A 162730-nucleotide genomic window follows, 5' to 3' on the forward strand; every position below is an offset into this window, starting at 1 on the left:
ATATCCATTACTACAATCATCAACGAATCAAGGTAAAATTAAAAGGCATGAGCCCGGTAGATTACCGGATTCATGCCCTCAAGGCTGCCTAATTAAATAAAGTGTCTAACTTTTTGGGTTCACTTCATGTGAAAACACACACCCGGTCCTTTTTATTTACCAACCCAATGTTGGTCAATGAATTCATCGCGTCCTGACTTTTCACGGTCCGCTTTATAATCCTCTTTGTTTTTTTGATGATAGTCTTGATGGTATTCCTCTGCAGGATAGAAGGTTTGGGCCGGAAGGATTTCCGTTACGATCGGTTTCTTGAACTTCCCGCTGGTTGCTACCTGTTCTTTTGCTTCATTGGCCAATTTTTCTTGAACATCATCATGATAGAAGATGGCCGTTAAATACTGACTTCCCCTGTCATGGAATTGACCGCCGTCGTCTGTTGGATCAATCTGCTGCCAATACAGTTCCAGCAGCCTTTCATAAGGGAATAATCGAGGATCGAAAGTGATTTCAACGACTTCATAATGACCCGTTTTCCCCGTCTTCACTTCCTCGTAAGTTGGGTTTTCAACCTGTCCTCCCATATAACCGGATACGATTCCTCCAATTCCGGGTTGTTCTTCAAATGGTGTCACCATGCACCAAAAACAACCTCCAGCAAATGTAGCTTTTTGCATAATGGTCATCTCCTTCCTATACTAATGAATAAAAATTAATATATCATATCCTAACCGAAACCATGTGTTTTTTGATTCTGATTTACGGAGCCAACAGGCTAATCGCGCCAAAAAGGATCTCCCTCTTTGGCAAATCCTTTAATCAATCTTTTGACCAGCCTTTTTCCTTGAATCTTACAATCGCTTCAACTCGATTGCTTACATCCAATTTATCGAGAATCACCGAAATATAATTGCGAACCGTCCCATTAGTCAAATAAAGTTGGCTGGCAATTTCCTTTGTATTCTTACCATCTGCTATCAACTTCAGTACTTGACACTCTCTTTCAGTCAAAGGGTTTTCTTCTTCATAAGCCATATCCACCAGCTCAGGAGCATAAATGCGCCGACCATCCATGATGACACGGATCGAGTTCGCCAATTCCTCACTTGGGCTATCCTTCAGAAGATATCCCCCTACCTCGGCCTTTCTGGCTCTTTCAAAATACCCAGGACGTGCAAAAGTGGTTAAAATGATGACTTTGCATTGATGGCCCTGATTCTTGATCTCTTCTGCTACATCAAGCCCGGTTTTAACTGGCATTTCAATATCCGTTATGCAGATATCCGGCTTTAAACGATTGACGAGATTCATTGCTTCTTCCCCATTGCTCGCTTTTCCGACAACTTCCATATCCTCTTCCAAATCAAGGATAGAACCCAGTGCACCTAGCAGCATCCGCTGGTCTTCAGCAATTACGATTCGAATCAATGTTAATCCCACCTATCCATTATTTTTTATTGCATTCGGAACCCTAATGTAGAGAGTGGTTCCATCAGTTGATTGAATATCCAGGCTGCCATTAACGAATTCAAGCCTTTCTTTCATGCCTTGAAGTCCATTGCCTTTAAAAAACTCTGATTTATGTGAAAGCCCCACTCCATTATCCTGGACTTTGATCGTCACTCCTGTCTGTAATTCTTCTATAACGATATTACAGGAGTCGGCACGGCTATGTTTGATGATATTAGTAACCGCTTCTTTCAAACACATGCTTAAAACCGTTTCAACAAGCAATGGGGTATCTTGCAATTCCGTGGTGCCTTCCAAATTGAAATCGATCTCTGCCGCTTTCAATATTTGCCTGATCCGGATGATTTCATCACTTAGCTTGGCCCCACGCATTTCTGATACCATTTCCCGTACTTCTTTAAGTGCCGTCCTCGCCGTTTGGCGGATATCCTTGATTTCCTTCCTAGCAGAATCCGGATTTAAATCGATCAATTTCCCTGCAAGGTCACTTTTCAAGCCTATCAAAGAAAGTTTTTGACCAAGTGTATCATGTAAATCACGAGCAATTCGCTGACGTTCTTCCATTTTGCCAAGCTCGGATATTCTTTTATGTGCATCTTCCAATTGTTCTTCCAGCCTATCCCGTTTATTCCGATTATAAGTGTTGAATGGAAGAAGAATCACCCCAACTACACAAATGAGCATAAAGGGAAACTGCGAAAAGAAGGTAGGATCTTTCATGATGAACCCAATGTTGACTGATACGATGGTAGCTAATAGCTGGATTGAATATAATACGAAAAAACCAACCTTATTTTGAACATTCCCAATAAAGAATGCTAAAAAAAGTGAAAAGTAAATGTAGCTGAAAAATATGGTCATGGAAATGGATATGACTATTTGTATCGCAGTCCAAACGTATACGGGCCATCCCTTCGAAACGAATGAGAGGCCATATGAAATGAAAAATAAAATGATCATGACGATCCCAAAAACAATCTCCAGCATCGATGAAGATTTAAAAATGAAATAAAAAGGAAGGATACAAAAAATGATCCACACATATGGGCTTAGCCCTGTGTTCTTCGGAAAAATATGATACCAACTTTGCATGGCTCAGCCTCATTTTCTTTTACTTCTAGTATATACTACAGGGTTTTATCAAAAAACCATCCAATGGAAATTGAATGGTTTTTTGATAAGCTATTTATTTTTCTTGAAGGCTTGGACGTTTGTTATTGATTCCTACCTTTGATTTTGTATCGCTTAGACGGTGCTTCATCTCTTTAAAACTTACAAACGTTTTGTTTTCGCCATCATAAAGGCGGAAGCGAAGCGACTTTAAGCTTGAACCAAGAGTGATTGTCGTTGCCTGTTGCAAAGGCAAGGTAGAATCATGGACTTTTTCCAGATTATAGTTTGGTACTCTTGGACTAAGGTGATGCACGTGGTGAAAACCGATATTTCCTGTTACCCATTGTAAAATCTTTGGAAGCTTATAATAAGAACTTCCATCAATGGCAGCCTTCACGTAATCCCATTCTGATTCCTCTTCGAAATAAGAATCTTCAAACTGATGCTGTACATAGAACAGCCAGATGCCCAATGATCCCGTTACAAAAAGAAGCGGTACTTGGATCATCAAGAATGCCTGCCATCCGATAGCCAAACATAATATACCATAAATCACAACGACGGCCGCATTTGTCAAATACGTATTCATTCGTTCTTTCTTTCTTGCACCTTTTACATTCAGGCGATTCGACACAAGGAATAGATAAAATGGCCCTAAACCAAACATGACGATCGGATTTCTATATAAACGGTAAGCTAGACGTCCCCAGAATGTGGCAGATACATATTCATCAACGGTCATGATCCAAATATCTCCTGTACCGCGTTTGTTTAAATTACTGCTGGTTGCATGATGTATGGAATGACTATGCTTCCATTGCTCATACGGAAATAATGTGACGATCCCACTGATTGTACCTAGGATATTGTTCGCTTTCCTGCTTTTGAAGAACGATTGATGACAGCAATCATGGAATATGATGAAGATCCTGACCACGAACCCTGAAGCAAGAACCGAAAGGGCCAGGGTCAGCCAATATGAAATCGATAAGCTTTGATAAGCTAAAAACCATAATAGGAAAAATGGTGGAAAAGTATTTATAAGCTGTTTTACACTTGATTTAATATTGGATTTTTCAAAAGGCGCAACGTCTTTTCTCAATTGTTTTTGATTATGGTTACTCATGATTTCCTCCTCTTAACTCTATATTAAAACCTGGAGTGTTTAATTGGATTGATGAGATTACATTTTTAAGGCAGCTTTCATTCATGCCTCGGCAGCGTGTGTTCAATGACACTCTCTTTCTTCCTTAAGTATAGGATTGATCACCGTTCATCTGTAGTCATAAACGTCAATGGGCTGGCATGACAATTGTCATATACTTGTCTACCCTTTCACTTTTCACACGTATTTTCTCCCCATTTATCATTTTTACACGTCAAAAAATAATAAATTCACTCAAAATCTCATGTAACATTCCATACAAATTTCGAATCAATCCCAATCTATTTTCTGCCAGACTATGTACTTAATCCAACAAAAAAAAACAGATCCGCCATCCGGCGAACCCATTTATATTTTGACGGCATATACCCGTTCAGGCCTTCCTACCGTGCCATATGTTAAATCCGCTTCAATTTTTTCCTCCGACATTAAGTGTTCAAGATAGCGCCTGGCCGTTGTCCTGCTCACGCCCATTTCCTTCGCCACTATTTCTGCAGTTAACCCAGCTGATGCTTTTCCCAACACAAGCATCACCTTCTCCAAAGTCATCCTATCGATCCCTTTCGGCAGTGAAATCTGTTCTCCTTCCCTGTTGCCATTCACTTCCTTTCGCAAAAGCTTGTCCACCTGTTGCTGCGTCATGGGAAAATTGCCTTCTTCTAATTCAGACAGTTTCATGTGATACTCTTGATATCGGAGTAGGGACTGCTTAAAGCGTTCAAATACGACAGGCTTGATAATATAATCAAATATGCCAATCTTGATGGCTTCCTGGACTTTTTCGATCTCTTTTGCCGCCGTTATCATAATGACATCACTTTGTTTGCTTTGCTGCTTGATTTCTTTTAGGATATCGAGGCCATTCATATCCGGAAAATACATATCGAGCAGTAATAGATCCGGCTGCATGATTTCAATGAAGCTTTTGGCCTCGACATAACTTGACGCAATCCCGATCGTTTGAAACCCCTCAATCTTTTCGATGAATAGCTTCTGTATCTCGGCAATCCGTAAGTCATCTTCTACGATTAAAACTTCTATATCACGAACGGCTTTCATTTAATCACCCCTCTGTTTTTTGGTATGGCCACAGTAAAGATCGTATATTCCGCTTCTTTCGTTGAAAAAGTGATAGATCCTCCTAATCCATCAATCGCTTCCTGAACAAGGCTCAGGCCGATACCTGAATTGGTTTGATGGCTTTTTGTCGTAAAACCGTTTAGGAAAATTTGTTCCGCAATTTCTGGATCCATCCCTTTTCCATTGTCCTCCACTTCAATGATCAACTCTTTACCTAAGTCCGTGACGAACAACGATACCTTTTTTCCCTCCCTTTGGTCCCTCACAGCTTCGAAGGCATTGTTGATCAGGTTACCGATGATCGTCACTAATAAATCCCGATTTATCTCTGATGGAATATCTTTAAAACTGCTCTCCCTATCAACTGTAAAATCAATTTTAAGCTCACTGGCTAAACTTACTTTCCCTAAGATGAACCCAGCAATAATCGGATCGGGCACTTCCTTCATTAGAAAGTGAATGAAACCTTGGGTAACATCGACTTCCTTCGAAATAAAATCTATCGCTTCTTTATAGGACTCCAGTTGAATCAGACCAAGAAGAGTATAGAGCCGATTGGAATATTCATGTGTCTGCGCTCTTAACCCCTCTGCATACGCCTTTACATGGGAAAGCTCTTGAAGTAGGTTGGATAGTTCGGATTTATTCCTCAAACTTGCAACAGCGCCGATGACTTCTCCGTGTTTATTTAAAATGGGAATGCGGCTAGCCAAAAAAATCTCACCGTCAATCATAAATTCCTGATCATACTCTGCCTGTGCTGTGCTGACTACATCAAGCAGATGTGTATGTGTAATGACTTCTTCAATTTTTCTCCCGCGAAGCTCAACATCTTTAGGAATATGAAGGAATTTATGCGCCGTCTCATTGACAACCGTAATTTTCCCATGAACATCAATGGCGATGATTCCTTCATGAATCGACTCCAAAATGGCATGTTTCTCTTGAAACATCCAAGCAATCTCTTTCGGCTCCAGCCCTAATATCGCCTTTTTTATATTTATGGAAATGAAGAAGGCTATTAATAAACCTCCTATTAAAATAAAAGAAATGGTCCAAACTATCTTTCTTTGTATACTGGACACTTCTTTTTCAATATCGTTCTGAAGGTAACCGACAGAAACTACCCCAATTACTTTTCCGTCTGCCATTATCGGGGATTTCCCCCTTATGGAAGGACCCAATGTCCCGGTTGACTCCGTGATGATGGATTTCCCATTCCAAACCTCAGCGTTATCTCCCCCTACCATTTTCTTTCCAATCAAGTTTGGATCAGGGTGGGACAGGCGCTTTTCATTCTCATCCCCTATAACAATGAATTCCGCGTCAATCTGTCTGCGAATTTTTTCTGCCATGGGCTGGATGATTACAGAAGGATTATCCGTTCGAAAAGCCTGGTGAATTTCAGGCAGCAAAGAAATGGTTTGGGCAACCGATAATGCTTTTTCCCCTGTTTCCTGCTTCAGGTTACTTTCCAAGATATTTATAAAAATAACTTCAAAGATTCCACCAATTAAGATGATTAACGTGCAGATGCCCAGCATCAGCTTAGTATGTAAACGCATTCAACCACCTCTTCTTACATCATATAAAAAAAAACCCCTTTAAAAAAGGAGTTTTTCGAAACATTCAGAAAATGTTGTTCATTAACCTTCTATATTAATGACAACATCTTTCCCTCGTTTCTTAAGTAAAACCGGAATGAGCAGCCATAGTGCCGTTACAATCAGGAAGGCAAGTGAAAGCGGCCTAGTGAAAAACAAGCTGTAATCCCCATCGGATATGGTCAAGGCCCTGCGCATATTGTTTTCTATCATCGGGCCTAATACCAACCCCAATACCAATGGCGCGATAGGGTAATCATTTTTACTCAAGAAATAACCCAAAACCCCGCATCCTAATAATAGCAATAAATCATAAGTGGATACTTGTACGGCATATACACCAAAGATGGAAATCGCGATAATGATCGGGATCAAGTACTTCTTGGGCGTTTCAATGATTTTCGCAAAAACCTTAACGAGCGGGAGATTAAGGATGAGGAGCATCAGATTCCCAATGAACATACTGGCGATCAGTCCCCAAGCTACCTGAGGGTGATCTTCGAATAATAATGGACCAGGTTGAACATTGTACATCATGAGCGCCCCCATTAAGATGGCTGTTGTACCGGAACCTGGGATCCCCAGAGTCAATAATGGAATCATCGCTCCACCAGAAGCTGCGTTATTAGCCGTCTCAGGCCCTGCTACTCCTGCAATCGCTCCAGTACCGAATTTCTCAGGTTTTTTTGAAATGCGTTTTTCCATAAGATAAGAGAAGAAAGAAGCAAGAGTTGCCCCTGCACCGGGTAGGATTCCTACAAAGAAACCTAAGAGCGATCCCCTGGCAATGGGACCCGCGGATTCCTTGAATTCTTCTTTGGAAGGAATCAAATTATTGATCTTCGTAATCTCCCCATCGTCCTCTTCTTTTTCCAATATCGTCTTGAAAACTTCTCCAAGGGCGAATAGACCTACTGCAATCGTCAGGAATTCGATCCCTTGATAAAGCCAAGGAAGGTCAAAGGTAAAACGGGCGATCCCGGATACATTATCAATTCCTATCGTCCCGATCAACAAACCGCAGACCGTCATGATCAGTGCCTTGGTTACGGATTTCCCCGCCAGTCCACTGACAGCCGCTAGGCCTAGAAGCATGAGCGAAAAATACTCAGCCGGCCCGAATTTAATGGCAATCGCCGATAATGGTTTAGCTAACGCAATCATGGCGATAAGGGTGACGATCCCTCCAACGAAGGAACCGATGGCTGAAATGGATAATGCACTCCCCGCCCTGCCCTTCTTTGCCATTTGGTAGCCATCCAAAGTAGTGACGACAGAAGAGGATTCGCCAGGTGTATTTAATAGAATGGACGTTGTCGACCCTCCATACATCGCTCCATAATAAACACCTGCAAGTAAAATGATGGCGCTTGTCGCAGCTTGCTCTTGTGGAAGTCCGCCTGTGATCGATGCGGTTACCGGAATTAAAAGAGCCACACCGCTCATCGGCCCGATTCCCGGCAAAACGCCTACAGCGGTACCAATCAATACTCCGAAAAATGCAAAAAGTATGTTATACCAAGTAAGTGCCGTTTCAAATCCTTGTAATAAATAATCAAAAGTTCCCACTTCCCATCCCCCTTCCTCTTATGAAAACCAGATTGGCCAACCCGGTAGTGTTCCCTTTAAAACATTCACGAATAAAAAATAGATGATTCCGGAAAATCCTGCGGAAATGATGAGGGATGTCACCCATTTATTCCGTTCCATCGTTTGAAAGCAAACAAACAAAAAGAGAAAAGTCGTAATGACATACCCTATCGTTTCCAATGTCAAAATATAAAGTAAGGTTGAGAGGAAAATGATGATAAACGGCTTATACTCCAGCTTTTCCTTTCTCGCTTCTTGTCTCTTGCTCCGATATGCCTCATAGAACAGGCGTATACTTAAAGCAGCAAGAACAAGTCCTAGTACAAATGGAAAAATATCCGGCCCTACCGAACTTCCATATGACGAGCTGGCAAGCTTCCTGCTTCCTATCATAAACAGCACTCCAACAGCCAGAAAGGCTACAGATGCAAAGCGATCAAATTTCACGTCCATCCTTGTCCCCCCATTTCAGAAAATAAGAAGAAGGTGAAAGCACCTCCTTCCTCCCCATTATTTTTCCATGCCTAAGGCTTCTAATAATTGCTGCACTTGTTTCTCCTGTTCTTCTAAAAACTTGCCGAATTCTTCACTATTTTTATATTCTTGTTCCCATCCTTGAACTTCCACTTCCTTCTTCCATTCAGAAGTTTCCACTAACTTCGCAATGGATTTGTCCCAAAATGTTTTCGCTTCTTCAGACATATTCTGAGGTCCAAATACGCCTCTCCAAATCGTGAATTCCGCATCTATACCCTGTTCCTTTGCCGTCGGTATGTCTTTCAGATCTCCACCAAGACGCTCCGTCGAGGTTACGGCCAATACTCTGATTTTTCCTGCTTTTAAGAATTCCCTGACGCTGGAGGCATCCGTCCCGATTACATCTGCATTCCCTCCAAGCAATGCCGTAATCGCTTCCCCTCCGCCGTCGTAGGAGACATATTTAAGCTTAGTTGGATCCAATCCGTATTCATATGCCGGTAGAATGGAAATCAAATGATCCATGGATCCCGGAGCCGATCCTCCTGCAAAAGTTAACTTGCGCGGATCTTTCTTCACCACTTCCAACAAGGATTTCAAATCCTTGAATTCAGAATCCGCCTTTACCACTATCGCTCCGTAATCTTTTGTCAGCTGTGCCAAAGGAGTCGTATTTTTATATCCATAAGGACTGTTGCCCTCTTTTTTAAGATTATTGATGATGACAGGCGGTGAGTTCACGAAAAGCATGTCGTTATTATCCGCTTGCTGTGTTGCATAATCGGCCATGAAGACAGCACCCCCGCCACCAGGTTTGTTTTCGACGGTTAAAGGCTGGTTCACCAGTTTTGTCTCACCTAAGACCTTCGTAAATGAACGGGCTGTTAAATCCCATCCTCCACCTGCACCCGAAGGAGCAACGATCGTTATGGCTTTTTTCGGATAACCTGTACTTTCTTTCTTTTCGCCTGATGTATCCGAACTACTGCCACATGCACCTAAACTTAAAGCTAACGAACTTGCCAATAGTACCGCAGAAATCTTTTTACGAGAAAACATATGAATCCCCCTTTTGAAAGCGTTTTCTTCATTCTACAAAAATATCTTGATTTTCTTTAATTATTAAACTAAAATGCATAAATTCCATAATCTTCATATTGTTCATAAAGTTTTATAGCAGGAAAAGGGGAAAAAGACTGCCCATTAAGAGCAGTCCAACTAGAATAGAATTTTTGATAGATATACGACCAATGTTACCGTTATACTGCTGAATAAAGTGGACATCAAGACCGTCTGTGCCGCATACTCCGGATGGTTGCCATACTCTAAAGCGAATAATGCGCTGTTTCTTGATGTTGGAAATGAGCTCGCGATAAATAACCCTTGAGCCACAGTCCCTTCCAAACCAAGCATGTGGATGATCAGGAATGCGATGGATGGTGAGAGTATTAAGCGTCCAATCAAGCTAAGAATAAGCGGAAGTGGGAAATGGGTTATTTTCAAGTAAGCACTCTGTGCCCCCAATGTAATCAGGGCAATGGCTATGAATGCACTCGCGATATTATCAATTGGGGTCCATAAAAACAGAGGAATATCGAAAGAAGCCTCTTGTAATAGGAAACCGAGTAAGAGAGCATAAATGACGGGGTTCTTCAAGAACTCGCGCATGGCACCCTTTGCACTTTTTGTATGGACGGAAACGGAATTCATCAATCCATAGGTATAACTCAATAGATTTTGAAAGATGATCACGATGACTTGGATTGACAGACCAAGAGGATTGGAATGAAAAACCATCTGGCTGACGGGGAGTCCGAAATTGGCTGAGTTATTTAGGACCACACTATTTTTAAACGTGGCAGAAAGACTTTGATCAAACTTCGCGAGTTTGGCAATCACTGTACTCACTATGATGAGACTTCCAGCTTGCAGAGCAAGGAAGCCAAATATTTGGACGATCATTCCCCCACCCATATTACTATGATATATATTGACAAAGCTAATGGCCGGCATGAGCAGGAAGTGATTCAATTTAGATAACGTATTCATATCCAGGTTGAATTTACGATGAAGAATGGCCCCCGCCCCTATAAGGAAAAAGACCGGCACAATGACATTCAATACGATTAGAAACAGGACACTCATTTGACTACCTCTCCATTCCTTAGGCAAACCTCCGTTGATTTACATCTCCCATCTATCATAATGCCGAGAAACCCATAATTAAAATACCAAAAATTTATCGTTACCGATTCAAAAATGGAATGACAAAAAAAAAGCACAGAAGTTTCTGTGCCTTTTTAAATATCCTTCATGAAATCGACGTCCTTGACAAATTGGACAAACTCTTTGACCAGCCTTAATTCCAGCGACTTTTCATGATATAACATCCACGTATTCCTTATAAGCAGATTTCCTTGCTTATCCTTCAAATCCATTTGACGGAGATTTTGGTCTTTCTCCAATAAAACACTAGGAAGGATTCCATATCCCAGTCCATTCCTGACCATTTCTTTGCATGTATCCCCTTTGTCCACTTCCATCCCTACCAAAGGAGGCCCTGAAAAATTGTCTCTCCACCAATTATCGATCATTGTTTTTAAAAGAGCATCTGTCCCATAATCAATCCTCGGCATTGAGGGCAGATCCCGGACTTCGATTTTTTCCTTGGAAGCAATACAAATCGTTTCCTCAAAAAGATGATGCCTTGCCCCTGCCCATTGATAGTCCCCCCTGACAATCCCGACATGGACTTCTTCCTTGTAAATGAGGTTCAATACTTCCTTGCTCCAACCTGTAGTCACATGGAAATCCACTTTAGGATATCGTTCACGAAATAATTTCAAAAGGCCGGGCAATTTATGCAGCGTAATATAGTTGGAAACACCCAACCGTAATGTTCCACTGATCTCCTGACCCATATTGAACGCTGTCTCTTTTATCTGCCGGAGCTTGATCAGCATCTCATCTGCACAGATTGCCAAGTAATCCCCTTGAGGGGTGAATTGGACTCCTCTTGTTCCCCGCTCAACAATTTTTAAATTGAATTCCTTCTCCATTTGTTGAATTCGTTTCGTTAAAGAAGGTTGAGAGATATATAAACTTTGCGCCGTTTTAGTAATATTCTTGTGCTCATGTAACACCTTTAAAATATGCCAATCCCTTTCATTCATAACCCTTCCCCCGATACCGATTTTCCTGTTTGTTTTATTAAACTTACCATAAATGGCATGTTGGTTATATCCTTTTACAAAGTAAAAAAGCCCAAGCCATGCAGGCAAGGACCTTCCCATAATCGCATTCTCTTGCCCATTCAAGCGGGGGATGCTCAGTCATTCATTTAATTGAATTCTCTCTGGGCAAGTATAGATATTCATGGAATCATTACGAATGAATCCGACCGTGGTAATTCCCAATCCTTCAGCCAACTCCAAAGCCAATTCCGTTGGAGCGGATTTCGAGAGTATCAGTTCACAGCCGATCTTCGCCACTTTCAATAGAATTTCCGATGAAATCCGGCCACTGAACACGATGGCTTTTCCTTCTATCGAAATACCATTTTTCAAGCAATGACCATATATTTTGTCCAAAGCGTTATGCCGTCCGATGTCCATCCTGCTCAATACGAGGCCATCGACATCACATAATGCAGCATTATGGACTCCGCCCGTATTCTGAAAGGTGACAGCAGAATTTTGTAAGTCCTTCATCAAGCGGAAGCAATCATTAGGTGTTAGTTTTACCGATACATTATCCATTTTCTTGGCAGTCAACGCATCATTCACAAAGACGAAACCTTGTCTGCTCATCCCGCAGCAAGACGTTATATATCGCTTATTTTGAAAGTCCTGGTAGTAAGGGTTCACTTTATCTGTCTTCACATGAACAAATCCCTCTTTTTCCTGGACCCAGATTTCTTTTATCTCTTCATATTTTTTGATGATGCCTTCAGAAGCCAAATAACCAATCACCATATCTTCGATGTACTCAGGTGTGCAAACCATCGTAACGAATTCCTGGCCATTTATTTTCACTGTAACGGGAAACTCCGTTACGATCGTATCTTCCGTTCGCTTCATGTTGCCTTTGGTTATCCGGATGATATCCCTCTTCATTTCAATCGCTTTCACGTTTCCACTCCCTTTTAATATCCAGGAGCCAATCGACCATTGGTAAGGAACATCGATTTACCATACCTGGTCAATGCCCGTTTAGTTTATCCGCTAAATTCTTATCAAATACAAATACGGAAATCGCTATGTTCTCTTTAACTTTGATGTCTGTAAACAAATGGACCAGATTAGCCCCAACCAGTTCTTCCATTCCATCAGGAGGACTCTCCGAATACACATCCTGAATCATTTTGGTTCGAGCAGAATGGACCATATCCCTTCCTTCCTCTGATCTTGATATGAACATTTCCGTCGGAGTCAAATTCCCATATAATGTAGAAACGGCCATGTTTTCGACGAAAACTGTGTGTATGCGTTCCGGACCTTTCCCGAATAGTTCCTTGCGAAGCTTGCGGATTATATCATTGAATTCATGAATTACTTTTGACAAATTAACCTCACTCCTAATCAAGGAATTTTCTTCTTCTTAATTGTCTTATCATAAATCAACAAAAAACAAAAGGAATTTGGAAGTTGCAGCCCTTATACAGGATTGTTTCTTTCTGGAATTAAAGGTATAATATCAGTGATGAAAGTTGGGTATGCAATATTGTATTGTTGTGTCCCTATCTTTTTCAATACCTATACATAATGGTATGATTGGTATATTGGCAAGTTTTGCTATTAAACTATTCCACCATGACTTACACAACCGTTTTAGAGCTGGAGGTGTAATCATGGTGGTTTTTTTACGTGTTTTCAGCTCTAAAAGGGGGATATATTATGAGTGATTCGTATATTACTATAATAATTAATGGGTTGGAGCATACGGCAAAAACCGGATCAACAATCCTTGAAGTTATCAATCAAAATGAGATAGCCCATCCGCAAATTTGTTATGTCCCTGAAGTGGATCCAATCCAAACATGTGACACTTGTATCGTCGAGGTCGACGGAAAGCTCGTCCGATCATGTTCGACAGTGGCAGTGAGCGGCATGGATATTGCCTTGGACTCAAGAAAGGCAAAAGAAGCCCAAACCGAAGCAATGGACCGGATCCTGGAAAATCATTCATTATACTGTACAGTATGTGATAATAATAATGGAAATTGTACACTTCATAACACGGCAGAATTAATGGAAATCGAACATCAAAAATATCCTTATACACCGAAAGTGAAATTGGGTGACGTCGATATGTCCCATCCATTTTACCGCTATGATGCCAATCAATGCATTGCATGCGGTCAATGCGTCGAAGTCTGCCAAAATCTACAGGTCAATGAGACGCTTTCCATCGACTGGGAAGCAGATCGCCCTAGGGTAATCTGGGATGAAGGAACGGAAATCAACAACTCATCATGTGTAGGCTGCGGACAGTGTGTCACCATTTGTCCTTGTAATGCTTTAATGGAGAAATCAATGCTGGGTGAGGCTGGTTTCATGTCAGGTTTGAAAAGCGACATGCTTGAACCCATGATTGACCTTGTTAAAGAGGTGGAACCTGGATACAGTGGGATTTTTGCCATTTCGGAAATTGAAGCGGCAATGCGTGATACAAGGACGAAGAAAACAAAAACGGTCTGTACGTTCTGTGGGGTAGGTTGCACATTTGAAGTTTGGACAAAAGGCCGTACAATCCTTAAAGTCCAGCCTACTCATGAAGCCCCGGTTAATGCCATTTCCACATGTGTTAAAGGGAAATTCGGCTGGGACTTCGTAAACTCCGAAAAACGCTTGACCAAGCCCCTGATTCGTAAAAATGGGAAATTCGTTGAATCAAGCTGGGATGAAGCACTTGATTTGGTTGCCTCAAAATTTGGTTCGATCAAGCAACAGCACGGCGGTAATTCAGTCGGATTCATTTCTTCATCCAAGATCACGAATGAAGAAAACTATGTGATACAAAAATTGGCACGACAAGTTTTCGAGACGAATAACGTCGACAATTGCTCCCGTTATTGTCAATCACCAGCAACAGACGGATTATTCCGTACAGTCGGAATGGGTGGAGATGCTGGCACGATTAAAGATATCGCAGCGGCAGGACTTGTCATCATCGTCGGTGCTAACCCTGCAGAAGGCCATCCGGTATTAGCAACACGCGTTAAACGGGCCCATAAACTCCATGGTCAAAAACTGATTGTTTCAGATCTTCGGAAAAATGAAATGGCAGAGCGTTCTGATCTCTTTATGAGACCAAAGCAAGGTACGGACCAAGTATGGCTTATGGCCGTTACAAAATATATAATCGATCAAGGCTGGCATGATCACGAATTCATCAATGAAAATGTGAATTTCTTCGACGATTATAAAGAGATACTTAAGAAATATACTTTGGAATATGCAGAACAAAAAACAGGAATAACAAAAGAAACACTAATTCAAGTAGCTGAAACGATTCGTGATGCTGACGGGACTTGCATCCTTTGGGGAATGGGTGTAACACAAAACACTGGTGGTTCCGATACTTCCGCTGCAATTTCCAACCTTTTACTAGCTACAGGAAACTACCGCCGTCCAGGAGCTGGAGCGTATCCACTTCGCGGCCATAACAATGTACAAGGTGCTTGTGATATGGGTACTCTTCCAACATGGCTTCCAGGATATCAGCATATTTCTGATGATGCAGCACGGGCTAAATTCGAAAAAGCATATGGAGTAAAAATTGATGGACAACCAGGTATGAACAATATCGAAATGCTTCACGCAATTGAAAAAGGCGATATGAAAGCAATGTACCTTGTCGGTGAGGATATGGCACTTGTCGATTCTGATGCCAACCACGTTCATAACGTATTATCGAGCTTGGATTTCTTTGTTGTTCAAGATATTTTCCTTTCCAGAACCGCACAATATGCAGACGTCGTATTACCAGGAGTACCATCTCTTGAAAAAGACGGAACGTTTACCAATACGGAGCGCCGTGTACAGCGTTTATACCAAGCACTGCCTACTTTAGGAGAAGCTAAAGCAGACTGGTGGATCACCCAAGAGATTGCTAAACGCTTAGGAGCGGATTGGAACTACAAGCACCCTAGTGAAATCTATGCGGAAATGGCAAGCCTCTCTCCACTATTTAGCGGAGCGAATTATGAAGTCCTTGAAGGTTGGAACAGCTTCCTATGGGGAAGCCATGATGGTACCAGCACGCCGCTTCTTTATGTGGATGGCTTCAACTTCCCTGATAAGAAAGCCCGTTTTGCTCTATCTGATTGGGTGGAACCTGCTCAATTCCCAGAGGAATATGATCTTCATATCAACAATGGACGTATGCTTGAACATTTCCATGAAGGAAATATGACGAATAAATCCAAGGGCATTCAATCTAAAGTTCCTGATATATTCGTTGAGGTTTCTCCCGAGCTTGCAAAAGAACGAAAAGTCAGTGATGGCGGACTTGTTCGCTTAGCTTCACCATTCGGAGCCGTTAAAGTAAAGGTTCTGATTACAGACCGAGTACAAGCAAATGAGCTTTTCCTGCCAATGAACTCAGTGGATAAAGACTCAGCCATTAATTTCTTGACAGGCCCTGTGTATGATAACCGTACAAGCACTCCTGCTTACAAACAAACGATGGTCCGCATGGAAGTATTAAGTACAAGCGGAGAAATCCCACTGCCGGGTACCAACCCACGGAATAAAAAACGTCATCCCCAAAATGGTGTTGAGGTTGAACGTAAGTGGGCTCGTCCAGGGTATGTTCACTTAACGGAAAAATAAACAAGGAGGGTGAAAAGGTCATGGCAGCTCCCATTACGGAAATCCATAATCCCATTACTGAGGAAGAAATAAAGCTACAAAAACTAGAAGAACTAAAAACGCTGATCACCAATAATGAAGATGCGTTAAACAATATGTTTAAAATTGTCAATGAACTGAATGACTCAGGAGTATTCGAAGCCGCGACCTCCATGCTTCAAGGAAAAGAACAAATTGCAAAAATCGCGCTTCAACAAGTCACAAGACAACCTGTAACAAACCTGATCAATACCCTTATGGGTGCAACAGGAGCCTTGATGAACGCCGATGCCGCACAATCCACGAAACTGCTAAACAGTGCACTGGCAGGAATCGATGAAGGAAACAAATTCCTCCAGGCCGATAAGAAAATCGGCGTGTTGGATTTAATGAAAACGTTGAATGATCCCGACATAAACCGGGCAATAGGTTTTGGCGTCCACTTCCTAAAGGGAATGGGTAAGGAATTGAAAGAATAGAGTTGGAATCTGCACTAAACATGGTAAGGAATATCAAAAACAGTCCAGCTAGAAATCTTACTTACCATTCAAGAATGTCCTTTGAGCCAAAGTTCAGGAAGAAATTAACCATCGGTGCATCCACCGTAGATTGGATGATTCATACGTTGGAGGAAACATTCTCTTCTTTAACAGAAGATATAATTAATAAAGTATAATTTTGAACAGAGGTTGACTCCTAAGGGTCAACCTCTGTTTTTTACTCATTAAAAAAAAGGCTGTACACCCTCCCCTTATTCGCACCACGGCCTGTCAGATTCAATGATTGCAAAATCCTCGTTGCACTGGATGAGGAGGAAATGTTTAAAAAATCCCTCAACTGCCGATTCGTTATAGTCGAGCCTATTAGATAAAAATAATTTCGTAAAGCCTGGATATGTGCATCTTTACTGAATAGTTGGCATTGATTGCAAAACCATGTGCTATGCCTTCTAAATAACTGATTCCCCTTACAATTCTCACATATCACTCCCTTGATAAGTTCTTCTTCGGTAAGATTGTATCGTTCCAGAATGGAAGAGGCGGCTTCGATATGATGCTTATTTATAATCCGAACTACTTTCTTTAAGTCTTTTTCACCTAAAATGGAACCTGTAATGGAATCCTCCATTACGTTGATTCTTGAGGGCAACACATCGGGATGGATAACATTGTAATGGAGTTTACGGTTTTCAGGAGAAGTACGAATGATCGTTTGGGGATTACTGATAACAACCAAAGAAAGGATAGGTAGTGAGGGAAAGCCATTTTTCAAGAACCAATTCTTCAACTGTGATTCCTGGCGGCTGACTTGAATGAGGGGATCTGGAAAAGCCGTCTCTTTTCCATCTTTCGTTCGAATGAGCTGATTGAAATGCGAATCAAAATAAATCATGCCAGCTATATTCTTCACTTCAATAATAAGGGCAAATTTCTTCGAGATTAATAAGGTATCCAGTTGAAAAAAACGGGATTGCTCCTGCAGCCTTAAATCGTGGAAGATAAAGTATCTTTTCGAATCAAGAAAGCTTAGCGGAAAGTCAATGGACTTTTCCCCTTTATAGCCCGCTTCCCTTTTATTGAGATCATTCATGATTGAGGAGATCTTAGGATGATTCGGAGGAAGCCTGCGCACTAAAGCACGTAATTTAAGGATAGTAAGGGGGACTTTTCGTTGTTTTACAATCAATTTTCATCACTCCAATCTTGGTTTCTCCCAATAAATCTACACTAGCAAGGAATATTCCTTTAATGGAAAGCGATATTACCGATTATCTTCGAAAAATGGAGGTATATCTCCGAATTCAGCCATATATCAACGAAAATGGAGATATATCATCGAAAACTCCTGGTATATCTACGAATTATTCGATATATCGATTTTTCGACAAAAGCAAACGAATTGATTGAAAAAAAACAAATAAAAAACCACCAATATATGTATTGGTGGAGACGGTGGGAGTCGAACCCACGTCCAGACATAACGGCACTTAAGCTTCTACGAGTGTAGTCGATATATTCGCATTTCGCGAACTCATTAGCCTATCGACAGGCGGCAGAGCAGCTAGTCTGATTGGTCTCTTCCTTCATCCTCAGACGGTGGATTCCGGCGTATCCCACTTAGAGTGAGTCCCTTACCCTACCACGTGGGCCATGGAGGGAGGAACAGCTAACGACTGTTGTTACGCAGCGAAAGCTAGGTTGTTGTTTTGTTTGCCAGTTATAGGCGTTGACGTTTTAACGAGGCCGATCCCCTCGACTCGCAACTTAAGCTCGAACTATCCCTGTCGAATCCGTAACGTCCCCATGATTGAAATGGAGCGTACGAGAGAAGAATAGTCAGCAAGTTGGCTGATATTCAATTGTCATCGGTACAGGTTTAATTATAACAGATTGCTTCAAAAAATCAATTGTAAGGTCTTGGCAGTTCTACATCTTCTGACGATCACGGAAAGCACGTTCAATATCACGTTTTGCTTCCTTCTTCTTCAGGTCATCACGCTTGTCATATTGTTTCTTCCCTTTTCCAATTCCAATTAAAACTTTGGCAAAGCCATTCTTTAAATACATTTTCAACGGGACGATGGTATAACCTGTTTCCTTTGTTGTACCGATCAATTTACTGATTTCTTTCTTATGCAAAAGAAGCTTCCTTGTCCGCAACGGGTCATGGTTAAACTGGTTTCCCTGCTCATAAGGACTGACATGCATATTATGAAGATAGATTTCACCATTTTCTATTTTAGCAAAGGCATCCTTCAAATTCACTCGGGCCGCGCGGATTGCCTTGATTTCGGTCCCTTTCAAAACGATGCCTGCTTCAAATGTTTGTTCAATGAAGAAATCATGATATGCTTTTTTATTTTGTGCTAGTTGTTTACCTGAGCCTTTTGGCATCGTACTCTCCCCTTTTTACATCCAATCGCGGTGAGAGGAGGAATGAATCATCCCCTCACCTCAATCTTATCTCTTTTTAGGTTTTCTCTTGCGCTTGGCTGCCGGCGCATTTTCGAAGAATTTTTTCTTCTTTTTCGGTTTTCTATCGGAAGAAGGCGCATCTCCATTGCGGTTACCTCCGCGGCCGCCGCCTTTCCCTTCGTTACGTCCACCATTGCCACCACGGCCCCGTTTACGTTCACCTGAATTGGCCTTGAATATTTTCTTCTCGCCAGATGGACGCGGACGGCTTACCTTCATGCCAATAATCTCGAAATCGATGGCGCGTTCTTCTTTATTGACGTTGGAAACACGTACGTTGATCTCATCGCCAATCCTGAACACATTACCTGTGCGTTCCCCGATCATTGCAAGCTGACGCTCATCGAAGCGGTAATAATCATCCGTCATGAAGCTGACATGGACAAGTCCTTCAATGGTGTTTGGCAGCTCGACGAACATTCCGAAATTCGTAACGGATCCAATGATCCCGGTATATTCTTCTCCGATTTTATCAAGCATATATTCCGCTTTCTTCAAATCATCGGTTTCCCGTTCGGCATCGACGGAGCGGCGTTCACGTTTCGATGTATGATCGGCAATATCAGGTAAAATGGCATTCCATTTCTCTTTCGTAGCCTCATCGAGTTTCCCTTCCACCAAATAGGTCCTGATCAACCTGTGTACGATCAAATCGGGGTAACGGCGAATCGGCGATGTGAAATGTGTGTAAAACTCAGCTGATAATCCAAAGTGGCCTAAGCTCTCCGGATCATATTTCGCTTGTTGCATGGAACGAAGCATAACGGTGGATATGACCGTTTCTTCCGGCTTACCGGCTACTGCCTCGATGATTTCCTGTAACGCCTTCGGATGAACATCATTGGCCGATCCTCGTACAATATACCCGAAGTTCGTGATGAATTCAAAGAAACGCTGCAGCTTTTCCGGTTTGGGATCTTCATGAATACGGTAAATGAACGGTACTTTAAGACGGTTGAAATGCTCTGCAACGGTTTCATTAGCCGCAAGCATGAATTCTTCAATCAGCTTTTCCGCAACCGATCTTTCCCGTAAAACAACATCAGTCGGATGTCCCTCTTCATCTACGATAACTCTTGCTTCATTGAAGTCAAAGTCGATTGCACCGCGGTTCATCCGATTTTTACGAAGAATGGCCGCTAGCTTCTCCATATCCTGGAACATCGGCACTAACGCTTCGTAACGTTCGAGCTGTTCTTCATCTTTTTCCACAAGAATTTTGTTCACATTTCCATATGTCATCCGTTCCGTCGTTTTAATGACACTTTCAAAAATCTCATGGTTGACGACTTGCCCACTTGGCGTGATCTCCATCTCACAAGACAGTGTAAAGCGATCGACTTGTGGGTTCAAAGAACAAATCCCATTTGATAAACGATGCGGAATCATCGGAATGACCCTGTCCACCAAATAAACGCTCGTTCCTCTTTCAAGAGCTTCCTTATCGATCGGTGAACCTTCCATTACATAATGGCTGACATCGGCAATATGTACACCCAACTTGTAATTGCCATTTTCAAGCTTCGAAACCGTAACGGCATCATCCAAATCCTTCGCGTCTGCTCCATCAATCGTTACCAAAACATCATTCCGCAAATCCCTGCGGTTGCCTATTTCACTTTCTTCAATGGTATCCGAAACGGCATTGGCTTGATCCATGACGTCCTCTGGGAACTCCATCGGCAAGCCATATTTATGGATCACGGAAAGAATATCCACACCAGGGTCATTCTTATGTCCAAGAATTTCAATGACTTCACCTTCAGCACTTACGCGTCCTTCAGGATAAGAAGTAAGCTTGACGACAACCTTATGGCCCTCTACCGCTCCATGTGAAGCATGCTGCGGAATGAAGATATCGCTTGCGATCTTTTTGTCATCAGGGATGACAAAACCGAAGCTTTTACTTTCAGAGTATGTACCCACCACTTGTGTAATTCCGCGTTCAAGGATTCTGATGACAGTACCTTCTTGTCTCGATCCTGATGTCTCTGAAGATACACGGACCATGACGATATCTCCATGCATCGCTGTACCCGTTTCATTTGGCGGGATGAATATATCATCCATTCCTGGATTATCTTCAGGTGTCACAAAAGCAAAGCCTTTTGCATGCCCCGTTAATTTACCGCGAAATAAATTCATTTTTTGCGGCAGGCCATAACGATTGCTTCTCGTTCTGACGACCAATCCCTTTTCCTCCATCTTAACTAACGCCTTAACGAAATTCTTGAAGTCTGCCGAGTCTTCGATTTTCAAAGCCTCTTCAAGCTCTTGTACGGTTAACGGCTTATATGCTTCGTCGGTCATATACGTCAGAAGCTTATTAATGTGTTCTTGAATGTTATCTTCCATAAAAACCCTCCTATTCAGGGTATGATAATTTTGTTATTCGGACCAATCCAGACTTTCTAAAAATTCTAATACATCTTCATGCAATTGGTTACGTTCTTTATCAAGAGTTATGACATGACCGGATTCTTCATACCACTTGAGCTTTTTGACAGGTGACTCAATGGCATCGATAATAATATCGGCACTTTTCGGATTGATGACATCATCATGCCGCCCTTGAACGACAAATGTCGGTGCATAGACTAGATCGATATGCTCCCTTACATCCGTTATCAATTCCTGAAGGGCCTTTAATGTATTCATAGGTTTATTAGCGAAGCGGTCCATTTCCAGCTCTATTTGCTCTGGTGTTTTTCCTTCATACTTCTTAAATTCTCTGGCGTACTCCAAAACTCCTTTATACATCATTTCTTCACTTTTGATATACATAGGCGCACACATTGATACGATACCCTTTATAGGTACAGTGTAACCTAATTTAAGAGAAAATACGCCTCCTAAAGAGAGTCCTGCAACAGCAATTTCTTCATGGCCTTTGCTCTTTAAAAAATCATAGGCCATCGTGACATCTTTCCACCAATCAGTTGGACCCGTTTCCACTAACTCCTCTGGCGGCACACCATGGCCTTTATAGTGCGGGGCATGGCACGTATATCCATGCTTCTCCAGGTGGCGTCCAAGCATCCGTACATCAGCGGAATTTCCCGTAAATCCATGTAATAGTAAGACAGCTCTTTTTCCGCCTTCAAAAGTAAAGGGCTGCTGCAGCTTGATTTTCATGATTATAAGCTCCTTTATCAGTAAATAGCATCCAAAAAAATTTTTCCCTATCCTATCATTAAGTACTAAAATTACTATATCTATTCATACAACTATTGTGCAAAGAAAAGAGCCTAGCTATTTAGCTAGACTCATTTTTGATCCATTACACATCAAAGAATGCAACAAGTAAAGTTAAAGCAAAGAATAAAATGGCTAATACTATCGTTGCCCGGTGTAAAACAAGATCTAAACCGCGTGCTTTTTGCTTTCCGAATAGCTGCTCAGCACCGCCGGCTATCGCACCTGATAAACCTGCACTTTTACCTGATTGAAGTAATACCGTCACAATAAGGGCGATACTGACAATCACTAAAAGCGTTATGAGAAATGCATGCATGCAATTACACCTCCTGAAGAACCATAAACATTTACTTTAACTTTACCACACACACTAAATATCTACAATCTTTGTTATACTGTAATGGTAAGAATTCCTAAACATCCATAGTCATTGATTTCTTTTTGAATAAAAATTTGAGATACTTTACATAAAGAGAAGAAAGAGGTGTCACCATGTTTAAGTCCATACTTCGGATTCTTGATCTCCTGACCATCCTATTCTCGGCGGTTGCCGGATATTCTTTATGGACAGGCGGAAGCAATCTTATAAGTGTCTTATTAATCATCCTATCACCGCTTTTATTGCTGCTTGCAAAGTATCACGAAAATCGATACTTATTATTTGCTGCATATATCACGACAACCGTTTATTTTACTGCTATTATTTATAATGGACTTTCCAATAGCGGTATCGATTTTTTCCAATCTAGCTTTAATGTCCTCCTAATCGGGGCAGCAGCCGTCTTGCTGAGCATCATAGCAGCGGTCATTGGGTTTGGGACAAATACCCTTACGATTCTTTGGTTATCTCTTCATGCCCTGGTCACATTCGAGACAATCAGAATGTCATCTGGTTTCCTTTCACATTTTTGGTCAGATCCCGTCGTGGAAACCGCAATCCGAAATGATTATCCTTTTTTGTTGATGGTCATCTGGATTGGCTTATTTCTGGATAAATATCAAAGTGAATTAACAAGGGATTACTTATCACGATAATCTTTCAAAACTACCTTTATTGGAAATCTTATATTAAAAGCAAGGGGCCTTCCATATGTTAAAATCTGTATTTGCAGCAACTGCTCTATCATCCTTCATTCTATTGTCCGGATGCTCATTCGACCAATCAAACGAGGATAAAAAAGAGCCAAAAGAAGAACAGCCGAGCTCCCAGAATAAGGAGACAGAAACTGATAAGAATAATGATTCAAAAGAAACGACTCAACGCCAGGTAGAAGTTGATGAAACGGTTAAACCCGCACAGGATGGACTTCAGACATTAGCCAACCCGAAAAGCATACCTGTACTTGTCAATAAACAATACAGCCTGCCGGAAGATTACAAACCTGATGACCTTATCTATCCAAAAGTGGATTTCATCTTTCAAGATAAAATTGAAAAAAGAATGATGCGAAAAGAAGCGGGAGAAGCACTCGAAGAGTTGTTCCAAGCTGCCGAAAACGAAAACATGCACTTTGCCGGTGTTTCCGCTTACCGTTCACATCAAACGCAAATCGCTGTCTTTAACAACTATGTGGCTAAAGACGGGGAAGAAAAAGCGAGAACCTACAGTGCAATGCCTGGGACAAGCGAGCATGAAACAGGTCTAGCGATTGACGTCACGACCCATGACGGTGCATGTGCCGCCCAGGACTGCTTCGGTGACACGAATGAAGCCGCCTGGCTTGCTGAACACGCCCATGAATACGGATTTATCATCCGCTATCCAGAAGGCAAGGAAAACATCACAGGCTATAAATACGAACCATGGCACATCCGCTATGTCGGTGTTGATGCTGCAACTGAAATTTTTGAAACGAAGAGTACATTAGAAGAATACTATAATGCCGTTCCAGTAGAAGCTGTGTCGGATAATTAAAAAAAGGTGCCCAGATGCGGCACCTTTTTTTGTCTGAAATGTATTAATCAAACGTTTGATTAAATGGCTTAAACCACGCTACTTTGGTAGCGTTACCGCTGCTAAAATCTAGTAAAGGTTGTAATTATCATGTTAATGATAGTTAGATATGTTCCATTTTCACTAAAAAATAGGGACTGACTAATATGAATGCAAGCCTCAAACGTCCTTACTTTCCACCCTTCAGTATACATAAAAAACCTCCCATTCAAAATGTGGATTACCACATTGAATGGGAGGTGCTCACTCCATCCGCTTCTCGTCAGAAGCTGGCTTTGCAGTGATTACTTCTTCAAGTTATAGAAAGATTTCAAGCCTGCATATACAGCCAAGTCACCAAGCTGATCTTCGATGCGAAGAAGTTGGTTGTATTTAGCGATACGGTCTGTACGGGACATGGAACCTGTTTTGATTTGTCCTGCGTTTGTTGCAACGGCGATGTCAGCGATAGTTGCATCTTCCGTTTCACCGGAACGGTGGGAAACGACTGCAGTATAGCCTGCGCGCTTAGCCATTTCGATTGCTTCAAACGTTTCAGTCAGTGTACCAATTTGGTTCACTTTAATCAGGATGGAGTTACCGATGCCTTTTTCGATGCCTTCAGCCAATTTTTTTGTGTTCGTTACGAATAAATCGTCACCAACTAATTGAACTTTAGAACCAATGCGTTCAGTTAAAAGCTTGTGGCCTTCCCAGTCATTTTCATCCAAGCCATCTTCAATTGAAAGAATTGGGAATTCATTCACTAGCTCTTCATAGAACGCAACCATTTCTTCGGATGTAACGCCATTGCGGCCTTCGCCTGCAAGATCGTATTTGCCTGTTTCTTTGTTATAGAATTCAGATGAAGCTACGTCCATACCAAGGTAGATATCTTCGCCTGCTTTATAGCCTGCTTTTTCAATTGCCTCGATGATGACTTGCAGCGCTTCACGGTTTGAACCAAGGTTAGGAGCAAAGCCACCTTCATCGCCAACAGCCGTGTTCAAGCCTTTAGCAGAAAGAACGGATTTCAATGCATGGAATACTTCGGCACCCATACGAACTGCTTCTTTGAAGCTAGGAGCACCGACAGGAAGGATCATGAATTCCTGGAAGTCTACATTGTTGTCTGCATGTGATCCACCGTTAATGATGTTCATCATTGGAGTTGGAAGTTGTTTCGCGTTGAACCCTCCAAGGTAACGATACAATGGTAAACCGGAAAATTCCGCAGCGGCGTGGGCAGCAGCCATTGATACACCAAGGATTGCGTTCGCTCCCAAGTTCCCTTTGTTTTCAGTACCATCCAGTTCGATCATTGTAAGGTCAAGGCCTGCTTGGTTCGTTACATCCAAACCAATGACAGCTTCAGCAATGACATCATTTACATTATCAACTGCTTTTTGTACCCCTTTACCCAGGTAACGAGATTTATCTCCGTCACGAAGCTCAACTGCTTCGTGTTCTCCTGTGGAAGCTCCCGATGGTACGATTGCACGTCCGAAGTATCCGGACTCTGTTTGGATTTCTACTTCTACTGTTGGATTACCACGAGAATCTAACACTTCGCGTGCATATACATGTTCGATGTACGGCATTATAAATCTCTCCTTTTCCAATTCACAATTTTATTTAGATAATAGGGATTTCCCTGTCATTTCAACAGGTTTTTCGACTCCAAGCAAATCAAGCATTGTTGGAGCTAAATCGCCTAATATACCATCTGTTCTTAATGTTACCTGATTTTTAGTAATAATGACAGGCACAGGATTCGTTGTATGGGCAGTCATCGGGTTGCCTTCAAGCGTTACGACTTCATCAGCGTTCCCATGGTCAGCGGTAATGATTGCTGTACCGCCTTTTGAGACAATTAAATCGACAATCCTGCCTAGGCATTCATCCACGGTTTCAATCGCTTTGACGGTCGGTTCTAGCATCCCTGAATGACCAACCATATCCGGGTTGGCGAAATTCAAGAGGATCGCATCGAAGCGGTCAGCCTCTATTTGTTCCATCAACGCATCCGTCACTTCATAGGCACTCATTTCCGGCTTTAAATCATATGTAGCGACTCTCGGAGAATTAATTAATATTCTCTCTTCACCAGGAAACTTCTCTTCACGTCCGCCGCTCATGAAAAACGTCACATGCGGATATTTTTCAGTTTCAGCAATACGAAGCTGGGTAAGCTGGTTTTGGGAAAGTACCTCCCCTAATGTATTATCAAGATTTGTCGGCTTAAAAGCAACATATCCGTCAACTGTTTCTGAAAAATGTGTCAAGCAGACAAAATGGAGATGCTTCGGATGTCCAGGACCACGGTCAAATGAGCGAAAGTCCTCATTCGTGAATGTATTGGAAATCTGGATCGCCCGGTCAGGACGGAAATTATAAAAGATAACGGCATCATCATCTTTAATCGTTGCCACTGGTTTTCCGTCTTCCGCCGTTATCACAGAAGGTATCACGAACTCGTCAAAAATACCATGTTCATAGGAATCCTCGACACATTCCATCGCAGAAGAATAAGCAGGCCCATCACCATACACCATTGATCGATAGGATTTCTCCACACGCTCCCAGCGTTTATCACGGTCCATCGAATAATATCTTCCGGATATGGTCGCAAACTGACCAACACCGAATTCCTTCATTTTTGCTTCTGCATCCTTAATATAACCCTGTGCCGTTTTCGGGCCGACATCACGTCCATCTAAAAATGCATGTACATATACATTTTTAACTCCTTCTTTAGCCGCCAATTTCAGCAAGGCATACATATGTTCAATATGACTGTGCACGCCGCCATCTGAGAGAAGTCCGAAGAGATGAAGGTCCGTGCCCTTTTTCTTCGTATAGCTCACGGCCTCTACCAAAGTTGGATTTTCTGCAAACTCACCTTCACGAATAGCCAGATTCACACGGGTCAGACTTTGATAAACGATCCGTCCTGCCCCTATATTCAAATGACCCACTTCAGAGTTCCCCATTTGACCGGCAGGCAAGCCTACAGCTTCCCCGCTTGCAGTTAAATGGGAATGCGGATACTGTTCCCAATAACGATCAAAGTTCGGTTTTTTCGCATGAAAAACAGCATTTCCTTTCTCTTCGCTACGGCAGCCAAAACCGTCTAAGATGATAAGTGCCACAGGCGACTTACTCATAATGACCAGCCTCCAGCAATTGTAAAAAGGAAACAGTTTTTAAGCTTGCCCCGCCTACCAACGCACCGTCAATATCAGGCTGTGACATATACTCTTTAATATTCTCAGGTTTAACACTGCCGCCGTACTGAATTCGGATGGCTGCAGCTGCTTCGTTTGAAAACTTGTCAGCAACAACTGAGCGGATATGTGCACAAACTTCATTGGCATCTTGAGCCGATGAAGATTTCCCTGTTCCAATCGCCCAGATCGGCTCATAAGCGATAACGGCTTGTTTCAATTGTTCATTAGATAATCCAGCTAGGCCTTTTTCTATTTGGCTGCCAACAAATTCATTCGTTTCGCCAGCTTCCCTTTGTTCAAGTGTTTCACCACAACAAACGATAGGAGTTAACCCGTGGGCAAAAGCGGCATGAGCTTTTTTATTGACGGCTTCATCCGTTTCGTTGAACATTTCCCGGCGTTCAGAATGACCAAGAATGACATAAGATACACCGAGATCAGTTAATGCAATCGGACTGATTTCTCCTGTGAAGGCACCACTTTCTTCGAAGTGCATGTTTTGCGCACCGATTTTCACATCGGTTCCTTTTGCTGCTTGAACAAGTTGATCCAAAAACAAAGCTGGAGAACATACCACCGTATCGATTAAATCTTGCTTCGGAATCAGATTGCTCACTTCTTCTATAAAAGCAGTCGATTCAGATAGTGTTTTATTCATTTTCCAGTTTCCTGCAATAATCGGTTTACGCATTTGGTTTCTCATCCCTTCTAAAGTTGAAATTTTTAACGGTTCACGCTTATTTATCGTTCAATGCTACAACGCCAGGCAATTCTTTGCCTTCCATGAACTCAAGAGATGCACCGCCGCCAGTTGAAATATGGGACATTTTTTCTGCTAAGCCAAACTTTTCAGCAGCTGCGGCAGAATCCCCTCCGCCTACAATGCTGTACGTATCTTTTGCTTCCGCCAATGCTTCAGCAACGGTTTTCGTTCCATTTGCAAATTTATCGAACTCGAATACACCCATTGGTCCATTCCAAATGACAAGCTTGGAACCTTTGATTACATCCGCAAATAATTCACTTGTTTTTGGACCGATATCAAGAGCCATTTTATCAGCTGGAATAGCATCTATATCGACATTCTCGGCTTCTGCATCTGGTGAGAATTCAGCCGCTACAACTGCATCGATTGGCAAATGTAATTTTACGCCTTTTTCTTTAGCGCTTTCGATGAAAGATTTGGCCAATTCTATTTTGTCTTCTTCCAATAAAGAATTTCCGATTTCATGACCTTGAGCTTTAATAAATGTATAACCTAGTCCGCCACCAATAATCAAGTGATCGACGTTTTCCAAAAGGTTTTCGATAACGCCTATTTTATCCTTTACTTTTGCGCCGCCAATTATAGCTGTAAAAGGACGTTCTGGGTTGGATAAAGCTTTTCCAAGCACCGAAAGTTCTTTTTCCATAAGCAATCCGGCAACAGCTGGAAGATGGTGTGCGATTCCTTCCGTTGAAGCATGTGCACGATGAGCAGCTCCGAATGCATCATTAACATAAACATCCGCCAGTGCAGCAAATGACTTCGCCAATTCTGGATCGTTCTTCTCTTCTCCTGGATAGAAACGAACATTTTCCAATAACAGAATCTCACCATTTTCCATGTTATCAATGATGGACTTAACTGAATCCCCGTAAGCTTCTTCAGCCTTTTGTACATCTTTTCCACTAAGCTCACTCAGTCTTTTTGCAACAGGAGCTAAACGCAATTCTTCAACGACTTGTCCCTTAGGACGTCCAAGATGGCTAGCTAAAATGACTTTAGCACCTTGTTCCGTCAGATAGGAAATCGTCGGCAATGCCGCTCTGATTCTCGTATCATCCGAAATCTTTCCGTCCTGCATCGGAACGTTGAAATCAACACGGCAAAAAACGCGTTTCCCTTTTAATTCAATATCTCTAATCGACTTTTTATTCATAATCCAAGAACCTCCTTAGATATTGTTATCATATTTTTGATTCTCTTAGCCAAAAAGGGAGAGGGTAAATATCCCAACTCCCCTTTTCTCTTTTTCATTATAGTCGGTTTCCAGGAAATTATCCAAAAACAAGAAATGTAAACGCTTGACTGTTTAATGACTTACTAATAATATCATCTTCTGCCAAGTTTTTTTAGAGGTGTTATAAAAAAAACCTCACCTTGGTGAGGTTTTTTTATTATTCTAATTACAATCCTTTTTTAGCCAAATAGTCGATTAAATCAACAACACGACTAGAATATCCTGTTTCATTATCATACCAAGATAATACTTTAACCATGTTTCCTTCCATTACCATTGTGGAAAGGGCATCAATTGTAGATGATGATGGGTTACCGTTATAGTCAGTTGATACTAGCGGAAGTTCGCTGTACTCAAGAATTCCTTTTAATTCGCCTTCAGAAGCCTTTTTGAATGCTGCATTAACTTCTTCAACTGTTGTGTCTTTTTCAAGCTCTGCAACAAGGTCGACTACAGACACGTTTGGAGTAGGTACACGCATTGCCATACCATTCAATTTCCCTTTAAGTTCAGGAAGAACAAGTGCAACAGCTTTTGCTGCCCCAGTTGTTGTAGGAATGATATTCTCGGCAGCTGCACGTGCACGGCGGTAATCTTTATGAGGCAAATCAAGGATTTGCTGATCATTTGTATATGAGTGAACAGTAGTCATCATACCGCGTTTGATTCCGAATTGTTCATGAAGCACTTTAGCAAATGGCGCTAAGCAGTTTGTTGTACAAGAAGCATTAGAGATTACATGGTGGTTCGCTGCATCATATTTGTCTTCGTTTACACCCATGACGATTGTGATATCTTCATCAGATGCAGGAGCAGAGATGATTACTTTTTTCGCGCCAGCTTCTAAATGTTTAGCTGCATCTGCACGTTTTGTGAAACGACCTGTAGATTCTACAACTACTTCTACTCCTAGCTCACCCCATGCTAATTGTGCAGGATCACGTTCAGCCAATACTTTGACTTTATGGCCATCAACAACCAAGTAATCCCCATCAACTGCCACTTTTTCATTAAGAGATCCATGAATTGTATCGTATTGAAGAAGGTGCGCTAACATATTAGCATCCGTTAAGTCGTTAATAGCTACAATTTCCACCTCAGGATTACTCAATGCTGCACGAAATACATTACGTCCAATACGTCCAAAACCATTAATACCAACTTTTACTGCCATGAAAAATTCCTCCTTTTAAGTTCGCAAATATATTAAGGGGTGTAATTCCCCTGAATTAACTCTTGTGCTGCCGCTTCATCCGTGATCAAAACCGTTGATGAAGGCGCTCCTTTCATGTAAGAACGGATAGCCTTAGCTTTAGTTTTCCCACCCGCCACAGTTATCACTCGCTTTTCAGGGCTGAGATCATCTAACTGGATACCGACTGTCAAAACTTTATGAACAACTTTGCCATTTTCATCGTAGTAATAACCGAATGCTTCTCCTACAGCATTTCCATCTAACAGTTTCTTTAACGTTTCTGGCGAAGAATTTCTTCTCTCTGCCATCGCAATGGCATCACCAATTCCATGAATGATCATATCAGCAGATTTAATTTTGGAAATGACTTCTTCAATAGCAGGTTCCTTCATGAAGGAAGCATAGACCTCACCGCTTAATTGATCGGGTACATATAACACTCTGTATGAGGCATGCGCCTTCTGTGCCATTCTTTCGACAATCGTATTAGCCTGATTCTGCACTGCCTCACCAATTCCCCCGCGGGCTGGGACAAATGTCAATTTCTTAGACGCTTCATCAGGTGACAACGAATTGGCCACTTCGGCCATTGTCGATCCACCAGTAACTGCAATGATATTCTTTGAGTTCCATTCTTGTTTCATACGGTTGGCACAGGCTTTACCCAATTCTTTTTTTACCCAAGGGGTTTCGTCACAATTTCCTGAGACAATGATGACCTCATCCACTTGTAACAATTCCTGCAACTGCCGTTCCATTATGTCTATACCCATTACTTCACGCATTATTCCTTCTAACTTATCCAGGATTTCCATCCCTTCATCTGTCAGCGTCATACCAGAACTGAATATATTAACCAGACTCTGACTTTTCAGAAAATCAACCTCGCTTCTAAGCGTCCGCTCAGTCAAGTTAAGGCTTACAGCCAGACTTCGCCTTCCCACTGGCTGCATCATTTTGATATAACGCAGGATATCATATCTTTTTTGCATAACCATAAGGAAATCAGGTAATAATTTTCTTTGTACCTCGAGTAATGTACGCATATTTTAAAACTCCTAAAAATTTAAGTTGGACGTATAATGTCCCGCGTAGTCATTTTCTGTCCCACTTAAAACAAAAAAATATTCCTGCTACATATTTTATTCTAGCAGGAACGGAATGTTTCTTCAAATGATTTGAAAAATTATTTTTCCAAAAGCTTATTTAGAGCTGATTTATCAACCTTTCCGAATTGAACGATATCATCTTTCCATTCTATGACAGGGATCATCAGTCCGAATTTCTCAAGCAAATCGTCATCGGAATGGATATCAATTTCCTTATACCCTATTCCCGATTCCAATTTCATTTCTTCAAGTATTAGCTTGGCTTTATCACATAAGGGACATTTATCCCTACTATATAAAACAAACGCACTTGATTCCAAAATCACTCATCCTTTTCAATCATATCTTTTTCGTTTAGATGAAGAAGGGATCCCCAGTTGTTCACGGTATTTGGCGACAGTTCGGCGTGCCAGGATAATTCCATGCTCCTCTTTCAGTCTTTCAGCCAAATCTTGATCCGAAAGCGGCTTTTGCTTATTTTCACCATTGATGGCTGCCTGGAGGCTCTTCTTTGCTTGCATGCCAGACATATCCTCATCAAGGCCGACTGACTGTAAAGAAGTGGTGAAAAATATTCGCATTTCTATCGTACCAAATGGTGTCTGCACGTATTTCCCTTTAACAGCCCGACTGACTGTGGACTCATGTATGCCAAGCTCGTCTGCGACTTCTTTCATCGTCATGGGCTTCAAGTAGTTCAGTCCGTGATGAAAGCACCCTGGCTGTTTTTCGACTATGCACTGAATAACCTTCAATATAGTCTCTTTTCTCTGCTGAATTCCTCTTGAGATCCATTGGTATTCCTGCCACTTATCTTGAATAAAGCGTTGAACTCCCTGATCTTTATGACTCTTCATTCGGTTTAAATACCCTTTATCCACATTAAGATTGGGTGTGTTGCCATCATAATTCCCTACAAGCAGTATCCCATCACGAACCTCCACGACCACATCCGGCACTATATAGGAAGGTTTTTCTTGAAAAAAGAGTGAAGCCGGTCGCGGGTTCAACGTCTGGACATAATCAAAAACTTCTTGAATCTCCTTCATCGTAACACCGATCTTCTTGCTTAAGTCTTTCCAACGCTTTTCAGCAAAATCGAGGAAGTGGTTTTCTATGATCGATTCTGCCAGCAGATTCACTCCTTCTGCCTTTACCTGAAGTAAAAGACACTCTTGAAGATTTCTCGCCGCAAGCCCATGCGGTTCGAGTTGCTGTAAAATCGAGAGGCTCTCTTCCAAAACGTCTAAAGATATACCTGGGACACAAATATCCTCCAGCTGAATGCGCAAGTAACCGTTTTCATCCAGGTTATGAATTAAGAGCAACATCGCCTTTTGCTGCTCACCGGAAAGTTCCTGATGATTCACTTGGGACATGACATGCTGCTCAAGTGAAAGTGTATCTTCACTGATTTGTTCAATCCAATAGTTGGCATCATACGTATTTTTAAGAGTCCGTTTACCCTTTTTCCGATCAAAGGTTGGCTGAAATAAAGCAGATGTTGGCTGATCTAGGGACAGTAATGGATTTTCCGCGATTTTATTTTCTAAGAAAGCGGAAAGCTCCTGTGCGGAGTATTGCAGCAGTGTAATAGCCTGCATAAGCTCCTGGGTCATTGCCATCTTTAATGTTTGCTGTTGAAATAGTCCTGCTTTCATATTCATACTCATCGATTCATCCCTCCCCCATTCCATTTTACATTATCAGGAGAAAATTCTACACAAAAACCCATGAAAACGCTTACGTTTTTTTCAGAATAGTGTATTTGTTTTAAACTACTATATGTTAGAAATGAGATTTTAACAACTACTTTTATTGAGAAATCGCCATTTTTCAAGGGATACACACCAAAATATCCCAAGTGTTTGCCAACATACCACGATTCGATAGAAATTTACTAGAATCGAGTAAATTCATCAAAAATCGAGAAAGGACCATTCGATGCCTACGCTTAAAAAAGCTCAATAAAAAATCCCCCACTTCAATAATAAAGCAGGAGATTGGTAATGCCCTCGGCAGGAATCGAACCTGCATTTCAAGCTTCGGAGGCTTGCGTTCTATCCGTTGCACTACGAGGGCGAGAAAACTATATTTTTTCGACAGACTTCATTATATGATAGAATGCCTTCCTTTGCAAGGGTTATCAGGTTTAAAACTTTATCTTTTGGGTATTATGGATAATGTGGAAATTCATCCCTGTGCGGCATAATTATGAATGATTTTAATCGGAAGGAGACTTAGTCAGAAAATTGTCGAACAAATTATCAATTATAGGGTTTGTTTTGTTTGACCTAAATTGACCAAAAAGTGTATCATACATACATAAAGAATTTAAATGATTCTCTTAATCGAAGGAGGAAATGAACATGAATTTAATTCCTACAGTTATTGAACAAACAAGTCGTGGGGAGCGTGCCTACGATATTTACTCCCGTTTATTAAAAGATCGGATCATTATGCTAGGAAGTGCAATTGACGATAATGTTTCCAACTCCATTGTTGCTCAATTACTATTTTTAGAAGCAGAAAATCCTGAAAAAGATATCACTTTATACATCAACAGCCCAGGTGGAAGCATCACTTCCGGTATGGCCATTTACGATACGATGCAATATATCAAACCTAATGTATCCACTGTATGCATTGGTATGGCTGCTTCCATGGGTGCATTCCTATTGGCTGCTGGTGAAAAAGGCAAACGTTATGCGTTGCCAAACAGTGAAGTCATGATTCACCAACCACTTGGAGGAGCTCAAGGTCAAGCGACGGAAATCGAAATTGCTGCCCGCCGAATCCTTCACCTGAAAGATAAGTTAAACCAAATCTTAGCGGAACGTACTGGACAACCTCTTGAAGTCCTTCAAAGAGATACGGAACGTGATAACTTCATGACTTCTGAAAGAGCTCTTGAATATGGCTTGATTGACAAAGTCATCACTCGCAGCAATCTTGAAGATAAAAAAGACAATAAATAATAATGATTAAAAGGCCCCGAAAGGCGTGTTAAGCGACTTTCGGGGCCTTTTTTATATAGTACTATGCAAAAGTTCGGCAACCTCTTCTTTTAACCCTCTTGCTGAACGAACTCTTCCAATGCCTCTAATGCTTCTTTTTCATCGCGTCCTTCAACAATTAACTTAACGGACACGCCGGAACTGATGGCAAGGCTCATCAATCCCATGATACTTTTTGCATTTACTTTTTTTCCTTCTTTTTCAAGGAAAACATCTGAATGAAAGCGGTTAGCTTCTTGTACAAAAAGAGCAGCCGGCCGGGCTTGTAAGCCTGTCTTCAGTTTTACTTCAACTTGTTTTTCCACCATCTTGATCTCCCCTGTTAGTTTTATTTTTTCGCAGCAATAGCTTCTCCCCCACGGAGCCTGTCAGCTATTTCATCAATCTTTCGTAAACGGTGATTAATCCCGGACTTACTGATGTTTCCTCCAGATACCATTTCCCCAAGTTCCTTTAAGGTTATATCCTGAAATGCTATTCTAAGCTCGGCAATTTCACGAAGCTTATCCGGCAATATGTTGAGTCCTACCGTATCCTCAATGTATAGGATATTTTCAACCTGGCGTAATGAGGCACCAATCGTTTTGTTCAAATTAGCTGTTTCACAATTCACAAGACGATTCACTGAATTACGCATATCACGGACAATCCGTACATCCTCGAATCTTAATAAAGCTGAATGGGCACCAACGATACTTAAAAACTCGGCAATCTTTTCGGCTTCTTTCAAATAAATGATATACCCTTTTTTGCGTTCAAGCGTCTTCGCCTTTAAGTCAAACTTATTCATTAGCTCACAAAGGGCATCATTGTGCTCTTTATAAAGTGAGAAAATCTCAAGGTGATAGGAAGACGTTTCCGGATTATTGACCGAACCTCCCGCAAGAAATGCACCTCTTAGGTATGATCGCTTACAGCATTTCTTTCCAACAATAGTATCGGATATGGCATGGAGAATTTCAAAGCCCTCGCCTAAAATTTCTAAATCGGTTAAAACCCGCTGTCCTCCAGATGACATCCTGACAATATAAACATTATTCTTTTTAAGCTTCATCTTTTTACGGACCAGCAGCTCGACTTGGACTTCATAACTTTTTTTCAACAGCGTATATATTCTTCTGGCAATCGCTGCATTTTCAGTTTGAATATCCACAACTAGCTTCCGATTAGAAAATGAAAGGGATCCGTTCATCCGGATAAGCGCACATAATTCCGCTTTTCCGCAGCAATCCTTTCCCTCTAATTGTGTAAGCTCTTTTTTTGTTTCTGAAGCAAAAGACATCCATTTCACCCCCAATCGAACGCAGGTAATCTATTTTTATCAATTAAAGAAAAACCGTCCCCGCTTATATCTACGGAACTATATGGCTTTTTGTTTCATTTACAAGCATATTAAAAAGCAAATCCGCCACTTTTTTCGTGTCATGGCGTATTACATTCCCTTCATAGCTGAAAATGCGCTCTTGTATGATTTCAAGACCCATTTGTTTTAAACTTTCCACATCATACATGACCGGTTTGGCATATTCAGCTTGATAACGTTGCTGAATCTGTGCCGGTATTTCTTCATTATTAACAAGTATCCTGTCAATATATGCATTTCCCATATGGTCGTATATGGCTTTAATATGATCGCTCGCGCTATAATCCAGCGTCTCGCCGGCTTGTGTCATCAAGTTGCAAATATAAACTTTCTTAGCCTTGGAACGGCCAACTTCTTCCCCTAGACCCGGGACAAGTAAGTTAGGCAGAATGCTAGTATATAAGCTTCCTGGACCGATGACAATGAGATCAGCATGCTTGATTTCCTGGATAGTTTCACTGAGCGGCTTTATATGTTGAGGAGACAAAAATACTCTTTTTATTTTCTTTCCTGAAAAGGGGATCTTGGATTCTCCTGTAACAATCGTTCCGTCAGCCATTTCCGCGTGGAGAACCACACTTTGGTTGGCAGCCGGAAGCACTTTACCACGCACATTCAGGAATTTACTCATTTCCTGGATTGCATGGACAAAGTCTCCGGTCAACGAGGTCATTGCAGCCAGGATCAAATTCCCCAGTGAATGCCCGGACAACTCATTTTTACTCTGAAAGCGATGCTGAAACATTTGTTCAACGAGAGGCTCTACATCCGATAACGCAGCCAGCACATTACGGATATCACCTGGAGCGGGGATATCCATATCCTCACGAAGGCGACCTGAACTTCCACCATCATCAGCTACCGTAACGATTGCTGTTATATCCACTGGATGCTTCTTTAAACCCCTTAACAAAACCGGAAGGCCTGTTCCCCCTCCTATGATCACAACCTTAGGTTGTTTCTTATTATCTAACATCTGCTTTCCCCTTACTTTTTTCGATATCCCGATGTGACACTTGAACTCTGTAATCCTTTTTGAAGTGGTTTGAGAGATACTCCGTCAATGCTACCGATCGATGCTGACCGCCTGTACACCCAATCGCAATAACAAGCTGTGCTTTTCCTTCACGCTTATAATATGGGAGCATGAAAGCAAGCAAATCAGTCACCTTTTCCAAAAACTTTTGTGTTTCACTCCATTTTAAAACGTAACTCGACACTTCCTGTTCCAATCCAGTCTTTGGCCTCATATGGTCAATATAATATGGATTTGGCAGGAAACGTACATCAAACACAAGGTCAGCATCTATTGGCAGACCATGCTTGAATCCGAAGGACATGACATTGACCGTGAAACCTACACTTTTATCCGTAGAAAATTCCGAAGCGATTTTCTCCCTCAATTCGCGCGGTTTCAATTGTGATGTATTAAAAATCAACTGAGCCCTGCCCTTTAATTCGTCCAAAAGTTCCCGTTCCATTTTAATGCCTTCCAATGGCCGGCCTAATGGAGCAAGGGGATGGGTCCTTCTCGTTTCCTTATATCTGCGTACCAAGGAATCATCATCAGCTTCAAGAAACAGGATTCTTGGTGATACTGCTGATGTATCCGTTAATTCATCAAGTGCCAGAAATAAGGAATCAAAAAATTCCCTCCCCCTCAAATCCATGACAAGAGCCACTTTATTCATCTTATTCCCAGAGTCCTTCATTAACTCCAAAAATTTTGGCAATAGTGTGGGCGGCAAATTATCGACGCAAAAAAAGCCGAGGTCTTCAAAACTTTGAACCGCCACTGTCTTACCCGCTCCTGACATTCCGGTAATGATGACCAATTGCGTTTCATTCATCTGCCCTGTACTCATTTTTCTCCGCCCCCATGTATAACAATCTTTTTTATTAAGCAAATATTAACCTGGATCTAATCGATAAGAAAGTAACTTAAACTCAGGCGTATAGGTAAACGTTCCATAGATGATTCCACTTCCATGAACCATATAGTCCAGAATGTGAAAATCCCCTTCAGCCATTTTCAGGTTTTTAACATCATCAACTGGATGCCAGTTAAGCTCCCCTTCTTCACAAACATCCAAATTGACGCCATCGGAATCCGTTGCAAAGAAAGTGAACATCATCCATTCCGATAACACTTTGTCCCCATCCTTCATAATGAAGGTGAAAATACCTTTGATGGAAGGGTTTTTTAAATAAACGCCTGTTTCTTCGCGATATTCTCTAATACAAGCATCACGTATAGATTCTCCAGGCTCCATCTTGCCACCGGGAGCTACCCACCATCCGCGTCTAGGTTTTTTCAATAAGAGGATTTGATTATCCTTGATCAATACACAGTTTGTGACACGTTGCACGTTCTTCACCTCAATTGGATTCTGCTCGACTATAGAAACCTTCTCCCTCCTGGATGGAGGGATCCTGTTTATATCCTTAAACCGCCGCTAGATATCCATTTGGCGATTTACAAATGCTAATAGTTCAAACAAGTTGTATTTTACATCTTCTTACCATTATGAAAGATATGTTTAGTATATCTTATCATTATACTATTTTTGAAATGAGCTAACAATAAAGTAAACTTCCTGCATTGGGGGAATATTCATTCGCAGATTCACGTACGAAGTATTCATCTCCTGCTTAACTCCTATTATTCTCCACTTTCCCTGCCTAAATGCAAAGGGATGGCTTACTTCTCATTAGCAGCCCGTCAATTTTTCCTAAAATTGGAACTAAAGGAATGGTCTTAAAGCAGGACACAAAAAAAGGGACACAGATTCTTAATCTGTGTCCTCAAACGTTTATAATTAAAGGGGGTCAACTTCTACTCTTACTATACCCAATCATTATTTCACGCGTGTTACAACATCGTTAAAACCGAATTACGATGTATGAATTTTTGTAACCAAAACTTTTTAAGCCTTTGGCTGCAATTTTTCTTGGAGTTCCTCAACATAATGCTGAGCGGCTTGAGCGGCAATGCTTCCATCACCTGTTGCTGTAACGATTTGACGTAATGTTTTTTCACGAACGTCACCAGCTGCAAAAATGCCCGGGACGCGTGTCTCCATCAAATCATTCGTTTCTATATAGCCTGTAGCATTCAAGATGCCTAGCTTTTCAAAAGGTTTAGTTAGCGGAAGCATTCCAATATAAATGAATACACCGTCTGCGTCCATCTTAGTTTCTTCACCGTTTACAGTGGAAACTAGAGTGACACCACCGACTTTGCCGCCTTCTTCATTGATTTCCTTTAAAGTATGATTCCAGATGAAGTCAATTTTTTCATTGGCAAACGCACGATCCTGAAGGATCTTTTGCGCACGAAGTTCATCACGTCTGTGAACGATTGTCACTTTTGAAGCAAAGCGAGTTAAGTACACGCCCTCTTCAACTGCAGAGTCTCCTCCGCCGATTACGAACAATTCCTTTTGCTTGAAGAAAGCTCCATCACAAACCGCACAATACGATACACCGCGGCCGCCTAATTCTTTTTCGCCTGGAACGCCGATTTTTTTGTATTCGGCACCCGAAGAAATAATGATTGAACGTGCTTTGAATTCCTTGGAACCAGCAATGATGGTTTTATACTCTTCGCCGTCGATGATTTCCTTTACATCCCCATAAGCATACTCCGCACCGAATTTCTTCGCATGGTCAAACATTTTCGTTGAAAGTTCAGGTCCGAGGATCGTATCAAATCCAGGATAATTTTCAACTTCCTCCGTATTGGCCATTTGTCCGCCAGGTACGCCGCGTTCCAACATCAATGTTGAAAGGTTCGCACGTGATGTATAGACAGCAGCCGTCATCCCTGCAGGACCAGCTCCAATAATAACAACGTCATAAATTTTTTCAGACATGTTCTCACTCCTCCATATTCCATACCAAATGGAACCTTCACTACGGTTAGTGTTCCCTACCTATTATCCTATATAACAAATAATTTTTCGTCCAAATATCTGCTCACTCCAGAAGGTTTTGAACCAACTTTACGTATTTCGATAGGGTGGAAACCGAAATGAAATGTTTGTCTGCGATAGCCTGTTTGCTCGCTTTCTCGTTTTTGAGCTGATTCCACACGTATTCCACCGCAGAGGCCCAGCCTGCTGGATTATTTAGTTTCTGCTCGGACTTCACCGCTTCGATAAATACGGAAAACCACATTAAATAGAGCCCTGCTTCATCTAATTGAATCGGTTGAAAATGCTGATATAATATCTCCGCTGTACGATCAGCAAAATCAATCGGTGTTAATTGGCGATCTTTAGCAGGAGCTTGAACAAGGTCGGCATAATCCCGTTCCAAATCAGTGAAATTCTGATTAAGATTGAGTACTTGGTTTTTCAATAGCTTCTGTTTATGGTCCGAATGTTTCAGAAGAAAGATGGCAAACAGCCTTTCTTCGATGAATTCGCTTTCCAGCCTTTTTATAATAGATGGAAAATGGTGTTCAAAACCATCTGTAGTCGCATTCATATCTCCCCAAGGCTCCATGCCTTCCTTTTCCGGGTTCATTTCCACGACCTTTTTCCAAGCCTTTCTGGCAACTTGTTCATGACCTAAGTGAAAAGCGGATATAGTAAGCCAATAGTAGAAGGTTCCGTCTCCCTCGAACCCTTGCTTTTGCAATGCTTTTAGCCATTTATATGCAGAGGCATAGTTTCCGATCAAAGCGAAGGTTGCTCCAAGCTTGAACCGATGTTCGGATAGCATTGGCCGAATTTTCTCCAACATCTCTATGAGTTCTTCAACTTTTGCTTCATCTTGTTGATAATGATGAAAAACAACAAGGTTACATAGTGCATGGAGGTTACCTGGACTTTTTTCCAGTACTTCATCAAGTGTTTCAAAAGCCTCATCTACTTGACCAAGGTAAAAATATGCCAGTGCCAAGTTATTATAAGCGGACCAGTATTCTTCGTATTCAGCAATCGTTTCTTTCAGTACTTCGATGGCCTTCGGGAAATTCCCTGATTCCAAATACTCGCGGGCCTTCTCCTGTTTAGTAATGAGCCCATCATGCTTAAAGGGATTTTCTTCTGATTCATCCGACTCAAAAGTTATCAATTCAAGCAGATCCTCGGCGTCATCGCTGAACTCCCCATCTTCTTCTTTATCAAGATAAGCACTAGCGTGACGGTAAGCTTCCTTGAACATGCCTAAGTGGGCATAATTATTCGCCAGGAAGTAATGGCATTCCGACATATAAGGATCCATCACATCCAATATATTTTCCAAGAGGTTGTTTGAATAATTATATTCACCGATTTCCGAACATGTGATTGCCAATTGACAGGCTATCATCGGTTCTGCCGGTTCAAGTTCCAGCGCACGTTCCAAGTATTTTTTTGATTTTGGTAATTCTCGTCTATGATATGCTTTTAAACCCTTGGTGAAATAATACTCACCTGTTGGGTGAAAGGTTAGAATTTTTGCCTGTTGGCCAAATTTAGAGTCTTTACTCATGTAATCCTCCATCTACAAGTTGATTAACCATAGTATTATAACATATTGGAGTAATTTTGCCGAACAATTCAAGAAAATGGAAAATGGGAGTTGCCATGCTTTCTTTAAGAAAAAATCAAAGTATATTCCTAGTCAAATGGGAATTCAAGATTGCATCTCATAGACGTAAATAAAAAAAAGCCCTCCTATTGACGGAGGACACAAACTGTAGACAAACTCGATGAAAATCAAGTTTGTCTACTGCTTTTTAAGGGGTTGTACAATTTGAACGTTGATTTCCTCTCCAGGCACTCGCCTTCCGCGGGCGGTCCGCCCTCGTCGCCATTGCGCCTGCGGGGTCTCCCCAAGACACGCTTTTCTAAGCAGGAGTCTCGCTTGTTTTAAAATTTTGATAGAATCCCTTTCGTCTACAAACTGAACCCTCCTCTATTACGGAGAGAAATCATCATTCATTCGGTTTCTTTAGGCTCGTCCTTATCGGAATGTCTAGCCTTCAATACATCAAGCACCGCTTGGAAAGGCAACTCTTGTTCTTGAAGAAGAACGAATAAGTGATAGAGAAGATCGGCACTTTCCATGGAAAGTTCCTCTGCATCGCGGTTTTTAGCAGCAATGATCACTTCTGACGCTTCTTCACCTACTTTTTTCAGGATTTTATCCACACCCTTATCGAATAAGTAGGTTGTATATGAACCTTCAGGCATTTCCGATTTTCTTCTTGCAATCAACTTTTCCAAATCCGTCAAGAATGTCACATTCGTTTTCACCGCTAGACGGGCTTCAGTGTTTTCGTAAATCGATTCGCTAAAACAGCTTGTTGCTCCAGTATGGCATGCAGGACCTGCAGGAACTACTTGAACGACCAATGCGTCTTGATCGCAGTCATACTTCATCTCGACGATTTTCTGTGTATTTCCGCTGGTTGCTCCTTTATGCCATATTTCATTGCGCGAACGGCTGAAGAAAACCGTTTCACCCTTTTCGATGGACAATTCTAGAGATTCTTTATTCATATAAGCAAGTGTCAGCACTTCGCCGCTTCGTACATCTTGGACAATTGCCGGTATTAGACCTTTTTCGTCGTATTTAATAGTTTCAAGATTCATCGTACAACCACTCCTTGTTGTTTGAGAAACGCTTTAACTTCTTTGACCGATGTTTCTTTATAATGAAAAATCGATGCGGCTAAGGCTGCATCTGCTTTACCTTCTTCAAAGGCCACCTGGAAGTGCTCGGCATTACCAGCACCGCCTGAGGCGATGACCGGCACCGAAACAGCTTCTGATACCGCTTTTGTTAAAGCGATATTAAACCCCTGTTTCTCCCCGTCACAATCCATGCTTGTCAATAAAATTTCGCCTGCACCGCGGCTGACAGCTTCTTTCGCCCAGTCGATCACTTCCCATTCAGTCGGTTTTCTGCCGCCATGGGTATATACGCGCCATGATCCTAGCTCTTCATCATATCGAGCATCAATAGCGACTACGATACATTGGGCACCAAAATACTCTGAACCTTCATTAATTAAGTCAGGACGAAGAACGGCTGCTGTATTTAAGGATACTTTATCTGCACCTGCACGTAATATTTTCTTCATATCCGCTAATGAATTAATGCCACCGCCAACTGTGAACGGGATTGCCAAGCTGCCAGCTACCGCTTGAACGACGTCGACTATCGTTTCCCTGCCTTCATGTGATGCGGAAATATCCAGAAAGACGAGCTCATCGGCACCTTCCTGGTCGTAAAAGGCTGCAAGCTCAACAGGATCTCCAGCATCTCTTAGTGAAACAAATTGTATGCCTTTAACTACACGCCCATCTTTTACATCGAGACAAGGAATAATTCGTTTAGTGAGCATTTAATCACGCACCTTTTCTAGTGCTTCTTCTACAGTAAAGCGATTCGTATATAGCGCCTTGCCAATGATTGCCCCTGCAACTCCTTGCGCTACATACTCTTTGAGGGTGACAAGGTCTTCCAGGGAACTAATTCCGCCCGAAGCAATCACATTTTTCCCAGTTGCCTCCGCCATAGCCAAGATACCTTTTACATTCGGGCCTGAAAGCATGCCATCCGTCGCAATATCAGTAACGATAAAGGTCTCTGCACCAGCATCGGCCAGCAGTTTACCAAGCTCTATTGCCAGTGTTTCAGACGTTTGAAGCCAACCATGTGTAGCAACCTTGCCATCCTTCGCATCTATGCCGATTGCAATATTCTTTCCATATTTCCTAATCATATCTTTCGTGAAATCAGGATTTGAAACGGCGGTGCTGCCTAGAATGACACGTTCTACTCCATTATCCAGATAGTGTGCGATATCTCGTTCCGTACGGATGCCGCCGCCGATCTGGATGCGGGCACCTAACTCTTTTGCTGCTTTAATCACGTATGAATCATTAATGCGAACTCCTTCTTTGGCTCCGTCCAGGTCGACCATATGTATCCAATCGGCTCCTTGGTCCGCAAAGCTTTTAGCCATATCGAAGGGGGAATCGCCATAAACGGTTTCCTGATTGTAATCGCCCTGGATTAAGCGGACGCATTTGCCTCCGCGCATATCAATCGCCGGGTAAATAGTAAAGTTGCTCATGCCCTTTCCTTCCCTTCTACTAATGACAGATAATTTCTCAAGAGTGACATGCCCATCTTCCCGCTTTTTTCCGGATGGAACTGCATGCCGAACACATTGCCTTTACCAACTATTGCCGGCACTTCCACATCATATGTCGCCGAAGCGGTAATGAAAGATTCATCCGTATCGACATAGTAAGAATGGACGAAATAAACATGTTCCTCTTCAAGACCCTCATTCACTGGTGACGCGTGTTTAAATTCAAGACGATTCCAGCCCATGTGCGGCACTTTATAAACCTGGTCATTCGCATCCACTCCCTTAAAACGAACGACTTTACCCGGTATAAGGGATAATCCCTTTGCCGGTCCATTCTCCTCACTTTCATCAAAGAGAAGCTGCATACCAAGGCAGATGCCTAATAGATAACCTCCATCGGCTACATGTTCCCTCAGGAATTTATCCAGCTTTTGTTTTTCCAAGAGACTCATGGCATCCCTGAAAGAACCAACACCGGGAAGTATGATCCCTTTCGACTTTGAAAGTTCTTTTGGGTCATCGGAAATGAATGAATCGGCACCAAGGCGCTCAAGCCCTTTACTTACAGAAAATAAATTCCCCATGCCATAATCGACAATCCCGATCATTTACAACATTCCTTTCGTAGAAGGGATGCCTTTGACACGCGGATCGATGGTCGTAGCTTCATCCAAAGCACGTCCCAGCGCTTTGAATATTGCTTCGATCATATGATGTGTGTTGTGACCGTAATGAACGACTACATGCAAATTCATCCTTGCTTCAAGAGCGAATTTCCAAAGGAACTCATGCACCAGTTCCGTATCGAAAGTACCGACCTTTTGCGAAGGAAACTCAGCCCGGAACTCCAGGTGCGGACGATTGCTTAAATCGATGACAACCTGTGCGAGTGCTTCATCCATCGGTACGAAAGCATTTCCGTAACGTTTTATCCCGCGCTTATCACCAAGTGCCTCCAACAACGTTTGACCTAAGCAAATGCCAATATCTTCAGTTGTATGATGATCATCGACCTCAGTATCGCCGTTTGCATCTACGGACAAATCAAACTTCCCGTGTTTCGTGAACAAATCAAGCATATGTGTCATAAACGGAACGCCCGTCTTAATCGAGGAATTCCCTTCCCCATCCACACCAAACCTTAAGCTGATCTCCGTTTCATTCGTCTTTCGTTCCACACTAGCAAAACGTTCCATTACAACTCCTCCTCATCGGGGTATGACCCCTTTTCCCAAGATGTAAACTGCATTTCAAAAGTCTTTATATTCAGTGTTTGTTATTTTATAAGGTATCAGGCACTATTTACTGGATTCATCCACTCCACGAGATTCAATGGCTCGAGCGTGAGCCTCAAGCCCTTCCATGCGGGCAAATCCAGTGATTTTCTCTGCATTTTGGCGGAAGGCCGTTTCACTATACATGATGATGCTCGATTTCTTTTGGAAATCATCCACATTAAGCGGGCTGGAAAAACGGGCGGTTCCATTGGTAGGGAGCACATGATTGGGACCTGCAAAATAATCCCCAACCGGCTCAGAACTAAATCGGCCAATGAAGATTGCCCCGGCATGCCTGATTTTAGCCATCACTTCCAGTGCATCATTGGTCACGATTTCCAAATGTTCTGGTGCAAGTTCATTGATTGCTTCAACTGCTTCCGCCATATTCCCGCATACAACGATTCGTCCATAGTCCTTTATGGATGCTGCAGCAATATCACGGCGCGGAAGTAACGCCACCTGCTTGGCCACTTCTGAGGCCACTTCTTCTGCAAGAATCATTGACGTCGTAACCAAAACACTGCAAGCACGGGCATCATGTTCTGCCTGTGACAGCAAGTCTGCCGCAACTTCTGTGGCAATGGCAGATTCGTCTGCCAACACCGCTATTTCACTTGGACCAGCAATCATATCAATGGCCACATCCCCAAATACTTCCCGCTTCGCTAACGCCACATAAATATTTCCTGGCCCCACTATTTTATCGACTTTCTTTATTGTTTCCGTCCCATAAGCGAGAGCCGCTATGGCCTGAGCCCCACCAACCTTATAGATTTCCGTGATTCCGGCAATTTTGGCAGCAGCTAAAACGACTGGCTCTAACTTCCCATCTTTCCCTGGAGGAGATACCATAACGATCCGTTCCACACCCGCAGCCTTTGCAGGCATCGAATTCATCAGTACAGACGAAGGGTATGCAGCTGTGCCCCCAGGTACGTAAATGCCAACAGCATCAAGAGGCGTTATTTTTTGTCCTAGCATCGTTCCCGTTTCATCTGTCGTAAACCATGAATTTCGAATTTGTTTCTCGTGAAACAATTGAATATTATTCGCAGCTTCTTGAATAATAGTAAGCTGCTCCGTAGGTAAGGACGCTGTCGCTTCTTCCATTTCCTGTTCCGATACACGTAATTCCTCTAGTGTGACACCATCAAAACGTTCGGTATAACTATGTAAAGCGGCGTTTCCTCTGTTCCTGACATCATAAATAATATCCTGGACCGCTTTTCGTTGATCCGCAGTACCTGCATCAACCGAACGTTTCAGTGAAATCCCTTCTGCAAACTGTTCAATTTTCATACGCTCACCTCATTAGCGATTCTTTACTATCCAATGATTTCTGCTAATCGATCCACAATTTCCGTAATTCTTGCTTCTTTTAAACGATAGCTGACAGGGTTTGCCACCAGCCTCGAAGTCACATCGGCTATTTTTGCATATTCAACTAGACCATTTTCCTTCAATGTCTGTCCCGTTGAAACGATATCGACGATTCGTTCAGCCAAACCAATTAATGGTGCTAACTCAATAGATCCATTCAATTTAATAATCTCGACTTGCTCTCCCTGCTCGCGGAAGTAACTGGAGGCAACATTCGGATATTTACTGGCTATTTTAGGGGCGATGTCACTTATTTTCGTTCCAGGCAGACCAGCTACGGCTAAGTAGCATGCACTGATTTTCAAATCAAGTAACTCATATACATCACGTTCTTCTTCCAACATGACATCCTTGCCTGCAATTCCAATGTCAGCCACGCCGTGTTCCACATAGGTTACGACATCCATCGGTTTAGCTAAAATGAAACGCAGGTTCTCCTCTTCCACATCAAGGATCAACTTTCGGGAATCATCAAACTCAGGAGGGAGACGAAAACCCGCCCCTCTTAATAGCTCTGCCGCTTCTTCAAATATTCTCCCTTTTGGCATCGCAATCGTTAAAAAGCTATTATTCATCTTTTCCACTCCCTCCATTCCCTACAAATAAATGCACCTCAGAAAATGTCCTTGTAAAGGCATCGACATTTTGAACGACTGTAATATCTTGAATCGTTATCCTTTTTCCTTCGGATCGTTTCATTCTTGCAAATTCAATGGCTTCCAATCGTCGTTCGGGACTGAATAAAATACATTCTGGCGCAGTAGGCTGCATCGGCTCCCCAAGAGCTTCTGCAAGACGATCCACACGGATTGCAAAACCTGTGGCCGAAGCATTCCAGCCGAACTTTTCAAGCAGATTATCATACCGCCCGCCATTACCGATTGGTGAACCCACTTGCCCCGCATACACTTCAAATAAAGTTCCAGTATAATAACTCATATGACTGACCAATGTTAAATCAAAGCTCACATATTGTTCGATGCCAAATTCTTTCAACTGCACTGCCAATTCCTTCAGTTCAGCCAAAGAATCTTGCCCTTTATTGTTTTCAACTAACCCCAGCGCCTTTTTCAGGGTGTCTTCACTGCCCCTTAATGAGGTAAACTCGATAAGCCGTTGTTTATCAATCGATGAAAGCGGAAGCGATTTTACATGCTCCCGAAAACCAACATAATTCTTTTCATATAAAAACTTCCTTAATATAGAGGCTCTTTCCTCCGTACCTAGAATGCTTAAGAAAAATTCTTGTAAAAAGCCGATATGTCCAATGGAAATCTTGAATTCCATAAGGCCGGCCGCCTTTAATACATCCGCAAGCAGCGCAATCATTTCAGCATCGGCACTTATTGACTTATTTCCGATACACTCAATACCAATCTGTTCGAATTCAGCCGGCCTGCCTCCTTCACGCTGCTGGGCCCGGTATACATTCGCGGAATAGGCCAGGCGAAGCGGAATTTGCTGTTTTAACAGTTTGGATGCCGCGACCCTTGCAATGGGTGCTGTCATATCGGGACGCAATACGAGCGTATGTCCCTGAGAATCGAGAAGTTTAAACAACTGTTGATCTAAAATTGCCGAAGCCTCGCCAATTGTTTCATAATATTCCAATGCAGGCGTTTCAATAAATTGATAACCCCACTTCTTGATTTCCTCACTCATTTTATTTCTTGCCGACACTTTCGTTTCATAAAACACCGGCAATGTATCTCTCATGCCTAACGGTTTCTCAAACATAAATGGCTTTGTCACAACTGCACATCCTTTTGAAATATTGATTACTATATATATCCAATCGGTCTGCCTTAAGCAAAAACCAATGTCATTTCCATTATTCCTTTTTGTATATACCTTTATCTTTCCAAGATTGCACGCTTAAATCCTAATTTCAGATAACATATAAAAATAGTATCAAACAAAATGCCATAATCATATAAATACTCAAAATAATCTATTAAAACACTTTAGTTCGCTAATATGGTAACAAGTTGAAGTTATTAATAGTTTACCCCTGCCCCTACCTCACGTCAAGGAAAAGCTGCCAAATTCCATACCCCCATTCACATTGCGTACATGGCTATTTCCTCGAACAGAATCTGAACCTTTTTCCCCGGACCCATCCTCCCATCTTTAGCCATTCATTGTTATTAATGTATACCTTTTGGTTTAGCTGTTTTATAATACTTAGGAGTTTGGATATATTAGATTTTTTAGGAGGAAATGGAATTGAAGAGATTTTTTTCGTTTTTTGTGGCGCTTGTCGTTCTTTTTTCGCTGGGTTTAAACGGAACGAAGGGTTTTGCAGCAACTAAGATCAACCAGGATGAGCTTAATGCATACCTTACTGAAGTTAGAATGACGCAAGAAGAATTGGAAGAGTATTTAGCCTATTATGACTTAACATTAAATGAGCTGGAATCGGTAGAAGAGCTGCGTGATACGTTAGGACCTACCGTCACTTCTGAAACTATACAGAATTTACTTAAAGAATATGAAATGACAGAAGCTGAACTTACGGAATTATTAATAGATTATGGCGAACTAGAAGAAGGAGATTCCATCATCGATACCTTCCACTTCATTTACGACATAGAAGATATTATCGATTTAGAAATGGATTACGATGATGAAGAGCTGGAATATGACGATGAAGAGATCATCGATTTAATGGATGGACTTTTTACTGAGATCGGTCTTACAGATGAGGAACTTGACAAATTCATGAACCACCTTTTACCTATCGTCGAAGACCCGACTTTTGAAGATCGTTTAATGGCCATTTCAGATAGGATGGACAAACTCGAGTATTTCGAAACAATTGATGAATTGTCTCCAGAACAAGTAGCGGAATTGCTTTCTATATATAATGATCTGCAAAGCTTGCTGCAAATTCAATTCAAATTCGCCTTAATTCAGGACGGTGTCACTAAAAATCTATCACTTGAAGCTTTATTCCAGCTAAAAGAATTGACGAATGCTAGTTTACTAGTTTCCATTTACGATTTAAGCGGCAACCTTTTGCTCGACTTTATATTGACAGGTGAAATGATTGGTTCCGATTTAGTGAAAGAAACCGGTAATGACATTAAACAGTCCACTGAGGTCATTTCAAAAGTCGTAGATGTAAAAAAAGAAAAGAAGAAACCCGCACATAAAACGGAAAAGGGCGGATTGCTTCCTAAAACGGCTGGTAATTACCTATTCGAAACTTTAATCGGTTTAGTGTTGATGGGTATTGCCTTTGGTTTAATTAGAAAAGCGAGACTTGCTAATTAAGATGAGCGCAAATAGGCAATCCAAGCATAAGAAAAAATGGTTACTTATCACTGCTGCTTGCTTTTTATCCTTAGGTTTTTATTTTACAACGACAAACGCCTATACACTTTTGAAAGGCTATGCCATATATAAATGGAATAAGCATGAAACAACCGATGGGGCTGAGGTGAACGAGGCTACGGCTAAGATCCACGAGCCGAAGGCGCAAGCAGATATTCCCGACGGGGTTGAACTATATGATAAGCAACCGGAGACAGGTGATTTGATGGGGGAGCTTTATATTCCAAAAATTGAAGCAACACTCCCAATTTATCACGGAACCGACGAAGATGAGCTCGAAAAGGGTGTCGGCCATTATGCAGGTTCGGTTCTACCCGGTGAAAAGGATAATTCCGTTTTATCTGGTCATCGAGATACCATTTTTAGAGAGCTGGGTGAAGTCGGTCAAGGAGACTTGCTGATTGCCAAAACAGAAGCTGGTACGTTTACATATAAAGTGAGGAAGGTACGTATCGTCGATGCTGATGACCGTACCGTAATCGTTCCCAAACCTAAAGCCACACTTACAGTAACAACTTGCTATCCTTTTTCATATATTGGTAGTGCACCAGAACGATACGTATTGGTTGCCGATTTATTGAAAACGGAAATAGCTAAATGAGATATGGGGACTGAAGTCATTCAGTCCTCTCTTCATTCATCATAAAAAGATGGTAGGAGGGCCAGTTTGATTATGGATAAACAAGCTCAGGAGAAGTTTTTCCAAATATTGAAAGACACTTATGAAACGACAGTGCACAAGGAAAATATATCGATCAACGAAGTCATTGATCATCTAAAGAATGAACTGACTCCACTATACCCAAAATGCCATTAAAAAAGGACGTGCCGCATAAATGGGCAAGTCCTTTTTTCATATGGAAGTTTGCTGATCCCTCTCAAGCATTTCCTCTTTGGTATAGATGATTTTCATTGGATTTCCGCCGACAAAAGCTCCCTCTGGAACATCCTTATGGACAAGTGTCCCCGCAGAAACAATCGCTCCATTACCGATTGTAAGTCCTGGAAGAATCGTAGAATTGGCTCCAATCAATACTTCATCTCCAATGACTACCTCTCCTAAACGGTATTCTTGAATTAAATATTCATGAGCAAGAATCGTCGTATTATAGCCAATGACTGTATTCATTCCCACGGATATTTTTTCAGGAAACATCACATCCGGCATGACCATCAAGGCAAAGGAAGTATGCTTTCCGACTTTCATATGTAAAAAAGTCCTATAAAGCCAATTCTTCATACCTAGAAAAGGTGTATAACGCGCAAGCTGAATCACCACAAAGTTCTTTACGACTTTCCAGAATGGAACGGTCTTATACACATGCCATAGTGAATTAGCCCCTTCAACTGGATAGCGGGTCGTGCGTCTCATCTTCTAGCCTCTGTGAGCTTTTCAACCTCAACGATATTTAATAAATCAGCCATTTGCTCAAGCATATAATCAGGATGATAACTTTCCAAAAATTCTCGGCCTTTAATGGACCATGAAACACCTGCCGTTTTTGTACCTGTATTTTTCCCACCGAGAATATCATGATAACTGTCGCCAATCATGATCGCTTCTTCGGGCACCGAACCGAGTTGATCTAAAGCTTTTAACAATGGCTCTGGGTCTGGCTTTGCATTTTCCACTTCATCCAGCGTGACCACCACTTCAAAGAATTGATCCAGTTTGCTTAAACTCAGGCCCTTTTCAACGACATCACGCTTCTTTGTCGTAACGACTGCCAATTTATAGCCGCTCTGCTTCAATGTTTGAACGGTTTCGAACACCCCGTCAAATTGTGTGACAAGCAAATCATGGTTCCGCCAATTATGCTCCCGATAATAAGCAATCATTTCATCCACTCGTTTCGGATCAATGGACGAAAAAGTATCAACCAAAGTCGGTCCGATGAATGGAATGATATCTTCCCGATTGAACTTTCCAGGACAAAAGTGGTTTAAAGTTTCTGTAAAAGAGGCGATGATCAATTCATTTGTATTGATCAACGTTCCATCAAGATCAAATAATAATGTAGTTATGTTACTGTTCATAAACAGCTTCCTTTCTATGTACACTGTCAGTCCGATTCCAAATATACGCAACCACCATCGTTAGAACAACAGCAGTGATTAACCGAATTAACAACAACGGCAATACCGGAATCCCCAGTGGTATAAAAATTAGTGTATCTTCTACAACAGCATGACAAGCAACTAAAAAAATGAATGCAATTGTCATATCCTTCTTCGAGACATTATCTTCTTTAGCTGCTTGAATCATTACGCCTGCCCCATATGCCAAACCAAGAGTAAGCCCTGTCACGAAAGGCATGGAAGCATTCGGCTTCATCCCCAGGACTTTCATAAAAGGAGCAAGGGCATTGGAGAAGGCCTCCAGCCATTTTAAATCTTTCATGATTTGAACTACTACCATAAGCGGGATAACGATGACCGCAAGATGGGCAATCCCCGAAAGAGCCTGAATGACCCCATGTAAAAGGATTTCCCCCGCTCCGTTCAACTCAGCAGTCCCGCCGTTAGCCATGCCTTGGGCCATTTCAGACCCGCCCTGCCAAACAAGATTGATGACGACTGCTGACAAAAGCGCCAGCCCGATCCGTACGGTTAAAATGATCCACAGCTTGACACCTGTTTTCATCGCCACACCTGATTCAATCAATAAATTATGTGAAAAAGATAGCATCATAGCGATAATAAATACTTCTTTCACAGTCAAATCAAGCGTTAATATGCCTGCAATCCCTGCATATAAATTCAGGAAATTCCCTAACACGAGCGGTATGGCAGCATCCCCTGGAAGACCGATGAGATTCATTAAAGGAGCTATCAAATTAATGATCCATGGCAATACAGGCGTGTATTGAAGCACAGTAACGATCAGAGTAACTGGAAATATCACTTTTCCCAAAGACCAGGTTGTATTCAAGCCAGAAAGAAGTCCCTTTTTAAGCGAATCTACTATCACTATGCCCTCTCCCTTTACACATATTCCCTATGCATCTAAATATCTTTTGTCTGCCTGCCCACTGACCCTTCTATAGACCATTAAGGCAATGGCTACAATTACTAACACAATGGAGATCACTTGTGCGATGCGCAGCGATTCCGTCAGCATCAAACTATCCGTCCGCAATCCCTCAATGTAAAAGCGGCCGATGGAATACCATAATACATATGTTAAAAATAGCTCACCCCTGCGTAAGTTCACTTTCCGTAAACTTAAGAGGATGATTACACCGATGAGATTCCAAATCGATTCATACAAAAAGGTTGGGTGATAATAAGTACCGTTTATGTACATTTGATTAATGATGAATTCAGGCAAGTGCATATTTTCAAGGAATGACCTTGTTATTTCGCCTCCATGCGCTTCCTGATTCATGAAATTACCCCACCGGCCAATCGCCTGCCCTAACAATAAGCTCGGTGCCGCAATATCCACCAGCTTCCAAAATGAGACTTTTTTGACCTTGGCAAAAACAATAACGGTCAACACCGATCCAATCAGCGCTCCGTGTATGGCAATTCCGCCATTCCATATTTTTATGATATCCCCTGGGTTTTGTGAATAGTACTCCCACTGGAATATGACATAATAAATACGTGCACAAATGATTGCGATAGGGACGGCAAACAAAATCAAATCCGTAAATATTTCCTTATCAAGACCTCTTCGCTCACATTCCCTTAAAGCAATAATAAGACCAAGTAACACACCGAAACCGATGATCAGTCCATACCAGTGCACCTGAATAGGACCAAGATCAATAGCGATCGGATTCAGTGGCTGTATTCCCTGTTCCATATTGTCCCCTCTTTTCCTTTATACCTTTTAAAATTCATCATGCTCCGGATCTGCAATCGCATGATTCAAGCGATCAGAAAACTGTTCTGCAGCATTTACTCCCATTCGTTTCAGGCGATAATTCATCGCTGCCACCTCAATAATAACAGCCAAATTTCGACCAGGACGAACGGGCACGGTAATCTTCGTCACTTCCGTATCGATGATTTTCATTTTTTCTTCATCGAGACCAACCCGGTCATATTGCTTGTTTTTTTCCCAAAGTTCCAGACTGATGACGATTGAAATCTTTTTATTACTACGGACTGCACCTGCTCCGAATAGAGTCATTACATTTATGATTCCCAATCCTCTTATTTCAAGAAGGTGTTCAATCAAATCGGGTGCATTCCCAACCAGCGTATCTTGATCTTCCTGGCGGATTTCGACGCAATCATCAGCAACTAGACGATGACCCCGTTTCACTAATTCAAGAGCTGTCTCACTTTTACCAACACCGCTTTTCCCGGTAATCAACACACCTAATCCATAAATATCCACCAATACACCATGAACAGCTGTGGTTGGTGCCAATCTACTTTCAAGGAAATTGGTCAGACGGCTGTATAAACGTGTTGTCTTCATATTAGATCTCATCACAGGAACGGATTCCCGCTCTGAAGCTTCAATCAACTCTATAGGCACTTCTTGTCCACGCGTAATGATGATGCCTGGAGTAAAGTCCCTGCATAACTCTTCCATCCTCTGTATTCGATCTGGTTCATTCAGCCGATTAAAAAAGGACATCTCCGTCATACCTATAAGCTGTACTCGATCCGCGGGATAATAATCAAAAAAACCGGCTATTTCAAGTCCTGGACGAGATAAATCACTTGTGACAATTGGCCGGTTAATTCCTTCTTCCCCACTGATAAGTTCTAGACCGAACGCTTCTACTATATCTTTTGTACGGACTTTTGCCATATATCTTTCCTCCTTTAGGAGCGATGCTATTTTTTAGAGATACTTTTTCTATTTTAGCATTTTTCTGTTAATAACCAAACAAAGCATTATCGATTTATTGTTTTTTTATTCACTCACCCGGATGATGGCAGCGGGAAGGTCCCCGTGTATAGGAAAGAGATGAGAGGAACATACCTGCTGCTTCCGCTCGTATGATTACAATGTAAAAGAAAGCCCTCCAGTTATATTTGCGGGTTTAACCTGTAGAGGGTTTGTAACATTTGAATGTTCTTTTCCATTCCAGGCACTCGCTTTCCGCGAACGGTCCAGGAGCATTCTCGGCTCTCTTTGCGCTTGCGGGGTCTTCCTTGGACACGTATTCCTAAGCGGGAGTCTCGTACCTTCCGTTACCATCGAACTTTTCTGAAGAGATTGGCTTTTTTTCGTGGTATTGAGAATCTTGGGTCAATCTCATTTCGGAGACGTTCTGATAAGCACACGTTTCTTTTCAAGCAATTTTCTTTTCAAATTTGTATATATTCGCATTCGCCTTCACATGTGTGGAATCAACGAAAGCGTGTAGGCAAAAGGGTTCTATCTAAATGTTAACGTACAAAACAGTTTACTCACTCATTCCATGCACTTCAGACCGAAATTTTTTTTTGGAAACACATAGAAACAATTGAGCGCGTATTCGCAAATGCAAAAGAAAGCATGGTATGCGTTGGACAACGTTAGGGGGACTTAAAAATTGTCGATGCAGGAAAAGGGTTTTGGAATGAGAGCATTCCAAAACCCTTTTGTCTAAAAACTGAGCCCGCCAGTTAATATGGCGGGCTTTCTTTTTCTTCAGGAAACCGTTATCGCCGCAGTCTTGGTTTCTGCAAAAACATGAAGCACAGGAACCTCTTCTTTAACCGTCTTAAACTTAAGAACCTTTTGAACCACATCACTCTTCTCTTCGATGATGGTCATCCCTTCCAAACTTACGTTAAAACTTCCTAAATTAGATTTCAACTCTCCCTCAATGGCCTTACCAGGGGGCAGGATCAGCTTGACTTTTCCAGTAATGGACCTCGCATGTATAGAGTCACAATCCATCCCAAAATTCGAACAGACGATTTCACCGTTAAAGGTTTGGACATCCAGTTTCTTGAAGTACCCAGCGGCATTAATGGCTCCATTCAGAGTTTCGGCTTCCAAGTCATTAAAGTTTGTATCTGAAATGGTGATCATCCCGTTACCCGTTTCGAGCTCACACGAATCGCCTTTTCCTTGCATGATATGAATGGCACCATTCGCGGTTTTTGCTTTAAGGTTCTCTGATTTCAATGACTCAGTCGTTATGGCACCATTGAACAGTCTTACTTGAATGTCCTCATATTCCTTCCTTGGAATGTACATGATCGTATCGACTTTAATGGCTTTTTCCCGAACCTTGAACTTCATCTTTCCATCTTCAATCGAAAATTCAACTTCTTCTAAAAAGTTTTTTCTCGCTTCTTCTATATCTTCCACCCGGTATACCTTAGCATGGCATTCAACCCGAACATCCTTCTGATCCCATGTAGCAATTTTCACTTTCCCATTGGCTATATCTACATCAACTTCATTGAGGAAATCATAATCATGCTGGAAAATATGACTGACTTCCACAGATTTCCCGAAATTGAAATCAAGGTCCGTTTCTTTTATTTTCTTAAAAGCACTTTCAACGAAATCAATAATCTTTTCCTTCGATGACTGGATATTCTTCTTAAACGTATCCTGAGTACTTCCTTCGCTTTTCTTATCCACGACAACCGTCGATAATTCATTTTGTAGTTTCTGCTCTTTAGCTTCACTTTCCTGACTAGCTTTTTCTAAATCTTCTAAAAGGCCCATGGCTTCGTCCGCTGTTAACTTGCCATCTTGAATCATTTCTAAAATCTTCTTTCTTTCCTCCTGCATGAACATTCCTCGCTTTCTTCTATCATGTTATTCATACATACGCCTAGATATCTAAAAAGTTTCATAAATGCCGTTTTTCCCATCATTCGACAAAGTAATATGACAAAATCTGAAAAGGAAAAAGTATAATTTCCCCGGAAATATCTTGTTTATGCAGTATTTAATCAATTGATTGATTAATTTCACACTGTCATTTTTCTACAAAAAAACAAGCCCGCAGGCTTGTTTTTTTAAGCATGTTCATGCTCCTGTTCTTTTTCTTCAATCCAATTTTCCATGCGAATTTGATCACGTGTAAGTACAGGTTTTAAATATTTACCCGTGTATGATTCGGAAACTTCACATATTTTTTCTGGTGTTCCATAAGTGACGATCGTTCCACCCTTATCTCCGCCTTCTGGACCTAGATCAATAATATGGTCCGCCGTCTTAATGACATCCAGATTATGCTCAATCACTAAAACGGTATCCCCATTATCAACCAGCCGCTGCAGGACTTCGAGCAACCTTGCTATATCATGGACATGAAGTCCTGTTGTCGGTTCATCCAATATATAAAAGGAGCGACCAGTGGAACGGCGATGCAATTCAGAAGCGAGTTTCACCCTTTGCGCTTCACCGCCTGATAAAGTGGTAGCTGGCTGTCCAAGCTTGATATATCCCAAGCCAACGTCAAAAATCGTTTGTAGCTTCCGTTTGATTTTCGGGATATTCTCAAAGAAGCTAACACCTTCCTCAACTGTCATATCAAGAATGTTGGAAATGTTTTTCCCTTTATATTTCACTTCAAGCGTTTCCCGGTTATAACGTTTCCCATGACAGATTTCACATGGTACATAGACATCAGGAAGGAAATGCATTTCAATCTTGATAATGCCATCACCACGGCATGCTTCACAGCGACCGCCCTTCACATTGAAGCTGAACCGTCCTTTTTTATAACCGCGTATCTTTGCTTCATTCGTTGAAGCAAAAACGTCACGAACATCATCGAATACCCCTGTATAGGTAGCTGGATTTGATCGAGGGGTTCTACCTATCGGTGATTGGTCAATATCAATGACTTTGTCTAAGTGTTCAATCCCTTTAATCTCACGAAAGTCCCCAGGTCTAGATTTTGCCCGGTTCAGTTTTTGAGCCAATGACTTATGGAGAATCTCATTCACCAATGTACTTTTCCCTGACCCCGAGACCCCAGTAACAGCTGTAAAGACTCCAAGAGGGAACTTCACATTAACGTTTTTCAAATTATTTTCCTTGGCACCTTTTATTTCAATGACACGGCCATCATTTTTCCGGCGTTCCAAAGGCAATGGAATGAACTTCTTCCCTGCTAAATATTGACCCGTTAATGATTTAGGATTATTCATGACCTCTTCCGGTGTACCAGCGGCCACTATTTCCCCTCCATGGGCACCTGCTCCAGGACCCACATCGATCAAATAATCGGCTGCAAGCATCGTATCTTCATCATGTTCGACGACAATAAGGGTGTTACCGATCTCGCGCATATTTTTCAGCGTTTCAATTAATCGATCGTTATCACGCTGATGCAGCCCAATTGAAGGTTCATCTAAAATGTACAGGACTCCCGTCAATCGGGAACCGATCTGCGTTGCCAATCGTATACGCTGCGCTTCGCCTCCTGATAATGTTCCAGCTGCCCTGCTTAACGTCAAATATTCCAAGCCTACATTAGCCAGGAAACCGAGCCGCTCGCGAATTTCACGTAAAATCAATCTCGCAATTGCAGCTTCCTTTTCCGTCAAGTCAAGCTCATCGAAAAATACTAACGCATCTTCCACTGATAAAGCGGTCGTTTCACTTATATGGACACCTTGGATGAGCACAGAAAGACTCTCTTTTTTCAATCGATGACCCTTACAGGTTGGACAGTGGTGTTCTGACATATATTTCTGCATTTGCTCGCGGATATAGTCTGAACTCGTCTCCTTGAAGCGCCTTTCGATATTTCTTAAAACTCCTTCAAAAGGAATATATCCTTCTTGCACTCTTCCAAAATCATTTTTATAACGGAAATATATCTTATCCTTGCCTGAACCAAGCAAGACCTTCTCCATCTTCTCTGCCGGTAAATCCTTAACGGGCACATCCATATCTATCCCATAATGATTGGCTACCGCTTCAAGAAGCTGAGGATAATATTGTGAGCTTGTCGGCTCCCATGGTGCAATCGCATTTTGACGGAGGCTCAACTCCTTATCCGGTATGACCAGATCTCGGTCCACTTCAAGCCTTGCTCCCAAGCCATCACAATCCGGACAGGCTCCAAAAGGGCTATTGAAGGAGAACATTCTTGGCTCTAACTCTTCAATCGAAAAGCCGCAGTATGGGCACGCATGATGTTCACTGAACAGCAATTCTTCTTCACCCATAACGTCAATGATGACTTTTCCTTCGCCAAGCTTCAGAGCACTTTCCAATGAATCTGCAAGCCTTGCCATGACACCCTCTTTAATGACAATCCGGTCTATAATGACTTCAATTGAATGTTTTTTATTCTTTTCGAGAGTGATCTCTTCACTAAGATCATGCATTTCCCCGTTCACACGGATGCGGACATATCCTTGTTTCTTAACTTCCTCCAAAACTTTTGCATGTGTCCCTTTTCTGCCTGAGACAAGCGGTGCCAATACCTGAAGCTTGGTACGCTCAGGGTAATCCAAAATGCGGTCCACCATTTGCTCAATCGTTTGGGAGGTAATCTCTATATGATGGATCGGACATGTCGGCCTGCCGACCCGTGCATATAACAGCCTTAAATAATCATAGATTTCCGTAACAGTCCCTACGGTTGAACGAGGATTTCGACTGGTCGTTTTCTGGTCTATGGAAATGGCTGGTGACAAACCTTCAATTGCATCGACATCCGGTTTATCCACTTGACCTAAAAATTGACGCGCATAAGCGGACAGTGATTCTACATAACGTCTTTGCCCTTCTGCATAAATCGTATCAAAAGCCAAGGAAGACTTTCCGGATCCGGACAATCCAGTTAGAACGACAAGTTTGTCTCTCGGTATCGTGATATCGATATTCTTTAAATTATTGGCCCTGGCGCCTTTTATCACAATCTTATCCATTGCCATGTTTCGTCACCCTTCCGCTTTTAACTCTAGTATTAAATCACGCAGCTCGGCAGCTCGCTCGAAGTCCAGTGCCTTTGCCGCTTCCTTCATTTCTTTTTCCATGCTTGCCATCACTTTCATACGCTCTTTTTTAGGAAGCTTGGCGAGGCTTGGTGCAAGATCCTTTTTGTACGCTTCTCCTTCTTCCGCTACATGAGTAGCCTTTATGGAGTCTCGGATATCCTTTTGAATGGTTTGCGGCAGTATTCCATGCTCATTATTATAATTTTCTTGAATTACACGGCGCCGTTTCGTTTCATTAATGGCAAGTTCCATCGAATTCGTGATGCGGTCTGCATACATGATGACGTGACCGTTGGCATTACGGGCGGCACGGCCCATCGTTTGAATTAGCGATCTTTCTGAGCGAAGGAATCCTTCTTTATCGGCATCCAGAATGGTCACTAATGAAACTTCCGGAATATCCAATCCTTCACGTAAAAGATTGATTCCAACCAATACATCATATTTGCCCATTCGCAGCTCCCGGATGATTTCTATCCTTTCGAGGGTTTTCACTTCCGAATGAAGGTACTGGACCTTGATGCCTATTTCCTTTAAATAATCAGTTAAGTCTTCAGACATCTTTTTCGTTAATGTCGTAATGAGGACACGTTCGTTCTTTTTGACCCGATCCTGTATTTCACCAATCAAGTCATCTATCTGCCCTTCAATTGGCCGTACTTCAATCGTTGGATCCAGCAAGCCGGTAGGACGGATAATCTGCTGAACCATTTCTGGTGTATGCTCAAGTTCATATAGTCCCGGAGTTGCCGAAACGAATATCGATTGATGGACCTTTTTTTCAAATTCTTCAAATCTTAGCGGACGGTTATCTTTTGCAGACGGCAGACGGAAGCCATGATCGACGAGTACTTGCTTACGTGCCTGATCTCCATTGAACATGCCCCTGATTTGCGAAAGGGTTACGTGCGATTCATCCACGACCAGCAGAAAGTCTTCAGGAAAATAATCCATTAACGTGTACGGCGTCGCACCTGCCGGACGAAGCGTTAAATGTCGGGAATAATTCTCGATCCCTGAACAAAAGCCCATTTCCCGCATCATTTCCAAATCATATCGGGTCCGTTGCTCCAAGCGCTGGGCTTCAAGCAATTTTTCATCTTCCCTTAATTCCGTCAATCGTTCTTCCAGTTCAATCTCGATATTTTGGATGGCTACCCTCATTTTCTCTTCGCGGGTTACGAAATGGGAAGCCGGAAAAATGGCAATATGTTCGCGTTCACCGGTGATTTCACCAGTAAGGGCATCGACTTCGCGGATACGGTCAATCTCATCCCCGAAAAACTCGACCCGTACGCAATGTTCATCGCGGGAGGCCGGAAAGATTTCGACCACGTCGCCGCGAACGCGGAAAGTCCCCCGTTGAAAGGCAATATCATTTCGTTCATATTGAATATCCACAAGTCTGTGCAGCAATGCATTTCGTTCTATTTCCATGCCAGTTCGGAGAGAAACGACCATCTCCCGGTACTCTTCAGGGGAACCCAGACCATAAATGCACGATACACTGGCAATGATGATGACATCTTTCCTTTCGAACAAAGATGAAGTTGCCGAGTGACGCAGTTTATCGATCTCATCATTGATGCTTGCATCTTTTTCGATGAATGTATCAGTGGATGGAACATAAGCCTCTGGCTGATAGTAATCATAATAGCTAACGAAGTATTCGACGGCATTATTAGGGAAAAACTCTTTGAACTCACTGTAAAGTTGCCCTGCCAACGTTTTATTGTGGGCGATGACAAGAGTCGGTTTATTGATTTGCTGAATCACATTGGAAACGGTGAAAGTTTTCCCTGTCCCCGTCGCCCCCAATAATGTCTGCATTTCCTTTCCTTCTTTAATGCCATCGACAAGCATTTCAATTGCTGCAGGTTGATCCCCTTGAGGAGAGTATTTTGAGACTAACTCAAATTTATCCTTCACCAAGCATAGCCTCCTATTGAAATATTTTTATATGAAAAACGGGACATGACCATATCCCTTCTATTTATTCCGGTTTATGAATGTATATATACACATTCTACCACAATAGCCTCAAAACAAACCAGCAAAAAGCGAACATCCATTCTGTTTTTAGGATATGGACTCTATGGGCGTCGGAGTGTAAATGCAAGTTGAGTACAAAAAAAGCACCTTTGATGTCAGGCGCTCTTGGATGTTCGTTTCATCATTCTTTTTGATAACCAAAATCCCACTGTCAGGGATAATGCATCAACGATGATCAATAAATTTGTATGCGTATAACCTTTATATGCAGACGCTGTAATCAGGGCAACAGTTAAAACAAGTCCCACGACATTGTTATAGGTAACCCTTGAAAATAACATGACAAGTAGACAAGGAAGGAAAAGGGCAGAAAGAATTTTAATCATTTTTTCATCTCCTTTATAAGAGAAAAATAGAGTAGTTTCAGTTTAAATGATTATGAAGTTTTTTGCCAATCTATTTCCTGCTTGATTTCATATCTTCTTCAGAAGAACGTTCCAGCCATTCACTCAATTATTCCCATAAAAAAAGGAAGCCAACCCTTTTAAAAGGAGTAGCTTCTTTTTTTGACCAATCAATATGGATCTGCTTCATGTCCTTTTTTTGCTGCATCCTCTGGGTTATCCGTTCCACCTAGAGGTTTTGAAGAATTCGTATGTTCAGAAGCTGAAGCTAGTCCCTCTTTTAGTCTGCGGCCATATTCTTCATCAGCCTCTGCAGCAAGAGCTATCATTTTTTCTTGAATGCGTGGGTCTGCCGGAGCTAATGCCGATACTAAATTGGAGATTAAATCATCTCTTTCCCAATCTTCAAATTCACGATATGTTTCACCAGCCTGTTTCGTATTGCTTTGGCGATCAATTGTTTCACGGACCAGTTTTCCTTCTACAAATGGTGTATGCTCTTTACCCGTTTGCTCGGCTTCCTTCAACCCGCCTACAGTTGATGGCTCATAGTTGATGTGAGGGCTTTGATTCCCTCTGCCAACTTCATATTGCATCTGGCCGCCAGTCTGATTCGTGGCTGTTGGTTTCTTTGGAGCATTAATCGGCAATTGCAGATAATTCGCTCCAACTCGGTGACGTTGTGTATCAGAATAAGAGAATGTACGTCCCTGTAACATCTTGTCATCCGAGAAGTCCAGTCCGTCCACCAAGACGCCCGTACCGAATGCAGCCTGTTCGACTTCAGTGAAATAGTCTTCCGGATTTTTATTCAGTACCATCGTACCAACATGCAGCCATGGGAACTCATCCTTCGGCCAGATCTTCGTATCATCCAGCGGATCAAAATCCAACTCAGGATGATCATCATCACTGATGATTTGTACGTTTAAATCCCATTCCGGATATTCCCCACGTTCAATCGCTTCATATAAGTCCTGTGTGGCATGATTGAAATTCGTAGCTTGAATTTCATTGGCCTCTTTCTGTGTCAAGTTCTTGATCCCCTGTTTCGGTTCCCAGTGATACTTGACAAGTACGGCTTTGCCTTCTTCATTCACCCATTTATAAGTATTGACGCCCGACCCTTGCATCATTCGGTAATTGGCTGGAATGCCCCAAGGGGAGAATACAAATGTGACCATATGAAATGTTTCCGGTGAGCTGGAGCAAAAATCGAAAATCCTTCTGCCATCCTGGATATTCGTGACCGGATCCGGTTTGAAGGCATGAATCAAATCAGGGAATTTCATGGCATCCCTGATAAAGAAAATTTTCAGGTTATTCCCCACAAGATCCCAGTTTCCATCTTCCGTATAAAATTTAACGGCAAATCCCCTGGGGTCACGTAGCGTTTCCGGGGATGTCCCTCCATGGATTACAGATGAAAATCTAACGAATACCGGTGTTTTTTTACCTTCTTCCTGAAAGACTTTCGCTCTCGTATATTTTGAAATCGGCTCGTCCCCCGCTTTACCAGTCGGAACAAAGTAACCATGGGCACCCGCACCACGGGCATGCACGACCCGTTCCGGAATGCGCTCCCTATCGAAGTGACTGATCTTTTCCAGGAAGTCATAGTTCTCCAATGTACTTGGTCCTCTGTTCCCCACAGTTCGAATGCTCTGGTTGTTCGTTACAGGGTGCCCTTGCCTGTTCGTTAATGTTTCATTAGATTCATCATTTGTTTTTTTGGATTTATTGGACAAAAAAATCCCTCCTATGTTAATAAAAGCCATAACACTACTTTACTTTCCCCAATTCCCTATATTTAACTCTCCAAACTTCATATTTACATACCATTCATCAAATGAGTGCTTTTTTCCTATAGGAGAATGAGGATATTTTCATACACCCTACTAAGTTTCATAATTGAAAAGCCTTTGAATGAGCATACCCATTTTTGTATAAGTCAACAGGACGCCATTATAATGAAGTAAGGACAAAAAAAATTCAAAAGCGAGGTACCCTCATTGGACGAATCAGTATTAGGAAGACTTAGCAGGATGATGACTGGAAAAGCTAGTCGCTGGGTTGTCATTGCTGTATGGCTAATTGCAGCAATACTATTAACACTCACATTGCCTGACGTAAAGGATCGAACAGCAAATAATGCCGCGGATTTGCCTGCAGACTCAGCTTCTGTTGTGGCTGATGAACTTATTAAAGAAAAGTTCCCCAATTCGTCAGGGATACCAGCCTTACTGACATGGCATCGGGAAGGCGGACTGACAGAAGCCGACTTGGCTGAAATCCAGTACCTTTCCAAAGAGCTGACAGATAATCCACTGAATCAGCAATCTTTTTTACCACCGCTTCATGAAATCCCGTTGCCCGCTCTGCAAGGGTCTGTTTCAGAAGATGGCATGACTTTCGTACAGCCGCTCTTCTTTAAAGAAAAGACCGAGACTGCCATTCTGGAAAAAAATCTTGAAAGCATTAATGAAATCGTTTCAGAACGCATTGGAACAGACCCGTTCAAAGTCCCGATAGATTCAGATCATTTATCCCTTCGTGTAACAGGCCCTGTAGGGATATCCGTCGATGCAACGGGATTATTTTCAGGTGCTGATTTCCAATTGCTTTTAGCAACCGTAATACTTGTACTTGTCGTCTTATTACTCATTTACCGTTCCCCGCTTTTAGCCATCATTCCTCTAATCGGAGTAGGCTTCGCCTATCTGGTCACAAGTCCGATTCTTGGATTCATGGCAGACCATGGTTGGATCACTGTCGATTCACAAGCCATTTCAATCATGACCGTATTATTATTCGGTGCTGGAACGGATTATTGTCTATTTTTAATTTCTCACTTCAGAAGTGAATTAAGGAATCATGAAAGTAAACGGGAAGCAATGATTGCCGCATTTAAAGATTCGTCCGGCGCAATTGCGATGAGCGGCCTTACGATCGTCATCTCCCTATTAACATTGCTTGTAGCGAAATACGGAGCTTATCACCGGTTCGCCGTACCCTTTGCCTTGTCCATTTTAATCATGATGGTGGCAGCTTTAACACTTGTACCGGCATTGCTTTCTGTATTTGGGCGGGCTTCCTTCTACCCGGTTGTTCCGCGCACACCGGAAATGGAAGAAGCACGGGCTAAGAAAAAAGGGAAAACCGTTAAAAGGCATAAAGAAACAGGCCGCATTGGTAATTGGATTGGTCATATTGTCACAACCAAACCATGGACTGTCATTCTTGCATGTTTGATCATCTTTAGTGTTTTAGCTGGATATTCTTCGCAAATAAAATATTCTTATGATATTCTCTCTTCATTCCCTGAAGATATGAACTCCCGAGAAGGCTATGCCGTCATTTCCGACTCGTACTCACCAGGTGAACTGGCGCCAGTCACAGTGGTTGCCGATACAGATGGTAAGGATATTGATTTAGCGGCATCATTAAAAGAGATGAAAATCGTTGAAAGTGTTGCAGATCCCGTTAATAGTAAATCCAATAAAGATCTGCAGTCATATGAAGTCACATTCAATATAAACCCTTATGATATTGAGGCCATTGATTCTATTCCGGACATTCGCACCATAGCGGAGAAAGAATTAAAAGCGGCCAATGTCACTTCCGTTGGTGAAAAGGTATGGATTGGCGGGCAAACTGCAACTCAATTTGATAAAAGGAATACTGTAAAAGCCGATGAATTCATGATTATCCCGATTATCATCGTCTTGATTTCCTTGCTTCTTTTAGCCTACTTACGATCTATAACAGCCATGGTTTATTTAATGGGAACTGTGATTCTCTCTTTCTTTGCAGCCATGGGCTTAGGCTGGATAATCTTGCACCACTTCATGGGAGTGGATGCCATCGAAGGGACAATTCCACTATATTCATTCGTGTTCCTCGTTGCATTAGGAGAAGATTATAATATTTTCATGGTTTCGAGCATTTGGCGGAAGAAAAAGACGAGGCCAATCAAGCAGGCCATTAAAGAAGGAGTTGCCGAAACTAGCGGTGTCATCACATCAGCCGGAATCATCTTAGCGGCCACCTTTTCCGTTCTTGCTACACTGCCGATTCAAGTATTGGTTCAATTCGGACTGATTACTGCTTTAGGTGTGTTAATGGACACTTTCATCGTCCGTCCATTCCTGGTTCCTGCAATTACCGCGCTCCTTGGCCGTCGTGCCTTTTGGCCAAGTAAAGCCAAACACCATGAAGAGAATGAACATGCCAATTATTAAAGAGGGTTAGACTTTCCCTTTTCCTAAAAACCCTGTGCCCCTATGAAGCACAGGGTTTTTACATGTTTTCTAAATTTAGGGAAAAAACCAGTTGACACTATTACTTTCAACTCTTATAATTACATTAAGTTCAAATATCTCAAATTAAAGATATATAAATTCAAGATTAATAATTAGGAGGAATAACCATGACAAATACAAAATGGACAATCGACCCAACTCACAGTGCTATTGAATTTTCTGTAAAACATATGATGATCGCTAAAGTAAAAGGAAGTTTTAATAAATTCGAGGCAAACATTTCAGCAAATCCATTGGATCTAACAACTGCAGATATCGATTTTACCGTAGATGTGGCCAGTATTGACACTCGCAATGCAGACCGGGATAATCACTTGCGTTCAGCTGACTTTTTTGATATAGAAAATAATCCTACATTAACGTTCAAATCAACAAAAATAGTGAAAACGGATGACGATGAATACGATGTAACAGGAAATGTAACTCTTAATGGAATTACACAAGAAGAAACTTTCGCCATCACCTTCGAAGGCCAAGGAAAAGATCCTTGGGGAAATGAAAAAGCAGGATTCAGCGGGAAAGGGAAAATTAAACGCAGTGATTATGGTTTAACGTATAACGCAGCATTAGAAACAGGCGGCGTACTTATCGGGGATCAAATCACTCTTACCATCGAAATTGAAGTAGCTAAAGAAGCGTAACGATTAAAAAGCAGCGATCCGTTTGGATGGCTGCTTCTTTTTTATTCAAGTATTCATTTACCCTATCCTGCTACTGCCTACCGAATTTACGAATTCCTCGTTTTATAAAGTAAATAAATGAAGTATGGTGCCCCGATGCTCGCTGTAAAGACACCAGCAGGTATTTCCAATGGTGAGAATAAGGTCCGTCCAATCAAATCCGCTACCATAACGAGTATTCCACCGAGCAAGGCTGAAGTAGGCAATAACACTCCAAAACTAGAGCCCACCAGCCTTCTAGCCATGTGTGGTGCCATTAATCCGACAAAACCTATGCCACCAGCAAAAGCTGTAGAACCACCAATCAAAGCTGTACTGATCATCAATAATATAAACCGCTGTTTTTGGACGTGTCCACCAAGCCCCGTTGCCAGATCATCGCCAAGCTCCTGTAAATTAATATTTCTAGCATATAGAAAGGCAAGTATAAGAAATAGAATCGTCCATGGAGCCAGCACAGCGATATTATTCCAGGTGGAGTTAGACACAGATCCCGTGATCCAAAGGTTTGCTTGGCTCGCTTGATAGACTGGGCCAAGAATCATCATCATCGTAGTGAGGGCTTTCATTAGAGCCATCACCCCAATCCCTATCAACACAAGCCTTATCGGGGGAACTCCATTTTTCCAGGCTAAGGAATAAACAAGGAATGCCACGACGGTCGCCCCGATGAATGCCGCTAACGGCAGCCAATTGATGCTCACCGTTAAGGAATGATTCTTATCGCTAAAAAAGGCCATGAATCCAACGACCGCCACAGTCGCTCCCCCTGTTATCCCCAAGATATCAGGCGAGGCAAGTGGATTTCGAATCATCCCTTGAAGAATTCCTCCCGCTACAGCAAGACCCATCCCCACCAAGAGAGCAACAATGATTCTAGGCAGGCGAAAGGACTGGATGATTAGACGATCGCTATCCGTTCCCCCTCCGAATAAGACCTGCAATACATTCCATGGATGAATATTCATTTCACCCCATCCAGTACTGATTACAAATACTAAGGAAGTGACCAAAAATAATATAAAAACGACGATCATCGCTTTTTTATCCATTAAGAAAGATATTTTTTCATTAAATAAACGAAAGCTTCTATATGACTTCATCGGCCGCTGAACCCCTTTCTAGCTATGTAAATAAAGAATGGGGTCCCGATTATCGCCGTCATGACTCCGACGGGAACTTCTCGGGGCATCAGAATATACCTGGATATGATATCTGCTGTAATCAAAAGCACCGCCCCGAAAAGTCCGGAGAACGGAATCAACCAACGATGATCGATTCCTACTATAGAACGGGTAAGATGCGGAACGATGATTCCTATAAAACCAATCGGACCCGCAACCGCCACTGATCCTCCAGCGAGCAGGATGATTGCCAGCCCCAGAACCAGCTTAAGGAAAACGATGTTCAGTCCTAGACCTTTTGCAACATCTTCACCCATGGATAACACATTCATTTTTCCGGACATGATCAAAGAAAGACCCCAACCTACAACAAGATAAGGTAGGACGGCAATTAAATTGTCTAAACTTCTGCCGGAAACCGATCCAGCAAGCCAGAACAAAACTTGATCTAATAGTGCCTCATTGGAAACAAGTAGACCTTGTGTAAGTGAAGCTACCATGGCCGTCATGGCTGCACCAGCCAAAGTCAGCTTCATCGGTGTCAAGCCGCCGCGTCCCATGCTTCCAATCATATATATGCTTATCGCGGCTATGGCTGCCCCTATGAAAGACAGCCAAGTGAATACTTGAAGGTTGCTTATCCCAAAAACAGTGACCCCAGTGACAACCGCCAATCCCGCCCCTGCGTTGACACCGAATATATCTGGAGAAGCGAGGGGATTTTTAGTTAGCGTTTGCATCAAAACCCCCGAAATGGCCAAACTTGCACCAATTGCCGAAGCGATCAGGGCCCGTGGCAGTCTGACTGATTGAATGACAATGTGTTCATTCGTCCCATTGAAATGGGTAAAAGCATCAATGGCCATTTGCCATGTTGTATCTGTATAACCGTATACAATACTTGAGCACATTAAGAAAAGCAGCAATAGAATGGTAATGAATAGCCCCATCCATTTCTGCCATGTATTTTTTAATAACATATCCAGTTACCTTTCCAATCACGTTTATATATCATTCTTTTATTTAATTGTACTGGCGTTAACAGCGGGATGTCAACGATTTTGAGAATCATTTTCAATTATATATTGACAGATAAGTATATTCATTTTATGATGAGGCTGTTAAGTGCGAATGATTATCATTTGCTCAAAATTGGGAGGGGTACATAAATGTTTAGAATCAAGTCATTATTCACCATTTTTACTATATTTGCAGTCTTCCTTCTTGCAGCTTGCGGAAATTCGGATGATAAAGCAGCAGGAAATAAAACAGATGACAAAAAAGAGGATACAAGCTATACAATCAAGCACGCCATGGGTTCCACTGAATTGAAAAAAGCGCCTAAAAGAGTGGTCGTTCTAACAAATGAAGGCACTGAAGCACTAATTGCTTTAGGAATTAAACCTGTTGGTGCCGTACAATCCTGGCTTGGCGACCCTTGGTACGACCATATTAAAGATGATATGGATGGGGTCGAAGTTGTTGGTGTGGAACATGAAGTAAACTTAGAGAAAATCGCATCACTGAAGCCTGACTTGATTATCGGAAGCAAAATTCGCCAAGAAGCTGTTTATGATAAATTAAGTGCAATCGCCCCTACCGTTTTCTCAGAAACACTTAGAGGAGATTGGAAAGAAAACTTTAAACTATATGCAAAAGCCGTTAACCTTGAAGATAAAGGGAACGACGTAATTGCTGAATTCGATAAACACACAGAAGATCTTAAAGCTAAATTGGGTGATAAGGTAAATCAAGAAGTTTCCGTTGTTCGTTTCATGGCTGGAACTACTCGTATTTATTACACGGATTCATTCTCTGGAGTGATTTTCGATCAATTAGGTTTCAAACGTGCAGAGCAACAGAAGGAACTATTCACTGCAGATAATAAATTAGGTAACCTTGCCATCGAGGTAGGTAAAGAAGTCATCCCTAAAATGGATGGAGATCTTCTCTTCTACTTCACCTACGCTCCTGAAGGCGACAAACAAGCCCTAAGCACAGCAAAAGAATGGACGAATGATCCACTTTGGAAAAACCTTGATGCAGTTAAAAATGGAAAAGCTTATGAGGTTAGCGACGCTACTTGGAATACAGCTGGCGGCGTAATTGCAGCTAATAAAATGCTCGACGATCTAGAAAAAATTATGCTTGAAAAGTAATAACATTGGATTGCGATCCTACTGAAAACGGCCTTTCTCGATATAAGATTCGAGAAAGGCCGTTTTATTTTACATTCACGAACTGCTGCTGTGTCATTTGTGCTTTAACCCGCTTGTCCACTTTCCTTTAATTGATCGTCAACGAACAAGATGCCCAATTCGTAATGCTCCCCGTCAAATAGCGCTCTTTGCACAAACCGGATCTGTTCATTATTATCGATGACCTCAAGCTTGCAATGTGCGCGGTTAATTTGGAGCGCCCTGTATAACTCTTCTTCTTCCCTGACGACGACACCATTTATTTTCGAAATGACCTCGCCTTTAACTAATCCCATTTTATCCGCCGGAGACTGAGGGATAACACCTAAGATCTGGACACCAAGCTTGCTTTTTGAAAAATAAAATGGAAGTTTGGTATCGAATGCTTTTTGGGAATAATGCAGGAATTCACGGCCAAGAATCGCTAATACAGCTGTAATGATTGCCAATGGCGGGTAGAAGTAACCAACAACAGCCAATGCCGTAATCACGAACCCTAAAGCTCCCACCTTTTTACCTTGCGCCCTAATGGCCTGTTCCGGAATCATCCCATGAACTTTTTGCTTAAAGCCGATTAACATGGGCAGCATGATCGGCGACAGGTTTACATCCCCGATTGAAAAAACCGGATACCAATCGAAAGGCGCTGGAAGCTGCCCTCCCGGAATCATGACGAACATTGGAATTAGCCAGATTCGTTGTGAAACATACACACCAATCGGCTGCCCCCTCTTGGATACCTCCAGCTGCGGGGAGACCTTTTTACTTCCATTGCCAACAATCAAAAAACCTTCAGCGATCAGTAATAACCCGATCAATATAACAAGTGCCGGATAGACGGACCGATCCAGTTGATTAAACGCATCCTGAAATACTGGCAGCTGGATATCTCCATCATATAGAAAGAAAAGGATAAAGAAGGTGATTCCCACTGTATAAACGGGTGAAACAAACCTCTTTTTCATGGTCAGTATGGATAAGAAAGTTACCCCGGCCATGACATACACTGCCGCTAAAGGGATGGTGATTCCTGAAGCCAACGTGAGGAAAGAAAGAATGAATCCCCCTATCAATCCTTGAAATAACATTGAACGCAACTCCATGGAAACCCTGTAGATCTTCGTATTAAAATCATGGCGTTCCCGTCTAACGCGGAGATAGCCAATGAATAAACAATAGACAATTGAAACATAAAGCAAAGGATGAAGGAAGATTTTCCCTAACCCTATAAAGCATGCAATCAGCCAATCCGTTGTCAATTTCTTTCCACCATCCTCAAAAGTAATCAAAAGTATGTAAAAATCGTTCTAGTCAGTTACCTCCTATTCTATCAAAAATGTAACCTCCCTGCCTATTAAGATACAGAAAAAGTATCTTTATCTTAAGTTTCCCTTCGATAGCATTCATGCTTGTAGAAGGACGATCAATCAATGGAAAAAAGGCACCGCTCCAAAGGAACAGTACCTTCACTATTATTTCACTAAATAATTCAACGCCGTGCGAAGCTGAATATCATTATCCTCATCCTGAATCTTTTCCAGAATGGCGGTTTCCAGATGTGCCGCCGTTTTAGCGTCAAGTTTACCTGTCACTTTCAGGCCAAATTGTTTTTGGAAAGCTTTTACTGCAATTTCAGTATTCCAATCATAATAACCATCTTCACGACCCGGTTCAAATCCGAGTCCTTTCAGAATGTTTTGGGCATACTGGATTTGTTCATCATTCATATCCCGTTGCAAGACCTTCTCAACAGCCAGCTGATGGGCATCGAAGTAATCCGGCTGTTTTACATTGATTGTCGGTTCGATCCCTTTTTTGTGGATCCAGTTCCCTGAAGGCGTCAGCCACTTGTATAATGTAAGTTTAATCTTACTCCCATCGCCCATTGGAACAGCTTGCTGTACTGTGCCTTTCCCGAAGGTCTTCTCTCCGACCAATGGGTAGCCTCCCGCCTCTTGCATCGCGCCAGCCAGAATTTCTGAAGCAGAGGCGCTCCCTTTATCCGTCAACACGGCAATAGGATAACTTTTCGCTTTCTTAAGGCTTGTAAAAAACGATTGTGTTTCTCCTGTTCTTTCAGCAATTTGCAAATAGGGTTTATCTTTTGTGATAAACTCGCCAAGAATCGTTTCCACACTAGATAGAAGGCCGCCTGGATTGCCGCGTACATCAATGACCAATCCTTCGATTCCCTTCTTTTCCAGCGCCTTCATCTGCTTTTTGAAATCAGTCGCCGTATTTTCCGAGAAAGTGGTTAACTCGATGTAGCCGATTTCTGTTCCTGCCACATCTTTAATTGATGAAAACACGGTATCAAGCGGAATTTCGGCACGCATCATATTGAATTCGAGTGGATTGGAAACCCCCGCACGTTTTATTTCCATTTTGACGGGTGACCCTTTTTCGCCACGGATTTTCAGGCGTGTTTCATACAGATCTAACCCTTCCACGCTTTCACCATTCACCTTAAGGATTTGATCTTTCGGCTTTAAACCAGCTTTTTCAGCAGGCGAGTCTTTGTAAGGAGATACAATTATCACCTTACCATCTTCCATACCAATTTCAGTCCCTATCCCCTCAAAAGAAGAGTCCAAGGTTTCATTGAATTGCTTAGCGGTCTCCTTGTCCATATATACGGAATAGGGATCTTTCAACGCTGACAGCATGCCTTGGATGGCACCTTCCACCAGGTGGGACCCATCCACCTGTTCTACATACTGACTTACGATCAAACCATAAGCTTGTTCCACTTTTGCCCATTCCTTATCTTTCGGTATTGTTTGGCTTTCTTGCTTTGCTTCATTCTTATTCGGGAGGCTTGTCCAATATATGCCCCCAAGTGCTCCAATGACTAGTGACATGATGATGGCTAGAGGAAGTACCCATTTTTTGATCATCTTTATCCCCATTTCTGACCTGATATGTATTTCACTATATGAGGTGATCAGAAAGAATATGCTTGAAGATCATCGTGCTCACAACAAAAAAAGACCGGGATAAAATCCCGGTCTTTTAATTCGTATCTATATTGAGTATTAGTTAGGTATATAGTTTAATGGATTAACAGCATTTGACTTGCTATAATTCCATGCGCCTTTATGTAGTTCAAAGTGTAAATGCTGACCGAACGAGTGTCCTGTGTTCCCCATGATACCAATTTGTTGACCTTTGGCAACAACAGCACCTTCGCCTACTTTTCTAGAGTTTAAATGTGCATACACCGTAGTCCATTGCTGACCGCTGATTGAATGGGTAACAAAGACGACATTACCGTATGTACTGGATAAATAAGAACGGCTTACTACTCCGTCAGCTGCTGCTACAACTGGAACCGTTCCACTAGCAGCAATATCAATGCCGGCATGCTTTTTATTCCAACGTTCACCCATTGTTGAAGATACATATCCTGCACTTGGTCTTGTAAAAGTACCCGATGATACAGCAGGCGCTTGACTTACATTTGACGAAGAGTGTGAAGATGATGATGATGATGAACTGTTGCTTTTTGCACTAGATCCTGATGAAGAAGATTGTTGTTTGGATTCGGAAGCCTTAGCTGCCGCTTGTGCTGCTTGTGCTGCTTGTTGCGCTGCACGTTCTTTCGCTTCGGCTGCCGCTTTTTTACGAGCTGCTTCCAATTCGGCAAGACGTTGATGCTCTAAGTCGATGGCTGATTTAATAGCCTTTTCTTGAGCAGCAAGATTCGCTTTTTCTTCCTCTAAGCCCATCTTCTCATCTTCATGTTTTTTAGTTTGGTGCTTTAATTTCTCAACTAATGCATCCTTTTCTTGCTTCTGCTTTTTTTGTTGCTCTTGGATTTGCAATAGTTCGGCTTTTGCCACTTCTAAACTAGCAAGCTTCGCTTCAACTTCATTTTGCTTTTCTTCCAAATCTTTTTTATCCAGTTCATGCTGCTTTAAAATATCCCGATCGGCTTCAGCGATTGTCGCTACAGCTCCGACGCGGTCTACTAAATCTCCAAAACTTGATGATCCGAATAACACTTCAAGGTAGTTCACGTCCCCGCCAGTCTCCTGGAAAGAAAGTGCCCTTTCCTTCAATACTTCATTACGTTTGGCAATCCGATCTTTTAAAACTTTAATCTCTTCTTTCAATGCTTCAATTTCTTTTTTCGTTTGTGTAATTTCAGCATTTTTAGCATCGATTTTTTTCGCGGACTCTGCAATTTTCGCTTCAATGGCCTCGATTTGTTCTTCTGCGGTCATTTGCTTATCGTGCAGGTTATCGATTTTTTTCTCCGTGTCGGAAATATTCGATTCTACACCCGAACGTTGTTCCTGAATGGAATCTTTCTGTTTTTCTAGATCCGATATCGACTCAGCATAAACCGAAGGTGCTGCTAAAATGCTTCCCAACCCAATCATGATGGAGGCATTCATGGCAATGATATTTTTTTTCAACGCTTCATTTCCCCTTTCAATCCCGTCACATACCGTGCCTTGCAACGTCTCTCTATTTGTATCAGGCTTCTTTTAACAATCGTGTGTTAAAGAATGTGTTTGATGATAATTTTATACTTTCAAGAACTTCCTGACGGACATCAAGCTGCCCCATATTCCGATAACGGCGCCTATTACAATGAGGAGGGCCGAAACTTGATAAATAAACGGGCTTGCAGGTAGCAAATCCACGAATTTGAACGTAATCTGTGGTGCTGCATATTTATAAATATTGTAATAGAGTACAGAAATCAGACCGATTGGTACAATAGAACCGAGGATTCCCAACCAAAGTCCTTCCAAGAAGAATGGCCAACGGATAAATGTATTCGTTGCTCCTACTAATCTCATAATCTCAATTTCTTTTCTTCTAGCTACAATTGTAATTTTAATCGTATTCGAGATCAGGAACATTGCAGTGAATAGTAATCCTACAATAAGAACGATCCCTATGTTTCTCGCTATATTCACGAAAGAGAATAGTTTCTCGACGTAGCCCTGTCCATATTTGACACTTTGGATATATTCAAAGCCCTCGATCTCTTTTGCCACCTTGATGACATCTTGCGGAGTTTTCGTTTTGATAATATAAACGTCTCTTAATGGGTTGTCCTGTTCAAATGGTTTAAATGCCTTACCATTATCACCTAAATCATCTATTAAATTGGTAAGCTCTTCATCTTTTGGAGAGAAGATGATGGATTCAATCCCGTTCATTTCCGAAATTTGTTTACCAATAGCTTTTATATCGTCATCATTCGCTGCATTATCAATATGCGCACGAACTTCGACATCTTTCTCCACATTTCCCGCGATATGATTTAAATTCATCATGAGCACTAAAAAGACGCCAACCAATGTTAGAGTGACTGTTACTGCACTGACTGAAGCAAACGTCATCCATCCATTACGGCCAATATTTTTAAAACTTTCACGGAAGTGACGGAGCAATGTTCTAAATTTCATATCCGTAATCACCTCGATGTTCATCGCGAACGATTTTTCCACTTTCAATGGCAATGACACGTCGTTTGATATTATTGACGATGTCCCTATTATGAGTAGCCATGACAAGTGTTGTTCCGCGTTTATTAATTTCTTCAAATATGTTCATGATTTCCCACGATGTTTCAGGATCAAGATTCCCTGTAGGCTCGTCGGCAATGACTACCTTAGGATCATTGACGATCGAACGGGCTATTGCAACCCTTTGCTGCTCTCCGCCAGATAGCTCGGAAGGGAGCATTCTAGCTTTATGTTTAATGCCCACCAGATCCAGAACTTCCATAACTCTCTTTTTGATTTCTTCTGGTTCCTTTTCGATAACTTCCATGGCAAATGCTACATTTTCATAAACTGTGAATGTTTGAAGGAGTTTAAAGTCTTGGAATACCATACCGATATTACGGCGGAATAGAGGAACTTTCGAATTGCGGATACTTGGGAGGCTAAGGCCATTGACCAAGATATTACCACTTGTCGGCTTTTCTTCCCTATACATCATTTTGATGAAGGTTGATTTCCCGGCACCGCTGGGACCAACTACATAAACGAATTCGCCTGGCTTTATTTTCACATTGATTCCATTGATGGCAATGACGCCATTTGGATATGTCTTTTTCACATCTATCATTTCTATCATTCTAAAACCACCTAATTTGCTTGGATTATCATTATGTACTAACGGCTTTTTCGACATTTTTCACTGAAATCTGACAGGAAATCTCTCTTACTTGAGCACAGAAACATTATAACATCATATTTTGTCAAATTAAGCATAAAAATTATTACAGTTTCATTTCAGTTAGACATAAATCAACATCTACGTAATAATTCAAGAATTTGATTGCTTGTAAAGGGGTTAATGTGAGGTGTTTAGAGGATTTTAAAGGAGGCTGAATGAAACGTTCTGCTGTTGCAGAACGTTTCGATGGTAATCACTTATGATCAGCAAGCCATTCAGCGACCATGCTCGCTTCTTTTCCCTGAATTATTCCTTTTGGCATTGCTCCTTGACCATTTGCAATGACTTTTTCGATATCAGCTTTTGATAGTTTCGATCCAACCTTCGTTAAATTCGGCCCCACGCCACCTTCGAGATTCACTGCATGACAACTTGAACATTTGTTTTCGTAAATTTTCGCGGCATCACCAGCACCTGCTGTTGTCGTTTCGTTATTTTCACTTGCAGGCTCTTTATCAGCGGCATCATCGTTCCCGCCACATGCGGCCAAGGCCAAAGAAGTACCCAAAAATAAGGCTAACCATTTCTTTTTCATGAATTTACCCCCTCTTTTTCGTACCAATACAAGAACATTATACCAATTTCAATCTAGTTTAAAACCCTCCCCAAGTACCTCCGATGCGTCCATTACAATGACAAACGCTTTAGGGTCAACGAGTTTCACCAATTGTTTCAATTTGGTGAATTCCGATTGGTCTATTACACACATCAATATCGGACGAGTATCATCCGTATAGCCGCCATACCCGGATATCCCTGTTACTCCCCGGTCAAGCTCATGTATGATAGCATCCCTTATTTCCGTTTCATTATTCGTGATAATCAGTGCCATTTTGGAACGATTCAAGCCGACCTGAACAAGATCAATCGTCTTACTTGTCACATATAACCCAATTAATGCATAAAGCCCTTTTTCTATATCAAAAACGATAGCAGCACTTAAGACAATGATTCCATCAATGACAGCCACACATGTCCCTAATGACATATGGGTATACTTATGAAAAATCTGGGCAGCTAAATCCGTTCCCCCTGTCGATCCCTTCCCGCGAAAGACAATCCCTAGCCCCAGTCCCACCATCATCCCTCCGCAAATCGAACCAAGCAATGCATCATTCGTCCATGCATCCCAATCCTTTGTCAGAAATACCACTAGAGGCAAGAACAAGGTTCCAATAAGGCTTTTGGCTCCAAAATGTCTTCCCAGTATGATAAGCCCAGCAACGAACAAAGGAATATTAAACCCCCACAATACATAAGCTGGCTCCCAACCGAGAGTTGACCTGAGAATCGTACTTATCCCACTGACCCCGCCCGATGCAACCTGGTTAGGCAGTAAGAATACATTAAAACCAATCGCAATTATGGCCGAACCCACAATCACCAATCCATACTCCATTAACTTTTGCATGTAAGGGTGCTTCGGCTCCCGGTATCTTTTTCTCATTCTATATTGTCTCCTCAAACCATCATTATTATCTAGTATTGGCTGTACGGAATGTAGCATCCCTTTTCATATCCTGTAAATGTCAGCCAGATGACCGTTAAAGAGACAGTGAGGTGGGTCCCATGTAAAAGAAATCATAAAAAAAGCCGGACCAGGGATACCGGTCCGGCTTTCACATCTTATAATTTTGAACGTAAGTACGCATCAATGAACATATCGATATCCCCATCCATGACAGATCCCAAGTTTCCAGTCTCCGCACTCGTACGGTGATCTTTAACCATGGAATACGGATGGAAAACATATGAACGGATTTGGCTTCCCCAGCCAATTTCCTTTTGCTCACCGCGAATTTCATCCAAATCCGCTTGTTGCTGTTCAATTTCACGTTGATACAGTTTGGCTTTCAGCATATTCATGGCTTGAGCCTTATTTTTGATTTGTGATCTTTCGTTTTGGCACGTCACCACTGTATTGGTAGGTAAATGTGTGATCCGGACCGCCGAGTCAGTCGTATTGATATGCTGACCACCTGCACCACTTGCCCGGTACGTATCTACCTTCAAATCTTCCGTACGTATTTCTATATTGATCGTCTCGTCGAATTCCGGCATGACTTCACAAGAAACGAATGATGTATGGCGCCGTCCAGAGGAATCAAAAGGAGAAATACGAACAAGACGGTGAACGCCTTTTTCCGCTTTCAAATAGCCGTAGGCGTTATGGCCCTTGAAAAGTAAAGTGACACTCTTGATCCCCGCTTCATCACCTGGAAGGTAATCAAGGGTTTCCACTTTAAAGCCTCTCTTCTCACCCCATCTTGTATACATACGAAGCAGCATCGAACCCCAATCCTGGGACTCCGTTCCGCCTGCACCTGGATGCAGTTCAAGAATGGCATTTTTCGAGTCATATTCTTCACTTAGTAAAAGTTGAAGTTCAAAGTCATTCATCTTTTGTGAAAGAACGGTGATTTCCTCTTCCAGCTCTGCCAAAAGTTCCTCATCATTCTCCTCTTTCACAAGTTCATACGTCAAATCCAGATTTTCATATGATTCATTCAGATCGGACAATTGATTGACCTGTTCTTTCAATGCATTCGTTTCATTGATGACAGTCTGTGCTTTTTGCTGATTATTCCAAAAATCGGGATGTGTCATCTCATTTTCTAGCTGTGCGATTCGTGCCTCTTTTTCATCTAAGTCAAAGAGACCCCCTAAAGTCCGTTAATCGTTGCGCTGTTCTTTCGAGTTCATTTCTAATTTCTGCTAATTCCATTTCTCTTCACCTCATTAAGTATGTTAAAAAACCCTGTGTTGGGTTCGCATCAGTACAAATAAGCCTCTTCAAACTATATGCAAATCTATTGCTTTATGCAAATTAAACATGAAAAGAGGCGGCAAGTCTTCCACTTAACCGTCTCATAATCATTATACACCTAACTTTAGCCTAAATTACCATGGCAATTCTTATATTTTTTTCCACTTCCGCATGGACATAACGCGTTTCGACCAACGTCTTCCTTTTTACGGGCCGGGGCTTTTTTCACTTTCCCCCCGTCTTCTTCCTTCGGATTGACCGCTTGTCCTTTTATGACTTCCTTCCGCTCTAAATTATTGCGGATTTCAGCTTTCATGATGTATTTGGCGACTTCATCTTCCATAGAAGCGATCATGGCTTCAAACATCGCGAAACCTTCTGATTGATATTCACGAAGTGGATCAATTTGTCCATAAGCACGAAGGTGAATCCCTTGGCGTAATTGTTCCATAGCATCAATATGGTCCATCCACTTACTATCGACCGCACGAAGTACGATGACTTTTTCGAATTCACGCATCTGTTCTTCAGATAGCTCTTCTTCTTTTTCGTCATAGTTTACTTTCAATTTAGCTAAAATGAACTCAACCAATTCCAGTTCATTTTTTCCTTCTAAATCTTCTACCGCGATGGAACCTTCATTGAATAGGTTGCCGTTCAAGTAATCGACAAGACCTCGTAAATTCCAGCCTTCCTCATCCCCCATTGGTGCAAACGCGACAACATTGCGCTGGATGGACGCCGTAATCATCGTTTCGACGATTTCTCGTAGGTTTTCACTTTCCATCACATCGAAACGCTGCTTATAGATAATTTCCCGTTGTTGACGGAGAACATCATCATACTGCAGCAATTGTTTACGTGAATCGAAGTTATTGCCTTCCACTCGTTTCTGGGCTGATTCAACGGCCCTTGTCACCATTTTACTTTGAATCGGCTGGGAATCATCCATGCCAAGCCTTGTCATCATGTTTTTCATGTTATCCGATCCAAAGCGACGCATCAATTCATCTTCCATTGATAAATAGAATTGAGTGACCCCCGGATCTCCTTGACGGCCCGACCGGCCACGCAACTGGTTATCTATACGCCTGCTTTCATGACGTTCCGTACCGATGACAGCAAGGCCTCCAATCTCCTTGACGCCTTCCCCAAGCTTGATATCCGTACCGCGGCCAGCCATGTTCGTAGCGATCGTAACTGAACCTTGATTACCTGCATTCGCAATGATTTCCGCTTCACGCTCATGGTTCTTTGCATTTAAAACATCGTGAGGGATTCCTTTTTTAGATAAATAAGCTGAAATGACTTCAGACGTTTCAATAGCTACCGTACCGACAAGCACTGGCTGCCCCTTTGCATGACGCTCGGCGATGTCTTCCACAACAGCCCGGAATTTTCCATCAGTTGAAGCATAAATAAGATCTGGCCTATCATCCCTGACGATATTCCTGTTTGTCGGAATGGCAATGACATTCATATTATAGATATTGCGGAATTCCTCTTCTTCCGTTTTGGCTGTACCAGTCATACCGGAAAGTTTCTCGTACATCCGGAAATAGTTCTGGAAAGTAATCGTCGCAAGTGTCATGCTTTCATTTTGAATTTCAAGGCCTTCCTTCGCCTCAATTGCCTGGTGGAGACCTTCACTGTAACGACGGCCTTTCATCAATCGGCCTGTGAATTGGTCAACGATGACAATCTCGCCTTCTTGGACAACATAATCCACATCCAAATGCATGGAAACATGTGCCTTCAACGCCTGATTTATATGATGATTTAAAGTCACGTGATTAATATCGAACAAGTTATCGATATTAAACGCTTTTTCAGCACGGTTCATCCCATCTTCTGTAAGCTGAACGCCTTTTGTCTTTTCATCATACGTATAATCGGTGTCTTTTTGTAACGTTCTCACAAACGCATTGGCTTGGATATAGAGCTGGGCCGATTTTTGTGCAGCACCGGATATGATCAATGGCGTTCTTGCCTCATCGATCAAAATCGAATCGACTTCATCAATGACAGCAAAATGCAGTGGGCGTTGGACCATTTGTTCTTTATATAGCACCATATTGTCCCGAAGATAGTCAAAGCCTAATTCATTATTCGTGCTATACGTAACGTCAGCATTATACGCCTCTTGTTTTTCTTCTTTAGAATGACTGTTCAAGTTCAATCCGACGGTCAAACCGAGGAAATCATACAATACACCCATCTCAGTGGCATCACGGTGTGCCAAATATTCATTGACAGTTACGACATGTACACCTTTACCAGTAAGCGCGTTTAAATAAACCGGCATGGTGGATGTTAATGTTTTACCTTCCCCTGTTTTCATCTCGGAGATATTGCCATCATGAAGGGATGCCCCTCCCATGATTTGGACGCGGTATGGATACAAACCTAGAGCACGCTTTGCCCCTTCACGCGCAACCGCAAAAGCCTCAACTAGCAGATCATCAACGGTTTCCCCGTTTTGATAACGCTCTTTGAACTCCCCCGTTTTAGCACGCAACTGTTCATCCGATAACGCAGCCGTCTCATCCGACAACGCTTCGACCTGATCAGCGATTTTTTCCAAACGTTTGATTTCTCGCTTATTCGGATCAAAAACTTTATTTAATATATTAAGCATTCAATAACGCTCCTCTATTATGGTAATGATCGTTCATTGATTTTTGACAAAATTCATATAAGTAAGAAGGAACACACCCTCTATCATTACTAATCACGCTTAATTTTACCACTTCTATCCTAGAGGTACAACTTCATGTCACTTCCATGCTTATTGATCTGAATTCAATTCTTGCGAAAAACATTGGATAAATGAGGAGTAAAGCTGTTAAAATAGAAGGAAGTAAAGAAATATATTGTACACTCCCCACTATTCCATGCAAATGCAAATTATCCATAACCTTCCATCACTAGATGCACTATACTCTCTAGCGATAGCATGTCAAGGTAATCCAACCTTACAGGCTTCATGTTTTGAATGATTTAAGGTGGGCTACTAATAATTTTAATCAGAAGATAAAAAGAACATGTTTCGAGGTGGTATTGATGATTGGTGAACGTGTAAAAAAACTGCGAGAAGAAAAGAAAATGTCAATGACTGAACTTGCCGATAAAGCCGGCGTGGCCAAGTCTTACTTAAGTTCGCTCGAGCGGAACTTACAAACGAATCCTTCTATTCAATTTCTCGAAAAAATCTCCGCCGTACTTAACATTCCTGTTAATGACCTTCTTTACGATGCACCCAAAAAGGAAAATTTGGACACTGACTGGATGAAAATCGTTGAGGAAGCTATGAATTCAGGCGTTTCAAAACAACAGTTCAGAGAATTCATCGAATTTAATAAATGGAGAAAAGATAAAGAAGAATAGAAGTGTTTTAGTCTACCTACATAATCCTAAAAAATACAGCTCGAATAAACTCGACTTGCTAGAATAACCTATAGGAATAAACCCTATAAACCGCTAATGAATGAAACCGCTGTTTATAGGGATGTTCTTGTTATTTTCGATACTTAGCTTCTTTCATTTTCTTCTAATGTAACCTCAAGGCTTTTCCGTTCAAAAAAAGCACTAATTTCCTCTTTTTTAAAACCCAAGCTCCTTGCTTCTGAAATCAACTTCACCCATTCTTGATCCATTTCCACATTTGCCACCTCTTCTACCTCCTAAAATACTCTTTGTATTTCAGGCAGACCAGCCATCATAGTCTCGAGGACCTTAGACCTGTGCCTTTGCGCCCTCATCTTTCAATAAGTTTGCCTTTGTCGTGGTACTTATTACCAAATACATCCCTTTTAATCATATTATAACGGAAACGCACTCCATATATTGCTATATTATGTCGCAAAACTACCAAAATGCAAAACTTTTATACGACAAAATATTACAATATTGAGATAATTCACTTCATTTATTATGCTTTTAATTTCGCTTGTTTACAAAATAGTAAATATTGCTCTTATTGTTCATTCGATGGGCCACATTAATTCTCTCCATTGTAAGTTCATCCAAGGCTTTTTGCACGGTTAAGTCCTCACCACATGTCGGGCAAAGCCACTTTCCATGTTCCGCACTGCTAAAAGAAGCCCTATGGCACGCACGGCAATTCTTTTGATACAAAAAATCCAACCCCTTTGCACCTTGATTAAATTGTTTTTTATAAACAACAAAATGTTCTTATTAAAGAACTAACAATTCGAGTATAGTACAAAAGGAAGGGGCAATAGAATAGACCAAACGACCCGTTTATCTCATTAAAGAACAAAAGTTCTTTGTAAAGAATTATCTATCATTTTGTATTTTTTAGAGAACAAGTGACGCGGTCATTTTTTATGTAATCTCCCTCAAATATCAACAAATAGTAATCTATCAAATTAAAAAAGCACAACCCATTTGCTGGGCTGTGCTTTTGATCATGGATTCATCATTAACTAGGTTCAATTAATCCGTAGCGTCCGTCTTTACGGCGGTACACCACGTTCGTTGTGTTAGTATCCGCATTCGTGTATACGAAGAAACTGTGACCAAGCATATTCATTTGTAAAATGGCTTCTTCACTGTCCATCGGCTTTAAATCAAAGCGCTTATTGCGGACCACTTCAATATCATTTTCATCTTCGAATTCATCCACCACTTCGTCAACTTCCGTATTGAAGGCAAATGCCTCGGGAGTCGTAGATAGATTGTTACGGAATTTACGATTGACCTTCGTTTTATGTTTACGAATTTGGCGTTCAAGCTTATCATTGATCAAGTCAATGGCAGCATACATATCCGCATTTTCCTCTTCAGCGCGAAGAACCAAATTCTGCATAGGAATCGTCACTTCGACCTTGGATGTATTATTGTTTACTTTCAAATTCACTAACACATTTGCATCTGGTGTATTGTTAAAATATCGTTCTAACTTGCCAATTTTCTTTTCGACGTATTCTCGAATTGCTGGAGTTACCTCAATGTTTTCACCGCGTACGTTGTAATTCATAAAGTGAGTCCTCCTTAAATTAAGACTATACAGTTAGATTCTACAATACCCCTCCGGTTCCCTTTAGAAACACATCATGAAATATGTCGAAATTATGAAACAATTGTCGGAAGGTTTGGAAAGGGTTGATGTCTGCCCTAGCTTCATTATAACAAATGCCTAGCCATAAAGAAAAAATTAAGCCTAAATTATTTACAGAAAATTTAAAAATATTTAATATAAAAACCGTTTGGAATCCAAACGGTCGGGTAATCAATTTCTTTTATCGTAAAACATGCCATCAATTGTTAGATTCTCATACGGATTCGTATATTTATTAGAAGATTGTTTCTTCTTATTAATTTCCTGGATATCCCTCTGTATTTCCTGCTTTTGGAGCATCAGCAAGCGGTCGACCTGTTGGTTTAGCAACATCGTTGCGCGGCCTAGCTGTTGCTCCTCACCAGTAAAAGGCGGCTTGATTTGAGAAAGCAGCTCATCCCGCTGATCAATCAGCTGTATGATCCTTTCTATTTTATCATCACGTTCAGCCATCGCCTGATCTTCCAGAACGGCAAGTAATTCAGCAGTCAAATCATGAAAGGTTTGAATCATCATTACACTTGACCACTTTGGGTAAATTGTTTTTTTCGATTCAACTGAATAACTTCCTTCCAAGTATTCCGGAAGTCAGTAACGAGACCTTCCACTTCTTCCAAGGCTGCCATATCATTTTTTACATTCGCCTCTATTAGGCGTCGGTTCATGAAATCATACAGACTCATCATATCTTTGGATACATCGACATCCATATTCAGCGTCACCATCAATTCATGGATAATGTTTTGCGCCTTTATGATGTTCGTATTTTTCGCTTCGATATTTCCTGCTTCAATGGCTTTCTTCCCAAGCATGATGAACTTTAGGCAGCCATTATATAGCATTAATGTAAGCTCTCCCGGGGATGCCGTATTGATTGAATTTTGTTGATACGATTGATATGGATTATTTATCGCCATACATAACTTCCTTTCAGACTTACCTTAACTAAAATAAGAAGCTAACGATGAACTTTGGCTGTTCGCCTTTTGAATCGCTTTTTCCATGGCCGTGAACTGGCTGTAATAGCGCGATTCCAATTTCGTTAACTTTGCTTCAAATGATGAGATCCGGGTATCTAATCCGTTAACCAGCTTCCCAATGGTAAACGAGTTATTAACAAATCCAGCTTTCCCGGCCTTTTCCGTTATCGTTTTCATTGAGGATTGTATATCATCCCGCAAACGGCGCGCCAGTCCTTTTTCGCCTTTTTCCGTTCCATTCGCCATGAACATATCATAAATCGCATTGGGATCCTCACTAATGGCTGCCCGGAGCTTGTCCTCATCAATCGTTAATTTACCGCCCTCCAAATAATTTTTGGTGGTGGTGATTCCCAAACTGCTGAGATTGTTTTTCCATGTGATCCCGTCTACCGAGGTGTACAGAGATGACCTCATTGTGGTCAAGAGACTTTTTAATGTCGAATCGCTTTTTAACGTTCCGCTCTTCGCCTTTTCTTCCCACAGCTTCACTTCATCCTCTGTCATTGCCTTCTTTTGCTCGGTTGTAAGCGGGGTGAAGGAGCGATATTTCGCCTCGCCTGTTTTATCCTGAACCTTTTTAATGATTTCATTGTACTTATTCACAAATTGAGTGACTGTGTCCAAGATGGAATCCACATCAGCTGTTGAAGAGAATGTGACGGTATCCGTCGTTTTCTGCTTTATCGTTATTTCCGCTCCATTGATTTGAAACGTATTCGAAGGCCGAGAAATGTCCAGGCCATTATAAGTAATCGATGCATTTTCCCCGATTGTGCCGCCAGTACCTTCATTGTTATTGCTCATTTTTAGCGTATTGAAGAAATCTCCGGTACCCCCTAATTCAATTTCAGGGCGATCTTTTATATCACCGGTATTTTTAGCAGTGATGGAAAACTTCTGCGAATTTTCATCAAAAAACAGAGTTACACCCGAGTTGGCATTAATTTTATTGATAACACTCTCTAACGTATCATCCGCATTAAGGGTAAGCGTATAAGGTTTTTCGATCGTTACCCCATCTTTTACTTCCGTATCAACGCCTCCATCTTTATTGATGGCCAGTATCGTAATATCTTGAGGTGTCGTAATACCCAATTCCGATAGTTTCTTTTTCGGATCAGTAACGGCTGATTTATCTGTACTGGTCATGGTGGCTGCTTTGGCAAGCCCGTTCACTTTGATATTTCCAGTAAAATCACTTGTCGAGCTTATATTTTTCACTGATACAGCATCTGGATTCGATACCGACACCTTCTTTTTAATAAAGGAAGACTGCTTCCCAATTCCATCACGAATGAGCGTATCCAACTCTGATAAAGACGTATTGATCGAGCGGTAATCATCTCGCTGCCACTCGGAATACTGCTTTTTCTGTGTTAATTTATCCAAAGGCACCCGTTCCGCCTGCATCATGCTTTTAACTAATTCATCAATGTCCATCCCACTTGCTAAACCACTGATTCGTACCACAATTGATCACCTGCTTATATTTTTTCATCTACCATGATGCCGACAAACTCCGTCATTGCCGCGTAGAAATCCAATAACTTCTTAGGAGGGATCTCTCGAATCGTCTCATCCGTTACGTCATCCACAACCTTGACATAATACTCATCCAGCTTCTCATGATATTCAAAACGAACGGCCGTATGAGTTGGATTCAAGAAGGTGTTCAAACTATCAACCACTTCCTGCACCTTTTCTTTTGTAGGCTGATTGGATTCCACACTTTGTTCAGAATAGGCTAGCGTATTCATTTCACGCTGATAATAAGAACTGATTCCATCCGAGATGGCTGTTCTGAGTTGTGAGGAAAGAATATTCGTGGACAAACTCTCCATCATCTATAAAGCCCCCAATATGATGTCTTTATTTTTTATATCGGTAATTACAATTTTATATTTAGTAAAGCTTTGATTTTGGTTTCAACTGCAGACTATCATGAATGATCCTTTTCTATAATAGAGATTCTACTAAAAAACTCCAGAAGAATATCTGGAGTCTAGTTGGTTTTTACTCCACTCTGCATTAAATATAAGATAGAACTCATATGCCCATTAATTTAGAGGAGCTGCACTTTGAACGTTTCATTCCACTTCAGGCACTCGCTTTCCGCGGGCGGTCCGGGAGCCTCGCATTTCCCGCAGGAGTCTAGCACCCTCCGTTCCAATCAACTTTGTATTAACATTTAGATAGAGCTCGTTTATCTACACTATTTTGAACTTATCTTTTATCGAATCTTAATATAGTCTACAAAAAAACGGATTGTAGAGATATATTTGTTGATTCCACACATGCGCAAGCTAGTACGAATAAGCGGAAACTACAAACTACCATTATGACAAAGAAATCACACCAGCTTTACCCTATACACGTCCTCGAACTGTGAGATGGATATCTCTATAATGGTAGCAAATCCAATAAAAAAGGTGTCGGAATGAGAGCATTCCGACACCTTTTTGTTTACAAACTGAAGACTCGATAAAAATATCTTGAGTCTTTTTGAATGAAAACAAAGTAAAGATTAACGTAGTAATTGAAGAACGCCCTGCGGTTGCTGGTTTGCTTGCGCGAGCATTGCTTGAGAAGCTTGAGCCAAGATAGAGTTTTTAGTTTGCTCCATCATTGTTTTAGCCATATCTGTATCACGTACACGTGATTCAGCAGCAGTCAGGTTTTCAGAAGAAGTACCTAAGTTGTTGATTGTGTGCTCTAAACGGTTTTGGTTAGCACCTAATTTAGAACGTTCTGCTGAAACTGTATTAATTGCGTCATTAATTTTTGTAATTGCTTCAGCAGCACTAGCATGAGTTCCTACATTTAATGCTTGTTCAGTTGTAACGTTATTAGTTCCGTCTGTTACTGCTAAGTCTGCATTTCCAGTTCCTTTTGAAGAGATACCTAAAGCTTCTGCTCTCATGTCTCCAATATCAAGTGTTAAGCTTTGGTTTTCATTAGCACCAATTTGGAATTTAAGGCTCTTGTTTGGATCAGCAGCAACCGCTTCAACCTTTTCAGATCCTGCTTTAGTTGTAGTTGCAGTTAATCCTGTAACAACTGGAGCAGTAGCTGATTCTTTGCCAGCCAATTGTTCCAATTTCACATTTCCATCAGCATCTTTTGAAGCTGTATAAGAAACTTTCAATGTAGCATCATCATTAATTCCAGCAATTAATTGATCTACATCCTTAAACTTAGTTTTATCTGTTCCGTCAGCAGCGGCATCGAATGTGAATGTTTGTCCACCGATTGTAACGTTTTTTCCTTCAAAGGCAATTTTGAATTCTCCTGCTACAGCCGGCTTTTCAGCAACTGCTGCTCCGCTTTTTTCACCATTTAAAAGTTTTTGAGTATTGAACTCAGTAGTGTTACCGATACGGTTGATTTCAGATGTTAAAGAATTTATTTCTTTTTGGATTTCGCCACGGTCGTTTGTTGTATTTGTATCTGTTGCTGCTTGAGTAGCAAGTTCACGCATACGTTGAAGGATGTCAGTTGTTTCGTTTAAAGCACCTTCAGCTGTTTGGATTAAAGAGATCGCATCTTGTGAGTTACGGGAAGCTTGATCCAATCCGCGGATTTGTCCACGCATTTTTTCAGAGATTGCAAGACCTGCAGCGTCATCGCCTGCACGGTTGATGCGCATACCTGATGCAAGTTTCTCCATTGATTTAGATTGTGCATTCGTTGCACTTGATAATTGACGGTGCGTGTTTAGAGCTGAGATATTGTGATTGATAATCATTTATGTTTCCTCCTTGAGTTTTAAGTTCCCACATCCATGTGGTTGTTCACGATGGGCAGTGAATAAGTCTGCCGCCTATTTCACTGCCCATCGTTGTATATGTAATATCGACCTGCTTGGAAACATATTTAGTGGGTTTTACGATTTTTTCTTGAAATACTCATTTATGTTTTCCAGGAGATTGGGTTCCGTTTTCGTGGCTTCGCTATTTTCCTGCTGGATGGACAGATAGATTTCCTTCCTATGGATATCGACGTTTTTCGGGGCATTGATACCGAGCTTGATCTGTTCGCCCTCGATGGACAGGATCTTTATTTCGATATCATCGCCAATCATGATCGCTTCATTCACTTTTCTAGTCAATACAAGCATCACTTCCCCCCTGTTCTGCTGGAGATTCAAACAGTCTGTGCTTTGTACGGTATTCACTGCCGCTCATGATAAGTTGCTTGCCCGTTTTGTTAGAGCGATTGATGATGATGGGAGCCTGGAGATTCGCCGTCGTTTCATTGAAAGGGTCCTGAATCGTTAATATAACGAAAGTAACGACTTCCTGTTCCGTTTCTATTTGTAAAGAAGATAATACCTCATCCGGAAGCTTCACTTCGTAATCACGAAATACATCAAATGGATTCGTCATAATGAAGGCTACCTGTTTTGTTTCTATTGATTGAAGGACGAAAAAGGGCGTGTCATCCAAAGTTAGCAAGCAAAACTGTTTTTCTTCTAAAAACCCCGGTATCCCGCTATCAAATCGATAAGTCTCTTCTTCCGATAATTCGATTTCGCCATGAAATTTTGTTTGTAGAATCATCTTTGTTTCACTCACCTATCTCATCCGGAAATAAATTGATGAAATCTATACCCAGTGCATTTTTTTGTAGAATTTCGACATCCACACTGCCTGGTGTGTATGTATGGTTCGGTGTATTGATTTGAGCATCAATGATCGGTTTTTGAGCAGTTGCTTCAATCTCCACCTGTGCCGGCTCGTAGTCAAGCTTTACGCTAAAATGGGAGGGAATCCAGCCAAGATTGAATTGCTTCTCCGCCCCTTTGCTGTTTTGCTTGGCCTGATCAGCGAGCGGACTGCCGCCTCTTTCAATGTGCCTTAGCTCCGTCCCCTGCTGCGAGCGTCGAGCCATGCCTGCTAGCCAATCCTGGTATCCTTGCTGCGCGAATTCCTCCACTCGCTTGGAGAGGCTTTTCAAATCCATATCCTCCCTGGCCTTTGTCTGATCGATCGTCAGCTTGCCTGGGGTCGTATGGATTTCTAGGATCGCTTGCGGCTGTTCAATTGATTGGACTGCTGGCTTTTGTTCTATTTGCTGTACAGGCTGTTCGATATTCAATCCGATCTTCATTGAGTTGGATTGCAATCTAATTTGCGGAAACTGCATCATCAACACTCCTTATAGAAAAAAGCTATCCATTTAAGAATAGCTTAGCGAAGAAAATCCAATAAACTCGGTTGCATGATTTTTGCCCCGATACTTAATGCAGCACTATGGACACTTTCTTGGGTCGTCAAATCCATGATCGCTTTTTCGATATCGACATCCTCATTTTTCGAAAGGATTTCGGTAGCAAAGACCTCCTGCTGCTTAAGGCGGTCCGTCATCAGCTCAATCCGATTCTGCCTTGCGCCAACCTGGGCCTGCATGCCTAAGAAGGTATTTATCGTTGCGTCAAGCCCTTCAAGCATGCCGCTCACGTCGCCGCCGTTTTCCAGTGCATCAATTGTTTTGTCGATGCTCCCACCATTTGCAAGCGCTTCTCCAAAAACCTTCGAACCGTCCGTATTGATTTTAAGGGAAATCCCGGAAAACACTTCAAGGTTTATGTCCCCTTTGCCATATACGATATTTCCATTGGCGTCTTTAACGGACGAAGGCTTCACATTCGTATCCTGACCGTTGAAAATATATTTCCCGCCGATCTGTGTGTCACCAAGTGTTACGAGATGTTCTTTTAATTGCTTGATTTCCTCTGAAATATTTTTCAATTGTTCGCCTTCATACGTTCCATTGCTGGCCTGAACCGTTAGCTCGCGAATCCGTTGCATGGCAGAAACTGCTTCACTAATGGCATCATCCGTGCTGTCGATCCAATTTGTCGCCTCAGAAATGTTGCTCTGATACTGCCCTATTTGATTGAGATTCGTCCTGTATCCCATTCCCATCATGGCTGCAACAGGATTGTCCGATGGTTTAGTAAATTTCTTTTGAGTAGATACCTGCTCTTGCAGCTTGGCCATCTTCTCGTAACTGCTGCTTAAATTGCTTAACATATTATTGGTTAGCATCGATTGCGTTACCCGCATGTTCGTTCACTCCTATTATCGGCCTACAGTACCCATTCCGTTTATGATTTTATCGAGCATTTCGTCCATCATCGTCATCATTCTTGCAGAAGCGTTGTATGCCTGCTGGAATTTGATCATATCCGTCATTTCTTCATCGAGGGATACGGAGCTTACTGACTCCCTATTTTGATTAACGGATGTAGCGAGCACGACAGAGTTGGAAAGGTTCTTTTGGGCACTTTGGGAATCCACCCCAAGCTTGCCGATGATTCCTGAATAATAGGAGTCGAAGCTTCCTGCCAATTCCTTTGAATTTTGGTCCTTAGTCGAGTACTCACTAAACGCTTTCTTCTTCAGGTCAGCCAGGAGTTTAGCATTTTCATTATCTCCGGATGCCCCTCCGCTTTTACCGCCTGCGGCAATTTTCGAGGGATCTTTTACGATCTCACTGTTCACCTTGATGCTTTGGGCTGCACTTTTGCCTGGTTCAATTTCAAAGAAGTTCAATGTGGACGTTTTACTGTCACCTAACGCATATCCTTGTTTATGGATGGCATTAAACTCATTCACAAAAGCCTTCGTCATATTATCGAGCTTTTTCAGCATATCAGGGTAAGCTCCCCCGATCGTGCCATCATCCTTTTTATAGCCAAAGCTGTTGATCAAACCTGATAGTTCTCCTGAGAATTTGAAATCCGTCATTATTTTCGAACCAAATTTCACGCCATCTACCATGCCTGTCGTTTTATCATAGTTAACTTCGAGCTTCGACGTTCCTATCATCCCAGTTTGGTTAACACTGACTAGATTGATAGGCGGCGTATAGGATGATCCATCTTCTTTCATTAATTCGATGTTATATAGCCCTGTAGCTGCATCACTGGCCCTGCCGTAATCCGTCGGGATGACGTTAGTCACTTTTATACTGACAAGCTGAGAGAGGTTGTCAACAAGTACATCACGTTTATCATAAAGGTCATTGGGGATATAACCATGGGGCTCCACTTTACTGATCTGTTGATTAAGTTGATCAATACTGCTAATGAGCGTATTGATTTCGTTCGCTTTGACGTTTATCTGATTTCCGATATCCGTTTGAACGCTGGTCAGCGAGTTGTGGTAGTAATTAAGGGTATCCGCGACCATTACGCCCGTCGAGGCAACAACTTCACGCGCCCCTGAGTTTTCCGTATTGGCCGTTAATCCCTGCAGTGAATTCCAGAATTTCTCCATTGTTGCGGCTAAACCGCTGTCGGTTGGTTCGTTCATGATCCCTTCCATTTTCGTCAAGGATTCGCTCATGGCCCCGTAATAACCGATTTTATTATTTTGTGTCCTGTACTGCGCGTCCAGGAAACTGTCCCGGATCCGCTGTACCGTTTCTGCCGCTACTCCGGTACCGATTTGACCGGCTACCCGCGGGCTGTTCAATCCGACAGTAGGAAAGCCAGACGTCTGCACCAAATTGACCCGCTGCCTTGAATATCCTAATGTATTGGCATTGGCCACGTTATTTCCAGTTGTATACAAAGCACCTTGAGAGGTGGATAACCCGCGCTTAGCCGTCTCAAGACCCATAAAGGTTGAAATCATTTACTCAAACCTCCATCTTTTTTCTGTTTCTTATGCTTTTGAATCAAACATTCCCATGCCGCTTTTTGCCGGTTTTTCAACCGAGTTCCCGTAATTCAGGTTCTGATTCTGCGGCCTTAGCATATCCAAAGAGACATTGATGAATTGAAGGGATTGATAGATCAATTGCTGATTTAGACTGTTCCGCTCCTTCAACTTAAATACCTCATCCATCAATTTAGCTTTTAACCGTTCAAGGATTTCCGTTTCAATTGGTCCTGTTAATTCCGTTACGGTCTTGATGGAGGCCGAATGTCCCTCAATTCCATTTGCCGCAAGATATTCCGCAACTGCCTCTTCTCTTTCCTTATCGGTTTGATTGATTGCTTTAATATGCGTTTGTTCCTGTATCAGCAGGGCTGTAATTGCCTCTGTATCATTTGCTTTCAAAATGGCCGTTTTTCTAATCGCTAATTGATTGAAGCTTTTATGAAGTTTGATCAATTTTCCAAGCGACTCGATGATGTTCCGTACAGACATTCCCACTGCCTCCTCTGCTCATAAATGAAGGACGGAGAATGGTTCCGTCCACTTCCTTTAAACATTTTCATTGAGCGTTTATTTCTTGTAAAAATCTATCAGACCCTTAGCGGTCGCTTGTGCATTCAATTTATAATTTCCGTTTTCCACTTGACTTTTCAGTTCATTCACTTTGGCTTGTCTTGCAGCAGGAATGGAAGATTGTTGCTGCATTTCTTTTGCCGCTGAAGAAATTTCAACTTTATCCGAGGCATTGACCTTAGATTCTTTGATATTCCCCGCTTTATTGGCTTGAAGATTATATGGGTTAACACCTGTCATACCGACGTTATTGATTTTCATATTCCAGATCCTCTCCTTCGGTTGATTTTTTAATCCCATTATATTACGATTCCTTCACAGACCATGAGAATGGGTCTGGACTGTGTGATTCTCCCTATCGTTATTATCGACAAGGAAGGGATATCTTTTATGGTTTCTTGTAATCTTACCACCTATTGACGATCATCGTTCTCAATATCGAATATTTTAACAAATCATTAATCATGTTGCCATGAATTATCCTTTTTGATCATCCTTCATGTAATACGCATTTTTTTTATTATTTTCTCGCATGTTACTTAGGCGCTTTCCCTCATTTTCATATGCCTGCAAATCCATAACGAGGGAATCGCTGCATTTGCCGCATAACTTTCCGCTCTTGATGTGAGTGCCGCATTTTTCACAAGGAATGCCTAAATTGGGGAAATGCGCAATCCTCAGCTTACCTGTTCTCACAAATTTTATAATCAAATTTTCTTCCACGCCTGTGTCCTTGACCACTTGTATCATGGACGCCGTTCTATTAACTTTCTTGCGAATATATGCATAAACTTTATCATATTGGGCTTCCTCTTCTTTATAACAGGCATCGCAAACATCACGGAATTTCGTCATAACGAATAATGAATGACAATTTGGACAATTGAATACTTCCATTGAGGCCCCTCCTTCACCTTCACAACGATTATTCTTCAGTATTGTATATATCGAATAATACGAGCGATACTTTAGGGAAGTTCATTAAAATAAGCTGTTTCACCTAGCCAGAGTAATGGAAGATACGCCTTTCGCCCCAGCTGTCATTAATGCCTTGGCAGCGTGCCTGAGGGTCGTGCCCGTCGTATAAATGTCATCGATGATCAGAATGGATTTATGCTGCAGCAAATCCGATTGTGTGACCTGAAAAACCTGCGGTAATGCCATCCTCTCTCGACGTGATTTTTTTGATTGTTTTTCCGTATGGATCCGCGTTAAGACATCAACAGTAAGCAGTCCAAGAAGATCTGCCAAAGCCTGTGCCTGGTTGAATCCACGCTCCCTAAGCCGTTCATCACTAAGCGGAATGACCGTTACCAGGTCAAACTCCATATCCTTTAGCCTATCTTTCAAAAAAGGGACGAAAATCCCAACCAATGCATAATCGCCTCGGTACTTATATTTGGCAATAATATCTTTTAGGTATTCATTATAATGAAAAAGCGATATGTTTCTGGATAAATAGCCTGCCCATTCCTTATTCCTTTCCCATCTTGAGCAATCCAGACAGTGGTCACCGGTGCTGTAATTCCCGTCCATCTCCCTTGAGCAGATTGAACATGTTTCTCCGGTTATCACATGAAGCTTCCCCTCACATCTTTCACAGATTGCCTTTGCCTCAGACCGCTTGAACAGGCTCCCCCACGTCAACGCTTCTTTTATTCCTTCATCACAAACGAGGCATCTACTCATCCAGCAGCCCCCTTTTTGAGGCAGCTTCATTCATCATTCGGATATGGTTAATCGTCTCGACCATGGCTTTACTTTTACCATAATGAAAAAAGGTAATCGTCCCTGTAGGGTGAATTTTGCTTCTCCCTACACGGCCTGCAATCTGAACGAGGGCACTATCTGTAAAAACGTCATGCTCAGCACCAATCACGGCTACTTCCAACCGTTCAATCGTGACGCCTCGTTCCAGGATGGTCGTGGTCAATAATCCTGGAACCTCGCCATTCCTTAATGCCATGACTCTTTCTTTTCGATCTGGGTGTTGTGAGTGAACGAAATTCAATTTAGGGGATAGCATTTGAAACAGCGGAATGACCTGCTCCATCACTTGAATGCTTGGAAAAAACAATAAGAAGGGGATATTCTGCTGTAGGCGTTCACTCACCCACCTGTTAATTACCGGTGGAATCTTTTTCTTAAGAAATTGTTTTTGCCAGTTACCGCACCACTTCATTTCAGGGACAGGGATCGGCTGACGATGGTAGCGGGCTGGGATTGTCACAGCTTCCAATTTGCCGTTTCGGTATAATCGTTGCATACGTTTCGAAGGTGTTGCGGTCAAGTAGATGGTTGCGGCCGAAAACTTTTTCGATTTATTAACCGCATAATGGAGCGAATCATCCGCCGTGTAGGGAAACGCATCGACTTCATCGACAATGATGACATCAAAGGCTTCTATAAAGCGGAAAAGCTGATGGGTCGTGGAAACTGTAAGCGGCGAAAACCCATGGCGATCAGCACTGCCGCCATATAAGGATGAGACATCAATGGAGGGAAAAGCCTTTTTTAACCTTGGTGAGAGTTCGAGAACGACATCCGTCCTTGGTGTTGCTAAACAGATTCGTTTCCCAGCAAGTAAGGCTGCCTCAATGGCTGCAAATAGGACCTCCGTCTTACCGGCACCACATACAGCCCAAACCAGAAATTCACTTTCCCCGCTTACCGCATCAACGACACAGTGCGAGGCCGTTTGCTGCCCTGCAGATAGAGTGCCATCCCAACTCATCAACTTATCAGGAATGGCAAACTGCAAACAGGGACCAGTCCACCTATATAACTTTGCACATTCACTGACCCGTCCCATCATGATGCATGAGCGGCAGTAAGTACAATCCCGATTGCATATCCTGCACGGGAAGGTATAAAACAAGGCTGGATCTCTGTTACCGCAGCGCACACAGTTAAAACGACCATTTTCTGATTGCACGCCGTACGTTTCCGAAACATACCCATTTTTGAGATGCTCGGCGATGAGTTCTTGGGAAAAAGGAATTTCGAAGGCCAAAAGATGTCTTCCTGAGAGATGATTTTGAAGTTCCGAGGAAAAAGGGGGAGAAATGATCATTTGTTCCAAACTGTAACCTTCTTTCTTCATAAATTACACTTCTCCAATATTATTCGCTTTTTACACTCAAATCCCTTTTCCCTCTTTGCTCCACAAAAAAAAGCCTTCCCCATTTTCGAGGAAGGACGTCTCTGCTTATATTTTATACCAACCCATCCCCATCGAGCCTTCGCCCAGATGGGTTCCGATTACTGGACCGAAATAGCTGATGTCGAATTCGACATTCGGGAACCGTGCTTCAAGTTCGGTTTTCCAGTCTTTAGCTTCACTCTCACGCTTTGCATGAATAATGACGGCTTTATACTTCTCCCCGCTTGCCGCATCATCCCCAAGTGAATCAGCAATCCGTTTCATTGCTTTTTTTCTGGTGCGGATTTTTTCGAACGGGACGATGACTTTATCGACAAAATGGAGAACCGGCTTCACTTGAAGCAGACTGCCAATCAATGCTTGGGCACTGCTTAAGCGTCCACCTCGCTGTAGATGGGATAGGTCATCTACCATGAAGTATGCCCTGACGGACGGTTTCATTTCCTCGAGCCTGGCCATGATCTCTCCTGCACCCTGTCCATCAAGTGCCATCTTAGCAGCCTCGATCACATAAAACCCTTGGACCATGCAGCTGATTTCCGAGTCAAAGGCATGAACCTTGATTCCTTCAACCATTTCTCCTGCCGATACCGCACCTTGATACGTACCACTGATGCCACTCGATAAATGAATCGAAATGACATCATCATATTCTTTTTGCAGCTCCTCGAACTTCTCGACAAACAGTCCGATTGGAGGCTGTGAAGTCGTAGGTAATTTATCATGCTTCTTTACTTCCTCATAAAACTCATCCGCAGCAATATCCACTTCTTCCCGGTGAGCCTCATTGGAGAAAATGACATTAAGCGGCATCATATGTATATGTAAACGTTCACGCATTTCCTTAGGTATATATGCAGTGCTATCTGTTACGACTGCGGTTTTCATAAATAGTACCATCCTTATAAAAATTTACTCTATATCTTATTCACCCTTTTATCTGAAAACGCCTTTATTTTCATTAAACAGTTCCTGGATTACCATAAATATGTAAAACCAAAAGTGAGTCCGGCATGCGAAAAAAAAATCCGGCACTTCAGCACGTTACGGAAACTGAAGAGCCGGACTTATCGAAAGCTGCAATTACTTCACTTCTACCCAGCCGTTTTTAATGGCTAGGACAACCGCTTGTGTACGGTCATTCACATTCATCTTCTGAAGAATGTTACTCACATGGTTCTTGACTGTCTTTTCACTGATATATAGAGTTTCGCCGATGGCACGGTTGCTTTTTCCGTCAGCTAAAAGTTGAAGGACTTCACATTCACGTCGAGTCAATAGGTGAAGCGGCCTCCTGATTTCTATTGTATGTACGGAATCACGATCAGCGCCCTCTTCAGCTGCTAAGCGGCGATATTCTTTAACTAAATTATGGGTAACCTTCGGATGAAGGTATGAGCCGCCTTCAGCTACTACGCGAACGGCATCGATTAACGCATCTGCGTCCATTTCTTTCAACAGGTAACCTTGTGCTCCCGTTTTCAACGCGTGCTGTACGTAGTTCTCATCATCATGAATGGAAAGGATGATGACTTTTGTTTCAGGGTAACGGTTCACAAGCATTTTTGTTGCTTCGACCCCATTCATGGTCGGCATGTTGATATCCATGATAACAACATCTGGTTTATGTGCTTCAACGAGATCCATAGCTTCGCTTCCGTCATCGCCCTCGGCAACAACATCAAAGGATGATTCAAAATCTAATATACGCTTAACGCCTTCACGGAAAAGCTGATGGTCATCGATAATGATGATACTAGTCTTCAACGGCTTCTTCCTCCTAGTTTCTATTTATAATGCCTATTCTCTATAATTTATAAATGATAGGGAATTTGTATAAACACCAAAGTGCCTGCGCCTGGTTGTGAATCGATCGTCATTTCACCTTCAAGCAGCTCGACTCTCTCTCTCATGCCTACCAAGCCAAAGGAACCTTCTTTTTGAATTGAAGAATCAAACCCTTTTCCATCATCTTTGACGACGACGGTCACCATCTCTTTGGAAATGGACAGTTTAACTTGAACCTGTTTTGGCTCCGCGTGCTTCAATGAATTTTGTACAGCCTCTTGAACCAGCCTGAATAAAGCGACCTCCATATCGGAAGGAAGCCTTTTGACCTGCCCAAGATTGACGAAATTCAAATGCACGCCAGTATTATAGTCTTCGGTCGTTTGCAGGTACTTTCTGAGGGTAGGTACAAGGCCTAAATCATCCAGTGCCATAGGACGAAGATCATAGATGATTCTGCGCACTTCATATAAAGCATTTCTTACCATGACTTTTAAACTGCGGATTTCCACGATCGCTTCATCAGGACCTCTCTCCCGTTGTACACGTTCTATCAGATCTGAACGCATCATGACATTTGCCAACATTTGAGCCGGACCATCATGAATTTCACGTGAGAGCTTTTTACGTTCCTGCTCCTGCGCTTCGATTATTTTCAAACCGAAGTCCTGTTTGCGTTTAGCCTCTTGAAGCGCTTCCCCAACAAACTTCAGGTCCTGAGTTAAATAATTCTGTACAACCGAGATTTGCGAGACGAGATGTACGGCTTTATCGATCGTCTGCTGTAAACCCCTTAACCTTAATTCAAGTTCATCCCGGCGATTACGGAGCTCTTTCTCCAATTGCCGGTTTATTTGTAAATCGACTTGCAGCTTATGTGCCCTTTCATAAGCATCGCGCACCTGTTCTTCAGAAAAATGGTTGAAGTGCATACTGACTTCGGAAAGCCTTTTTCGAGCAAACCTGGCTTTTGAATCCAGTGCATCGCTGTCGGTTATCACAATGGCGACCCTTATTTTTACATCATCAAGCTCTTTTGTTAATGATTCAAAATCTTTGCGGCATTGTTCGCCGATATCAAAGACTTCATCCTTACTTTCACTAACAGTGCTCACCATTGTTTCTAAGATCTTGTCCAATGCTTTAGCATCAACTTTTTTTATGGACATTAAGATCCCTCCACTTAAATCAAAAGACTTAATCATTATTGTCTTAAAGACTATGTATATGGCAAAAGTTCATTTTCCTTTTTCATGAATGGTCAAATTTGGATGAAGTAACCTTCATGAACATATTGTACCAAAAAAAGAATAAAAATACGTTAATTTCATTACCGGATATTCACAAAATGGACATATATGGTATACATCTCGTATTCATGTCTATTATGGACAACATAATAGTCTACTCTACCTATTAAAGGTAAACGTCCATTTCCATTATCCTAATACAAATGAACCTATTCAATCAAATGGGATATTCCGCTCATTTGATTATTATATGAAACAGATGCATTTATTAAATGGCAAAATCCTTGAAATGAGAGGACATGAAATGGACAAGCAAGGATTTTGGCACAAAACTCAATGTTTTTCCTACAATGTTATTCTTTTAAGCATAAATGACCAACAAATTACAATAACAAACAATAGAACTTATTATAACACGTACAAATTTTTCTTATATTAAAGTTTCTTTACACATACTACATAAAAATGACTGATCATTGCCACATTTTCCTCAAAGCTTTATAATGAATCAACTAATAGGAAGTACGAAGGTGGAATAGTAATGCTTACTCAATATTTAACGGTGACAGGTCGCGGGGAACATGAAATCGTCATTGAAAAGTCCCGTTTTATTTCCCACATCGCCCGTGTCGAAACAGAAGAAGCCGCCCAGGCCTTTATCCAGGAGATCAAGAAAAAGCACAAAGACGCCACACATAATTGTTCAGCCTATATGATTGGGGAACAAAACCAAGTCCAAAAGGCCCTCGATGACGGAGAGCCAAGCGGTACTGCAGGCGTCCCTATCCTTGAGGTTCTTAAGAAAAAAGAACTAAAAGACACCGCAGTTGTGGTCACACGGTATTTTGGGGGTATCAAACTTGGTGCTGGCGGCCTCATTCGTGCTTATAGTAAAGCGACTTCAGAAGGAATAGATACTACAGGTGTAGTCATTAGAAAATTAATGAGGGTCATTTCGACAACTGTCGACTATACTTGGCTTGGAAAATTGGAAAACGAATTGCGGTCTTCCGTTTATCAAATAAAGGAAATTATGTACCTTGATCAGGTCAACATCCTTGTATATGTGGAGGAAACACAAAAAGAAGCATATACCGCCTGGATGACAGAGCTGACAAACGGTCAAGGCATTATTACCGAAGGGGAAATGCTATATTTAGAGCAGGCATTCTCCTGATTTTCTCCTGCATATATTTCCTTTTTTATGCTGTAATATAATTGAAAAGAAATATTTATTTTACGAAATTATTAAATCATTGTAAAATTAAGAGAAATATATGACGAAATATAAACTGTAGGATTCGAAAAATAGCGATTTATGTCTGAAGTTCGCTATTTAAAAGGAGAAGAAAAAGATGTCTACTACTAGGCGTGTCTATAAAATTAAGAAAACAAGGAAAAAAAGACGAAAGAGGCTCTGGTTACTCCTTGTTCCACTGCTGGTACTTGGTCTAGGAGCTACTACGTATGCTGCAACTCTATATATGAAAGCCCAAAATGTATTCAATGATTCCTATGACCCTGTGGAAGCTTCAGCTAAGAGAAGTGAAACGGTCGACCCGCTCGAAGATAATTTCTCCATTCTTTTCATAGGAATTGATGATAGTGATGAACGTGACTATAAAGGAAACTCACGCTCGGATGCTTTAATGTTGGCAACATTCAATAAAGATCAGAAATCTATTAAACTTTTAAGCATTCCACGTGACTCTTATGTGTATGTGCCAGCCAAAGGCGTAACCACGAAAATCAACGCCGCCCATGCGGCCGGTGGACCAAAAGCCACAATGGACACCGTAGAGGAACTTTTCGATGTCCCTGTCGATTACTATGTCCGCATGAACTTTAATGCTTTCATTGATGTCGTCGATTCATTGGATGGAATCGAAGTCGACGTACCCTATGAAATGAATGAAATCGATTCACATGACAAAAAGAATGCCATCCATCTCGAAAAAGGATTACAGACTGTCGACGGTGAAGAAGCATTAGCCTTTGCACGAACTCGTAAGAAGGACAGTGATATTCAACGTGGTGAGCGTCAACAGGAAGTCCTTAAAGCCATTATTGCCAAAGCAACATCTGCTGGATCTTTAACGAAATATACAGACGTAATGGAAGCTGTCGGTGACAATATGACAACGAACCTTCAATTCTCACAAATTAAAGGGTTCATAAAATATGTGACTACCGATAACGGCCTAAATCTTGAAACAATCAAACTTGAAGGTCAGGATTCCACCATAAACGGAACCTATTATTATCAGTTGAATGAAACATCAGTAGCGAATACTAAGCTACTGCTTCAATCCCACTTAAACTTGGGACCTAAAGACGTTACGAATCAAACTGAAGCCGTTCAATCAAAAGTAGAAGAATAAAGTGAAAACCCCACTCCCCAAAGTGGGGTTTTCTTTATTCCTGATGATCCTGGCTACTTGCCTTTCTATCCCACCGGGGGATGAACTCCCTCACCTCCAAAACAAAAAAGCCTCCAACCATATCTGGTTGGAGGCTTTCCTATCTTTCAATACACGAATCTAGTAATCTATTTGCAAAGCAATCATGGTTTGTTTTTAAAATTGAGCATCTTCAGAAGCGGCTGGTAATTTGAATTGACCAAGCCAATTTTCTCCACAAAAATCTCTATGATCAAAAGGAGACCCGTTACAAGGATCAAAGCTCCCCACATCGTTGCAAATGAAAAGATTATCGCAGCTAAGCCAAAGCAGGCAGCTAAAGCATAGATGAGCAAGACAGTCTGCTTATGAGTGAAGCCCAAATTTATTAAACAGTGATGTAAATGGGATTTATCAGCAGCTGAAATCGGCTGTTTATTGACGACCCTGCGGATAATCGCAAAAAATGTGTCTGAAATGGGAACACCCAAAATGATGATTGGCACGATCAAGGAAATCATCGTAACGTTTTTAAATCCTAGCAGGGAAAGAACAGCAATGATGTATCCTAAAAATAGGGCACCTGTATCTCCCATGAAAATCTTTGCAGGGTGAAAATTGTACTTCAAAAAGCCAAGAGTGCTTCCAATCACGATTAATGCAACCATAGCAACGAATAAATCCCCTTTTATAAGGGCCATTGTTGCAATTGTCACTAATGCGATTGTCGAGACACCGCCTGCAAGACCATCAAGTCCATCTATTAGGTTGATGGCATTAATGATACTGACAATCCATAATATAGTGATCGGCGTACTTAAAATACCAAATTCAAGTGTATCGGTAATGAACGGCAAATTGATGAATTCCACTTCTAATCCGCCCCATAATACGATAATGAGGGCAGCTAAAATCTGGCCCAGGAATTTGGGTGCAGCTCTTAATTCATAAATATCATCAGCTATCCCGATCAATATAATCACAAGCGCGCCCACTAGAAGGGGCAATTGTTCCCACAAATCATTCGTAAAAAGTAGGAAGGTAATGAAAAAACTCAAAAATATCGCTAAACCGCCCATGCGCGGCATAATTTTACTATGCACTTTTCGCTCATTCGGTTTATCGGTAGCTCCTAATTTAAAGGCCAATTTTCCGACAAAAGGAGTCAAAAAAATGGATAATAAAAAGGATACCAATAAGGCCCCTATTAACATCAAGAACCACCTCATTTCAACTAAAAATCTTAATACCCGTAACGATCTATAAGAAAAAACCTATATATAATTGCTTATTTTAATTTTTCATCCTCAAATAAACATTATATACGTTTTCGGCTAAAATCTCTATAGAAAAGTTGTTTTTTGCAAATTTTTGTAAATCAAACCCTATCTTTGTCAGTTCTCCGGATTTTTTTAATTCCAAAGCTTTGCAGATGGCCAACTTCAGCTGATTAACATTTCCGATATCCGTAATCCAGCCCTTGCTCCCATCCGGAATCAATTCTATTACTCCGCCAACATCACTTGTGATTGCTGGAAGGCCAGACCTTGCTCCTTCAAGCAACACAAGCGGGAAACTTTCGCTAAAGGAAGTCAATAATGTGACGTCCCCTATTGGATAGATTCTCTCTAAATCTTCACGATATCCTAAAAAGAACACATTATTCGATAAACCCTTTTCCAAGACGAACTGCTCCAAATCCAATCTCCTGCTCCCGTCCCCAACAAGCAACAGCTTTACATGGGGGAATTCCGATATCACTTCACTCAATGCGGCTAAGGCAAATTCATGGCCTTTCACCGGTTCAAGCCTTGCGGGCATGATGATGATGAAATCATCTTCCTCAAACCCTAAATCATCCCTTTGAAAAGGGACAGGCAATTCCTTTTCAAAGTCGATTCCATTTAGGATTTTGGTGATTTTAGACGTATGGATGCCTCGGTCTATCAAGTCCTCTTTAAAGCGATCGGATACAGCCAGGATATGATCGGCATATTGAAACGACCATACATTGAGGTCTGTAAACAGTTTTCCTTTTACACCCTTGCCTAAAAAATCATGATGGGGTGCACTGTGAACAGTAAGAAGCCAAGGGCGTTTAATGAGGCGTTTTAAAAAAGCACCATATATATTCGCACGCGGACCATGAGTATGGATGATGTCTATATTATTTAGACGGATAAAGTCCCTTAAAGGTTTCAAAATTGAAAGGTCATATTTGGAATGTTGCTTGAAAAGTTTGGTTTGTATCCCCGCAGACATGGCCCGCCGGTAAAGTTCACCATCTTCAAATAAACCCAGCATGAACTCCTCTTTATTCAATTGGTTCAGTAAGGACATAATATGAAACATACCGCCGCCAGTTTCATTACCAGCGTTCAAGTGCAAGACTTTCATCCAGGTCCACTCCTTATTTTCAGGAACGCTGTACCCTTTTCCTTAACCGCCTAACTTTGAATACGAATCTTGGCAGCGCAAGCATCCGTTTCCACCGTGAAGGTTGTTGGATTAGTCGGTACAACCATTCAAGACGCATCTTCTGCCAGAAAACCGGGGCGCGGTTCACTTTTCCTGCAAGAACATCAAAGCTTCCCCCAACTCCCATGAAAACACCTTTTTTAAATAAGGGATAATGCATCGAAACCCATTTTTCCTGTCTAGGAAACCCTAATGCAGTCAAAATGATGTCAGGTTCAAGTGCAGCAATGGACTTAGCCAAGTTTTCATCCTTAATATCAATGTAACCATGGTTGTATCCCACTAACTCGATACCCGGGTATTGCTCTTTTGCTTTAAGGGCCGCTGTTTTAATAACATGTTCTTCCGCCCCAAGCAGATATACTTTCAGAGCTTTCTCATCAGCGACCCGAAATAATTCATTCATCAAGTCGAATCCTGTAATCCGCTCTTGTAAAGGTTGATTTAGCCATTTAGAGGCCATAATAATACCAATGCCATCCGGCGTGATGTAATCAGCCGATATAATGATGTCCTTATAATCCTGATGCTCATTTGCATACTCCACTATTTCTGGGTTTGCCGTAACGACAAACGTTTTTTCCTGGTTCATTAATCTTGGATAGATCATCCGATTCATAAATTCATCCATATTGGTATCAATGAATGGTATGGATAGTATCTCAACAAACTTTTCTGTCATTTTTCTTCAGCCTTTCATATGTACTATACATCTAAAGGGTGGGGTATTATTCAAGAAATATTTTCATACACATCATAGAACGTGATTTTGATTCAAAGGTGGTTAATCATTTGAAGTTTCTAGAAAAACATTCATTACCCCTTCTTATACTGTGCCTGCTTGTCCCATTGGCAGTGCCTTACCCTATCACCGGTTACATTGCTACGGCGTTGATGCTCGTTTTTATCGGTATAAATAAAAAAAACCCGTTATTAATTCTATTCATTTATTTCCCTGCCCGTCCCTTATTTATGGAACTGAATAGCGGCTTAACCTATACAGGTGACCTGATTATCCTCACCTTATTCATTTCTTTGCTTATTGAAAGATTCAAGAGAAACGATTGGTCAATTTCGAGGTATCATTTCACAGTGCCCTTTTGGTTGTTTTGTTTAGTTGGGGCCGTAGCTGGACTCACACACGGAGTGGGAATCCTCCCCACCCTATTTGAACTCCGGGCATTGCTTGTTACATTCTTGCTTCTTTACATTATCGGTGAATTAAATCTAGAAAGAAAGGATATCTTTCGCTTTTTGAAGGTAACCCTAATATTTACACTCATACTTTGCCTTCATGGCATCGTGGAGAAAATCTTTTCACGCACGGTCCTGCTTCCCCATGCCTGGGAAATGTGGAACCTTTCACCAACGAACCGAATGAGGATTTATGGGGCACCTGGCAACCCTAATGTATTTGCCTTGTTCTTAAGCATCCAGTTATTTCTAAGTTTCTTTTTATTTCAAGCCCTGAAAAAAAATAAATTCATCGTCTTTCTAGCAGCCATCTTACTTTCTGGAACTTTACTGCTCACCTATTCACGGGGTGCGATGATTGCATTCGGGTTCGCCGCACTTGTCTTCATGGTGTGGACTAAAAATAAATCATTTTTCAAATATGCTATAGGAGCATTGGGTCTCGGCCTGCTTCTCATTTATTACCCGGTTTTATTCGCTTCAAGCAAAGCGGAGATATCCGCAGCCGTTCCCATGGAAAATTTGGTGATTGGCAGCACACCCACTTCCGAACATGAACATGCCCTCTCCAATCGTTTCTCAGAAATGTTCTCTGATAAGACTCTTCACCAGAGTACAGAATGGGGCCGTTTATATGTCTTAATCAAGGGAATTGAAATTTTCAAAGATCATCCCATAATAGGTACGGGGCTGGCTACTTTTGGTGATTCAGCCACCCTTTCCTTTCCTTCACCGATCTATCAGGAATATCAAATCGGTGAAAGGATGTATGCCGATAATCAATATATCCAGATTCTAGTTCAAACTGGGGCGCTAGGTTTTCTCGGAGTTTTTGCATTTGTCCTTCTTGCATTCCGTAAAATCATTATATCGGGAAATGGAACTTTTGCAGTCTTCACCTTCTGCCTGATGTCTGCAGCATTAATAGCAGGACTTTTTTACAATATTCTCGAAGATAAAACGTTTACCCTATTTTTTTATAGTTGTTTAGGATTCTGTTTACAAAAGGACATTATTTTAAAGGATTGAAAATATGCCTACTCTTTCAAATGTAATTAAATCGGTCGGGCTCGTCACTATCATTGCAGCCATCGGAAAAGTCCTCGGATTCGGTCGGGAGTCGATCATAGCCGCCTATTTCGGTGCCTCATCAATGGCAGATGTTTTTTTCGTGGCAAGCCTCATTCCCACTATTCTATTTACGGCTCTCGGCAGTGGCCTTCAGGCTGGCGTCATCCCCATTTACTTGGAGAAGAAAGCGAAAAACCCAATGAGAGCTGATGAGTTCATCAGTGTCTTAGGTTCCTTTTTTATGCTGGTAGCCGGAGTCATGACCATTGCCTGCATGGTTTTCGTCAAGCCGCTCGTCATGATGGTGGCCCCTGGTTTCTCGGATTCAGAGCTTGCACTAACCGAATCCTTGACACGGATCATGCTTCCGAGTTTACTTTTTTTCACACTTTCATACATGGCGACGGGCGTCCTGAATGCGAATAAGCGTTTTATCCTTCCTGCCCTTACTTCTACTGCCCAAAACACGGTCATCATTCTAGCCACCGTATTGTTCGCTGCGGCCTTTGGGGTGGAAGGGTTGGCTTGGGGGTTCGTATTCGGTGCAGCAAGCCAATTCCTTATTCAATACCCATCATTAAAGAAATACGGAATCCGGCCCATCATCTCTTTCCTGCCCCACAAACGGCAGATCATCCAAACGCTGCACACCTTTTATCCTATTATCATCGCGGCTTTGGCCATCCAATTGAATAGTGTCGTCGATCGGATTATTGCCACCTCGCTCGAGACTGGAAGCGTATCAGCGCTTAACTATGCGAACCGGCTGCTGTGGCTGCCGTTAAGCATTGTCCTTACACCGCTGATTACCGTTTTGTATCCATCAATCGTCGAGCGAGCCCTTATAAGTTATCAATCTTTCCTTAATTTGACCTTAAAGGGGCTGAAGTCGCTTATATTTTTAGCCATTCCTTTCATGCTCGTCATGTTAATCAGCGGAAACAGCTTAATCACTCTGGCTTTCCAACGCGGGGCTTTTGATGCTTCGGCTACAGAAACAACTTATGCGGCATTTTTCTTTTATTCAGCTTGCCTCCCATTCTTTGCCTTTAGGGATTATTTGATGAATGCCTTCTACGCCTTAAAAAAAACAAAAGTGGCTATGTATTCCTGCTTGATTGCCGTATTACTTAATGTCCTGCTCAGCTGGGTCCTATCACGCTATCTCGGTGTCGGTGGAATTGCCTTAGCCTCGGGCATTTCCATGCTCCTGCAATCTCTCTACTTGTTTAGCTTCCTTTGGCTTAAAACAAAAAGAGAGGACATAGCCGCTTTCAGGGAAGTTTTTCAGGAAAGCGGAAAGCTGATCATCATAGGAACCATCATTTATGGACTTGCACTCTGGATCCACCCGCTTACACTAACGTTTCCCATCATTGTTGAATTAGTGATCATCTCGCTTCTTGTTTTCGGATTGTATATCGCATTATCCATGCTTTTTAAAGTAAGCAGCCTGCAAGGATTGAGAAAGATCAAATCGAATTAATACATTAGAAGAAGGAGTGCCATTATGAACATATTAATTACAACGATTTTCAACTACCCTCATGAAGGAGGGCTATCAAGTCATATCACTACGTTAAAAAAGGGGTTGATGTCACGGGGCCATCATGTAGATATATTATCTTTCTCTCAATTACCACCGTTCAAAAAGAAGTTACTCGCCCAGGCACCCGGTTTTTTATTGAATAAAGTAAAACAGGGAAGCGGCCAGCTTTACAATGACCGTCAACGCCAGAAATTATTGGCTTCTTCCATCAAAAACTTGAAAAAGAACTATGATGTCATTAATGCACAAGACATTTTCGCAACGCTTGCCTCCATTGAATCCGGGATTCCAACGGTGCAAACTGTCCATGGGTATTATTCATTCGAAGCAGTTAGCAGGGGTGCTCTACTTCCGGATAGTGAAGAGGATTTAATCATTCGGGAGCTTGAAAGAAAAGCCTATCAGTCGGCTGCAAAAGTGGTGACGGTCGATCACAGGATCAAAGACTATATAAACCATTTAGCACATATCGAAGCAGATACGATTAAGAACTTCATTGACGTGTCTGCTTTCAAACCGGACAGCGCAAAGCGTGAACAGACCCGTCAAGATTTTCAAATCCCCCTACATAAAAAGATGCTTTTCGTTCCTAGAAGAATGACCGAAAAGAACGGTGTCATCTATCCGCTCATGGCTCTTCCTGAGGTGCTCGAGAATCATCCTGATACGGTATTGGTTTATGCAGGTACAGGAGAACAGCGAACAAGGCTTGAGGAAACGGTAGCAAAACTGGAATTAACCGATTCCGTGCTTTTCTTAGGGTCAGTGCCATTCGAGAAAATGCATAACCTCTATGAAGCGTCAGATATCGTACTCATCCCAAGTGTTCATTCACACGGCGTGGAAGAAGCGACATCCATTTCTGCACTAGAAGCGATGAGTTGCCGTTCACCTGTCATTGCCAGTGCAATCGGAGGATTAAAGGAAATTCTCGATGATGGTGAAGATGGTCTGCTAGTGGAAGAGAAAAATATAAAAGCACTTGCACAAGCCATCTCAAATCTGCTTCATGACCCAGCATACGCTGCAACGTTAGCCTCTAACGCGAGATATAAAATGGAAAGCGAATACTCCCATCTTACCGCAGCAGAGCGGTTCGAGAATGCTTACCAAGAAGTGCTCAACTAAAAAAACAAGCAGACCCAATGCTAGGGTCTGCTTATCCTATTCATACCAGTGCAGTACTGCGCCGTTTCATTTGTTCTTCACGGTACTTTTTCTGCTCTTTTTTAGACATGGCGTTATATTCTTTCAAGAATGCTTCATATTGCGGCATGACTTCGTTCATGGCACCGTATGCTTTTAACTCTCCGTATTCAAGCCATAAAGCTTTTTGGCAGAATTTCTTCATCTGGCCGATTGAATGGCTGACGAAGAACATCGTTTTACCTTTTTTCTTAAACTCGTTCATCTTCTCCAGACACTTTTCAGCAAAGTTTTTATCCCCCACTGATAAGGCTTCATCGATGATAAGGATATCTGGATCGATATGCACCGAAATCGAGAAACCAAGTCTGGACTTCATCCCGCTTGAGTAGGATTTCACTGGTTGATCAATGAACTTACCAAGCTCTGAAAACTCGATGATCTCAGGCTCCAGTCCTTTGATCTGATTCTTGTCGAATCCAAGCATCAGCATTTTAAGTTCGATGTTTTCCCTGCCCGTCAATTGATTATTAAGGCCCGATGAAACGGCAATCAAAGCCGGTTTCCCGTTGGTTTGGACATTTCCATCCGTTGGAGGGATAATGCCGGCAATAATATTGGACAAAGTTGATTTCCCGGAGCCGTTGACACCGACAAATCCGATCACATCACCCTTTTCCGCTTCAAAGCTAACATTCCTCAGAGCAAAATACTCTTCACCATAGCTTTTCGGTAAAAGGAGATCCAACAATTTTTCCGAGCTTTTATTATATAATTTATATTTTTTCGTTACGTCTTTGACAATTACCGATTTTTCCAATTTTTCTCACTTCCGTTTACTTAAAGTCAACAAAGCGATCTCTAAACCTAACATGCAGCGAGGAACCTATCAAAAAGAAGAGGATTACGACTGCCCAGAAATAAAGCGTATATTCCCAATGCACTATCAGGTACCATGATTCCCCCAATAACGAAGCCCGATACCCCTCCACAATATAATATAGTGGATTTAACTTCATGATATTGGCGATGATCGGATGATCATTAGCATTTATTACCCAAAGGATTGGTGTTAAATAAAACAGTACTTTCATTAAGGACACGATTATATTTTGAACATCACGAATGATGGTAGCTAAGGTTGAAGAAATTAATCCAAATGAAAATAACAAGGTAACCGTAGCTACAATAAAATACGGCAGTTGTATGATATAAAATGTAGGGAGGTAACCAGTAAAGCCTAAAAGTATGATAATCACTCCAAGCAGCAGAAGGTGCTGGTATAGCTTCGCAAAAATGACATAAGTAGGAATGACACTCAACGGAAAGCTCATCTTGGATACCATATTCAGTCGGGAATAGACAGATTTGGATACCTGGGTTGTAGTCGCCGTCACAAAAAACCAGACTACGATCCCTGCCATCAGCCATGGAAGGAACTCCTCTCCGCGATTTAAGATCCCAAATCCGAACACGAACCAATAGATCGAAATCTGAATCATCGGACTGATGATCTCCCATAGGATTCCCAGATAGTTACTGCTGTTGGCACTTTTCACCTCATAAACAGACAAACGCCTTGCCAAATAAAAATTGTTAATTTGTTCTTTTAAAACGGTCAAAGCTGAACTCATATATTACACAGACCTTCCTAAAAACACTTTTTCTATAACACGTCGTGTAGCCTGGCCATCCTCGAGCGCACAAAACCGTTCGTGAAAACGATTCATTTCAACTGTATTTTCTGATTCAATGGCCTTGATGCTATCAATGATTTCATCAGACGTTTTAACTAACGAACCCGGTGCATTCGTTTCAAAATCAAAGTAAAACCCGCGAAGCTTGTCCCTGTAGTTTTCTATATCATATACATAGAAAAGCATCGGACGCTTTAAATTAGCGTAATCAAAGAATACTGAGGAATAATCCGTTATTAATAAATCTGAAATTAGATACAAATGACTGATATCTTCATAACTGGATAGATTGTAGGCGAACCCTTGATAAGCCGATAAATCCAAGTTCTCGGAAATTAAATAATGAAGACGGAGCAATATAACATACTCATCCCCTAATTCCTGTTTCAATTGATTCAAATCCAGTTTAATGTCAAACTTATATTTCCCCTTGCCATAAAACTCATCATCTCTCCACGTAGGGGCATATAAAATGACCTTTTTCTCTGATGGTATACCCAACTTCCGTTTCAATGAATCGATTGTATCACGATTATTTCCATTGTAAAGTAAATCATTACGTGGATAACCTGTTTCGATAATTTTAGATTGATCGACATTGAAGGCTCTGGCAAAAATCTCACTAGAATAAGCGTTAGGGGATATTAAATAATCCCATTTGCTTGATTCGGCATGGAAGTTTTCTTTATAACTTTCCGTGGTCGTCCCAGGCATATGCACTTCCTTCATATCTGCAGCAAGCTTCTTTAAAGGAGTCCCATGCCATGTTTGCAAATAGACCGTATGCTTCGGCTTAGGAATCCACAACGGCAGCCTGCTGTTCGTAACCCAATAGCGGGCTCGAGTCATTTTGAGCAGCCAACTAAGTGAAAAACGTTTGAGATATGGAATACCTGCCCCTTCGAATTGAGATGTATACCTTTTATCTACACTCCAATACATTTTATATTCTGGATGGTGACTCTGCAAGTATTCATAAATCGCCCGGGGATTGCAGCTATACTGCTTGCCTAAAAAGCTTTCGAAAACAACAAGCTTTTGATCTGCAGGCAACACTTTACCTGCCACGGCGAAAGCCATTTTATAAGCGCTTGTTAGCATAGCTTTCCCTTTCGTCACTATTGATGCCATATGCTTCCCCTTTCAAAAAAAGAACCGACTGTTAAACAGCCGGTATATTCATGATCTCATTGAATGCCATCTAAACAGTAGTATTGCTCTTCACAAACACTTCCTCTACAACGCGTTTAGAGGATTCCCCGCATTCTAAATAGCAAAACTTTTGATAAAACTCTTCAAATCGTTCACTTAATTTGAAATGGCTTCTTTCGATATTCCTGACCTCTTCAATCAGTTCTTCTGTGGTCTTCGTCAAAAGACCAGGTGCTTTCTCTTCAAAGTCAAAATAGAAGCCCCTTAAGTTATCACGGTAATCTTCTATATCATACGTAAAGAAAATCATAGGTCTTCTTAAGTTCGCATAATCGAAGAATACGGAGGAATAGTCCGTCACTAGTAAATCAGATATCAAATATAGTTCGCGAATGTCCTCTAAATGAGAGAAATCATAAGCGAAGCCTTCAAATTCGGAAAGATCCATGTTCTGGGCCACTAAATAATGCATACGCATGATGACAATATAGGAGTCGCCAAGCTCTTCCTGCATCCGAGCTAAATCCAGCTCCAAATTAAACTTATATTTCCCTTTCCTGAAAAATTGATTATCCCTCCAGGTCGGGGCATACAAAATAAGTTTCTTATCAAGCGGAAGGTTGAACTTCCTTTTCAGCTCATTAATCGTCTCTTCATTATTGGAGTTATGCAAGAAATCGTTACGAGGGTAACCTGACTCAATCATCTTCCGGTCGAACTGGAATGCCCTTTGGAAAATCTCTGTGGAATACGCGTTTGGTGAAACTAGATAATCCCAGTTACTCGCTTCCCTCAAGAAGTTCGCTTTATATTTGTCCGTATTGGTCCCAGGCATATGCACTTCATCCATATCCATCGCAAGACGCTTAAGGGGAGTTCCATGCCATGTTTGAATATATATCGTATGTTTAGGCTTTGGAATCCACAGCGGGAATCGTACATTGTTAACCCAGTACTTTGCCCTCGTCATGATCAATAACCATCGGATGGAAAAACGTCTGACATACTCTACATCCTTTTGAGCAAAATACTTCATTGAAGCACGGTCGACGCTCCACACCAGTTTATAGTCCGGGTTATTCTCTTTCATGTATTCATATATGGCCCTAGGGCTATCGCTATATTGCTTGCCATGATAGCTTTCGAATACCGCCAATTTTTTATTGGCTGGAATAAGCAAGCTCAATACAGCAAAAGCTGACTTATACCATTTCCTTAGACGCTTACTTCTTCTGGTTTTCACCCATGTACTCTTCGCTTTTTTGAGAACCTGCGTTTTAAAATTATATTTAGATGCAGATAAAGAAAAGTACTTCGATATTTTTGTTGCTTTTATTTGAATTTGTATTTTTTTATCCTGTACTTTAATTATTCTTTTTGCAGCCAGATCCTTTATAGTACTGCATTTCATCCGAACACTTCTTATTTCTTCCAATTCACCATTTCTTTCATAATGCAGAACTGTATAGAACATGAAATACTTTGGCTGCTCTCCATCGATTTCAGATCTCAGGTCGACCTCGCCTTGAAAACCGATATTTTCATGAAGCTTGATATCTGGAAACCTTTCCAGTAGGTCTTTACGTTCAAAACCAGTCAAAGGTATGATAACCTCTTCTTCATTTAAATTATTCCTGACCAGTAATTCAACCTTTTTGAATTCAAGCTCATCCAATTGGAATAATGGAGGGTAATTAAAATGGCCATTAAAATGAAAAGTGCCATCCTTTTGAAGCTCAATATCTTCAAAAAAGGAAAACATCTTATAATCATTCGCATAAAAGGAAAGGTTACCTCTTTTTGTCGCAAATGGATAAAACATTTTCTTACGGTCTTCATTCAGAGTGGAAAAGAAATTCAACTGGCGCTTTTTACTTTTTATCCGTGTTGTAACAGGTGCACCTTCGATTTCCCGAAGGATATGCAAATCCCACATTTCACCATCAACAAGGCGATTTTCTAGTGGATGATACGGCAGCTTCACTTCAAATAAAAAATAATCATCCGTTTGATCTTTCACATAAAAATCCAAACGGATTATATCATCTATATTGTATCTATTCGTTAAAATAAAAGAGTGACTCTCTATGCCCTCAAGAAAACTCTGTCTTATGGCTATTTCTATATAATAAACTTCATCAACAAGCCGAACATTCATTGTTTTTCTATTCTTAAAAATATAGTTCTCCATTTTGAAGAAATTCCCCTCTCGGCAGCAAGCATCCATATGCTTCAAATAAGAATATTATAGGATTACAAACATCTAATTTCAAACTTACTTTTATCTAATATCATTTATTTTATAACAATGACTTATTTTCTGCCTTGAATTTTCAATAATTAATTGAAGAGTTCAAACAATTGTCATTTTTAATTTCGGAAACCTAAACAAGTCTAGCAAAAAAATTGTATCCGGTCTATTACCTAGCCATTTTTAACATAAATGAAATATACCTTCCTTTTATTGAATTAGTTATGTGTTATACTAAAACTCTGATTATCACGATATATCAATATAACTTTAGTTATTCATTCTTGATAAACAACCAATTAAATTATAGAATTGAATCCAAAATTACGATTTACATTATCTTTATAATCTAACAGGATTGTAAAATTTTTGTGGTTCAATTGTAAATTTTATTTGTTATAATTAGATAGACAAGACATCTAAGCTTGATCATTTATAAATAACGAAACACTCTTTTTTTTGCGACCATCAAGATTAAATATATAAATACATTTGTACAGGAGGAATAAATATGAAGAAAGTAATCACTTATGGAACCTTTGATTTGCTTCATTGGGGTCATATCAATCTATTAAAACGCGCTAAGGATTTAGGGGATTATCTTATCGTTGCCATTTCCACAGATGAATTCAATGCTTTAAAGGACAAAAAAGCTTATCATAGCTTTGAAAACAGAAAAATGATCCTTGAATCAATCCGCTATGTGGATGAAGTCATACCGGAAGACAAATGGGAACAAAAAAGAGAAGACATCGTTCGTGAAGGCGTAGATACCTTTGTAATGGGAGATGACTGGAAAGGTCAATTCGATGAATTAGCTGAAGTTTGTGAAGTGGTCTACCTGCCAAGAACAATCGGCATTTCCACATCCCAAATCAAAGATGACCTTTTACAAGTAACGAATGGCTAAAGAATTCGTGATAGGGATTTATCTACTTTGTTTCAAAGTTTTATTCTCTATCTTTAAACTTTTCCCTTTACAAGACAAAACGACCTTTGTCACCTCATTCGGGGATAATTGCCAATATATTGCCGACGAAATGGACAAGCAGGACATTTCTGTTCAAAAAGTATTTTTAATGAAACCGAGCAGTCATATACATGTGGAGGACGATGGGCAAACCATCGTCCTTCCGTTTGAATCTAAAAATATCATTGCCATGATCCGTTCGATTTATCATCTCGCAACATCCAAATGGATTATCATTGATAATTATTATGGCTTTCTTTCAGCTATTTCATTCAAAAAACAAGTGATTTGTGTTCAAGTATGGCATGCGGCTGGTGCCATTAAGCAATTCGGGGCAAAAGACCCTTCCATTCAAACCCGCTCTGCAGGAGCGAGGAAAAGGTTTTTAGAGGTCTATCGAAAGTTTGATTATATTACGGCAGGTTCAGAGCGAATGGCGGAAATATTTCAAGAAAGTTTTCAATTACCATCATCACATATACTAAGGACTGGGATACCTCGGACCGATTTCTTTTTCAATGATGAGTCAAAGAAAGCTGCACGTAGTGCGTTGCTTGCCAAGCATCCAGAACTTGAGCATAAGAAAATCATGTTATATGCCCCTACATTTCGTAATGATGGCTTGAACAGCGGAGAGATTGCATTAGATTTGGAATTACTCTACAAGGAACTGCAGGGGGAAAATTATGCGCTATTACTTAAACTGCATCCAGCGGTAAAAGCGGAACATGATTTCCAACATCAATTTCCAGGGTTCGTTTACCCTGTTAATAGTGATATTCACGTAAATGAACTGCTAATCAGTACGGATCTTTTAATTACCGATTATTCTTCGATTCCATTTGAATTCTCTTTTTTAAACAGACCGATGATTTTCTTTGCATATGACCTGGAAAAGTATGTACAGGAACGAGGCTTTTGGGAGGATTACTCCTCTTCCATGCCTGGACCGGTCGTATCCACCACAGAAGAGCTCTTAAGGAAAATCCGAGTGCCCGATCAACATTCGTTAATGAAAATCGCTCCCTTTAAACAAAAATGGAATCAATACTCTACAGGAAAATCAAGCAGGAATTTAGTTGAATTCCTTTATAAGTAAAACCATTCACCCACTTCGTAAAACGAAGTGGGTTATTTCTGTTAAAGAAGAATTACACCACAATGTGAAATTATGTGAGGCAGGAAATGAACATTCTAAAATTAGAGCCATTTTTACATGGTATGACAAACGAAAGCGCTCAAGTTGAAATTGTGAAAAAAGACTCATAATATAGAAAAAAATGTAGATTTTATTACTCAATTCCAACCAATTTAAACCAGTATAATACTACTATTTTCCCCTTGTAATAAAATTGTAATATAAATATTCCCATTTAATTTGTTAGAATAGGGAAAAAGACATATTTGAGGTGGAAAACCGTGAAAAAAAGTGTAGTCGCATTTTCGACATTAGCCATTTTATCTTCGACTTTTGTTTCTCCTGCCCTTGCCAGTACATATACAGTCAAAGGCGGCGATAACTTAAGTAAAATCGCCCAGAAGCACAATACGACGGTAAAGGACTTAAAACAGCTTAATAACCTAAAATCAGACTTCTTGAAAATCAATCAGAAACTAATTATATCCAACTCCAAAACAACATCAAATGCATCTTCAGTTTCCGTGAAAAAAACAAAAAATACGACATATACCATTGTTCCTGGTGATACATTAACAAGGATAGCAAACAAGCATAACCTTACACTTGTTGAATTGATGAAATTGAATAACTTAAAATCAGACAGAATTTATGCAGGTGCAAAACTTATCGTATCTAAATCAACCACTACCACTACCATTGATTTACCCAGCAGCTCCAAGCCATCGAATGTTACACAGACCCCAGCCCATTCAGCTACATACGTTGTGGTGAAAGGTGACACCCTTTCCAAAATTTCCAGAAAAACCAACTTGACTGTGGTTCAACTTAAATCAATCAACTCGTTAAAGTCTGATTTAATCAGAGTTGGACAAAAACTAAAATTAAGCAAATCAACCAGTACAGCCCCTGCAGATAAAAATGATGGACAAGTAGAAGCCCCAAGTTCTGGGAACAAAGTAACCAAAGTCGTTTCTGAAGCAAAGAAATTAATTGGAACTCCTTATTCATGGGCGGGCGCCTCCCCAGCAGGTTTCGATTGCAGCGGGTTTATTTACTATACATTCAAGAAGGCTGGATATGAAGTTTCCAGGCTTTCATCTTCCACATATTATGATATGGGTAAAAAGGTTACTACACCTAAAAGTGGTGATCTTATCTTCTTTGCAACAGGTTCCAATAAATCAGTGGTAAGCCATATGGGAATCTACTTGGGCGGTGGGGAGTTCATTCATGCCTCAACAAGTAAAGGCGTAACGATCAGTACTACTTCAAACTCTTATTTCAAAAGTAAAATTATTGGTTATAGAAGTTTATAAGATTTACTTGCCAGACTTTATCTTAAAGTCTGGCAAGTTTATGTACTAGAAATCTTCTTAATATCCAAGTTTATACCCTTAAAGAATTTTTATAATATTCCGAATTATGGATAGCGAAGGAATTCTGTTTCTGGGATTCCTTCGTTTTTTTGATTGTAAACAGGAAAATATGCACTCTATCTACAAAAAGAAACTATTCTATTTTTGACAAAAAAAAGGTATAGTTAAAAACATAGGTACTTTTTCACACCTTCCATTTTAATGGATGGTCTAGGGAGGAATATACATGAGATCCGAACATAAAAAAAAGAAAAAGAAACGTAAAACGTTTAAAATAATCGGCTTTACCCTACTTATCCTTTTCATTGGCGGAGGTGCTTATGCCGCTTCGGTTTATCAATCTTTAGCAGGTGCGATCCATACTATGCAGGGTACAGAGCATAAAACGGATAAACGTGTAGAAGATATTAAGTTCAAAAGCAAAGATCCATTTTCGTTACTTATTCTTGGTGTAGATGAAAGAAAAAATGACACAGGCCGATCAGATACAATGATTATCATGACGGTTAATCCTAAAAAAGAATCCATTGAATTATTGAGCTTACCGAGAGATACGCGTACAGAAATCATCGGTAAAGGCACAAATGATAAAATGAACCATGCCTATGCGTTTGGCGGAGTTTCCATGTCGATCAACACAGTGGAAGCCTATATGGATATCCCGATCGATTATTACGTCAAAATGAATATGGAAGGCTTTCAGGATATCGTGAATGCTGTAGGTGGCGTCACAGTTGCTAATGATATGGACCTTTCCTATAAAGGATATAACTTCAAAAAAGGCACCATCGACTTAAATGGTAAAGAGGCATTGATTTATTCCCGAATCCGCAAGGAAGACCCTCGCGGAGATTACGGACGGCAAATGCGGCAACGCCAGGTTATCCAAGCTGTCATGAAAAAAGGGTCAAGCCTATCAACACTTACCAATTATGACGATATATTCGAGGCATTAGGTAAAAACGTTGAAACCAATTTAACTTTCAATGAAATGTTGAGTATCCAAAAAAACTATAAATCATCACTAAAAAATATTGAACAATATACACTTGAAGGTAACAATCAAAAGGTAGATGGCGTTTGGTACAACATTGTTTCAGAAGAAACGAAACTCGAAGCCCAGAACCGTGTCAAAGCACATCTTGGATTATAATGGAGGAGGATGACATTTTGTCATCCTCTTTTTTCATGGACAAAAGGCGTTCTATTTTAAAACAAAGTTGATGGCAACAGGCGTGCGAGACTCCTGCGGGAAAAGCGCGTCCATGGGAGACACCGCAGGCACAATAGCGCCCCGCGGGCGGACCACCCGTGGAAAGCGAGTACCTGCACGTTCAAGTGTTTTTAGGATGACTTTTATCATTCATCCTCTTTTTTAGTTCACTCCTTCGTTTGATCAAAATAATCAGAACGGATCACTTGGTCACTCAGATTGATCTCCCTTTGGTCCTCAGGTAGAAGTTCTACGGCCTTGCCTTCGCCATTTATTTTCATTTGAGAACCATAATCCCCTTTTAATATCAAAGCACCGCCCTCTTCCCCATTCAGCATGCTCTCTCCAAAGTATGAAAAACTTTTTATATTGAACAAATCATAAAGAGTTGGTAAAATGTCGACCTGCCCCGCTACCTTATCAATCGTCCTGCCTTCCATATCTTCCTGATAAATGATCACCGGAATGGGCATATACTTTTCGATCCACTCGTCATCGCTAATTTTACTTTCATAATAAGCTTCAACCTCGTGTTTATCTTTTAAAAATAATCCATCATGATCTCCGTATATGACAATTACACTGTCTTTCAATTTTCCATCATTCTTCAACTTCTTTACGAATTCCCCTATAGCCGAATCTGTATAATGTATAGCTTCAAAATATTTAGTCAGATAACTTTCCTCTTTTCCTACTTTAGGTTTCAATGTTATCTGTTCCTTCGGTAATGAAAAAGGTACATGACTGGTCAATGTCACGAAAAAAGCGTAATAGGGTTTTTGTTCATCTTTTAAGAAATTATAGCTTTGATTGAAAAAACTGCGGTCTCCCAATCCCATCGAAATCATCTCATCTTGCTGCATATCCTCGATGGAAACATAGTCATCAAACCCCAATGAGGGATATGCATGCTGCCTATTCCAAAAATCTTCTTCATCTCCATGGAAAGCGTAGCTTTTATAATCCGACTTCTTTAATTCTTTAGCAAGACCCGGAAAATCATTATATGGGAATCGGAAAAAGGTCGCACCTTGCTTTAAAGGATATAAACCGGTATTCACGATCAGCTCTCCGTCAGATGAATTTCCAAATACCGTCTGCGGATATACATGCGGGAAGTATAAACCCTCTTTCGCTAATTCATTCATGAATGGCGTGACTTCCTGTCCGGCACTCTTTTGAAATAGCGGAAAAGCCTGTAATGATTCCACCTGGATGATAATGATATTCTTACCCTCCAGTGAGCCTGAATAGGCATGGTCCTGCCTGTTCTTTTTATTGAAGTAATCTGAAACAGACTTCTTTTCATTAGAAGACAACCCGTGCTTTCCCGAGTCAGTAAAGTAGGCATACGTATCCAATACGTGATGACCGATCGGACCCCAGGTTCGCAAGAAGGTATTCGCCTCATAACGCCTGGTTATATCGACCTGGTCGATAAAAATATTTTTTGCCGGCTTAAGCCCTGCTATCATAAAGAATATTACGGCTGGTACAAGTGCCATATGCTTTAGGGGGTATTTTTTTTTCACGAACGACTCGGCAATTGGAATGCCTACCAAAAGAAAGAGAGCATCCTTCATGTCCATCATACTGAATATACTTTCACCGAGCCCATTCAGATTGCTTTGTTGCATCCATAAATAGGAAGTAATAGGTGTTGAGTAATAGCGATAAAACCAAATGTCCCCAAGGAAAAAGGCCATGATTGAAAGAATACAGACTGAAAAAAGGATGCCCTTTACGATCCGATTCGGTATCCATTCCTTTAGATAAACAATAAAACCGGCAACGCCGATGATGATTGTAAAAATGCCGATTGAAAGGTCATTACCCATCCTATCATTCGTATAAATGAAAAGTATGGACACGATTGAAACGGACAGGATCTCAAATAGCCTCTCCCTCAATCGCCGATTTAGGTTATATTTCATGCTCCTGCCACTTTCCTCTTCATTATTTTCCAGGTGTTAGTTCAGCCAGATTGCGGAAGATTACTTATAAATATTACTTAGCGTTACCATTTATGAGAAAATGCACACAGAAAACAGCATAAATATTTGGAAGTTGTCAAACTAGTCATTATACTTCCCCTTATAACAAAAAGCCTTCATCAATAAATAGATGAGGGCTTTCGTTTGGCTATCGGGAAAAAAGCTACCGATTACCGTCAGATCATATGTTATTTTGCTACTTTCCCTTCCATTCAAAAACGATCTTCCAATCTTCATCAGGAATCGATTCTGCCAACATATCCTCTTCCTCGAATACGAAACGCCATGGCATGCTTGAAAGGGCTGGTAACTCACCCAGCTTTGATAAATCAAATGCCTTTTTGGCCAATAATTCCCCGTTATTATCCACCAAAAGTAAATGAACGATATTGAACTCGACAGCTTTCTCCAATGAATTTCGTAGAAAAGCAACTATGAATACATCACCCTCCATCCTCGTAAGCTTTACGCCGGATATGGAAATTTGGTTCGGTTTTAATGATGGCAGTCTTTGATGATGGAATTTGTATACATATTCTTCTTGCTTGGACGCTTCCCAATCATTGTGAAACACCAAAGAAGTTTGAACAACGTCTTCCTGGGTGACAATCTCATTTTCTGAAGCTAACATATTTCTCCCTTCAATAACCCTTTTATCTCTTTTTCCAAATAAACTCACCGTTCATCACTCTCCAAAGCCGCTTCATCTAACTGATTGCTTTTTACGTATTCCATAAAATGAATGCTGATCTCCGACTCTATTTTACATAATAGAAGATTGAATTGATTAAGCGCTTCTTTTTCAAACAACATATATGAGTCCTGTTGTCCATACCCGCTTAAACTAATGCCTTCCTTCAAACTATTCATTACGTCTAAATGGTTCATCCAATTAGTATCAATATGCTGCAGCATGAAAGCACGCAGCTGATTTCCCCATTCTGCATCGTGCTGGAACATTACTAGTATCGATTCCATTTCACCTAAGGCATCCAACGCTTTTCCCTCGACGATTCGACCTTCTAGATCCTTCAAATCATTCGCTTGCCAATCCAGTGTTAGGAAGACAAGGGAAAGCTCTTCAATAAAGGAAGTCACATCCGGTTCTTCTATTTGCTCAGAGTAATATTTCTCCACAAGCCTGTGAATGTACTTTTCGATATATTCAAGTAAAATGGTCAACATCCCGCCAGATTCCATATCAAGGATACGATCTCTCATCGTGTAAATGATTTTACTCTGTTCATTCAATACATCTTCCAACTTCAATAAGTGGTTACGGCTTGAATGATGCAACTGCTCAATCGTTTCCTGCACCTTTTTCACGAATTTATCGGGTGCAGGGCCCATCACCAATCCGTTTTCATTCGTTTTGATCTTCTTTTTATATCGTTCGACTTCTTCTTCATCATAGTAATCAAACAAATCATCTTCTAAAGAAATGATGAATTGTGAGGAACCTGGATCACCTTGTCGGCCGGAACGTCCCCTTAGCTGCATATCAATTCGATTACTCTCGTGCCGCTCCGTACCTATGATATGAAGTCCGCCCAACTCCTTTACAGAGTCGTCCAGTATTATATCCGTTCCTCTTCCAGCCATGTTCGTAGCCAGCATGACTTGATTTTTTTGTCCGGCATTGGCGATGATTTCCGCTTCATCTTCTTCCGTCTTTGCATTGAGAATCTGATGCTTGATTTTTACCTTATCTAAATGAATCGATATTTTTTCAGATTGCTCAATGGATGTCGTCCCGATCAGAATAGGTCTACCTTCTTCATGAATCCGCTTTACTTCCGTGACGATTTTATTGATTTTGCTGATATCATCCTTATAAATCAGATCGATTGCGTCAAATCGATTAACGGGCCTATTAGTTGAAATTTCAATGACGGGAAGCTGATATGTTTCCCAGAATTCCGCCTTAGCAGGCAGTGCACTACCTGTCATCCCAGACAGTGAATGATATAAACGGAAATAATTTTGGATGGTAATCGAAGCCTGTGTTTCATTTTCTTCAGAAATCTCCAAGCCCTCTTTTGCCTCAATTGCTTGTTGTAGCCCATTACTGAAGCTTCTTCCTTCCATCACCCTGCCTGTGAATTTATCGATTAATGATATCTGTCCATCCCTGACAATATAGTCCACATCCAATTTCATGATCGCACGGGCTTTGAGCGCCTGTGTTGCATTATGTAATAACTCTTGATGCTCCAGTTCATACAAATTGTCGATGCCAAAAGCTTCTTCAATCTTGGAAGCACCTCGATCAGTGAAAAAGACAGCCTTTGATTCAATGAAAATTTCATAATCTTCTTTTTCTATAAATGACTTCAAGATTTCTGCCGTGATCTGATGAAGCTCGGTTCCGTCATTTGACTTGCCCGCAATGATTAATGGCGTCCTCGCTTCATCAATCAAGATACTGTCAATCTCATCGACTATGGCAAATTGATGCCCTCTTTGCACTTTTTCCTCTTTACGGAAAACCATATTATCACGCAAATAATCGAAGCCGTACTCCGTTGCCGTTCCATACGTGATATCTGCCGCATAAGCTTCACGTTTTGCAGTAGGATCCATTCGGGAAATGTTCAAACCAACCGTCAGTCCTAGAAATTCATGAATTTCCCCCATTAATTCCATATCACGTCTGGCCAGATATTCATTGGCCGTAATGATATGGACACCCTTCCCATCAAGTGCTTGTAAATAGCTAGGCAAAGTAGAGACAAGCGTCTTCCCCTCGCCCGTATTCATTTGTGCGATGCCCCCTTCATTCAAGACAAAACCTCCAGCAATCTGAACGTCATAATGCCTAAGATTCAGCACTCGTTTAGAGGCCTCACGAACCACCGCAAAAGCCTCGATTTGGATATTCATTTTATGTTCCCCAGCATCCAAAGCGTTTTTAAATTTTTCCTTCATTCCGCTTAGTTCTTGATCTGAGTATGTTTCATATTTACCTTCTAGTCGATTCACATCTTCTACAAACTTATAAATGCGCTTTAAGTCTTTAGAGCCTTCTTTGAAGAACTTTTTCATACTCGATAGCATAGGGTTCTCTCTCCTATTTCAATTGACCTCTAGTGAAATTATATCAGTTATATATTTACTGTTTATTAATTATCACCTATATATTGTAATTAATAGAAAATCTTTTTGCGCAGAAATCCATGCATAAAAGCTTCCCTCCTTCTTGAATACCAGGAAGGGGGTTTTTTTATGGATTTTAACAAATAATAGGAAGACTTTCACCCAAAATGGAGGATTACAGATGAAGAAGACATCCAGAAGATTCATTCATGAACTTGCCCAGGCCCATCGCTTTGGAATACTCGTTCTTTTTTGCCTTATTTGCATGAACTCTCCCATTCAGGCAGAAACGAAAAATGCCCCCAAAAATGTCATCTTGCTAATTGGCGACGGCATGGGGCTAGGTGCAATAGAAATCGCCCGACAATTGGAATATGGAAAAACAGGTGTATTACATTTGGAAAAACTGGAGCACGTCGCCCTGATGCGCACATATTCCGCCAATAATTATGTCACCGACTCGGCAGCAGGTGGGTCCGCGATTGCCACCGGAATAAAAACCAACAATGAAATGATCGGTGTTAATGCAAAAGGTGAGGAGGCAGACAGTATATTGGATGCATTTCAGGCGAATGGAAAAAAAGTCGGGATCATTTCAACAAATATGGTAGTCGATGCCACTCCCGCTGCCTTTGGTGCAAGTGTATCCAACCGCTGGACTGGCGGAGCACATATCGCGAGGCAACTCTTTGATAACCAAATTGACGTCATCCTCGGCGGAGGTGCCAGCTATTTCGAGGCGGATAAACAGAATGGCGAGGATTTAATCGCTAAATTTAAAAAAGCAGGATATGCGTTTACCACCACTAAAGAAGAACTAAGTTCCATGAATAAAAAAGAAAAACTTTTAGGGTTATTTCACCCCACTTATATGAATTTCAAACTTGATAAAGAAGTGTTACATTCACAAGAGCCCTCCCTTCCCGAAATGACTGCCAAAGCGATTGATATTTTATCTCAGGGGGATAAGGGATTCTTCTTGATGTCTGAAGGTGCACGTATTGACTCCATGGAGCATGCAGCCGATATAACCGGAATATGGAAGGAAATGATTGAATTTGACCAGACCGTGAAAGAGGTTGTGAAATGGGCAAAAAACAGAAATGATACTTTGATTGTTGTACTTGCAGACCATGAAACAATGGGGATTTCCGCTTCTGAAACGATGGATATCGCTGCATTGAAAAAGATTAGGGTTTCTTCTGAATATATGTCCAAACAGCTTACATTCGATAAAAATAATGAAATCAATCCTGAAAGCGTGGTAACCGTATTCAAGAAGTATGCACATATATCCCTCACGGATCATGAAGTGCAGCAATTCATCGATAACGTAAGAAAGAATAGAACGCTTGTCTATCCAAAGCATCGAATTGAATGGGAAATCGGAAGCACTATCGCCAAATACCATAAAGCAGGTGTAGCCGATCGAAGCATACGGGCTGCCAGTTCCACAGGAGGACATACCGCTAATATGATTCCCGTTTTTGCTGCGGGTCCAGGCAGTGAAGCCTTTGATGGGGTCATTGATAATACGGATATCTCGAAAATCATCACAAAAGCCTCCGGTGTTCCTTTCACGCCCGGTCAGCATAAAAAAGAGGAATGAATTTATTCATTCCTCTTTTAAGAGCATTCTCCTGTCCAACTAAATCGATTTTTTCGGTATTCAAGATATATTCATTGTAACTATTATTGATACGGATGAATGTTTCGTCTGTTTCTATCGCCATATTATTGGTAAGATCCTTTTTATTTTTCTTATTTAAACGATTATAAGTCGTTTTGTATGTAGAAGCTCACGGACCGCCCGCGGAAAGCGAGTGTCTGCAGTGGAAATCAACGGTCATATTTTACAAACACTCAAAAAATCTGTAGCCAATATCATGAATATCAAGCTTGTAGGCAAAAACATAGTTGATTGGAACGGAAGGTACGAGACTCCTGCGGGAATACGCGTCCAAGGGAGACCCCACAGGCGCAAAGCGCCGAGGAGGCTCACGGACCGCCCGCGGAAAGCGAGTGCCTGCAGTGGAAATCAACGGTCATATTTTACAAACACTCAAAAAATCTGTAGCCAATATCATGAATATCAAGCTTGTAGGCAAAAACATAGTTGATTGGAACGGAAGGTACGAGACTCCTGCGGGAATACGCGTCCAAGGGAGACCCCACAGGCGCAAAGCGCCGAGGAGGCTCACGGACCGCCCGCGGAAAGCGAGTGCCTGCAGTGGAAATCAACGGTCATATTATAAAATCCTAAGAAACTGTAGACGCCATAAATGACGTCTTAACCATTTACTTTTTTATATACCTTTTCAACACATACCCACTTTCGCTTCCCGTTTTCACTTTATACCACTCACCATGTTGAGCCAGTATCGTTACGGTTTGATCACTGTTGAGGTGTCCTACTACTATCGAAGATACATGTGTTTTTTCTCTTATATTCAACGTTCTTGCTGTCACTATTCCCGTTGTCTTCCTAATGGAAATTTCCGTTGAAACGGATTTCTGATTATCACTCGAATCCTTTGCCGTGATTGTTACCGTATACGTCCCGTTGGACATATTTCTAAAATCCCATATCGCCGAATGACTGCCTTTAATAACCTGCCTTTCAGCAAGCATGCCAACCACTTTGCCCTTGCTGTTCTTGATTTTCACTGTTACTTCAGAGTTTTCATTTATTGTATACCTTATGTTCGCTTTTTCTGTACTGTAATTACCCGATGTATCGACATCAGTGATTTTTGGTGCAGACGTATCCTTATTAACCTTAATTGCCAATGTTGCCACACCCTCATTCCCACTTCGGCCTATTGCTGAGATTTCGGCTGTATATATACCATCACTTACCTCTTTCATATTCCACATTGCAAAATGGCTTCCCTTTTTCAGTGAGAGATCACGGACTGGGGTAGCTGTGACTTTCCCTTTACTATTTTTAATTGTGAGTGATACGGCAGCATCTTCCTTAAGGGAGTATGTGATACCAACCTTATGCTTTTGATAGTCCGCCTTCGCGTTCACATCTATTATACTCGGTGCCTCCTTCACGATAGAATTCGTATTGAATACACCCACTTCATCGCCATATTCCCTCGCTACATTAGTATTAGGATAATAAAACTCCAAAATTTCCTGATACGTTTGACCTGCTTCTGCTCTGTTTTTTGCTCCAAACTGACTTAATCCGACCCCATGTCCGTAACCTGAGCCTTCAATAGCAATTCTGGAAGGATCCGAAATCGAATGGTCAACCAGGTAGCTTTTCATCACACCCTTCCCCACCATGCCCCTGATTTTTGAGGCCGCTACATTTTTAAGGGTAACCGTTTTCTTCAAGAGTTTGCCCTTATCATCCAACTGATTCCTTACATAGAATTTCAGTTGGATGGAGCCTTTCGTTGCACGGCCTCCCGTTGTTTTATCGTTTAAGGTTAAAACGGGAATTTCCGTTATTTTAATATCCTGTTTGGCATATCCATTATTTTTCAGCCAAGCCTTAAGATTAGGAACAATCGTTTTATCTTTTTCCTGTACACGTGTCCACCAATCATCCGGCTTCGATAAGTCCTTTTTTGACAGGTCAATTTGCTGCTTGTCCAGCTTTATTGTCCAATTGGCTTTTGGATCATAGGAATCTTCTTTTATCGTTAAATAGGCAAGCGGGTCTCCACTCGTCCAAACATTGGAGTTCACTTCGGTCATGCCTCCATTGCTTGAGGAAAAGAACGCCTCGATTATTTCCCCATCATGTTTAACTACCATACCCGTTGTCTGTTCAATGGCTGAATTCGTATTGTCGTGACCGTCCGCCCCTCCATATACTTGGTAGGAAATCGTATCATCAATCAATTTGGATTGATGGCGAAGTGCATAAGTCCGAGCTGCAACTGCCTGAGCTTTTAAAGCTTCATCATGCCATTGTGCAGGCATCTCATTCGGGACAACGCCCTTTAGATAATCTTCAATATAAACATGATTGATTGGCCGAATGTAACCCCCCTCCACTGTAAATGAAAATGACCCCGGATACGGCCGGCTGTTGATGGACAGTAATGAATCTCGTGCAACTGGATTTATCTTAAAGGAAGAAAAAGATCCCCTTTTCTCGGAATCTTTATAAACGGCAAGTTTTCCTGACTTCACTTTCAAGGTCAGCTCTTCACCTTCCTTGAGGACTACCTCTCCCCCGGAAGTACGATAGTCCCCGGTTGCCGTTAATTTGACACTTGTTTGATTTCCTAAGTAATTCTTCAGTTTCACTTCCATCACTGTATTCTCTTTTGCTGCCTTTGCTCCGTGAGAAGAAAATGTAGAAAAAATGATAAAGAAAGCCAAAAACAGATACTTTAAACTTCTCATTCTTTTTCATCCTCATTCCTATCCTATTTATCGATCGATTTCCTTCCTAAACGCTTATATGATTCATTCCTTATTTTCACTATCTTTTTTGAATGGCAAATATATATTTTCCTAATCCACAAAGTACCTCTTCACATATTATCGAGGAATTCCGAACCTTCTCTGTTTTAAATTCTGTATATGCTCCTTATTATCCTTCACATCCAACCTATAATGTTGAGGTCCCTTGAAAATGAATGTACGTGACTCAAGTGGAAAAAATATAAAAAAAGCTGGACATGATTGAAACCATGTCCAGCTTTTTAATGATAAATGTTCGCTGTATCCAACCTATTTCCTGTGGATGCTTTTTCACTCTATTTCAAATACTTCTTCAAAACCGGTTTCATATGATCGACAACGACATGGCTCCCGCCTCGTCCTTTTACATCTTCAACCATCCATGCCATGAGAAGTTCCGGATCTTCTGTATCCATGGCTACAAACCAGCCGTTTTCAGTTCCATCAGAATTTTTGGATGCCTTGATTTCAGCAGTTCCCGTTTTGGCTGCGATTTTGATACCAAGATCATTTATACCATGTCCGCTACCCTTAGGATGCTCCACTACTTGTGTCAGCATCTTGGTGATTTGATTCGCTTGATCTGCAGATATGGCATTTTCTTTCCAAATTTTATTTTCTATTTTATCTCCTGTTATTAATGAAGGTGCCAGGATGTTTCCTTCGTTCAAGAAGGCAGAATACGTCATAGCCAAATGAAGCGTGCTCATTTGGACCTGTGCTTGACCGTATCCGGCGTCTGCCAAGCGTCCTTCACTGTCGATTTTACCAATGCTCGATGCTTTGATCGGATATTCGTAGTTCAAAGGTTCATCAAAGCCAAATGCTTTGAGTCCACTTGTGAATTTTTCCTTACCTAGCCCCAATGCTTTTTGGGCAAAATATATATTGTCAGAATAAATTAATGCTTTTTCCATATCGATTGCAACACCAGGGTCAGAGACCCTTGTAATGGAATGGTCTTTCCAAGTCGATTTAGCCCACGTTTTCCCTTGGATATTTATTGCCTCATTCGGATCCACACCATTTTTTAAAGCGATTGCCGCAGTAAGTGCCTTAATGGTTGAACCAGGCGCAAAGGTTGAACTGAAGCGGTTAAGAAGCGGCTTTTTTGGATTTTCTTCAAGCGCTTTTTGTTCCGCTTTTGTAATCCCGAATATATATTTATTAGGATCGAATGACGGACTTGACACAAGCGCAAGTGTTTCGCCGGTCATCGGATCAATTGCCGATGCAGATCCAGTTTCATTCTTATATTGCTTAAAGATATCCTTTTGAAGCTCGGCGTCGATCGTTAACGTAATTGTTTCTCCTTCTTCAGCAGGCTTTTCAGCAATCACTTTTTCTTCGCCATCTTCTGATTTAATATAAATTTTTCCGCCTGGTTTCCCTCTCAAGCGTTCTTCTAAAACTTCTTCAAGACCCCGCTTGCCAATCACATCACTTGCACTATACCCTTTCCCTTTTAACTTCTCCAGGTCTTCGGCAGATGCCTCACCTACATATCCAATCAGATGGGCAGTAGCCTCTTTATAGGGATATATGCGTTCTTCTGTATTATTGACCGATACCCCAGCTATGTTCAATAGCTTTTCCAAGGTTGCGGTATTATCATTTGACATTTTCTTGATAGGTACAAAATAGCCAGGCTGCACCCATGGTTGTTGTAATTTCTGATTCAATTCGTCGGTAGACATATTAAGGAGTCCAGAGACCTTTTTAACCGTTTCGGATTCGTTAGCCATTTTCTCTGGCACAATTCCTACTTCTGCTACCGTTCCGTTCATGGCAAGACCGTGTTCATTTCGATCGACAATTTCCCCGCGGACGGCTGGATACGATTCAACCGATATCTTTTCATTAGCTTTCAGCTGAGGGAAAATATAGCTTTCATCCCACTTGATGTACCAATTTTCCTCGTCACCTTCCCCTTCTTTGACAAGGGTCGCTTTATGGTCAGAGCTGACAGCACCCGCCATAGTGGACATATCAACGGTATAAGCAAGTTTTACTTTTTCTCCATCCTTATGTTTTTTTTCTTCTTTTGGTTGTTTATAGTCCACCTTTAATTGGTCAACTTCTATGCCCTTATATATTTTTTCATAACGCTTCGCAAATTCATCCGCACTGATTTCTTTCTTTGTCTCAGGTGACAGATACTCGTACATCTTCTTAAAATCCTGTTTATTCCAAAGCTTTGTGTATGATGCAAAGCGATCTTCTGGACTTGGCTCATCCGAGCAGCCGGCCAGGAACAATACGCTCATCAACAATATGCTGGAAATTAAAGCTAGTTTCTTCATGAGTTCCTCCTAATGAATAGTTAGAATGGTATACATATAGTTTATCAAAATATTAGAGGAATGGGGGAATTTGTATGACTAATTTCTTCATTTTGCTAATTAATCATGTTTTTTCTAAAGCAAAAGTCCTGTACATAGGTACAGGACTTTAATTAAAGCATTCTTTTTTTGCGGCTTTTTTTCTCTTGCAACCATTTTTTCAAGAAGAAAAATCCCAAGATAGATGAAATGGCGAGACCGCTTATCGTTACGAATACGGCTACCCATTCAAAAAAAGTATAATTCATATACGCTTTCCATGGCAATTTCCCTTTCCAATCTCCAATGTAGAGATTCATACCGAATATTCCTGAAATAACCGTATAAATCGTTAGAATTTGCAAGAGATAATTACTTCTTTTCCCGGACAGTTTATCCTGATTCTGATAGAGGTAAGAAAGTGTTTCTTTTACTTCTTTATAGAGCGGGGCGATCCTAAAGGTATCCTCCGTTTTTTTGAATAACTCTTTCCCTGTAACCGTACTATTGACTTCATTGAATAAATATTTTGCAGAGAACTCTGTGATCATGAAGATCAACTGTTCCGTATTTGATTGATCTTTTTCTATATCGATCTTGGAATGTTCATGAACCAGTTTAAGCAGCACCATTTTGTAATAGAAGGTAAGCAGAATTGTATAAAAGTTATGACCATACATTTGGCTCGCCAGTACCTGTTCCAGGTTACCAGTAGCTTTCGTGACACATGCAAAATGGTACATGCTGGTGACATAATAGGTCTCCTCCCCCCACCTGTCATATACACTCTCACGATAATACCGTTCAATATAATCAGGATTCGATGATCCGATATATGCCTCTCCATCATTGTCGTATCCATTTAGCTCACTAGCTCGAAATAAATCATTTTTAGTAATATCACGATCATCCGGGAATGCGATATAGCTGATTACATACATCCTTTCATCGATAAAAAAAGGTAAACTGCCAAAATACGTGGGATCTGCTTGTTCTTCGTCCATATACTCTTCCATTGGCGGCAGTAGCTCGTTGAAGATGAAGTCCTTAACCTGTTCATATTGATTTTTCTTGCAACCGACTTTTGTCTTCTCTTCATCATCAGCAATCGGTTCGAGGATTCTGAATGTGTCGCCAAAATAGAGTACATCATTGTAAGAAATCCCTTCAGGCAATGTAACGCGAAGATTCATCATGCCAATATGAAATGGGCATATGAAGATATCTATGGAGTTAATAACGAATGGGGTATTTAAAAAGGGAGATTCGAAGGTACAATCAATATCAAGGTTTTTCGTAAAACGCCGTAATCCTTCCTTCTGTTTTAGGTTACCTGGAAATAAAATCGGCTCGATGTAGGGCATGAAGTATTTTTCCAATTTACGGTGTGAAATTTTATGGCCACCATAAAATTGATTTTGTTGATCCATATCTTTCAAGTTCAAAAAAACGAAATCTTCCTCAAGCAACTTTTTCACAAACGTTTCAATCTTATTTCCTTCAAGTGTGAACGGAAAGATGTACTGCTGGAAAGCTCGCTTCGTCTCATCATTCTTTTTTACTTTCACATCCATAGATTTATTCCTCCGATTAAACTGGATGAACCAGATTTAATTCATCTTGCTTATTATATTTACCCAGGTATGTGCAAACAAAACAACACATATTATAGAAATAAAGTGGACAAATAATCAAAAAAAAAAAAATCCCCCAAGCCAGTTGCTCAGGGGCCATCGAAAAGAGTTTTTCAACTCTCTTCACTTTAGGGTACTAGAAACTGATGTTTCTAATGAAAAATCCGATATTCGGACCATTTTAACATTTATTTTCAATAAGATAAAACATGAAAATTCTCCATATTTTGTCTTAATGACTTATTATCACTAAATTAATCCTTATATACATGTACTCACGGACGAAAATATAACTATAGGAATAATCATATGATCTTCTTACTTCTTAAGACAGTCCTTTTTCAATAAAAATCACGTTTTAATAAATTGAAAAAGGGTAAATAAAAAAGCAAAGGAGAGACATCATGAAATCAAGTAACAGTAAAAAACACTTTAAGTTTTTCGAAAGAACGACTAACTCTAAACCGAGTGAAAGAAAACAAATGAGCGATTTCCTCAAAAAAATGAAAATGAATGCTCAAAACACTCACTTGAATGGTAAAAACTCATGACATGTAGAATGTCATGAGTTTTTATCGTTTACAATGCGATTTCATTCCCCTGAAGGTTGTACCTCACACATTTTTTGATACCGATTACATTCAAAAAATGTTGAATTTTTTTCATGGAGGCTGCCTGATATTCATCTACTATAGAAAACTCTTTAATATAAGCAATTTTTTCTTGTACATCTGTATCTATATGATCTTGGTTGTATTCTTTTTCATTTGATTTTTTACATGTGTACACAACAGCCTCACCAATTTTCCTGGTCGCCTTATCAAAATAAAAAGAAAACACAATGGCACATTCATCATCGTAAAAAGAGGGCTGAACTTTCATATTAATATCAATCATTAACCTTACACCTCTCTCCGTTTTGTTATTTACACTATAACAAAATAAAAAAAAGGAAATAGGCGTTCCAAACTACGTTCACGTATATTCCACACCCACCAAATGGACCTTATATTCCCAATTCATAGATAATTATAACTACAGGAATATGCGCGAAAGAATAAACCATGATAAGAATAAAAAAACATCTTCAAATGAAGATGCTTGAATGAGTAAAAGTAAGTTTCATTCCTTATTTATATAAACCTGGAAGTTCTGCGTAAAGGCCTGGTAATTCGCTTGGGACAATCACGAAAGCAGCGATGATAAGAAAAGATACGACTAATGCTTTAGTACTTTTTTTCATAGGTCATTCCTCCTTTTCTTTTAAAAAAATATTGGTTAAAATAGAAATTAATTCTATAGTTATATTTAACCACACTTCTTAATACTATATATTTCGACTAAAGAATCTATTTAAACCGTTCAGGACATGTACATACAGCTTTCACCGATTTTTCATAACAAAATATAACTCTAGGCATATTTTAAGGAGAATCAAAATGGATTTTTTTGCAGTTGGACAAAAGATCAAAGAGCTACGTAAACAAATCGGACTTTCCCAGGAAGAGCTAGCATCCGGTATTTGTACACAAGCACAGATCAGTAAGATTGAAAAGGGCGATGTCTATCCATATGCCTCAACTCTCTACTTAATTTCTCAACGTTTAGGTGTTGATGTAAACTATTTTTTCGATATTGGCATGACCCCTAGGCTGGATTACGTGGAAGAAGTGATTTATCAATTAAAAATAGCTAGAAGAACCAGAAATTATGAAGAAATGCAGCAAATTGTAAAGGCTGAGGAAAATAGTCCTCTCTTTCTTCAGAATAAAAAGAATCATCAGCTAATTCTTTGGCATAAAGGAATATACGAATACGAAAAAAACAAGGATTTAGATAAGGCCATTGAATTTATTAATAAGGCCATCGCCATTACTCATACTACGGATAAAATTTATTCGGAACGGGAGCTTGAAATATTAAGCAGCCTAGGTGTAATGTATGTTGCCGAAGAACAATACGAAAATGCTTTTGCCTTGTTAAAGAAAGCTTTGAAGCACCTGAGAGCTCTTCCCTTTTTGACGGATAAAACGCTAAAGACACGTTTATCCTATAACTTTGGCAGAGTGTTAACACGCCTTGGTCGATATGAAGAGTCCATTGCATGCTGCCAAGACGCCATAAAATGGTGTCTCGAACATGATCAACTATACGCTTTAGCAGACTTGCATTACCATTTAGGTTACAATTTCGAGCTGGTAGGAAACTTTGAAGCGGCAAAAGAGTACTTGGAAAAGTCAGCATTTCTCTTCACATTACAAAAAAATGATACCTTTGCTACTTTCATCAACAAAAAGTTGGACAGTTGGAAGAATGAAATGAAAATAAATTAATTTTATATATTAAAGCCATTCCCCATGGGAATGGCTCTTCCCATTCACCAAGAATATGTATAAGCTCTACTTCATCAATCCCAAAACCCGCGTCCTACATTTCAAATTCCAAGCCAAAATGAAGTATAATAAAGAGATGCTTCAAAAGCCCATTCAAAATATAGGGCCCTCCCCCTCCTTCACTAGGTTTTGTGAAGTGTAAAGGGGATGATGGATTTAAAGGCATGGTCAAAGTGAATGCTAGGAATTCCTGTTTGGAGGATATATATCCGAACCACTTATATTCAAAGGGGTTTTTGACGATATTGACTTTTACAGGGTTTAAATGAATATACGGATTTTTGCAGTAAGCGGTTTGTTCGATTAGTTGATTAAGACGGTAAGAGAACAGCCATGAAAAAAGGTCCAGCAAAGTGCATATGATGCCCTTAAATAATGTCATGTGCATTTGCTCTGGATGTAATATATACACGGTACCAGGGTGTCAAATCCTCGGTTACCCAGGCAGAAATACTATTGTTAAAGTACTGATGTTTCATGGCAGACAAAAATATCATTTCGGTAGACAGGGTTTGACCCTGAAGGAGGAGACTATGGAGCGGGAGTTGTTGTTAGTTGGGGAGCGGCTGGCGGAATTTTTGGAGGCTGGGAATCCGGATGATTCAGACGTTGTGAATCAGGGGCTCCAGTTATACCGTCAGGGGCTTGTTGACATTAAAGAAGAAGCGGTAGATACGATTGCGGCAGAGGTACAGGATGAGACACGCCATAAGGCCAGGTTGAACCTTCTCTTCCCTCAAGATGGAAGCTGTACATGTGATTCAAGGTTCATTTGCCGGCATCAAATGGCCGTTTTCTTTTCTGCGTATTCAGATAACGCCAGTGTTTCCGACTGGCTGAGCGAATGGAAAGCGCCAAAGAATACCTCAACCGCCCAAGCGCTGCAGCAAGTTAAGAGGGCAAGTGAATTACTTAAACAAGCAGAGGAGAAATCGATCATCTTAGATAAAAGCTATCCATCATGGAAGCATTTCGTGAATGTTACCTTCGCGGAACACGTCGAGCCTCATATAGGCGAGCCAACTTATATGATTGAAAACCATATACAAACCTACTTTAAACGACTTAGCTCAAAAGCTCCAATGGAAAGGGAATGGAAACTGCTTTACCATTTCGTTACGCAATTTTGCACGATGCAGCTGACACTGAGAATGATTCAGTTACATAAAGGCCAGACGCAAACAATCAGGGTCTTTTATGCTCTTGCTGTTGACCTGGCAGAAGAGCTGCATGAAACGGTACAGCCGCTTAGCCGACAAGCGAGGCCTTTCGCCTTTGATCCCTTCGTATTCAGCATCAAGGAAGATGTAGCTAAACTTCTGGATGGCAAAGAAGGTCTAGAATATGAAAAAATCGATCTCTACCGGGAAATTTGGAGCTACTTATTCTCCAACTCCTCTTGGCGCAAAGAGGAACTGGAACGAATAAAGGAAGAACTACCAGAGAAGTATATGGGCACGACTGAGAGGACGTCCTATTCCCTCGCAGCCATTCACCTATCCCTTCTTGAGAATAAAGATAAACAAGCGATTGACCTTCTACATGAATTAAAGAAGGAAGCCTGTCCATACATTTTTTATTGGCTGAATCTCCTATCTGAATCAGACAACCGATCACGGGGTATCCCTTTCATTGAATTCATCATCGCTAATGTACAGGAGTTCCTGGCTGGTTTATCCGATTATTATCAGCGCGTGGATTTCGTACGGACCTTTACGACCTTGATTAGCAGTTGCTGTTATAAATTAAAACGGACCGATTTGCTTGAGAAATTTTACAGAGCAACCCTTCCACACAGCTATTGGAATTATGCAAACTTCCTTTTTGAACAAGGACAATATAAAAAGTGGGTGGAGATGCATATTTACTCAGAAATCAGCATTGACTTAATCAGCAGTGAGTCCATCAAGGAAGTGGTCTCTAAAGAACCAGAACTGATTCTGCCGCTTTATTATCACGCGGTTCAGGAAAAAGTTTCCTTGAAGAACCGACCTGCCTATAAGCAAGCTGTCCGTTATTTAAAAAAAATGCGCACCATCTATAAAAAGAGCAAAAAGGAAGACGTATTTGAACGTTATATACTATATGTAGCAGATTCAACTAAACGGCTTCGCGCTTTCCAAGAAGAACTAAAAAGGGGTAAGCTTATCGATGTTTAATCCAGGGAAATTAAAAATCAAAATAGCGGCTCTCGAAAACGGATCATACGTCCTTGGTGTCGTCAATGAAGAGAATACCTTCCTCAACTCGAATTATGTACGCAGACTGTTATTCAATTGGGATGATGCAAGCTTTTATGGAACCAAAATGACTATGGATATAATTGATGGAAATCCTGTTTTCATTCTTGATGCTTGGGGTCTTCTCAACTTTTTTGCGAAGGAAAGCTTTAACTCCTTCATAGAATGGGAATGGTCGGAGATCTCCTCCCTTTGCCTGTCAGCAGCGCCTGTCCTTCATGAATCCATTGAAGCCGGAATCCCCGTACCGGATTTCACTAACCTGCAGTTAGACTCCATTGGCTGGAAGCTTCCGGAAGAGGTAGAGGAGGAATTCGTCCCTTCGTTTTGGGAAGAAGGTATATCTTTAGATCTCCCTTCACCTGAAGCGGAAACCAATCGGACTTTTATCGAAAAGTGGTATAACCGTGCAGCTAATATGTATTTAAAAAACTACTCACCCATGCAGCATAAATGGAGCGAAGCCGTCGGGGCTTTAAAGGACTCCCGACTTTCACCTGAAGAATTACAGGCCTTTTTTGACAAAGACAGCTGGCAGGAATGGCTAGGTACCCAGCCAGATCCCAAACCCTTCACTATAGGCCTTCGTTTAACTGAGCCTCCTGATGGTAATGGGCCTTGGGTACTCGATGTCACCCTTCGTTCCAAAAGGGATGAGAATATCATCGAAACATATACAGGAAAAAAATTGCCGCGCGGCTGGAATAAGTATGCAAGTGATGTGGTGCGTGCTACGAAACGATGGCAACACGTCGTGCCATGGCTTGGGGAAAATGGACGTCTAAAAAGGGAGATTTCGGAATCGGATGCATGGGAGTTCTTGACCGACGCAAGCGAAAAACTCCTGTTTCTTGGCGTTGAAATTCTTCTTCCATCTTGGTGGCTTGCCTTGAAGGAGTCCTCATTGAAGGTGAAGGCAAAAGTTAAGAGCCAATCCAACCGCGGCCCTTCTTACGTAGGGCTGAAAGCAATAATGGACTTCGATTGGAGGTTCTCATTAAATGGCAAAGAGCTCACTGAGGCGGAGTTCGAGGAGCTCGTCAATGAAAAGAGGCGGCTTGTTTTCATCCGCGGCCAATGGGTCAAGCTTGACCCTGCTTTCATTAAACAAATTCAAGGGCTGATGGAAACAGCTAATGAAAAAGGAATTCAATTGGCTGACTTACTGCAGCAAGAATTATTATTGAATGACGTAAATGAAGATGGCGATGAAGATTCAGGAAACGAAGAAATGCTCCGAGTTCAATTTGAATTGAATCAGGAGCTTCGTAAGATGGTGGGAAGACTGAGGGAAACCAAAAACATTTCCATCTTACCCGTCCCTCCTGCACTACAAGGCGATTTACGCCCCTATCAAAAACTGGGCATGAGCTGGCTGCTTTTTTTAAGGGAGCATGGTTTTGGTGCTTGTCTGGCAGATGATATGGGGCTGGGGAAAACGGTTCAGATGATTGCTTACCTCCTTCATGTGAAAGAAAGAGAAGGAGCAAGTAAAGAGCTACCCATTACCCCGAGGGATGAACAAAAGAGTGAACCGATCATCGTCGAAGAGGAAAGTAATGCAGAGAGCAGTGATGAGGCAGAAGTTATTACTTCCACACCCGAACCTGTTTCTGTTAAATCGGCACTCATCGTCTGTCCAACCTCCGTCCTAGGCAACTGGCAAAAGGAGTTGGAAAAATTCGCACCAACACTTAAAGTCCACCTTCATTACGGATCAAACCGAGCAAAAGGTGAAGCATTTGCTAAAAAGGCAGCTCAACATGATATTGTGTTAACATCGTATGGCCTGACCCACCAAGATGTCGTTGAACTATCCTCCATCGAGTGGAGCAGCGTAATCCTTGATGAAGCACAGAACATCAAGAATGCCCAAACAAAGCAATCCAAGGCAGTCCGCAAGCTCAGCGGCCAGCATCATATTGCCTTGTCGGGTACGCCAATGGAAAACCGTTTAAGTGAGCTATGGGCGATTTTTGATTTCATTAACAAAGGATACCTTGGAACATTAGGTCAGTTCCAGGAAAAATATGTAGCCACCATTGAACGTGATGAACAGAAAGATAAAATCAAGGAATTACAGCGTTTAATACAACCATTTTTGCTGCGCCGTACAAAACGCGATAAAGATGTGGCTCTTAATCTTCCGGATAAGCAAGAACAAAAGGAGTTCGTGCCGCTTACCACCGAGCAAGCATCGTTATATGAACAACTTATCAAGGATACCTTCACTGATATCGAACAGCTGTCTGCCTTTGAACGAAAGGGCATCATCCTGCAGATGCTGAATAAGCTAAAGCAACTTTGCAATCACCCAGCTCTTTACCTAAAAGAGATGGAAAAGGAAAACATCATGAAGGCGCCTAACCGATCTGGCAAACTCGAGAAGCTGACTGAGCTTGTCGATGCTGTCCGCGAACAGGATGAAAGCTGCCTCATTTTCACTCAATATATTGGGATGGGCAACATGATGAAAGAATTGTTGGAAAAACGGTATGGCCTTGAAGTGCCATTCCTGAACGGGAGTGCGAACAAAAAGCAGCGTGATGAAATGATCACAAGATTCCAAGATGGGGAATTCCCAATCTTCATTCTCTCGTTAAAAGCAGGGGGCACCGGTCTTAATCTAACAGAAGCAAATCATGTGATTCACTACGACCGCTGGTGGAATCCAGCTGTTGAAAATCAAGCCACCGACCGTGCTTACCGAATTGGACAACAGCGCTTTGTTCATGTTCATAAGCTTATATGCACAGGGACACTCGAAGAAAAAATCGACCAGATGCTTGATAAAAAGCAAGCACTGAACGACGAGATCATCAGCAGTGACAACTGGATCACTGAACTTTCCACAGAGGAAATCAAGGACTTGGTTGCTCTGCAATGATGGCCTTACCCGTCCCGATAAGATGATGAATGAGGATGGGGTTAGACATTAAAATAAAGGAGAATACATATCGAATATGTATTCTCCTTTTTATTAAGATTACGTCCATTGCAGCAGCAATACTAAAACACCCATCTTGTTCAATAGGGTTATTGGGCAAATCCTAATCCGGACATAACTTCCAAACTACCGATGGAAGATGCACTTTTAGCCTATGACTGATTAGTCAAGTTTGAATGCTGATGTCCTTTATTAGCTAAGTAAAAATGGATTTCACCATATAGAGAGCCGTTATCCAGATAATTACTGCAGAGATCTTATTTAATATTCTTAGGAACCGGCCTGATGTATCTACCTTTTTCAGCATTCGTCCCGCCAGACATAATCCATGGAACCAGCACCAGGATACGAGGATGCATGTTGCCGTGAATATCGTTTTTTCCGTTCCTGAATATACAAGTGAGCTTGAACCGATTACGCCTATCGTATCTAAGATTGCATGTGGATTCAGTAATGATACAGATAAAGCAAATACAATTTGTTTTTTGGTGGACATCTGCATAGTTTGAGCACCGGATTGTGGGTTCGCTTTGGCAAACCAGATCTGAAAACCCATATATATTAAAAATATAACTCCGATTATGATTAATGAAAGACGCAGCCAATCATATTGCATGACAATCAACGAAACACCTAGAACGGCTAATAGAATGAGTAATGTATCACAAATGGCAGCTGTGATCGTTGCAGGCAAAGCTTTTTTTAAGGTAGGTTGAATTGCGCCTTGATTAAAAATAAATACATTTTGTACCCCTAATGGCAGTATCAGCCCTAATGCCAATATTAGTCCATGGAAAAATGGTTCCATACAAATACCTCCCTCCTTTCATATTCATTATAATGAAAAACACATGGGAATTGACCATCCATTTGGTTGGTTTTCAACCCAACCAATCCATAAGGAATATAGAACATGAAAGGAGTAATTGTTTTCGTATGTTTATCGAATGGAAACCAAATCGGCCTTCTAACCGATCACTTCACCAACAAATAGTTGAATGGATGCAACAACAAATTACACGAGGGGAATGGCCAGTTGCGACCAAGCTTCCATCACAGCGCTCATTGGCCGATTCTCTTGGGGTGAACAGGAGTACCATTATTTCAGCTATAGAGGAGTTAATTGCAGACGGATTACTGGAAACCAAGGTTGGGTCTGGTACATTTGTTTCTAATAACACATGGAATGTGCTCGTCTCCAGCAAACAGCCCGACTGGAAAAACTATGTACGGAACGGCCTTCATGAGCCTAATTTAAAAACGATTCAGGACATTAATCAATATGAAACGGACACTGCCATTATCAGATTGGGCACTGGTGAACTTTCTCCATCTCTATTGCCTACAAAAAAAATCGAAAAGACTTTGCAAACCACATCTTTTGATGCTCACTCATTGGGCTATTCTGAACCCAAAGGTGATAAAGGCCTTCGCCACAGTATAAGTGATTATTTAAAGTCAAAAGGAGTAATTGCCAGCCCCAGTTCCCTTATGATCGTGTCAGGGGGGCTTCAGGCGCTTCAATTGATTTCGGTGGGTTTACTTCAGAAAGGATCAATGATTTTACATGAGTCTCCTTCGTATTTAAATTCTGTTCATCCCTTTCAATCTGCGGGCATGCATTTAGTAGGCTTATCAAAACAAGTCCGGGAAAGTATTCCCACTCAAATAAAGCGTATCAATGGAAGGCAGAAAGCGTCACTCTTTTATACCGTTCCAACGTTTAACAACCCAACCAATACTACATGGACAAAAGAAGAAAGACTAAACCTCTTATCCATTTGCAATAAAGAACAGATTCCGATTATTGAAGATGACGTATATAGTGACCTATGGTTTGAAAATGAACCGCCACTACCTATTAAATCCCAAGATACTGATGGCCTTGTCTTGTACATTGGCAGCATGTCCAAAACATTAAGCCCCGGGCTGCGCATCGGATGGATCGCTGGTCCAATAACGGTGATTGAAAGGTTAGCGGATATTAAAATGCAAATGGATTACGGTTCAAGTGCACTATCTCAACATCTTGTGGCTGAATGGTTAACGAGTGGTCAATATTCGAAGCATTTAGAGTGGCTGCGGTATGAGTTGAAGGTACGCAGAGATTTTACATTAACTCTTCTCAATCAATATTTTAAGGGAATAGCTGAATGGCAAATACCCCAAGGCGGATTTTATATATGGTTAAAATTATGTAAACCAATTGTGAATCCAAACCTTTTCAAGCAGGCGATAAAGGAGAACATACTCATTAATCCGGGGTACATATATGAACCAAGCAACAATACACATCTTCGGCTATCATATTCATATGCGTCTGAGGAAGAGTTAGCTTATGGTATTCAAACCCTCTCAAAGATCATTCGCCGGCTGATTTGACTTCTTGAAGGATAGGAGACGCTCATCATGTTGAGGAGCTGCCGTGGCAGCTCCATCCTTATTGAGTAAAGTAACTCTTCGTACGTTTCATTTAACGGAAGTCTCATACCTTACAATGTCCTGCAGCTTTAGAGGATGATATCACGGATTAGCAGCTTTCATTTTTACGTTCCGCTCTTTTTGCTGGATAATGAAAAAAGAATGGTGATAGCCATGATTGATCATGATATGATCGAGGATTGCAGTAAGCACCTCACCCTTATTCGGCTGATATGTCTCTGACCTTTCCTCAATGATGATTTTTTCTTGGTGGGGGTCATAATTAATAGATGTTTCAGCACCTTTTTCAAAAAAAGAAAGGGTTACCTCCTGACATAGAGGAAAATGCTGATAGGGTGAATCTGAGCGGGGATCCTTTTCAAAGGGAGCATGGAGGTGCTGAAGTGCATCAAAAAAACTCGTTTTTGTAAGATGTGACCTGTCGCTTCCTCTCCTTTCGATTTTCACTGTAATTCCAAGACTACTTACTTTATTGCTGGATTTCTTCTTATAATTCATAGATACCCTCCTTTTAATAGGTTCTTTATACCTAATTCTTTTATCCCACTCCATATACCTGCCGGATAATGAAAATAATTCCTCACTAATAGATTTACATATTTGCACGGTGAAAACTCAGCAAACTACTCCATTACATCACTAAAGAATTCATTCATCAAATCCATACTCGATAAAAAACAGCCCTCTTGGATAAGAGGGCTTAGACTATATAAAAACTTGATATTAATTGATTTTACCTACATTTTTTTTGAGGGTTTGTACTATTCGAACGTTGATTTCCACTCCAGGCACTCGCTTTCCGCGGGCGGTCCGGGAGCCTCCTCGGCGCTCTTTGCGCCTGTGGGGTCTCCCTTGGACACGCTTTTTCCGCAGGAGTCTCGTACCTTCCGTTCCAATCAACTGTAGGAAAACCGGCTTCTCTTCGTACAAAAGGAGATTAGAAATAATCTACCCCAAACCATGATTAGAAAAGAAGACTTGGTACTCCTTAATGAATTTTTACATTTTTATATGAAATGAAACCTCATCAGATTGAAGAAATTTGCGATACTCCTGCCGAATAACCGGCTAGCCAAGACCCCACAGACGCTTGCGTCGAGGAGGCTTGGCAGACAGTCGGTGGAAAGGGAGCGGATTTCTGAAATCAACTGGAACTTTTTTGAAAGGAAAAACTGCAGGCAAACTCGCTTCTCATAGAGTTTGTCTACAGTCTGAGCCCTATTGGATAAGAGGGCTGCCTTTCGTTATTTTTTTGCTTTATTGATGTTAAAGGATTTCTTCGATTCATTTCCTGCAAGATCTGTCACCTTAAATTCAAACTTGTTGTTGCCTGATTTAAGCGGCAGTTCCAAATCCTCTATCTTCTTCTTATAGGCACGCATTTTATATGGTTCCTTGAATTCATGATAGAATACTTCGCTTCCGTTCAGATAAAGGCGGATTTCATCGAAATTATCCTCTACCGTCACATCCACTTTTGGATTCTTGCCTTTGACTCCCACAGTTTCCGGTACTCCTTTAACTTTTAAAACCGGCTTTGTTGCATCGATCATAATCGTCCGTTTAAAGGAAACCGTGTTATCCCATTTATCGGTTGCTTTAACCGTGAAGCTTTGGACACCCTCTTCAAATTTCTTTTCATATGAGAATTCATATTTATTATTCGTCTTGTTATATGTTACAGGGACCGTTTTATTGTCGATTTTAAATTCCTTTATTTCTGACGCTTCTTCAATATCCCCTGTTATTTTGATTTTATTTTTATTGTTCACGCTTAAGGCTTCAGGACTTTTGATCTTAACAGCAGGTGCATGATTATCAATTGGTGCTGAATCTTTGGCCAATTCAGTTTCAGCCGCTTTTTCATTACCTGCAAAGTCAATTCCCACAACCTGAACCTTTTCCCCTTTTACATCAGGCAGGGTGAATTGTTTCGTATTCGCCGGGAGCGGCTCTTCCATGATGGATGCTCCATCGACTTGTACATCGTAATAAGCAAGCCCTGAACCATTCAAATTATCCTTACCTTGGATGGTTAATACATTGCCTTTTTTCGAAATCTTGACTGTCGGCTTTACCGTATCGATTTTGATTGGCATTTTAAACGTCTGCCATTTTGCACCCTCGTAATCTATCATCGCTTTGATTTCAAAATAATAGACCCCATCCTTAGCCATTGCATTATTGACTTTACCGTCCCATTTACGGGCCGGATCAAGTGTGTATGCGGTCCCTTGTCCGCCATCATAATAATCCTTACGTACATTATTCTCTGTGCGAAGTTTCCGGACTGATTTGTTCTCACCATTCAATATATTATATTCTACCTTTTTCGCATTCCTTAAGAATGATAGGACCGGCACGAAGTCATCCTGTGCACCATCACCATTTGGGGAAATCGCAATATTTTTGCCATTGAATGTTTTCCCCGCAGGGTCGTAACCAAGATAAGTGAAATCTTCACCTGCAGTCGATACTCCTCCTGCCCTGCCATAGAAAGACTCTTTATCATATTTAGTGCCATCCAGGATTGGGGCTTTGTCCCACTCCCCTTTAAACCCTACATACGGAACATGTAATTCCGGGTTAGTGTCAGCTGGATCCTTCAATGTTATGAACCCTTCAACGAAATATCCGTTTGGAAAGACCTTGTCAATGTCTACAAGAGTCTGAAGATCATCGCCAAGTACCTTTGCATTGGATATGTCCACTTTCACTTCAAATGTAACAGATTTTTTTGCAGGTACAGTAATCTTGTTTGTATTTTTATTATTGATTTTAATCGAAGCGTTCTTAATTTCCTGTGCCTCTAATTGATTGGCGGAATAACCCAGCTGACCCTGAATGGCATAGTCTGTTTGGATATTTCCTTTTACATCATATTTGACTGCTTTATTACTGAAGTTTTCAACCTTCAAAGTAAAGGCGAACTTATTGCCGATTTCCTTCATGGCAACCTTCGCTTCTTTCGTAAATGCCTCCGTCACGACAGCTGGCGTGGACAAAGCAGATTGAAGCTGCATGATTCCGGCTCCCTGCCTGCGAGGCGAATAAGGGTTTTTCCAGTCAAGGGCATTATTGACGACACCTTGATCCGTTAATGGTTTCGAAGTATTCATCATCAGGTTCTTAGCCAAATTGGCCCGGGCAAATCCATTTAATTTAAAGTCTTTATCCACTCTTTCAAGAACCAGTGCAGAACCGCCGGAAACATGAGGTGCCGCCATCGAAGTGCCGCTCATCATACCATATTCATCGTTGTTCAACGTTGAATAAATTTGTCCGCCTGGTGCAGTGATTTCCGGTTTGAAATCCAGATTTGGTGCTACGCCCCATGAACTGAATGAACTCATTTTTCCTGCTTCTGGATTCACCGCTTTTGTTTTATCACCATTAAAGGTAATCTTCACCTTTTCTCCATCCGTTAAGGCCGCTTTCAGCTTGGCACCATCCGACTTCAACATGAACAGCTGTGGAATGGTGATGCTTGGATCTGTGGCCATGGAAATATATCCGTCAGCATTATTGTAAATAATGACTCCTGTCGCTCCTGCTGCCTGGGCATTTTGCGCTTTTTCTATAAAAGAAAGCGTGCCGCGTTCAATGAGGGCGAACTTGCCTTTAACATCCACTTTGGAAAGCTCCTCTGGCGTCCCAAGACCTGCAGCAACCAAGTCATGTGTTTTATCCTTCAAAGCATTGGGATGTACGCTTGAAGCCGACATGAACGGAGCTTTTCCTGCTTGTCCGTTTATATCATAAGTCGCTGCATCCAAATCCATATAGTTATTCTCGACGGATGCCACTTGCACCGAATCATAAGCAAGTCCAGGTGAGCCTGAAACGCCAATATCCGGGTTTGAAGCTAATGGGTTTGCAAATCCGTTTCCAAAGTGAGCCGAATTTCCTGCTGAAATCGACATGAGGATCCCATTATCAACAGCTCTCGATACGGCCTGCTGCTCAGGATCTTCTGCTGATACAAAACCTGCAGTGGAACCGAGGCTCATATTTAGCACATCTGCCCCAAGAATGATTGCATCATCAATTGCCTTAATATAAATATCACCCCATGTTGTCTGCATGGCGGGATCATTTCCGAATACCTTTAAAGCAAGAAGCTGGGCTTCGGGAGCCACCCCTTTAATCCCGCCATGCTCTTCATCTCCATTGGCACCCGCGGTTCCTGCGACATGCATCCCATGCATGGAGGCTCCTTCACCAAGATCAAGGATTTCTTCATTTTCATCCATGTAATTGTATCCATAAGGTACCTTCGCCGTATAATAGTTGCCTAATAGATGGCTAGATTCCTTCATGCCGTTAATTTCACTTTCAGTCAGTTCTGCTTTATTCTCATCGTTCAGGACCATATCACGGTGAGATGGGTCGATTCCAGTATCGATAATCCCCACGACCATCCCTTCCCCTGTATATCCATATTCCCGCCATGCTTCCTGGGCTTGGATAAGTTCCTTACTATAAAGCATCTCGGGCTTATCAACTGGACGTTCATATTCGTTTGCTATATGTACCTCAGCAACTTCAGGCATGGCTTCCACCTTTTTGATATCACCATACTGAAGTTCACCACTGAACCCATTGACGACCGTCGTAAAACTTTCCATTTCCTTGAAAGCGATTCTTTTGTCTTTCACCTTTTTTTTCAATTTCTTCTGATTAGCTAGCTTTTCGGACTTTAATTGTTGTTTCTTATTTTTCGATAACTGTTTAAAAAGTTTCCCTTCTTTCGAAGCGATTTCTATTGCCGGGGCTTCCTTCATCTCAACGATGACCCTGACCTTCTCGTTACTTTTGTATTTCTTCTCCAAGTCGTTTTTCTTCAGCTTTAGAATACTTTCCTGATTCTTCTTTCCATCACCCGAACCGTTCGGGGGCTCTGGGAGCTTGGCTGCGGAAACGCTTGCAGTAAATACTAATAGAAAGATTGCTAGAATGGACAAGCTTCGTTTAATCAATGAACTTTTCCTCCTCTAAAATAATCAATTTTTGGAATTTTCTTACTAAGTATAAAAGTATCACAACTTTTGGGGTGATTTTAAGAGATAATAGTCACTATTTTCCTATTTCAAACTAGGATATTGTTATTATTTTCATATTTTCATAGTTTTTCAAAATAAAAGATGGCGATGTTAAAAAAACACCACCATCTTACCTCTAGTTTTTCATCCTTGGATCCAACGCATCTCGCAGGCCATCTCCCATTAGGTTAAAGCCGAGTACCGTAAGCATGATCGCAAGGCCAGGGAAAAGAACCGTCCAAGGCGCCTGAATGATGAAAGATCTTGAATCGGCAAGCATTTTCCCCCACTCTGGTGCTGGTGGTTGTGCCCCCAAACCGAGGAAGCCGAGTGCTGCACATTCAATGATGGCAGTAGCAATCGCCAAGGTGCCTTGAACAATAATCGGTGCAAGGCTATTGGGAAGGACGTGATGGAGGAGAATCCGGCCATCTCCCATTCCAATTGCCTTCGCAGCCGTAACATATTCCTCTTCTTTCACCGTTAAAACCCGTGAGCGTAAAAGACGGCCAAATATCGGGACATTGACGATGGCAATGGCGATGAGTGCATTGCGAAGTGATGGTCCTAAAACGGCTACTACCGCAATGGCAAGTAAGATACTTGGAAAGGCTAAAATGATGTCAAAGACCCTCGATATGATTGTATCTATCCACTTTCCGTAATACCCGGCAATAATACCTAGAAAAGACCCAACCAGGACAGACCCGGCTACAGATAAAAAGCCGACTCCTATCGATATGCGCGAGCCATAGATGACTCTACTCAATATATCACGGCCAAATTCATCCGTTCCAAACCAATGTTCCGCAGATGGGGCCAAATGTTTATCACTTAGCTTTTGCCCTTCAAATGAATACGGTGCAATAAGCGGTGCAAAAATGGCGATTAAGATGAAAAATAAAACAATCGCCAGACCAACAAGTGCCACCTTATTTTTCTTAAAACTTTTCCACCCTTCCCTCCAGGGAGAGATGACTTTTTCCTCTGCCTCTTTGGGAGGAAGGATTGGCGATGTATTCGTTGCTATTTCAGGCATGAGTTTCCCTCCCTATTTATACTTAATCCTTGGATCGATCGCTGCATACAACAAGTCCACAATTAGATTAATCATGACAAACAAAAAGGCGATGACGAGAATCCCGGACTGTATGACCGGATAATCCCGGGAAAGTATAGCATCATAAATATATGTACCGATGCCTGGCCAGCCAAAAATGTTTTCCGTTAAAATGGCCCCGCCTAAAAGTAATCCTGTCTGCAGGCCGATTACCGTCACCACTGGAATTAAAGCATTTTTCAAGGAGTGCTTGTATACAACCCAAAACATTTTCATCCCCTTAGCGCGAGCCGTACGAATGAAATCCGATCTCATTACTTCCAACATGGACGAACGTGTCATCCTTGCAATTATCGCCATCGGAATGGTCGCTAACGCAATTCCCGGCAAAATGAGATGCTTGATCACTTCGAAAAACTGATCAACTCTTCCAGCAACGAGCGTATCAATCAAATACAGGCCCGTTATGGCCTCGACTGGATCCCTGATATTGTCCCGCCCTGTCGTAGGAAGTAAATCCCATTGAATTGAGATGATGTATTGCTCCATTAATCCCAGCCAGAATATCGGCATGGACAAACCAATCAACGCAATCACCATCGCTGCATAGTCAAACCATGAGTTCTGGAACCAAGCTGATATTATCCCTGCATTTACACCTATGACCACTGCAATGATCATGGCAATCAATGCTAACTCAATCGTTGCCATTAGATATGGCCCTATTTCTTCAGAAACAGGACTATTCGTTTTTAACGATACACCCAGGTCCCCCTGTAACAGGCCTGATACATAATCCCAAAATTGAATGAACCATGGTTTATCCAAACCAAGTTCCTTTGTCATTGCCTCGACTGCCTCTTTTGTTGCTTGCTGCCCTAGAATCACCTGTGCAGGATTCCCAGGAATCGCCCGAATCATCATGAATACAATAAACGCCATTCCGAGTAACACTGGAATGAGAGATCCTAAACGTCGTACGGTATAGGAAAACAAAACAATCACCCGCCTTTTACATAAGGGTCCTTTGAGCGCCCTCGATCATTTTGAAATGCATTCCATAACAAAACCGGGAAGCATGCAAGATTACATACTACCCGGTTCGTACGGTTAATTTTCTAGTGAAACGTTAACAAGGGATTGAGAACCGGTTGGATGTGGAACAAACCCTTTGACTGTCTTGGATCCGGCTAGCTGCGGTAATGAGTGGACTAGTGGAACCCATGGTGCTTCCTCATGGATGATTTCCTGAGCTTTTCCATATAACTCATTACGCTTGGCTTCATCTGCCGTGGACTGGGCCTCGATCAATAGATCGTGCACTTCATCATTTGCATAACGAGAATAATTGTTTGAGCCGATATTATCTTTATCCAATAAGGCATAAAGGAAGTTATCTGCATCTCCATTATCGCCTGTCCAGCCTAGCATGAAGGATTGAGCCTCACCAGCCTGCACTTTCTCTAAATAGGCAGCCCATTCGTATGAAACGATATTTGCCTCGATACCAACCTGCTTTAAGCTGGCTTGAATGGCCTCGGCCACTTTTTGACCATCTGGCATATACGGGCGTGGTACCGGCATTGCCCATAGGTCCATTTTAAATCCTTTTTCATATCCAGCCTTTTTCAGAAGTTCTTTAGCTTTTTCGACATCGTAATCATAGTCTTCAATGTTGTCATTGTATCCAGAAACGGATGGTGGCATTGGATTTTTTGCAGGCTCCGCTGTGCCTTCGAAAAAGTTATCGATAATTTCTTTTTTGTTAATTAAGTGTGAGATAGCTTGACGTACTTCCTTTTTGTCGAATGGTGCTTTTTCAACATTGAAAGCAAAGTACCCGACGTTCATGGATGGACGTTCGAATAACTGCAGTTTGTCATCTCCTGTAACTTTGCTGATATCGCTTGGGTTCAGACCGTCCATTAAGTCGATTTCACCTTTGATTACAGCATTTAAACGTGCAGAGTTATCTTTAATGACTTTAAACGTGATTCCATCAAGTTTTGGCAGTCCTTTTTGCCAATAGCCTTCGTTTTTCACCACTTCGATCGTATCGCCAGGCTTCCATGATTTGAATTTGAAAGGACCTGTTCCAGATGGATTCTTAGTGAAATTGTCTCCCTCTTTTTCAAATCCTGTCGGACTGGCTATTGCAAATGTAGGCATGGCAAGATTTTTCAGGAATGGTGCCTGAGGGCGGTTCAATGTGAATTCCACCGTGCTATCATCGATAGCTTTTACTTCTTTGATAACATGTCCTTCATCACCTTCAAATCCGCCAAACATAGAGGCGTAGTAAGCAAATTTACCTTCGTCCTTACTTTTTGCCCAGCGTTGAAAGTTTTTTACGACTGAATCCGCATTGAAATCCGTACCATCATGGAACTTGATTCCGGTTTTCAATTTGAATGTGTATGTCTTGGCGTCATCCGATACTTTCCATGATTCTGCAAGACCAGGATTTATTTCCGTATTATCTTCTCCGTATTTCACAAGCGTTTCAAAAATCTGCTGCGTGACGATGAATGATTCACCATCCGTTACGATAGCTGGGTCAAGACCGACAGCATCTCCGCCTTTACCGTAAATCAATACGCCGCCTTTCGCTTCACTTGATCCCCCATTACCATCATCTTTCTCTTTTGATGTAGACGAGGAGCATCCAGCAAGCGCTAGCGAAAGAGCCAGGATACCAGTCAACAATAATGCCAATGTTTTCTTCATATTCTTCCCCCTTATTTTTTACGAATTTATGTATACGTCATGTCAGTTGTATAAATGACAAGCAACGTAGTGACCAGGTTTATGTTCATGCAAAACGGGTTTTTCCGATTTGCACTCTGCCATCGCTTTCGAGCACCTCGTATGGAATGGGCAACCGCTAGGCGGGTTTGATGGACTTGGAACATCACCCTGCAGGATTACCCTATCTCCCTTGTATTCCACATCCGGAATCGGCACTGCTGATAATAAGGCCTGGGTATAAGGGTGAAGAGGATCCTCATACAGTTCCTCACTTTCCGTCAATTCAACTATATGCCCAAGATACATGACACCGACACGGTCAGAGATATGCCTTACTACGCCCAGATCATGGGCAATGAAAAGGTAAGTCAAATCAAAATCTTCCTGCAAATCCTGCAGGAGGTTCAAAACCTGGGCCTGAATCGATACATCCAGTGCAGATACGGGTTCATCGGCGATGATCAGCTTAGGGTTGACCGCAAGTGCCCTTGCAATGCCAATACGTTGCCGCTGGCCCCCACTAAATTGGTGCGGATACCTTTTAGCATGGTAACTGCTTAAACCAACAACCTTAAGAAGCTCTTGTACACGGGCTTTACGCACCTTTTTATCTTTTACCCCATGAACGATAAGCGGTTCTTCCAATATCTTTTCAACAGTATGCCTGGGATTGAGGGAAGCGAATGGATCCTGGAAGACCATCTGCATTTCACGGCGCATTTTTCTCATTTCACGGGAAGATAAAGTCGTCAGGTCCTTTCCTTCGAAATAGACATTCCCTTCACTCGGCTCAAGCAATCGAAGCAGTAATCTTCCCGTTGTCGATTTACCGCAACCGCTTTCCCCGACAAGACCTAAGGTTTCCCCTTTGTAAATGGAAAAAGACAAGCCATCTACGGCTTTGACCTCTCCGACGGTCTTTCCTAGGACGCCTCCTTTAATCGGAAAATGCTTCTTTAGGTTTTCTACCTTAACCAATGTTTGATTCATGCAAGGCTTCTCCTTTCCCATCTTCATACAGCCAGCAACGAACATGCTGGCCATCATCAAATTCCAAAAGAGACGGGGTCTCACTTATACATTGCTCCATGGCACGGGAGCAACGCGGGGCAAACTGGCACCCCAGGTTGCCTGTCCCAGGTTTTGGAACATTACCAGGGATCGAGTAAAGACGTTCTTTCTTTATCCGCATATCTGGAATCGACTGAAGTAATCCGACCGTATACGGATGCTTAGGACTTTGGAAAATCGTTTGCACATTTCCTTCCTCTATTACCTTGCCGGCATACATGACAATGACACGTTCACACATTTGCGCCACAACGCCAAGATCATGGGTAATCATCATGATTGCTGTATCTGTTTCTTTATTTAAGTTCTTCATTAACTCTAAGATTTGTGCCTGAATCGTCACATCCAAAGCCGTTGTCGGCTCATCCGCTATAAGAAGTTTCGGCTCACAGATCATGGCCATGGCAATCATGACCCTCTGTCTCATTCCACCTGAAAGCTGGTGAGGATATTCATCGATCAATTCTTCGGCACGGCCAAGCCCAACCAATTTCAACATTTCCACCGCTCTACGACGGGCCTGCTTTTTGTTCCATTTTTTATGTATCCGTAGCGTCTCCACCAGCTGCTCGCCTATAGTGAAAACTGGATTCAAACTTGTCATCGGTTCCTGAAAAATCATCGCTATGTCATTTCCGCGAATCTTTCTCATCCTCGCCTCAGAAGCGTTTGCGATATTCTCTCCTTTAAAAAGGATTTCTCCCTCCACCTTACCAGCCGGTGAAGAAACCAGTCCCATGATGGACAAAGAAGTTACGCTTTTTCCGCATCCTGATTCTCCAACAATCCCTAAAACCTCACCAGGATTGACATGAAAATCGATTGAATTTACGACAGGGATCACCCCATCGTCTGTACGAAAACTGGTTCGAAGCCCATTCACCTTAATAATTGGTTCGTCCATCGAATCACTTCCTATATATAACTTTTTTTCCAATTATATTATTGGGTTTATTATTGCATCAAAATTAAAATATTACAATATATTTTCTAAAAATTCTAATTTTACAGAATAATTTTTTTATTTTGTTAAAAAACACACTTTTTGGCATGAAAAAAAGACTGCATTTTTTGCAGTCATTAAAAAGGGGGGGGAATCAAATAACTTGATACCTTTTGCGGGTAAACCGGAGTTTCCAGCGAGGAAAAAGCTTATTTGCTTTGGGGAATGAAAGGGGAAAAAATGAGCTTTATGCTGCAATCAAGCTTTACGGAGTTTTTTTCTGTCACCGAAACATCCTTCGCCTTGTTCAAGAGCTGAAATACGTTCCGTTAATTTTTCATTATGGTCGTATAAATACTTATTTTGAGTTACCAATTGGGCAAGCATCAATTTAATCTGTACTAATTCATATTCATTATCCGAAGCTTTTACCTGGGTCTTCGCTACATGACGAATTAAAACACTAATGAGTTCTTCTATGCGCTTATTATTTTTTATTGTCTGAAAAATCGAGGGTGCTTCTGCCCGGACGCAAGCCTTATCTCCTTCACTCATGCTCAACCTCCAAGTAAGACTATAAACCAATATGTTGAAAATCCTTTGGCTTAACATCATTTTGTTTAGTTGCAATAAATTGAACCATCTCTGCGATCACTTCAGTAACATATACATTTTTACCCTCTTTGTTTTCGTATCTTCTCGTTTGTATTCTGCCTGTGATACCGATTAATGCACCTTTTTTACAATATTGAGCCGTATTTTCAGCCGACTTTCTCCATATGATACATTGTACAAAGTCAGCCTCATAGTCACCAACAGTATTTCGAAAGTTACGGTTGACCGCTAACGTGACATTGGAAACAGCCTTACCGTCAGGGGTATATCTTAATTCTGGATCCTTCGTAAGCCTGCCGACGAGGGTAACTTGGTTGATCATCTATTCACTCCTTTCTGTTTATTATGCTTTTATCATACTCGTTCTCGACTTAATTAAAAAATGGATGAAATGACCTTATTCCTGCCTTTTTCTTCATGAAAAATCGATTTGAAGCGATTCAAAAATCAATTTTTATCGTTTGAAATTCCGTAAAAAACGAAAAGTTAACAAAATTAAATATTTTGCAAAATTTTATTCTATCGTTCATAATTTAGACAGTTGTTAGGTTTTCATTTCATTAAGGGACAGTTTTTTAGTATGATATAATTACCTTAATAAGGATTAATCATTTGAACCATTTCGGGGGGTAGATTTACATTTACAATGAGAGGGGTAATACCGCTCTTCTGGCAAGAAACGGAGGAATTAGATGAAATCATTTAAATTAATCTCGTTGCAAATTGTTACTGAGAATTTACACTTGATTGATATTGCATTGACAGACGGGTTAATCATTAATAAAGAAAACGACGCTAGAACATGGTTACTGGAAGCTTTTGTAGAAGAAAGTCATTTCAATGAGCTTGAACCCGCACTTCCCAAGATTGACGGAGAGGTGTATATTCAGGCCGTCATTACCAAAAAGGACAATGAACCGGCTTTGTTTCACACTGTCTTACGCACCATAAGAAAAGTAGGCAACCATTACAGCCTATTATTCGTTGGTCACATCCAAAAAACGCGTAGCAAATATGCAGAACTTCTTCTTGAAGATTTGGTCCAAAAAGGTCTATCCGGCGAAGAGCTAATAAATGAGTTCAAGCAAAAAATCCGCTCAAAGCCTAAATTGGCCACGAATAAATAAATACCCTTCCCTTATTTCCAATTCCCCTAATCGAATACACACAAAAAAAGACTGACTTAGACGAATAAGGATGATAATCCTCTTCTTACCTAAGACAGTCTTTTTCATTCAGTGCTAATTACTTATTGTTGTCGTCTTTTTTATCATTGTTGTCAATCAAGTCATCTTTGTCATCTACGTCATTATCGTTGTTGTCCATCATTCCATCATCATCATTATTATCATTGATGTTGTTATCATCTGTGCCATTGTTATCATTTACACCATTCTTATCATCTTCAATGATTTTGTTATCATCTTCAGGTGCGGGATTGTTATCATTATCATTCGTTCCACATCCAGCAAGGAACATTATGGATAATAAAGAGCCCCCGAGTAGTGCAAAAATTCTTTTCTTCATCATTTTTGGCAACCTCCCTTCTTTCTTAATCATTAGCTATTTTGCCCGAATGTGAAAATAACTTGCGTCCTATTTTTTTTATTTAAAAAGAAAAACCACCGATCTCATCTTTCATAGGAATTTCATCAAAAAAAAACGCCGGACATATAAAATGTCCGGCATTCAAAGGGAGAATAGAAAGGATCTTATCTGCTTTTGCTTTTTATAAGCAATGCAGTGCTTCTTTTATATATACACTGCTACACGATCCCCTAAACCTTTTTTGAAATATAGTTATATGAATCCATTTTATAAAAATGAATGTACTTTTTTTATTTGTCACCAAAAGCAAACATGATATCGGCTTCACATGCTATTTCGCCATCCACCGTTGCGACCGCTTTCCCTTTGCCCATCGAGCCTCTCATACGCACTATTTCGACTTCAAGACGCAGCTGATCACCTGGTTTTACCTGCTTTTTAAAACGACAATTATCAATTCCAGCGAAAAATGCAAGACGCCCTTTATATTCATCTTGTTTCAAAACGGCTACAGCGCCGACTTGCGCTAAAGCCTCGACAATTAATACCCCTGGCATAACTGGGTAATCCGGAAAATGCCCATTAAAGAATTCTTCATTCGCTGAGACATTCTTCAAACCTACCGCTCTTTTCCCCTCATCTATTTCTATGATCCGGTCCACTAATAAGAATGGGTAGCGATGCGGAATGATTTCCTTTATTTGTGTGATATCAAGCATATTTTTTTCCTCCTGAGATTTTTTTTTCAATAACGTAAACGTGCCCCTGCCTTAAAGACAGAGGCGTGGTTGCCATGTACTATAGAACCGAAACCGACGGCAACTGCCTCATAAGACAAGGCACTATGCACCCTTATTCACTATATCAATAATATGGGTCCATGTGGATTTTTGGAAAACATCCATTGCATGTCCTCCCCCGATCACACTATAACCTAATAGTGCCCCGGACAATACAGCAATGAAAATCAATCCGATAACAATGAGTAAACGAAGCCAAATTGGCAAAAGACGGACCTTGATTCTACGATTCGGTTTCGTCTCAACTTCCTTTATCTCTTCTTCAATTTGTTGTCTCATTACACGATTTTGTTCCATATAGAATGTGAAAGCTCCTTTTTCTAAGAAAACTCGCCGACTGATTTTTCTCTATACTCCAGAAATTCGGCAGCTATGCAAAATGATAGGCACAAACGATTCTCTTTGCTATGAATTCATTATAACCGATTTGCTATAATTCCGCAGGGAAGCATTTTATTTTCCAGAAAACTCAACGGATTCCATTGATTAATCCACTCATTTGATCAGCCATCGTAACTGCCCGGGATTGAAATTGATAAGAACGCTGAACAGTGATCAGATCCGTCATTTCTTTGGAAAGGTCGACATTTGATGACTCCAGAGTGCCTTGACGGACAGCTATTTGATTACGGGTATTCCCTGTTAGTGCAGTCATGATATCATTTTTTGCAACACCCAAGGCATCGATGTTTTCAGGAAGGCCCAGTAAATTTCCGCCTAGCTGATCAAGAAATTGCGGTTTCTTGACCGAGACGATGCCGAGCCCAAAACTCTTTTCGCCGTATTCTTCCGTATCCACCAACAATAAGCCATTTTCCGAGATCTTAATGTCTTTAATACTTCCGTCAATAAGGATCGGGTTTCCATTTTCGTCAAGGACTTGATGTCCTGCGGAGGTAACGAGCACCATTTGTTCTGGACCATTCCCATTAGGAGATAAATAAAAGGCACCATCCCGTGTAAGCCTTATATTGATTCCTTTGTCATCCTTAACGCTTACAGTGAAGAATTGGTCTTCCCTAGTGAATGCTGCATCAAGGTTACGGTCGGTCGTCTTTAATGCCCCCTGCGATAGCACCAATTGAGATTGGCTTATCCTAGCACCTGTTCCCTGTCGAATGCCAGGTGTGGTCAACCTCCCTTTTTCCTTCGTCTCACTCGGCTGATTATTGAAACTCTGTATCAATAAGTCATTGAAACTTGTTTGGGTCTTTTTGTAGGCAGTCGTGTCCACATTAGCGATATTATTACTTATTTGATCGAGTTTACTTTGAAGTTGGTTCAGCGTATTCGTCGCTGTCATCATGGTCCGATTCATGGATATTCCCCTTACATGTTCAATTTCCCAAAGCCGCTTTTCTTCTAATGTTCACTTAAAGCTTGCCAACTTCATTGACCGCTTTATCCAAACTTTTATCATAGGCTTGAAGGACCTTCTGACTCGATTCAAAGGAACGGTATGCCGACATCATTTCTGTCATCGTTCTCGATTGATCGACATTAGAGCCTTCAAGGAAGCCTTGCTTAGTAGAAAAACCAACCTCTAAGGCTGCGTATGCGCTTGGTAATCCCCCATCATTCAACACCCTATAAAGGCCTTCCCCGTCCTTCATGAGCTGTGATGATGGATTATCTGAATAACCGATGCCCAGACGTGCCGTTTGAACATTTCCTTCTAAAAGAATACCGTTTTCCGTTATGGTGAACCGATCGCTATCAAGCTTGATCCGCTCATTACTTTCATTCAATACATAATGACCAGCAGGTGTAGTTAAATAACCTTGTCCATCTAGAGTAAAACTGCCGTTGCGCGTATAACGAAGGTTACCATCACCATCCTGAACAGTAAAAAACACCGATCCTTGCCGGCCGGTTTCTTCATTGATTGGAGGGTTTTCATCAGCCAAGGCAATATCTGTATTAAGCTGGGTCTCCTCCAATGTACCCTGGGTAAATAAAGGGTTAGCCTCCTGTACGTAAACGCCGGTACTAAGCCCACCAATCTTGGATAAAGTAGACATACTCAATTTGTTCTCCGTAGGAATCGTTTTACCATCCATGTTGCTAATAAGCATTTCCGGAAATGACCTTACACTTGTTTGATCCGCCTTATACCCCGTTGTATTTGCATTGGACATATTATTTGTGAGCAATTCCGTTCGCCTTTGCTGTGTAAGCATCCCGGAAGCAGCTGTATAAAAACCTCTTAACATCTTCTTCACCCTCATTCAACATAACTTATCCGTTCAATTTCTCATATCTTTCTTATCGGTCATGAACATCAGTATCTTAAGGAAAAAAGAAAAGCATTAGGCAGAAGAGTTTGTCTGTATTTTAGGCTAGGTCAAATTTAAAGGAATGGTGTTAAATTATTGATTAAAAGAAGAGGGCCTATTGCTCATCAGTACTAGAACTGCACGCACTTTCACTATGCCTCATGTTTGTCTGAACCTTAGACCCCTATCTTATGATGCAGATTTCCATCCGCTTTTTAGTTGAACTTGTGGCGTGGCAATTTATCCATATTATCAAGCATGATACCAGTTCCAATTGCTACACAGTCCATTGGATGCTCTGCGACGAGTACTGGGACTTTGAGTTCTTCCGCAAGTAGTAAGTCAATGCCGTGAAGCAATGCTCCGCCACCTGTTAAAATGACGCCACGATCGATGATATCAGCTGAAAGTTCAGGTGGTGTCCGTTCAAGTACGCTTTTCGCAGCTTGTACAATGATGGAAACCTGCTCGCGAAGAGCTTCCTCAATTTCTTCAGAGTTGACCGAAATGGTCCTAGGTAATCCTGATACCATATCACGCCCACGAATATCGATGACTTCATTACGTGAACCAGGGAAGACGGTTGCAACCTGGATTTTAATGTTTTCCGCAGTACGTTCACCAATCAGAAGTTTATACTTCCGCTTGATATAATGTAAAATTTCATTATCGAATTTGTCACCGGCCATTTTAATTGAAGAAGATGTAACGATATCCCCCATTGAAAGAACGGCTATATCGGTTGTACCGCCGCCAATGTCTACGACCATATTGCCGCTTGGTTGGAAAATATCCATACCAGCGCCGATTGCAGCCACTTTTGGTTCTTCTTCAAGGAATACTTTCTTCCCGCCACTTTTTTCAGCAGCTTCTTTAATCGCTTTTTGCTCGACACTTGTTATGTTTGTCGGGCAGCAAATCAAAATTCTAGGCTTTGAAAGGAAGCCTTTCACATTCAATGTATTGATAAAATGCTTAAGCATCGATTCTGTTACATCAAAATCCGCAATGACCCCGTCTTTTAAAGGACGAATTGCGATGATGTTTCCTGGAGTACGGCCTACCATTTTACGAGCCTCTTCCCCGACAGCAAGAACGCGGTTTGTATTCTTATCAATCGCTACTACCGATGGCTCATTTAACACAATTCCTTTACCTTTGACATGTATAAGAACATTGGCTGTTCCAAGATCTATCCCAATATCTCTAGCAAACATTTCTTAAATCCTCCTTGAATATCCTCACATATAACCTACTTCTGTCCTAATTGTTTATTTTACCATATTGCATTGACACAAGTAAGTATGAATTATAAATAATCACTAACAGAGACTATTTTTACCTAAAATCCCAATATGTATTAAATTTCAATACCATAAGTACTATTTTCTGCCTTTCCCCATAAAAAAAATCCCGGTACGGAATCGGAGTCAAAAATCAGAAAAAAGTTGACACATTTTCATGTCCCTTTATCCATTCCCTGATTGCCCGATCACTTCCAAATACCGGAATGATATCAGTGATTATTTAACGATTTCTTCTTCTCTTTCAGATCGTTTATATTTTAATTTTGTTGCTTCACCACCTCTAAGGTGACGAATGGATTTATGATAATCCAATATATCCTTCACTTCGTTAGCCAAATCTGGATTAATTTCTGGCAGCCTCTCCGTTAAGTCTTTATGCACTGTACTTTTAGAGACTCCAAACTCTTTTGCAATGACCCGGACTGTTTTTCTAGTTTCCACGATATACTTTCCTATCTTGATAGTTCTTTCTTTGATGTAATCGTGCACACCACTCGACCTCCCCAAATTGGATGTGAGAAGTGTGAAATGAGATTCGTATTTTTCGAATCGAATACCGCTGCCCTATAAACAATGAAAGATAGAATTATTCACCTATTAGATAATTTGTAATAAACGATTCCTCACCTCAAACACTCTCTTTGCATGGTTTATAACATCTTATTAGCTTGGTTAAGAATATATGCCTAATGGGACAGGAGGTTTGGATTTATTTCTTAGTTTTATCTATTTATTTTCCTTAGGAACAAATTATTTCCCGAGAAATTTGTCGCAAATTCAACTATTTCAGCAAATTGCTCAATATTTCCTCGAAAATCGAGTAGGAGGAGGCGCCTAGCCTCCGACCTCTCACACCACCGTACGTACCGTTCGGTATACGGCGGTTCAGTTTAAGTCTGACGTAGTTTTGTATATCGTTCATATAGATTTACTAACCCTTGGTGGTGCCAATAAACATTATTAAGGGTTTTGTCTAGAATAGGACTATGCGCTATGCGCCAATAACCCTTTCTGCTATTTCCCCATTCATATGCTTTTCCAAATGGGACGCCTAATCCTTTGAGTTTCCTCACTCTCGTTCTTGGCAATTTCCATTGTTTCCATAGGCACATCCTGAGTCTTCTTCGAATCCATGAATCTAAATTCTTCAATACGTTCGGGGTATCAATGAGGGCGAAATACCCCATCCAACCTCTAAGGTATTGCTTTAACTTATTTATTCGGAGTTTCATGGGTATCGGTAATTTTCTCGAGGTCATTTCCCTGATTCGTTTCTTTACTCTCTTCACCGTTTGTTTAGCCAGTAGAACCTTCAGGTTCTTCTTTGACTTCGTGAAACTAAAACCGAGAAACGTTCTGTTCCAAGGGCGATCATACTTCGACTTCTCGTAGTTGACCTTTAGCTTCAGTTTATTTTCAATGAAGCTTGAGATATTTCCCATTGCACGTTTGGCGGCTTTTCGTGTCTTCACAAAGATAGTACTGTCATCCGCATACCTTACGAATCGAAGATTACGTTTCTCTAGTTCTTTATCTAAATCGTCTAACATGATATTAGATAATAAAGGACTTAACGGACCTCCTTGCGGAGTTCCCTCCTCACTTTTATGAAAAAGTCCGCCTATCATAATGCCTGCTTGAA

The 162730-nt window shown here is 41.3% G+C and carries 142 protein-coding genes, 1 tRNA gene, 1 other RNA gene, 1 pseudogene and 1 riboswitch; of the genes and pseudogenes, 28 read left to right on the forward strand and 117 right to left on the reverse strand.

Annotated features, from left to right (window positions below):
* On the forward strand, nucleotides 1-92 hold a 92-nt coding region (locus LQ203_RS13830), incomplete at its 5' end, for an IS3 family transposase (RefSeq protein WP_230156708.1).
* A gap of 60 nt (nucleotides 93-152) precedes the next feature.
* Here LQ203_RS13830 and msrA read toward each other — a convergent pair.
* The 13 genes from msrA to LQ203_RS13895 all read right to left on the reverse strand — a co-directional run bounded on the left by msrA (nucleotide 153) and on the right by LQ203_RS13895 (nucleotide 13059).
* Nucleotides 153-674, reverse strand: a complete 522-nt coding sequence (msrA, locus tag LQ203_RS13835; protein ID WP_230158969.1) for a peptide-methionine (S)-S-oxide reductase MsrA — start codon at nucleotides 672-674, stop codon at nucleotides 153-155.
* Nucleotides 675-816: 142 nt separating this feature from the next.
* Entirely contained in the window at nucleotides 817-1425 is a 609-nt protein-coding gene (locus LQ203_RS13840; protein WP_230158970.1) for a response regulator transcription factor, read from the reverse strand.
* Between the two features lie 12 nt (nucleotides 1426-1437).
* Nucleotides 1438-2559, reverse strand: a complete 1122-nt coding sequence (locus tag LQ203_RS13845; protein WP_230158971.1) for a sensor histidine kinase — start codon at nucleotides 2557-2559, stop codon at nucleotides 1438-1440.
* A 94-nt stretch (nucleotides 2560-2653) separates the two neighbouring features.
* A complete protein-coding gene (locus tag LQ203_RS13850) occupies nucleotides 2654-3706 on the reverse strand; it encodes a fatty acid desaturase (RefSeq protein ID WP_230158972.1) in 1053 nt (350 codons plus the stop codon).
* Nucleotides 3707-4093: 387 nt separating this feature from the next.
* A complete protein-coding gene (locus LQ203_RS13855) occupies nucleotides 4094-4804 on the reverse strand; it encodes a response regulator (protein WP_230158973.1) in 711 nt (236 codons plus the stop codon).
* Nucleotides 4801-6390 carry a sensor histidine kinase gene (locus tag LQ203_RS13860; RefSeq protein ID WP_230158974.1) on the reverse strand — a complete coding sequence of 530 codons (1590 nt, stop codon included), beginning with the start codon at nucleotides 6388-6390 and terminating at the stop codon, nucleotides 4801-4803. The genes LQ203_RS13855 and LQ203_RS13860 overlap by 4 nt, the downstream gene beginning before the upstream one ends.
* An 81-nt stretch (nucleotides 6391-6471) precedes the next feature.
* Nucleotides 6472-7998, reverse strand: a complete 1527-nt coding sequence (locus LQ203_RS13865) for a tripartite tricarboxylate transporter permease (RefSeq protein ID WP_230158975.1) — start codon at nucleotides 7996-7998, stop codon at nucleotides 6472-6474.
* An 18-nt stretch (nucleotides 7999-8016) separates the two neighbouring features.
* Nucleotides 8017-8472 (reverse strand): tripartite tricarboxylate transporter TctB family protein, encoded by a 456-nt coding sequence (locus tag LQ203_RS13870; protein WP_230158976.1) that lies wholly within the window; start codon nucleotides 8470-8472, stop codon nucleotides 8017-8019.
* A 57-nt stretch (nucleotides 8473-8529) separates the two neighbouring features.
* A complete protein-coding gene (locus tag LQ203_RS13875; protein WP_230158977.1) occupies nucleotides 8530-9555 on the reverse strand; it encodes a tripartite tricarboxylate transporter substrate binding protein in 1026 nt (341 codons plus the stop codon).
* Between the two features lie 159 nt (nucleotides 9556-9714).
* Entirely contained in the window at nucleotides 9715-10641 is a 927-nt protein-coding gene (locus tag LQ203_RS13880; protein WP_230158978.1) for an AEC family transporter, read from the reverse strand.
* Nucleotides 10642-10796: 155 nt separating this feature from the next.
* The gene (locus tag LQ203_RS13885; protein WP_230159098.1) at nucleotides 10797-11669 is read right to left on the reverse strand and encodes a LysR family transcriptional regulator; all 873 of its coding nucleotides are present in this window, start codon (nucleotides 11667-11669) and stop codon (nucleotides 10797-10799) included.
* Nucleotides 11670-11828: 159 nt separating this feature from the next.
* Entirely contained in the window at nucleotides 11829-12626 is a 798-nt protein-coding gene (gene fdhD / locus LQ203_RS13890; protein ID WP_230158979.1) for a formate dehydrogenase accessory sulfurtransferase FdhD, read from the reverse strand.
* A gap of 70 nt (nucleotides 12627-12696) precedes the next feature.
* Complete coding sequence (locus LQ203_RS13895) at nucleotides 12697-13059, reverse strand: DUF2294 domain-containing protein (protein ID WP_230158980.1); 363 nt, start codon at nucleotides 13057-13059, stop codon at nucleotides 12697-12699.
* Nucleotides 13060-13391: 332 nt separating this feature from the next.
* Here LQ203_RS13895 and fdhF point away from each other — a divergent pair, with 332 nt between their 5' ends.
* A complete protein-coding gene (gene fdhF / locus LQ203_RS13900; protein ID WP_230158981.1) occupies nucleotides 13392-16331 on the forward strand; it encodes a formate dehydrogenase subunit alpha in 2940 nt (979 codons plus the stop codon).
* Between the two features lie 20 nt (nucleotides 16332-16351).
* Entirely contained in the window at nucleotides 16352-16828 is a 477-nt protein-coding gene (locus tag LQ203_RS13905) for a DUF1641 domain-containing protein (RefSeq protein WP_063233974.1), read from the forward strand.
* 238 nt (nucleotides 16829-17066) lie between these two features.
* On the opposite strand, the gene LQ203_RS13910 is transcribed toward LQ203_RS13905, so the two are convergent.
* The 6 genes from LQ203_RS13910 to secG form a co-directional block, all read right to left on the reverse strand.
* Nucleotides 17067-18035, reverse strand: a complete 969-nt coding sequence (locus LQ203_RS13910) for a nuclease-related domain-containing protein (protein ID WP_230158982.1) — start codon at nucleotides 18033-18035, stop codon at nucleotides 17067-17069.
* Between the two features lie 255 nt (nucleotides 18036-18290).
* Nucleotides 18291-18652: a transfer-messenger RNA gene (gene ssrA / locus LQ203_RS13915) on the reverse strand.
* Nucleotides 18653-18775: 123 nt separating this feature from the next.
* On the reverse strand, nucleotides 18776-19243 hold the full coding sequence (smpB, locus tag LQ203_RS13920; RefSeq protein ID WP_230158983.1) for an SsrA-binding protein SmpB: 468 nt from the start codon (nucleotides 19241-19243) through the stop codon (nucleotides 18776-18778).
* A gap of 66 nt (nucleotides 19244-19309) precedes the next feature.
* The gene (rnr, locus tag LQ203_RS13925; protein ID WP_230158984.1) at nucleotides 19310-21679 is read right to left on the reverse strand and encodes a ribonuclease R; all 2370 of its coding nucleotides are present in this window, start codon (nucleotides 21677-21679) and stop codon (nucleotides 19310-19312) included.
* Between the two features lie 33 nt (nucleotides 21680-21712).
* Nucleotides 21713-22459: a carboxylesterase gene (locus tag LQ203_RS13930; RefSeq protein WP_230158985.1), complete on the reverse strand. Its 747-nt coding sequence runs from the start codon at nucleotides 22457-22459 to the stop codon at nucleotides 21713-21715.
* A 145-nt stretch (nucleotides 22460-22604) separates the two neighbouring features.
* Nucleotides 22605-22838, reverse strand: a complete 234-nt coding sequence (secG, locus tag LQ203_RS13935) for a preprotein translocase subunit SecG (RefSeq protein WP_063233970.1) — start codon at nucleotides 22836-22838, stop codon at nucleotides 22605-22607.
* Between the two features lie 176 nt (nucleotides 22839-23014).
* Here secG and LQ203_RS13940 point away from each other — a divergent pair, with 176 nt between their 5' ends.
* Both LQ203_RS13940 and LQ203_RS13945 read left to right on the forward strand, forming a co-directional pair.
* Nucleotides 23015-23557: a hypothetical protein gene (locus LQ203_RS13940; protein ID WP_230158986.1), complete on the forward strand. Its 543-nt coding sequence runs from the start codon at nucleotides 23015-23017 to the stop codon at nucleotides 23555-23557.
* Between the two features lie 55 nt (nucleotides 23558-23612).
* On the forward strand, nucleotides 23613-24437 hold the full coding sequence (locus LQ203_RS13945) for a M15 family metallopeptidase (RefSeq protein WP_230158987.1): 825 nt from the start codon (nucleotides 23613-23615) through the stop codon (nucleotides 24435-24437).
* Between the two features lie 323 nt (nucleotides 24438-24760).
* On the opposite strand, the gene eno is transcribed toward LQ203_RS13945, so the two are convergent.
* The 9 genes from eno to LQ203_RS13990 all read right to left on the reverse strand — a co-directional run bounded on the left by eno (nucleotide 24761) and on the right by LQ203_RS13990 (nucleotide 34074).
* Nucleotides 24761-26056, reverse strand: coding sequence for a phosphopyruvate hydratase (gene eno / locus LQ203_RS13950; RefSeq protein WP_230158988.1), 1296 nt, complete (start codon nucleotides 26054-26056; stop codon nucleotides 24761-24763).
* A gap of 30 nt (nucleotides 26057-26086) precedes the next feature.
* Nucleotides 26087-27622, reverse strand: coding sequence for a 2,3-bisphosphoglycerate-independent phosphoglycerate mutase (gene gpmI, locus LQ203_RS13955; RefSeq protein ID WP_230158989.1), 1536 nt, complete (start codon nucleotides 27620-27622; stop codon nucleotides 26087-26089).
* The gene (gene tpiA / locus LQ203_RS13960; protein WP_230158990.1) at nucleotides 27615-28376 is read right to left on the reverse strand and encodes a triose-phosphate isomerase; all 762 of its coding nucleotides are present in this window, start codon (nucleotides 28374-28376) and stop codon (nucleotides 27615-27617) included. Before tpiA ends, gpmI begins: the two co-directional genes overlap by 8 nt.
* Before the next feature lie 46 nt (nucleotides 28377-28422).
* Nucleotides 28423-29607 (reverse strand): phosphoglycerate kinase, encoded by a 1185-nt coding sequence (locus tag LQ203_RS13965; RefSeq protein WP_230158991.1) that lies wholly within the window; start codon nucleotides 29605-29607, stop codon nucleotides 28423-28425.
* A 247-nt stretch (nucleotides 29608-29854) separates the two neighbouring features.
* Nucleotides 29855-30862: a type I glyceraldehyde-3-phosphate dehydrogenase gene (gene gap, locus LQ203_RS13970; RefSeq protein ID WP_230158992.1), complete on the reverse strand. Its 1008-nt coding sequence runs from the start codon at nucleotides 30860-30862 to the stop codon at nucleotides 29855-29857.
* 32 nt (nucleotides 30863-30894) lie between these two features.
* Nucleotides 30895-31929 carry a sugar-binding domain-containing protein gene (locus LQ203_RS13975; protein WP_230158993.1) on the reverse strand — a complete coding sequence of 345 codons (1035 nt, stop codon included), beginning with the start codon at nucleotides 31927-31929 and terminating at the stop codon, nucleotides 30895-30897.
* A gap of 140 nt (nucleotides 31930-32069) precedes the next feature.
* A complete protein-coding gene (locus tag LQ203_RS13980; protein WP_230158994.1) occupies nucleotides 32070-32312 on the reverse strand; it encodes a glutaredoxin family protein in 243 nt (80 codons plus the stop codon).
* Nucleotides 32313-32327: 15 nt separating this feature from the next.
* Complete coding sequence (gene rpoN / locus LQ203_RS13985) at nucleotides 32328-33665, reverse strand: RNA polymerase factor sigma-54 (protein ID WP_230158995.1); 1338 nt, start codon at nucleotides 33663-33665, stop codon at nucleotides 32328-32330.
* A gap of 337 nt (nucleotides 33666-34002) precedes the next feature.
* Nucleotides 34003-34074 (reverse strand) — tRNA-Arg (locus LQ203_RS13990).
* 287 nt (nucleotides 34075-34361) lie between these two features.
* Here LQ203_RS13990 and clpP point away from each other — a divergent pair.
* Nucleotides 34362-34970, forward strand: a complete 609-nt coding sequence (gene clpP, locus LQ203_RS13995; protein WP_230158996.1) for an ATP-dependent Clp endopeptidase proteolytic subunit ClpP — start codon at nucleotides 34362-34364, stop codon at nucleotides 34968-34970.
* 89 nt (nucleotides 34971-35059) lie between these two features.
* On the opposite strand, the gene LQ203_RS14000 is transcribed toward clpP, so the two are convergent.
* From LQ203_RS14000 to LQ203_RS14070, 15 genes are all read right to left on the reverse strand, one after another.
* Complete coding sequence (locus tag LQ203_RS14000; protein WP_048688029.1) at nucleotides 35060-35317, reverse strand: HPr family phosphocarrier protein; 258 nt, start codon at nucleotides 35315-35317, stop codon at nucleotides 35060-35062.
* A gap of 20 nt (nucleotides 35318-35337) precedes the next feature.
* Nucleotides 35338-36291 carry a DNA-binding protein WhiA gene (whiA, locus tag LQ203_RS14005; protein ID WP_230158997.1) on the reverse strand — a complete coding sequence of 318 codons (954 nt, stop codon included), beginning with the start codon at nucleotides 36289-36291 and terminating at the stop codon, nucleotides 35338-35340.
* Between the two features lie 70 nt (nucleotides 36292-36361).
* A complete protein-coding gene (locus LQ203_RS14010) occupies nucleotides 36362-37348 on the reverse strand; it encodes a YvcK family protein (RefSeq protein WP_230158998.1) in 987 nt (328 codons plus the stop codon).
* Nucleotides 37338-38237 carry an RNase adapter RapZ gene (gene rapZ, locus LQ203_RS14015; RefSeq protein ID WP_230158999.1) on the reverse strand — a complete coding sequence of 300 codons (900 nt, stop codon included), beginning with the start codon at nucleotides 38235-38237 and terminating at the stop codon, nucleotides 37338-37340. The genes LQ203_RS14010 and rapZ overlap by 11 nt, the downstream gene beginning before the upstream one ends.
* A gap of 45 nt (nucleotides 38238-38282) precedes the next feature.
* Nucleotides 38283-38741 (reverse strand): 8-oxo-dGTP diphosphatase, encoded by a 459-nt coding sequence (locus LQ203_RS14020; protein WP_230159000.1) that lies wholly within the window; start codon nucleotides 38739-38741, stop codon nucleotides 38283-38285.
* Between the two features lie 558 nt (nucleotides 38742-39299).
* Complete coding sequence (gene trxB / locus LQ203_RS14025) at nucleotides 39300-40247, reverse strand: thioredoxin-disulfide reductase (protein WP_230159001.1); 948 nt, start codon at nucleotides 40245-40247, stop codon at nucleotides 39300-39302.
* Nucleotides 40248-40350: 103 nt separating this feature from the next.
* Nucleotides 40351-41853 carry a tetratricopeptide repeat protein gene (locus LQ203_RS14030; RefSeq protein WP_230159002.1) on the reverse strand — a complete coding sequence of 501 codons (1503 nt, stop codon included), beginning with the start codon at nucleotides 41851-41853 and terminating at the stop codon, nucleotides 40351-40353.
* 449 nt (nucleotides 41854-42302) lie between these two features.
* Nucleotides 42303-42959 carry a bifunctional phosphoribosyl-AMP cyclohydrolase/phosphoribosyl-ATP diphosphatase HisIE gene (hisIE, locus tag LQ203_RS14035; protein ID WP_230159003.1) on the reverse strand — a complete coding sequence of 219 codons (657 nt, stop codon included), beginning with the start codon at nucleotides 42957-42959 and terminating at the stop codon, nucleotides 42303-42305.
* Entirely contained in the window at nucleotides 42956-43714 is a 759-nt protein-coding gene (gene hisF, locus LQ203_RS14040) for an imidazole glycerol phosphate synthase subunit HisF (RefSeq protein ID WP_230159004.1), read from the reverse strand. The genes hisIE and hisF overlap by 4 nt, the downstream gene beginning before the upstream one ends.
* Nucleotides 43715-44449 carry a 1-(5-phosphoribosyl)-5-[(5-phosphoribosylamino)methylideneamino]imidazole-4-carboxamide isomerase gene (gene hisA / locus LQ203_RS14045; protein ID WP_230159005.1) on the reverse strand — a complete coding sequence of 245 codons (735 nt, stop codon included), beginning with the start codon at nucleotides 44447-44449 and terminating at the stop codon, nucleotides 43715-43717.
* Nucleotides 44446-45078 carry an imidazole glycerol phosphate synthase subunit HisH gene (hisH, locus tag LQ203_RS14050; RefSeq protein ID WP_230159006.1) on the reverse strand — a complete coding sequence of 211 codons (633 nt, stop codon included), beginning with the start codon at nucleotides 45076-45078 and terminating at the stop codon, nucleotides 44446-44448. Before hisH ends, hisA begins: the two co-directional genes overlap by 4 nt.
* Nucleotides 45079-45666, reverse strand: a complete 588-nt coding sequence (gene hisB, locus LQ203_RS14055; RefSeq protein ID WP_230159007.1) for an imidazoleglycerol-phosphate dehydratase HisB — start codon at nucleotides 45664-45666, stop codon at nucleotides 45079-45081.
* Nucleotides 45667-45768: 102 nt separating this feature from the next.
* Nucleotides 45769-47049, reverse strand: a complete 1281-nt coding sequence (gene hisD / locus LQ203_RS14060) for a histidinol dehydrogenase (protein ID WP_230159008.1) — start codon at nucleotides 47047-47049, stop codon at nucleotides 45769-45771.
* A 26-nt stretch (nucleotides 47050-47075) separates the two neighbouring features.
* Nucleotides 47076-47705 carry an ATP phosphoribosyltransferase gene (gene hisG / locus LQ203_RS14065; RefSeq protein ID WP_230159009.1) on the reverse strand — a complete coding sequence of 210 codons (630 nt, stop codon included), beginning with the start codon at nucleotides 47703-47705 and terminating at the stop codon, nucleotides 47076-47078.
* Nucleotides 47698-48882: an ATP phosphoribosyltransferase regulatory subunit gene (locus tag LQ203_RS14070; protein ID WP_230159010.1), complete on the reverse strand. Its 1185-nt coding sequence runs from the start codon at nucleotides 48880-48882 to the stop codon at nucleotides 47698-47700. Before LQ203_RS14070 ends, hisG begins: the two co-directional genes overlap by 8 nt.
* 474 nt (nucleotides 48883-49356) lie before the next feature.
* Between LQ203_RS14070 and LQ203_RS14075 the strand changes: the two genes are divergently transcribed.
* The 3 genes from LQ203_RS14075 (at nucleotide 49357) to LQ203_RS14085 (ending at nucleotide 51283) form a co-directional block, all read left to right on the forward strand.
* Nucleotides 49357-50406, forward strand: a complete 1050-nt coding sequence (locus LQ203_RS14075) for a processed acidic surface protein (RefSeq protein ID WP_230159011.1) — start codon at nucleotides 49357-49359, stop codon at nucleotides 50404-50406.
* A 1-nt stretch (nucleotide 50407) separates the two neighbouring features.
* The gene (locus tag LQ203_RS14080) at nucleotides 50408-51067 is read left to right on the forward strand and encodes a class D sortase (protein ID WP_230159012.1); all 660 of its coding nucleotides are present in this window, start codon (nucleotides 50408-50410) and stop codon (nucleotides 51065-51067) included.
* Nucleotides 51068-51139: 72 nt separating this feature from the next.
* The gene (locus tag LQ203_RS14085) at nucleotides 51140-51283 is read left to right on the forward strand and encodes a hypothetical protein (RefSeq protein ID WP_230159013.1); all 144 of its coding nucleotides are present in this window, start codon (nucleotides 51140-51142) and stop codon (nucleotides 51281-51283) included.
* A 36-nt stretch (nucleotides 51284-51319) separates the two neighbouring features.
* Here the strand turns inward: LQ203_RS14085 and LQ203_RS14090 are convergent, their stop codons facing one another.
* The 10 genes from LQ203_RS14090 to LQ203_RS14135 all read right to left on the reverse strand — a co-directional run bounded on the left by LQ203_RS14090 (nucleotide 51320) and on the right by LQ203_RS14135 (nucleotide 64486).
* A complete protein-coding gene (locus tag LQ203_RS14090; RefSeq protein WP_230159014.1) occupies nucleotides 51320-51838 on the reverse strand; it encodes an acyltransferase in 519 nt (172 codons plus the stop codon).
* The gene (gene ppaX, locus LQ203_RS14095; protein WP_230159015.1) at nucleotides 51835-52503 is read right to left on the reverse strand and encodes a pyrophosphatase PpaX; all 669 of its coding nucleotides are present in this window, start codon (nucleotides 52501-52503) and stop codon (nucleotides 51835-51837) included. Before ppaX ends, LQ203_RS14090 begins: the two co-directional genes overlap by 4 nt.
* Nucleotides 52493-53434, reverse strand: coding sequence for a nucleoside recognition domain-containing protein (locus LQ203_RS14100; protein ID WP_230159099.1), 942 nt, complete (start codon nucleotides 53432-53434; stop codon nucleotides 52493-52495). Before LQ203_RS14100 ends, ppaX begins: the two co-directional genes overlap by 11 nt.
* Nucleotides 53435-53464: 30 nt before the next feature.
* Nucleotides 53465-54277: a prolipoprotein diacylglyceryl transferase gene (gene lgt, locus LQ203_RS14105; RefSeq protein WP_230159016.1), complete on the reverse strand. Its 813-nt coding sequence runs from the start codon at nucleotides 54275-54277 to the stop codon at nucleotides 53465-53467.
* A 27-nt stretch (nucleotides 54278-54304) separates the two neighbouring features.
* Nucleotides 54305-55240, reverse strand: a complete 936-nt coding sequence (gene hprK / locus LQ203_RS14110) for an HPr(Ser) kinase/phosphatase (protein ID WP_230159017.1) — start codon at nucleotides 55238-55240, stop codon at nucleotides 54305-54307.
* Nucleotides 55241-56068: 828 nt separating this feature from the next.
* On the reverse strand, nucleotides 56069-57169 hold the full coding sequence (locus tag LQ203_RS14115) for a DUF4097 domain-containing protein (protein ID WP_230159018.1): 1101 nt from the start codon (nucleotides 57167-57169) through the stop codon (nucleotides 56069-56071).
* A gap of 230 nt (nucleotides 57170-57399) precedes the next feature.
* Nucleotides 57400-60279: an excinuclease ABC subunit UvrA gene (gene uvrA, locus LQ203_RS14120; RefSeq protein WP_230159019.1), complete on the reverse strand. Its 2880-nt coding sequence runs from the start codon at nucleotides 60277-60279 to the stop codon at nucleotides 57400-57402.
* Nucleotides 60280-60285: 6 nt separating this feature from the next.
* Nucleotides 60286-62271 (reverse strand): excinuclease ABC subunit UvrB, encoded by a 1986-nt coding sequence (gene uvrB, locus LQ203_RS14125; protein WP_230159020.1) that lies wholly within the window; start codon nucleotides 62269-62271, stop codon nucleotides 60286-60288.
* Nucleotides 62272-62489: 218 nt separating this feature from the next.
* Nucleotides 62490-62720, reverse strand: coding sequence for a CsbA family protein (locus LQ203_RS14130; protein ID WP_034309928.1), 231 nt, complete (start codon nucleotides 62718-62720; stop codon nucleotides 62490-62492).
* Nucleotides 62721-62908: 188 nt separating this feature from the next.
* Nucleotides 62909-64486: a catalase gene (locus LQ203_RS14135; protein WP_230159021.1), complete on the reverse strand. Its 1578-nt coding sequence runs from the start codon at nucleotides 64484-64486 to the stop codon at nucleotides 62909-62911.
* Nucleotides 64487-64783: 297 nt separating this feature from the next.
* On the opposite strand from LQ203_RS14135, the gene LQ203_RS14140 reads away from it, so the two are divergent.
* Both LQ203_RS14140 and LQ203_RS14145 read left to right on the forward strand, forming a co-directional pair.
* Nucleotides 64784-66979 carry an MMPL family transporter gene (locus LQ203_RS14140; RefSeq protein ID WP_230159100.1) on the forward strand — a complete coding sequence of 732 codons (2196 nt, stop codon included), beginning with the start codon at nucleotides 64784-64786 and terminating at the stop codon, nucleotides 66977-66979.
* A 188-nt stretch (nucleotides 66980-67167) separates the two neighbouring features.
* Complete coding sequence (locus LQ203_RS14145) at nucleotides 67168-67701, forward strand: YceI family protein (RefSeq protein WP_230159022.1); 534 nt, start codon at nucleotides 67168-67170, stop codon at nucleotides 67699-67701.
* 86 nt (nucleotides 67702-67787) lie between these two features.
* On the opposite strand, the gene LQ203_RS14150 is transcribed toward LQ203_RS14145, so the two are convergent.
* On the reverse strand, nucleotides 67788-68843 hold the full coding sequence (locus LQ203_RS14150) for an iron ABC transporter permease (RefSeq protein WP_230159023.1): 1056 nt from the start codon (nucleotides 68841-68843) through the stop codon (nucleotides 67788-67790).
* On the reverse strand, nucleotides 68840-69844 hold the full coding sequence (locus LQ203_RS14155; RefSeq protein ID WP_230159024.1) for an iron ABC transporter permease: 1005 nt from the start codon (nucleotides 69842-69844) through the stop codon (nucleotides 68840-68842). Before LQ203_RS14155 ends, LQ203_RS14150 begins: the two co-directional genes overlap by 4 nt.
* A 189-nt stretch (nucleotides 69845-70033) precedes the next feature.
* Between LQ203_RS14155 and LQ203_RS14160 the strand changes: the two genes are divergently transcribed.
* A complete protein-coding gene (locus LQ203_RS14160; RefSeq protein WP_230159025.1) occupies nucleotides 70034-71023 on the forward strand; it encodes an iron-siderophore ABC transporter substrate-binding protein in 990 nt (329 codons plus the stop codon).
* 104 nt (nucleotides 71024-71127) lie between these two features.
* Here the strand turns inward: LQ203_RS14160 and LQ203_RS14165 are convergent, their stop codons facing one another.
* The 9 genes from LQ203_RS14165 to secA (LQ203_RS14205) all read right to left on the reverse strand — a co-directional run bounded on the left by LQ203_RS14165 (nucleotide 71128) and on the right by secA (LQ203_RS14205) (nucleotide 82671).
* Nucleotides 71128-72321, reverse strand: a complete 1194-nt coding sequence (locus LQ203_RS14165; protein WP_230159026.1) for a PDZ domain-containing protein — start codon at nucleotides 72319-72321, stop codon at nucleotides 71128-71130.
* Between the two features lie 213 nt (nucleotides 72322-72534).
* A complete protein-coding gene (locus LQ203_RS14170; RefSeq protein WP_230159027.1) occupies nucleotides 72535-73959 on the reverse strand; it encodes a S41 family peptidase in 1425 nt (474 codons plus the stop codon).
* Nucleotides 73960-74097: 138 nt separating this feature from the next.
* A complete protein-coding gene (locus LQ203_RS14175) occupies nucleotides 74098-75483 on the reverse strand; it encodes a M23 family metallopeptidase (RefSeq protein ID WP_230159028.1) in 1386 nt (461 codons plus the stop codon).
* A gap of 111 nt (nucleotides 75484-75594) precedes the next feature.
* Entirely contained in the window at nucleotides 75595-76488 is an 894-nt protein-coding gene (gene ftsX / locus LQ203_RS14180; protein ID WP_230159029.1) for a permease-like cell division protein FtsX, read from the reverse strand.
* Nucleotides 76478-77164: a cell division ATP-binding protein FtsE gene (gene ftsE / locus LQ203_RS14185; RefSeq protein WP_230159030.1), complete on the reverse strand. Its 687-nt coding sequence runs from the start codon at nucleotides 77162-77164 to the stop codon at nucleotides 76478-76480. The genes ftsX and ftsE overlap by 11 nt, the downstream gene beginning before the upstream one ends.
* 295 nt (nucleotides 77165-77459) lie before the next feature.
* Nucleotides 77460-77801 (reverse strand): cytochrome c551, encoded by a 342-nt coding sequence (cccB, locus tag LQ203_RS14190; protein ID WP_230159031.1) that lies wholly within the window; start codon nucleotides 77799-77801, stop codon nucleotides 77460-77462.
* A 48-nt stretch (nucleotides 77802-77849) separates the two neighbouring features.
* Complete coding sequence (locus tag LQ203_RS14195; RefSeq protein WP_230159032.1) at nucleotides 77850-78713, reverse strand: YitT family protein; 864 nt, start codon at nucleotides 78711-78713, stop codon at nucleotides 77850-77852.
* 179 nt (nucleotides 78714-78892) lie between these two features.
* Nucleotides 78893-79991 (reverse strand): peptide chain release factor 2 gene (gene prfB, locus LQ203_RS14200; RefSeq protein ID WP_230159033.1). Its coding sequence is split into 2 segments (ribosomal slippage): nucleotides 78893-79927 and nucleotides 79929-79991, totalling 1098 coding nucleotides; the frame shifts between segments, so codons are not numbered across the junction.
* Nucleotides 79992-80157: 166 nt separating this feature from the next.
* Nucleotides 80158-82671 carry a preprotein translocase subunit SecA gene (secA, locus tag LQ203_RS14205; protein WP_230159034.1) on the reverse strand — a complete coding sequence of 838 codons (2514 nt, stop codon included), beginning with the start codon at nucleotides 82669-82671 and terminating at the stop codon, nucleotides 80158-80160.
* A 425-nt stretch (nucleotides 82672-83096) separates the two neighbouring features.
* Here secA (LQ203_RS14205) and LQ203_RS14210 point away from each other — a divergent pair, with 425 nt between their 5' ends.
* Nucleotides 83097-83420 carry a helix-turn-helix domain-containing protein gene (locus LQ203_RS14210; RefSeq protein ID WP_230159035.1) on the forward strand — a complete coding sequence of 108 codons (324 nt, stop codon included), beginning with the start codon at nucleotides 83097-83099 and terminating at the stop codon, nucleotides 83418-83420.
* Between the two features lie 143 nt (nucleotides 83421-83563).
* Here LQ203_RS14210 and LQ203_RS14215 read toward each other — a convergent pair whose 3' ends face one another.
* The 21 genes from LQ203_RS14215 to LQ203_RS14315 form a co-directional block, all read right to left on the reverse strand.
* Nucleotides 83564-83704, reverse strand: a complete 141-nt coding sequence (locus LQ203_RS14215; RefSeq protein WP_230159036.1) for an anti-repressor SinI family protein — start codon at nucleotides 83702-83704, stop codon at nucleotides 83564-83566.
* Nucleotides 83705-83735: 31 nt separating this feature from the next.
* A riboswitch (cyclic di-GMP riboswitch) is annotated at nucleotides 83736-83821 on the reverse strand.
* A gap of 151 nt (nucleotides 83822-83972) precedes the next feature.
* Nucleotides 83973-84170 carry a hypothetical protein gene (locus tag LQ203_RS14220; RefSeq protein WP_230159037.1) on the reverse strand — a complete coding sequence of 66 codons (198 nt, stop codon included), beginning with the start codon at nucleotides 84168-84170 and terminating at the stop codon, nucleotides 83973-83975.
* Between the two features lie 307 nt (nucleotides 84171-84477).
* Nucleotides 84478-85035, reverse strand: coding sequence for a ribosome-associated translation inhibitor RaiA (gene raiA / locus LQ203_RS14225; protein WP_230159038.1), 558 nt, complete (start codon nucleotides 85033-85035; stop codon nucleotides 84478-84480).
* A gap of 252 nt (nucleotides 85036-85287) precedes the next feature.
* A complete protein-coding gene (locus tag LQ203_RS14230) occupies nucleotides 85288-85632 on the reverse strand; it encodes a flagellar protein FliT (protein WP_230159039.1) in 345 nt (114 codons plus the stop codon).
* On the reverse strand, nucleotides 85632-86033 hold the full coding sequence (gene fliS / locus LQ203_RS14235) for a flagellar export chaperone FliS (protein WP_230159040.1): 402 nt from the start codon (nucleotides 86031-86033) through the stop codon (nucleotides 85632-85634). Before fliS ends, LQ203_RS14230 begins: the two co-directional genes overlap by 1 nt.
* A 24-nt stretch (nucleotides 86034-86057) precedes the next feature.
* Nucleotides 86058-87569, reverse strand: coding sequence for a flagellar hook-associated protein 2 (locus LQ203_RS14240; protein ID WP_230159041.1), 1512 nt, complete (start codon nucleotides 87567-87569; stop codon nucleotides 86058-86060).
* A 14-nt stretch (nucleotides 87570-87583) separates the two neighbouring features.
* On the reverse strand, nucleotides 87584-87943 hold the full coding sequence (gene flaG, locus LQ203_RS14245) for a flagellar protein FlaG (RefSeq protein WP_230159042.1): 360 nt from the start codon (nucleotides 87941-87943) through the stop codon (nucleotides 87584-87586).
* A 680-nt stretch (nucleotides 87944-88623) separates the two neighbouring features.
* Nucleotides 88624-89844 carry a flagellin gene (locus LQ203_RS14250; protein WP_230159043.1) on the reverse strand — a complete coding sequence of 407 codons (1221 nt, stop codon included), beginning with the start codon at nucleotides 89842-89844 and terminating at the stop codon, nucleotides 88624-88626.
* A gap of 138 nt (nucleotides 89845-89982) precedes the next feature.
* On the reverse strand, nucleotides 89983-90216 hold the full coding sequence (gene csrA, locus LQ203_RS14255) for a carbon storage regulator CsrA (protein WP_230159044.1): 234 nt from the start codon (nucleotides 90214-90216) through the stop codon (nucleotides 89983-89985).
* Entirely contained in the window at nucleotides 90200-90658 is a 459-nt protein-coding gene (fliW, locus tag LQ203_RS14260) for a flagellar assembly protein FliW (RefSeq protein ID WP_230159101.1), read from the reverse strand. The genes csrA and fliW overlap by 17 nt, the downstream gene beginning before the upstream one ends.
* Before the next feature lie 7 nt (nucleotides 90659-90665).
* On the reverse strand, nucleotides 90666-91244 hold the full coding sequence (locus tag LQ203_RS14265) for a DUF6470 family protein (RefSeq protein ID WP_230159045.1): 579 nt from the start codon (nucleotides 91242-91244) through the stop codon (nucleotides 90666-90668).
* Between the two features lie 44 nt (nucleotides 91245-91288).
* Nucleotides 91289-92167, reverse strand: coding sequence for a flagellar hook-associated protein FlgL (flgL, locus tag LQ203_RS14270; protein ID WP_230159046.1), 879 nt, complete (start codon nucleotides 92165-92167; stop codon nucleotides 91289-91291).
* 15 nt (nucleotides 92168-92182) lie between these two features.
* Complete coding sequence (gene flgK, locus LQ203_RS14275) at nucleotides 92183-93742, reverse strand: flagellar hook-associated protein FlgK (RefSeq protein WP_230159047.1); 1560 nt, start codon at nucleotides 93740-93742, stop codon at nucleotides 92183-92185.
* A 30-nt stretch (nucleotides 93743-93772) separates the two neighbouring features.
* The gene (locus LQ203_RS14280) at nucleotides 93773-94261 is read right to left on the reverse strand and encodes a flagellar protein FlgN (RefSeq protein ID WP_230159048.1); all 489 of its coding nucleotides are present in this window, start codon (nucleotides 94259-94261) and stop codon (nucleotides 93773-93775) included.
* A 78-nt stretch (nucleotides 94262-94339) separates the two neighbouring features.
* Nucleotides 94340-94603: a flagellar biosynthesis anti-sigma factor FlgM gene (gene flgM / locus LQ203_RS14285; protein ID WP_230159049.1), complete on the reverse strand. Its 264-nt coding sequence runs from the start codon at nucleotides 94601-94603 to the stop codon at nucleotides 94340-94342.
* 216 nt (nucleotides 94604-94819) lie between these two features.
* Nucleotides 94820-95239, reverse strand: a complete 420-nt coding sequence (locus tag LQ203_RS14290; protein WP_230159050.1) for a TIGR03826 family flagellar region protein — start codon at nucleotides 95237-95239, stop codon at nucleotides 94820-94822.
* A 99-nt stretch (nucleotides 95240-95338) separates the two neighbouring features.
* A complete protein-coding gene (locus LQ203_RS14295) occupies nucleotides 95339-96031 on the reverse strand; it encodes a ComF family protein (protein WP_230159051.1) in 693 nt (230 codons plus the stop codon).
* Nucleotides 96024-97445, reverse strand: a complete 1422-nt coding sequence (locus LQ203_RS14300) for a DEAD/DEAH box helicase (RefSeq protein WP_230159052.1) — start codon at nucleotides 97443-97445, stop codon at nucleotides 96024-96026. The genes LQ203_RS14295 and LQ203_RS14300 overlap by 8 nt, the downstream gene beginning before the upstream one ends.
* Before the next feature lie 105 nt (nucleotides 97446-97550).
* Nucleotides 97551-98393: a DegV family protein gene (locus LQ203_RS14305; RefSeq protein WP_230159053.1), complete on the reverse strand. Its 843-nt coding sequence runs from the start codon at nucleotides 98391-98393 to the stop codon at nucleotides 97551-97553.
* Nucleotides 98394-98588: 195 nt separating this feature from the next.
* Nucleotides 98589-99272, reverse strand: a complete 684-nt coding sequence (locus tag LQ203_RS14310; RefSeq protein ID WP_230159054.1) for a response regulator transcription factor — start codon at nucleotides 99270-99272, stop codon at nucleotides 98589-98591.
* Between the two features lie 47 nt (nucleotides 99273-99319).
* Entirely contained in the window at nucleotides 99320-100462 is a 1143-nt protein-coding gene (locus LQ203_RS14315; RefSeq protein ID WP_230159055.1) for a sensor histidine kinase, read from the reverse strand.
* Nucleotides 100463-101084: 622 nt separating this feature from the next.
* On the opposite strand from LQ203_RS14315, the gene LQ203_RS14320 reads away from it, so the two are divergent.
* Nucleotides 101085-101720, forward strand: a complete 636-nt coding sequence (locus tag LQ203_RS14320) for a YigZ family protein (protein WP_230159056.1) — start codon at nucleotides 101085-101087, stop codon at nucleotides 101718-101720.
* A 178-nt stretch (nucleotides 101721-101898) separates the two neighbouring features.
* Complete coding sequence (locus LQ203_RS14325; protein ID WP_230159057.1) at nucleotides 101899-102924, forward strand: LCP family protein; 1026 nt, start codon at nucleotides 101899-101901, stop codon at nucleotides 102922-102924.
* Nucleotides 102925-103106: 182 nt separating this feature from the next.
* Here LQ203_RS14325 and LQ203_RS14330 read toward each other — a convergent pair whose 3' ends face one another.
* The 3 genes from LQ203_RS14330 to LQ203_RS14340 all read right to left on the reverse strand — a co-directional run bounded on the left by LQ203_RS14330 (nucleotide 103107) and on the right by LQ203_RS14340 (nucleotide 106102).
* Nucleotides 103107-104156 (reverse strand): MraY family glycosyltransferase, encoded by a 1050-nt coding sequence (locus LQ203_RS14330; RefSeq protein WP_230159058.1) that lies wholly within the window; start codon nucleotides 104154-104156, stop codon nucleotides 103107-103109.
* Nucleotides 104157-104235: 79 nt separating this feature from the next.
* Entirely contained in the window at nucleotides 104236-105339 is a 1104-nt protein-coding gene (locus LQ203_RS14335) for a glycosyltransferase family 4 protein (RefSeq protein ID WP_230159059.1), read from the reverse strand.
* Nucleotides 105340-105358: 19 nt separating this feature from the next.
* Complete coding sequence (locus LQ203_RS14340) at nucleotides 105359-106102, reverse strand: WecB/TagA/CpsF family glycosyltransferase (protein ID WP_230159060.1); 744 nt, start codon at nucleotides 106100-106102, stop codon at nucleotides 105359-105361.
* 110 nt (nucleotides 106103-106212) lie between these two features.
* Between LQ203_RS14340 and LQ203_RS14345 the strand changes: the two genes are divergently transcribed.
* The 3 genes from LQ203_RS14345 to LQ203_RS14355 are packed head-to-tail and all read left to right on the forward strand — an operon-like array spanning nucleotide 106213 to nucleotide 110362.
* Nucleotides 106213-107643 carry an O-antigen ligase family protein gene (locus LQ203_RS14345; RefSeq protein WP_230159061.1) on the forward strand — a complete coding sequence of 477 codons (1431 nt, stop codon included), beginning with the start codon at nucleotides 106213-106215 and terminating at the stop codon, nucleotides 107641-107643.
* 4 nt (nucleotides 107644-107647) lie between these two features.
* Nucleotides 107648-109171 (forward strand): murein biosynthesis integral membrane protein MurJ, encoded by a 1524-nt coding sequence (gene murJ, locus LQ203_RS14350; RefSeq protein ID WP_230159062.1) that lies wholly within the window; start codon nucleotides 107648-107650, stop codon nucleotides 109169-109171.
* A gap of 24 nt (nucleotides 109172-109195) precedes the next feature.
* Nucleotides 109196-110362, forward strand: a complete 1167-nt coding sequence (locus LQ203_RS14355; protein WP_230159063.1) for a glycosyltransferase family 4 protein — start codon at nucleotides 109196-109198, stop codon at nucleotides 110360-110362.
* A gap of 40 nt (nucleotides 110363-110402) precedes the next feature.
* On the opposite strand, the gene tagH is transcribed toward LQ203_RS14355, so the two are convergent.
* The 4 genes and pseudogenes from tagH to LQ203_RS27520 all read right to left on the reverse strand — a co-directional run bounded on the left by tagH (nucleotide 110403) and on the right by LQ203_RS27520 (nucleotide 115420).
* Entirely contained in the window at nucleotides 110403-111200 is a 798-nt protein-coding gene (tagH, locus tag LQ203_RS14360; RefSeq protein WP_230159064.1) for a teichoic acids export ABC transporter ATP-binding subunit TagH, read from the reverse strand.
* 16 nt (nucleotides 111201-111216) lie between these two features.
* Complete coding sequence (locus LQ203_RS14365; RefSeq protein WP_230159065.1) at nucleotides 111217-112014, reverse strand: ABC transporter permease; 798 nt, start codon at nucleotides 112012-112014, stop codon at nucleotides 111217-111219.
* Between the two features lie 3 nt (nucleotides 112015-112017).
* Nucleotides 112018-113196: pseudogene (locus LQ203_RS14370) on the reverse strand (CDP-glycerol glycerophosphotransferase family protein); the annotation flags it as partial.
* 82 nt (nucleotides 113197-113278) lie between these two features.
* Nucleotides 113279-115420 carry a CDP-glycerol glycerophosphotransferase family protein gene (locus LQ203_RS27520; protein WP_290370587.1) on the reverse strand — a complete coding sequence of 714 codons (2142 nt, stop codon included), beginning with the start codon at nucleotides 115418-115420 and terminating at the stop codon, nucleotides 113279-113281.
* Between the two features lie 571 nt (nucleotides 115421-115991).
* On the opposite strand from LQ203_RS27520, the gene tagD reads away from it, so the two are divergent.
* The 4 genes from tagD (at nucleotide 115992) to LQ203_RS14395 (ending at nucleotide 120120) form a co-directional block, all read left to right on the forward strand.
* The gene (gene tagD, locus LQ203_RS14380; RefSeq protein ID WP_230159066.1) at nucleotides 115992-116390 is read left to right on the forward strand and encodes a glycerol-3-phosphate cytidylyltransferase; all 399 of its coding nucleotides are present in this window, start codon (nucleotides 115992-115994) and stop codon (nucleotides 116388-116390) included.
* Nucleotides 116383-117549 (forward strand): CDP-glycerol glycerophosphotransferase family protein, encoded by a 1167-nt coding sequence (locus LQ203_RS14385; protein WP_230159067.1) that lies wholly within the window; start codon nucleotides 116383-116385, stop codon nucleotides 117547-117549. Before tagD ends, LQ203_RS14385 begins: the two co-directional genes overlap by 8 nt.
* A gap of 320 nt (nucleotides 117550-117869) precedes the next feature.
* Nucleotides 117870-118907, forward strand: a complete 1038-nt coding sequence (locus LQ203_RS14390; protein ID WP_230159068.1) for a peptidoglycan endopeptidase — start codon at nucleotides 117870-117872, stop codon at nucleotides 118905-118907.
* A gap of 286 nt (nucleotides 118908-119193) precedes the next feature.
* Nucleotides 119194-120120 carry an LCP family protein gene (locus LQ203_RS14395; protein WP_230159069.1) on the forward strand — a complete coding sequence of 309 codons (927 nt, stop codon included), beginning with the start codon at nucleotides 119194-119196 and terminating at the stop codon, nucleotides 120118-120120.
* Nucleotides 120121-120347: 227 nt separating this feature from the next.
* Here LQ203_RS14395 and LQ203_RS14400 read toward each other — a convergent pair whose 3' ends face one another.
* The 3 genes from LQ203_RS14400 to secA (LQ203_RS14410) all read right to left on the reverse strand — a co-directional run bounded on the left by LQ203_RS14400 (nucleotide 120348) and on the right by secA (LQ203_RS14410) (nucleotide 125231).
* Entirely contained in the window at nucleotides 120348-122114 is a 1767-nt protein-coding gene (locus tag LQ203_RS14400; RefSeq protein WP_230159070.1) for an LTA synthase family protein, read from the reverse strand.
* Nucleotides 122115-122370: 256 nt separating this feature from the next.
* A complete protein-coding gene (locus LQ203_RS14405) occupies nucleotides 122371-122805 on the reverse strand; it encodes an SLAP domain-containing protein (protein ID WP_230159071.1) in 435 nt (144 codons plus the stop codon).
* A gap of 44 nt (nucleotides 122806-122849) precedes the next feature.
* Nucleotides 122850-125231 (reverse strand): preprotein translocase subunit SecA, encoded by a 2382-nt coding sequence (gene secA / locus LQ203_RS14410; RefSeq protein WP_230159072.1) that lies wholly within the window; start codon nucleotides 125229-125231, stop codon nucleotides 122850-122852.
* Between the two features lie 220 nt (nucleotides 125232-125451).
* On the opposite strand from secA (LQ203_RS14410), the gene LQ203_RS14415 reads away from it, so the two are divergent.
* A complete protein-coding gene (locus LQ203_RS14415) occupies nucleotides 125452-126879 on the forward strand; it encodes an alkaline phosphatase (RefSeq protein WP_230159073.1) in 1428 nt (475 codons plus the stop codon).
* Nucleotides 126880-127568: 689 nt separating this feature from the next.
* Here LQ203_RS14415 and LQ203_RS14420 read toward each other — a convergent pair.
* The 4 genes from LQ203_RS14420 to LQ203_RS14435 form a co-directional block, all read right to left on the reverse strand.
* Entirely contained in the window at nucleotides 127569-129641 is a 2073-nt protein-coding gene (locus LQ203_RS14420) for a SpoIID/LytB domain-containing protein (protein WP_230159074.1), read from the reverse strand.
* A gap of 356 nt (nucleotides 129642-129997) precedes the next feature.
* Entirely contained in the window at nucleotides 129998-132004 is a 2007-nt protein-coding gene (locus LQ203_RS14425; RefSeq protein ID WP_230159075.1) for a penicillin-binding transpeptidase domain-containing protein, read from the reverse strand.
* A gap of 152 nt (nucleotides 132005-132156) precedes the next feature.
* The gene (locus tag LQ203_RS14430) at nucleotides 132157-133596 is read right to left on the reverse strand and encodes a hypothetical protein (RefSeq protein WP_230159076.1); all 1440 of its coding nucleotides are present in this window, start codon (nucleotides 133594-133596) and stop codon (nucleotides 132157-132159) included.
* 639 nt (nucleotides 133597-134235) lie between these two features.
* Nucleotides 134236-134553 (reverse strand): hypothetical protein, encoded by a 318-nt coding sequence (locus tag LQ203_RS14435; protein WP_230159077.1) that lies wholly within the window; start codon nucleotides 134551-134553, stop codon nucleotides 134236-134238.
* Nucleotides 134554-135095: 542 nt separating this feature from the next.
* Here LQ203_RS14435 and LQ203_RS14440 point away from each other — a divergent pair.
* The 3 genes from LQ203_RS14440 (at nucleotide 135096) to LQ203_RS14450 (ending at nucleotide 141176) form a co-directional block, all read left to right on the forward strand.
* Nucleotides 135096-135989 carry a tetratricopeptide repeat protein gene (locus LQ203_RS14440; protein WP_230159078.1) on the forward strand — a complete coding sequence of 298 codons (894 nt, stop codon included), beginning with the start codon at nucleotides 135096-135098 and terminating at the stop codon, nucleotides 135987-135989.
* Between the two features lie 593 nt (nucleotides 135990-136582).
* On the forward strand, nucleotides 136583-138208 hold the full coding sequence (locus LQ203_RS14445; RefSeq protein WP_230159079.1) for a hypothetical protein: 1626 nt from the start codon (nucleotides 136583-136585) through the stop codon (nucleotides 138206-138208).
* A complete protein-coding gene (locus tag LQ203_RS14450; RefSeq protein WP_230159080.1) occupies nucleotides 138201-141176 on the forward strand; it encodes a DEAD/DEAH box helicase in 2976 nt (991 codons plus the stop codon). The genes LQ203_RS14445 and LQ203_RS14450 overlap by 8 nt, the downstream gene beginning before the upstream one ends.
* A 256-nt stretch (nucleotides 141177-141432) precedes the next feature.
* Here LQ203_RS14450 and LQ203_RS14455 read toward each other — a convergent pair whose 3' ends face one another.
* Entirely contained in the window at nucleotides 141433-142044 is a 612-nt protein-coding gene (locus tag LQ203_RS14455; RefSeq protein ID WP_230159081.1) for a LysE/ArgO family amino acid transporter, read from the reverse strand.
* A gap of 128 nt (nucleotides 142045-142172) precedes the next feature.
* Here LQ203_RS14455 and LQ203_RS14460 point away from each other — a divergent pair, with 128 nt between their 5' ends.
* Nucleotides 142173-143618: a PLP-dependent aminotransferase family protein gene (locus tag LQ203_RS14460; RefSeq protein ID WP_230159082.1), complete on the forward strand. Its 1446-nt coding sequence runs from the start codon at nucleotides 142173-142175 to the stop codon at nucleotides 143616-143618.
* A gap of 141 nt (nucleotides 143619-143759) precedes the next feature.
* On the opposite strand, the gene LQ203_RS14465 is transcribed toward LQ203_RS14460, so the two are convergent.
* From LQ203_RS14465 to ssb, 9 genes are all read right to left on the reverse strand, one after another.
* Nucleotides 143760-144176: a hypothetical protein gene (locus tag LQ203_RS14465; RefSeq protein WP_230159083.1), complete on the reverse strand. Its 417-nt coding sequence runs from the start codon at nucleotides 144174-144176 to the stop codon at nucleotides 143760-143762.
* Nucleotides 144177-144922: 746 nt separating this feature from the next.
* Nucleotides 144923-148657: a S8 family serine peptidase gene (locus LQ203_RS14470; RefSeq protein ID WP_230159084.1), complete on the reverse strand. Its 3735-nt coding sequence runs from the start codon at nucleotides 148655-148657 to the stop codon at nucleotides 144923-144925.
* A 199-nt stretch (nucleotides 148658-148856) separates the two neighbouring features.
* Nucleotides 148857-149759 (reverse strand): ABC transporter permease, encoded by a 903-nt coding sequence (locus tag LQ203_RS14475; RefSeq protein ID WP_230159085.1) that lies wholly within the window; start codon nucleotides 149757-149759, stop codon nucleotides 148857-148859.
* A 12-nt stretch (nucleotides 149760-149771) separates the two neighbouring features.
* Nucleotides 149772-150776 carry an ABC transporter permease gene (locus LQ203_RS14480; RefSeq protein WP_230159086.1) on the reverse strand — a complete coding sequence of 335 codons (1005 nt, stop codon included), beginning with the start codon at nucleotides 150774-150776 and terminating at the stop codon, nucleotides 149772-149774.
* A gap of 114 nt (nucleotides 150777-150890) precedes the next feature.
* Nucleotides 150891-152507 carry an ABC transporter substrate-binding protein gene (locus LQ203_RS14485; RefSeq protein ID WP_230159087.1) on the reverse strand — a complete coding sequence of 539 codons (1617 nt, stop codon included), beginning with the start codon at nucleotides 152505-152507 and terminating at the stop codon, nucleotides 150891-150893.
* Between the two features lie 42 nt (nucleotides 152508-152549).
* Nucleotides 152550-153518 carry a dipeptide ABC transporter ATP-binding protein gene (locus LQ203_RS14490; RefSeq protein WP_230159088.1) on the reverse strand — a complete coding sequence of 323 codons (969 nt, stop codon included), beginning with the start codon at nucleotides 153516-153518 and terminating at the stop codon, nucleotides 152550-152552.
* Nucleotides 153499-154503 carry an ABC transporter ATP-binding protein gene (locus tag LQ203_RS14495; protein WP_230159089.1) on the reverse strand — a complete coding sequence of 335 codons (1005 nt, stop codon included), beginning with the start codon at nucleotides 154501-154503 and terminating at the stop codon, nucleotides 153499-153501. Before LQ203_RS14495 ends, LQ203_RS14490 begins: the two co-directional genes overlap by 20 nt.
* Nucleotides 154504-154800: 297 nt before the next feature.
* Nucleotides 154801-155097, reverse strand: a complete 297-nt coding sequence (locus tag LQ203_RS14500; protein ID WP_230159090.1) for a hypothetical protein — start codon at nucleotides 155095-155097, stop codon at nucleotides 154801-154803.
* 19 nt (nucleotides 155098-155116) lie between these two features.
* On the reverse strand, nucleotides 155117-155479 hold the full coding sequence (gene ssb, locus LQ203_RS14505; RefSeq protein WP_230159091.1) for a single-stranded DNA-binding protein: 363 nt from the start codon (nucleotides 155477-155479) through the stop codon (nucleotides 155117-155119).
* 370 nt (nucleotides 155480-155849) lie between these two features.
* Between ssb and LQ203_RS14510 the strand changes: the two genes are divergently transcribed.
* Nucleotides 155850-156284, forward strand: a complete 435-nt coding sequence (locus tag LQ203_RS14510; protein WP_230159092.1) for a YwpF-like family protein — start codon at nucleotides 155850-155852, stop codon at nucleotides 156282-156284.
* 118 nt (nucleotides 156285-156402) lie between these two features.
* On the opposite strand, the gene LQ203_RS14515 is transcribed toward LQ203_RS14510, so the two are convergent.
* From LQ203_RS14515 to LQ203_RS14550, 8 genes are all read right to left on the reverse strand, one after another.
* Entirely contained in the window at nucleotides 156403-156687 is a 285-nt protein-coding gene (locus LQ203_RS14515) for a hypothetical protein (RefSeq protein ID WP_230159093.1), read from the reverse strand.
* A gap of 308 nt (nucleotides 156688-156995) precedes the next feature.
* Nucleotides 156996-157424, reverse strand: a complete 429-nt coding sequence (fabZ, locus tag LQ203_RS14520; RefSeq protein WP_230159094.1) for a 3-hydroxyacyl-ACP dehydratase FabZ — start codon at nucleotides 157422-157424, stop codon at nucleotides 156996-156998.
* Between the two features lie 123 nt (nucleotides 157425-157547).
* Entirely contained in the window at nucleotides 157548-157802 is a 255-nt protein-coding gene (locus LQ203_RS14525; protein WP_230159095.1) for a DNA-directed RNA polymerase subunit beta, read from the reverse strand.
* Nucleotides 157803-157974: 172 nt separating this feature from the next.
* Entirely contained in the window at nucleotides 157975-158823 is an 849-nt protein-coding gene (locus LQ203_RS14530) for a flagellar hook-basal body protein (RefSeq protein WP_230159096.1), read from the reverse strand.
* A 55-nt stretch (nucleotides 158824-158878) separates the two neighbouring features.
* Nucleotides 158879-159718: a flagellar hook-basal body protein gene (locus tag LQ203_RS14535; protein WP_230159097.1), complete on the reverse strand. Its 840-nt coding sequence runs from the start codon at nucleotides 159716-159718 to the stop codon at nucleotides 158879-158881.
* Nucleotides 159719-159996: 278 nt separating this feature from the next.
* Entirely contained in the window at nucleotides 159997-160998 is a 1002-nt protein-coding gene (locus tag LQ203_RS14540) for a rod shape-determining protein (RefSeq protein ID WP_057911932.1), read from the reverse strand.
* A 306-nt stretch (nucleotides 160999-161304) separates the two neighbouring features.
* Nucleotides 161305-161577 carry a sporulation transcriptional regulator SpoIIID gene (gene spoIIID, locus LQ203_RS14545; RefSeq protein WP_034315767.1) on the reverse strand — a complete coding sequence of 91 codons (273 nt, stop codon included), beginning with the start codon at nucleotides 161575-161577 and terminating at the stop codon, nucleotides 161305-161307.
* A 401-nt stretch (nucleotides 161578-161978) separates the two neighbouring features.
* A partial coding sequence (locus LQ203_RS14550; protein WP_253074191.1) for a group II intron maturase-specific domain-containing protein occupies nucleotides 161979-162730 on the reverse strand: 752 nt, incomplete at its 5' end.

The sequence above is a fragment of the Peribacillus sp. Bi96 genome, from assembly GCF_918698115.1.
In the GTDB taxonomy this organism is placed as follows: Bacteria; Bacillota; Bacilli; order Bacillales; family DSM-1321; genus Peribacillus.

What these genes read in the sequence shown, in the direction of transcription:
- flgL (WP_230159046.1), bottom strand. Translation starts at nt 92,167, where the DNA reads ATGCGGGTAACGCAATCGATGCTAACCAATAATATGTTAAGCAATTTA.
- LQ203_RS14465 (WP_230159083.1), bottom strand. Translation starts at nt 144,176, where the DNA reads ATGAATTATAAGAAGAAATCCAGCAATAAAGTAAGTAGTCTTGGAATT.
- cccB (WP_230159031.1), bottom strand. Translation starts at nt 77,801, where the DNA reads ATGAAAAAGAAATGGTTAGCCTTATTTTTGGGTACTTCTTTGGCCTTG.
- eno (WP_230158988.1), bottom strand. Translation starts at nt 26,056, where the DNA reads ATGCCGTACATCGAACATGTATATGCACGCGAAGTGTTAGATTCTCGT.
- LQ203_RS14230 (WP_230159039.1), bottom strand. Translation starts at nt 85,632, where the DNA reads ATGATGATTCAAACCTTTCATGATTTGACTGCTGAATTACTTGCCGTT.
- fdhF (WP_230158981.1), top strand. Translation starts at nt 13,392, where the DNA reads ATGAGTGATTCGTATATTACTATAATAATTAATGGGTTGGAGCATACG.
- LQ203_RS13930 (WP_230158985.1), bottom strand. Translation starts at nt 22,459, where the DNA reads ATGAAAATCAAGCTGCAGCAGCCCTTTACTTTTGAAGGCGGAAAAAGA.
- LQ203_RS14315 (WP_230159055.1), bottom strand. Translation starts at nt 100,462, where the DNA reads ATGTCCATAAAAAAAGTTGATGCTAAAGCATTGGACAAGATCTTAGAA.
- ftsX (WP_230159029.1), bottom strand. Translation starts at nt 76,488, where the DNA reads ATGAAATTTAGAACATTGCTCCGTCACTTCCGTGAAAGTTTTAAAAAT.
- hisA (WP_230159005.1), bottom strand. Translation starts at nt 44,449, where the DNA reads ATGAGCAACTTTACTATTTACCCGGCGATTGATATGCGCGGAGGCAAA.
- murJ (WP_230159062.1), top strand. Translation starts at nt 107,648, where the DNA reads ATGCCTACTCTTTCAAATGTAATTAAATCGGTCGGGCTCGTCACTATC.
- hprK (WP_230159017.1), bottom strand. Translation starts at nt 55,240, where the DNA reads ATGGCAAAAGTCCGTACAAAAGATATAGTAGAAGCGTTCGGTCTAGAA.
- gpmI (WP_230158989.1), bottom strand. Translation starts at nt 27,622, where the DNA reads ATGAGTAAGTCGCCTGTGGCACTTATCATCTTAGACGGTTTTGGCTGC.
- LQ203_RS14455 (WP_230159081.1), bottom strand. Translation starts at nt 142,044, where the DNA reads ATGGAACCATTTTTCCATGGACTAATATTGGCATTAGGGCTGATACTG.
- raiA (WP_230159038.1), bottom strand. Translation starts at nt 85,035, where the DNA reads ATGAATTACAACGTACGCGGTGAAAACATTGAGGTAACTCCAGCAATT.
- LQ203_RS14340 (WP_230159060.1), bottom strand. Translation starts at nt 106,102, where the DNA reads ATGACAGAAAAGTTTGTTGAGATACTATCCATACCATTCATTGATACC.
- LQ203_RS14330 (WP_230159058.1), bottom strand. Translation starts at nt 104,156, where the DNA reads ATGTTAATAGGGGCCTTATTGGTATCCTTTTTATTATCCATTTTTTTG.
- LQ203_RS14405 (WP_230159071.1), bottom strand. Translation starts at nt 122,805, where the DNA reads ATGTTAGCTTCAGAAAATGAGATTGTCACCCAGGAAGACGTTGTTCAA.
- LQ203_RS14500 (WP_230159090.1), bottom strand. Translation starts at nt 155,097, where the DNA reads ATGAGTGAAGGAGATAAGGCTTGCGTCCGGGCAGAAGCACCCTCGATT.
- clpP (WP_230158996.1), top strand. Translation starts at nt 34,362, where the DNA reads ATGAATTTAATTCCTACAGTTATTGAACAAACAAGTCGTGGGGAGCGT.
- fliW (WP_230159101.1), bottom strand. Translation starts at nt 90,658, where the DNA reads ATGATTCTACAAACAAAATTTCATGGCGAAATCGAATTATCGGAAGAA.
- LQ203_RS13945 (WP_230158987.1), top strand. Translation starts at nt 23,613, where the DNA reads ATGTTAAAATCTGTATTTGCAGCAACTGCTCTATCATCCTTCATTCTA.
- hisIE (WP_230159003.1), bottom strand. Translation starts at nt 42,959, where the DNA reads ATGAATCTTGAAACTATTAAATACGACGAAAAAGGTCTAATACCGGCA.
- LQ203_RS14490 (WP_230159088.1), bottom strand. Translation starts at nt 153,518, where the DNA reads ATGAATCAAACATTGGTTAAGGTAGAAAACCTAAAGAAGCATTTTCCG.
- LQ203_RS14420 (WP_230159074.1), bottom strand. Translation starts at nt 129,641, where the DNA reads ATGAGAAGTTTAAAGTATCTGTTTTTGGCTTTCTTTATCATTTTTTCT.
- smpB (WP_230158983.1), bottom strand. Translation starts at nt 19,243, where the DNA reads ATGCCAAAAGGCTCAGGTAAACAACTAGCACAAAATAAAAAAGCATAT.
- LQ203_RS13870 (WP_230158976.1), bottom strand. Translation starts at nt 8,472, where the DNA reads ATGGACGTGAAATTTGATCGCTTTGCATCTGTAGCCTTTCTGGCTGTT.
- fliS (WP_230159040.1), bottom strand. Translation starts at nt 86,033, where the DNA reads ATGGCGATAAATAATCCATATCAATCGTATCAACAAAATTCAATCAAT.
- hisD (WP_230159008.1), bottom strand. Translation starts at nt 47,049, where the DNA reads ATGAAAATTGAACAGTTTGCAGAAGGGATTTCACTGAAACGTTCGGTT.
- LQ203_RS27520 (WP_290370587.1), bottom strand. Translation starts at nt 115,420, where the DNA reads ATGGAGAACTATATTTTTAAGAATAGAAAAACAATGAATGTTCGGCTT.
- secA (WP_230159072.1), bottom strand. Translation starts at nt 125,231, where the DNA reads ATGCTATCGAGTATGAAAAAGTTCTTCAAAGAAGGCTCTAAAGACTTA.
- whiA (WP_230158997.1), bottom strand. Translation starts at nt 36,291, where the DNA reads ATGTCTTTTGCTTCAGAAACAAAAAAAGAGCTTACACAATTAGAGGGA.
- LQ203_RS14300 (WP_230159052.1), bottom strand. Translation starts at nt 97,445, where the DNA reads ATGAAGAAAGAAGGTTACAGTTTGGAACAAATGATCATTTCTCCCCCT.
- tagD (WP_230159066.1), top strand. Translation starts at nt 115,992, where the DNA reads ATGAAGAAAGTAATCACTTATGGAACCTTTGATTTGCTTCATTGGGGT.
- LQ203_RS13845 (WP_230158971.1), bottom strand. Translation starts at nt 2,559, where the DNA reads ATGCAAAGTTGGTATCATATTTTTCCGAAGAACACAGGGCTAAGCCCA.
- LQ203_RS14515 (WP_230159093.1), bottom strand. Translation starts at nt 156,687, where the DNA reads ATGATGAAGAAAAGAATTTTTGCACTACTCGGGGGCTCTTTATTATCC.
- LQ203_RS14160 (WP_230159025.1), top strand. Translation starts at nt 70,034, where the DNA reads ATGTTTAGAATCAAGTCATTATTCACCATTTTTACTATATTTGCAGTC.
- LQ203_RS14290 (WP_230159050.1), bottom strand. Translation starts at nt 95,239, where the DNA reads ATGGAAGTATTCAATTGTCCAAATTGTCATTCATTATTCGTTATGACG.
- LQ203_RS13975 (WP_230158993.1), bottom strand. Translation starts at nt 31,929, where the DNA reads ATGCGTACATTACTCGAGGTACAAAGAAAATTATTACCTGATTTCCTT.
- LQ203_RS14395 (WP_230159069.1), top strand. Translation starts at nt 119,194, where the DNA reads ATGAGATCCGAACATAAAAAAAAGAAAAAGAAACGTAAAACGTTTAAA.
- LQ203_RS14130 (WP_034309928.1), bottom strand. Translation starts at nt 62,720, where the DNA reads ATGATTAAAATTCTTTCTGCCCTTTTCCTTCCTTGTCTACTTGTCATG.
- LQ203_RS14525 (WP_230159095.1), bottom strand. Translation starts at nt 157,802, where the DNA reads ATGGAACAAAATCGTGTAATGAGACAACAAATTGAAGAAGAGATAAAG.
- LQ203_RS14265 (WP_230159045.1), bottom strand. Translation starts at nt 91,244, where the DNA reads ATGCAGTTTCCGCAAATTAGATTGCAATCCAACTCAATGAAGATCGGA.
- ftsE (WP_230159030.1), bottom strand. Translation starts at nt 77,164, where the DNA reads ATGATAGAAATGATAGATGTGAAAAAGACATATCCAAATGGCGTCATT.
- LQ203_RS14145 (WP_230159022.1), top strand. Translation starts at nt 67,168, where the DNA reads ATGACAAATACAAAATGGACAATCGACCCAACTCACAGTGCTATTGAA.
- hisB (WP_230159007.1), bottom strand. Translation starts at nt 45,666, where the DNA reads ATGGAACGTTTTGCTAGTGTGGAACGAAAGACGAATGAAACGGAGATC.
- fabZ (WP_230159094.1), bottom strand. Translation starts at nt 157,424, where the DNA reads ATGCTTGATATCACACAAATAAAGGAAATCATTCCGCATCGCTACCCA.
- LQ203_RS14495 (WP_230159089.1), bottom strand. Translation starts at nt 154,503, where the DNA reads ATGGACGAACCAATTATTAAGGTGAATGGGCTTCGAACCAGTTTTCGT.
- LQ203_RS13875 (WP_230158977.1), bottom strand. Translation starts at nt 9,555, where the DNA reads ATGTTTTCTCGTAAAAAGATTTCTGCGGTACTATTGGCAAGTTCGTTA.
- flgK (WP_230159047.1), bottom strand. Translation starts at nt 93,742, where the DNA reads ATGATTTCAACCTTTATGGGTCTTGAGACGGCTAAGCGCGGGTTATCC.
- secG (WP_063233970.1), bottom strand. Translation starts at nt 22,838, where the DNA reads ATGCATGCATTTCTCATAACGCTTTTAGTGATTGTCAGTATCGCCCTT.
- LQ203_RS14090 (WP_230159014.1), bottom strand. Translation starts at nt 51,838, where the DNA reads ATGAGACGCACGACCCGCTATCCAGTTGAAGGGGCTAATTCACTATGG.
- hisF (WP_230159004.1), bottom strand. Translation starts at nt 43,714, where the DNA reads ATGCTCACTAAACGAATTATTCCTTGTCTCGATGTAAAAGATGGGCGT.
- LQ203_RS14540 (WP_057911932.1), bottom strand. Translation starts at nt 160,998, where the DNA reads ATGTTTGCTAGAGATATTGGGATAGATCTTGGAACAGCCAATGTTCTT.
- LQ203_RS14445 (WP_230159079.1), top strand. Translation starts at nt 136,583, where the DNA reads ATGGAGCGGGAGTTGTTGTTAGTTGGGGAGCGGCTGGCGGAATTTTTG.
- trxB (WP_230159001.1), bottom strand. Translation starts at nt 40,247, where the DNA reads ATGTCTGAAAAAATTTATGACGTTGTTATTATTGGAGCTGGTCCTGCA.
- LQ203_RS13885 (WP_230159098.1), bottom strand. Translation starts at nt 11,669, where the DNA reads ATGAATGAAAGGGATTGGCATATTTTAAAGGTGTTACATGAGCACAAG.
- LQ203_RS13855 (WP_230158973.1), bottom strand. Translation starts at nt 4,804, where the DNA reads ATGAAAGCCGTTCGTGATATAGAAGTTTTAATCGTAGAAGATGACTTA.
- LQ203_RS13860 (WP_230158974.1), bottom strand. Translation starts at nt 6,390, where the DNA reads ATGCGTTTACATACTAAGCTGATGCTGGGCATCTGCACGTTAATCATC.
- LQ203_RS14170 (WP_230159027.1), bottom strand. Translation starts at nt 73,959, where the DNA reads ATGATCAAAAAATGGGTACTTCCTCTAGCCATCATCATGTCACTAGTC.
- gap (WP_230158992.1), bottom strand. Translation starts at nt 30,862, where the DNA reads ATGGCAGTAAAAGTTGGTATTAATGGTTTTGGACGTATTGGACGTAAT.
- LQ203_RS13880 (WP_230158978.1), bottom strand. Translation starts at nt 10,641, where the DNA reads ATGAGTGTCCTGTTTCTAATCGTATTGAATGTCATTGTGCCGGTCTTT.
- LQ203_RS14440 (WP_230159078.1), top strand. Translation starts at nt 135,096, where the DNA reads ATGGATTTTTTTGCAGTTGGACAAAAGATCAAAGAGCTACGTAAACAA.
- LQ203_RS14115 (WP_230159018.1), bottom strand. Translation starts at nt 57,169, where the DNA reads ATGCAGGAGGAAAGAAAGAAGATTTTAGAAATGATTCAAGATGGCAAG.
- hisH (WP_230159006.1), bottom strand. Translation starts at nt 45,078, where the DNA reads ATGATCGGGATTGTCGATTATGGCATGGGGAATTTATTTTCTGTAAGT.
- lgt (WP_230159016.1), bottom strand. Translation starts at nt 54,277, where the DNA reads ATGGAACAGGGAATACAGCCACTGAATCCGATCGCTATTGATCTTGGT.
- LQ203_RS14385 (WP_230159067.1), top strand. Translation starts at nt 116,383, where the DNA reads ATGGCTAAAGAATTCGTGATAGGGATTTATCTACTTTGTTTCAAAGTT.
- rnr (WP_230158984.1), bottom strand. Translation starts at nt 21,679, where the DNA reads ATGGAAGATAACATTCAAGAACACATTAATAAGCTTCTGACGTATATG.
- LQ203_RS14510 (WP_230159092.1), top strand. Translation starts at nt 155,850, where the DNA reads ATGAAATCATTTAAATTAATCTCGTTGCAAATTGTTACTGAGAATTTA.
- secA (WP_230159034.1), bottom strand. Translation starts at nt 82,671, where the DNA reads ATGCTTAATATATTAAATAAAGTTTTTGATCCGAATAAGCGAGAAATC.
- LQ203_RS14030 (WP_230159002.1), bottom strand. Translation starts at nt 41,853, where the DNA reads ATGAGTAAAGACTCTAAATTTGGCCAACAGGCAAAAATTCTAACCTTT.
- LQ203_RS14485 (WP_230159087.1), bottom strand. Translation starts at nt 152,507, where the DNA reads ATGAAGAAAACATTGGCATTATTGTTGACTGGTATCCTGGCTCTTTCG.
- LQ203_RS14280 (WP_230159048.1), bottom strand. Translation starts at nt 94,261, where the DNA reads ATGTCTGTACGGAACATCATCGAGTCGCTTGGAAAATTGATCAAACTT.
- LQ203_RS14535 (WP_230159097.1), bottom strand. Translation starts at nt 159,718, where the DNA reads ATGTTAAGAGGTTTTTATACAGCTGCTTCCGGGATGCTTACACAGCAA.
- LQ203_RS14435 (WP_230159077.1), bottom strand. Translation starts at nt 134,553, where the DNA reads ATGATTGATATTAATATGAAAGTTCAGCCCTCTTTTTACGATGATGAA.
- LQ203_RS14085 (WP_230159013.1), top strand. Translation starts at nt 51,140, where the DNA reads ATGGATAAACAAGCTCAGGAGAAGTTTTTCCAAATATTGAAAGACACT.
- LQ203_RS14450 (WP_230159080.1), top strand. Translation starts at nt 138,201, where the DNA reads ATGTTTAATCCAGGGAAATTAAAAATCAAAATAGCGGCTCTCGAAAAC.
- LQ203_RS14140 (WP_230159100.1), top strand. Translation starts at nt 64,784, where the DNA reads ATGATGACTGGAAAAGCTAGTCGCTGGGTTGTCATTGCTGTATGGCTA.
- LQ203_RS14155 (WP_230159024.1), bottom strand. Translation starts at nt 69,844, where the DNA reads ATGTTATTAAAAAATACATGGCAGAAATGGATGGGGCTATTCATTACC.
- LQ203_RS14195 (WP_230159032.1), bottom strand. Translation starts at nt 78,713, where the DNA reads ATGAGAAAAAGATACCGGGAGCCGAAGCACCCTTACATGCAAAAGTTA.
- LQ203_RS14295 (WP_230159051.1), bottom strand. Translation starts at nt 96,031, where the DNA reads ATGAGTAGATGCCTCGTTTGTGATGAAGGAATAAAAGAAGCGTTGACG.
- LQ203_RS14460 (WP_230159082.1), top strand. Translation starts at nt 142,173, where the DNA reads ATGTTTATCGAATGGAAACCAAATCGGCCTTCTAACCGATCACTTCAC.
- LQ203_RS14010 (WP_230158998.1), bottom strand. Translation starts at nt 37,348, where the DNA reads ATGTTAGATAATAAGAAACAACCTAAGGTTGTGATCATAGGAGGGGGA.
- LQ203_RS14320 (WP_230159056.1), top strand. Translation starts at nt 101,085, where the DNA reads ATGCTTACTCAATATTTAACGGTGACAGGTCGCGGGGAACATGAAATC.
- LQ203_RS14080 (WP_230159012.1), top strand. Translation starts at nt 50,408, where the DNA reads ATGAGCGCAAATAGGCAATCCAAGCATAAGAAAAAATGGTTACTTATC.
- LQ203_RS14305 (WP_230159053.1), bottom strand. Translation starts at nt 98,393, where the DNA reads ATGAAAACCGCAGTCGTAACAGATAGCACTGCATATATACCTAAGGAA.
- LQ203_RS13940 (WP_230158986.1), top strand. Translation starts at nt 23,015, where the DNA reads ATGTTTAAGTCCATACTTCGGATTCTTGATCTCCTGACCATCCTATTC.
- LQ203_RS14365 (WP_230159065.1), bottom strand. Translation starts at nt 112,014, where the DNA reads ATGAGTTCAGCTTTGACCGTTTTAAAAGAACAAATTAACAATTTTTAT.
- msrA (WP_230158969.1), bottom strand. Translation starts at nt 674, where the DNA reads ATGCAAAAAGCTACATTTGCTGGAGGTTGTTTTTGGTGCATGGTGACA.
- LQ203_RS14355 (WP_230159063.1), top strand. Translation starts at nt 109,196, where the DNA reads ATGAACATATTAATTACAACGATTTTCAACTACCCTCATGAAGGAGGG.
- rpoN (WP_230158995.1), bottom strand. Translation starts at nt 33,665, where the DNA reads ATGAGTATGAATATGAAAGCAGGACTATTTCAACAGCAAACATTAAAG.
- LQ203_RS14210 (WP_230159035.1), top strand. Translation starts at nt 83,097, where the DNA reads ATGATTGGTGAACGTGTAAAAAAACTGCGAGAAGAAAAGAAAATGTCA.
- LQ203_RS14530 (WP_230159096.1), bottom strand. Translation starts at nt 158,823, where the DNA reads ATGAATCGGACCATGATGACAGCGACGAATACGCTGAACCAACTTCAA.
- LQ203_RS14250 (WP_230159043.1), bottom strand. Translation starts at nt 89,844, where the DNA reads ATGATTATCAATCACAATATCTCAGCTCTAAACACGCACCGTCAATTA.
- ppaX (WP_230159015.1), bottom strand. Translation starts at nt 52,503, where the DNA reads ATGAACAGTAACATAACTACATTATTATTTGATCTTGATGGAACGTTG.
- LQ203_RS14415 (WP_230159073.1), top strand. Translation starts at nt 125,452, where the DNA reads ATGAAGAAGACATCCAGAAGATTCATTCATGAACTTGCCCAGGCCCAT.
- LQ203_RS13850 (WP_230158972.1), bottom strand. Translation starts at nt 3,706, where the DNA reads ATGAGTAACCATAATCAAAAACAATTGAGAAAAGACGTTGCGCCTTTT.
- LQ203_RS14150 (WP_230159023.1), bottom strand. Translation starts at nt 68,843, where the DNA reads ATGAAGTCATATAGAAGCTTTCGTTTATTTAATGAAAAAATATCTTTC.
- LQ203_RS13905 (WP_063233974.1), top strand. Translation starts at nt 16,352, where the DNA reads ATGGCAGCTCCCATTACGGAAATCCATAATCCCATTACTGAGGAAGAA.
- LQ203_RS14335 (WP_230159059.1), bottom strand. Translation starts at nt 105,339, where the DNA reads ATGAAAGTCTTGCACTTGAACGCTGGTAATGAAACTGGCGGCGGTATG.
- flgM (WP_230159049.1), bottom strand. Translation starts at nt 94,603, where the DNA reads ATGAAAATCAATAACGTCGGTATGACAGGTGTTAACCCATATAATCTT.
- LQ203_RS14000 (WP_048688029.1), bottom strand. Translation starts at nt 35,317, where the DNA reads ATGGTGGAAAAACAAGTTGAAGTAAAACTGAAGACAGGCTTACAAGCC.
- LQ203_RS14400 (WP_230159070.1), bottom strand. Translation starts at nt 122,114, where the DNA reads ATGAAATATAACCTAAATCGGCGATTGAGGGAGAGGCTATTTGAGATC.
- flaG (WP_230159042.1), bottom strand. Translation starts at nt 87,943, where the DNA reads ATGATGGAGAGTTTGTCCACGAATATTCTTTCCTCACAACTCAGAACA.
- ssb (WP_230159091.1), bottom strand. Translation starts at nt 155,479, where the DNA reads ATGATCAACCAAGTTACCCTCGTCGGCAGGCTTACGAAGGATCCAGAA.
- csrA (WP_230159044.1), bottom strand. Translation starts at nt 90,216, where the DNA reads ATGCTTGTATTGACTAGAAAAGTGAATGAAGCGATCATGATTGGCGAT.
- LQ203_RS14430 (WP_230159076.1), bottom strand. Translation starts at nt 133,596, where the DNA reads ATGGATGTGAAAGTAAAAAAGAATGATGAGACGAAGCGAGCTTTCCAG.
- hisG (WP_230159009.1), bottom strand. Translation starts at nt 47,705, where the DNA reads ATGAATAATAGCTTTTTAACGATTGCGATGCCAAAAGGGAGAATATTT.
- LQ203_RS14475 (WP_230159085.1), bottom strand. Translation starts at nt 149,759, where the DNA reads ATGCCTGAAATAGCAACGAATACATCGCCAATCCTTCCTCCCAAAGAG.
- tpiA (WP_230158990.1), bottom strand. Translation starts at nt 28,376, where the DNA reads ATGCGTAAACCGATTATTGCAGGAAACTGGAAAATGAATAAAACACTA.
- LQ203_RS14325 (WP_230159057.1), top strand. Translation starts at nt 101,899, where the DNA reads ATGTCTACTACTAGGCGTGTCTATAAAATTAAGAAAACAAGGAAAAAA.
- LQ203_RS14425 (WP_230159075.1), bottom strand. Translation starts at nt 132,004, where the DNA reads ATGAAGAAACTAGCTTTAATTTCCAGCATATTGTTGATGAGCGTATTG.
- uvrA (WP_230159019.1), bottom strand. Translation starts at nt 60,279, where the DNA reads ATGGCAATGGATAAGATTGTGATAAAAGGCGCCAGGGCCAATAATTTA.
- LQ203_RS13965 (WP_230158991.1), bottom strand. Translation starts at nt 29,607, where the DNA reads ATGAATAAAAAGTCGATTAGAGATATTGAATTAAAAGGGAAACGCGTT.
- rapZ (WP_230158999.1), bottom strand. Translation starts at nt 38,237, where the DNA reads ATGAGTACAGGGCAGATGAATGAAACGCAATTGGTCATCATTACCGGA.